A 221,069-nucleotide genomic window follows, 5' to 3' on the forward strand; every position below is an offset into this window, starting at 1 on the left:
GCGGTGGGGGTCACGAAAACCGTGTCGGCCCCCTGCCCTGGCTTGAGGGCCTTCAGATTTTGGGTGCTTCGGTTGTGCAGATAGTCCAAGCCTGGGGATCCCTTCATGCGCAAACGGCCCCACCCGGAGCGGTCTAGAAGCAGGGATCCCGTGGAAACAGCAGCTAGAAGAGACATCGCTCACCCCAGAGATGGGCTTTGGTTTTCTTCTCTACCCTAGAATAGGCTAGTTCACCCTACCGTCTGTGGCAGACCCCCGGCGTACTGAACTGTGATTGAGGTTGAAGTCCACCAACAGTTGCGGCAGCTTTTGCGGCAGTCTCCCGAAGCCCTGTGGCCCCATCAGTTGACAATGGCCCGCATGGTGGCACGGGGATTGCGGTTGGGTCGCAGCACCTTGATTCAGGTGCCCGCCGGGGGCCAGCACCGCCTCAGCTATCTGCTGCCGGCGTTGATGTGGCCGAGTGCCACGTTGCTCTGTGCCACAGTGTCCGTGCAGGCGCAAATCTTGGGAGAAGAGATCCCTTGGCTCCGGCAGACCCTGCAGTTGCACAAGCCCGTCCTGCAAAAAGACCGTTGGCCGGATCCCGATTTTCAGGGGTTGCTGCTGGTGGATCCCCTGGACTGGCTGCGGGCTCGCTTGAGGGGAGCAGAGATGCCGACTGGGATCCCTCTCATCCTGGACGGAGCCGAAGACCTGGAAGAGTGGGCCTACCAGGCGCTGACGGTCACCCTGGAAGCCAGTCACTGGCAGCAACTGCGGCAGATCTTCCCTGCCGAGGCGGAGCGGCTTTCCCAGGCCCAGGTGAATTTAGCCCTGCAGCTTTTGCGGCGACCGCTTTCTCGCTGCCTCCTGCAGGCAGATGAACAGGCTCACCTGGAGGCAGCGCTGTCTTTGGTGGTGAGCTACGCCGGCTGGCTGCCGGATCCTTGGGATCAGCTCCGCCAGCGGCTCTGCGCCGAGGGGGATCCCGCTTCCCGCTGGGTTTGGTGGGCGGAAACTGACCGCGAGACCGGTCGCCTCACCCTTTACCACAGCCCGGCGGCTCTACACGAGTGGCTGGCACCCATCTGGGCCACTCAGCCGGTAGTGATCATCGGCGAGGCCCTGGACCTGGATCGGCAGGCGGAGGCCTATCGTTGGCGCCTGGGCTTGCCAGATCTGACGCCCTTGCGCTTCAGCTCAGGCGAGGATTGGATCCGTTCCGGCGGGGAGCCCTTGCCGAGCCTTTCCCTCTACTTGCCGCGGCTGCCCTTGCCCAACAGCCCCCTCTTCCGGGAGCACCTGTTGCAGGAGCTAAGGAGCCTGATCCCGCAGGTGCAGGGCTTTGTGGTGGTGCTGGTGTCGGATCAACCTCTGCAGGTACAGGTGGGGGCTGCTTTGGCTGCCGAATTTGGCTCGCGGGTGCGGGTAAACAGCCTATTTCCCGGAGAAAAGGGCATTTTGGTCTGCGACTGGCCCTACTGGCTGCAGCACAAGGCCAGCCTGCCCTGTCCGGAACTGCTGGCCATTGCCACCTTGCCCTTTCCCTCGATGGAGGATCCAAGGGTGGCCGGACGGGTGCAGTATCTGCAGCGCACCCAACAGGACTGGTTCCGCCAATACCTCTTGCCAGTGGCGGCCAGCCAATTGCAGCGGGCTGTTGCACCTCTGCGACAAGGCGCAGAAGCAGGTGAAGCCTCCGGCTTGCCCACCCGCTGGGTGGCGATTTTGGATAGCCGCATCGTTGCCCGCAGCTATGGCGTTGCCCTCCTCAATGCCTTGGGGCCAGCCCTGCGCATCCAGCAGCGCAGCCAATTGTTCGTTTAGGGATCCCCTTGCCCCCAGCCCCTCTCCCTCAGGGAGAGAGATAGGCAGATTTGTATCCTAGAGAGCTAAAGCCAACAGGGATCCGGGCTATCCTGAGTTCAGTCTGCTCTCAGCTTCCTCTTCAGAAACCATGACCAGTCCTGCTCTCAGCCCCGATACAGAACGGCGCGCCCAAGCGGTTTGGAAGTCGTTGCGGCAGGCCATCGTGGAAAGCTCGGGCTTCCGCGGATGGCTCCAAGGACGGGAACTGCCCAGCCAGGAGGCTGACCTGGATCGTCTGGTACATCGCTACCTGGAGCAAACCCTCTCTCACCTGGCCTACTAGGTTCCCCACAGCAGCAACCAGAAAGGTAGGGTCAGCAGGGCCGCCACGTAGCCTAGGGCCAAGGCTGCTGCTGTTAGCTCCCGATCCAAGTCGTATTCCTCCGCCAGCACCAGGGTGGCAATAGCAGGAGGCATGCCGGTCTGCAAGACCAGCACCAGCTTGGCCAAGGGGGGATAGGGGGTCAAGGCTAACCCCAGGCCCACCAAAAGGGGCAGGACAACAATTTTGATGAAGAGGGCCGCGGCGGCGGGGCGAAGGGATCCCCAGTGCGGCACCTGGGCTAGCCGTATGCCCAAAAGGATTAAGCTCAAGGGAATCGTGCTCCAGGCAAAGGCAGTCAGCCCTTGGGCCAGCCATTCTGGGAGAGGGTGGCGAGCCATTGCCAGGCCGACAAAGAAAGACCAGAGAGTGGGACTGCTTAGGACGCGGAGCGTGGCCTGCCAGGGAGGGGTGAAGGAAGCGCTGTAGCGGCTGGCAACCCAGACTCCCAGACCGTAGGCGGCCAAGAGGGTGCCCAACAGGTCGTAAAACAAAGCCCAGCCAAAGTAGGCGCTCCCGCCCACCGCCAAGCAGATGGGGTAGCCCAAATAACCCGTATTTCCCAGGGTGGCTGTCAGGTAAAAGCTGCCTCGCCGGGCTCTGCTCCAAAGCCAGGGATCCCCCTCTTTCTTCCCCTGCCAGGTGTGGTGCTGCCACTGCAGCCAGGCACTGGCCAGGGTATACCCTAGCCCTGTGGCCAGCCAGCAGACCAAAGGGGCCGCCCAGAGCTGGCCAGAGAGGTCCGCCGTCTGCATAAACCCAAGGGTGCCCAGGGGAACCCCCACCCAAAACATGAAGCGGCCCAGCGCTTGGGGATTTAGCCAATGGCGCCAGGGGGGAGGTAGCCCTCTCTGCAGGACAAACCCCAGCAGCGTCCAGCCCAGCAGGGGGAGGTAGACCTGAAAAAGAGTGGTGAGCACGCCTTCTAGAAGCCGAGGGGAAGGGATCCCTGCGGAGGGGTCTGCGGCTGTTCGCGCAGGGCAAAGATGCGTAGGATCACCTCCTCCACGACGCGGTCGGGGGTAGAGGCACCGGAGGTAATACCAATCTGCACTGGCCCGTCGGGCAGCCACCCCTCGGTAACAATTGGGTCTTGGTGGAGGGGCTTGTGGCGGATGCGGTTGGGGGGCTGGATGCAGTCGGGGCCATCGATGTGATAGGAGGGCAGCCCCTTGGCCAGGGCAATTTCTTGCAGGTGGGTGGTGTTGGAGGAGTTAAACCCGCCGATTACCACCACCACGTCCAAGGGCCGCTCCAGCAGCTCGAACATGGCGTCCTGCCGTTCTTGGGTGGCGTTGCAGATGGTGTTAAAGCTCATGAAGTGCTTGTCCAGCTCCTGGGGGCCATATTTGCGCAGCATGGTGGTCTCAAACAGCTTGGCAATGGCGCGCGTTTCCCCTTCCAGCATCGTGGTCTGGTTGGCGATGCCGATCCGCTCCAGATCCCGATCCGGATCGAAGCCGGGAGATGTGGCCTTGCCGAAGCGGCGCCGAAATTCTGCCGCATCTCCGCCGTGCAAAATGTAGCGGGCGACCCATTCCGCCTCTTCCAGGTTCAGCACCACCAGATATTTTTGGGCAAAGGAGCTGGTGGCCACGGTTTCTTCGTGGTTGTACTTGCCGTGGATCACAGAGGTGAATTGAGCGGCGCGGTGCTTGTCCACCTGGTTCCAGACACGGGATACCCAGGGGCAGGTGGTATCGACGATCTCGTTGCCCTGCGACCGGAAAAACTCCATTTCTGAGACACTTGCCCCGAAGGCAGGCCAGATCACCACGTCCTCAGGCCGGATCTGGGAAAAGTCTTTCTTGCCGTCCGGGCCTTTCTCCACAAAGCGGATCCCCATCTCCTGCAGGTGGCGGTTGACCAGGGGGTTGTGGATGATCTCGTTGGTGATCCAGATCTGGCGATCCGGAAAGCGGCGCCGCGCTTCGTAGGCATATTCCACCGCCCGTTCCACCCCCCAGCAGAAGCCAAAGGCCTTGGCCAGATGGATGGTGATATCCCCCTGCCGATAGCAGTAGGACTGGGCGCGGATCTGCTCCACCAGGGGGCTTTTGTAGGTGGTTTGCAGCTCCCGTTGGGCCTGATCCTTGTGCTCTTCAAACCCTTTGGCAAAGTAGTTGCTGGAGCTGCGCAGGGCCTTGCGCAGGGCGCGCGGATCCTGGGGGGAGCTAGCCGGGGAAGAGGGTTGGGAATGAGGCATGGTTGTCACTCGGGCTGTGCACCGCTAACAGCAAAGGGATCCTCTCTCAGCTTACGCCCTGTCTTGAGTGCGTGGGTCACTCCGGCGGCAGGACAGCCCACAAAAATCTGAAGGGATCCCAGACTCGATCGGCAAGAGCCAGGGCGGCTAAGGCAGCGGCTGATCTTGCCTTTCCAGTTGCTGCAGCCGTTCCTGGAGCTGACGGGCAGTCAGGGAGAAGCTGCGCCCCGGCCAAAGCAAAGAGCCCAGCCCCGCCGTCAACAGGCCCAGGCCGATGGCCACGGCGATGAGCAATCCCAAGGGCAGCTCCACCGAGCGCCAAATTAAAAAATGGACGGTCAGGGGGGTGGGGTTTTGTCCGGCCAGGACTGCCACTCCCAAAGCCAGCAGCAGTGTCAAGGCCAGGTTGAACAGCAGCAGCATGAGGGATCCCGTCGCAACAGTTCTATTCTGCCTTGCTGGCCGACGGAGCAGCCCAGGGCTGCACTGTGCCATCGGGCAGGATGGCGCCGCTCAGGTCAGCGCCCGTCAGCACTGCTCCGCCTATTTTTGCCCCGCTCAGGTCGGATCCCTGCAGTTGGGCGCGGGTTAGCTTGGCTTCCCAAAGGTAGGCCCCGTGCAAGTTGGCTTCCCGCAAATCGGCAAAGCTGAGATCGGCGCCGATCAAGTTGGCTTCCCAAAGGTTGGCCCCGCGCAGGTTGGCCCCCATCAGGTTGGCGGAGCTGAGATCGGCCCCCCGCAGATCGGCCTCCTGCAAGTTAATTCCACTCAGCTTGCCAAAGGAAAGGTTGGCCCCTCTCAGATTCGCCCCCTGCAGGGTGGCGCGCACCAGATCCACGCCCACCAGGTTGGATTCTTGAAAGTTGCGCTCGCCGGCGGCATATTCTGCCAGCAGCTCCTCTGCAGTGGTCACTCGGGGCATGGCCGGGTACCCCCAATTGCCGAGTTTATTTCAGCAACCCTTGATTGCCAAACGAGGTGCTAATGACTCAATGCTAAATGTTGGCCATTATACCGTCCATCTACAGCCGCTTGCGGCTCACGGCGGGCAAGAAGGGATCCCCACCCCTGTCCCATCTGCCCTCTGGGGAGAGGGCGGGGTTGCTTCTGCCACCTTTTCAATGTGCAGCTCCAAGTAGCCGGTGGCCGGATCCGGCTGGCGGGAGAAGCGGTACTCCAGGCTGTCGGCGAGGACGATCTCGGCGGTGGTGTAGATGAGGCAGCCGGGGCGCAGGTGCCCTCCCCAAGTTCGGCCCTGGGCATCGGCAACGGCGAGGTGAAGATGGACTCCGTCCGGGCACAGGGATCCGCTCAAAGCCAGGATCTCCAGGCGTTCCGACAATAGGTAATCCTCGGTTTGATCGGCCAGGCGCAGGGTGGCTTGGCTGAGGCTGCCGACGGCGCTGAGGACAAACCCCGCCTGCAGGGGTTGCTGGCGGGCAAAGCGCTCCAATTCCTGCTTTAGGTCTTGGCCGGGCAGCAGGCGCAAGGGGTAGACGCGCAGGGATCCCGTGGGTAGAGGCTGGGGGCGGCCAGCAGCAGCGCTCCCCGGTCGCCAGCCCGGCTTGACCACCGGGTAGGCGCGGGCGATCACCAGGCAGTCGTCGGGCACAGGGTAGCGGGCAGGGATGGTGGAACCGGCGGCGATGGTGACATCGGATCCTATCTTGAGGGGAGCCACCAGCACCGAGTTGGCCCCTGTCTTGCTGCGATCGCCGATTTCTGTGAAGTGCTTCTGCTGGCCGTCGTAGTTGGCGATGATCGTGCCGGCGCCAATGTTGACCTGGGATCCCAGCTTGGCGTCGCCCAGGTAGGCCAGGTGGGCGGCGTTGGTATGGGATCCGATCTGGGCGTTTTTGATTTCCACAAAGTTGCCGATGCGGCAGCCGTCGCCGATCTGGCTGTGAGGGCGCACGTGGGCGTAGGGGCCTACCCAGACGCGATCCCCGATCTGGCTGTGGCTGACCACCGAGTAGAGGATGTGGCAATCGGAGCCGATGGTGCTGGACTCGATCCAACTGCCCGGCCCTAGACGAGTGCGCGGCCCAATGCGACAGACGCCCCGCAGGTGGGTTTGGGGTTCGATCACCACATCGGGGGCCAATTCCACCGTCTCTTCCAGGCTGACGCTGTCGGGATCCACAAAGGTGACCCCGGCTTCCATCCAGGCTTCCTTGAGGCGATCCTGCAGAATCTGGTAGGCTTGGGCCAGTTGGCGGCGGTCGTTAATGCCGACGATTTCCCGCGCATCCTCGGCGTCCAGGGCGATGGCGGTGTCCAGAAGTTTAACGGCCTCGGTGAGGTAGTACTCCTGCTGGGCGTTGTTCCGGCCCAGACGGGGCAGCACCCTTGCTAGGGCCGGCCAGTGGAAACAGTACACCCCGCTGTTGATGCGGCGATTTTGCCGTTGGGCCGGGGTGCAGTCTCGCTCTTCCACCAACTCCAGGATCCGCTGCTGGGCATCGCAAAACACCCGCCCATAGCCGTAGGGATCCGCCACCTGGGCCGAGAGCAAGGTCACATCCGGTTGAACTTGGCGGTGGCGCTCCAGCAGCGCCTGCAGGGTTTCCGCCCGCAACAGAGGCACATCCCCGTTGACCACCAGCAGATCCCCCTGAAAATTCTCCAGAACGGGCAGAAGCTGCTGCACCGCATGTCCAGTGCCCAATTGCTGCGCCTGCTCCACAAATTCGACCGGGTACTCCTGCAGGGCTCGGCGCACTTGCTCCTGCTCGTACCCCACAATCACCAGACAGCGCTGGGGTTTCAACGTCAGCACCGTGCGCAGCAGCCGCTCGATCAAAGACAGGGATCCCAGCTTGTGCAGCACCTTGGGCAACTGCGACCGCATGCGGGTGCCCTTGCCCGCCGCCAGGATCGCCACCGCCAGATCTCGTTCTGCCATGTTCCCCCCAGACTCTGCCCCCATAAAGTATATGCGGCAGGATCCTGCTCAAACTGTAGCTTGACAGAGCCGCGTGCCACTTGAGCTAGCCTAGTGGCACGTGTAGGTGGGGCAGACGATGGCGGAGAGCAAAAGCTCTGATACCCCCCTTCAGAAACGTCAGCGCCTGGTGCGCGAGGTGGCCAGTTGGCTGGCGGTGCTGGGGGTGCTGATCCCAGGGCTGCAGCGTTTTTACATGGGCCACAGGCGCTGGGGCTGGGGCTACTTGGTGCTGGGGCTGATGGTGTTCGTTCCTTCCATCCCGTTGCAGCTCCTCGGCTACGGGGTACGCGCCCTTTGTTTGCTGGAAGGGCTGTGGTTTCTCACCATGACCAATGAGGACTTCGATTTTCGCTTCAATCGAGATCTCATCGAGCTGGACTGGACCAGTGCGAAAAGTCGGGAAGTCCGGGATCCCGAGCAGCAGTTGGAGATCCAGTTGAAGCAGGGCTTGATTACCCGCGCCGAATACGAGGAGCGCCGCCGCTACCTTCGCGAGATCTCGTGAGTGGGACTGCGATTGCTCCAAGATATTTCCGACCTATCCCCCCTCCACAGCAAGCCCGTTGACACCCTCCCCACTCTCAGACCAAGAAAACGACTGGCGATGCTTAGAAGGGGTGGGCGGTTCTTCCCCATAATCTAGGGACAGGCCCGACCGACCTTCGCCAGAATCCCATAAAAGTGCGGTTTCGCGCTGGCTGAAGCTGTCCTAGTGTAACAAAATATTAAGAGGAGCCGCCGGGCTAGCGTCCCGTTTGGGAGGCCACGCTTGGATTGGTTCCTAACCGACACCTTGCATCCATCTCAGGACACATGGCCATGTACAACAATCGTCGCGGTTTTCTTCGTTGGCTGGCGCTTGGTTTTGGCTCGCTGGTGGGCCTGTTGCCTGCCTTGGCTCAGCGCCGTTTTAACCGTGCCATTGCCCAGGGTGCTGCTTCGGGCCCCAAAGCGGCTGAGCCGGAGTTCGTTAAAGTGGCAACGCTAGAAGATCTTAAAGAAGGCCCCTTCAAGGTAGAAGACGCCTTTGGGAAAAACACCGCCACCCTTTGGCTAGTCGGGGATCCCCAAAAGGAAGACTCGCTGCTGGCTCTGGATGCAGCCTGTCCCCATGCCGGCTGCGACGTGGACTGGCGGGGGGAGAACTTCGTCTGCCCCTGCCATGGCTCAGTTTTTGCCGCCGATGGCAGCCGTACCCGTGGCCCGGCCAATGCCGACCTGACCGCCTACAAAGTTAAGGTGGAGAAAGGGGAAATCTTCGTGGCCAGAACCTGACCTTGTCCCCCCAGGGTCAACCAGACTAGCCAGCAAGGGGTCGAGCCTGCTAGGGCGCCCATGCCTCGTACCTACCGCTTCTTGTTTGTCTCCACCCCCGTTGGGCCCCTGGGATCGGGAGCTGGCGGCGGGGTGGAGCTCAACCTTGTCAACTTGGCGCGGAGCCTGCTTGAGAGGGGAGCCCAAGTGCGCGTGCTGGCCCCTGAGGGCTCCTGCAGTGTCGACTTGCCGGAAGGGGTGATCGAGGCGGTGGCCGGCCTCCCCCCGCCCTATGCCCAGAGCCAGCGCCGCGACGAGCCGGTTTGCCTTTCCATCCCTTCTCTGTTGGCCAACCTCTGGCGGCGGGCTGCCCAACTGCAGGATGAGTTTGAGCTCATCGTGAACTGGAGCTACGACTGGCTCTCGTTCTACCTGACAGGTTTTTTCCGCACGCCGGTGGCCCATATCGTCAGCATGGGCTCCCTTAGCGATGCCGTTGACCAGGCCTTGGAGCGCATCGCGCGCACCTATCCTGGCCGGCTGGCGGTACACTCGCGAGCCCAAGCCCAGACCTTTGCCTTTGCCCGGGCCCAGATGGCGGCTGGTCGGGATCCCTTTGTCTATTTGCCCTGCGGCGTCGACCTCAGCCGCTACGAGTTTGTGCCAGAGGGGAACGGATCCCTGTGCTGGGTTGGCCGCATTGCCCCCGAAAAGGGCCTGGAAGACTGCGCCGCCCTGGCCGAGAAGACGGGGAGGCCGGTGCTGATCCTGGGCCACCTGCAAGACCCGGCCTACTGGCAGCAGATTCGAGAACAGTACCCGCGGGCTCAATTGGATTACCGGGGGTTTTTGCCCACCTCTCAGATGCAGCGGCTCTTGGGCCACTGCTCGGCCTTGATCATGACCCCTAAGTGGGTGGAAGCCTTCGGCCTGGTGGCGGTGGAAGCCTTGGCCTGCGGTGTGCCGGTGATCACCTACCGCCGCGGCGGGCCGGCGGAAATTGTCCGCGATGGCGAGACCGGCTGGGTGGTGGAGCCAGACGACGTGGCAGCTCTGGCAACAGCGGTGGAACGCCTGGATCAGATCGCTAGAAGCCGCTGCCGACAGCACGCAGAAGAGCACTATTCCCTGCAGGCCATGACAGAGCGGTTTCTGGCCTGGAGCGAGCAAATTGTCCAGGATCCGATCCCGGCAGCCCGCTAGGGAGAAGACAGGCAATGGTACTATTTGATTTTGATGCCTGGGGCCGGATGACCAGCCCACTGACGCGGACACTTCGACTCACGACGGGGAAACCACCATGACGACTGGGAAAGAATCTGTTGCGCTGGTGCGATCAGAGGTTCGTCGGCGGTCACAGGTTCTGGGAACGCAGGTGATCAGCCAAGCCAATGCCGCCCGGCTTGGAGTAGTTAGCGAAGTTTGGGCAGATCTGGAAGCTAGGCAAGTCCTGGTGCTAGGAGTGCTGGAAAAGGCCTTTGCCGGATCGCCGCGTTTTCTGGAGCTGCGGCAGGTCACGGCCCTAGGACAAGACGCCATCCTCGTCCCCAGCGATGAAGTCTTCGAGGACTTGGAGTTGGAGGGTCTCAGCCGGGTAGTCGGCAGCGAGGTGATTACCGAAGAAGGGATCCGCCTTGGAAAAGTCAAAGATTTCGAATTCAACTCCGTCTCCGGCCTAATCACCGGTTTGATCCTCTCCAACCTCGGCCTGACCTTTTTGCCCGGCTTTATCCTCAGCACCTACCTGCTCTCTGCTGATGAAATCGTCTCCATCGGCGGCGATCGCCTCATCGTGGCCGATGGCGCCGAAACCCGCCTAGCCCAACTGACCAAAGGGATCTTGGAAACCCTCGGCCTGGGCAAGCCCTCCTGGCTGGTCGACACTGGCTCCGCCCCCGCCCTGCCCAGGGCCGTTGATGAACCTGCCGTCGAGGAAAACTACGAGGAAGTATACGACGAAGAATACGAGGGCGAAGAAGAGGAATATCCCGAAGCAGAGCCTGAACCCCAGGCCGAGGCGGCGCCTCCTCGTCGGCCCGAGCCTGCTCCTGCTGCCGAGCAGCCAGAATGGGAGCAAGAGTACGTCAAAGCAGAAGCCCCCCCTTCCGAGCCAGCTCCTGACTCTGCCCCGGCCGCTCCCAGCTCCCCTTTGGATAGGGACCCCTGGGAGGAGAATACCGGGGAGCCAACCTGAGCTCTGAGCCCGGCTTCGCTCCTCTTCCCAAAGTGACGGCCCAGGGGTGACCCCATGTCAGCCGGAGCGCCTGAGCCTGAGAACTCTTCCTGGATTGGAAAAAACCAGACTGACCGGACAGTCGCCGCAAAAAGTCGGCAAAGGCGTGAGTTTTCCCTGCTCGGGGATCCCCTAGGTTGGCAGGGCAGGATCGGCCTCGGCCAAAAAGCGCAAAGCCACCGATAAAAAAGCTTGCGGCGCTTCGATGTGGGGAAAAGCAGCCCCTGGCAGTCGATAGATCGGCACCTCTGGGCGCAAGGCACGATACCGCTCCGCCTGTTCTGATCCAGTAAGGCGGTTGTTTTCTCCCCAGACCAGAGCCATCGGCTTGTCCACCACGCGAAAGTCCTCCTGAATGGGCAAGTTAAGCTTGCCGGTCAAAAAAGAACGGGGGGCAAATTGGGCCCCCGCCTGGTGGGCCGCCTGATAGTAGTAGTCCACCACCGCCTCATCCAGAGCGTACCCAGGGGAGAACAGGCTCTGCTCCGTAAATAGACGTACACTCCAGGGGGTGGTGATGACGTTGTAAAAGGCCAGCCCCAAAACCGGCAAGCTGAGAAGACCATACACCGCCTCAGCCAAAGGGATCCCTAGCGCCTCGGGGACAAGGCTGTTGTCTCCTAGAGGGGCGATGAGCAGCAGCTTCTGCCAGTGCTGAGGCTGCAGCCGGGCCGAGCGCAGCACAAACCCTGCCGAGAGAGAATTGGCAATGGCGTGGCAGGGGCGCCCGATCACCTGGCCGACAAAATCCCCGATCATCCGGACATATAGGTGGCCGGTGTACTCCAGATCGGGGCGCTCCGAGTTGCCCCAACCCAACAAATCCAAAGCGTAAACCTGATAGTGCTGGCCCAACTCCGCCATCACGGCGCGAAACTCGTAGCTGGAAGAGCCGGCCCCGATGCCGTGCAGCAGCAACAAGGGCTGGCCGGATCCCGCAACCTTGTAAAACAGACGGTGGCCGCGCCAAAAATAGTGCCTCTCCTCCCCCGGCAAGAGGCTGGGCAGAGGCTGGGTTCGAGAAGCGATCCAGGCGTTGAGCACGGCCAGGGCACTTACCCCGCCGGCCGCAACCCAGAGGCCGGTTTTGAGAACTTGGCTCAGCTCCTTCATGCTCAGCGGCCCCAGCTAAGGCCAGACGGCTACTTTTTCTTGAGGCGGTAAGTGATGCGCCCTTTGTTCAGGTCATAGGGGCTGAGCTCTACCTTGACCCGGTCGCCGGGCAAGATCTTGATGTAGTTGCGGCGGATCTTGCCGGAGATGTGGGCAAGGACGTTAAAGCCGTTGTCCAGGTCCACCCGGAACATGGCGTTGGGCAAGGACTCGGTAACCACCCCTTCCACTTCAATGGCGTCTTCTTTAGACAAGGAACCCTCCTTAAAAAACAACACAACAGAAATATCGATAGGAAACCCGCCCTGTTAAGAGCGAGTTAAGAGCCGAAACAATACTCCACCTCTTCTATCCTAGCCGTTGCCGCCCTTCAGCAAGGGATCCCTAGGACTGAAAAGGGGTGCGATCCGTCAAAATCTCAGCCCCAGAGTCCGTGATCAAGACCGTGTGCTCAAACTGGGCCGACCAAGAGCCGTCCACCGTCACCACCGTCCAGCCATCCGAGAGCACCCGCGTGGCCTCTCCCCCTGCATTCACCATCGGCTCGATTGCCACCGTCATGCCGGAGCGCAGCTTGGGATTGGGAAGGTCGCGGGTGCGGTAGTGGGGAAACTGCGGCTCCTCGTGCAAGTTGCGCCCCACGCCGTGGCCGACGTACTGCTTCACCACGGAGTAGCCCCGCCCCTGGATGTAGTCCTCGATGGCGCCTGAGACATCCTGCAGCCAGACGCCGTGGCGCACGTGGTCAATGCCCGTCTGCAGCGCTTTGGCCGCTGTGTCGATCAGGTCGCGGGCGGCATCGCCGAGGGGCTCCAGGCCAATGGTGATGCAAGAGTCGGCATGCCAGCCTTCGACCATGGCGCCAAAATCCACCTTGACGATGTCCCCCGGCTGCACCACTTTGCGGGGGCTGGGGATCCCGTGTACCACCTCATGGTTGACGCTGACACAGACACAGGCGGGAAAGCCGTAGTAGCCCTTGAAGCTGGGCAGGGCATTCAACTCCGCTACCCGCCGCTCGGCATAGGCATCGATGTCTGCCGTTGTCCAGCCTGGCTCCAGACACTCGGCAATTTCCTGCAGCACCTGGGCCACCACCCGCCCGGCCCGCCGCATCTTCTCCACCTCCCGGCGGGACTTGATCTCAATGAGCTGCATGCCCCGCCGCGGGGAGAGATTTCCCGCCCCCGTCTTGATCACGCTGTCCTCCTGAAGCCTTCCAAGAGAGCCCGCAGATGTTCTTGTACCGATTCCATCGGCTGGTTGCCATCGATCCGTCGCAGACGACCCCTGGCCTCGTAAAAGTCGATCAGCGGAGCCGTCTGCTCCCGATACACCTGCAAGCGTTTGAGGATCACCGCCTCATCGGCATCGTCGCTGCGCCCCTGCTCCTTGCCGCGGGCCAACAGCCGTGCCACCACCACGTCGTCCGGCACTTCCAGGTTGAGAACGTGGTCGTAGTCTTGCCCCAACTCCCGCAACAGCTCTTCTAAAGCCTCCGCCTGCGCCAGGGTGCGGGGGAAGCCGTCCAGGATCCAGCCCTGCGCTGGCGAGTGTTGCAACTGGCCCTTCACCATCCCAATTAACACCTCGTCAGGCACCAGCTCTCCCGCATCCATGTACACCTTAGCCTGGCACCCCAGCGGCGTTTGGGCTTTCACCTCTGCCCGCAGCAGGTCGCCTGTAGAAATTTTGGGCGTGTGGTAGATCGCTGCCAGCCGCTCTGCCTGGGTGCCCTTGCCCGCTCCCGGCGGCCCCAAAAAGATTAACCTCGGCACTATTGCTTGACCATCCCTTCGTAACGCTGCGAAATGACGTAGGTCTGGATCTGTTTGGAGGTCTCGATCGCCACCCCCACCAGGATCAGCAGCGAAGTTGCCCCCAAGCCCTGAAAAGTGGTGATGCCGGTCGCCCGCTCCACCGTCGTCGGGATGATGGCCACCGCACACAAGAACAAGGCCCCCAGCAGGGTCAGCCGGTTGAGGATCCCTTCGATGTACTCAGCAGTGGCCTTGCCCGGGCGGACTCCCGGAATGCTGGCCCCCATCTTCTTCAGGTTCTGCGCCAGATCCACCGGGTTAATGATCAAAGAGGCGTAGAAATAGCTGAAGAGGAGGATCAGCACGAAGTAGAAGGGAATGTAAAACCAAGAGGTAGGGGCCAAAAGGTTGGCCACCTGCACCAAAGTCAGGTTCTGGGTGTACTGGGCCAAGGCAAAGGGCAGGGACATCACCGAGTAGGCAAAGATGATCGGCATCACGCCCCCCTGGTTTAGCCGCAGGGGCAGGTAGCTCTTCTGCTCACGGAATAGCTTGTTGCCCACCTGGCGCTTGGCGTAGACAATAGGGATTTTGCGGCTGCCCTCCTGGACGAAGACAATGCCGACAATGGTGGCTAGGAAGACGGCCATCAACACCAAGATGCCGCCGATGGTGCTGCTATCAGCACGGGCTAGGCTGATGGTCTGGCCCAGAGCGCGGGGCAGCGTGGCGACAATGTTGACGAAGATCAACAGCGACGGCCCACTGCCCACCCCCTTCTCCGTGATCATCTCCCCCAACCACATGACAAACATGGAACCTGCCGTCAGGGCCAGGGTGGTGGAGGCCACAAAGGCCAACTCGTTGCTGGTGTTGGCGAACTCCCGCACCCAGAAGGAGATGCCGATGCCCTGGATGATGGCCCAAATCAGGGTAACGTAGCGGGTGTACTGGGAAATCTGTCGCCGCCCCTGCTCCCCCTCGTTTTTCTGCAGGTTCTCCAGGGCCGGAATGGCCGAGACCAGCAGTTGCATGATGATGGAGGCGTTGATGAAAGGCAGGATGCCGAGGGCGAAGATCCCCAAAGCGGAGATACCGCCGCCCGAGAAGACATCCAGAAAGCCAAACACAGGACTGTTGGCGGCTTCGGCGGCAAAGCGAGCTCGGTCAATACTGGGGATGGGAATGTAAATGCCCAGCCGCACCAACAGCAACAGGCCTAGGGTAAGAAACAGACGTCTGCGCAGGCCAGAAGCCATGGCCATCTGCATGAAGGTCTCTTGGGCGGAGGGAGCGGAGCCTCGTGAGTCAGCCATAAATCTAGAAAACCTCGCGGAAGGGAAAGGCAAGGTGAGCTATTTACCACTCTACGCTGCCGGTGGGAAAGTCGGCAAAATAGAGAAGCTGCAAACTGCAGCCCAATTTTAGGATCCAGCGGAAGCAGTCTGGGATCCCACGAGCTCCACCCGACCCCCGGCTGCCTCGACCTTGGCTCGGGCTGAGGGGGTGATGGCAGCCGCTCTGATCGTCAGGGGCACGCCCACTTCCCCGTCTCCCAAGATCTTCAGCGGGCCATCGTTGGTGGTCACGATCCCCAAATCCATCAAGCTTTCCAAGCTGACCTCGCTGCCAGCGGGCAACTTGGCCAAAGCGCGCAGGTTGATCAGGGTGTACTGGGGGCGCCGCACGTAGCGGGGGAAGTGCTTGAGCTTGGGCAGCCGCCGATAGAGGGGGGTCTGGCCTCCCTCAAAGCCGGGCCGGGGACCGCCTCCTTTGCGCGCCTTCTGTCCCCGCATTCCCTTGCCACAGGAGGCTCCCTGTCCAGCAGCGATGCCACGGCCCAGGCGTCGTCGCCGCCGCGTCGAACCTGGTTGGGGGCGAATGTCTTCTAGTCGCATACTGACCTCCGGCTAACTTGCTGTTACTTACCAAACAGGCGGCGCACGTCGATCCCTCTATCTTCAGCTACCTGCTCAAAGGTGCGCATCCGCCGCAGCGCGTCAATGGTGGCACGGGCGTTGTTGAGGGGGTTGCTGGATCCCAGTTGCTTAGCCAGACTGTTGCGCACGCCCGCCAGCTCCAGAACCGTGCGCACCGCTCCCCCGGCGATGACCCCTGTCCCGGGAGCTGCCGGCATCACCAGGACAGTGGCCCCACCGCCTGATCCCCGCATGGGATGGGGTACAGACAGACCCTTGGTGAGGGGCACTTCGATTAGGTGCTTTTTGCCATCCACAACTCCTTTGCGCACAGCCCCGATGACGTCGTTGGCTTTGCCCACGCCAACCCCCACCTGGCCGCGCTCGTTGCCCACCACCACCACGGCCCGGAAGCTCAGCTTTTTGCCGCCCTTAACTACTTTGGTGACGCGCCGGATCTGGATGACCCGCTCCTGCCACTCGCTAGTCTGCTCTTCGCGGCTCTTTTTGCTTCTGCGACGTTCTCTTTGCTCAGCCATATGCCATCTCCTCAGGGCCTAGAACTGTAAGCCTGCTTCGCGGGCGGCTTCCGCCAGGGCCTGGACACGCCCGTGGTAGAGCTTGCCGCCGCGGTCGAACACCACTTGACAAATGCCTGCCTGTAAGGCCCGTTGGGCGACGGAGCGACCCACCACGGCGGCAGCCTCTCGGGTGGCCGTGCCAATGTCTTTGAAGGCTTCCCGCAGCTCCCTGTCCAGCGTGGAGGCAGAGACTAAAGTGTGCTGGGCTACATCGTCGATCACCTGGGCGTAGATGTGGCGATGGGAGCGAAACACGGCCAAACGGGGCCGCTCGGGCGTCCCGAAGACCTTGCGGCGAATGCGGCGATGGCGACGTTGGGTGGCAGCTTTGCGAGTGATTTTCATAGCTACTTCTTGGCCTTCCCGGATTTACCTGCTTTGCGACGAACCTGTTCCCCTACATAGCGAATCCCTTTGCCCTTGTAGGGCTCTGGCGGACGGACGGCCCGAATCCGCGCCGCCGTGTTGCCCACCAGCTCTTTGTCGATACCTGAGACGACGATGACGTTGTTGCCCTCAACCGCTATTTGGATCCCTGGCGGGAAAGGGATCTCCACTGGGTGGCTGTAGCCAACGTTCAAGATTAACTTGTTGCCCTGGGTGGAAGCCCGGTAGCCCACACCCACCAATTCCAGCCTGCGCTCAAATCCCCTAGATACGCCGTCCACCATGTTGGCAACCAAGGTGCGGCAGAGGCCGTGCAGTTGGCGGGCCGGGCGAGACTCGTTGACCCGGCTGACCTTGAGCGTCTGGGCTTCTTGATGCACCGCAATCAAGGGGGGCAAACTGCGAGACAGTTCTCCCTTCGGGCCTTTTACCGAGATCTGCTGCCCCTCGATCTGAACCTCTACCTTGGCAGGAAGGGCGATGGGGCGTTTGCCAATGCGAGACATGGGCCAACTCCTGGCAAGAGAACAACTCAATAGACGTAGCAGAGCACTTCGCCGCCGATGCCCTGCTTGCGAGCATCCCGGTCGGTCATGATGCCGTTGGAGGTGGAGATGATGGCAATCCCAATTCCTCCCAACACCCGAGGCAGTTCTTTGTGGTTGCAGTAAACTCGCAGCCCGGGCCGGCTCACCCGCTTCAGGCCATTGATGATCGGCTTACGACCTTTGCCCTTGTACTTCAACCGCAACACAAGCTGAGCGTGGATCCCTTCTCCCTCTTCCTTCCAGTCGCTCACAAAACCTTCCTCATGAAGAACGCGAGCGATGCTGCGGGTCATGCGTGTGGCCGGGACCGCCACCGATTCATGCCGAGCCATGGTGGCATTGCGAATGCGGGTGAGCATGTCGGCGATCGTGTCGTTGGTGTGGGCCATGGGTGGGTCGGTGCTCCTCGGAAGATCGATCAAGTCGAGACAATTGCAGATGGGCAAACCTTAAGAGGCAAAGGGCATGCCAAACTCTTTGAGCAGGGCACGGCCCTCTTCGTCGGTTTCGGCGGTGGTCACAATGGAGATGTCCATACCTCTGATCTGGTCTACAGAGTCGTAGTTGATTTCGGGGAAGATCAGTTGCTCGCGAATACCAAGGGTGTAGTTGCCCCGCCCATCAAAAGATTTGGGGCTGACGCCACGGAAGTCGCGGATACGAGGGAGGGCAATGTTGATCAGCCGATCCAAAAACGCGTACATGCGCTCCCGCCGCAGGGTCACCATCAGGCCAACCGGCATGCCCTTGCGGATTTTGAAACTGGCAATCGCCTTTTTGGCGCGGGTAATCACCGGACGCTGGCCCGTGATGGCGCTGATCTCGGCGATGGAGGATTCCAGGGCCTTGGCGTTTTGGGAGGCATCTCCCAGGCCGCGATTGATCACGATCTTTTCCAGACGCGGCACCTGATGGATGTTGGTGTAGCCCAACTCTTTTTGCAGCTTGGGAACGATGACGGTGTTGTAGAGGATTTGCAGACGCTGGGGCATGGTCGGTTCTCCTGGGGGCTCTGGGCTGGGTCAGAGCTCTATCGAAAAAGGGACGGCTAGTCGAGGATCTCGCCGGTTTTCTTGAGGACACGGACTTTGCGGCCATCGGCGGTGATTTGATAGCCAATACGGCTGGCCACTTCCTGCTTCTTGGAATAGAGCATCACCTTGCAGGCGTGGATCGGGGCTTCTTTGGTCTCGATGCGACCACTTTCGCCTTCCCGTTGCGGCTTGCGGTGGTAGGTTACTATGTTTACCCCTTCCACCAAGACCATGTTGCGTTCGGGAAAAACCTGCAACACCTCGCCGATTTTGCCTTTGTCGTCGCCGGAGATCACCTGGACGGTATCTCCCTTCTTGATGCGCATTTTGTAGCGTAGGCTGTTGCGGTGCTTGCGAACGCCGGTCTGCCGAATCAGCCGTCGAATTTGGCTGGGCTTGAGGGGACGAACCATTACAGAACCTCCGGGGCAAGGGAGATGATCTTGGTGAAGTTTTTCTCCCGCAGCTCGCGGGCTACAGGGCCGAAAACGCGGGTTCCGCGGGGGTTGCCGTCGTCGTTGATGATCACGGCAGCGTTGTCGTCGAAGCGGATGCACATGCCGTCGGGGCGGCGTACCGTATCGACGGTGCGGATGACCACAGCCTTGACGACGTCGGATTTTTTCACCGGCATATTGGGCAGGGCGTCTTTGACGACGCCAACGATCACATCTCCCAGGCTGGCGTAGCGACGGCCACTGCTGCCCAGGACGCGGATGCACATCAGCTTGCGGGCGCCGGTGTTGTCAGCTACCGTTAACATGGTCTGCTGCTGAATCATAGTTTCTTGACCTCCCGTATGATTTCGGCCACTCGCCAACGCTTGGTGCGGCTGAGGGGACGGGTTTCCGTAATGCGCACCAGATCCCCTTCTTGACAGCGGTTCTCTTCGTCGTGGGCCTTAAACTTTTTGGTTTTGACGACGATTTTGCCGTATTTGGGGTGGGCAACCCGGTTTTCCACAGCAACGACCACTGTCTTTTGCATCTTGTTGCTGACGACAACGCCGATCTTTTCGCGAGCAGGCATTACTCCTCCTTCTGGGTCTGAGTTGAGGACAAGGACTTGCCGCGCTTGCGCTCTGACTCAACGGTCAGCAGTTGGGCCAGCTTGTGTTTGCGCAGGCGAATGAGATGGGGCTGGTTCAACTGCCGCGTGGCCTGCTGCAAACGCAGCTCGAACAGCTCTTTCTTGACGGCGTAGATCTCCTGGCTCAATTCTTCGTCGGATAGGGCGCGAGCGTCGGCAATTTTAGGCATGGGCATGGCTCAACTCTCCTCCCTCAAATAGCGCTGGCTGCTACTTCTGTTGTTTCTGGAGCTGCTTTCTGAACAGGTTCCGGCTCCTCAAAGTTAGCCTTGGTTACAAACTTGACTTTGATCGGCAGCTTTTGGGCGGCAAGGCGCATCGCCTCTCGGGCTGTGGCTTCAGGAACTCCTCCCATCTCGAAGAGGATACGGCCCGGCTTGACGACGCAAACCCAGTATTCGGGGTTGCCTTTGCCGGATCCCATGCGGGTTTCGGCAGGCCGTTGGGTAACGGGCTTGTCGGGAAAGATGCGGATCCAGATTTGGCCTCCCCGCCGGACGTAGCGGGCCATGGCCCGACGGCTGGCCTCGATCTGCCGCGCGGTGATCCAGGCGGGTTCTAGAGCCACAAGGCCGTATTCCCCAAAGTTGATGCGGTTGCCGCGAGTCGCTTTGCCTTTCATGCGCCCGCGCTGTTGCTTGCGGTATTTGGTTCGTTTGGGGCTTAACATGGCCGTTCCTTAAATCAACTGCGATGGGGATCCCTGGATTTTCGGGTGCTGGCCCTCAGGCCTCCACTGCTGAGCGGTCTTCAAAAGTGGGCCGCCGCCGCTGCTGCCGCCGCTTGGGCTGTTGCAGGGGAACTTTTTGTTCGGGCCGTTCCTGCCCGGGGAGAACTTCTCCTTTGAAAACCCAGACCTTGACCCCAATGACACCAAAGGTGGTCTGAGCGATGTGGTCGGCATAGTCGATATCTGCCCGCAGGGTGTGCAAAGGGATCCGCCCTTCCCGGGTCCATTCGGTGCGGGCGATCTCGGCTCCGTTCAGCCGCCCGGCAATTTGAATTTTGATCCCTTGCACCCCCGCCCGCTGGGCCCGCTGGATGACCTGGCGCACGATGCGGCGAAAGGCGATCCGCCGCTCCAACTGCTGGGCGATGTTTTCTGCCAGCAAAACCGCCTCGGCATCGGCACGGGTGACCTCTACTACATTGATGCGAATGGTTCGCTCGGGGCTACCGTGTGAGCTCAGCTCTTTCTGCAGGCCCTGGCGCAGGGCGTCGAGGCCGGATCCTCCACGACCAACCACCACTCCAGGGCGAGCGGCTCGGATCTCGAGGTCGATCTGATCCGCTTTGCGTTCAATTTGAATGTCGGCCAGGCCGGCGCTGCTCAACTGCTTGGTCAGGTAGGCGCGGATGAGATCGTCCTCTCGCAGCAGGGCTGGGTAGCGAGCTGGATCGGCAAACCAGCGGCTGCGATGTTCCTTAATAACGCCGAGGCGGAAACCGGTGGGGTGAATCTTCTGTCCCATGGTGGTGTCAGTTGAGGGGTAAAGTCTGGGGGTACAGGCGTCTAGGAGGCCGTCGCCGCTTCAGGTTCTATGGGCCGGACGGCGATGGTAATGTGGCAGGTGCGCTTGCGGATTGGGTAGGCACGACCTTGGGCGCGGGGGCGAAATCGCTTCAGCGTCGGCCCCTGGTCAGCGTAGGCCTTGCTGATGACCAGGTCCCGAGGATCCAGGCCGTTGTTGTGTTCGGCATTGGCCACCGCCGAGCGCAGCACCTTGCGAACCGGCTCACAGGCGGCGTAGGGCATGAACTCCAACAGGATCAGGGCATCGGCATAGGTGCGCCCCCGGATCTGGTTCAGCACGCGCCGCACCTTATAGGGGGACATGCGGATGTAGCGAGCTACCGCTTTGATTTCAGGGGATGGATCGGCCATGGCGCTCTCCTAGCTTATTGCCTCTTCTGTTCGTTGCTGGACTTAACGGCGGGCAGCTTTTTTGTCACTGCCCGCGTGGCCGCGAAAGGTACGGGTGGGGACGAACTCCCCCAGCTTGTGGCCCACCATCTGATCGGTGATGTAGATGGGCACGTGCTGCTTGCCGTTGTGCACGGCGATGGTGTGGCCGATCATGACGGGCAGGATGGTGCTGGCTCGCGACCAGGTTTTGATCATGTGCTTCTCATTGCGCTCGTTCATCTTCTCGATTTTGAGAAGCAGCTTGGCATCGACAAAAGGGCCTTTTTTGAGTGAACGTCCCATAGCAACCTCAACAGTCTGGCAAGCTGGTAAGGGTCGAAAGAAAAAGAAAATTCAGGGGCGCAGCAGATGGCCGGACTCTTATTGAGCGGCCCTCCCGCTCTTGTCCCGGCGGCCGCCACGACGGCGACCGCGCACGATGAACTTGTTGCTGGGTTTGTTGCGTTTGCGGGTTTTGTATCCCAGGGTGGGCTTGCCCCAGGGGGTGACAGGGGTGCTGCGGCCGATGGGGGCTTTTCCTTCCCCACCGCCATGGGGGTGATCGACAGGGTTCATCACCGAGCCGCGCACGTGGGGACGGCGACCTAGCCAGCGGCTACGCCCCGCTTTGCCGAGGCTGAGGTTGCTGTGGTCAACATTTCCCACTTGGCCGATGGTGGCGTAGCACTCGCCTCGGATCATGCGGACTTCGCCGGAGGGCAGCTTGAGGGAGACATACTTGCCCTCTTTGGCTACTACTTGGGCGCCGGCCCCGGCGGCGCGAACAATTTGCCCACCGCGGCCGGGATACAGCTCCACGTTGTGAACCACCGTCCCCAGCGGGATCCGCTCCAGGGGCATGGCGTTGCCAAGCTCAAAGGGGGCATCGGGCCCCGCCATAATGGTGGCTCCCACCTCGAGGTTGCGGGGAGCGAGGATGTATCGCTTCTCGCCATCTTCGTATTCCACCAAGCAGATGCGGGCGCTGCGGTTGGGATCGTACTCGATGGTCTTGACGGTGGCCGGGATCCCGCGCTTGTCGCGGCGGAAGTCGATGATGCGGTAGAGCCGCTTGTGGCCGCCGCCTCGGTGGCGGCAGGTGATGACGCCGCGGTTGTTGCGCCCTTTTTTGCGGTGGATGAATTGCAGCAGCGACTTCTCCGGTCTGGGCCGCTTGCCGTTTTCGTCCCGCGACAGCTCCTCGAAGTTGGAGACCGTCATGTGGCGGGTGCTGGGGGTATAGGGTCGGAAGGTACGAATGCCCATGGCTCGAGGGGGGGTGAAGGACGGGTGGCAATAAAACTCGAAGCGGGAAGAGGGGTTTGGTTAGGTGTCGGGGAAGAGGGTGATGGAGTCGCCTTCGGCCAAGGTCACGATGGCTCGCTTGGGACGGCTGCGATAGCCGACAGAACGGCCTACCCGCCGCTGCTTGCGGGGCAGTTTAAGGGTGTTGACGGCGGTGACCCGCACGCCAAACATCTCCTCGACGGCAGCTCGGATGAGCGGCTTGGTGGCAGTGGGCATCACTTCAAAGACGTATTTGCGCTGTTCCATCAGGGCAGTTGCCTTTTCGGTGATGACGGGACGCAACAGGACATCGGCCAGGATCCGCTTGCTCTCAGTCATTGTCTTCCTCCTCTGCTGCGGCTGTTTCGGCCTCCTCGCCAGCTGGCGGCTGGGCAAGGGGCTCTGCTTCTTGGGCTAGTTCCGCTTGTCCCTGAACTTCTCGCTCTTGTGCTTGGGCCAGCTCTTCTTCCTGGGTTTCCTGAACTTGTGGGTTTGCTAGAGCTACTTGATTAGCCTGATCAGCCTGCGCCGGGGGAGCCTCTGGCTGGGCTTGAGCTTCTGCTTGCTCTTCCTGCTCCTGGCTTTGACCTTCTGCTTGTTCGACTGGCCGAGCTTCTCGCTCTGCCGCCTGAGCCTGATCTTCAAGGCGATCGGCTTGGGTTGGAGCTGCTGCTGCCGCGCCGGATCCCCAGCGGGCCTTGAGCTTCTCCAGGGCAGAGGTGGTAATCAGCACCCAATCGACGTTGAGCAGATCAAAGACATTGAGCTGATCCAGGCCGATCAGCTTGACGCGGGCGATGTTGCGTACGGCTCGCTCGACGGCTTCCGAGCGCTCGGCGACGATAAGCAGTGCCGACTGATCCTCCATCACCCCCCAGCGCAGCAGAGCTTGGGCCACGGCGCGAGTCTTGGGCGGGTTGAGCTGATCCTGGAAATCTTCCACCACGATCAGGTCTTCCACCCGGCTTTGCAGGGCAGTGCGCAGAGCCAGTTGCCGCTCTTTGCGGTTCATGGCCAGGTTGTACTCCCGCTTGCGGGGGCCGAAGATCACTCCACCCTTGCGCCAAAGGGGGGAGCGAATGGAGCCGGCGCGGGCCCGGCCGGTGCCTTTTTGCCTCCAGGGCTTGCGGCCGCCACCGCGCACCTCAGCCCGGGTCTTGGTGTGGGCGTTGCCTTGGCGGGCGTTGGTCATCTGCCGGCGAAGAGCTAGATAGAGGATGTGGGAGGCCGTTTCGGGACGGGCAACTTTGAGGCTTAGCTCCGCGCTGCCCACCGTTTCCCCTTGCCAATTTTTCACCACACAACTTGCCATGGTTTCCTCGTCTTTGCAGATGCTGGTCAGCCTTTGCCAGGGATCCCTTTCCTAGCGTTTGTTGCCCACCTGCTTGGCAGGGGTAATCTCCAGCAGCCCCCCTTCCACGCCGGGCACAGAGCCCTTGATGATCAGCAAGTTCCGCTCCGGATCCACCTGCACCAACTGCAGTTTGCGAATGGTGACGCGGCAGCCTCCCATCCGGCCCGCCATGCGTAGCCCCGGAAACACGCGGCCAGGGGTTGTGCCGGCGCCAACAGAACCCGGTCGGCGGTGGTTCTTGGAGCCGTGAGACATGGGGCCGCGACCAAAGTGGTGCCGCTTCTGGTAGCCGGCAAACCCCCGCCCGATGGAAGTGCCGGCTACATCCAGCAACTGGCCCGGAGAGAAGATCTCGACGGTGATCTTTTGCCCCAACTGGTAAGCTTCTGGCTGGTCGACCCGGAACTCGCGCAGGTGGCGCAGCAGCTCCGTCACCCCCGCTTTGCTCAGGTGGCCCCGCTGGGCTCGCGTGAGGTGCTTTTCGGCGGTGGGCCAGTAGCCCAACTGCACGGCGTTGTAGCCGTCTGTGGCTTGGGTCTTGATCTGGGTTACCGTGCAAGGCCCCGCCTGCACGACCGTAACCGGAATGGCCAACCCTTCCGGAGAGAAGATCTGGGTCATGCCGACTTTTCTTCCAAGGATGCCAAGCGCCACGAGAACCTCCTCTCGAGCCTCTGCGACTCGCTTCTGTCAGCTTGCAACTGGCTCAATGAGCCGGATCCAGGCAGCAACGGCGCGGCAGCAGGAAGCTCAGGACTAGCTGAGGCTGCCCGCTCAGGCGAAAAAGCAACGAAAAGGAATCTTTGGATCCCCGCAGGCCAAACAGCGCCAGCAGCGCTGCTCCCTTTGCTTAATTCACCCTCAAATCACACGCCAAACTGCTTTCAAAGACTGCTCAGACTTACCTGCAAAGAGGCAGTATCTGGTTTAGCAGTACGCTAGGTTGCCGAGAGCCGTCGTCAGAGCGGGCGGACTTAATTGGCAACAGTAGTACATCATAATGAGGTGAAGACCTGTTTGTCCAGATTTTGCCGAGAAAATGGCTCGGTCGGGGGGCAGCGACTGTGAAAGCCGCTCTGGTGGGCGAAAAGAGCTATCGACGGCAAGAGCCACCTCCTTTTAGGAGTGTGATGGGGTGGGCGGGCAGCGGGCTGACCCAGGCTTGTGTAGATCGCTACCTGGATTTGTTGCGGGCGGGATCCGATCCGGGCCGGATCTTGTTTTTGGTGCGCAGCCAGCGGCAGGCAGAGGGGGTGTTGCGGCGCTTACAGCAGCTCAGCTCGAGCTGGGTGGGCCCGTGGCGGATCGAGACGTTTTTGCAGCGGGTGGGGCGCTCTCTGGCCGATCACTGGCCGCAGGTGTGCGAGCGGGTTCCCCAGTTGCCGCGCTCGTTTGAGCCAATTCCCTTGGCCAAGGATCTGGCCCAATTTCTCTGTGGGCGAGCCTGTGCTTTGTGTCCGCGGCATGGGGAGGTCTTTGCCGATCTTGGGCTGGAGGAGTTCCAGATTTGGGATCAGATCAGCAGCGCTGCCTATATTGCGGGGGCTTCGGGTTTGGCGGCGGAAGCGGTGGGATCCCGGCTGGCGGCGGCCTGGCCGGCGGAGGGGGATCCGGGGCGGGCAGAGGCCTTGCAGGCGATGGGCTGTTGTGTGGAGCGGCTGTGGGAGGTGGGGTTGCGGCTGGGATCCCTGGACTTCGGCCTGCAAATCCGGCTGTTTGGCGAGCACATCCTGCCGCTGGCGGAGTTTTGGCAGGAGTGGGATCACCTGATCGTGGATCAGGCGGAGGACAGTTGCGGGGTGGCGCTGGAGTTTTACCGGCAAGGGCAAGCCCATCTGCAAAGCCAGTTTTTCAGCTATACCATCGGCGGCGGGGTCTCTTTGACGGGGATCCCAGAGGCCGTGGCTCGCTTTCTGAGGGAAAACACCCAGGTTCAGCTTCTGGAGGGGAGCTACCGCGGCTCAGCCGGCATGATCCGCCTGGGACTGCAGATTGCGCGGGTGCTGGATCCGCGGTTTGACCATCCCCTGACGGAGCCTCTGGCAGAGAGGCTGCCAAGGGTGCAGGTGCTGGAGGGCGAGACCCAATTCGCGGCGGTGGAGGCGATGGTTACCCAGATCCGGCAGCTTTTGCGGGCCGGGATCCCGGCCTCTCGCATCGCCGTCCTGCTGCCTCGCATGGATGCGGGGGTGAGCTTGAGCTTGCAGGAGCAGTTGCCGGAGGTCTTGCCGATCGCCCCTTTCCCGGCGTTGATCCGCTACCCACTGGTGCGGGCTTTGCTGACGGCGGCGGAAGTGGCCCATCCCGAGTGGGGAGCTTTTCCCACCTTGCCGGCCTGGCGACTGCTCCTGGGCAGGGTGTTGGATCTGGATCCCATCCGGGCGGCTTTGCTGGCCGAAGATACCCTTGACCCGGTAGGGCGTTCCCTGCGGCCCAAGACCGCCGTGCGACAGCCGGAGCGGGTGGGGTTTGCCAACCTGGAGCGCTACCAGAAGCTGCTGGATTGGCTGCGCAGCTACCGCGGCGGGCCCTCCCTGGCCGCTTTCTTCCAGCGGTTTTTCGCCGAGCACCTAGCCCAGGGGATGGATTTGCCCCAAGACCAAGAGCTGCTGCAAGCGCTGATCGACGCGGCACAACGGTTTCGCCGGGCCTTTCCTGCGGAAGAGGATCGTGCCTTTTTGGCCATGATCCGCTCGGGACAAACCCCCAGCAACAGCCGCTTCGAGCCCGACTATTCCCGCTACCTCGTGGTGGCGACGCCGGTGGCCTATATCAACCGAGGTTTGCAGGCGGATTATCAGTTCTGGTTCGACATCACGAATCCGCTTTGGTCCCGTTCTCTTTGGCGTGTGCTTTACAACAGCCGTGTGCTGACGCCGGAGTGGGATGGGGAGGTTTTCAATGCAGCCCAAGACCTACAGGCACGTCACCAAATCCTGGCTCGCACGCTGCTCAACCTCTGTTGCCGAACTCGGAAGGGGCTGTGGCTGGTGCGCTCCACTTTTAACTACCGCGGCGAAGAGAACACCGGCATGTTGGATTACCTCATTTTAAAGGCCGCGAAGGCCATGGCCACAGCCTGAGAGGAGCAACCTTACACCCATCCCAAGCCGCAACCAGACCCAGGTTCCAGAGCATAGCGAAGCTGTCTGTTGTGTCGATCCCCAACTGGGGAGTGCTCAAGATTGTCGCCAATTTGGAATGCCCCTATCGTGGGCATATCGTGAGAGAAAGCTAGGTTCTCCTACACTGGGGAGATGGCTAAGGGCTTTGGAAAACCGGCGAAAAAACAGCCGCTCCTCTCGGCCCGACAGGCGGCAGGCCGCTTCCGGCGGGGGGAATGGGCTGGCTGCCGGCAGCTCTGTGAGCAGATCCTCGCCGCTGCCGACCGGTCTGATCTGGAAGAGGCCATTGCCTTGACGCAAGCCCATGCTCTTTTGGGGCGCATCGAGGAGGGATCCGGTCGCTACCCTGCCGCCATGCTGCACTACCAACAGGCCATCGTGGCCTGTCCCCCTGCTGCTCCCGCCAGCTTGGCCGCTGAGGTTCATGCGCTGCTGGGGGGAGTACTGCGGCAGATGGGCGAGAAAAAGCAGGCGCAACGGCTCTTCGAGCAAGCCCTGGCCCGGGATCCAGCGCTGCTGATGGCGCGGGTGGGGCTGGCCGACCTGCTGCAGATGCGAGGAGAATACGAGGCGGCTCTGGCCCATTATTTGCAGGCCTGGCAGGGATCCCAGCAAGAGGCAGACATTCCTTAGCAGATCGGCATGGGCTTTTGGAAGCAGGGACAAGTGGAGGTGGCCAGCTCTTGGTTTCGGCGGGCGCTCGCCCTGCAGCCCGAACACAGCGATGCCCGCTACATGCTGGCCATTGTGGGGGAGCTGCCCCTGCCCGACAGGACTCCTCCGGAGTGGGTGCGACGTCTATTTGACGAATATGCGCCCCGCTTTGAGCAGCATTTGCTGGAAAAACTGAACTACCAGGGGCCACAGGCTGTGCGGCAAGGGATCCTGGCTGCCGCAGGGGGAGCGTCTCCTTGGTTTGAGCGGGCGCTGGATCTGGGCTGTGGCACCGGCCTGGCGGGATCCCAGGTGCGCTCCTACGTTGGATAGTTGCGGGGTGTGGATCTCTCCGCCCGCATGGTGGAGATTGCCCGGCAAAAGGGCAAGCCTCTAGTCCTGAATTTACTGAACAACATATTGTCTTACGGAACTAAAATAGCCATACTGAATTAAGCGTGCTGCCGCGGCTATCCCAAAGTTATGTTGCTAGGTTTTTGCACCCGATTGGAACTAAATAACCGGCAAAAGACCTTGGCCGCTCAGCATGCAGGGGTAGCTCGTCACGCCTACAACTGGGGTCTGGCTATCTGCAAGCAGGCTGTTGAATCCAAACAGAAGCTACCCACGGCTATTGACCTGCACAAGCGCTTGGTAGCCGAGGTGAAGAAAGAAAATCCCTGGTACTACCAGGTCTCCAAATGCGCTCCTCAGCAGGCCCTCCGCAACTTGGAGCAAGCCTTTAAGCGCTGGCGGAGTGGGTTGGGGAAGTTCCCCCGCTTCAAACGCAAGGGAGTGCGAGACAGCTTTTACTTGGAAGGTAGCATCCGCATCTCTGGTGACCGCATCAAGGTACCTATCCTTGGTTGGTTACGCTGTGCGGAGCTGCTCCCCACTGCCACACCCAAGAACGTGGTCATTAGTCTTCGCGCTGGACATTGGTATGTCTCCTTCAAGTATGAAGCTCCGGCGCCTCAGGTGGAGAAGACCGGGGAAGTTGTGGGAGTAGACTTAGGTATCAATCGCTTGGCCACCTGTTCCGACGGGGAAGTATTCGAGAATCCAAAGCCCTATTACAAAGCGAAGAAGCGTCTGGCCAGGCTGCAACGGCGACTGAGTCGTAAGCAGAAGGGATCCGCTAACCGTAAGAAGGCAGTAGCACAGCTCGCTAAGGCCCATAAGCGGGTGGCAGGCATTCGGCAAGACAATCTGCACAAGCTAACGACCTACCTGGCCAAGAAATATCGGGTAGTGGTGATTGAGGACTTGCAGGTGAAGAACCTGCTTAAGAACCACAAGCTGGCAGGAGCGCTGTCAGATTGTGGCTTTTACGAGTTTCGGCGACAGCTAGAGTATAAGGCCCGGCTCTACGGCTGTCAGGTGGTGGTGGCGGATAGGTTTTATCCGTCCAGCCAACTGTGTTCTCGCTGTGGGCACCGACAGAAGATGCCGCTACAGGAAAGGATGTTCTGCTGCCCGTGTTGTGGTCTGGAGCTAGACCGCGACTTGAATGCAGCCCTAAACCTGTTGCGGTGGTACAGAACTACCTCAAGCTCTGGGGGAAGTGACGCCTGTGGAGATCCCTCTGGCGGGGTGGTAGGGGTGAACTCTGCCGCTAGTCATGGGTCGCTGAAGCAGGAAGAAAGCAGCGATGCTGGGCAAAGTTCTGCTTTGTTCAGCGTTGCATAAGTCTTTCGGAGCGGCATCTACGACCACCTGATTCAGGGGGACTTGCTGGAGCTGCTGCAGCAGACCTCAGAGCGCTACGACTTGCTCCTGGCGGCAGATGTGTTTATCTATCTGGGGGATCTGGCCCAGGTCTTGCCGGCCTGTGGGCGGGTGCTCAATCCCGGCGGGCTTTTGGCCTTCACCGTCGAGCAGGGATCCGCCCCCGGCTACGAGCTGGGATCCACCACGGGGCGCTCTGCCCACTCCGCCGCCTACGTGCTGCAGCAGGCAGAACGGGCAGGGCTGGATCCCGTCTATCACCAGAACTTTACCCTGCGGCGAGAGGGAGAAACCGACGTGCCCGGAGCCGTGTGGTGTTTACGTCGGCAGCCGTGATCGAAAGCGGCTGGCCCGAAATGGCTGTAGGCCCTCTATCCGCGCCCGGAAAGAATCGAGTAGAGTGGGGGCGCCCGCCTGGATTTGGATTGGGTTTTTATGAATCCGGACACCCCGCCTGCTGCGCCCTCGTCCCGCCGCTTCCCCGTTCGTCCTGTGGCAACGCTGGCCCTCGCCGCCGGCCTCCTGGCGGGGCCTACGCCCTTCTGCAGCGGCTACGGCTGCAGATGCACCGGGATCTGATCCTCTATCGGTACGCCGCTTTCTCCGGCTATGGAGATGTGACAGCGTTCGATCCCGGCCCAAGCGACCGCTGGTTTCCGCTCACCTACCCCGTATTGGCTCGCTGGGGAGGATCCGCCGACCCAAGCCGCCGCAGCTACGCCTTTGACACGCCGCTGCCCGACTACGTGGATCCCGGCGACCCTGGAGATCGCTACTTTCTGGAAGCCAAAGCCTTGCGGGACGGCTATGCCCGCCAGGCAATCTACGCCGGCAATGAGCTGCTGGCCCGCTTCCCGCAGAGCCGCTATGCCGGGGATGTGCTCATGAGTCTGGACGGCCTGACGGGAGAGGCTGCCTTCCTAGGGCGGCTGCTGGCGCAATTTCCCGACAGCGATCGCGCTCTGGAGGCAGCGCTGGGGCTGGGGCCTGTTGACCACTGAGTCTTCACCGTACTGCAGCTTCATGGCCTCTTCACAGAGCCTGCATGGAAGGCCAACAGCGGCATCCTCTGACGGGAGCTGTCTTGCGGGATCCGGGGATAAGGCTTTATCTCCCTTTTATCTCGCCGGATCTGGGTTAGCCTTGGGTTGAGTGTCCTTGGGCCCTGATGGATCCCGCGACCTTTTTGGAGCGCTACGGGTTTGAGCTAGAGGGGCAAGCCAGTCAGGCCTGGGTGGAGCGCTGGAGCAAACAGTTCCCAGCCTCTTGGATCCCGGCGGCCCTGCTGGAAGCCCTCTACCAGGGTCGCTACAAGGCCACCTCTGTGGAACAGATCCTCCGCCTCTGGCAGCGCCGTGGCGCTCCTCACCTCACCTTTCCCCCCGAAATCAGCCAATCCCTGTGGCGGGAACAACAGGAGCTGATCCGGTCTTTAGTCTCGACTGCCACCAGCTCTTTTGCCCGCCCTCCCTCACCGCTCCCAGCCCCGCTCAGGAGAGGATCCCTCTTCTCCGGAGAATCGGCCATTTCTCTCGACTTGTTGTTGGATGAGCTGCAGGATCTCCCGCCCAAGCTGCGCCACCTGCTCGTTCATGTTCATCCTGCCCCGCCGACCTCCTCGGCGGCTCGCGCTGGTGGGACGGAGCTTTTGGTAACTTTGGAGCTGCAGCTTGCCGACCCTGTGGATCCTGACCAGCCATCCCAAGGGCAGCCTGGGTGAGTTTGCGATTTTGCCTCAGGGATCCTTGCCATCACAAACTCCGGCCTGCTCCCACCCCAGCAGAGCTTGGCGGGATGGGGGATAGGAGTGTCAGGTCTAGTCAAGACTGGCGTTGAAGGTCAAGCTCCCGCCATAGCCTATCGGGGCTGAGCGGGAGTTCTCGACGCCAGGCTCCACGGCGGCAGTGAACTGGCTGTGCACAGCCTATCCTGCCGGAGCTATCCCACTTGTCGAGCAACTGCACCAGGGCAGGCATTGAGCCCAGCCTGTCCCCCTTGATCCCCCTAGCCTAGGATGGCGGTCGCCCCGGCGAAAGCTTCCTCCCGCAGCAGGGCAGCCTTATCCGTGCGCTCCCAGGGCAGATCCAGATGGGTTTGCCCGAAGTGCCCGTAGACCGCCACGTTTTGATAGAAGCGCCCTCCCCTTTGGCGGGGCAACTCTCGCAGTTGGAACTGCGCCAGAATGGCCGCCGGCCTCAGGTCGAAGTGGCGCTGCACCAGCCGCAGCAGAGCTTCATCGGGGATGCGGCCGGTGCCAAAAGTTTCCACCAAAAGGTTGATGGGACGAGCCACCCCAATGGCGTAGCTGACCTGCACCTCGCATTTTTGCGCCAGGCCGGCGGCCACGATGTTCTTGGCCACATAGCGGGCGGCATAGGCGGCGCTGCGATCCACCTTGGTGGGATCCTTGCCGGAGAAGGCCCCGCCCCCGTGGCGGGAATAGCCGCCGTAGGTATCGACGATGATCTTGCGTCCGGTCAGGCCGGCATCCCCCTGGGGTCCGCCGATGACGAACTTGCCGGTGGGATTGGTGAGGAAGCGGGTGTTGCCATCGGGTTTGATGGGCAGCTCGGCAAACACCGGCTGCACCACCGCCTCCCAGAGATCGGCGCGGATCCGCTCCTGCACCGCTGCCTCTTCTGTAATGGCACCGATGGTCGGCGTGTGCTGGGTAGAGATCAGCAGGGTGTGAATGCCCACCGGCCGCCCCTCCTCATAGGCCACAGTCACCTGCGTTTTGCCATCCGGACGCAGGTAGGGCAGGGTGCCGTTTTTGCGAACCGCGGCCAACTGGCGGCTGAGGCGGTGGGCCAAGCTGATGGGCAGTGGCATCAACTCGGGGGTTTCGTCGCAGGCGAAGCCAAACATCAAGCCCTGATCCCCGGCCCCGATCAAGTCGAATTCATCTTCCTGAGATGTGCGACTTTCCAGAGCCAAGTTCACCCCCTGGGCGATGTCGGGGGATTGTTCATCGAAAGCCACCAACACCGCGCAGCTTTCTGCAGAGAAGCCGTTCTTGGCGTCGGTATAGCCAATTTCGGCCACCTTGTCCCGCACCAGTCGGGTGAAGTTGACATGCGCCTGCGAGGTGATCTCCCCGGTCAGGATCACCATGCCTGTATTCACCACCACCTCTGCCGCCACTCGACTTAAGGGATCCGCCGTCAAGAGGGCATCCACGATGGCGTCAGAGATCTGGTCGCAAATTTTGTCGGGGTGCCCTTCTGTCACCGACTCTGAGGAAAACAAAAACGACTTGGACAACGAACCTCTCCTTAAGACGAAACAGATACAACCAAGAACTGCCCAGAAAGCAGAGCCTGCTGCTGCCGTTCATCATCCGCCGGCCTGAGCAGGGATCCCTTCCACCTCAGCCGAGCAGAAGAACAGACCTAGGCCGTGGCCGACGCAGGAGCAAGAGCGCCGTATCGCACCGAGGACTTTGCCGCCGAAGCAATAGAGCCTCGCTCCGCTGCTGCAACCAGAGCTATTGGGAAGCGCTAAAGGGCGAAGTCGTCAGAAAAGTCCCCCTGGCAAGAGGACTGTCCTCTAGAGAAAGCTTTATTCCTTTATCTTTCGGTTACTGACTAACCGCAGGAGTTGGCACCGTAGCGGAGGCTTCCGCCGGTTGCCGCAGCTTCGTTGGGCCTGATCCCTCAGTCTGCTCTGGATAAAGAACGGAACTTGTCCTTATCGTACCCCTAACCTCGACGCATTTGTCAAAAAAATGGTTGCTGAGTGAGCCTCAGTCCAACAGCTTCTGCCACCAGTCGGTGGACTGGGCGGCCCTGAGAAAAAAGACGCTGGCCAAGCCCAAGGGAAAGAGGACGCCGAGAAAACCGACCGTCCCCAGCGCCCAAGCTAGGCGATGCAGGTGTCTTTTGCTGGCAGCGCCCGCGGCTGTTTCTGCCAAGACGGCCAACATCGATCCCAAAGCCGCCAACAGGGATCCACCCAGCCCAGCCAGATAGGCGGGCCCCAGCCACGGCTGCAACTGGGCAGCAGAGGCAATTTCCAGGCGTGGCAAGACTTGAAAACACCCTATCGCCAGCACGGCCCAGATGAAAGAGTACATCAGCAGGCTATCTCGAAAAGCGGCAGCCGGCTCTTTCATGATCCCAGCCCAATTGGGGATGAGTATGCAGCAAAACCCAACTTCTGGCTTGACAGGGATCCTAACCCATCTGCCCCAACTCTCCTGAAACCTGAAAACCTGAAAGCCAGATTAGGATGAAGAGCAGTCTGCTGAGCGAAAACTTCGGCCTGCCAGACCCCTCCTGCGGCTTCCCAACCCTCCATAGCCATGCCCCCCTCTCCCCTGCCGGAAACGCCCGGATCCCTGCCCACCTCGGCCCCCGAGCCGGAAGCCGAACAAAACCGGCGACACCGCCAAAGGATGCAACGCCGCCAGCAGATCCAGCGGCAGCGCCTGGCGAGCATGCGCGACGACAAGGGCTTGGTGATCATCTATACGGGGCAGGGCAAGGGCAAGAGCACAGCGGCCTTCGGCACCCTCTTCCGTGCCCTCGGCCAAGGGTTATCGGTGGGGGTGGTGCAATTTATCAAGGGGGCCTGGGATCCGGGCGAAGCCAAATTGTTGCGCAAGTTGGCCGCCCATCCCGAGCTGGAGCTGGGGAAAATTGCCTTTTACGCCATGGGGGAGGGCTTTACCTGGGAAACTCAGGATCGGGAGCGGGATATCGCCCACGCGCAGGCGGCCTGGGAAAAGGGGCGGGAGCTGTTCAGCAGCGGCGAGTACCACCTGGTGCTCCTCGATGAGATCAATGTTGCCCTCAAGCTGGGGTATCTCTCCCTGGAGCAGGTGTTGGCCGGCCTGGCCGAGAAACCGGAGCGAGTGCACGTGATCCTAACTGGGCGGGGCGCGCCGGCAGGCCTGATCGAGCGGGCCGACTTGGTTACCGAGATGACCTTGATCAAGCATCCCTTTCGCGACCAAGGGATCAAAGCGCAAATCGGCATCGAGTTCTAGTCCTTGGGTGGGGCAAGATGGCCATTCTGCTGGCGGCAGCCACAAGCGGCAGCGGCAAGACCACCGTCACGTTGGCTCTGTTGGCCGCCCTGCGGCGGCGGGGCCTGCGCATCCAGCCCTTCAAGGTGGGGCCTGACTACATCGATCCCCTGTTCCACACGGCGGTGAGCGGGATCCCCTGTCGTAACTTGGATCCCTTTTTAACCGATGAGAACTTTGTGCAGCGCTGCTTTCGCCACCACTGCCAGGGCAAAGATGGGGCAATTGTAGAGGGGGTGATGGGCCTCTTCGATGGGCGGGCGCCCGCATCCCCGCCAGATCCCACGAGCAGAACGGAGCCCTTTTTTGCCAGCAGCGCCCATGTGGCCCGCCTGCTGGGGATCCCCGTGGTGCTGGTCATCGACGGCAGCGGCATGGGAATGACAGTGGCCGCTTTGCTCTACGGCCTGAGCCGCTTCGATCCCGGCCTGGCCATCGCCGGCGTCATTTTCAACCAGGTGGCCTCGGAGCGGCACGGCCAGATTTTACAGCAAGCGGCGGCAGCGGTAGGGATCCCGGTTTTGGGCCAATTGCCCCGCCGTGAGGATCTGCGCCTGCCCAGCCGCCACCTGGGGCTGGTGCCCGTCTCAGAGCTGGATCACTTCCCCCACTGGCAGGAGGCCTGGGCCGACCTGGCCGAGCAGCACCTGAATTGGGACAAGCTGCTGCCGCTGATTCGAACGCTTCCCCCGGCAGCAGGAGAGCTATGGCCAGGGATCCCCTCTCTCGCGGAAAGGACTCCGTCCCGCCACCGTGAACGGGTTCGGGTAGGGGTGGCCCAAGACGCCGCCTTTAACTTCTACTACGCCGACAACTTGGACTTGCTGCGGGCCTGTGGCGCCGAGCTGCTGGCGTACTCTCCCCTGCAGGTGGGGCTGTGGCCGCCGGATCCCTGCGACGGCCTGCTCTTGGGGGGCGGGTTCCCAGAACTGTTTGCCGCCACCCTCTCTGAGAAAATAGCCCGACAGCCACCGCCGCCCGCCCACCCACCCCTGTATGCCGAATGCGGCGGACTGATGGTGCTGGGACGATCTCTCACCGATTTGCAGGGAAAGACCTACCCCATGGCCGGGCTGCTGCCCATCACGGTGGACATGGGCAGCCGGCTGTGTCTGGGCTACCGCGAGGCCACTGTTTTGCGCCCCACCCTGCTGGTCGAGGCCGGGAATCGCCTACGCGGGCACGAATTTCACCGCTCCCGCAGCACCCCCACCTCCCCCAGCCCAATCTACAGCTGGGGATCCCCGCCCCACCGGGAAGGCTGGGCCGGCCAGCGCCTGCACGCCTCCTATCTGCACCTTCACTGGGGATCCCGTCCCGATCTGGCAGTGCGGCTACTCCAGAATTTCTTAAGAATTGCTCAAGGCGCTCCTGATCCCGCTTAAAATAAAGCGGCGATGCAGCCCCAGTCTCCCGTTGCTGCGTCCGCCTTAGCCGCTTTCCGGCAATTGTCTAAAAAAGCTGCCGCCCTGCTCTGGAAGCAGATTCAAAGCAGATCAGTGAAAAGATCGCCATTCAGGGTTCAAAATCCGCTCCGATAGCAGGCTTCAGCGATCCCCAACTGCTTTGAGACTCTTTGAGCAATCAGTCTCCCTTCTTCCCAATCCCCAGGCCACAGCATCGAGTGTTTCCCTCTAGTTATCCGTGATATTCCTCAGCCTTTTCCCACCACAATTCCTCGGGAACCTACCCTACCTCCATCCGTCTGTAAGACCTAGCCCACTTGACCTCGCAAACGGGTCAACCCTTTCTAGACGTGCCACAATCGTCCTGGCCAAAGGGTGGGCAAAATCTTCACCGATAAAGCACTTCGGGATCAAGGCCCAAGCCCCGCCAAAGGAAAACTGACCGGTTCTCGGCAGGGATCGGATCCCAGCGGGCAAGAGTTTTGAATTAGGGTAAACTTTAATGTCTGTTCTGAGAGGAGTGTTAAATACAACATCCTCCTGCCTTAGACTTTGCCTAGCATGCTATTTGGCCTTCAGTAGTCTTGCTTAGTCTCTGGAGAGATGCTAAACGGATCCCTTTCTTGAGGATTTGTCGATCGTTATGCTAGATATGACTCTAAGTGACTAGGCATAAATTACTAGAACGCGCCCCGATGGGCCAACTCGCTATGGGAGGAGTGTGATGTTCGCACGGTTGGCGGAACAATACCGCAGCTACGTTCAAGACCTGGTGATGAGTTTGCAGGCTCTGGCCATTGTTTTGGAGAAGCGGGGCTACCCGGCTTCTTGCTACACCTGCGGCACCTCATTTGAGAGCGCCTCCTTCATGGTCAGCTTACGGGAGGGGCACTTGATTCGCTTTTTGGTTTCCGAATGCTCCATCAGTTGGACGGAGATGCGGGATGACCGGGAGCTAATGAAGTTAGAAGGGGCAGAAGCCATTCGCCAACTCCAGGATCTGGCAGAGCTGATCAAAGACGATCTGGTTGCTGCTGCCGCGCCGGCAGAAGCTCTAGCTGCCAGCAGTTGATTCCCATGCAGTTGGATGAGAAGCCTAGCCTACGGCCCTTTGGGCCTAGCCGAAGCTAAGCTAGACTCAAGGCGCCTCCCGAGCACTTTCCCCCTCCAACACTTGTCACCGGCCTTCATACCCCCAAGGGGATTCGAACCCCTGTCGCATCCGTGAAAGGGATGTGTCCTAGGCCTCTAGACGATGGGGGCATCCCAGAAATGACGCGATTCTGATTGTAAAGAGAGAGGTGTAATTTTGTCAACTTAAACTTATGTCCTCTCTTAGTCGGCGTCTCCCGAGTCCCGTTCTGCCAAGTTCAGGATCAAAATCCCCAGCAGAGCCAGGCCCAGCAAGCCGGCAATCACGAGGGGTTCATCCGGGATCACATCCATGCTAGGCCTCAAGCTGTCAACTTTACAGGCTGCTGGCTCCGAGCAACGCAGCACAGCCTCAGGGCGGCAAACCGTCCTAGGCGGAGCAGCCGTCCAGTGGCTTACACTACACTAAAAAGTAACAACCCATCGCTTGGACTGGCATGATTCCCACCGTTATTGAGCAATCTGCACGCGGCGAGCGCGCCTTTGATATCTACTCGCGTCTATTGCGGGATCGGATCATCTTCTTGGGCACCCAGGTGGACGACGACATTGCCAACCTGATCGTGGCCCAGATGCTCTACCTGGAATCTGAAGACCCCGAGAAAGATATTTACCTCTACATCAACTCTCCCGGCGGCTCCGTCTATGCCGGTATGGCCATCTACGACACCATGCAGCACATTCAGCCGGATGTCTCCACCATCTGCATTGGCTTGGCCGCCAGCATGGGAGCCTTTTTGCTGGCAGGAGGTGCCAAAGGCAAACGCATTGCCCTTCCCCACGCCCGCATCATGATTCACCAACCCCTCGGTGGAGCCCAGGGGCCAGCCACCGATATCGAGATTCAGGCTAAAGAGATCCTCTTTATCAAAAACAGTCTCAACAGCCTGCTGGCCTACCACACTGGCCAGCCCCTGGAGCGCATCGAGCGCGATACCGACCGCGACAACTTTATGACTCCAGAGCAGGCCAAAGAATACGGCCTCATCGACCAGGTGATCACCAGGAGACCCCAACCATCCTTGGCCGCCGTTTCTTAGCCCCTCTGGCCGCTGCAGACAAACCCACCCAGCTCCCTTCTCAAGGGAGCTTTTGCCTTTTCCAGGGATCCCACCCAGGGATATTAAGAAAGCCAAAGAAATCTATATTTTCGGCGCCAACCAAGGGGGCTTACTTTAATCAAACTAATCGAACTCATAAAGAAAGTAACGATCAGCCTGTCTTTGCGGATGATAGCTTAGGATTAAACCAATGTAGGCTTGTGTTTGTCAAAGTTCTAGCCTAGACAGTGTATAGAAATCTCGCCACTGGATTTCCAAAATCCAGGCGGTTGAGGCTAGCGATTGGCAGCGCTTGAAAAGGAGGGTTTAGGACTTTACATCCGCTTGGATGAAGACTGTCTCGAAGCCCAAGTAGGGCCTCACAGTTGTGAGGCGAGTTCATTCACGAAAACTCGGTGGTCTGTGGTTTTGGCCCTGAGTTTTGCCTCTTGATTGCATCCGTGAATGGCATTTTCTGGTTTTGTGATTCGTTTAGAGGGAGATCAACGTGGCCTACTCAGCAACCCAAACCAAAAAGGGCTATCAAGCCGGCGTAAAGGATTACCGACTCACGTATTACACGCCCGATTACACGCCCAAGGATACCGACGTCTTGGCCTGTTTCCGGGTTACTCCTCAGCCGGGCGTTCCCCCCGAAGAGGCCGGGGCGGCTGTGGCGGCTGAATCTTCGACCGGCACCTGGACAACCGTGTGGACGGATCTGCTCACCGACTTGGATCGGTACAAGGGCCGCTGCTACGACATCGAGCCGGTCCCGGGCGAAGAGAATCAATACTTCTGCTTCGTCGCCTACCCGCTGGATCTGTTCGAGGAAGGCTCGGTCACCAACATGCTCACCTCGATTGTAGGCAACGTCTTCGGCTTCAAAGCCTTGAAAGCGTTGCGGCTGGAGGATGTGCGGATCCCGGTGGCCTACCTGAAGACCTTCCAGGGCCCTCCCCACGGCATTCAGGTGGAGCGGGACAAGTTGAACAAGTACGGCCGTCCGCTGCTGGGCTGCACCATCAAGCCCAAGCTGGGCCTTTCCGCCAAAAACTACGGACGGGCCGTGTACGAGGCGCTGCGGGGCGGGTTGGACTTCACCAAAGACGACGAAAACATCAACTCCCAGCCCTTCCAGCGCTGGCGGGATCGCTACCTCTTTGTGATGGAGGCTGTCCACAAGGCGCAGGCAGAGACTGGCGAGATCAAGGGGCACTACCTGAACGTGACGGCGCCCACCTGTGAGGAGATGTTCAAGCGGGCGGAGTTTGCCAAGGAGATCGGTGCCCCCATCATCATGCACGATTACCTGACTGCCGGATTTACCGCCAACACCAGCTTGGCCAAGTGGTGCCGCGACAACGGCATCCTGCTGCACATTCACCGTGCCATGCATGCCGTGATTGACCGCCAGAAAAACCACGGCATCCACTTCCGGGTGCTGGCCAAGTGCTTGCGCATGTCCGGCGGCGACCACCTGCATGCCGGTACGGTGGTGGGCAAGTTGGAGGGCGACCGCGCCATCACCATGGGCTTTGTGGATCTCATGCGGGAAAACTACGTGGAGGCCGACCGCTCCCGCGGCATTTTCTTCACCCAAGATTGGGCCTCCATGCCTGGGGTGATGCCGGTGGCCTCCGGTGGCATTCACGTCTGGCACATGCCGGCGCTGGTGGAGATCTTCGGCGACGACGCGGTGCTGCAGTTTGGTGGCGGAACCCTGGGACACCCCTGGGGGAACGCGCCAGGCGCCACTGCCAACCGGGTGGCCCTAGAAGCCTGTATCCAGGCCCGCAATGAGGGTCGGGATCTGGCCCGTGAGGGCAACGAGATCATCCGCGAAGCGGCCAAGTGGTCGCCGGAACTGGCGGCTGCCTGCGAGCTGTGGAAGGAGATCAAGTTCGAGTTCAAGCCCGTCGATACGCTCTAGAGATCTGCCGGGGGCAAGGGATCCCCAGAGTTCTCTTGCCCCGCTGCTTCGGCTTACCCCTGGACTGGCCATGGATCTGAAACAGATCGCCAAAGATACGGCCAAAACCTTGATCAGCTACCTGACCTATCAGGCAATGCGCACGGTGCTGGCCCAACTGAGCGAGACGGATCCTCCCAGGGCCCTGTGGCTGCAGCAGTTCTCGGCTCGGCAAAACCTTCAGGAGGGGGAAACCTACCTGCGGGCTTTGCTGGCAGAGCGTCCTGACCTGGCCTATCGCATCATGACCGTTCGCGAGCACATTGCGGCGGAGGTGGTGGACTACTTGCCGGAGATGGCCAAGACCGGCATCCAGCAAGCCAACATGGAACACCGCCGTAGCCACCTGGAACGGCTTACCTCAGCAGCGGGATCCCCGCTGGCCACGCACCCGGAAGCGGGATCCCCTCTTCAGAACCCTACACCTGAAACGGAGTAACTTCAGTCATGCAAACCTTGCCGAAAGAGCGCCGCTACGAAACTTTTTCCTACTTGCCTCCGATGACGGATCTGCAGATCCTCAAGCAGGTGCAGTATATCTTGGATCAAGGCTACATTCCTGCCATCGAATTCAACGAGTCTTCGCAGCCCACCGACCACTACTGGACGCTGTGGAAATTGCCCCTGTTCAGCGCCACTTCTCCCCAGGAGGTGCTGACCGAGGTACAGGCCTGCCGCAGCGCCTACCCCAATTGCTTCATCCGTGTGGTGGGTTTCGACAACATTAAGCAGTGCCAGGTGCTCAGCTTCTTGGTTTACAAGCCCAGCGGCCTGCGCTAGGAGAGGTCCAGAGCAATCGGTCTAGTTCCCAGCCAATCGGCGCAGAGGGAGAGCTTCTCCCTCTTTATTTATTTCTTGCTTTGCATAGCCATTCCCAATGGCAACGGCGCCATTCTCAATCTCAAAAATACAGTCATTTCAAACAGCAACGAAACGGTTCTTTGCCTCGTTATTGCTACGCAACGCTCTAACTCCCCTCTCCCAGAGGGAGAAGGGCTGGGGGTGAGGGCAGCGGCGCGGAGCGCTTGGGCATCTTTTTAGGATCCGATCCCCAAAAGCGCCCCCAGACCCACTGCTAAAAGAGCTGCTAGGGTCGTTTGAATGCCGTTCACCACTTCATTGCTCATCCAAGCCAAGCGAGGCTGCAACACCACCCCCATCCAGCTTTCTGCCAAAGTGGCCAGGATCCCGGCCAGCCAGCAGATTCCCAACCATAGGAGATTCCCTCCCACCCATTCTCCGCCAATGCCCCAGGCCAAGGCGGCCATCCCTCCTGCTGCCGCCACCCCCGCCAGGGATCCCTCCAGGCTGACGGCTCCCTCAGTGCCTGCTGGCACCGGCTGCAAGGTGGTGATCAAAAAGGTCTGACGTCCGTAGGCTTTTCCCACCTCGCTGCTGACGGTATCGGCCAACTTGGCGGCGAAGCTGGCGCTATACCCCAACCACCAGAGGGGATGGGCAAAAAGCGCATATCCCACCGCACAGGCAGCTCCCGTCAGGGCAGATCCCCAGACATTTTCCGGCCCTCGCGCCCCCTCTCGCTTTTCGGCGATCCCCTGGGCCTGCTTGCGGCGGATCCCCAGCTTGGTTACGGCGGTGCCGACTAAAAAATAGGCGGCTACGACCAGGTAACCCCGCCCTCCCAGGCCCCCCCACACCAACAGGCCCAGCAGGCCCGCATGGAGAACCCCAGCTCGCGTCAGCGCCTTCTGGGGGCTCAGCAGGGCCAGCGCCACCAAGGCCAGATTGAGCCAGAGCGCCACCCCCCACTGACTCAGCAGCCACGCCTGACCCATGAGTGCCCTCCACCACCGGCAAGGGCGGCTAGGAACTGGCCACAACAACGGAGAGGGAGGGATTCGAACCCTCGACGGAGCTTTTGGGCCCCGTAACTTCTTAGCAGGAAGCCGCTTTCGACCACTCAGCCACCTCTCCAGAGCGGCAGAGACCTCAGCAAGCTGGGATCCAGCCGCCGGTTCACCTATTGTAGAAGATGGGATCCCACCCGGCAACTGTTCTCGAGCGGGATCCCTGCTGCAGCTCAGTTCACCACCTGCACATAGATATCGAAGCTGCCGCTGTTGTCGCCGTAGCTGCCCTTGGCGTCATTGACGTTGAAGGCGATATCCAAGTTGGGATCCAGATCCACCTCTTGCGGCTGCTCCGGCGAGGATTCCCAGACCTGCCGGGCCACCAACCGGGCGTTGGGCTGGAACAGCACCAGGCCGTAGCGGCAAAGACCGGGGTAGCGCCACTCCGAAGGCGTGGGGATCCCTTTGCCGAGAGGAGAGCGGATGCTGGTGGAGAAAGAAAAGCCATAGCGCCAAGCCACATTTTTCACAAAAAAGCGAATGCGGCTGGCCCGCAGCGGCTGCCCCTGCCAGTGCAGGATGTTGCCCGGTTCTTGGTTGACCCGCAGGCCGTAAAAGGCGATCCAGCCCTGCAAGTTCTCCTCTTGGGGTTGGGTGCCCTCGATCGCTGCGGCTTGGCTCCAGTCTAAGTCGCTGCCATCGCAGGTAATCTCTGGCGGGACTTGCGTCAAATCCATTTGTGGCAGCCCTGACGTAGCGGGTGTAGCCGATTGGGTAAACATCTATCTCTCCTTTTCTTCAAAATGACTCCAGAAGTGAGAAGCTGTAAAGAGCTTACAGGGATCCCAAAAATGAGCCGGGGAAAGGTTTTAAAGACAAACCTATTCCTCTCCCTGCTGCTGGATGGAGAATCTCAGATGAACTGTGACATCGGGGCTGAGAACCTCAGGCTCTTCCTCGATCGGGCAAGAGATTAAGGTCTCAAGCTCTTTGTAATAGGTCAACTTTACTTGATGGATGGCGGCTATTCCCAGAGAAATAGACCTTTGCAATACTTTTTTAGGGAACCATAGGGAGTTGCTAATTCCCTGTGACTCGGCTGCGAATGAAGGCCAGAACCCAAATCCAGGTTTGCTGCAGATTTTCCAGAAGCTTGTATTTTGGAACACATTAATGGTGTAATCCCCTGTTAAGCACTCTTGCGCTCGTTTGGTCTCTGCAGCAGCTTTCCGCAACCCGGAGCGCTTTGACAACCGTTTTTGATAAGATCACCATTGCAAGTCTCGCGGGGTGCCCGGCGCCCACGGCATGCACGACACTTCTGCCGCCACCGATCTGGAGATCATCTCTTTGTCAAGCCCTCGGCAGGCCATGTCCTTGGCGGGCATTCAGGAGGCCAACCTGAAGTGGATCAGTCGCTCCAGTGGTGCCTCTGTAACGCTGCGCGGACAAGACCTGTACCTGAAAGGCACCCCTCAGCAGCGGCAGCAGGTGCGGCAGTGGCTAGAATTGCTGAAGCCGCTTTGGCAAACTGGACACCCTGTCACGGTGATTGATGCGGAGCAAGCTTTTCGCGCCCTCTCCGGCCAGGAGGCTACGGCCTATCAGCAAGCGCAAGCAGGTGTGTTGGCCCGCACCCGTAAGGGAGAGTTGATCCGGCCCAAGACACCCCGCCAACAGGAGTACGTGCAAGCCATTCGCACCCACGATCTCTGCTTCGGCATCGGGCCGGCAGGCACCGGGAAAACCTATCTGGCTGCCGTTGTGGCCATCACAGCCCTGCAAAACCGCGAGTACGAGCGTTTGATCCTGACGCGACCAGCGGTAGAGGCAGGGGAGAAGCTGGGCTTCTTGCCAGGGGATCTGGTGGAAAAGGTAGATCCCTATCTGCGGCCTCTCTACGATGCCCTGTTCGAGTTTATCGACCCGGCCAAGCTGCCCCAGCTGATGGCCCAGGGAGTCATCGAGGTGGTGCCGCTGGCCTACATGCGGGGGCGTACCCTCAGCAACGCTTTCATCATCTTGGACGAGGCCCAAAACACCACCCCGGAGCAGATGAAGATGGCCCTCACGCGGCTGGGCTTCCGCTCCCGCATGGTGGTTACCGGGGATCTCACCCAAACGGATCTGGGCAAGCATCGCCTGTCGGGCCTGGCGGCTGCAGAGCGCATCCTGGCGGGGGTAGAGGGGGTTGCCTTTTGCTACTTTGACCAGCGGGATGTGGTACGCCACCCCCTGGTGCAGCGGATTGTGGATGCCTACGCCCGCTACGAGAGCCAGCAGTGAGACCGAGGGTAATCTTCTTCGATGCCGTGGGCACGCTGTTTCGGGTGCGGGGCAGCGTCGGCCAGGCCTACAGCCAGGTGGCAGCAGCGTATGGAGTGGCGGTGGATCCGCAGGCGTTGGATCGCGCCTTTGCCCAAGCTTTTGCCAGCGCTCCGCCGCCAGCCTGTGCCGGTCTTCTGGGATCCGCCCTCCAGGAATGGGAGCGGGCCTGGTGGCGCCAGGTGGTGCGCCAGACCTTTGCGGGGGTGGGATCCCTGGCTGCTTTTGGGGAGGAACGGTTTGAGGCGTTTTTTGCCCGCCTTTTCGAGTATTTTGCCACGTCGGATCCCTGGGAGCTCTATCCCGAGACGCTGCCGGTTCTGCAGGTTCTGCAACAGGAAGGGATCCAGCTAGGGGTAATCTCCAATTTCGACAGCCGCCTGCCCAGGGTGCTGCAGGCGCTGGGGCTAGGGGGCTATTTTTCCAGCCTTACTCTCTCTACCCAGGTGGGCTATGCCAAGCCCGATCCCCGCATCTTCCAAGCTGCCCTAGCGGCCCAGGGGATCCCGCCTGCCGCTGCCTGGCACATCGGCGACAGCCGCCGCGAAGACTATCAAGGGGCCAAGGCAGCAGGCTTGAGGGCCCTTTGGCTGGATCGAGAAGGACAAGATCCCTCCTGCCAAGAGCGAATCGAAAACTTGGGGGGATCCCTCTCCCTGCTCAATGCGCTGGAGCGGAATTAAGCAGTAGCGGGGCAAAAACCCCATCGGGCTTGAGCAAGTAGCGCCGCAGGTTCATCTGCCGCTCCAGAAGGCAAGCATGGCCGCTTAAAGGCGAGATCTCCACCTGGGCCTGGGGCAGTCGCTCCGCCAGACGCTGCACCTCCTGCACCGAGGGCAGGAGGCGATCCCGCCCCCCCGCCACCAGCAACGTCGGCAGGGTCATCGACTCCAGGGGCAGCTCCTCCACGACAAACGATCCCAGCAAGGCCAGGCGCTGGGCGGCCACCGTGGGCTCAACACTGTGAACGGCCTGGCGCAGCCGCTCCCGATCCGGCGGCTCCATTTGGCTTAGCTCCGCCAAAAATCCCAGCCCCCGCTCCGCCATCTGGTGGTAGAGCGCCGGCGGCAAAAAAGGCAGGAGAACATGACCTGCCCACCACCAGGGCCGGCGCCGCAGCGACGAGGCCGGATTAACCAGAATCAGGCCACGACAGCGCTCCGGCTGCTGGGCAGCCACAGCCAGGGCTAGGCAAGCTCCGAAGGACTCGCCACACAGGTAGGCTCCCTCGTCCAGCTGGGATCCCACCCAATCGGCCAGGCTCTCCCAGCTCTGCCCTGCTGCGGGGTGGTTTAAGCTCAAAGGGCGGACGTGAAACTCGGCTTGCAGAGCCTGTGCCTGCCGGTAAAACAATTTGCCGGTGCCATCCATACCCGGCAAATAGAGCAGCAAGGGCCGCTTCTGGCGGCTTGGACTAGAGGCAATGGGCTTGCCCTTCAATGTTTCCATCTCCTTGCCAACCCCAAGCGCACCTGTTCGCGAGCGGCTGCCGTCAACTCCTGAATTAGCTGCAGCCGCTCCTGGCGGCAGGTAGAGCGCCCTGCTCCCCCTACCCAAAGAGGGGATCCCACTCGAACCACCACCTGACGGTAGATCACCACCGGATGCCCCCCCGGCCGCTGAAACCTGGGCTCCGTGGGATCAAACCAGCGGAAAAAAGCCATGGGAATATCCATCGCCCGCCACTCTTCCTGCGCCCACACGGCCACCGGCAGGATCGGCAGGGGATCCACGCCAGCAGCCAAGGCCAGATGGGCAAAGCCCGGCTGAAACCAGCCCAGCTCTTGGGGCGAGGTCTCGCGAGTAATCTGCTCCGCCCCTTCCGGGAAGATCCCCACCCCTCCGCCTGCCGCCAGAGTGGCCTGCGCCTGGCGAAAAAAGGCAAGCTGCGGCCCTGATCCCTGCTGGAGGGGGATACAACCCAGGGCCAAGGCAACCTCCCGCAAGAGGGGCACTTGCGATAGGTAGTAGTGGCAGGCAAAACGAATCGGTCGATCCAGCCCAGCAATCAGCACCGGCGCATCCAAAAAGCTGCGATGGTTGCTCACCACCAGCAGGGGGCCCTGGGGAACCCGCTCCTTGCCCTCCACCCACACCTCCGTCTGGAAAAGGCCAAGCAAGACCTGCGCCAGCGCCCTCGCGTCGGGGAACCCGCTTTGCTGCAGGAGTTGATCCAGCATCGCCACCCTGCTCAATAGTCCACCCCGCGCCGCAGATCGGCCCCCTGTTCGGCATAATGCTTGTGGCTCACCATTTCCGAATGGACAGAGGCCAGCTCAAAGTAGGGCAAAGGCGCATGGCAGCGCCCTGTGATGATGATCTCCGTATCGCGTGGCTTGCGCAGCAAAGCCTCAACAATCGGCTCCACATCCAATAGCTCCAGATCCACCGTTGGGTTGAGCTCGTCCAGAATAATGGTCTTGTAAAGCCCAGAGGCGATGGCCGCCCGTGCCAGCTCCCAGCCCCGCTCCGCCTCCACGTAGTCGATTTCCTGCTGCTTGCCCCGCCAAACGATGGCGTCGCGGCCGCAGCGCTGGTGATCTACTAGATCGGGATAGCTCTCTCGCAAAGCCCGAATGGCCGCATCTTCTGTGTAGCCCGTTCCCCCCTTTAGCCACTGCATAATCAGGACGCGGTGGGAGAGATCTTTGCTGATGCCGCGCCCAATGGCCTGCAGAGCCCGGCCCAGAGCGCTGGTGGACTTGCCCTTGCCGTTGCCGGTATAGATCTCGATGCCGCTGAGGAGGGGCTGGCCGTCCTGGGGATCCGCCGCCCGCCGCACGCTGCGCATTTCCGAGTGCAAATCTGCTAGGTCGATAATTTCCTTAGGGGCGCCCCGTCCGGTGATGATGACCTCCATTTCCTCTGGCTTTTGCTTGAGGGTGCTGACGACCTCGTCCACAGGCAGCAGGCCCAGATCCAGCACCGGGTTTAGCTCGTCCAGCACCACCACCGAGTAGAACCCCGACGCCAGCGCCCCCTTGGCCACATCCCAGCCGCGGCGGGCCTCTTGGCGGTCAAACTTAGTGATCTCGTCGGGGCCGAAGAACTCTCCTCGCCCCGTGCGCAGTTGATCGATAAGGTGGGGGAAGCCGCGCTGCAGAGCGGCAATCGCGGCATCCTCGGCATAGGTGCGGCCCGGCCCCTTGAGAAACCGCACCAGCAACACCCGGCTGGGGGCCGAGTTTTCAATCCCCAGCCCAATGGAACGCAGCACAACCCCTAGCGCCGCCTGCGACTTGCCCTTGCCCTCGCCGTCGTAAACATGGATCTGGCCTCGCCGGCGGTCAAATTGTTGCGCGGTTACAATGCCGATTTCTGCCATGCCCCTCCGCATCACGCCGCTGTCCAGAACTCGTGCTTCCCTACCCCCATCTTAGAGTCTAGCCAGAGGTTTTCGGGGAAGCGCGGAGAGGGCCAGAAAAAGCCGGCAAGAGCCGATAAACACCGGGATAAGATGAGCAATGGTTGTCCAGCCCAGTGCTTATCTAGCGAGGGATCCCCCTTGTATCCAACCGTGTTTTCTTCTCGCCCCTTGCCCCCTGCGGTCGATAGCCCCATCGAGCTGGTGGGACGGACGCCGCTCATTCGCCTGCGGCGGGTCACCGCCGACCTGCCGCCGTCGGTGCGAGTGTATGGCAAAGCAGAGTGGTACAACCCCGGCGGCTCGGTCAAGGATCGCCCGGCCCTGAATATGATCCGCGCTGGCGAACGCGAGGGCAAGCTTACGCCTGGCAAGATCATCCTGGATGCCACCAGCGGCAACACCGGCATCGCCTACGCCTGGATCGGGGCAGCTTTGGGGTACAAGGTGAAGCTGGCCCTGCCGGCCAACGCCAGCCCAGAGCGCAAGAAGATCCTCGCCGCCTACGGGGTGGAGGTAGTGCTCACGGATCCAGCCCTCGGCTCCGATGGGGCCATCGAGAAAGCCCGCGCCCTCTATGCCGAAAACCCGGATCTCTACTTCTATCCCGACCAGTACAGCAACCCCGCCAACTGGCAGGCCCACTACGAGACCACGGGGGTAGAAATCTGGGAGCAAACCCAGGGACAGGTCACCCACTTCGTAACCGGGTTAGGCACCAGCGGCACCTGCATGGGGGTGGGGCGGCGCTTGCGGGAGTACCGCTCCGATATCCAGATCATTGCCATGCAGCCGGACTCCCCCTTCCACGGCCTTGAAGGCCTCAAGCACATGGCCACTGCTCTCAAGCCCGAGATTTACGATCCCACCCTGCCCGACCAGCACATCGAGATCTCCACCGAAGCAGCCCAGAAAATGGTCAAGCGTTTGGCCTTGGAGGAAGGCTTGTTGGTGGGCATCTCTGCCGGAGCCAATGTGGTGGCGGCTCTACAGGTGGCCTGTCAGCTCTCCTCCGGCGTGGTGGTGACCATCTTGTGCGACGGGGCCGATAAGTATCTCTCAGAGCGGTTTTGGACAGAAGATTAAACTAGCCCGTACCGCAATGGCCCCTCCTCTTAACAGCCCCGCCCTTTTGCCGCTATGATGGTTAAACCTGGAATGCGGATGTGGCGGAACTGGTATACGCGCACGTTTGAGGGGCGTGTGGCTTTGCCATGCGAGTTCGAGTCTCGCCATCCGCACTGGGCCCTCACCCCCAGCCCCTCTCCCAAGGAGGAGAGGGGAAGCGGGCAGTGGTCAACCAGCCGATTGCACTATTCCCGAACGGCGCCCTGAAGGCGTGTGCCCCAGGTGCGGGCAAAGCTCAGGTCAGTCCCGGTCAGATTGGCATCGCGCAGATCGGCCCCCCGCAAGTCGGCGCCGTACAGGGAGGCAGAAGAGAGATCGGCACCCCGCAAATCAGCACCCCGCAAGTCCGCTCCCTCCAGGTAGGCACCGCTGAGATCGGCGCCACGCAACTGGGCGCGCCGCAGATTGGCTCCCACCAAGTAGGACTGGCTGAGATCGGCGCCAGTGAGGATGGTGCGCTCCAGGTTGGCCTCGATCAGGTCGGCACCCTGGAGGTTAGCCTCTGCCAGATCCAGGTTGCTCAGCTCAAGGGATCCCAGCCGGCAATTGGGACAGGTTCTGGAGGCCAGCAGGTAGCGCAGGAAGCAGGCGTTGGGGGTTGTGGCGGCGGCATTGGAAGCGACGGCTGTCGTGGCCAGCAGGGCCAAAATGGCGGAAGCTTTGAGATGAAAGTTCATGGTAACCGAGCCTCACAAAAAGTTGACTGAGACAATCCGGCAGAGCGGGGTTGTTTTGCGTTGGTCACATGATAGTGGCATCTGCCGGCTTCGGCCACTGCACAGATCTGCCTGGTTTTGTGGATCGACAGACGCTCCCAAGGTGTGATGACGTTGTGGCCTTATCGCCCCAGAGCTTGTGGGCTATCGCCGGGCGGGGGAGGATCTTTCAGCAGCGGATCCACCCAATGCCAAGACAGTTGCCCCAGTCCCAGCAAAACCGAAAGTATCGCCGAGGCAGCCAAGACGCAATCCTAGCGGGTTGCCAGCCGAGAAGGATGGCTCGGCTGGCGTTTCCTCCGGCCGGGCCGGGCAACGGGCAAGCTTTCCCAGGGGGGGAGAGGGCGACAACGCAGGAAGCAACCGCAGCGGCGACAGCGACGATCGGAGTCGAGGTTGAGCCAATGGCAAGCTGGACAGCGGAGCATGGGAAAGGCCAGGGATCCCATCCGGGGGCAGCGCGAGCAGTTGCGGCATCCGGCAACCGTATCTGAAGATCTTCCCAATTCCCATGCAGGTGGTCAATTCTGCTCGTCCCCCTCTAGATCAGGGGTCGAGTTCGGGGCAGCCTTGGGAGAGAAGCCTCTGTGGAACTAGCCCTCCAGAATCAGTCAGCATCGAACAGCAACCCTGTGCCGATCCTATGCAGATTCGACTGGAAAACATCTGTAAGCGTTATGGCCGCCGTGAGGTGGTGAGCGACGTCAGCTTGCACATTCAGCAGGGAGAAGTTGTGGGGCTGCTGGGGCCCAATGGGGCGGGGAAAACCACCACCTTCTACATCATGACCGGCCTGATCCAGCCCAACCGAGGCCATGTCTGGCTGGATGACCAGGACATCACCCATCTGCCGATGCATCGCCGGGCCCGCTTGGGGATCGGCTACTTGGCTCAGGAGCCGAGCATCTTTCGTCGCCTTAGCATTCAAGACAACCTGCTGCTGATCATGGAGCAGACGGGGGTGCCTCGCCGCCTCTGGCAGCAGCGGCTCAACCACCTGCTGGAGGAGTTTCGCATTGCCCATGTGGCCCACAGTTTGGGTTTGCAGGTGTCGGGGGGAGAACGGCGCCGCGCCGAGATCGCCCGCGCCCTGGCAGCCGGGATCCACGGGCCAAAATTCCTGCTGCTGGATGAGCCCTTCGCGGGGGTGGATCCCATTGCGGTGGCGGATATTCAAGAGGTGGTGGCCAAGCTCAAGCAGCGGGGCATCGGTGTTTTGATTACCGACCACAACGTGCGGGAGACGCTGGAGATTACCGACCGGGCCTATATTCTCAACGACGGCGCCATCCTGGCCAAGGGCACACCAGCGGAGCTGGCGGCGGATCCCTTGGTGCGCAAGTATTACCTGGGGGAGAAGTTCCGTCTTTGATGCCGCTCCATCTCATCGCCAGGAGTACAAAGCTCGCAGGCGTTGGCTTTTTTTGTGCTGGTGGGCCTGCATGCGGGCCAGCAGCTCGTCCAGCAGGGCAACCGCCTCCAGGAGATAGGGGCCCTTATTGAGCATGACGCACTCGGCGCGGGCAGACAGCACCGCATCGGAAAGCTCAGGCCGGGAGGGCAGGCCCTCCTTGGTGAGCTGATCCAGCACCTGCGTAGCCCAGACTACCGGCACATGGGCGGCCTCACAGATCCACAGCAGCTCCTCCTGGATCTCGCCCAGGCGCAGCCAGCCAATCTCCACGGCCAGATCTCCCCGGGCAATCATCACCCCCAGGGGCCGGCAGCCGTCGACGGCCGCGATCAGAGTGGGCAGGTTTTGCACCGCTCGCTGCGTTTCAATCTTGAGGATCAAGCCCAGATCGGGCCGGGCCTGGCGCCGCTCCAGCTCAGAAAACAGCAACTGCAAATCCGCCGGCTGCTGGACAAAGGAATAGCCCACCAGGTCGGCATGCCGCACCACGAAGTCCAAGTCTTGGCGATCTTTCTCGGTGAGGGGCTGGATCGAGAGCTGGCTGTCGGGAAAGTTGAGGCCTTTTTCCTCCCGCAGCTTCTTGCCCTGCGGGGCGACTTTGTCCACCTCCAGCACCACCCCTGCCGGCTCGATCCCCACTACACGAGCGCCGATTTTGCCGTCGTCGATCCAAACAGTTGCCCCCACCTTGAGGTGGGCCAAGATCTCCGGCAGGGTGCAAGCCACCTGGCAGCAGATGTCAGAGTCGACCGGCGGAATGGCTGCCGTGAGCAGGATGCGATCCCCACCGTACACCTTGGCTTTGCCGGGTGGCATGGCCACCAGGCCCGTGCGGATCTTGGGGCCGGCCAGGTCGAACAAAATCTTGCAGCGCCGTTGAGTCTGGGCTTCGGCCTGGCGCAAGTGGGCCACCATTTTCTCCCACACCAGGGGATCGTCGTGGGCGCAGTTGATCCGGGCCACGTTCATCCCCCGTTGCAGCAGTTGCAGCAGCAGCTCGGGCTGCTCGGCAGCTTCGCTGGGCAGGGTCACCATGATGCGGGCGCGGCGGTGGGGAGAAGGAGGGCCAAACAGCGCCTCAGCATGCTGCTCCAGCGCCATGTCCCCAGCGTAAAACTCCTCATAGCTGGGCCCCTTGTGGCTTAGGCCCTGCGTGGCTGCCAAAGTGGCGATCACTGCATCCAGGGTCTCTAAGACCCGCGATTCACACCGTCCCAGCGAGGACAGCCCCACCGCAGCCAGCTCCAATTGCAGGTTGCGCAGATCGTGTTGGCGTAGCGCCAAATACCGAGCTAGGTTCTCGAGAGCGGGGGAGGGGTTGCAGGGGCTGCCCCAGGCGGTCAAGTACTTCTGGGATCCCTCCACAACTTGCTGTCGCAGCTCCAGGAGCTGCTCTAGCAAACGCTTAGGCGAAGAGGGGGAAGAGGAAGCCATGCTGAAAGCTATCTCAAGACAAACAAGCCCAACGCCCGGCCCAAGCCCGCCTTGGGTCGATCATAGGCAAGTTAGGGTGAAAAAGGGAGGCGATTAACCTTTTGTTGGCCAGCGTTCCGGTCTAGAGTCGTTAACAGCCTTCGGGTTGTCCTGACTGCTACTTCCCTTGGTTTTGTGAAACTTCATTCTCCCCCTACTCCTCCTTCAATCAAGCAGTCTTGCAACAGGCTCTCCATCGTTTGCGCGGTGGGCCTGATGGATCGCTACATCATCTCCGAGATGCTCCTGCCCTTTTTCTTTGGGGTGGGAGCGTTCACCACCCTGGTGATGGCAGTGGGATCCCTGTTTGAGCTGGTGCGGCTAGTGGTAGAGGCGGGGCTGTCCCTTTCAGCAGCGTTGCAAGTGTTTGTGTTGCGGGCGCCGGGGATCATCGTCCTGACGTTCCCCATGTCGATGTTGCTGGCGACGTTGCTGGCCTATGGGCGCCTGTCTGCTGATAACGAGATCACTGCCCTGCGCGGCTGCGGCGTGAGCCTCTATCGTCTGGTGGTGCCGGCCCTCCTTCTCAGCCTCTTGGTGACGACGTTAACGTTTCTCTTCAACGAGCTGGTGGTGCCGGTGAGCAACCGCCAGGCGGCCCTGACTCTAAACCGCGCTTTGAACCGAACTCCAGAGTTCCGCCGCGAGAACATCCTCTACCAAGAGTTCGGCGAGATCCTCGCGCCCGAGCCAGACGGCACTTTTTCCCGCCGGCAAGGGCTAACCCGTCAGTTCTATGCCCGCAGCTTCGATGGCCAGCAGATGCGCGGCGTGATCGTGCTGGATCTTTCCAACGAGGCTCTCAGCCAGATCCTGCTGGCGCAGCAGGGGCGCTGGGATCCCCAGGAGAACCTCTGGGTGTTTGAGGAGGGCACCAACTACATCGTCTCCCCTGATGGCACCTACAGCAACATCGCCACCTTTGCCCGCCAGGAGTTGCGCCTGCCGCGCGCGCCGCTGGATTTGGCCCAGGAGGTCCGCAGCCCCGAGGAGATGAACATTCAAGAGCTGCGCCGCTACATCGAGGTCATCGCCAGCTCGGGGGATCTGCAGGGGGTACGCCGCCTTCAGGTTAGCCTCAGCCAAAAGTACGCCATCCCCTTTGCCTGTCTGGCCTTCACCTTGATTGGGGCGCCCCTGGCGCTGCGCCCCCAGCGCACCAGTTCTTCTCTGGGCCTGGGCCTCAGCGTGCTGATTATCTTCGCCTACTACGTGCTGCTGTTTGTCAGCCAGGCGCTGGGCCAGATTGGAACCTTGGGGCCGGAGGTGGCGGCCTGGTTGCCCAACTTCATCTGCTCCGCAGTGGGGCTAGGACTACTTTACCGAGCCAATCGCTAGGCAAAGGCCAGCTACCGCAGCGGGATGAACTCGGTGCGGCCAATGATTTGCTGGCCTTGGTCGGAGAGGGCATAGTTGATGAAATCAGCCACCACGGGGCTGGTTTTTTGCGGTACCACCAAAAACACGTTGCGGGCCAGCGGGTAGCGGCCACTTTGGATGGCCTCGCGGGTGGGCATCTGGCCGTCGATGGGCACCATCCTCACCGTTTGCTGGTTTTGCACCTGATCCACGGTGCTGTAGGTGATGCCGTCTTCTCCCAAAGCCCGCAGGAGAGGGGTGGTGGCATCCTGGGTGGCAGTGGTGAAGTAGGGCGGGTTATCGGGGGCAAAGGGCAGCCCCAACAGCACCAGCTCCTGGAAAACGCTGTAGGTGCCGCTCTGAGGGGCGCGGTTGAGAACGCGAATCGGACGATCGGGGCCGCCTACCTGGCTCCAGTTGGTGATCCGGCCCTGGAAGATGTCGGCCAACTGCTGCAGCGTCAGGCCGCCCTTGTAGGGGTTGTTTACCCCCACCGCCACCGCCAGGGCATCTTTGGCCACCGGGATGGCCTGCAAACCCGCCTGGACTTCGCTGGCATTGAGGGGGCGAGAGCTGGCAGCAAGCTGGATGCGACCTTCCATCAGGGCCTTGAGGCCGGCGTTGGATCCATTGGGCTTGCCGTCGGGGATCCCGTAGGTGATGGGGATGGCGGGGTTGCGCTGGCTGTAGCCTGACTTCAAGGCCAAGACAATGCGGATCATGGTGACGCTGCCGTCCATCTGCAGCACCGCCGGGTTGGGCAGGGAAGTATCCAGATTAACCGCGCTGGGTGGCTGGTTGGGGGCCTGGGCTGGAGGAAGATTGGGGGCCGTTGGCGCTTGCGGCTGGGCAGCCGGGATCTGGCCAGGGACAGAAGGCGCGTTCCCTCGCTTCAGGAAAGAGTCAAGCAGGCCGGAACGATAGGCATACCAGCCGCCTCCCCCCAGTATCGCCAGCAAAAGAATGTAGACAATCGGAGGTGGGCCGGAAGGTCGTACGGTCATGGGATCCCCCTCGAGAAATTCGCAGTCCAGACTTTGGCGGACTTTCCCCCTCTGTTGTATCAACTGTTTGCCCGGACTGGGCAAGCCGCAGGTTAAAGGGCATTCTGTCCCACCTCCCGCAGCTCAATGACATCGGCGCGGGGATCTGCCTGCAGAACCTCCAACTCGATCCAGGCCCCCAGCGGCACCTGCCGTTCCAAGCGCACCGGCACGCGAAAGGCAATCTCATCCAGCATGGCCATCACCAGGTTCTCCTCCTCGCGCAGGTAGCCCAAGACCAAGGCCTGCCAAATCTGCCCCGGTCGCTGACGCAGGTACTCGATGCTCCAGTAGCGCTTGGACTTGCGCTCCACCTGGTTGGCCTCGGCGGTGCCTGGCTCGATCCCCAGCAACAATTGCTGCACCTTGGCTTCTGTCAAGGGCAAGGGATCCCCGCGCAAAAAAGCCTTGATCTGGTAGTGGGCCACCAGATCCAGGTAGCGGCGAATGGGAGAGGTCACCTGACAGTAGGCATCGAGCCCTAGCCCCGTATGTCGCCCCGGTTGGGTGGCCACTTCCGCCCGCGAGAGACAGCGCATGATGGCAAACGACCGAACCGGACCCTGGGGGTACAGATCCAAAACCTCCGGCGGGGGCAGCTCAGGAGCCGGCTGCAGGCGATAGGGCACCGGGATCCCGTTTTGGCGGGCAAAGCGAGCGGCTACCTCACCGGCCAGCACCATCATCTCCGCCACCATCTGCCGCGCCGGCGTATCCTCGATCACCCGCAGGTGGGGGATCTCGTCGATGACCTTGATGTCCTGCTCCGGCAGGCCGATGGGGATCGCCCCTTGCGCCAGTCGCCAGGCGTAGCGCCAGCGCGCTGCCCGAGCAATGGCTGTCAATTGGGCCTCCGCCCCCAACTCCAGCATCTCGTCGGCATCGTCGTAGGTGAGGCGGTAGTTGACCCGGATCTGGCTGAGGCAAATTTCGTAGTCGCGCACGGCCCCGTCGGATCCCAGCCGGATGCCGAAGCTAAGGGCAGGCCGCACCTCCCCCTGCACCAAGCTCATCGGGCCGGTGGACAACTCCGATGGAAACATCGGGATCACCCGCTCCGGCAAATAGACGCTGGTGCCCCGCTTGCGGGCTTCTAAGTCGAGGGGATCCCCCCACTGCACCCAACAACTGGGATCGGCGATGTGGATCCAGAGCTTCACCTCGTCATCCGACTCAAACTCGACGCTGAGAGCATCGTCGATGTCGCGGGTGCTGGCATCGTCGATGGTGTAGGTGTGAAGATGGGTGAGATCCCGGCGCAGAGGCAGATCCAAGAAGGGGGGAGGCCCGCCAAGCAAAGTTTGGGCGTAGCGCTCCACCTCCTTGGGAAATTGGGTGGGGATCCCCGTAAGGCGCAGGGCCAGGTTCTCGTGGCGGCTCCACAGGCCCAGGGCTACCAGGGCGTCAAAGGCTCCTTGAGGAGTGTCGGGAAATCCCATCAGTTGCAGCAGTTGCGAGACCCGCTCCCGATCCGAGGGGGTGAGGTTGTGGGAGAGATCCTCGTGGCTGCGAATGCTGGCCGCCGCTCCCTGCAAAGCTAGGCGCTCCAGCACCTCCAGACGAGCTCGTTCCGCTGGGCTCCAAGTGTACTTTTGCCCAGGCTGGGCCACCGCTGCCTTTAGGCGGGCCTCAAACTCGGCCTGTTCCTGCTGCCGCTGCTGGGTAACGGCAATTTGATGGAGAATTTCCTTCACCTGAGCCGGAGTACGCGGCTCGTAGCCTTCCCCCTTTGCCTTAAAGTAGACGTAATCCTCGCTCAAAAGACGGTAGGCAGCATAGGTGGAGACCGGGGAATCGTCGGAAAACAACAACTGGGCCATCTCCGACAGGCTCAGGGGCCGACGCTCCTCCTGAACCAATTCCCAGGCCAAAGCCAAACTTTCGGGATCCAACTTTGCCTGCACCGCCTGCCAAAAGCCCGGGATATCGGACACCGTAAAGCTGGAATTGCCGTTCAAGGCAAACGTAATTTGGCGAGGGTGAACGCTGTGCACCTGCCCCGAAGCCACGCCCAGCAGCAGGTTCTTTTTGCCCTCGGTGCCCTCAACTACTGCCAGTACCCGCTCGTTGTTGTGGCGAAACTCGACCAGCGTGCCCTTTTCCACCCTCTTTCCCCATGTAGGTTGCCGCCAGAATTGTATTTTCTCCTGGCTCTACTTCTCCTGCCCATGGGGAAAACCCGACAAGCCAAACCAGCCCCAGAGGGCGAGCGCTTGCCAGCGGGAGGATCCCAAGGCAGGGCGGAGGCAGTTGCCGAGCCGGCCAGAGGAGGTACCCGGCCTCTTCGTGTTTCTTTGGATATGCCGCCACCTCCGTCTGTATGTGATACCTTTTATCCAGGTTTAGGGGAAACTGACGAACCGGCTAGAGGTTGGCAGGTTTTTTCTTGGCGCCACCTCGGCTGTAGATTTGCCGATTTGTCCAGAGGTTTGCTAAGCGGGCTATCCTTTTTCCTTGGGCTTTCTTGCAGCAAAGGGATGAGCAGTGGACAACCCAAAGCGATTGTTGCTGATTGACGACGATCCAAACCTGATCCTTCTGGTGAAGGATTACCTGGAGTTTCGCGGCTACGAGGTGGTTGCGGCGAGCAATGGCCTGGAAGGGTTAGAGGCGATGCGCCACTTTACTCCGGATTTGATCATCTGCGATGTGATGATGCCGGAGATGGATGGCTACACGTTTGTCCAGACCATTCGCTCCAACAGCGCGACGGACTGGATTCCGGTGATCTTTTTGTCAGCCCGCGGGCAAACGGCAGATCGGGTGCGCGGCCTCAACACGGGGGCAGATGTTTACCTGGTCAAGCCCTTTGAGCCGGAAGAGCTGGTGGCTCAGGTGGAGTCCGTCCTCAAGCACACCGAGCGCCTGTTGCAAATGCAGAATGCGGTCATTCAGCCGGTCATCAAGTTAGATCGGGAAATCGAGCTCACCCCTACGGAAGCCAAGGTGATCCAGTATGTGGCCAGGGGCATGTCCAACCGCGAGATTGCCGAGGTGATGGGAGTGAGCCAGCGCACCGTCGAAAGCCATGTCAGCAACATGCTGAGCAAAACCGGCCTGCACAACCGCACCGAACTGGCCCGCTGGGCCCTCGAAAGTGGTTTGGGCAGAGGCTGAGGGGGCCTTTGTTGCATCGCCGCTTGCCGACAAAAGGGCAACTCAGGGGATCTGGCTTTTCCTCTCTGTCTGGGGGCAACTCTGGAGGGGCGGGCGAGCGTTGGGCAGGATCGGGGATCTTTCAACTCCTCTGCCCGCCGTCTGCGGTTTTGGCGGCAAACTGAAGAAGGTACCCCGCCACGGCTACGGTTTAGACCTTATGGGATCCCGTTTACCGCGTCCGGCCCGGCCCATCCGCTCCGGCCACTACCCGGCCAAGGAGCTGTGCAGCCAGTGCGGCCTCTGCGATACCCGCTACGTCGCCCACGTCAAGGAAGCCTGTGCCTTTTTGAACCAGCAGTTCACCCGCCTAGAAGAGCAAACCCACGGGCGATCGCGGGAATCGCTGCGCTCCAAATCGGATGCCGTCAGCGACAGCGACTACTTCGGCGTCTACGAGGCAATGTACACGGCCCGCCGGCGGGATCCGATCCCGGGTGCCCAGTGGACGGGCATCGTCAGCAGCATCGGCATGAAGGCCCTCAGCAGCGGCCTAGTAGAAGGGGTGGTGTGCGTGCAGGCGGATCCCCGGGATCGCTTTCAGCCACGGCCTGTCTTGGCGCGTACCCCAGAAGCGGTCTTGGCGGCGCGGGTCAACAAGCCAACGCTATCGCCCAATCTCTCCGTGCTGGAGCAGGTGGAGCAAAGCGGCCTCAAGCGCTTGCTGGTGATCGGGGTGGGCTGCCAGATCCAGGCTTTGCGGGCGGTGGAGAAAAACTTGGGCCTGGAGAAGCTCTATGTGTTGGGCACGCCCTGCGTAGACAACGTCAGCCGCGCCGGGCTGCAAAAGTTTCTTGAAACCACCAGCCGCTCCCCGCAAACGGTGGTGCACTACGAGTTCATGCAGGACTTCCACGTCCACTTCAAGCACGAAGACGGCTCGGTGGAAAAGGTGCCTTTTTTTGGCCTCAAAACCAAAGAACTAAAAGACGTGTTTGCCCCCTCTTGCCTTACCTGTTTTGACTACGTCAACAGCCTGGCCGATCTGGTGGTGGGCTATATGGGATCCCCCTTTGGCTGGCAATGGCTGCTGGTGCGCAATGCGCGCGGGCGGGAGCTCTTGGATCTGGTTTGGGAAGAGCTGGAAACCCAGCCGGTGATCTCGCGGGGCTCGCGGCGGGCGGCGGTGCAACAGGGGATCCAAGCCTACGAGCAGGCCCTGAGCTTGCCCATGTGGCTGGCCCAGCTCCTGGCGGTGGCCATCCAGCGCTTTGGGCCGCGCGGACTAGAATATGCCCGCTTTTCCATCGACTCCCACTTTGTCCGCAACTATCTCTACGTCCGCCGCCACTATCCCCACAAGTTGGAGCAGCATGTGCCTCCTTTTGCCCGGCGCATCGTGGAGCAATACCAACTCCCCTCTCCCTAGGGGAGAGGGCCAACCCTAGAGCTCAGCAATAGCGGATCCCGGCTTCTGCCCAGCGGTCGATGGCCTGGCCCAGGCGTTCGCAATCGGCAATCAGGCTGATCCGCACGTAGCCTTCTCCCCCTTCCCCAAAGGCGTTGCCGGGAGTCACCACCACCCCGGTGGACTCCAAAACCCGCAGGGCAAACTCCGTCGATCCCTCGGGCGTGCCGTCGGCGGTGCGGGGGGTCGGGATCCAGAGGTACATCGTCGCCCGCGGCGGCTCGATCTGCCAGCCCAACTCGGCCAGGCGGGCAATGAGGTAGTCGCGTCGGCGGCGGTAGCGCTCCTGCACCTGCTGTAGGTAGCTATCTGGCAAGGCCAAAGCGGTCTCGGCCGCCTTTTGCAGGGCGCCAAAAATGCCGTAGTCGAGGTTGGTTTTCAGGGTGCGCAGGCTCTGGATAATCTGGCGGTTGCCCACCACAAAGCCTACCCGCCAACCGGCCATGTTGTAGGTTTTGGAGAGGGTGTGGAACTCCACGGCCAAGTCCTTGGCGCCAGGGATCTGCAGCAGGCTGGTGGGCCGGTAGCCGTCAAAGGCCAGCTCGGCATAGCACAGGTCGTGCACCAGGAGGAGGTCGTAGCGGCAAGCAAACGCCACCACTGCTTCAAAAAAGGAGCGGGTCGCCACCGCTGTTGTCGGGTTGTTGGGGTAGTTGAAGTAGAGCAGCCGCGCCTGCTTGGCCACCTCCGGCGGGATCTCTTGCAGGTCGATGAGCCATCCTTTCTCCGGGCGCAGCAGCAGTGGGTAGATCTGCCCGCCGGCAATCAGGGGACCGCGAAAATGGGGCGGGTAGGCAGGGCTAGGCACCAGCACCAGATCCCCTGGATCCACGTAGGCCAGGGCCAGGTGGGTCAGGCCCTCTTTGGATCCCAATAGAGGCAGCACCTCGCCATTGGGATCCAGCTCCACCCCGTAGCGGCGCCAATACCACTCGGCAATTGCCTGGCGAAAGCTAGCCGTGCCCTCGAAGGGTGGGTAGCCGTGGTGAGCGGGATCGGCAATGGCGGCCTGGGCCGCCTCCACCACCGGCTGGGGGGTGGGGCCATCGGGGTTGCCCATGCCCAGATCGATCAAATCCAACCCCTGCTGGCGGGCGCGGGCCTTCAGCTCATCCAAGCGGGCAAAGACATAGGCAGGCAGTTTGTTCAGCCGCTGGGCAGGGGCGAGGGCACGGTTCATAGCAAGGAGGGGAAACGAGTGCAGCCGGTGTCTGATGGGAGGTTAGCTACCTAACTTACCGCCAGAGCTGCCTTCAGGGCAATGATTGAGATCAGCGGGTTTGGGCATCTGGGATCCCAAAGGCTAGGATAGAAGTCTGGGTTCGGCTTTTTGGCAAGCGGAGCAGTGGCTTTACCCCTTGTAGCCGTTGTGGGTCGCCCCAACGTGGGCAAATCCAGCCTCGTCAACCGCCTGGCGGGGGTGCGCTCGGCCATTGTCCACGACGAGCCGGGCATCACGCGGGATCGCCTCTACCAAGAGGTGGAGTGGAACGGGCGCCGCCTGCGGGTGGTGGATACCGGCGGCCTGGTCTTCGGCGACGACAGCGAGTTTTTGCCCCACATCCGTCAGCAGGCCATGGCGGCGATGGCCGAGGCCCACGCTGTAATCTTTGTGGTGGATGGCCGCGAGGGGCTGACCCCTGCTGACAAAGAATTGGCCGATTGGCTGCGCAGACAACCCCTGCCGGTGGTGGTGGCCGTCAACAAGTGCGAGTCGGGGCAACTGGGCCTGGCGCAGGCGGCGGCTTTTTGGGAGTTGGGGCTGGGGGAGCCGATCCCTTGTTCTGCCGTCCACGGCAATGGGGTAGCCGAGCTGTTGGAGGCGGTGCTGCCTCACTTGCCCGAAGTGGCCCAAGAAGCCGCAGATGAGCCGGATCCCATCGCCGTGGCCATTGTAGGGCGGCCCAACGTAGGCAAGTCCAGCCTGCTCAACCGCCTGGTGGGATCCGAGCGGGCCATTGTCAGCCCCATTGCTGGCACCACCCGCGATGCCGTTGACACCCTGGTGGAGTGGGAGGGGCAGAGCTATCGTCTCATCGACACGGCTGGGATCCGCAGAAAAAGCCGGGTGGAATATGGGGTGGAGTTTTTCAGCATTAACCGCGCCTTCAAAGCCATCCAGCGCTCGGACGTGGTGCTGCTGGTCATTGACGCCCTGGAGGGGGTAACCGAGCAGGATCAGCGGTTGGCTGGCCGCATCGAAGAAGAAGGCCGCGCCTGCATCATCGTTGTCAACAAGTGGGACGCGGTGGAAAACAAAGATACTCACACCATTAACGAGTACACCCGCGAGATCCGCGAGCGGCTTTATTTCATTGACTGGGCACCCCTGTTGTTTGTCAGCGCCCTCACGGGGCAGCGCACCCACAAGATCTTTGCCGAGGTCAACACAGCGGTAGCCGCCCATCGCAAGCGCATCGCCACCTCCGTGGTCAATGAAGTTCTCCAGGATGCCCTCGCCTGGCAGTCACCCCCCGCCAACCGCCAGGGCAAGCAGGGCAAAATCTACTACGGCACCCAGGTGGCGGAGCGGCCTCCCACCTTTCTCCTGTTTGTCAACGATCCCGATCTGTTCAAAGAGAACTACCGCCGCTACCTGGAAAAGCACTTCCGGCAAAACCTCGACTTCACCGGTACCCCCATTCGCTTTCGCTGGCGCAGCAAATCCGAGCGCCTGGTGGGACGGGCAGTGCAAAAATTGGAGGGTTCCCTGGCCTCTCGTTAGGCCCTCTGGTGGACGAAGCTCTCTTCTGAAAGCGTATGGCTGTGGATCCCAACGTCAAAACCCTGGTGGAGAATCGCCGCGCCCGCTTCGAGTACGAGATCTTGGAGACCTACGAAGCCGGGATCCAACTGACCGGCACAGAGGTAAAGTCCATCCGAGCGGGCAAAGCCAACTTGCAAGACGCTTTTGCCCTCTTTCGCGATGGCGAGGCCTGGCTGCACAACTTGCATGTTGCCCCCCACGGAACTGCCAGCAAGGTGTTTAACCACGACCCGACCCGCCGCCGCAAGCTGTTGTTGCACCGCCGCGAGATCGACCGGCTGCGGGGCCTGGTGGAGCAAAAAGGCCTGACTGTGGTTCCCCTGCGGCTGGTGCTCAACCGCGGCTGGATCAAGGCTCACCTGGGCGTGGCCCGCGGCAAAAAGCTCCACGACAAGCGACAAGCAATTAAGGAACGGGAGACGCGGCGGGAGATCCAGCGGGAGCTCAAGGGGCGCTAGGGCCCGACAAGCTCCTGGCAGCTCCTATTTTCCGAGGGGGGTGGCCCAAAGCCGCTGGAGCCCTTCGTGGCAACAATTTCCAGTTTTCCTCTCCCTCAGGGAGAGGGGCTGGGAGTGAGAAATCCTCCGCTAGGATTGGAAGCGAGATCCGACTCGGTCGGCTGCAAAGGCACCACTGGGAAATTCTAGGCGCCGGGGAGAGGAAAGAAGCGGTCGGTGGCCTTGACCCGCTCACACCAGGCGCGGATGTTGGGGAAGGGCTTGAGGTCAAACCCGCCCTGCTCGGCCACATGGGTATAGGTAAACAGGGCCAGATCGGCGATGGTGTAGCGGTTGCCCACGAAGAACTCCTTCTCCCGTAGGTGGCTTTCCATGATCTCCAGAGCCTCGGTACCGAGTTTCAGGTTCTGGGCAATTAGCTCGGCATTGGCCTCGGCCTGGCCGGCTCGCACCCAAAAGCGGGTGGTGGCAATGTAGCGGGCAATGCGGGTTTGTTCAAAAAGGAGCCATTTCAAGATCTCGGCTCGCTCCAGCCGCGTCTGGCCATAGAGGGGAGTGTCCTCTGCTAGGTAAACCAAGATTGCGGCTGACTCGGCCAAGACGGTGCCGTCTTCCAGCTCCAAAGCCGGGATCTGCCCCAGGGGGTTCTTGGCCAGGTACTCGGGGCGGCGATTTTCTCCGACCCTGGAGTTGACCTCAACCGTCTCGTAAGGGATCCCCAACTGTTTGAGAAGCAGCTCTACTTTGTAGCAATTCCCGGAGGTCGGGATCCCATACAGTCGCAGCATTGCCGTTAACCTCAACGTGCAGCATCCCCATCAATACCACCAGATAGCTCAACCTCAGCCACAAAACCCCTTCACGTTTCAACGCGGTAGCCGAAGTCGCGCAGCAGGTGCTCGGAGCGCCGCCAGTGGGGCCGCACCTTGACGAACAGCTCCAGGTACACCTTGCCGGCAATGAGCTTTTGAATCTGGAGGCGGGCGGCCTGGCCAATTTGCTTGAGCCTTTCCCCCCCTTTGCCGATGAGGATCCCTTTTTGCGAGTCCCGCTCCACGTAGAGGGTGGCCAGGACGCGGGTGACGGTGGGGGTTTCTTCCACCTGGTCGATGGTGACGGCCACCGAGTGGGGCACCTCCTCGCGGGTGTGCAAGAGAACTTGCTCGCGGATCAACTCCGCCATGATAAACCGCTCCGGCTGATCCGTCACCAGATCCGGGGGATAGTAGTAGGGCCCAGGGGGCAGCAGGTCGACGGTGGCCTGGATGAGGGGCGCCAAGCTGCCGGGATCCAACGCCGACACCCAGACGACGGGGGCACCGGGGCGCAGGGCTTGGTAGCTCTCTTGGTGGGCCTGGCGCGCGGCAGACTCTTTGGGCAGCAGATCGGCTTTGTTGCAGACGAGGATGCAGGGGGTCGCGCTGGGGATCCGCTCGGCGATAAAAGCATCCCCCCGCCCTGCCGGCACCGAGCCATCCACCACGAAGAGGACGACATCCACGCTCCCAATGGCAGCCTGGGCGTTGTGTACCAAGATCTCCCCCAGGCGGTGGTGGGGCTTGTGGATGCCAGGGGTGTCCACCCAGATGATCTGGGCTTGCGGCAAAGAGAGGATCCCCCGCAGGCGGTTGCGGGTGGTCTGGGCCACGGGAGAAGTGATGGCGATCTTCTGGCCCACCAGAGCGTTCATCAAGGTGGACTTGCCCACATTGGGCCGCCCGATGAGCGCCGCAAATCCCGACTTAAACCCCGGTGGGGCGACCGGGATCCCCGACAGCCCCGCCTCCCCCCGGCCACCCTCTTGTCCCCTCGTGTACGGGGGGATGTAGGGGGGGGCCAGCTCTGGCGGCGCTTGGGCCGCCCCTTCCTGCCACCCTTCCTCTGGAGCGGGATCCCGAAGAGGGGGATGGCCGCGTTCCCGTCGCTCTTCTTCCATCGTGCCCCCTATCTCTGGTAGCCGGACCAGGACTGCGCCTGGCTACTGTCAAAGGCCAGGGAAACCTCAGGCAACTGCAGGGAGAGGGATCCCAGCTCGGCCAGGGTGGTGCCGGGGTAGTAAAAGGCGAGGATTTGCGCCGCGTTCAACCCCCGCCGCGCCAGGGTGTAGGCGCCGTACTGGCTCAGCCCCACCCCGTGGCCAAAGCCGCCGCCGATAAAGCGGTAGCCTGTCAGCCGCCCGCTCTGTTTCAGGGGTTCCACGCGAAACAGAGTGCTGTACAGGCGGGGAAAAGCCAGGCGCACCTGATCCTTGCGCAAAAGAATCGAGTGGAGCCCTTGGGGCGTCTGCAAGTCCACGTGCAGCGCCTGCACCCGACCACTGACCGAGCGCTCCAGGACGTGCAGCCCCTGGATGGTCATCCACTCGGGGAGAGGGATCCCGAGGTACTCTTGAGCGGCCCGCAGTTGGGCGTTTAGCTCCTCCAGCGACTGAGAAAACTCCCAGCGGAAGAGGCGCGATACCCCTGCTTCGTTGAAACCCTCCCGCCGGGCCAGAAAGGCCTTGAAGTCGCTCTCCTGCCGCAAATCGAAGGGCTGATCGGGCTGGTGGGCGATATCCACCTGCGGGCGCAGGTAGGGGCGCGGCTCTCCGTCCCAAACCTCTTCAAAGCCTGCCGAGATGCCGCCGTTGGTGGAAGAATAAACGGCATCCACCAGCTCGCCCTTGTAGGTGAGCACCAGGCCGCTGGTCTGGCGAATCGCTTCGTCGGCCCGCGGATGGGTGCCGCTCAGCCCCTTGTAAACCTGGCAGTGGGTATTGGCACAGAGGTGGTAGTCGTCGATCTGAAAGCGGTGCAGGTTCTTGAGGGCGTAGGTGCGCGCCAAAATTGCCTGGGCGGCCATGGCGGCAAAGGGGGCCCCTGGCCCCACCTCATGGGGCACCACCCCCCGTAAATAGGTTTCCAGGGGCACGGCGTTGACCACCGTATAGCTGCCGTAGGCATTGGGCTGAATGGTAATGGATCCGGCATAGTAGCGGTCGTTCACCCGCAGATAGCCGGCATCGGAGGTTACCCTCAGGCGGGTGCGATGGTAGCGAAAATGCTCATGTACCCAGCTCAGCTCCGCCCGTTCGCGCCGCTCCTGCACCTCCAGCCGCACCTGAGGGATCCCTTCTTTCTGGGCATACTGCTGAATCTGGATTAGTTGTTGGGGAGTGTAGGCGCGGCTGGCCCACACCTGCCATTCCTGCGGTTGGGCGATCTCGGTGCGGATGCCCAGAGATTCCCAGGAGTTGGCGCTGGCCTCGGCGCTCTCGAAGCTTTTGTGGCTGCTGAGGATGAGGCGGTACACGGTTTCCGGGCTGGCCAGGGCGCGGTTGACGATCCCAACCGTAACTTGTGGGAGCCGCTGCCTCTGGGTGCTGCCGTCTGCCTGGGCAAATTCCAGGGTGAGGAAAGACCCCAGCGGCGCTGCCAGCTCCACCTGATCTTGCTCAGAACGGCCAAAGCGTTGCACAATGCCCACGTGCAGGATCGGGTTTTCGGGGGTGGCCGCTGCAGACAATTGCGCTGGCAAGACAGGATCTTCGGCCTCTTTGCGAACCCCGGTCGCGTCAGCGGCACGGAGCACCAAGGCTGTCAGCAACAGGCCCAAGCCGGAAATGAGGCTGCTCTGTTTGCGCCAGCGGAGCGGAGTCCTTAAAAACCGGCGAGGTTGGGCAGTAGGAGACTGACAACTGGCCATGGCCGCTTTATCCTGACAACACACCCTGTCGATTGTACCCGCATCTTTTCTGGCCTAGCCGCAGCGATGGATGCTCCTCTCCCCTCTACCTCCCTGCTTTTTACCGGAAACGACGGTGGATTCTCGAACCTGCCTCCTCCTGCTCTACGCAAGGGATCCGGCTGGCGGTTGGGCTGGGATCCTGGGCGCTCCCCTTTTGTGGCCCTGGTGGGAGGAGAGACTTGGGCGTTGGAGCTAACCCTAGAAGAATGGCAAGCATTTGTGCAGGGGGTGTATCGTCTGCAGCAGGATATGGAAGCTGTCGCCTCCCAACTGATGGCCGAGGAGAGCATTACGCTGGAGCAGACCTTTCCTGCCCTCACGTTGGTTGCCAGTGGCAGCGCCACTGCTTGGGGCCTCTATCTCCAGTTGCACCAGGGCCGGCGGGGTGAGGGTTTCTGGCCAGCAGAAGTTGTCCCGGAGCTGTGTCGTGCCCTCGACCAATTCCAGGAGTGCTGACCCGCCGCCGCTTGCAGGTTTTGGGGAGGAACCCAAGGCAACTCAGGTCAAACTCCAATCAATTGCTGAAGAAAAGATACTTGATAAACCCTGAGGCCACCCCAACGACTAGGGCCACGATCGCGCCGCGGCTGATGAACTCCTGTTGGTCAAGCCGCTTGCTGTAGCCATCCATTTTGCCGCTTAGCTCCGCGATTTTCACTTCCAGGCTGCTACGGCTGAGGTCGATCTTGGCTTCCAGCTCGTTGCGAGTGAGGTCGATCTTGGCTTCCAGCTCGTTGCGAGTGAGGTCGATCTTGGCTTCCAGCTCGTTGCGAGCGCCTTGGATCTTGCTCTCTAGGTCGTTGCGAGTGAGGTCGATCTTGGCTTCCAGGTCGGTTTTGACCAGCCGGATCTCGCTTTTGATCTCCGTCACCTGGATTTCCAACTTGCGGTCGATTCCCTCCAGCTTTTTGTCCAAAGCCAGGATGAGGTCTTTAATTTCTTGATTGGGATCCGACATCCGCAGTTCTGCCCAAGACCGCTGGCTCCTATTATCGCCTAAGGGATCCCTCCTCAAACTGGCGGCTCAACCGTTGCCACGATGTCGCGGATGACGGCCTCTGCCTCCTGCCGTCGGTTGCTCGTCATGTCCCCAGATCCGGCCAAAGAAATGCGATGGGCCAGCACCGGCACAAACAAAGCTTGCAGATCTTCCGGTAGGCAAAAGCTCCGCCCTCTCACCAACGCCTGCGCCCGTGCTGCCCTTGCCAAGGCCAACGCCCCGCGGGTGGACACGCCGGCCCGCAACAGTCTGGAGGCACGCGTCGCCTGCACCACCTGCAGCAGATAGTCGGCCAGGGATCCATCCAGGTACACCTGATCCACCGCCGCCTGGATCTCCCGCAGCTCCGCCAGGGAAAGCACCGGCTGGAGAGCCTCCACCGGCTCTGCCTGCTGTCGCTGCAGCAGCAAAGCCCGCTCCACCTCAGGGCTGGGGTAGCCGATGGACAGCCGCACCAGAAACCGATCCAACTGGCTTTCCGGGAGGGGATAGGTGCCGTGATACTCCAAGGGGTTTTGGGTGGCCAACACCATAAAGGGACTGGGCAGCGGGTAGGTGCGGTTGTCCAGCGAAACCTGCTTTTCCGCCATTGCCTCTAGCAGGGCACTCTGGGTGCGGGGAGAGGTGCGATTGATCTCGTCGGCCAGGATGACATGGGCAAAAATGGGGCCTGGGCGAAATTCAAACTCCCCTTTCTCTTTGTTGAAAAGGGTGAGGCCAAGAATGTCAGTCGGCAAGAGGTCGCTGGTAAATTGAATTCGCTGAAACTTGGCCCCCAAGCTGCGGGCAATGGCCCGCGCCAACGTGGTTTTGCCTACTCCCGGCACGTCCTCCAGGAGGACATGGCCTTCCGCCACCAGGGCCGTCACCACGGCCTGCACCACCCGTGGCTTGCCTTGAAACACCGACTCGACGTTGGCGATCAGCTTGCCGATCTGCTGCCGCAAAGTTTGCAATCGCTCCGCCGGGATCCGCGCTGAACCGGACAGGGTGCCAACACTTGCCATAAACCACTCCCAAAGGGGCCTATTCCACCATACAGGCCCAACCCACCGGCAACCCAAAGGGGATCCCACAAAACCCCGGTGGAAAACCGGAGTATCATAGACCTGATCCTTGCAGGAAGGATGGGTATTTTGGAACTGTCTTGTAAAAGTGAGTACGCTCTCCTGGCCCTTCTGGAGTTGGCCCAGCACTACCATGACGGCCGGGTATTGCAGATTAAGGAGATCGCAGCCCACCAGTCGATTCCCGACCGCTATCTGGAGCAGTTGCTGGCCACGCTGCGCAGGCAGGGCCTGGTACGTAGCCAGCGGGGCGCCAAAGGAGGTTACTCTCTGGCTCGACCGCCCTGGCAGATCTCCCTATTGGACATCATTCAGGCCATCGAGGGAGAAGATCTCACCCGCCCCCGCGACTTGCCCAGCGGCGATCTCTCGCCGGAGCGCCAGGTGCTCTGGCAGGCTTGGCAAGATGCCCAGGCGGCAGCGGTGGGCATTCTCCAAAAAACGACCTTGCAAGACCTCTGCGACCGGCAGGCGCAACAGCAACAGGCCAGGTTGATGTACTACATCTAGAGGAAGCTGCCGGTGTCGATGCCCTGGGCTTGGCCTCCTCTCAAGAGGGTGAGTACCTCTTCCCGCCGAGGCGGACGAGAGGGGCTGGGATCCCTGTCAAGTTTTGGGTTATCCTGAAACCCATTGCCTCTTGAATTGCTTCCTTTGCATTCCATGACCTTTCGCTCCCCTCGCTCTCAGGCTGCCGATACGTTTTCTTCGGAAGATTTTGCCAAGGCTCTGGAGGCGCAAAGCCTTGACTTTCGACCGGGACAGGTGGTGCGAGGCCGCATCTTCCAGCACCAGAACGATGGGGCGCTGGTGGATATCGGCGGCAAGTCGCCGGCCTTTTTGCCCCTGAAAGAAGCCGGGATCCGCTCAGGAGAGGATTTGAGCGAGCTTTTTCCCCTCAAAAGCGAAGCCGATTTTCTCATCTTGCGAGAGGACTCGGAAGGGCAAATCGTACTCTCGGCGCGGCGGCTGCGGCTGAAGCGACTTTGGGAGGAGCTGGCCGAAAAACAGACCAACGGCCAGACGGTAACTGCCCTGGTGATCGGCACCAACAAGGGCGGGGTTCTGGTGGACGTGCAGGGGCTGCGGGGCTTTATTCCTCGCTCGCATCTCAACCAACGGGAAAATCTAGAAGAGCTGGTGGGCCAATCGCTGACCGCCAGTTTGTTGGAGGTCAACCCCGCTGCCAACAAGCTGGTGCTCTCCCAGCGAGTAGCGCGACAAGCTGAGAGCCTGGGAATCTACACCACCGGTCAGGTGGTGCGGGGCAAGGTCAGCGCCCTCAAGCCCTTCGGCGTTTTCGTGGAGCTGGAGGAGGGGGGCAGCGGGCTGTTGCCCATCAAGCAGGTCAGCCAAAGCTTTGTCGCCTCCTTATCCGACTTGTTCCAGCCCGGTCAGCCGCTCAAGGCCGTGGTCATCGATGTGGATGAGGCCAAAGGGCGGGTAGCGCTCTCTCTGCGGGTGTTGGAAAAATACCCCGGCGAGGTGTTAGAGCAACTGGCCCTCATTACCGAGGAAGCTGAAGAGCGGGCCGGCAAACTGAAGGGGAGAATCACGTCCGAGGGCAAGGTCATTTAACCCATACCGACTGCCAAGGCGCTCCTGGGCGAGCCTTCCGGATCCCTGGGCTGGGCCTCACCCAAGACTTGGCGCCGATCCCCCAATCCCGCCAGCAGCAGGGGACCTTTCGTAGCCACCGGCTGTGGAAACAGCACCCCTTATCCCTGATGCTCAGCTTCCCTCTCCCTCTGGGAGGGGGGCTGGATCCTATGTCCTGCCAGCATCAACTCCCTGGCACTGCGGAGCCCTGGGGGGCTGTTTCAAACTTGTACAGAGTGGCAATGCCGTGAACAGCAACTGAGGCTGGGGTGTTGTCTATACGCGATGCTGGCGCAACAGAGATGAAGAGATTTCCTTACCAATCCTCCGCTATTGCGTTTCCGTGCAAATCTTAGGTTGGAAATGCTCAAATTAGGACACAGCAAGGGTTTTAGCTATTGCCGCCACTGAGGAAATAGCCAGAATAAGAGTAGCTATTGACCCAGCAATGGGCGCTACGACAACTTGGTGAATGCACGATGTTTCCCTCTCTGTTGACCCCACGCACAGCCGGCCTACTCCTATCGGGAGCCGCACTGGGCATCCACTGCCAGGTGGCCATGGCCGCTCCTTTTCGCGACACCTTTGGCCACTGGGCGCAAGCCTATATCGAGACCCTCTCCTCTCAAGGGGTGTTGAACGGCTTCCCGGATGGCACCTTCCGTCCCAACGAGCCGGTGACCCGCGCTCAGTTTGCCACCCTTGTCACCACTGCCTTTCGCCTTCGCAACACCTCTGGTACCTTCATCGGCTTTCGGGATGTGCCTCCCAGCCACTGGGCGGCCAATGCTATCTCCACGGCGGCAGCCAACAACTTGGTGGCCGGCTTCCCAGACGGCACCTTCCGACCCGAACAGCCCGTTACTCGCACCGAGGCGCTGGTGATCCTGACTAACGCCCTTGGCAACACGAGTGCCATCCCCGCGGCTCAGCCGAGCGAGCTGTTCAGCCGCTACCGCGACGCGGCAGCCATTCCCAACTGGGCCCTGGCACAACTTGCAGCCGCCAACCGTGCCGGCCTGATTGTCAATTACCCGGATCCTATGCTTTTGGAGCCGAACCGCCCTGCCACCCGTGCCGAGGTGGCCGCTTTTACCCACCAGGCCCTGCTCAATCGGGGATCCCTGGTGGCCCAGAACCCGAGCAGTTGGGTTTCCACCCCCCCGGCGGGCTTTGACCTGCGCCTTTCCACGCTGGCGGCGGGCACCCTGATGCAGACCACCACCCCCTTCAACGAGCGCCTCTTCATCGCCCCCAACGAAACTCGCCCCCTGTCCTTGATCGTCCGCAACCCGATTCGCAACGCCCAGGGGGATATTCTGGTGCCTTTCGGCTCGCGGGTGGATGGCCGCTTTGAGCCGGCCCCAGGGGGCACCCGTTTTGTGGCGGAAAGCATCATCGCCAACAACCAACTGTTCCCCTTGGCTGCCCAATCGGACATCATTCACGATGTCAAGGATCCCCGCTACACCACCACGGGCAAAATCATCCAAGATGCGGCCATCGGCGCGGCAGCGGGCGCCATTCTCGGCTTGGTGACCGGCGACAATGCCATTGCCACAGAAGAAGTGCTGGGGGCTGGGGTGGCCGGAGCGGTGATCGGCAACGTCACGGCGCCACAGGTGGTAGTTTTGGATCCCAACCAGGTGATCGAGCTGCGCCTCACCCAGGATCTGGCGCTGGTCCCTCAATCCCGCTAGCGGCGCGGGGGTGTCCGTTGCAACAAGACACAGGCGATACAACTTCGTCACCGTCTTTCCATCGGTGAAGCTGGGCGTTGCCTCGATCCCCAACTCCGTATCCCCCCGTACACGGGGGGATATAGGGGGGGCCGGGGTTGGGAGTGAGGGCAAAAGGCTATCTTCTCAGCCAATCCAACAGAGTCGTTCCCCCCAGCCACAGGCCCACCAAAATGGAAGTGGTCAGCAGCCCCGCCGCCACACAGATCAGGGATCCCAAGCTGCACAGGATCCCGTCCTCTTCGAGGAGGCCAAAGGCGGTGACGAAGACCCCCATCGCCGGCAGGGTGTTGGTGCCGGGCACGGGAATGATCATGGAAATACCCATCAAGCTGATCAAGGTGCTCAGCCAGACCTGGCCCAGGCGGCTGGTGCAGACTGGTTGCCAACGGGGGCAGGCAACTTTTTCAATGCGCTGCAACCACGGGATCCCGGCCTGCACCCACTTTTGAAATTGCTTCCGTTCAATGGATGTCTGCAGCACCCATGGCGGCAGCCAGGGGGTGGTTCGCCCCGCCAGCATTTGTAGGGCCAGCAGCAGAATAACCACGCCAAAGGGAGTGGAATAGCCAGGAGCTGGCAGAGGCAGAGCAGAAGGGAAGGAGAGCACCGCCAAAAACAAGCCAAAGCTGCGCTCGCCCGCCAGTTTGAGAATCTCTTCAAGGCGGATGGGTGGGGATCCCTCTGGGTAAGGCTCGGGCTGCTCTGGATGGGCGGGAAGGCAGGCAAATCGGGCCAGCTCTTGCGATAGACGAGCCATAGGGGGGGGCTGCAAACGGTTTGGGAGCCAACGATAGCCTACTGCAAATCCAAGGTTTGTTGGATATCTTGAACAAAGGGGTGGTCTTGGAGGGGTAAGATGAGCGGCGAAGCGCTGGGCAAAAGGTTGGCTAGCGGTAGCCTTGGAGAAGGTCTGGGGAAGCATGCTCCGCTCAGCAAGGGAATAGGCAGGTTGGGGGGGACGCTGTTGCTGGGATCCCTGTTGGTGGCAGGGCGCGGTGTGGCCCTGGCCGAAGCGCAGTTGGAGGTGGGTACCTCCACCACCTTGCCCCCGCAGGCGGCGCCGCCGGTGTTGCCTCCCCCGCCGGTGGGAGTTCGACAAATTAGAGAGGATACCGATCCTGAGCAAACCGCCGATATGCCCCTTTCCCTTCTGGCCGAGCAGGTGCTGGAGGCGGTGTGCGAAGCGCAAATCGATCCCCAACGGGCCCTGGCCCTCATGCCCGACCTGAGCGAGTCCCACATCCGCGCTGCCTGTCCCAAGCGGCTGGCCCCCCAGTCCCTCCGTAGACGGGGGGATATAGGGGGGGGAGTACAGGCCGGTCAAAGCTTGGCGAAATTGTAGGGAGCGGTGAAATTGTTGTAGCGAATGCGCAGCCGTCCCTGAAAGGCTCGATCCAGCTCCTCCACTTTTTGGGCAAAAGCCGGCTCATCTTCCCAGTTGATGAGAAACGAGCTGTTGTAGGCCATGTTTTCCGTAAGCAGCTCTCCCTCGACGCGATCGCTGGCCAGAGAGCCGAGGGCGGCTGTGAAGGTTTGGGCAATGTGTTGGCGCCGTTGCTCCAGCATTTGCTCCAGAGCCTGCCCAATTTCCACTACTGCATCTAGCCCCAAGGGGGTGCCAGCCATTTCGTCCCGCCGGGCTTTCAGGGCCGGGTTTTCCTCTAGCCCCAATTGGAGCTCTTGCTGGGGATCCCAGAAGACTTTTACCCCCACCTCCCGTTTGCCCTCCAGGCGCTGCAGCAGGGCCAGCAGATCGGCCAAGTGCGGTTTGATCAAATCCTGCTCTACCTGATCCCAGCCGCTCACCACCAGGCCAAATTGCAGCGGCAGCAGGGCGCGGTATCCCTCGCTCATCACGGTTTCTAGGACAGCTTCGTGGGCCAGCAGATTGGCCCGGCTGGCCAAGTAGCGCTCCTGGCGAGCCTGGGAATAGAGAAAGGCCAAAGATCCCAGCACGTGAATCCCCACCGGCTGCTTGTCCAGCCCCACCACATTCAGGTGGCGCGGGCCGGGGGCAGCGACGATCCCGTAGAGATAGAGGGTGCTATTGGGATTTGCCGTTGGCATGGCTGCGAGCATCTCCGATCAACCAGGTGAGGTTGGACTCTTCCGTGTCGATGGCATTGCCATCGGAGGAAATACAGTAGCGACCCATCACCATCTGGTGGCGCAGGGTAACTCCTGCAGCGATTTGGGTGTAGTTGAAGATGAGGCTGCCATCCAGCGTACACCCTTCGTTCAACACACAGCCGTAGCCAATGGCTGTGGGGCCGATGAGCTTCACCCCGTCTGCCAGGTAAGTGCTGGCCCCAATGTAGACCGGCGGCTCGATATGGATGCGATCCCAGTTGGCGCGGATGTTGATCCCCGTCCAGACGCCGGGCCGAATCTGGATCCCGGGCACCTTGACCCCCTTGATCTCGCCGCGCAGCACCTTCTGTACCGCCAGCCAGTAGTCAGGGGTACGGCCAATGTCCACCCACTGGAAGTCGGCCTTGAGGCCGTAGAAGGGGGCGCCGGCTTTCACCAAGGCGGGGAAGAGATCGCTGCCGATGTCATAGGGGCAGCCGGGGGGGATGTAGTCCAGGACTTCTGGCTCGAACACGTAGATGCCGGTGTTGATGGTGTTGCTGAGGGCCTCTTCCTGCCTGGGTTTTTCTTGGAAGGCGGTGACCCGGCCCGTCGCATCGGTTACCACCACGCCATAGCTGGAGACTTGGCTGGGATCCACCTCTCGCAACACCACCGTGGCCAATGCCCCCTTAGATTTGTGAAAGTTGACCACCTGGGTCAGGTTGAGGTCGATCAGGGCATCGCCGCAGAGCACCACGAAGGTGCTGTCGAAAAAACCGGAAAAATCCTGGATCTTGCGCATGCCACCGGCGGATCCCAGGGGTTCGGCCACCGGCTGGCCGTTCTCGAAGTGGCCCTCGAAGGAAAAGCCGATGTGTACTCCCCACTGCTGGCCATCGCGAAAGTAGTCTTCGATCTGGTGAGCGAGGTGGCTGGTGTTGATCATGATTTGGTCGAACCCATGTTCCCGCAGCAGCTCCACCAAGAACTCCATGACCGGCTTGTGCAAAATCGGGATCATCGGCTTGGGCATCATGTAGGTGATGGGCCGTACCCGCGTCCCTTTGCCGGCTGCCAGGATCATGGCTTTCATGCCGTCCTCTCTCCTCCGGGTCTATCGTCTCCTGACTTTATCATCCCAGGATCGGCAGTCTGGATAACAGAAGAGGGTTTTCGCTCTGGGCTGGCCCCCCAGTCCCCCCGTGTACGGGGGGATAGAGGGGGGAATCGCCGCCAAGAGGCCGATCCTCTACAATCGAGGGGAAGCAACGCCCGCAACTGCTCTGCCGCTGTCAAGGCTTGACTCTCTATCTAGCCCTGGCAAGAGCAGGGATCCCGGACATCCTTCTATGTCGATGGCTTTCGGCCTCAGCCCCGCCCCGCATCCCGATACCCCAGGTTGCCGTTCCGCCGGCCAGCCGATCACCATTGCCCTGGCCAAGGGAGCCTTGCTGGCCGACGCTATCCGCTGCTTGCAACAGGTGGGGATCGATTTCAGTCGCTTTTTGGATCCCGGCAACCGCCTGCTGCGGATTGAATCGCCCACCCAGCTCAACGGGCAACGCTACGAGGCGCTGCTGGTGCGCAACCACGACGTGCCGGTGTATGTGGAGTACGGCCAGGCCCAACTGGGCATCGTCGGCTACGACGTCTTGCGGGAGCGCTATGCCGGCAGCGAGGTGCGAGTGGCCCACCTGCTGGATCTGAAGTTCGGCCACTGTCGCATGTCGGTGGCTCTTCGCCAAGAAAGTCCCTACACCTCGGCGGCCCAGTTGCCTCCCCATGCCCGCGTGGCTTCCAAGTTTGTCGGCTGCGCCCGCGAGTATTTTGACCGGTTGGATTTGCCGGTGGAAATTATCTCCCTCTACGGCTCAGTGGAACTGGCTCCCATCACCGGCATGGCCGATGCGATTGTGGACTTGGTGGCCACCGGACGTACCCTGAGGGAAAACGGCCTGGTGGAACGGGACTGCCTTTTCGAGAGCACCGCCCGCTTGATCGCCCATCCCACCAGCTACCGCGTCAACCAACAGCCCATCGGCGAGCTGGTGAACCAGATTCGGGAGCGCTGGCTGGGATCCCTGGTGGCGAGTGGCCCGCTTTGAGGGGGCCGCGAGGTCTTTGTAGAAGGGCAGGGGTCGGCAATCCAAGAAGTAGGAAAACGCAGCTACCCGACAGCTCTGCCTGGCCAGGAAACTTCTGCAAGCCCGGCCAAAGAGGGGATCACTATTGCGTACAATAGGGGCATTCGGGCTTATTTTCCCCAGCAGCATTGAGATTAAAACAGGTTTTTCGAGGTTGATTATGCGGTACCGTCCACTACTCGCCATCCTGTTGGCGCTCTGTTTGAGCGTCTTCGCCCTGCCGGCGGAGGCGGCCAAGGCCCCCTTAACCTACGACCAGATCCGCAACACCGGCAAGGCGGCCATATGCCCTTCCGTCTCGGACGATGCCCGCGGCCGCATCGAGGTGCCCAAGGGGGGATCCCTAAAGTTGACAGACGTCTGCTTCCAGCCGGTGCAAATTGAGGTGGAAGAAGAGAAACGGAACGGGGAAAAAGAGTTTATCAAGGCCAAAAACATCATGATCTCGGCAGCCACGCTGGGGCCGATTAAGGCTGAGGTCACCCCCAAAGACGGCGGGTTGGAGCTCAAAGTGGTGGACGGGATCACCTTTCAGCCGACCACCGGTCAGTTGCCCCGCCGCGAGCTGGTGCCATTTTTGTTTAGCGTGAAAGATTTGGTGGCCACAGCTCAGGGCTCCGCCATTGACCCCTCGACCGACTTTGAAGGGGAGTTCTTGGTGCCCGGCTACCACACCAGCACCTTCCTCGACGCGCGCGGGCGCGGCTCTAACACCGGCTACGACACAGCCGTAGGGCTACAGGCGGCCAAGGACGACTTCGCCACCAACCGCAAGGTGGACGAGGTTTCGCGGGGGAAACTGTCGCTGCGCATTGCCCGCGTGGATCCCAGCACGGGAGAGATGGGCGGCTCCTTCGTTAGCATTCAGCAGTCCAGCACCGAGCAAGGGGCACTGGAACCCCGCACCGTCCGTGTCCAGGGCTTGTTCTATGCCCGCCTGGCGCCGGAGTCTTGAAGAGAGCAAATTTTGGGCTTGAGGGGGCAGGGATCCGGTCGATCCCTGCTCACTCCTGTTGATACTCTGTCTGTCTGGGTTTGCCTGTTGGGGAAGAGGGCGGCGATGGCAGGATCCCACAGCGTTTGTTTTGATCGGGCTGCCGACTTTTACGATGCTACCCGCAGCTTTTTCCCCGCTGTAGAGGAAGAGATCGCCGATGCCATCTTGGCGACAGGGGGAGCCACTCCTGAGACCTATTTTCTCGAGGTGGGCATTGATTCGGCGTGGCTACTCCTATTGCGGCGTCGATATTTCTAAACGGACGTTAGCTGAGCAGGTGGAAGCCTTCTCAAGGGGCTCATGTGCAGCAGGTAGCGGCGGCAGGTAGGTGTCTGCGCATCCACCCAGAGCCAGGCAAGTCTTGTAGGAAGGGTTTTCTTGTGGACATTGCGGCTGGAGGGGTGACGCCGACCTGAACGGTGCAAAGGTTACCGCCCTTTTGGGGCGTTCTATAAACCAGCCCCCCTGCCCCGCGTATACGGGGGGGTTCGGGGCTTGCTTGCTCTCTAAGCGAGCATGCTTCAGGGCTACTGTTCGCGTCAGCCGGACGGAGTCCTTCAACCCCATCCGCTTACGCGGGGCCGCACTTCTCTGGCTCGGCCTGCCCTCAACTTCCCAGACCTTCAGGGTAACCTTGCTAAGATTTCCATGGCAGGGATCCCGGGCTATGCAAGGCGTACTGCTGATCCTTTACATGTTGTTTGTCAGTGGCCTGATTGCCGTTGTCGGGGATCGGGTCGGGTATCGGATTGGCAAAAAGCGCCTCACCTGGTTTAACCTGCGTCCCCGCCACACGGCCGTTTTGGTAGCCGTGATTACCGGCGTGAGCATCTCGGCGCTGACCTTGGGCACGCTGCTGCTCCTCAACCGCTCTCTTTCGGAAGCCCTGTTCAGCTACACCAACCAAATTGCCCAGGCAGAGCAGGAGCTGCGGGCCCTCAACCGCCAGAAAGCTCTGCTGGAAGCGGAGAATGCCACTCTCAGAGCCGAGCGAGACCGCCTCAAGCTGGATCTCGACCAATTTCGCAGTCAGCAATCGGCAGCCCAGACACGCCTGAGCGAAGTCCGGGATCAACTGGCTATGGCGCTACAAGAGCGGCAAGAGGCGGAGGCGAAGCTGGCGGCAGCCAACGAGCAACTGGCCCAAGTGCAGCCCGGCCTGGAGCGGGCCCAGGCGGAGTTGGAGGCGGTGAAGGCAGAGGTGGAGGCGGCCCGAAAGATGATTGCCGATCTGGAGTCGCAAAAGCAGGCTCTGCAACTGGATCGGGATCAACTGGAGCGCTCTCTGGATACGGCGCAGACGGCCCTGAGCCAACTGGAAACTCAAAAAAAGCAGCTTGAGCAGGAGATCGCGCAGCTCAACCAGTTAGCGGTGCGGCTGCGGCGGGGAGAGCTGGCCATTCTGGCGGGAGAAGTCCTGGCTACAGGAGTTGTGCAAACGCCAGCAGGGGCAGACCCGGCGGCAGTCCGGCGGCAGTTTGAGCGAGTTTTGGCCCAGGCAGAACAGCGGGCCCTTGCCCTCGGCTCCCGGCCCATCCCCCCTCTGGAGAACGCCATCCTCATCCGCCGCGAGGAGGCCGACCAAGCTCTGGAAAAGTTGAAGGAACCTGGTAGCTGGGCAGTGCGCATCCTCTCCCTCACCAATCGGCTTAAGGGAGAGCCTGTGCCTGTGCTGGTGGAGATTTACCCCAACCAGCGCATCTTCGCCAGGGGATCCGTGCTGGCGCAGGGTGTAATCCAGCCAGGCTTGAGCGAGAACGAAATCCAACAGCGGCTGCTGGAGCTCCTCAACCAGGCCAATCAGCGCTCCCAGGCAGAAGGCCTCCTCTCGGATCCCATCACCGGCACTGTCGGAGAATTCTCGCAGGTCAAGTTCTTGGAAGTTGTGCAGCATCTCCGCCAGAGCACTACCCCCCTGGATGTGAAGCTGGTTGCTGACACCGACATCTACACGGCGGGGCCGCTGCGGGTGAGTTTCCTGATGGCGGAGGCCTCTGGCCAGCAGGGCACCACCCCCGTTCAGCAGGCGGGGCAGATTGGGGGATGAGGGATCCACTCCATCTGGGCGGGCTGGAAGAGGGGCGAGTGCTGATGGGTTTTGACCCGGGGCGGGACAAGTGCGGCCTTGCCGTGGTGCAAGTTCAGCCGGCGTGGCAGGTCTTGCATCGGGAGGTGGTCTCAGCCGGGGAGGCCTTGGCCAGGTTGCAGGCCCTCTGGCAGCAGTTTGGGGCGGAGCGGCTCATCCTGGGAAATCAGACAACGGCGCGAGGCTGGAAACGGCAACTGGAGTCGCTCCTCCCACCCCAACAGATTGTTCTGGTGGACGAGAGGCACAGCTCAGAAGAAGCCCGGCGGCGCTACTGGGATTTTTACCCACCGCGGGGATGGGAGCGGCTGTTGCCCAAGGGGATGCGGGTGCCGGACAAGGCTTACGATGATCTGGTGGCCCTGATTCTGGTGGAGCGGTACTGGCGTGGGCAAGCAAGGGCTGAGCCGACGTGAATTTCTGTACGGGCTCCTGCTGGGGCTGGCGGTGGCCGGCTGTGGCGGGCCTAGGGGCTCTCTGCCCCTCATTCTCGCCCTTAAACAGGGGATCCCGGCCAGCTTGGTGAACGAGTTTCGCCGCCGCACCCAGGTTCGCTTTCGGCTGCAACTGTTGGACGAGCGGGCCCAGTTGCTGGCCTACCTGCAGCAGAGCGTCCAGCCGCCTGAGCTGGCCTGGTGGGAGCCGGGGAGATGGTTCCGGCGACAGCCGCCAGCAGCGGCCCTGAGCCTGTTGGGAGCTGACGTCTTGGATCGGGCCATTGCTGCCGGTTGGCTGGATCCCTTGCCACCTGACCTCTTGGGAGAACGGTGGCAGCACTTGGATCGCCGCTGGCAGGCTGCTGCCCGGCGAGAGGGGCAGATCTGGGGCGTGCCCTGGCGCTGGGGGGTAACGGCCATTGCCTACCGCCGCGACCGGGTGAGCGACCCCATCCGGGACTGGGCGGATCTGTGGCGGCCTGAGCTGGCCGGCAAACTCACCCTGCCCGATCACCCCCGGGAGGTGATCGGGCTCGTCCTCAAAAAGCTGGGCCGCTCCTACAACGATCCCCTCGATCCCGAAGAGGCCGAACTGCGGCGAGAGCTGGGATCCCTGCACCGCCAGGTTCTGGCCTATACTTCCGCCGACTACTTGCCCATGTTGCGCCTGGCCGATAGCTGGGTGGCTGTGGGCTGGTCGCAGGATCTCTATGCCACCCAGGCCAACTACCCCGAGCTGGAGGTGGCGATCCCGGCTTCGGGATCCGCCATCTGGTGGGATGTCTGGGTGCGGCCGCATAGAGCTCACAACGCTTCCCCAGAGCTGGAAGGATCCCTGCTGGCCGACTGGATTGACTTCGTCCTAACCCCAGAGTTCGCCCCCCGCCTGGTGAACTTGAGCGGGATCCCTTCGGTTTGGCCGCTGGATTTGGCCCAACTCTCTCCTCGGCTGCGTCGCAGGGCTGACTTTCAGCCTTCTACCTGGGAGCGCGCCGAGATTTGGCGGCCTCTGAGCCCCGCCGAAGCCGAGTCCTACCTCCGCCTCTGGGACCAGATGCGGCGCGGCCTCTTGTAGCCCGGCTTTTTCCGACCCCGGCGGCCAAGGTGTGAGAACCGGCAAGTCTAGGGAGGCAACCAGGACCCTCTACTTGTCCTTTTTGCTCTTTTTGCCCGCTTTGGGTGTCTCCGCGACGGCCTGTTCCAGTTGCAAGCCAGCAGGGTCTGTGGCCGCCTCTGCAGAAGGCTCAACCGCCTCAGGGATCCCAGACGCCTCTGCTTCTACAGAAGGGAGAGCTGCCTGCGGCTCTGTTGCAACCTCCCCCTCAGCTTTCGCATCGACAGGAGGCTCAACTGCCTCGGGGATCGCGGATCCCTCTGGCTTCTCGGCCTCAAACTCCGTCTCCGGCACCCCTGCCCTAGCCGACTCAGACCTCTCCTGCCGGTCTTCACCCTCAGAGCGGGGCGAAAGGGTGGGCGGTTCGGTGGGGTTGCCTTCGCTATCGACCCAGTTGACCGTGGTTTGGGACTTCAGCCAGGCCATCACCTTGTTGGCGAGCAGATCTTCGTGGACTGCTTGGCGGACTCGCTCCCGATCCAGCTTCTGCCCTTGCTGCGCATAGGCCGCCATCACCTCTTCCACCTCGACTTCCAATTCGTTGGGGCCTACGGCAATCTGCTCCTGCCGGACGATAGCGCTCAGAGCCAAGGTGCGCCGCAGCCGGTTGATGGCCTCGGGCCGGTGGCGCTCCATCAACTGGTTGAGAGTTTCCGGCGGCAGTTGGGACAAGAACTTGCGGATCTCTCCCGGCGTGACCCCTTGCTGCTGCTGCAGCGACTGAAGGCTTCGGGCCAGCAGTTGTGTCGTTTCTTGCTCGACTAGGGTCTCCGGCAGATCCACCTCGGTGGTTTCCAAGATGGCATTGAGGATGGCCGTCTCCAGGTTCTCCTCAGATTGCCGCAGGGCATCTTGCTCGAGGCGCTTTTGCAGGTGTTCCCGCAGTTCGGCCACCGTCTGAAACTCGCTGATCTCCTGCACAAAGGCGTCATCCAGCTCCGGCAGCTCTTTGGTCTTGATCTCTTTGAGGCAGACGGTGAACGTAACCGTTTTCCCGGCCAACTCTTTTCTGAAGTAATCGTCGGGGAAAGTAGCTGTGATCTCCTTGGTTTGGTCGAGCTGCATGCCGACCACGCCCGCCACAAAACCAGGGATGAAGTTCTCCTCTTTGAGCTCCAACTGAAAGTCCTGGGCGGCGATTTCCTCCAGAGGATTGCCCTCGGCATCGCGGGCTTGAAAATCGATCACCACCACATCCCCCAACTGGGCGGGCCGATCCTCCACCGGCAAGAGGGTGGCCCGCTGATCCCGCCACCGGTCGATGAGCTGGTCGATCTGTTCGGGCTTGACGGTGACGCGGGTGGCCGTGACGGTCAGGCCCTTGTATTGGCCGACACGGGCTTCGGGGTACACCTCCACATACCCCGAGAAGCTGAAGTCGGCCTCCGGGTTGAAGCGATCCAGAAGCTGCTCCACCTTGTCGTCCAGCTCGAAGCGGCTGATGGGATGCAGTTGGGTGTCCTTGAGCGCCTGTTGGATGGCCTCGTTGATCAGGTCATCGACGGCACTGGCCATGACGCGCTCGCGGCCCACCTGGCGTATCACCAGGTTGCGGGGAGCTTTGCCCTTGCGAAATCCGGGGATCTGGATATTCCGCTCCAGTTGGCGCAAGGTTTTTTCGTAGGAGCGCTTAACCTGGTCGGCTTCTACCACGATCTTGAGGCCAACCCGGCTGCCAGGACGTTTTTCTTGTGTGACCTGCATAGGAAGTGATGGGCTAGTGGAAGAGGCAAGCAGAATTTCAATTTTACCCCAACTGCTTGGAGATCGACGGGATCCATTCGGAACAGTTCTAGGCAGGGGATCCCTCTGTGGTGACTTCCTTAACGTCCTGAATGTCTTCCTGGGGCTCGGCACGCTTGCTGGGGGGCAGTTGCTTGACTTTGGCTTCCAGCTCCACCACCATTTCCTTCAGCTCGCTAATGGTGACTTCCTTTTCTTGCAACTGCCGATTTTTCTCGCGGGCTTCGATGCTGAATTGGAGACGCATCCAGAGGCTATAGAGCCAGGCAAGGGCGGCCCCGATCCCGGCAGAGGCCAACAGTTCGATCGCCAGCGGGCTTTCAACGCTGACGCCGGGGGCAAAGGTAATCGTGACCGGGCTGGCGTTTTGCATGGCGAAAAGAGCGATTCCCAGGAGGGCCGAGAACAGGATCAGGTAGTTGAACAGTCGCATGCTTTTCTCCTCAGAGGGATCCACGACGGCTTGCCAGCACCAGAATACCCACAAACGGGGGTTGATTTGTTGGCCCAAGAGATCTCAGAAGAACCAGCCATAGCTGTGTAAGCCTTTGCCCAGAAAGTTCACCCCCAGATAACACACCCAAACCACCCCAAAGCCCAAGCTGGCCAAGAGAGCGGGGCGCTTGCCCTGCCAGCCTTTGGTGATGCGGGCGTGCAAATAGGCGGCAAAGACCAACCAGGTGATCAAGGCCCAGGTTTCTTTGGGATCCCAGCTCCAGTAGGTGCCCCAGGCTTCGTTGGCCCAGACGGCGCCGGCAATGATGCCGATGGTCAGCAGCGGGAACCCCAGCCCGATTAGCCGGTAGCTGGTGTTGTCTAAGATTTCCGCCAGGCTCAGCCGTTGCAGCGGGATCCCTTCGGGTGCCGGTTGGGGAGGGGGTTCAGCCGGTCGGGGGGAGCGGATCCCGGCGTAGACCAGTTCTGCAGCGGGCGATGGCAGGGTGGCTTCTGTCCATTCGGGGTGGGTTGCAGGCTGGGAGGGTCCAAATTGCAGGCCGAGGGAGTTGCCCTTTAACTGAACTTCCTGGCCGCGGGTGACGATGAGAAAAGCGATGGCCAAAAGGGATCCCACCAAGAGGGCTGCATAGGCCAGAAGCATCACCGTTACATGCATCATCAGCCAGTTGGATTGCAAAGCCGGCACCAGTGGCTGGGCCTCCTGCATATCTGCCGGCAGGGCCAGGGCGGCAAAGGCCACAACGCCCGTCGCCAGCGGGGCGGTCGTCACCCCCACCCAACGGCTACGAGTCCAGTGGAGAGCCAGCAGATGCAAGGCGGTGATCCCCCAGGCCAAGAAAAACAAAGACTCGTACAAGTTACTCAAGGGGAAATAGCCGGCATCGATCCAGCGGGCCGTCAGCAGGGCGGCGATCGTCAAGTTCGCCCCGATCATCCCCGCCAAGCCCAGCTCCGACAGAAGCTGCACCTGGGGAAACGCTGCCCCGCCCCAATAAAACAGCATGGCCCCTAAGCAAACGGCAAAGGCCACGTTGTTGAGCAAAGCCTGCCACTGAGCTAGATCCAGGCCTGCAAGGGCCGTTATCGCCAACACAGCCATACCTGACCTCAGAAGTTCTCCTGACCTGGCTTGGGCCAGACCGCTGATCCCATTCTAGGGCGGGGGAGGGGATCTTCCCCAAAGGACACATGCTGGTAATGTGGGGATGGCTTATCTGCAGCTCGGCAGGATACCGAAAGTGTTGGGATGTGAGGCTCATGCAAAGACACGCGGGAAAGGCCAGAACCTGGAGATGGGGATGGTGGATGGCTCTGGTGGCGGCTCTTGTGCTGGTCGCTTGCGCTGGATCCCCGCTTGAACAGCCCCAGGAACAGCTACCTCAGCTCGAGCGGGTACCGGTGCCGCCGGAGATCGCCAAGCTGGATGCCTACTTGGAGCACTGCCGTCCGCGAGTACAGATCCTCAGCCCCCAACCCGGAGAGGTGTTGTCGGAGCGGCAAGTAACCGTTCGCTTTGCGGTGCAGGGGTACCCGCTCTTTAAAGATCCGCAACTGGGCCTTGGCCCCCATCTGCACGTGGTGCTGGACAACCGGCCCTACATCGCCCATTACGACGCCGATGCTCCCCTCGTTTTCGAAGATTTGGAGCCGGGATCCCATACTCTGCGGGTGTTTGCCGGCAAGCCCTGGCACGAGAGCTTTAAAAACTCCGAGGCCTACGCCCAGGTCAGCTTCCACGTGCTCGCCTCCACACCGGAATATGTGCCGCAACCGCAGTTGCCCCTGCTCACCTACAACCAGCCCAGCGGCAGCTACGGTGCCGAGCCGATCTTGGTGGATTTTTGGCTGGCCAACGCCCCGGTGCGCGAAAGTTTGCTGACCGACCTGCCGCGGGATTGGCGCATCCGCTACACCCTCAACGGCCAGTCCGGCCTGCTGGATCGCTGGGAGTCTTTTTACTTGAAGGGCTTGAGGCCCGGTCGCAACGTGATGGTGGTGGAGCTGGTGGACAGCAAAGGGGATCCCATCCGCAATGTGTTCAACAGCGCTGCCCGCGAGATCACCTACACCCCCGGGGGCCAAGACACGCTCTCCAAGCTGATCCGCGGCGAGCTGAAAGCGGAAGAGGCCCTGGCCATTGTGCAGCCTCAGCCCACGCCGACCCCAACACCCACCCCGACGCCGACGCCCAACCCGACGCCGACACCCACCCCGACGCCGACACCCACCCCGACGCCGACACCCACCCCGACGCCGACACCCACCCCGACGCCGACGCCCAACCCGACACCCACTCCCGCGCCGCCTCGCCAGCCTCGCTTTCAGCTGGACCGTTCCCGTCCCACCGCAGAAGGGATCCCGGCTGTTCCCGCGCCACCGCCCGTAGGGCTCACTCCTGAACCTGAACCCAGCCCAGAGCCCTCTCCGCAGCCTGTCCCCACTTCAACTCCCCAGCCTGTGGCTACACCTTTGCCGCGCGTCACCCCCATCCCCTTCCAGGAGCGGCGAGTGCGACAGCAGGGGTTGCGGCTTTTCCCGCCTGGGCTCCATAGCCCCTACTCGACGGATAACCTGTAGTACGATGGCGGCTCGAAGACTTGACTCTATGGGTAGTGTCTGAGATCCAAAATTTATCTTGATTTACTCTAAACTTGGGGCAGCCAAGACGATGGCTTTTCCTTGGGATCTGCCTTGGCTGGTTTGGGGTTGAGGCTCATTGACAACTCTCTCTGAAATCAGCCTCAAAAGGTTTCAGAAATGGATTAGCAGGCTGTTTGATACCTTGCCGGGCCAGCCTCTCCGATAGATTTCTACAGACAAAATAGGCATCTGTAGCGATGTAGAGTGTATCAAAAAACATGTTTCTTATCTCAGTACAATCTGGTTAACGATTGAGAGAGCATGACCGATCTTGCTTGCTTTTTTCTGTCCTATTGATTTAAGTTTTGAGTAACGGAATCGCCTTATTTTAGTAACATCTGCCCGTAAATCGGCGAGCTGACAGAGGCCGGAACTGAGGAACCGCTGGCGGTAGCTCAAGGACAAGACTCAATAAATTTAGTGAATCAAATAGCCGCTGAAAGTCTGGATTTTAGGTTGCCAAAACCTTTACGGAAAGGCTTTTCTACTGGTATGAATAAAGTGCTGTTTGCAGCAAGGTCGGCTTCGTACTGTGGGAAGCAAGCTTGATGCGACAGCAGAAGCGAAGATTCTGACAGGGCATCAACTTATGGTGTGGGGTTTGATATGGCGGAGAATCTTGAGCTGCAAGACGCAGTGGGGCGTTTTTTAAAAATCATTGGGCGCTACTCGTTGCTCACCGCTGAGGAAGAACTGCATCTGGCCCACCAAGTGCAGCGGATGATGGCCCTTCTGGAGCAGCGGCGGCAGCACGAGTCGCTGGAGGATTGGAGCCGACGGCTGGGGATCCCTTTAGAGGAGCTGCAGCAGATCCTGCGGCAGGGGGAAGCGGCCAAAAAGCGCATGGTGGAATGCAACCTGCGCCTGGTGGTGTCGATTGCCAAGCGCTACCGCAACCGCGGCTTGCCGTTCCTGGATCTGATTCAAGAGGGCACCATTGGCCTCACCCGCGCCGTGGAAAAATTTGATCCCACGCGGGGGTACAAGTTCTCCACCTACGCCACCTGGTGGATCCGGCAGAGCGTGAACCGCGGCATCCAAAACAAAGGGCGCCTGATCCGGCTGCCCGCCCACATGTACGAGAAGGTCTCCCAGGTGAAGCGGCGCTACCGCGAGCTGTCCGCTGAGAAGGGATCCCGGCCTGCCGCAGAGGAAGTTTTCGATTCGCTGGATATTGGCGACAACTACCGCGAACTGATCACCCGCCACATGGCCGAGATCCGATCCCTTAATGTAGGGGTAGGCGACGAGGACGGCACCGAGCTGCAGCACTTTATCCCTGACGAGGACAACGATCCCATCGAACATCTGAATCGGGTTGCCCATTGCGAGGAAGTGCGCGCCCTGGTGAGCCAACTGAGCGAACGCGAGCAGCAGGTAATTGTGGCCCGCTATGGGCTGGATGGGTCGAAGGGCCTGACGTTGCGGGAGATTGGGGAGCACATCGGTCTTTCGCGGGAGCGAGTCCGGCAAATTGAGCGGCGGGCCCTGCGGAAATTGCGGCGGCTACAGCAGGAATACTCCACCCCCAAGGCCGGCAGACAGCTCAACTCCCCAAGCTAACTGGAGCCTGCCCTCTGTAGAACGGCTTCTTCACCACTTCAGCAGGACGGCGCTGGCCCCGAATCTCAATCTCTAGCCGGGATCCCACCTTAGCCCAAGTTGAATCCACATATCCCAGGCCGATGCCATAGCCCAAAGTGGGAGAATGGGTGCCGCTGGTTACCCGGCCGATCGGCTCAGGGGAGTTGGGAGCGTAGATGGCATAGCCGCGGCGGGGAATGGCTCGCTCCAACAGCCGAAACCCCACCAGACGGCGCGGGATCCCTTGCTGGCGTTGGCTTTCGAGGGCAGGCTTGCCGATGTAGTCCCCTGGATTGCTGACCAACCAGCCCAGGTCGGCTTCCAGGGGGGTGGTGCTCTCATCTATGTCTTGCCCGTAGAGACAGAAAGCGGCCTCCAGGCGCAGCGTATCGCGGCAGCCCAGTCCACAAGGCTGTACCCCCGCCTGCACCAGTTGCTCCCAGAGCCAAAGCCCGTCGGCAGGGCCGAGCAGGAGCTCAAAGCCATCCTCTCCGGTGTAGCCGGTGCGGGCCACAAAGACCCCTGCCCCTGAGGATCTCTCTTTTCGAGTCGCAAACTGCCCGTGTTGAAACCGGCGCAAAGCCCTCAGGGATCCCGCCAAAAAAGGCTGCAAAACCTCTTCGGCTGCCGGCCCCTGCACCGCCAGCAACACCTGAGACTCGGTGTGATCTTGAAGTTCCAGGCCGGGGATCCCCTGCTGATGGAGCCACTCCCAGTCCTTTTGGCGGGTGGCCGCGTTGACGATCAGGCTCCAGTGCTCCAGCTCGCCTTCTGGTGGGTGCCGGTAGAAGATGACATCGTCCACAATGCCCCCTAGGGGGTTTAGCAAAACCGTGTAGCGAGCGGATCCCACCGCCACAGCGCCCAGATCGCTGGGCACCAGACGGCTGAGGTGGGATCCCAGCTCCGGCCCCCAGAGGTCGAACTTGCCCATGTGGGAGATGTCGAAGACGCCTGCCCGCTCCCGCACCGCCCGATGCTCAGCCACCACCCCCTGATACTGCAGCGGCATTTCCCAGCCGGCAAAGGAGACAAACCGCGCCCCCAAGGCTTGGTGCAGGGGAAACAGGGGGGTGCGTTGCAGGGGAGTTGAGCTCATCCACGGATCTCTAGGAGTCAAGGACTAGAATAAACGCAACGTCGCCCATTTCTTGGAGCTCGTCCCATGCGTCTTCTCCACACCATGATCCGCGTTGGCAACCTAGAGCGCTCCTTGCAGTTCTACTGTGACGTTCTGGGGATGCACTTGCTCCGCAAAAAAGACTACCCCAGCGGGGAGTTCACGCTGGCCTACGTGGGCTATGGCGACGAATCGGAAACGGCGGTGCTCGAGCTAACCTACAACTGGGGTACCGACCACTACGAGCTGGGCAACGGCTACGGCCACATCGCCATCGGCGTCGAGGATATCTACAGCACCTGTGAGGCTATCAAAGCCCGCGGCGGCAAAGTGGTGCGCGAGCCCGGGCCCATGAAACACGGCAGCACCGTGATCGCCTTTGTCGAGGATCCCGATGGCTACAAAATCGAGCTGATCCAGATGGGATCCCTGCAGGAGCAGGGTGCCGCCCCCGAAAGAACAGCTGCCGCCTCTGCCTAAACTTGCCAGAAGCGGATCCCCCACCTAGTTGGCGGATCCCCCCACCGTCAACTTGCCCAAGACGTTGATGTCGAAGGTGAAGTTGATCGTCACCGAGTTGCCTTCATAGGCCTCAGGCAGGGGCAAAAAGGGCGCCGCCCGCTGAATTGCTGTCAGCGCTGCGTCGTCGGTTTGTTGGCTGCCGGAAGTGCGGGCCAGGCGAATGCTCTGCAGCTCGCCCCCCCGGCCCACTGTAAAGATCACCACTGTGCGGCGGGAGGTGCCGGTCTGGCCAGGGATCCAATTCTGCTCCACTTTGCGTTGCAGAGCTGCCAGCCAAGGGCCCCAGTCCACATTGGCCCGCGCCGCCACGCTGGGGGGGTTGGGAGCCGATTGGGTGGGGTTGGCCAAGCCGCTGGCTCCTCTGCCCTGGATCCCGGCCCCATCACTGGGAGCGGAAGCGCTGAGGGGCGGCCCCAACTGGGAAGCATCGGAGGGCCGCTCGGCAGGGAGAACCTCCGTCGGCGGTTGGGGAGCAGGCGCAACAGGCTGCAATTGGCTGGGATCCGAGTCCCGCTCCCTGGGCTGCACGGGTAGAGGCTCGGCAGTGGGGGGGCGGGTGGGAGCCGGCGGAGCAGGGGGAGCAGCCGCCACCGGTGGCGGAGTCTGGGTGGGAGTGGGCCGAGGAGGAGCCGGAGGCGCAGTTGGCGTAGGGGGTGGGGTAGATCGAGGAGTGGCCAGAGCAACTTCCGCCGGAGCAGGGGGTGGAACAGGGGCAGGCGGCTGCGGTTGCGGCGGCTGGGGTTGCGGCGGAGGAGGTGGGGGAGCCTCCTGGCGAGGAGCAGCCTGGGATTGGGGTGGACTGCCCTGAGAAGGGGGGGCTTCCGCCCGCTCGCCCCCATCGCGGGAATCCACTTCCGAAACCAGCTCTGCTTCTTCCGGCGGCTTGAGATCTTCTGGCTCTAGCAGGATAAACTCAATGGCCTCTTGTTCTTGCTGGCGAAGTGGCCAAAATCGACTCCAGTAGAGCAAGGCCAGCAGCGCCAGCACGTGCAGCAGCAAGGACAGCGCCACCATCCAAAAAAAGTCGCGCGCCTCTTCCTCGCGGCGGCGCTGTTCAACCCAGATGCTGGTCATGACCAAGCTTGCCCCTTCTTACAAACCTCTCAACACACCGAGTTCTCTTGCTGCAGACTCGGCCAAAGGACTCCGTCTCGCTGACGCGAGAGTGCTCCGCACTGCTGGCGCAAGCAGATTACACGCTAGCTAGTGTTATAGCATCCGAGCGGTTGGGCTTCCTGCGCAAAGGCGTACAGTCGGCATTCCACCTGGCAGCAGCCGTTCTAAAATCGCCTACCTTGATAAAGAGCGAGGATCCCGATTTGCAGGAGAGCCCATGGAACCCATCTGCTTTCATCTGGCCTTTCCGGTTGCCGATCTTGCCTTGGCCAAGGCCTACTACGGCGAGGGCTTGGGCTGCGAGGTCGGTCGAGAAACCCCTGCCGCCGTCATCTTGAACCTGTATGGCCATCAACTGGTGGCCCACCTCACCCAGGAAAAGCTGACGCCCCAGCGGGGCATCTACCCCCGCCACTTTGGCCTGATCTTCCCTGCCCAGGCAGATTGGCAGGCGCTGGCCGAGCGGGCCCGCACGCGGGGATTGCTTTTCTATCAGGAGCCACGCTGGCGCTTTGTCGGCACCCCCCTGGAGCACGGCACCTTCTTTTTGCAGGATCCCTTCTACAACCTGCTGGAGTTTAAGTACTACCGCTACCCTGCCGCCATTTTTGGAGAGCGGGAATGGGCTTTGGTCGGGGATACTGCTTTCCATCCCTCAGGCCAACAGCTTCCGGATCGCTCTCCCAGCAGTGCGTAGCAAACGGGAGGAACACCTTGGCCACTCAACCCCTACACTCTAGCCCTGGGCGCGGCCCCATTTGGCAGATGGATTTCAACGCCGTCCCACTGCGGGATGGGCAGGGGCGGCGGGTTTGGGAGCTGCTGGTCTGCGATGCCAGCGGCCAGTTGCGCCAGGCCAAGTACTGCAGCAACCAAGAGGTCAATAGCACCTGGGTAGCCCAACAGTTGCGCGGCTATCTGGAGGCAGCCCCCCAGCCGCCTGCAGCCATTCGCGTCTTCCGAGCCCGCATGAGCTCCATCTTGCAGCGGGCCTGCAACGCCGCCGGGATCCCCATGCTGCCCAGCCGTCGGGTCTATGCCCTCAAGGCCTGGATGCGAGAGCGGGCAGAGCAGGTTTACCCCCAAGAAACCCAGTTCACCTACAGCCCTGAGCCCCCTGTAGAGCCGGAGCCGCCGGATCCCATCCCCCTGCCGGATAAGTTGCAGGGGGAGCGCTGGGCGTTCGTGACGCTGCGGGCCAGGGATCTGCGGGAAGCCGAGACCTGGCCAATGGAATTCGGCGAGCTGTTCCCGGTGAACTGGGAGGCCTGGGCGCCGGACACGATCATTCCCGGCTTGGTGATTGCCTCGCGGCGGGCTTTGCCCATAGCAGCTTGGCTGAGCGGTATGGAGCCTGCTTATTTGCATGTTGCCGAGGGACGGCTGCTGTTCGAGGCTGGCCTCAACGATTGCTATCTGTTTGCGCAATTAAAAGATGAAAAGCTGCGGGCGGAGGCAGAAGGCTTTGCCCAGCGACAACGCCAAGCCCAAGGGATCCATTTCCTTGCCATCCAGAGCGATTTCCGGGCCCAGTCCTTCGCCGGCTTTTGGCTGATGCAGTACCCTCTCTAGAACAGTTGTCGGCCTGTCTGCCCCGCCACTCGCTCCGCCCCAGTTGCCTGGGCAGCCCGCAAACCCTTGCGTGAATCCTCAGGCTAGCTATGTTTGCGAGGCAACACAAAAATGGTATCAACGCCTCTGCGAGCGCCTCGCCAAAACCCGCAAAGGCTGATTCTTTCGTTGACCCGCTCGATGCCTTGCGCCACAAGGCTTTCAGGCCTCTCACCCCCCCTCTTCGGGGCCCTTTTTTGCCACCTTCGACCGACCCCCTCGCAAATAGGCCTTGCATTCCTTGCCCTGCTTGGGTTTAATAGGGGTAGAGTTCCCCCTTCGGGGGGATCCCTAGAAATTGGAAACTATAACGCTCGGCAGATCGCTGGGCGTTGAGAGCCAGTTCCCCCTTCGGGGGGATCCCTAGAAATTGGAAACGCAATCGGGCGAGCGTTTGGATAGTCGGCAACTTCGCTGTAGTTCCCCCTTCGGGGGGATCCCTAGAAATTGGAAACTTTGCCGGTAGCTTTGGACTCATGGTTTCCTCCTTTCTGTAGGGTTCCCCCTTCGGGGGGATCCCTAGAAATTGGAAACTTTAGCCATCCATCGTATTCCTCAGGAATACTAGGGCGGTTCCCCCTTCGGGGGGATCCTTAGAAATTGGAAACCTCAACGATGGCATAACGGAGCTCATAGTAATCTCCGCAATGTTCCCCCTTCGGGGGGATCCCTAGAAATTGGAAACGCCCAGGGAGTTTAAGAACTCCCGGGCTTGCTTTAGCCACGCGTCCTCAAGTTCCCCCTTCCGGGGGATCCCTAGATAGGGTGTAGGTTGGCCAAGTAAGCGGCTCCCTCTTCCTTGGGGGGAAACTAGCAGCGGGGATCCCCAGGTGTTGAACATGCGCTTTGCGTTTTGCCGATACCGGCGGCCTTTCCGCCAGCCCTTGCGCACGCGCTACGGCCTGTGGTCTATCCGCGAAGGGATCCTGGTTCGGCTGACGGACGCGGAGACGGGAGGTCAGGGCTATGGGGAGATTGCCCCCATCCCCTGGTTGGGCAGCGAGACCGTAGAGGAAGCGCTGGCATTTTGTCAGCAGTTGCCCCCTGAGCTGTCGGAAGCAGAGATCGAGAAGATCCCGGCAACCTTGCCCGCCACGCGCTTTGGGCTGGAATGCGCCTGGCTGGCCTGTCGGGATCCCGGCTGGCTGGCAAGGGATCTCTCCGGGCTTTCCTGGTGTGGGCTTTTTGGGAAAACCCCACCCTCAGGTTCCTACCCCGCCTACAAGGTCAAGGTGGGGGTGGAGCCTCTCGAGCAGGAGGTGAAAAAGCTAGAAAGCTGGCTGGAGCAGTTGCCCGCAGGATCCTGCTTGCGCCTGGATGCCAATGGGGGGCTGAGTCTGGAAGGGGCGCGGCGCTGGCTGGCCCTCTGTGACCGGATCAACCAAGAGTGGCCAGGCAAGATTGAGTTTTTCGAGCAGCCCTTGCCACCAGCGCAGCACGCCGATCTAAGCCGGCTGAGCTGGGAGTTTCAGACTCCCATTGCCTTGGATGAGTCCGTGGTTGGGCTGGAGCAGTTGCAAGCTGTCCACCAAGCCGGCTGGAAAGGGATCCTGGTGGTCAAGCCCTCCTTGGTTGGCTCCTGCCTTGCCCTTAGGGACTACCTCAGGCAACACCCTAGCCTAGATTTGGCCTTCTCCTCCGCCCTGGAAACGCCCATCGGCGCTTGGCATGGCCTAGTTTGGGCGGGATCCCTGCAGGCAAAAACAGCCCATCCCAGAGCCTTGGGATGGGGGGTGGGGGAGTTTTTCCAGGAAGGGGATCCCCTCACCCTGATCACGCTCTCAGCCCAGGAGCGGGCAGCCCTGATGCAGGCGGTGTGGGAGCGCCACAGCCAGCCCTAGACGGCGGCGGCTTGCTTGGCCCGTTCCTGCCGCAGGTAGGCCTGGATAAAGTGCATCAGCTCCTCCGGTTCGCCATTCATAAACGCCTCGACATTGTAGGTTTCGGCGTTGGTGCGGTGGTCTTTGATCAACTTGTAGGGATCGAAAGTGTAGGTGCGAATCCGACCCCCAAAGCCCTGGGTCACCATCTCACCCCGGATCTCGGCCAGCTTTTGCCGGCGCTTTTCTTCCTCAAGCTCGATCAGCTTCGCCTTCAGGATCTGGATGGCCCGCTCCTTGTTTTGCAGTTGGGAGCGCTCTTCGGTGCAGCGCACGGCAATGCCGGTGGGCTTGTGGATAACCCGCACCGCCGTTTCCACCTTGTTGACGTTTTGGCCCCCTGCCCCGCCGGAACGAGAAGTCTCGAACTCCAGATCCTCCATCCTCAGCTCGAACTCATTGTCCTCCTCCAGGATAGGCATGACCTCAACGCCGGCAAAGCTGGTCTGGCGCTTGCCGTTGGCGTTAAAGGGGCTGATGCGCTCCATGCGGTGGTTGCCCTTCTCGGCGGAAAGATACCCGTAGGCATAGGGACCTTCAATCAGCAGGGTGGCCGACTTGATGCCGGCCTCTGCCCCTTGCGAGTATTCCGAAAGCGTGACCTTGTAGCCCTGGTTTTCCGCCCAGCGGGTGTACATCTTCAGGAGCATCTCCGCCCAGTCTTGGGCATCGGTTCCCCCCGCGCCAGCGGTGATGGTGAGGATGGCGCCGTTTTTGTCGTAGGGGCCCGAAAGCAGTTGCCGCAGCTCCCATTGGCCGAGCTCCCGCTCCACCGCCGCCAGGGATCCGGACACTTCGGCCAACAGCTCCGGGTCCGGGTCTTCTTGCAGCAGCTCCAAGGCGCTGGCAGCATCCTCTAGGCGATCCTTCCAGCGGTGGATTTGATCCCAGGAGGCCTTGAGGCTGTTGAGCTGTTGCAGGTGGCGGCGGGCCGCCTCGGCATCGTTCCAAAACTGCGGCTGCGCTGCTTCCTGCTCCAAAATGGCGATCTGCTGCTCCAGGTGGGGCAGGTCAAAGATAGTCCTGAGCACTGCTCAGGCGCGAGGTGAGCGATTCTAGGGTGCGTCTCAGATCGGCCAGTTCCATAGAGAGCATCAAGAGAGAGCATCAAGCTGCGCTTCGGCTCTCATCCTAGCCTGTAGGCTGGCAATTCAACCAAGGGATCCAGCTCTTTTGCAGGTTTGCTGCAACACTGTGAACCGCATTCCTGGCCAATTGGGTGATCCCGCGCCGGCTCTAGGACGCGACAGAGCGGCCTTGGGCGATGGCTTTTGCCGAAGGATCCCTGTCGGAGCACCTCAAGCCCGTAGCAGAATGGAAAATCTTGTTTCGGAGGCCGCTATGCTGAGGGTCTTTTCCTTGCTTTCCGGACTGGTTCTGGCTGGGGGGGGTGGCTGCTTTGGCCATCACCAATCCCACCCCGGAAGAGTACGGAGCCTACGCAGGAGACCAATTGGCTGCCTATGCTACACGGGAATACTGCGCCCAGATCCCAGCTTTTTTGCCCACCCTCATTGAGGAATGTCACGCCCTTGTGCAACAGCTGCAACCAGAGCTGGTGGAGCTGTTTCTGCGCCAGACCCGCCGGCAAAACTTCATCCTCTTCAGCCTCTACAGCACCGATTTGTCGTTGCTTAACTTTGGCCCGCTGGGGATCTCCCTGCCCACCTACCACTTTGAAACCTTGGCCGTGGCAGGGCAATTCTATACCTATGAGATCCGCGAGGGCAAAACCACTCCCCAAAAGGGCTAAACCTGGGCCTGCTCCAACAGCGCTTGCAATTCCTCCAGGGCTGCCTGGGCCGACTGCGCCTGCTGGTAAAGGGATTGCACCATCTCGGCGCTGGCCTGAGCCGATTGCAGGGTGGATTGGCTTTGGCGTTGGATGCGCTCTGCCAAGCCGCGGATGCGGTTGCTGGCTTCGGTGGTGCGCCCCGCCAATTTGCGGATCTCCTGGGCAATGGCACCAAAACCGCCGCCCCCACCCCTGCGGTTGGCCTCCACAGCCGCATTAAAGGAGAGCAGGCGAATATAGCCTGCCACCTCTACGATCAAGTCAACGATGGTGTTGATTTCTTTGAGCTCGCGGGAGAGCTCCCGGTTGCTGTCGGCAATGTCCTGAAATAGGCGGCGCACCGCCTCTACCCCGGCAAAGGTGGCGGCAAAGGTGGATTTGCCCTTTTCCGAGAGCACCGAGCTGATCTCGATGATGCGGGCGTTGAGGCGGGCCAGCTCTTCCGAGCGCTGCTGGGCTTGGCGCCGCTCCCGATCCAAAGCCAGGTTTTGGCTGAGGATCTCGGCTTTTTGCCGCTCCAGATCGCGGGCATACTGAAGGCTGCGGTTTTTTTCCTGCTCCAGCTCGGCCAAGAGCCGTTTCATCTCCTCCTGCTGTTCTTCGAGCTTCCGCTGGGTGGCTAGATGTACCTGGGACTGAGCCACCAACAACACCGGCACATCCAAAAGGCGATAGTCTTGGGGGCCGACTTCTACCACCACCGGGTCGTAGATAGTCTCCTGGGGCCGCCGGAAAGCCTGGCTGGCCGCCTCAATGACATTGCAGTCGCCGGGCAAAAGGAGAAAACCCTGGCCCTGGAACTCTGCTAGGGAGCTGATGGGACGCTTCGAAAACACCTCCAGGCCATAGGGTTTGCTCAGCATCCACTCCAAAATGGCACGCCGAGTCAGCATCCCCCGCACCTGCGACTGCTCGTCCAACACGACTACCCCTGAAAGGGTGGGGTCGTCTTCTAGGCGGCGCACCACGTTCTCGCAGGGGGTGGACTCACCTACCTGAAAGTCCACTAGCGCCAGATCGCGCAGCTTGGTGTGGATCGAGAGGGTGGGAGTGGGCGGATTGGTCAGGGTAGCCATCACAGGGATCCTCGGCGCAGCTTGGGTCGAGACAGGTAGCCAGTAGATGTGCTATGTATTGGGAAACACACAAAAGTGGCTCTGGTCGGCTTGCCAGGAGACTACTGCCGACTGCATTTAGTTTGCCTTGGGATCTCGTTCCCTGGCTACGGTCGCAGGCTGGGGATCGGTTGAAAAAAAAGACAAAGGCGGGTTTTTCCCGTTGCCGAGTGGGGATCCCGGCAAGAGGGGATACTCCAAATCCGCGATTTGGCCGGCTCTGAGCTCAGCGAGGCTCTTGGTAGCGGTGGTAGATCTCTAGAATTTCGCCGCGGCCACGGGTAAAAGCGGCCACTACGTGGGGATCGAAGTGGCTACTGCTTTGGCTCTCCACAAAGCCAAAGATCTCGTCTAGGTTCCAAGCTTTTTTGTAGGGGCGGCGGCTGGCCAAAGCGTCGAAGACATCGGCCAAAGCCACGATCCGCCCTTCCAGCGGGATCTCTTCTCCCTTAAGGCCCCGCGGGTAGCCGCTGCCGTCGAACTTCTCGTGGTGGGTGAGGGCAATGATGGCGCTTTTTTTCATCAGCTCCGAGTCCGATTTACTGAGGATCTCGTAGCCAATCTCGGGGTGGCGGTTCATAATCAGGCGCTCTTCGGGGGTGAGGGGGCCTGGCTTTTGCAAGATGGCATCCGGGATCCCGATTTTGCCCACATCGTGCAGGGGGCTGGCGTAGAAAATCAGCTCCTGTTCATGGCTGGAGAGGCCCAACTCTTTGGCGAGAATGCGGGAATAATGGCTCATCCGCTTGAGGTGAAAGGCGGTGTCTTGATCCCGGTATTCGGCAGCCTGGGCCAGACAGAAAATCGTTTCCAGGTGAGCAGCTTTCAGCTCTTCCCGCAAGCGCACATTTTGGTAGGCAACCGCCGCCTGGGAAGCCAGGGCTTCGGCCACTTGGACTTCCAGCTCAGAAAACGGCTGGCTCCAGTCAGCCACCTGGTCGGGCGCCAGGTCAGCAGGGCGATCCGGCCTGAGGCGGTTCAACAGTTGCAGGGCACCGAGGATGTTTCCTGAGGGATCCCGCATCGGCACCGTGAGCAAAGAGCGGGTGCGGTAGCCGGTCTGCTGATCGACTTGGGAGTTGAAGGCATAGGGCAAGCCCGCTGGCAAGCGATAGACGTCCGGCAGATTCAAGCTCTCCCCCGTGAGCACCACATAGCCCACAATGCTGGAAGGAGCAAGGGGCAGGCGCAGATCCTGCAGCTCCTCGTTGCGGTTGACCACGAAAAAGCGCAACTCTTCTCCCTCCCGGATGAACAGGCTAGCGCCATCACAGCAGGTTAGCTCGCGGGCTTGGGCGACAATCAGTTCCAGCAGGCGCCTTAAATCCGTTTCCGAAGAAAGGGCGATCCCCACTTGGATCAGCCGCTGACTCAGGCGCAAGGCAGCAGCAGCCTCGAATTTGGCTTCGCCAGGAGAGAGATCGAAGGCGAAAGGCCCATGGGACATAACCTGATCCTCCGGTGGGTTACGAGTGTTCTCAGGGAAGCGGGGTTAGAGCTCTGGCAGGGATCCTGCCCCTGCTCCAAGTTGGGAGGCTGGGGGTCGCCAATCCAAAGTAACTCTGCTACCCTACTTTACCTGTGGAAGCGAGAGACGCTGTGACCCAGGTCAAGACCCAGCCGCCAGAGGAGGTTGCCCTCCAGCTCATCGTTGGCCTGGGCAATCCTGGCCCGCAGTATGCCAACACCCGGCACAACTGCGGCTTTATGGTGGTGGATCAGTTGGCAGAGCGCTGGGGGATCCCATTAGCTCTGGAAAAGCGGTTCCAAGGTAGCTACGGAGAAGGTTTTGCCCTGGGGGGCAAGCGGCGCCTGCTCAAGCCGGAGACCTACATGAATCGCTCTGGCGAGGCGGTGCGGGCGGTGTTGGATTGGTACAAGTTGGATCCTGCCTCGGTTCTGGTGGTGTACGACGATATGGACTTGCCCCTGGGTCGCCTGCGGCTGCGGGGATCTGGCTCCGCCGGCGGACATAACGGCATGAAGTCTGTCATTGAGCACTTGGGCAGCGAAGCCTTCCCTCGCTTGCGCCTGGGCGTGGGCAGACCTAAGGGCAACCAAGACAGGGTTGGGCATGTTTTGGGGAGCTTTGAACCCGCTGAGCAGGCAGTGCTGGACCGGGTTCTAAGGGCGGCAGTGGCAGCGGTGGAGTGTTGCTTGCAAGAAGGATTGAAGACGGCCATGAACCGCTTCAACCCTTTGGATTTCTCTGGGCCAGATCGGCAAGATCAGCCAGCTCCTCTCAACCCAGCCAAGACTGCGCCCGGAGAAAGCTGATGCCGGGATCCCGCCCCGCTGTCTGACTAAGCAAAGTCGCCTCATCAAGGACTGCGTCCGGCCACGCGATCTTCCACCCGCGGCAATTCCTCAGAACCGCCTGGCCGCGTCAGGGAGTCGGCTTCCCCAGTGGCAGGAGAGGGCAAGGATCCCTCCAGGTTGCTACCGATCCCTCGCCAAGCCAGAGAACCGGAGGCTTCGGCGGCCTGAGCGCACAGCTTGGCGCGCAGCTCTGCCTCCTGCTTGGGCTTGAGATAAAGGTTCTCCAGCAGCACCGCCATACCGGCTACCCAGGGGGGCGCGATCACCGCCCCAACAATGCCCAACAACTGAGTGCCCCCCAGCACCGCCAGCAATTGATACAAGGGCTTCACCCGCACCGAGGATCCCACCAACAAGGGATCCAACACATAGGTTTCCAGGTTTTGCACGGCAACGTACAGGATCAGCACCCACAAAAAAGTCCAGCCCCCTTGGACGATGGCCACCACCAAAGCCGGCAGGGATCCCAAGACTGGGCCGATAAAGGGAATCAGATTGGTAAACCCGGCGATTACCCCCAGCGCCAGCGCAAACTCCGACAGGCCCAAAAAGCGGAGCGAGACGGCAATCATCACCCCCAAAATGGCCGAGACCAAGACCCGCCCCTGGATGTAGCCCCCCATACGTTGCGCCATCGGCTGCACCTGCTGGGCCAACCGCTCATTCCAGGGGTAGGGGAACAGCTCCACCAGGCCCTGCACCAGGTCAGAGCCGCTCACCAGCATATAACCGGAAATGAAGAGGGTCAGCACTACGGTCAACAGGCCGCCCAGCAGACCGCGGGTGAAATCGAAGGACTGCACCAGCAACTGTTGTCCTGAGCGAACTGCCCAGTTCATCAGCGACTGCGGATCCAGCAACTGGTTCAAGTAGTCCAGCGCCGCCGGATCCACCCCTGCCAGATCGGCAATCCAGGTGTCTGCTAACAGTTGGAGCCGCTCCAGGTAAGAGGGCAACCTTGCCAGCAGCCGCTGGGTCTGGGTCACCACCGTCGGACCCATGAGCAGAGCCAAGCCGGCAATCCCGGCAATGAAACTCAGATAAACCACCACCCCCAGCCAACGGGGGATCCGCATCCGCTCCGCCAGATCCACCAGGGGAGCCAGCGCCGCCGCCACCACCACCGCGATCATCACAGTTACCACCAGGTTGCGCAGTTGCCACAGCAACAGCAGCAGCATCCCTGTGGCCACTACCAGGGCTATGGAGGAGACGGAGAGGGTCAGCTGTCTTCGGCTCATCATCTGGCTGGGCTCTCTTCAAGGGGGGCGTTTCAGTCCCCCGGGGTAACAGACGGCTCTACCATCCTGGCCTGGCTTAGCCGAACTTGCCAAACGCCCCTTGCCCAAAGACGCCAAACCCGCAACCTCTCTACTCAATAGCCCAGACAAAGATCCGCAGCAGAAAACCAGCTAGCAGTGGAGTTACCGCAACAGTTCCATCCGTACTGCTTCTACATATTCCAGCAGCTCTGGGGATCCTCTGCCTGCAGCCTGCCACAGCGTCAAAGCACGGCCCAGATCGGCAGCGGCACCGGCCCTATCCTCTCCCTGATAGGCGCGTGCCATGCCGCGGTGGTAGTAGCCCTCGGCTTGCTGCGGCTGCACCTCGATAGCTCGGCTGAAATCCTGAACGGCCAAGTTGAAGTCGCAAATGCTGGCCCACATCAGGCCGCGATGGACATAAGCATCGAAAAGATCGGCAGAGCTTTGGTTTTGCTTGGCCAGCTCGATGGCCAGGTGCGACACATCAAACGCCGATTCCAGATGTCCCTGTTCGGCCCAGATGCGAGAGCGCAACAAGTGGAGTTGGGGGTTGCGATAGGCAATGCGATCCAGAGGGGACAAAGTTGCCAAAGCCTGCTGCAGCTCCCCAAAATACTCGTGTTGTATTCTGGCCTTGAGCAAGTAAGCTTCAGGCAAATAGGGATCCAAAGCAATGGCAATGTCCAGATCCTGTAGCGCTCTGCGCATCAGGTGATCAACGACAGCCGCCTGCTCCGGCTCGGGCAAGGCCAGGGGATCGCTCTGCAACCGATCCCAGAAGTATTGAGCCCGCTGCAGATAGAGCTGCGCGTTCCCCGGCTCTTGTTCCAGAAACTGAGCTAGCCGCGCCAGATAGACGCGATTCAAGTGAAAACGCTCGCCAGCCTGGGTGGAAAGAGGGATCCCCCGCTGCGCCAGCAACTGATGCGCCTGAGAGCGCTGCTCAAGCTGCCGTACTTGGGCTTGCAGTTGGGCTTGTTGCCTGAGCAGGAGCTCAGGATCGGGTTCATCGGCAAATGCCGTCACTTGAACACTCTGCGCTGGCGCCGAGGCAACTTCAGGGACAGCGCCCCGTCCCTTGCGCAGGGAAGCCAACCAGCCGCATTCGCCGCTCAAACACAGCCAAGACAGCAAACCCAAAAGCGCCGATCCGGACAACAAAAGACTGGGCCTCAGCATGGATCCCACCCCACGAAATAGCTTGAAAAAAGAGTTGCCTCTAAGCTAGTTCGCCACAGCCGCAGTGTCCAGACTTTCGGCAATGCCCGTCCTGCGCCACCACTCGGAAACTCCCCCCAGGGGATCCTGCCGCCGGCCAGATCGACCAACTCCACGCGACGATTCTTTGCTGGCTACAGGAGCTGAGAGCCCCACACGGGATCCATGAGGCAACTGGGGCAGAGGAAGAGACAAAAGCCTTGCCGTCAGGTAAGCGGGGCAACCCCACCCGTCCATACGGTGGGGTAGTTTATGAGAGCATGACTCTAGTCAATAATAAGCTCAACTATACTGAAAATAATGTATAATATGTTCAGTACGGATTACTACCAGTTGATCTTTCTGTTTACTTTCGAGTCTGCCAACATGGTAGCCAAAGCAAAGCAGAAAATTGGTAGTAAGACGACACGGAAACTGCGCTTTGGGTATTCTACTCAAAGCTTTGCGGGATACCGCCATTCTGTTTGGACTCCGTCCCGCTAACGCGAATGGAAACAAGCAGAATGCTATCGCTGCATAGTTGAACAGTGATGTTCAGCAGTGTTCAGCGTAAATGTATCAGTTAGACAACCAGGTTAACCAGCTTCTTCGGCACCACAATGACCCTCTTCGGCGTCATCCCTTGCAGATACCTCTGCGCCGCCTCCGATTGCAGAGCCAACCGCTCCTGCTCCTGGGGCGTGACATCGGCAGGGGCTTCAAAGGAGCCGCGCAGCTTGCCGTTGACCTGCACCACAATCGTTACCGTATCGGCCACTAGGGCCGCCGGGTCATAGGTAGGCCAAGCCTGGCGATGCACTGAGTCGGTGCCGCCCAGGGCCTGCCACAGCTCCTCAGCCATGTGGGGGGCAAAGGGGGCTAGGAGCAAGACCAAGGTGCGGATCCCTTCCGCATAGACTGGCGAGTCCGGGATCTCGGCTTCAGCCAGGGCGTTGCTCAGCTTCATCAGCCCAGCAATGGCAGTGTTGAACTGGTACTCCTCCAAGTCCTCGCTGACTTCTTTGATGGCCGTGTGCACGGCGCGGCGCAGATCCCTTTCCGCTTTGGTCAGGGATCCTGCTTCAACCTTGGCCTGCAGCAGCTCGGCGGCTTTGCCCTGCAAGGACTCCGTCCCGCTACCGCGAACAACAAACTCGTACACCTGCCGCCAGACGCGGTTGAGAAAGCGAAACTGCCCTTCCACATCGGCATCGTCCCACTCCAAGTCCTTTTCCGGCGGCGCCTTGAAGAGGATGAACATGCGGGCTGTGTCTGCCCCGTAGTTGGCCAGCACCTCTTCCGGATCCACGCCGTTGCCCTTGGACTTGGACATAGTTGCGTAGATAACCTGCAGGGGCTCGCCGGTTTCCGGATCCCGCGGGTCGTTGGGATCCTTGACCAATGCAGTAGGGATCCAGCGATCCTTGCCGGACTTGTTGGGGTTGTAGTAGGTGCGCGCCTGCACCATCCCCTGGGTTAGCAGGCGGGAGAAGGGCTCATCGAAATTCAACAACCCCAGATCCCGCAGCACTTTGGTGAAAAAACGGGAGTAAAGCAGGTGCAAGATGGCGTGCTCGATGCCGCCCACGTACTGATCTACCGGCAGCCAGGCGTTGACCAGATCCTTGCGGAAGATCTCGCGGTCGTTGCGGGGATCGCTAAAGCGCAGGAAATACCACGAGGAGCAGATAAAGGTGTCCATCGTGTCCGTCTCGCGGCGGGCGTCGGCACCACAGGCGGGGCACTTCACCTTTACCCAGTCCTCCAACTGGGCCAAGGGGGATCCCCCTCGCCCCGTCAGCTCCACATCCTCGGGCAACAGCACCGGCAGATCCTCCTCCGGCACCGGCACAATGCCGCAGTGGGGGCAGTGGATGATGGGAATGGGGCAGCCCCAGTAGCGCTGTCGCGAGATGAGCCAATCCCGCAGGCGGTAGTTGACCTGCCGTTCTCCCAGCCCCTGCTCTTCTAGCCAGGCGATGGCCCTTTCTACACTTTGCCCTGGGCCCTTGCCCACTGGGATTCCGTTCAAGGGGCCGGAGTTGATCAACACCCCCTCCCCCGTCCAGGCCGCCTGCAGATCTTCAGCACTCGTCACCCCCCCTTGGGGCGGCTGCACCACCAGCTTGATGGGCAGGCCGAACTGGCGGGCAAACTCAAAGTCCCGCTGGTCGTGGGCGGGCACGGCCATGATGGCTCCTGTGCCGTAGCCCATGAGCACATAGTCGGCAATCCAGATGGGGATCCGCTCTTGATTGACGGGGTTGATGGCGTAGGATCCCGTCCAGACGCCCGTTTTTTCGCGGTCTTCGGCGCTGCGCTCGATCTCGCTGCGGGCAGCGGCCTCGGCCCGGTAGGCCTTGACGGCAACCTCTTGCTCAGGGGTGGTGAGCTTCTCCACCAAGGGATGCTCCGGCGCCAGCACCATGAAGGTGGCTCCCCAGAGGGTGTCAGGCCGGGTGGTGAACACCGGCAGCTCCTCCCCTGTTTCGGTTTTGAAGACAACCCTAGCCCCCACCGACTGGCCAATCCAGTTCTCCTGCATGGTGAGCACCCGCTCCGGCCAGCCGGAGAGCTTCTCCAGGTCAGCCAGCAGTTGGTCGGCATAGGCCGTGATCTTGAGAAACCACTGCTTGAGGAGGCGCTTTTCCACCAGAGCTCCCGATCTCCAGGAGCGCCCTTCCGCATCTACCTGCTCGTTGGCCAAGACGGTCTGGTCCACCGGATCCCAGTTCACCGGCGCCTCCTTCTGGTAGGCCAGGCCCGCTTTGAAAAACTGCAGGAAGAGCCACTGCGTCCACTTGTAGTAGTCGGGGGCGCAAGTGGTGATCTCCCGCTCCCAGTCGTAGGAAAGCCCCAGCCGCTGCAGTTGATCCCGCATTTGGGCAATGTTCTGGTAAGTCCACTTGGCCGGCGGGATCCCCCGATCGATGGCGGCGTTCTCTGCCGGCAAGCCAAAGGCATCCCACCCCATGGGGTGCAGCACCGCGTACCCCTGCATCCGCTTGTGGCGGGCAATCACATCCGTGATGGTGTAATTACGCACATGCCCCATGTGCAGGCTGCCACTGGGGTAGGGGAACATCGACAGGGCATAAAACTTGCGGCTTTCCGCCGTCAGCTCCGGCGTGCGATCCAACCCGAGTTCACGCCAGTGGGCCTGCCACTTGCTTTCGATGGCCGGAGGATTGTAGCGCGCGTCCACAGTCTAGGGCTCCTGGGGAGAACAGCTCTCGGCTTCAGGTGGGCTAAGATACGAGCATTTTGGCATGTTTTGCGGATCCCCGGCACCGACGGGATCCACCGGAAACCAGTTAACCCAAAGGGATCCCCTCAGTAGGTTTCCTCGTGCCACCTGTTGGCCTTCTTCAGCTCCTTCTGGAACTTGCTCCAGTCTTGACCGGCTTGCTCGGCAAGGGGGGCCATGACGCTGTTGATGCCGTCCTCCATTCCCTTGAGGCCGCAGATGTAAGTGTAGGTGTTGGGCTGCTGCAGCATCTCCCACAGCTCGGGGCCGTACTCGGCCATGCGGTTTTGCACGTACATCTTTTTGCCGTCGGGGGTTTGCTGTTCGCGGCTGATGGCGTAATCGACGCGGAAGCGATCCCCATACTGGGCTTTCCAGGCCTCTAGATCCCCGTGGTAGAGCAAGGTGGACGTGGTGGGCACCCCAAAAAACAGCCAGATCTTGCCCTGATAGTTGGGATCCTCTTCAAACAGGTGCTTGATGAAGGCGCGAAAAGGGGCGATGCCGGTGCCGGTGGCAATCAAAATCAGGTTGGCGTTCTCATCTTCCGGCAGCAAAAAAGTTTTCCCCGAGGGCCCGGTGATCATCACCTCGTCGCCGGGTTTGAGATCGGTGAGGAAGCCGGAGCAGACCCCTACCCCCGGCTGGCCTGTCTCCTTATCCACGTATTCGGCCCGTTTCACACTCAGAGAAACGGTGCGCCCCTCGCCATCGTCGCCATAGCGGGTAGAGGCAATGGAGTAGAGGCGGGGCTTGTGGGGCTTGCCCTTGTCATCTACGCCAGGAGGAATAATGCCAACGCTTTGGCCCTCCAGGTAGCGGTAGTTGGGATCCGGCAGGCTGAGCACAATGTGCTTGGTCAGGCCGGGTGCCCCTTCCCCCACAAGGGAGTAGGTCTCTACACACTGGCCGATCAGGGGCGCGTTGGGACGGTACAGATTGACAACAACTTCTCGCTTTTGGGCGCTGGCAACCATAACGGCGATCTGCTCCTGGCAATGGGAGAAAACTCTCTAGCAAACACCTTAGCAGCCCGCCCGCCCGAAGGGAACTTGCCGGAGGGGAACACCCCAGGCCGATCCTGAGAAAGCCCGCCCGGAAAACTTCTCTTCTCCTCAGTCGTCGCCGGGAAACAGGCAGTTTTTGTTAAATTGTTCCTTGACGCCGCCCGCCTCTCTGGCCTCAAGCTCGGTTGTGGGGGAGCGTCTTGTGGTAATATGCAAGACCATAAAGAACAGTAACTTTTTTAGAGGCTTCCTCTCAGTTTTGCCCTGCCCATCCCCAAGGAGTTCCCATGGCAAGCAGTCCTGAACGTATTGTAATGATCGGTGTTGCCGGAGATTCTGGCTGTGGCAAGTCCACGTTCTTGCGGCGGTTGGGGGACTTGTTTGGCCGGGATCTCATTACCACCATTTGTCTGGACGACTACCACTCCTTGGATCGCTACCAGCGCAAAGAGAAGGGCATTACGGCGCTGGATCCCCGCGCCAACAACTTCGACCTCATGTACGAGCAGGCCAAGGCGCTCAAAAATGGCCAGAGCGTGATGAAGCCCATCTACAACCACGAGACAGGGCTCATTGACCCGCCGGAGCGGGTGGATCCCAGCCCCATCATCGTCTTGGAGGGCCTTCACCCCATGTACGACGAGCGGGTGCGGGAGCTGCTGGACTTCAAGGTCTATCTGGATCTGGCGCCGGAGATCAAGATTGCCTGGAAGGTGAAGCGGGACATGGCCGAGCGGGGCCACACCTATGAAGATGTGTTGCGCTCCATTGAGGCCCGCCGCCCCGATTTCGAGGCCTACGTCGATGTGCAGAAGCGCTATGCCGATGTAGTCATCGAGGTGCTGCCCACCAAGCTGCTGCCGGAGCTGGATCCGGAGCACAAGGTGCTGCGGGTGCGTATGATCCAGCGGGAGGGGGTGAGGTATTTCGACCATGTTTACCTCTTCGACGAAGGCTCCACCATCGACTGGATCCCTTGTGGCAAAAAGCTGACCTGCTCCTACCCAGGCATTCGCCTGCACTACGGCCCTTCCACCTACTTCGACCAGCCGGTTTCGGTGTTGGAAATTGACGGCACCTTCGACAAGCTGGAAGAGGTTATCTACATCGAGAACCACCTGAGCAACCTGTCGACCCGTTACTACGGCGAGCTGACGGAGCTGCTGCGCAAGCACCCGGAATATCCTGGATCCCGCAATGGCTCTGGACTCATCCAGGTAATCGTGGGCCTGAAGCTGCGGGCCCTCTACGAGAAGATTCAGGCGGAAGCCAAAGAGCTGGCGGTTGCTTCCTAAGGTTTGGCCTCTGCGTGAAGGGGATCCCTTGACCTGGCTCGGGCAGTTGGGCAAGCGGCGATAGGTGGCGATCCATGCAAGGGTTCCAGTTGGAAATCTGGCCGGAGGGAACAGCCTTTTTCCGGCGGGCGGTCGAGATCTGGCAAGAGCAGGCCGCGGCGGCCATCCGTCAACGGGGCCGCTTTACGGTGGCCTTGGCAGGGGGAAACACGCCACGGAAGTTGTATGCTGCTTTAACCCAGGCGCCGGGGATCCCTTGGCAGCAAACCTGGCTGTTCTGGGGGGACGAGCGCTACGTTCCCCCGGATCACCCCGAGAGCAATTACGGCATGGTACGGCGGATCCTGCTGGATACGGTCGGGGTTCCCGCCTCCCAAGTCTTTCCCATGCCCACCCACTCAGGAGATCCCTTACGGGATGCGGCGGAGTACGAGGCGACCCTGCAGCAGATTTTCGGCACCGAATGCCCTGCCTTTGATCTGATCTGGCTGGGAGTGGGAGAAGACGGCCACACGGCCTCCTTATTTCCCGGTACAGCCGCCCTGGAGGTGCAACACCGCTGGGTGACGGTGGGCCAAAAAAGGGAGGAGCCGCGCCTGACTCTGACCTACCCTGTCTTGAACAGGGCGGCTCAGGTGGTGGTTTTGGTAACGGGGGCCAGCAAAGCCGCGATCGTCAAGGAGGCGCTGACAACGGAGGCCCACCTGCCCTGCCAGCGCCTCAACCCCCAAGGACGGCTGCTATGGCTGCTGGATGCGGCGGCAGCGGCTGAACTGCCCCTGCCCGCGGTGGCCTTGCTCGGCTAGTCCGGCCAATTGCTGCCGAAAAAGCGCTGGCTGAAGATGGCGATTTGACCTGGATCACCGCTGCATCCCTTCCCTTCGAATTTGATGGGGGTAGTTGAGTTTGGAGCGCTGCCCCATGTCCATTCGACTCATTGTCGAATCGGTTCTCCAGAGCACCTACCTCAGCCGCCGCCAAGAATCCCAAATCTGCCATTTCCTCCAGGAGCGGCTTTACGACGAATTGGATCTGGAGGCAATTGATCGGCTGATCTTGGCTTTGCTGAAGGGGCAAGTCCAGCTCGAGTGAGAGGAAAGCTGCGCCGCTTCGCCAAATCCTCAGGCCAGAGCCTAGCCCAGCCTCCTGTGGCAGTCTGGTCGCTTGAGCAGCGGACGGCTACAGGAGTTCCAGCAGGAGAGCTTTCCGGCAGGCTCCCTCAGATGCTTTGGCTGCCTCCCCAGCTCGGACGACGCCCTTGCCAACCGCCGCTCCTCGAAGGTAGGGTGACGCCTTCACCGAGTGACATACTCTCGTCTCTCACCCTAAAGCGCTCCGCGCCGCTGACGCGAACGGGGAGCTACTGCGAGAACCTTCTGCGTCCGGCTGTGCCGTGCCGTTAGGCATGCAGCCGCGGAATGCTCTAGCGCGGGGCTATACCAGATTCCGGCAATGCCGTCTTGTATAGCCAATCTGATTCTACGATATTTTTGCGGGGGTGGCTGTATCCCGACCCTGACTGCCCCCCAGTAGGGGGGTACAAGTCGGGGCTTATCCACCTCCGCACCCCCAGAAGCTAAAACCTCCGTCCTGCTGACCCGACACCCAGGCCACAAGCAAACCTCCAAGGCACCGTCAATGCGCCCCTGCACACTTGCCCAAGGCAAAGCCCCACCTATATTTGATCGCCAATTTTGGGTAACTGTAGCACAGACGAGCGACTAAGACTTGCGACAAAACCTGTCTGTTGACCGTCCTGGGGCAAGCCTGTGCAAGTTCAAAGCGGTTGCGGCCCCGTTGCAACGGGATCCAAACCCTCTTGGCCTTTGAGCTGCGGGTGGATCCGCCGCCGGCAGGCCAATCGGAGCTGGTGGATCTGGATGGCAACGCGGCGGTTCAGCTCTAGTTTGGGGATCCCACCGAACATCTGCGCGTCCAAACTCAGGCCACGGTGCTCACCCTGCGGGAGAATCCCTTTGACTATCTGCTCTGCGATTGGGCTACCCATCTTCCGATTGACTATCCCAGCACGCTGGCAGCTCAATTGCAGCCTTATCGGACGGCGCAGGCGGATGCTGGCATCCAAAGCCTGGCCTGGGAGCTGTGGGATCAGGTGCAGGGGGAGACGACGGCTTTTTTGCCGGCGCTCAACCAACGCATCTACTCCGAGTGCCGTCACATCCTGCGGGAAAAGGGGGATCCCTCGCCCGCCGGCTTGACCTGGCAGCGCAAAACCGGCTCCTGCCGTGACCTGACGCTGGTGTTGATGGAGGCCTGTCGGGCAGTAGGTCTGGCGGCAGGATTTGTCAGCAGCTACCAGGTCGGCCCGCCGTTGCAAGAGAACCTGGAACTCCAGGGCACAACCGGCAAAGAGCCCGCAGAGCCTGTCCGCCGCCACCTGCACGCCTGGGCAGAGGTGTATCTGCCGGGGGCCGGTTGGCGGGGGTTCGATCCCACCCAAGGGCTGGCCGTGGCCGATGGCCATGTGGCTTTGGCGGCCAGTGCCTACCCCAAAGATGCCGGCCCCATCTACGGCCACTGGCTGGGCAGAGGCGTTCACAGCAAGATGGACTACACCATTCACATCGAGGCGGAATCCGCCCTGCAGAGCCAAGCCCAACTGAGCCCCATATCCTAGCGGGATCCTTTGAGAACCCTGTCAGCGTCTCTCCTGCCGTGATATTCTGCTAGCTTCTAGTTCTAACCGAGCCCTCTCTTGAAAACCATGGACGAACTCAACACCCTGATCCAGGATCTGCAAGCTGCCTTTGGCGACAGCAGCACGCCGGTGCTCTCGCTATACGCCGACATCAACCCTGCCCGTCCCGAAAATGCTGGCCGCGCCTGGGTGAGACGCATCAAGAATACCCTCAAGGAGCTGCTGGAGAGTGGGGAGAGCAAGCCTGATAACTCCCTCTGCGAGCAAGTCCTTGCTCTAGTGGAGCAGGAGCGCCCTTCGGCCCGCACCCTGGTTCTTTTTGCCAGCCGCAATCCCGCCGGCAAGCCAGTGCTGCGCCGAATCGACCTGCAGGTGGAGCTGCCGGTGGTGGATCTGGCCCATGGGCGGGTGGAGGCCCGCTGGGGGGAACCTTACCTCACGCCCCTTTTCTTTGCCTTTGATGAATACGAGCGGGGTGGGGTGTTGCACCTGTCTGGTAACAGGTGGCGCTTCTACGAGCTCTTCTTGGGGGAACTGCGAGAGGACACGGAAATCTTTGCCAACATCAGCGCCGAGGAATGGCAGGAACTGCAGGAGCTGGCCGGCCGCATTGAAAATGCCGTTGCCGAACGTCGCGCCCGCAGCGGTGGCACCTTCGACAAGCTTTCCCCCAAGGAGCGGGAGGCGGCCAAGGTCAGCCTCTGGATGCACAAGCTCTACCTGCGCCTGGCTTCCGCCCTGGATAAGGCAGTGGATCGCCTGGGCATTGAGCGGCTGGTGCTCATGGGCGAAGCCTGGCAGGTGTCCCACTTCGAGGGCTATCTCAACCGCGGCCTACGCAACCGCATCGTCGCGCGGGTGGGGCACCCCGCCAACCTTCACACACCGACGCCGCAAGACATCCTCGACCGAGTGGTACCCGTCCTGGAGGCCGCTGAGCGCCGAGGAGAGCTGGCTTTGTTGGAGCGGATTCGAGAGCAGCCCGGCGCTTGGGGCTTAGATGCGGTGCTGGACGCCCTACAACTAGGTCGAGTGGAAATCCTTGTCCTGCCCTGGAGGCTAGAGGCCACCATCTGGCGCTGCCCAGACGGCTCGGTGGGAGGAACCCCAGAGATGGCCCAGCTCCTCTGCCCAGAGCCGCAACCGGTGGCGCTGCGGGATCAGGTCTGGGTGCTGGCCCGCGATTTCGGCGCTAGGCTGGAGTTTGTCCGCGGCGAGGCCGAAGACCGCTTGCTCCACGAGTTTCAAGGAGCAGCCGCGCTGTTGCGCTGGTAGAGGCCGCTCCAACCGGGTCGAGCAGCTCTCTGGCTGGATCCTGAAGCCGCAGTGTAGGCTAACATAGCCTAGCCCACCTCTGAAAAGTTTTCTGAGGGATCCCCTTGACCCAATCCATTGACCTCCCCACCAGCGTCGATACGTTCTTGCAAGAGCTGGCCGCCATTCAGCAAGTGGGGCCAAAGCGGATAGCCATTCTGGGCAGTCGCCATGTGCCCATCACCCACCAGTACCTCATCGAAACCCTCAGCTACGCTTTGGCCCTTACCGGCAACCGCATTCTCACTTCCGGGGCCATTGGCACCAACCTGGCTGTGATTCGCGGAGCCATGCGGGCGGACATGAAATCCCTGACGGTGATCCTGCCCCAAAGCCTGGAGCGACAGCCGGCAGAGTCGCGGGCCAGCCTGGAGCAGGTGCTGCATCTGGTGGAGCACCCCGAAAATGACCACCTGCCCCTGGCGGAGGCCAGCCGCCTGTGCAACCTAGAGATCGTCAGCAAGTGCCAGCAGTTGATCTGCTTTGTTTTCCACGACAGCGTCACGCTTTTGGAGGCCTGCAGGCACGCTGAGGAGCAACACAAGGTGGTTACGCTCTTCTATTTTGACTGATTGGACTGCAGCTCACTGCTCTCAACCTTTTGCCCCGAGGGTAGCAGTGTAGAAGGCCCCGATAGCTCAACATAGACTGCAGCGCATTCCCGACGTTGGGTGAATGGAATAGGATAAGGCTTTGTATTGAGGCAAATCGTTGGGCAGCCATGATGGGATCCCCGGCATGGAACCCGGAAATTTCTGCAGTCTCGCCGACCTCATCCTCTAATCCGCGGGGATCCGAAAGGGGTGTTTATTTTCGATTCGATGCCCAAGGGATCCATCTGCATTTGCCCGCCACCCTGGCTTGGGAAGAAGTCTGGGACGATTTGGTGTGGCAATTGCGCAGCCGCAAACCCTACTGGGCAGGAGTGGCCCCCCTGACCCTGTGGTGCCAAGAGCGAGAGCTGGACTTGCCCACCCTACAAACTCTGGCCGTCTTGTTGTCGCGGCATCGGTTGTCCTTGTGGCGCGTCCAAACCGGATCCCGAGGGACGGCGATCGCGGCGGCGACCCTAGGCTATTCTGTGGAACAATCTTCCCCCTTGGAGGCGATTCCCCCCGTCTCCCCGGATACTACTCCCCTCTACCTGCGGTCCACGGTGCGGTCGGGGATGTCGGTGCGCCACCGTGGCTCGGTTTTTCTGCTGGGGGATCTCAACCCCGGCGGCGAGATCATTGCCGGCGGCGACATTTGGGTCTGGGGACGGCTGCGAGGGCTGGTGCATGCTGGTGCTGAGGGGGATAGAGGCGCGGTGATCTTGGCCTTACAGTTGGAGCCAACTCAGTTGCGCATTGCCGATCAGGTGGCCCGTCCACCCGAGGGCGGATCCCCTCCCAACACGCCAGAGGTGGTTTACTTGCAGGAGGGTGTCATCTGCATTGCCAGCCTTCAGGATTTTCTGCGGAGGGGGGTATGAGCCGAGTTATCGTCGTCACCTCTGGGAAGGGGGGAGTGGGGAAAACCACCCTAACGGCCAATTTGGGCACTGCCTTGGCGCGCTTGGGTCGCTCGGTGGTGGTGGTGGATGCCGACTTTGGCCTGCGCAACCTGGACTTGTTGCTGGGGCTAGAGAATCGGGTGGTGTACACGGCTTTGGAGGTGATTGCGGGGGAATGCCGCCTTGAACAAGCATTGGTGAAGGACAAGCGCACCCCCAATTTGGCGTTGCTGCCGGCGGCCCAAACCCGCAACAAAACGGCAGTCAGCCCGGATCAGATGCGGCAGTTGATGGAAAAGCTTGCCAGCAGCCATGACTACGTGTTGATCGACTGCCCGGCGGGAATTGAACAAGGGTTTCGCAATGCCATTGCGGGGGCAACGGCAGCCCTGCTAGTAACTACGCCCGAAGTAGCAGCGGTGCGGGATGCAGACCGGGTGGTGGGCTTGTTGGAAGCGGCAGGGATTTCCTCTATCCAGCTAATCGTCAACCGCCTGCGCCCCGATATGGTAACCGCTGGCCAGATGATGGCAGTGGAAGATGTGGTGGAGGTGCTGGCCATCCCCTTGGTGGGTATCATTCCAGAAGACCGGGAGGTGATCGTCTCCACCAACAAAGGGGAGCCCCTAGTCCTCTCGGCCAACCCGACTCAGGCTGCCCAGGCCATCCAGCGCATTGCCCGACGGCTGGAAGGGGAGACGGTGGAATTTCCCAAGTTGGCCAGCTTGGGCGAGTCTTTCTGGGAAAAGGCCAAGCGGTTTTTCAGCCAAAAGGTGCTCTGAATCTCAACGGCTCTTGAGCTCCATCTCAACGGGATCATCCTCTTTGCCTGGAGTCTTTGCTTTCCCTGCTATGCACCTTCAATAAAGCCCATGCTTCTCGATTTCTTGGATCAGCTTTTTTCCCGCCACTCCGGCAACAGCCGCGAGCAAGCCAAGCAGCGCCTGAAACTGATCTTGGCCCACGACCGCGCCGACCTCACCCCGGCAGCCTTGGAAGCGATGCGCCTGGAGATTTTAGGGGTAGTATCTCGCTATGTGGAGCTGGATTCGGAGGGGATGCAGTTTCACTTGGCGGCAGAAGGGGGGACGACGGCCCTGATCGCCAACCTCCCCATTCGCCGTGTCAAGCCCCTGGCGGAGGCCCGCCTCAATTCCTGTGAAGGGGAGAACCCACAACAGGATCCCGGAGCGGCCCCATCCGAGGGCGGCCATTTGAGCTCGCCTTCTCCCTGAGCTACCCTAGACTCAGGGAGCAGTAATTCAAGGTGTTACATAGAGTGTTACATCCGCCTAGGCTGCGTCCGTTCGCCAAGATGCCTTCTCTTTGCTCCCACTTGTGTCTGTCCCGGCCGGGGGTGCCTTGTAGCTGTTTGCAGCCTGCTCATGGTAAACCGTCTGTGGCCCCAATGCTGACCAGGACAAAGTCGCCGGGACGGAGTTCGCGCTAAGGGAGGTTGAGCCTCGGCATGGAAAACTCCTTTGAGCTGACGATCCTGTTTACGCTGGCCTTGGTGGCCGGGATCGCGGCTCAAGTCCTGGCCAATTTTGTTAAAGTGCCCAGCATTGTTTTCCTGCTCCTGTTTGGGGTGCTGCTGGGGCCAGATGGCCTGGGCTGGGTTCGTCCCCAAATCATGGGATCTGGCCTGGAGGCGCTGGTGTCGTTGGCGGTGGCTCTGATCCTGTTTGAGGGGGGGCTGAACCTGCGGCTGCAACGCCTTAACCAGGTCTCCGACAGCTTGCGCAATCTGGTGTTGCTGGGATCCCTTTTGACCTTGGGAGGGGGAGCGCTGGCGGCCCACTATTTGGGGGAGTTTCCCTGGCCCCTGGCCTTTTTGTTTGGATCCCTGGTGGTGGTGACGGGGCCGACGGTGATTAACCCCATCCTGAAGCGGGTGCGGGTCGATCCCGCCGTCAGCACCCTGCTGGAGGGGGAAGGGGTGCTCATCGACCCCGTGGGGGCCATCTTGGCGGTGGTGGTGCTGCAGGTGGTGCTCTCCGGCCACCCCAGTTTCTTGCTGGCCCTAGAGCAGCTATCTAGCCGCTTGGCCATTGGGTCGGCGGTGGGGGCGCTGGGGGGCTGGCTGATGGGATCCTTCCTGCTCTGGTCGCGGCAGTTTTTGACGGAGGAGCTGCGCAACTCGGTGGTGCTGGCGGGGGCGCTGGGGGTGTTTGCCCTGGCCCAGTCGCTGCGCTCCGAGGCGGGTCTAATGGCGGTGGTGATGGCCGGGTTGGTGGTGCGGCAGAAGGCGGCCATTGCCGAGCGGAGCGTGCGCCAGTTTCACGGCCAGTTGGTGGTGATGGCCATCTCGGTGTTGTTTATTCTGCTGACTTCCACCCTCTCGCTCAAGGCGGTATTTGCGCTGGGGTGGGGAGCCTTGGCCACGGTGCTCTGCCTGATGCTGGTGGTGCGTCCTTTGAGCGTGTGGCTGTGTACCTGGCGCAGCGACCTGAATTGGCGGCAGAAGCTGTTTGTGGCCTGGCTGGCCCCCCGCGGCATCGTGGCGGCCTCGGTGGCTTCTTTGTTTGCCATTTTGCTCACCGAGCGGGGCATTACCGGGGGGGATGCCCTCAAGGCGCTGGTGTTTTTGACCATCTCGGTCACGGTGACGGTGCAGGGGCTGACCGCTGCCTGGGTGGCCCGCTGGCTGGGCTTGGATCAGGGGAGTTCTACGGTGATCATCGGCAACCATCCGCTGGTCGGCCAGTTGGCCCAGTTGCTGCGCTCCCTCAACCAGGCGGTGGAGGTGCTGCCGCTGCCGTCGGGATCCCGTCTGCGCGAGCGCACCGCCAATCTTCCCGCCGAGCTCAACGGCCACAAAGCCGGCCATACCTCAGGGACCCACCCCGCCAGCGGCAATGGCAGCTCCAAAGCCCTGCCGGTTCGCGTCAGCGGGACGGAGTCCTCAGAGGAACCTGGCCAGGTGCTGCCCGGATCTTTGCAGGAAGCCGTGCTGAGCGAGTCAGCCTTCTTGAAGGCCGATATCGACCATGCGGAAACTCTGTTGATCCTGACTTTGGATCCGCAGGTGAACTGGGCCATTGCCGAGCTGATGGTGAAGCTTTCGGTTTCTGCCGCCATCTGGACGGTGTTGCTGCCGGAGATGCCCATCTCGGAAGGGATCCGCACCCTGCCGATCCCTTTTTCCCAACTGCAGCGCTGGGCCAGCTACCTGGAGGCCAATCGGGCCGAGCTGCGCTCGATCACCCTGCCCACCCTGGCGGACCTGGGCCTGAAGCCCCCCCAATCCGCCGCGGCCTCGGCTCAGGAGTCGATCGCGGCAGCGCGCTCAGCGCTGCTCAACCCTTTTTCGGCCCAGATGGGGCTAGAGGATCCCACGTTGGAGCGGCTGCGGGATCAGTTCGCCTACCGCATCAAAGCCGATCTCTGCCTGCCTTTGTTGCTGGTGCGTCCGCAGCGTCTGGGAGGCTGGTTTGGGGAGAAGGGCAAGTCGTCCCAGGTCGGTCGGCTGTTCTACCTGCCGGAGCCGGGCATCTGGCGACGCGGAGATTGCATCTACTACCTGGAGCGCACGTCCAGCCCCGTAGAGGCCGTTGCTCCCTCTGCCAGAGAGTTGGATCCCCCAGAATGGGATCCACCCTCAGCCGAGCTACTGCCCCAGTATGTTGAGGGCGTCAAGCTCCACTTCGATCTCTAGGGGTCCCAGGGCAGCCAGCGGCCACTAGGAATGAGGGGACACCCCTGCACCTGCTCAGGCCGACCCAGATAAACCCAGGCAAAGGTGCCGCTCTCCAGTTGCACCCACTGCCGTTCGTATAGCCGCGGGTGGTCTTCCAGCTCATCTAGGCGGGGCAACAGGCCCAAGGGAATGCGGTAGCGCTCGCCGTAGAGCCGGTTGCGGCCAGGAACGGCCATCGGGTAGGGGCCGAGATCGTAGAGGTCGATGTGGTTGAGGCTGTCTGGGCCCAAAAACTCTGCCCCTTGCAGCAGGCTGTGGTACTGGCCGCCCCGCAGCAGGGATCCGTAGACAAAAACCACGGTGGAGGGTTCCATGTAAAGCTACGCAACTTTGACAACCGGGATCAGGGGGATTGGGCCCATTTTTGGCCGATGCGCGGCTCCGAGCCGGCCAGCAGGCGTTCGATGTTGCGGCGATGGGCAGCAATGACATAAACCCCCCCTGCCAAGGCAAACAGCAAATACGGCAGAGGCTGGCCCAGAGCCCACATCAAGAGCGGCGCCGCCACCGCCGCCAGCAGGGAGCTAAACGAGACGATGCGGGTGAGGGCGATCCCCAGCAGCCAGACACCGAAGGTAGCCAGGGCTACCGGCCAAGCCATGGCCAACAGGATCCCCAGGCTGGTGGCCACCGACTTGCCCCCCTTGAAGCCCAGCCAGCAGGAGCGGCTATGGCCGATCACCGCCCCCAGGGCCGCCACGACCACCCACCACGGCGAGCCCAGAGCTGATCCCAGCGCCACCGCTGCCGCTCCCTTGGCAGCGTCCACCAGCAACACCAGCAGCGCCGGCCCCTTGCCCACTGTCCGCAACACGTTGGTTGCCCCCGTTGAGCCGGATCCCGCTTGGCGGAGGTCGATCCCACCCCAGCAACGGCCCACCCAGTAGCCGGTGGGGATGGATCCCAGCAGGTAGCCTCCAAGGGCGGCAAGGAGGGCGGAAAGCCATGCAGGCATAGACACGTCTTGAACGCTCTCTCCTCACTTTGCCACAGGGCTTGGGTTGCCACTGCTGTCGAATCCGGCCAGGTTGACCTCCCAAGCAAGGCGCGGCTGCACAAATTGCAAAAGCTGTTGGCGAATCTGCTCCAGTTGCCGGATGGCCTGGCGGGATCCCTGCGCCCAGAACTGCTGCTGCAGATAGTCAATCAGCCACAGCTGCGCCGGCAAATCGAGAGCAGCCACTGCCCTAGCCACTTCCAGCGCCTGCCGCAGCGAGTGGGGCCAGCGTCTTAGGTCCTGCAGCAGTGACGGCGGAAGGCTTTGCAGGTGCTGCTGGGCGGCCAGCGCCCGTCCAGGGCTGCCTTGGGCTAGGGCAATTAGCTCAGAGCGAGGGATCCCGGGCAGCTCCGGGCAGCCCAAAGCTGTCAACACTTGCTCCATCTCTGCCGAGCTGAGGCGGCGAAACGGCACCATCTGGCAGCGGGACAGCAGCGTCGGTGGCAAAGGGTGGGGAGGGGGGGTAGGCGAGTGGTGGGAGGCGATAAGAACGATGTGGGCCGGCTCAGGCTCCTCCAGGGTTTTCAGCAGGGCATTGGCCGCACTTTCTGTCAGGGTTTCCGCTCCCTCCAGTACAACTAGCGAGCGGCGGGCGTGCATTGGCCTACGGGCACAGAAGCGAACCACTTCCTGCACCTGTTCCAGGCGAATTTGCGGCGGGGAGCGCCGCTGCAGAGCTTGTGCCTCCGGGGCGTCTGCTGCTATCAGGCGGCCCTGGTGGACATAGGTGGGGCTGACCCAGTGGAGATCGGGATGGGTGCCTGCGAGGAGCCAACGGCAGTTGGAGCACTGGCCGCAAGGGATCCCTGAGCTGGCCTCGCAGAAGAGGGCCTGGGCAAACCAGCGGGCCATCAGGCTCCGTCCCACCCCTTCTGGTCCCAAGAAACAGTAGCTTGAGGTCACCCGCCCCTTTTCCAAGGCCGCCACGAGCAGCCGCGCCGCCAGCTCCTGCCCGACGATGTGCTGGGGGGGCAGAACCGTGACTCCCTCAACCATCTCGGCAGCTCTGGGCTGAAGCATCGGCAAAGTTGCCTAGTCGCAGGCAAAGGTCGGCAAGAGAAATTGCCACAGCCCCTCCTCCACCAAGGGATCCCTCCCTATCTCTGCCCCAGCCTTGTTGTTAGCCGGTGGGATCCAGTCGCATTAAAACTTGGCCAAATTCCACCGGCTGGCCGTTGCTCACCAAAATCTCCCTCACCACGCCCGCCGTTTCAGCTTCTATCTCGTTCATCAGCTTCATGGCTTCGATAATGCAGAGAGTTTGGCCCTTGTTCACCCGTTGGCCAACCTGCACAAAATCCGTTTCTCCAGGGGCAGGAGCGCTGTAGAAGGTGCCCACCATCGGCGCCGTCACCTCCACCCAGTGGCTGGGGGCAGGCTTAGGAGCGCTCTCAGGAGGGGGAGCTTCTGCAGGGGAAGCAGGGGGGGGTTCTGGCGGCGGGGCAGCGGGCGGAGCAGCGGCAGCAGCAGCAAGGCCAGCCGGGATCCCTTTGCGCAGGGTGAGGCGGAAATCCTTGTACTCCAGGATTAGCTCGGTAACGTCGCTCTCCTGCAGAGCGGCCAGCAGAAGGCGAACTTCCTGCCAATTGACAACATCCAAGGGAAGATTACTCCTGATGCATCACCTGTCCACAACGGCAGCCCAGCGGCAAGAAGAGGGGGAGCCATCACTCGCGGCCTATATAGGTGTCGGTGCGAGTATCGACACGCACCCGTTCTCCCACCTTAATAAACAGAGGCACCTGGATCTCAGCGCCGGTCTCCAGCTTGGCGGGCTTGGTTCCCCCTGTTGCCGTATCTCCTCTCACGCCGGGGTCGGTTTCCACCACTTCCAAGACAACGGTGTTGGGCAGCTCCACATCGATCACCTGCCCCTTCCAGCGCAGGATGGCCACCTCCATGTTCTCTTTCAGGTATTTCACGGCAGAGCCGATTTGGGCAGCGCTGAGGGGAGCCTGTTCGTAGGTCTCCATGTCCATGAACACGAAATTGTCCCCTTCTGAATAGAGATACTGCATATTCACTTTTTCAATAGTGGCGGCGGGCAGCATCTCGCCGGCGCGGAAGGTTTTCTCCACAACGTTGCCGGTCTGCATATTTTTGAGCTTGGTGCGCACAAAGGCCGCGCCCTTGCCGGGTTTCACATGCAGAAACTCGATCACCTTGTAGGGAGCGCCATCAATTTCCACAGAGACGCCGGGGCGCAAGTCGTTGCTTGAGATCATGTCAGCACAGGGATCCGTTGCTCAGACTTCCCAATCTTACCCCGGCTGCGGGGCACTCCGATTCAGCTCTCTGAGATCAATGGGCGGCTGACGTCCGTAAAGAGGCAACACCGTCTGCCAGGAAGGGCGCAAGCCTGCTTGGAAGTCGGCGCGGGCCAGTTCCGCCAACGCCAGCACAGGCGCCGGATCCACCCAGTCGGCAGCATCGACGACCAGAGCCTGGGGCCACTGCCGCAGAACCTTCTGCCAAGCCGCTTCTTCCCAGATCTGATCCGCCACTTCGGCAACCCAATGTTCTGGCCCCAGCCGGTACACGCCACCATACTGCTCCCCTCGCTTGGCGTCCATCTGCACCGCCACCGTCAGCGGCTGAGGCGGGGATCCCTGCTCCTGCCACACCTGGCGGGCGAGAACCGCCAAAGTCGAGTAGCCGAACACCGGAATGCGCAACTGCTGGCCCAACAGCCGCGCCACACTTACCCCCAAACGGCTGCCGGTAAAACTCCCCGGCCCCAGAGCGACAGCGATCCCCGCCATCTGCGACCAGTCCTGGCCGGCCAAGAACTCCTTCAGGCAAGGGTGCAACTGCGCCGCCATCTCCCGATCCAGCCACCAACTCCGGCTGCGGCTCTCCCCCAGCTTCTCCTCCAACGGCAACACGGCCAAGCCCAGAACAGGCGTGGTGGTGTGGATCCCTAAAATCCAGCGGGGAACTGACATGGCCTCTCTCAGGATCAAGCGAGGTACTTGACAGAACTTAACGGATGATTTAAGGTTAGGTTGTCAATCTTCGCGCTTCCTCAGGGAAGTTTGCCATCATGACCACTGTTATCCAACGTCGCTCAACCAGCAACGTGTGGGAGCAGTTTTGCGAGTGGGTCACCTCCACCGACAACCGCCTCTACATCGGTTGGTTCGGGGTGCTGATGATTCCCACCCTGCTGACTGCCACCACCTGCTTCATCATTGCCTTCATTGGTGCTCCCCCGGTGGACATCGACGGGATTCGCGAGCCAGTTTCGGGTTCGTTGCTGTATGGCAACAACATCATCACCGGCGCGGTGGTGCCTTCTTCGGCTGCGATTGGCCTGCACTTTTACCCGATTTGGGAAGCCGCTTCTTTGGACGAGTGGCTGTACAACGGCGGCCCCTACCAGCTGATTGTGCTGCACTTTTTGATTGGGGTGTTCTGCTACATGGGCCGGGAGTGGGAGCTGAGCTACCGCTTGGGGATGCGTCCCTGGATTGCGGTGGCTTACTCGGCGCCGGTGGCGGCGGCGACGGCCGTGTTTTTGATTTACCCGATTGGGCAAGGCTCGTTTTCGGACGGGATGCCGCTGGGGATTTCGGGGACGTTCAACTTCATGTTGGTGTTCCAAGCGGAGCACAACATTTTGATGCACCCGTTCCACCAGCTGGGCGTGGCCGGCGTGTTTGGGGGTGCGCTGTTTAGTGCGATGCACGGGTCGTTGGTGACCTCGAGCCTGATTCGTGAGACTTCGGAGGAGGAGTCGCAGAACTTGGGTTACAAGTTTGGGCAAGAGGAAGAGACCTACAACATCGTGGCGGCGCACGGGTATTTTGGCCGGTTGATTTTCCAATATGCGTCGTTCAACAACAGCCGGAGCCTGCACTTTTTCCTGGCGGCGTGGCCGGTGATTGGGATTTGGTTTACGGCGCTGGGGATCAGCATCATGGCGTTCAACCTGAACGGGTTCAACTTCAACCAGTCGATTGTGGACAGCAACGGTCGCGTGGTTGGGACGTGGGCGGATGTGCTCAACCGTGCCAACCTGGGGATGGAAGTGATGCACGAGCGGAATGCGCACAACTTCCCGCTGGACCTGGCGGCGGTGGAAGTGGCGCCGGCCATCCGCGGCTAATCCACTCCTGACCTAGTCGACCAGTCCTTCTTGAATCCCCTGGCAGACGCTGGGGGGTTTTTCTGCTTTTCATAGAACGTAGCCCAGTTGCTCAAGGGAATCGGTGTCCCAAAGGATCTGCCCATCCAGAGCCATTCTCCCCTGCACCGGCATTCCAACTTGAGCCTCTAGGCGTGGGATCAAAGCTGCATCCAGCTCCTCCAAAGCTTGGGGATCCTCGGTTTCGGGCAGGGATCCGACCAGCACCCAGCCCAAGTTGCGGACCTTGGCTTGGCGCATCAGGGCGGCAAAGGCGGTTGCTTGGCTCAGGGCGGCCTCCCGTCGCAGCGTTAAGAGCAGGCTAAACCCCCAAGCATGGGCCAAATCGGCCCAGGTTTGGCCTGGCTCCAGGGGATCGGCGACACTGCCCGGCAGAACCAGGAGGGGATTGGTTGCCCGCTCGCCGATTTGTTGCCAGAGGGCCTTGAGCTGAGCTTCCGAAGGGTTGGGATCCACCCTGAGCTGGACTCAAGGTCTCTGGACCACCTCTTGCCAGGCGCTGGCCACTGCTGCGGCTCCGGGGATCCCCGTCCAGGTATCGGCCACCATCACCCTCATGAGTTCGGATCCCCCACCTCAGACTCCCAGAGAGTGAGAAACTCCAGCTGGACCTCGAAGCCAAACACCAAAGCCATATCCCGCAGCATCGAGAGGGATCCCAGTTTCTGCTGCTTGAACCACCGCATCAACACAAAGAGATTTCCAGCGCTTCTGGGTTGTAAACAATGCCCTCGCGAGGGTTGAATTGATGGGGCACCAACATGGCTGCGTAACGGGCCAGCTCTCCTTGGCGCCAGTTGAGGAAGTAGGGCATCCAGGGGCAGACCGTGTCCCAACGAATAAACCACAGGCGCACCTCCGGGATCTCCGACAGCTCGCGCGGATCGTCGGGGCTGCGCGGCCAATCGATGGCGCATTACACCTGCTGGGCAGCCCGGACAGGATCCGCCATCAACGTTTTCAACAGCTCATGGCCCGGGGTTAAATCCAGAGCTTGAATGGCTTTAGCAGGAAGGTAGAAGGTAATCGGCACGACGACACAGCTACAGCCTGTTAAGGGCTCAAGGGGTACAATAGCAGCACTTAGCAAACCAACTTCGGAAGGAGGATGGATTGATCAGTAGTAAAGAAGTCTTCACTATCTGCTCCATGCTATATTTCCCAATTCTGCAAAGCTGCCGAATAAAATGCTTCAATACCGACCACATCATCTCAATGGGATTCAACTCCGGCGCATACACAGGCAGGTATAGGATTCGTGCTCCTGTCCCCCTAATCAATTCCTCAACTTCCCGACTCTTGTGGATATTTAAATTGTCCATAATCACAACCTTCCTCGCATCTAGCTTCGGACATAGCTCGCTTCTCAAAAACTCCAAAAAGTCTCCTTTCTTCATCCCACCCTTGATGACACGACAGCCAACTACACCTCTCAAGGAAATAGCTCCAATAACCGTATACTTTTCACCCTTGTATCTCTGACGATAATGATAAGCCCTTTGACCACGTAAACTCCGAGATACTCTCCACTCCATTCCCTCCCAGACTGCCGTCTGGTCGATGGCAATCAAATCCTCCGCTGGAATATTCCTGACTTCTTGACTATAAGCTAGTCGTTCCCTTTGCACCTCCTCTTCTTTGACTTTTGCACTGCGGTAGGTCTTTTTTTTTAGAGTCATTCCTTGCTTTTTCAAGAAATTATGTATCGTGACGATGCTTACATTGATTCCTAAGCGCTCGCGCAACAGTTCTTGATACTGCCACAGGTAGAAGTCTGGGTGTTCTGTAATAATTGCCATCACTTCCTGCCGATGTTGTTCCAAAATGCCCACTCGCTTGGTGCCTGCTTTCTTAGGGGCTAAATCTTGAGTTTGTTGGTACTGACGCACCCAGCGGTGTACTGTTCTTTTGGTCACCATGAAGCGTTTAGCTACCTGGCGGATGGAGGTGTTACCTGCCTGATAGGCTGCTACAACTCTTTGCCGCAAATCCAAAGAATGAGTCGGCATTCCTTTCTCTCCTTCCTCTTGAATACCTGTACCCTATTTTAAATTAAAAGGCTGTACTTATTTCCACGCCCAGCAGGCGGTGGAGAAATCGCTCAAGGCGGTCTTGTTCCTGCAACAGATCGAGTTCGAGCGCACACACGATCTGGTCAAGCTGGCGCGCCTGTTAGCGAATCGCGGCGTGACGCTGCCAGTCACGGAAAGCCAACTGCGCCGGCTGAACCCTTTTGCCGTCGCCTTCCGCTACGACGATTTGGAAATCACGCTCGCCTCTGACGATGATCTGACGAGCGTGGTTGCAGAGCAAAAAGGGCGTGGCCAGCAATAGCCCCGAGTAGGCTGCCACCTTCACAGAAACGAAAAAATACTCCCCCGGCGCCAGTTGCAAAAAGGTAACCCCCCGAGCGGGCACCTCCGGCAGGGCGACAATGCGGTTCACCACGGCAAAGCAAGCGATGATGCAGATCGCCACCGCGATCACGCTGGCCAACAGGCGGCTGCGCAGCTCTTCCAAGTGCTCCATCAAGGTCATCTCGACCTCGTAGGGAAACTCCGGATCCCGCACCCGACCAGGCTCAGGGGCCGCCGCGGCTTGCTCCGGGGATTCGGTCTCAGAGGCAAGGGTCATGGGCCAAGGTGTAACGAGACGTTCCCCGCTATCTTAGCGCTGCCCCCTCTCCAGGGAAAAGCACTTGCCCAACACTCCTCGCCATTGGGCGGTGGCCCAAGCCCGTTAAGGGGATCCCGGGGCCTGAGCAGATGAAACTGGGAAGGGGAGCGGTTGCAGTTTTTAGCGCTTGCCCAAGCCCAGCGCCTTTTCCACCTGCTGGGCGGCATAGGCCATGGCAAAACAGCAGATGAAGTAGATTAGGCCGATAAAAAACAGCACTTCCCGCTGGGTGCCTAGCCAGTTGGGGTTGGTGAACACCACGCGCCCCGCCTGCAGCAGGTCGATGAGGCCGACAATGAACACCAGTGACGTGTCTTTGAAGAGGGTGAGGAACTCGTTCACCAGCGCCGGAACAGCTGCCCGCAACGCCTGGGGCAAAATCACCAAAGCGGTCACTTGAAAGGGGTTCAAGCCCAGCGCCCGTGCCGCTTCTAGCTGGCCCAGCGGGATCGACTGCAGGCCGCCCCGCACGTCCTCGGCCACGTACACGGCTGTAAACAAGATGAAGGCCACCTCCGCCCGGATGATCAGGTTGACGCTGATCCCCCCCAGAAAGAAGGGCACCAACAGCCAGGCGGCAAACAGAATGGTGGTCAGAGGCACCCCCCGCACCAGCTCGATCACCAGCGTGCAGAAGATCCGGATTACCGGCAACGCCCGATTGGCCCGGCCCAACGCCAGCAACACCCCAATGGGGAAGCCGATGATCATGGCGGCTGCCGCCAAGATCAAGGTCAGCAGCAGTCCAGACAGTTGCTCAGCCCGCACTGCCGGCCAATTGGGGCCCAGGTTGCCCAGCAGCAGCTCCAGACAGAGGGGCAAGATCAGGGCCCAAACCCAGATGGAAGCCAGCCGCCAGGATTCCCGTCCGCGACTGAGGGCAATAGCGGCAAAAGTGACGCCAGAGCAAACCGCCAGCCACCCCTGCGACTGGGTTCCCAAAGGCAGGAACGCGGCTAAGCCCATAGCAGCTCCCAAGAGAATGAGGTAGTGCAGCAGCACACCGCCCCAAGCCCCCCCCGCTACCCCTAGGGTGGCCAGCACAATTCCCAACACCGCCCACACCCGCCACAGTTGGCTGCTGGGGTAGGTGCCGCTGGCAAAGATTTTCAGGTTGGCCGGGATCACTTCCCAGCGGGCTTGGGTGAACGCCCAGTTCCAGAACAGGGAAATTGCCCAGGCCAACACCAAGGCGGAGACCAAGGTGAGCAAGGTGCTCAGCCAGGAGTCGAACAGGTTGCGGCGCACCCAAGCCAGAGGACTTTGTTTCTCCCTGGGGGGGAGTACCTTTTCTTCTACAAGGGGAGAGGAGAGACTGCTGGGCATGGGTTAGCGCTCCACCAATTTGACGCGGGCATTGAGCCAGTTCATGCCGTAGGAAACCACCAGGTTAAAGGTCAGGTAGGTGGCCATGAGGATGGCGAACATCTCCACCGAACGTCCCGACTGGTTGATGATGGTGCTGCTGATGTTGAACAGATCGGAAAAGCCAACGGCAATGGCCAAGCTGGAGTTTTTAATCAAGGTGAGATACTGAGTGTTCAAGGAGGGGATCATGATCCGCAGGGCCTGGGGCACAATCACCAAGCGAAAGGTTTGCAGCTCCGACAGGCCGACGGCCCGGGCCGCCTCCCACTGCCCCCGCGGCACCGCCAAAAAGGATCCCCGCACCACTTCGGCAATGTAGCAGCCGGTGTAGGTCACCAAGCCCAGCATCATGGCGGTAAACTCCGCCGAAAGCTGGATCCCACCCCGGAAGTTAAAGCGCTCCAGTACCGGGACATCCAGCCGCACCGGCGGCTCTGGGAAGAGCACCCAGCAGGCCACCGCCAGCAGCACCACCCCCGCAGCCACCCACAGGTTCCGCTGCCGGGATCCCAGCTCGGGTCGGCAGACTAGGAGCAGCTTGCGGATCCCCCACCCAGCCGCGATTACAATGGCCAGCGCGGGAACCAGCCAGCCGCTGGGATCCAACCCGGGCAGCTTCACTCCCCGCTGGTTGATAAAGACAAGCCCACCGATGGAGAGACTGTTGCGCACCCCCGGCAGGGTGAGGATCACCCCCTGGTACCAGAAGATCACGATCAGCAGCACCGGGACATTGCGAAAGATCTCGGTAACAACGGTGGCCAGCTGGCGGGCCAGCCAGTTGCTGGAGAGGCGAGCCATCCCCAGGACAAAGCCCATCGCCGTCGCCAACACAATGCTGACTGCCGACAGCCAGAGGGTGTTCACCGCTCCCACCGCCAGAGCCTTCAGGTAGCTCTCGGAGGGGTCGTAGGGGATCAGCCCCTCGGTGATCCCAAAGTTGGCGGAGTTGTCCAGAAAGCGAAAGCCCAAACTGATGCCCAGGCGGCGCAGGCTGGCGAGGAGATTTTGGGCGAGGATCCCGAACACCAGCAGCACGGCCACGACAAAGGCCACCTGCAGCAGAACTTTTAGGATGCGCTCATTCCGCCACCAGGGGGGGCGAAGGTGGGACTGGTCGGACAGAGAAGTCATGCGGGGCAAGCAAAAATTCAGAGCACAGCAGAGAATAGGGGATCCCTGGCCGGTACTGACCAACCGGGATCCCTGTCCCAGGGGGGGCGATGGCTCCCGGATTTGCGATTAGCGGAAAGGCGGCGCGTACTGGATCCCACCTTTGGTGTAGGGCTGGTTCAAGCCCCGCGGCACGCCCAAGGGGGTCAGGTGGCGGTTGAAGATCTCGCCGTAGTTGCCCACCGCCTTGATGACATTGACCACCCAATCCGGCTTCAGGCCCAGCAGCTCTCCCAGGTTGCCTTCCTGGCCCAAGAAGCGGCGAATGTCGGGATCCTCCGACTTGAGGAACTCGTCCACATTGGCGCTGGTGATCCCCTTTTCTTCTGCATAGAAGAGGGCGTAGACCGTCCAGTTCATAATGTCGGAGAAACTCTCATCTCCGTGGGGAACCAGCGGCCCCAAGGGCTCTTTGGAGATCACCTCCGGCAAGATCACGTGGTCGTCGGGAGAAGCCAAGCTGGCCCGGCGGGAGATGAGGGCGCTTTGGTCGCTGGTGATGGCATCGCAACGGCCCTCTTCGTAGGCGTTGAAAGAGGAATCATCGCCGTCGAAGGTTACTGGCGTAAAGGCAATGCCACGGGCGCGGAAGGTATCCGCCAAGTTCAGCTCAGTGGTGGTGCCGGCAATCACACAGATGGTGGCCCCGTTCAGGTCTTCCAGCTTTTCCACCCCCAGCGACTTCCGCACCATAAATCCTTGGCCGTCGTAGTAGGTGGTGGGGCCGAAGGTCACCGCCCACTCGCGATCCCGGGTGAGGGTCCAGGTGGTGTTGCGGCTAATCATATCGACCTCGCCCGACTGAATCGCAGACTGGCGATTGGCCGCCGTCAGGTAGACGTATCGAACCTTGTCCGGATCTCCAAAGAGAGCGGCAGCTACTGCCCGGCAGATGTCGATATCAAAACCCACATACTTGCCTTGGTCATCCAGGTTGCCGAATCCGGGCAGTTGGTTGTTTACCCCACAGATCAACTCGCCCCGAGCCTTGATGCGGTCGGTGAGCGGCCCCAGCTGCGCCCAAGCGGGAAGGGACTGCAGGCCCATAGACAACGCCAGTGCCCCGGCCAAGGGAGCCAATCCGTTCAAATGCTTTATCCAGTTCATAAAATTACCCCATGTCAATCCTCAAGATCTTCGTCGTCAACAGTCGTTCATACACGGCACTTCAACCGAGATACCGTGCCATTGGGTTACACTCCTGCCACACCCCACACCCCATAGAATGGTTTGCCATAGGCGCCTACGATTTTCTCAAAGCCTTACATGTCAGGGCGTATGGAAATGTTGCAGAGGCTACAGTTGTGGCTCGGCCAGTTCTGCCATGGTACCCATGCCTGCTTTGGTGAAACTTAGGGAGTCACCCACCCATGCAAGGATCCCCGCACATAAGGTCTTCACTCTCTCCGCAAAGTGCAGCCAGCGCTGACATTATCCAATGCGAAGATGTTCACAAATGGTACGGCGATTTCCACGTCCTCAAGGGCATTACCACCCGCATCCGCCGCGGAGAGGTGGTGGTGGTCTGTGGGCCTTCAGGCTCGGGCAAGTCAACGTTTATTCGCACGTTGAACCGCTTAGAAGAACACCAGAGAGGGCGCATTGTGGTAAATGGCATTGAGCTAACCAGCGACCTGCGCAACATCGATGCCATTCGCCGCGAGGTGGGCATGGTTTTTCAACAGTTCAACCTGTTTCCCCATCTCACGGTTTTGCAAAATGTAACCCTTGGCCCAATCCACGTGAAAAAGATGAAAAAAAGTGAGGCGATAGAGCGGGCTATGGAACTGCTAAGCCGCGTGGGGATCGCCGAGCAAGCAGAAAAATACCCGGGGCAACTTTCGGGGGGGCAGCAGCAGCGGGTGGCGATTGCCCGCGCCTTGGCCATGAATCCGGCGGTGATGCTCTTCGATGAGCCCACCTCGGCCTTGGATCCAGAGATGATCAAGGAGGTGCTGGACGTGATGCGGGAGTTGGCCCGCTCGGGGATGACCATGGTGTGTGTAACCCACGAGATGGGCTTTGCCCGCGAGGTGGCGGATCGGATTATCTTCTTCGACCGCGGCAAGATCGTGGAGGAAAACACCCCCCAAGAGTTTTTCAGCAATCCGAAAGAAGAGCGCTCCCGCCTGTTTTTATCCCAGATCCTTTCCCACTAGCGAGTCCTTCAGAAGGGGGTGAGGCGTGCCAGAAAAGCCCCCTCCGGCTCTTGATAGACAATCTGCCCCTGCCAGCCGTTGGCGTGGGCACACTGCAGCAGGGTTTCCGGATCTACAAATAGCCAGGGAAAGGGATCCCCCCGCTGGCCGTTGTACTCGGCTACAAAGTTCACTACCTTGGCTTTTGCCTCGCTCCCTTCCTGCCAATCTTCTGAGCCACCTGCTTCGAGGTGGGCAGGAGCGGCCAGCTTGCCAGAGGGATCTTCCAAGTTTTCTAAACGCCCTCCCTCTTCTGCCGGCAGATTCCGCAGATCTGCGAGGTCGCTGGCATCGCTCAAATCGGTGGAATCCAGGAGCAACTGGCCAGTGGGCTGAACCCAGTGGCGAGCCAGGCGCAAAAAACGCTCCAAGCCCGACAGGGATCCCGCCAAGCCGACGCCGTTCATCAGCAGGAGTAGGGTATCGAAGGGCTCTCCTGGCCCCGCCCAGTGGAAAAGATCGGCGGCAATGCGGCAACACACCCCCCGCTCTGCCATAATCTGCAAAGCCACAGGGGAGCGATCCAAGGCAGCCACGGCCAATCCTTCCTCCTGCAGCAGCAGGCTGTGGCGGCCCGTGCCGGCGCCGATGTCTAGCACCCGACCGCGGCATAGATCCAAAGCCATGGCCTCCACCTCCGGCAGCTCCTGGGTGAAGAACACCTCTGGGGAGACCACCTGGGGCTCTTCCGCCAACGGGATCCCCTCCAGGCCGTAGGCATGCAAGAGCAGGGATCCCTTGGCCTCTCCTCGGTGCCAGTCCCATAGGGCTTGCTCTAAGGGATCCTGAAGTGGGTAATTCTCGACAGCCTTTATCATGGAAGGGGAAAGCTAAACCGTTGACCCGATGGCCATCGTCGCCTTTCTTTACGGTGCCGCTATCGTCCTTTTGCTGATTGCAGCAGTGGTTTGGGCAACATCTCGGCAGTTCAATGTGGAGACCGAGACGCAGATCGGCACCTCGCCAGAAGAGCCCTCCGAGACCTCATCCGTTCCCATTTCCATTGTGGAGCAGCTAGAGCGCCAATACCGCAACAGCCCTTCCTACCGTCCCGATCCGTGACATACTCCCGCACTCATGCTGATGCATAGTCGGAGATCCTTAGAGATCCTTGGAAAGATGACTTTTGAGGATTCCTGAGGATACAAGCAGTGTCTTTGCTGGCCAAAAGCTAGCGTTTTCTCTCTATATATGGTTGCCAAGTCTCCACCACCCATTGTCTACATTGCCTTGGGGCTATTGCTACTCTGGGGCGGTCATCGTGCTTGGCAGGCGGGCTATGTTCGCTGGCCGGAAGGCATTTCTCTACCGCCAGTATCGCTGCCAGGGTTGGGGGGTGGAGCACAAGATCTGCTCCTGACCAGCGGCGAGCGCACCTTGTTTGCCGATAGCAGTCCCGCTGCCGTTGCCGCTGCAGAGCTGTTGCGCCAAGGTAACCTCAGCGCAGCCATCTCGGTGTTGGAAATGGGTCTGCAAAGCAACCGCAACGACCCGGAAGCTCGCATTTTCTTGAACAACGCCCGCGCCCAGCAGCAAGGCAGTCCCTTGAGCCTGGCGGTGGTGGTGCCCATCTCCAGCAACCCCAACCGCGCCAAAGAGACCCTGCGGGGGGTGGCGCAAGCTCAGGAGGAGCTTTTCCAACAGGGGGGAATCGGAGGACGGCTGCTGCGGGTAGTGATTGCCGACGATGGCGATAACCCTGAGCGAGCAGCAGCGGTGGCCAAAGCCCTGGTGGCGTAGCCTGAGATCTTGGGAGTGATTGGCCATAACACCAGCGATGCCACCCTGGCTGCAGCCGAGGTTTATCAGCCTGCCGGCTTGGCGATGATCTCCTCCACCTCCACCAGCACTCGCATCAGCATGCTGGGGGATGCCATTTTTCGCACCGTGCCCTCGGATCAAGTGGCCGGCACACAACTGGCCCGTTATGCTCTCAGCACGTTGCGGCTGCAAAGGGTGGCCATCTTCTACAACCCCAACAGCGCTTACAGTACCAGCCTGCGGGACGCCTTTGCCTCCACCCTGACCAGCGAAGGGGGCATCGTGCTGGCGGAGTTCGACTTATCGGCGTCGGACTTCAACCCCCAGGCCAGCCTGCAAAGGGCCGTCGGCCAAGGAGCCCAGGTAGCTTTTTTAGCTCCCACGGCTTCCGTAGCCGAAAAAGCGCTGGCCGTAGCCCGCGAGAACGCTGTAGCTGGTAAGCCCCTTGCTCTTCTGGGCGGCGATGTGCTCTTCAGCCTCACCACATTGCAAGAAGGGGGAGCAGCGGTAGAGGGCTTGGTGGTGGCGGTACCCTGGCATCCCCAGGTGCCGCGCAACCGCGAGTTTGCCCAGAAGGCAGCCCAGCTCTGGGGAGGGCAGGTGAGCTGGCGCACCGCTCTGGCTTATGATGCCACCCGGGTTTTCTTGCAAGCTTTCAGCCAAGGAGCCACCAGCCGCAGCGCTGTTCTCGCCGCCCTGGGCGACCCGAACTTCCGCTTGCCGGACGGCGCTTCCGGAGAAGTGCGCTTCTTGCCCTCCGGCGACCGCAATGCTCCCCATGTGCTGGTGCGGGTTGAGCCCGGCAACCGCTCCGGTACCGGCTACGATTTTGTGCCTCTCCCCTAGGGATCCCGGCAGACGCTACAGTGGGGGATGCTCTCAATCTCCTCAGAATCGAATGGATCCCATGCCCACTCGGATCACAGCCTGCTTTCAGGCGCTGCGCAGCCGTGGTGAAAAAGCCCTCATCCCCTACCTCACCGCCGGGGATCCCAACCTGGAGACGACCTTCGAGGCTTTGCAGGTTCTGGATCAGAGTGGCGCCGATCTCATCGAGCTGGGGGTACCCTACTCGGATCCCTTGGCGGATGGGCCGGTGATCCAAGCAGCAGCCACCCGCGCCCTCAGTCGGGGAGTCACTTTGGGCGCCATTCTACAAGGCTTGCGCTGTCTCTCGCTGCAGGCCCCCCTGATCCTGTTCACCTACTACAACCCCATCCACCAGCTCGGCATCCCCAACTTTCTGCATCAACTGCGGCAGGCCGGCTGTGCCGGCTTGGTCGTCCCCGATCTGCCTCTGGAAGAGGCGGGATCCCTGCGACAAGCAGCCCAGGCCGAAGAGATCGACCTCATCCTGCTGGTGGCCCCCACCAGCCCCCCGGAGCGCATGCGCCGCATTGCCCAGCAGTCCAGTGGCTTTGTCTACTTGGTCAGCACCACCGGCGTTACCGGCGAACGGGCCACCCTGGAAAAGCGGATCCCGGCTTTGCTGCAGCAACTGCGCCAACAAACCCCCCTGCCGATTGGGGTGGGCTTCGGCATCTCCACTCCCGACCAGGCCCGCCAGATCGCTCTCTGGGGAGCAGATGCGGCGATTGTGGGCAGCGCATTTGTGCAACGGCTGGCCAAAGCCCCCACGCCTGAAGAAGGACTGCAACAAATAGCTCACTTTTGTCGAGCCCTCAAAGCGGCCCTGCAAGAGGTGACCACTCCAGAGTGTTACAGCCTGTTAAGGACTCAAGGGGTACAATAGCAGCACTTAGCAAACCAACTTCGGAAGGAGGATGGATTGATCAGTAGTAAAGAAGTCTTCACTATCTGCTCCATGCTATATTTCCCAATTCTGCAAAGCTGCCGAATAAAATGCTTCAATACCGACCACATCATCTCAATGGGATTCAACTCCGGCGCATACACAGGCAGGTATAGGATTCGTGCTCCTGTCTCCCTAATCAATTCCTCAACTTCCCGACTCTTGTGGATATTTAAATTGTCCATAATCACAACCTTCCTCGTATCTAGCTTCGGACATAGCTCGCTTCTCAAAAACTCCAAAAAGTCTCCTTTCTTCATCCCACCCTTGATGACACGACAGCCAACTACACCTCTCAAGGAAATAGCTCCAATAACCGTATACTTTTCACCCTTGTATCTCTGACGGTAATGATAAGCCCGTTGACCACGTAAACTCCGAGATACTCCCCGCTCCATTCCCTCCCAGACCCCTGTCTGGTCGAGGGCAATCAAATCCTCCGCTGGAATATTCTTGACTTCTTGACTATAAGCTAGTCGTTCCCTTTGCACCTCCTCTTCTTTGACTTTTGCACTGCGGTAGGTCTTTTTTTTAGAGTCATTCCTTGCTTTTTCAAGAAATTATGTATCGTGACGATGCTTACATTGATTCCTAAGCGCTCGCGCAACAGTTCTTGATACTGCCACAGGTAGAAGTCTGGGTGTTCTGTAATAATTGCCATCACTTCCTGCCGATGTTGTTCCAAAATGCCCACTCGCTTGGTGCCTGCTTTCTTAGGAGCTAAATCTTGAGTTTGTTGGTACTGACGCACCCAGCGGTGTACTGTTCTTTTGGTAACCATGAAGCGTTTAGCTACCTGGCGGATGGAGGTGTTACCTGCCTGATAGGCTGCTACAACTCTTTGCCGCAAATCCAAAGAATGAGTCGGCATTCCTTTCTCTCCTTCCTCTTGAATACCTGTACCCTATTTTAAATTAAAAGGCTGTACTTATTTCCACGCCCAGCAGGCGGTGGAGAAATCGCTCAAGGCGGTCTTGTTCCTGCAACAGATCGAGTTCGAGCGCACACACGATCTGGTCAAGCTGGCGCGCCTGTTAGCGAATCGCGGCGTGACGCTGCCAGTCACGGAAAGCCAACTGCGCCGGCTGAACCCTTTTGCCGTCGCCTTCCGCTACGACGATTTGGAAATCACGCTCGCCTCTGACGATGATCTGACGAGCGTGGTTGCCCGGATGTGCCACTGGGCGAAGGAACAGATCAGCGCAGCAACAGAATGCGAGGAAAGCGATGGCCCGGACTACCATTGACCGCTTGATCATCAACTCTCCCTACGAGGAGCCGAAGAAGCACTGGCGCTACGATCGCGAGACGCGTACGTTCGAACTGGTTGAAGGGCAGCGGCCAGCGGGTTACGTGGTAGCGACTCCCGGTTCCAAATCTTTCGACGATCCGGGCATCTTCGTTGAAATCCCGCTTGTCAACCAGATCCGCCTGCGCGTCAAAGCCTGGCGCGAGGCAGGCTATCCCGGGATCACCAGCATCACCAGGCGGCTCTTGGCGCACTGGCATGACCCGGAGGAGTTCGACAGACGTCGCTTTTTCTTCTGTCAATTGGAAGCCGTCGAGACGCTCATTTGGCTGACCGAGGCGCCTGCTGCCGAGCGGGTGGGCATTGAGATCCCGGGAGACGGCGGGGACTTTGATCGGCGGTGCTGCAAGATGGCCACCGGCACGGGCAAGACCATCGTCATGGCGATGGTGATTGCCTGGCACATCCTTAACAAAGTGGCCAACCCCCAAGATGCCCGCTTTTCGAAGAACGTGCTGGTCGTTGCCCCCGGTCTGACGGTCAAGAAACGGCTGGCGGTGCTGGAGCCCGCGGGCGCCGGTAACTATTACGAAGCGTTCGACATTGTGCCGTCCACGCTGCTCGACAAGCTGCGGCAGGGGCGGGTGCTGGTCCGCAACTGGCATGCCCTGGCCTGGGAGAGCGAAGAGCAGATCAAAAAGCGGAAGAGCGTGGACAAACGCGGCGCGAAGAGCGATGAAGCCTATACGCGCGAGGTGCTGGGCGAGATGGCCAACGCGCACAACCTGCTGGTCATCAACGACGAGGCGCACCACGCCTGGCGCGTCAACTGGGAAGCCGAAGGCAAGTACCTGCGCCAGCGTGATTTAAAAGACAGCGCCCAAGAAGCGACGGTGTGGGTTGGAGGCCTGGATCGGCTGCACCGTTCGCGCGGCATTCTCACCTGTTACGACTTCTCCGCCACCCCCTTCGCGCCCTCGGGAAAGAAGAGCAGTGAAGAGGCGCTCTTTGGCTGGATCGTCAGCGACTTCGGGCTGAACGACGCCATCGAATCGGGGCTGGTCAAGACCCCGCGCGTTGTAGTGCGTGACGACGCTGTGCCCAATGCCAAAACCTACAAGTCCCGTCTATACCACATCTACAACGACCCGGAGGTGAAAGACGACCTCAACCGACGCGCCAATCCCGAAGAGCTGCTGCCGGATCTGGTGCTGAACGCCTACTACCTGCTGGGCTACGACTGGCGGGAGACGTGGAAGGCCTGGAAAGCAGCCGACCTGCCCACGCCGCCTGTGATGATCACTGTCTGTAACCGCACTGAGACGGCAGCGCGGGTCAAGCACGCCTTCGAATCACGGCGCATTCCCATTGACGAGCTGTGTAACTCGGAGGGAATCTTGCACATCGACTCGAAGGTGCTAGAAGAGGCTGAGGCAAAGGAAGAGTTCACTGCAGTGGTGGAAGCTTCAGACGAGGCCGATGATGGAGAAGAGGAGGACGTACCGGTCGAATGCCGGCTGACCAAAGCAGAGCAGGCGGAACGTTTGCGAAAGATCGTAGATACGGTGGGCCAGGTGGGGCAGCCCGGCGAGAAAATCCAGAACGTCATTTCCGTTGGGATGCTCAGTGAGGGCTGGGATGCCAAGACGGTGACGCACATTATGGGGCTGCGGGCCTTCACTTCCCAACTTCTGTGCGAGCAGGTCGTGGGCCGGGGCCTGCGCCGCACATCCTACGAGATCAACCCACAAACAGGGCTGCTTGAGCCCGAATACGTCAATATCTTCGGCGTGCCTTTTACTTTCTTGCCGCACGAGGATAGCGGAGATGGCCCGCCGCCCCCGCCAACGCCCAAGACCGCCGTAGAACCGGACCCGGCCAAAGCGGAGTTTGAGATCCGCTGGCCGAATGTGGTGCGCATCGAGCGCTTACTTCAGCCAACGTTGACTCTCGATTGGTCAAAGGTGCAGCCATTGGAACTAGACGCGGCTCAGACGCCGCAAGTGGCAGAACTGGCACCAATTCTCGAAGGCAAGCCCGACGTAAACCAGATCAGCCGTATCGAACTGGAGAAGTTGGCGCGAGAGTTTCGCACGCAGCGCATCATCTTCGAAACTGCCCGCAATGTGTTCGATCAGGTAAGGCAAAGCTGGAGAGGCAGTCGCGAAATCTTGCTGGCGCAGTTGGTGCGGATTGTCGAGCAGTTCATTCGCTCTGACCGGATTTTGATCTCCCCACCTCTTTTTTATCAGGACGAACTGCGCCGTCGGCTGATCATCACCCTCAACCTGTCACGAGTTGTGCAACATGTCTGCGAGGCGGTGCGGCAGGAGAACACTGAGAAACTTGTGCCAGTCTTCGATCGCGACCACCCGATCCGCTCGACGGGCCAAATGCGCACCTGGTACACCAGCAAACCTTGTGAACGCACGCGCAAGTCGCACATCAACGTCTGCGTCTACGACAGCACGTGGGAGGCGTCGGATGCTTTCGTATTGGACAATAGCAGTGCCGTGAGCGCCTGGGCGAAGAACGACCATCTGGGCTTCGAAGTCCTGTACCTGTATCGCGGCGTGGTGCGGAAGTATCGGCCAGATTTTCTTGTGCGCCTGGCCAACGGCGACATGCTCATTCTGGAAACAAAGGGACAGGACACCGAACTAGACCGGGTGAAGCGGCGCTATCTGGACGAGTGGGTGCAAGCCGTCAATGCCCATGGCGCGTTCGGTCGCTGGCGGTGGAAGGTGGCACGTTACCCGGGCGAGATACGAGACACTTTGCTGCAAAGCTAGGAGCAGCAGGGCTCATGGTGGAGTACCGGATCCCGAAAAGTCTGCCCGGGGCTCCTGGCTTCATCTGAAGGCGGGGGATACCCCACCGTCTATACCGTGGGGAGGGATAGCGCCTAGCGCGATGATCAGCTAGAATCTTTCTTTTCCACCAGCAGCCTACCTGACTAACGAAATGGTTGCTTCGTCGATCCCTAACTCCCCTCTCCCAGAGGGAGAGGGGTTGGGGGCGTCAGCGGCGCGGAGCGCTTTGGAGACATCTCCATTAATTTGACTATAAGATTACAGCTTTCGCGTTCGGCTTCTCACTAGGCTAAGAGTAGTCTCAAAGCCGTTTTGCAGCAGGTGACCCATGTCCAAGGCAAAGATAGCGCTGGACTTTCAGGCGCGGATCCCGAGAGGCTATCTTAACCTGATGGGCTATGTAGACGAGTCGGAAGTCAATGGGCCGGGCCGGCGCGCTGTGGTCTGGGTGCAGGGCTGCCTGCGAGAGTGCCCGGGCTGCTTCAACCCTACTTCTTGGCCGTTTGAGATCAACCAACTGGTGAAGATCACCGACCTGGCCGAGCAAATCCTCAGCAACCCCAGAAACGAGGGGGTGACCTTCTCGGGAGGGGAGCCCTTCTGGCAGGCTCCTGCCCTGGCCAGCTTGGCGCGGCTCCTGAAAGCGAAAGGGCTGACGGTGATGGCCTTCAGTGGATTCACGCTGGAAGAGTTGCGATCCCCCCAGGCTCCTCCCGGCGCCCAGGAGCTGCTGCAAGAGCTGGATATTTTGGTGGACGGGCCCTACCTGCAATCCCAGGCCATTCGCTCCCCCCACTCGCTGGTCTCTTCCCGCAACCAGCGGGTACATGTCTTTAACCCTGCCCTGGAAAACCAACTTAATTGGGCCAGTGACCAGGTGGAAATTCATATCCTCAAAGATGGAACCCGCATCGTTACCGGCTACGGCAGCCAGTTTCTCCTCGACGAGACAGGCTCTTGAACTGCAGTGATCCTTTATCCTACACCTGCAGCGGTTCCCTGAGACAAGCGGGCAGTTGCCAGCACATCTCCAGCCAGTTTTTTAGCTCTTCCGGTTGGCCCATGAGGCTCATTTCCACCAGCAGAATGGCGGCTCGGTCGGCGGCTCCTTTGGATCCCAGACGAATTAGGGCAGACAGGCTTTCTTCCCGCCAGCAGACGGATACCCCCTGCCGGATCAAGGCCCGGGCGGCAACGGGGATGCACGAGAGTGGCACTTGGATGTCTCGCCGCTCGTAGTCGACAGTAGGTAGCATGAACGGCAACCCAAATCTTTATTATGTCTTAATCTTCTTCCCTTTTCGCTTGTCTGTCACGGGTCTTTGCAAAGTATGAAGTGATCTTTTGTAAACTTTGTAGAGTTCTCGACATCGTTGAGAACAGTGGGCGAGCAAGCGCGGGATCTCTCGCGGGATCCCTGGAGAAAACTTAAAAGATAGCGGCGATTTCTCGGCCTCATTTCCCCACAGCCGCGAGAATGGCTGCATGCGCAGGAGATGGGGAGATGCGAGCAGAAGGTTGGGAGAGGCGAGTTGGTCGCTGGTTGCCCAAGGCCACCCTTGCCGGAGCCGTATTGATCCTAGTGGCGATGGGCAGGCCGCTGCGACTGGTGGGCAATGGAGAAAATATGGTGGTGTTCACCTGGGGAGGGGGGGTGAGCCCGATGGCTTTGCAGCCTGGTCTCCATTGGGTGCCGCCCTTTGTCTCTCGCACAGTCATCTTTGATGTGAAAACCCAAGCTCTGACCTGGAAAGACAACGACCCGACCGCCTACGCACCGCGGCTGGTGGCCCTTTCTCAGGATGGGCAGCAGATTGCGGCTGAGGCGACGCTGCAGTTTCGCATTGTGGACGCCCCCAAGGTCTATACGCAACTGGGGGAAAATTACCTGGATCGCATCGCCCCCATCGTCCGGTCGGTCATTCTGAATGAGACCAGCGGCTTTTCCGCCCAGGCTCTGTATTCCACGGAGCGCCCGCTGCTCCAGGGCCAAATCCGCGAACGGGTGGCTCTTCTGCTGAAGGAATACGGCATCGAGGTTTTGGATTTTCTGCTGCGGGATGTGGATTTCGATCCTGATTTCGTAGCGGCCATTGAGGCAAAAACCATTGCCGAAAATCAACTGGCGCAAAAGCAATTTGAGATCGAGCAGGCCCGGCAAGATGCCCGCGCCATCATTTCTCAAGCGGAGGCAGAAGCCGGTCAATTGAGAGCCAAAGCACAGGCCCTCACCCAAAATCCGCAGTACCTAGAGGTGGTCAAAGCCGCGGTACTGGGATCCCGCCTGGAAACTCTGGTTACCAAATAGCAACCAGCACTTTTTCATCCTCTTTCCACGAGGAGCCGCCATGTATCCAACAGGAGAAGCACCCCAAAGCAGAGTGGGTTGGTTAACCGTAGGAGGGATCGCCCTCTTGGCGGCCCTGGGAGTGCTCCGCGCTTGCCTGTACGTCACTTTGCCCGGACAGGCCACTGTAGTGTTCAATACCTTTTCCGGGCTGCAAAAGGGGCGGGTAGAATTGCCGGGGGTCATCTTCCGGATCCCGGGGATCGAGACGCCGATCACCTACAGCGTGCTCACCCGCGTTTGGGAGTTTACCAATGACCCCAACTCGGCCAACGCCATCAGCAATGCCATCACGGTCAACACCGCCGACGGGCAGGCTTTTGCCATCGATGTGGCCATTGCCCTCCGGCCCAACCTCGCCACTTTGGACGAGCTGCACGCCAGCATCGGCGAGAACTATCTTTCGACAGTGGTGGTGCCGGTGGTGCGCTCCAAGATCCGCGATATCTCCGCCTCTTTCGATTCCGAGGATTTCTACCGCAAAAGCCAGCGCACGGCCATCGAACAACGGGCCCTGGACTTGATCCGCCAAGAGATGCCCACCGTCAACCGCGATGGTCAAGCCCTGCCCTTGATCCAGGTAGAAGGCCTCTTCCTGGGCAACCCCGATTTTCCACAAGCTCTGCGAGATTCCATTGAACGCAAACAGGTGGCCTCGATTACGGCACAAACAGCAGCAGTGCGGGCACAAATTCAGCAAAAGGAAACCGAGCGGCTGTTGATCCTGGCGGCAGCCAACCAGCGGGCCATTGAGCTCAAGGGACAAGCAGCAGCGGAAAACGCACAACTGGCGGATCTGTTGTTTTACGAAAAACTCCAGGAGCGCATCCAAAACCCGACGGACTCGCTGCCCCCTCTGCGCATCATCCGCGTCGAGGGGGATGCCACCGTGTTCCTCAACGTGGATCCCCGGCAGGCAGCCCTGCAACAGGCCCGATAGTCAAGCCTGGCCACGCCGTCGGAGCTGCCAGGGCAGGGTGGAACGGTCGGCAGCTTGCTGCGCCTGGGCCACGACGATCACCCCGGCCACCGGGATCCCGGCAGCGACCAAGACCTGCTGCGCCGCTTGGACGGTGGAGCCGGTGGTGTAGATGTCATCCACCAGTAGCACCGGCGTGGCGGGAGCGCGCTTGAGAGCAAAGGCGCCTGCCAAGTTCTGCTGGCGTTGCAGGGGGTTGAGCTCATGTTGGGCCGCTGTGGCCCGCACCCGCACCAGAGCGTCAGGTAAATGTCTTAGACCCGTCCGCTCGCAAAAAGCTTGGCTGATCAAAGCCGCCTGGTTGTAGCCCCGCTGCCGCAGCCGCTCCGCATGCAGAGGGATGGGCACCACCGTATAGTCGTGGCGAGACAGCAGGTCATGGCTTCCCTGGGATCCCGAACGCTTCTGTCGGCTCTCCAGCCAGCGGGATCCCAGCCATTCCCCCAAAACCGCGCCAATGCGCCGCTGTCCTTCATATTTCAGGCAATAGATGGCCCGGCGCAGCGCTCCCCGGTGGATCCCCCAAGCATAAAGCGGCCAAGGCGAAGTGGTGACCGGCCAAGAGTCGAGCCGCTCCGCCTGCAGCCGCCTTTGACAGTCTGGACAAAACACAGCCTTAGCCGGGCGCTGGCAGAGCGGACAAGGGAGCAAAATCCACCAATCCATCCAGCCCATCGCCTTTCGCGAGTTCCTTCTGGTGTGCAGAAGCTCCTCTAGGCTAGCTGAGGGGAACAAGGATGCTGAAATTCTCACTCAGCCAAGCCACCAGCCCAGAAGCTGATCCCTTAAGTTGACGCCGGGATCCCGCCTTGCTAGGATTTACTACTGCCGGATAATTGAGTAGCGATCTTCTCAGCCAACCCATGCCCACCATTCAGCAACTCATTCGCGAAGAGCGCAAGGCTGCTGTTCGCAAGACCAAGGCCCCTGCCCTGAAAGGATGTCCTCAGCGGCGGGGAGTTTGCACCCGAGTGTACACGACAACGCCCAAGAAGCCCAACTCAGCTTTGCGGAAGGTGGCGCGGGTTCGCCTCACCTCTGGCTTTGAAGTTACTGCTTACATCCCCGGCATTGGCCACAACCTACAAGAGCACTCGGTGGTCATGATTCGCGGCGGAAGGGTCAAGGACTTGCCCGGCGTGCGCTATCACATTATTCGGGGCACGCTCGACGCCGCAGGAGTGAAAGACCGCAAGCAAGGCCGCTCCAAATACGGGGCAAAACGGCCTAAGCCCGGCCAAGCCCCAGCCGCCGCTGGCAAGAAGAAATAGTTTCCCTCTGGACGTCATCCTGCCTTCAAGTTCTACAGCTCCTATGTCTCGCCGCAACCGTGCTCCTCGCCGTGACGTGCCTCCAGATCCCAAGTACGGGAGCCGTTTGGTTACCATGCTGATCCACAAGTTGATGATGAGGGGCAAGGCTTCTCTTGCCGCCAGGATCCTCTACGACGCTCTAGAGATTGTGCGAGAGCGCACCGGCCAGGATCCGCTGCCCGTACTGGAAAATGCCGTTCGCAACGCCACCCCCTTGGTGGAGGTGAAAGCGCGGCGGGTGGGCGGCGCCACCTATCAGGTGCCTGTGGAGGTCAGAGCGGAGCGAGGAACCTCATTGGCGCTGCGCTGGCTAGTCACCTTTTCCCGCACCCGTCCAGGCCGCACTATGTCTGCCAAGTTAGCCAATGAGATTATAGATGCGGCCAACGAAACCGGCAACGCCATCCGCCGGCGAGAGGAAGTCCATCGCATGGCCGAAGCCAACAAAGCCTTTGCCCACTACCGCTACTGAACCCCGCTGGCCGAGCAAAGGAGGATGTTGTTGGGATCCCTTCCCATTTGCCGAGAGCTGGGCTGGATCTGGAGGAGAAGGGGCAAAAAAGACTAGAATTGTAAAGGTTTTTTTAGTTTGCCCGAGTCGCAGGGCGACGAGGATTGGGAGGTTAACGTGGCACGCACAGTTCCCCTGGAACGAGTTCGAAATATTGGTATCGCGGCCCACATCGATGCTGGCAAGACCACGACCACAGAACGGATCCTCTTCTATTCCGGTCTGGTGCATAAGCTTGGCGAGGTTCACGAGGGAACCACGGTAACCGACTGGATGGCTCAGGAACGGGAGCGGGGCATCACCATCACGGCCGCGGCCATCACTACCCGTTGGACCAAGCGGGATCCGAAAAACCCCTCCCAACCTCTCGCCGGCGCGCCGGAATACACCATCAACATCATCGACACGCCAGGGCACGTGGACTTCACCATCGAGGTGGAGCGCTCGATGCGGGTGCTGGACGGGGTGATCGCCGTCTTCGACTCGGTAGGGGGCGTGCAGCCGCAGTCGGAAACCGTCTGGCGGCAGGCCAATCGTTACAATGTGCCCCGCATTGCCTTTGTCAACAAAATGGATCGCATGGGGGCCAATTTCCTCAAGGTTTATAACCAGATCCGGGAGCGCCTCAAAGCCAACGCCGTGCCGATCCAACTGCCCATCGGGGCGGAAGACGAGTTCCGCGGCATCGTCGATCTGGTGCGCTTGCAGGCCAATATCTACATGGATGAGATCGGCAAGGACATTCGCCCTGCCCCCATCCCGGAGGAGATGAAGGATCTGGTGGCGGAATACCGGGCCAAGCTGGTGGAAGCAGTGGCCGAGACCGACGAGGCCCTGATGGAGAAGTACTTTGCCGAGGAGGATCTGAGCGAAGCCGACCTAATGGCTGGTCTGCGCAAAGGCACCATCAGCGGCCAAATTGTGCCCATGCTGTGCGGCTCTGCCTTCAAGAACAAGGGTGTGCAGATGCTGCTGGACGCGGTGGTGGACTACCTTCCCTCTCCCATCGATATTCCCGCCATCAAGGGGGTATTGCCGGATGGGTCGGAGGTGTCGCGCAAAGCCAGCGACGATGAGCCCTTCTCCGCCCTGGCCTTCAAGCTGATGAGCGACAAGTACGGAGACCTCACCTTTATCCGCGTTTACTCTGGGGTGCTAACCAAGGGCACCTATGTGCTCAACTCCACCAAGAACAAAAAGGAGCGCATCTCCCGCCTAGTGGTGCTCAAGGCGGACGAGCGTCTGGATGTAGATGAGCTGCGGGCAGGCGATCTGGGGGCTGTGTTGGGCCTGAAAGATACCACCACTGGGGACACCCTCTGCGACGAAAACGCGCCGGTGATCCTGGAGTCCCTATATATCCCCGAGCCGGTAATCTCGGTGGCTGTCGAGCCCAAGACCAAAGCCGATATCGACAAACTCTCCAAAGCGCTGCAGGCCCTGGCCAAGGAGGATCCCACCTTCCGCGTCTCGGTGGATCCGGAGACCAACCAAACCATCATCTCCGGCATGGGCGAGCTCCACCTGGAGATTCTGGTGGATCGCATGCTGCGGGAGTTCAACGTAGAAGCCAACGTGGGCAACCCCCAAGTGGCCTACCGCGAAACCATCCGCAAGCCAGTTAGCCGCGTGGAAGGGAAGTTCATCCGCCAGACTGGCGGCCGCGGCCAGTACGGCCATGTGGTCATCGACCTGGAGCCGGCAGAGCCGGGCACGGGGTTCGAGTTTGTCTCCAAAATTGTGGGTGGTGTCATCCCCAAAGAGTACATTCCGCCTGCCGAGCAAGGGATCCGCGAAGCCTGCGAGTCCGGCGTCTTGGCTGGCTATCCTTTGATCGATATTCGCGTCACGCTGGTGGACGGCTCCTACCACGAGGTGGACTCCAGCGAAATGGCCTTCAAGATCGCCGGCTCGATGGCGTTGAAGGAGGCTGCTCGCAGAGCCAACCCCGTCCTGCTGGAGCCGATGATGAAGGTGGAGGTGGAAGTTCCCGAAGCCTTCGTCGGGGATGTTATCGGAGACATCAACGCCCGTCGCGGCCAGATGGAGGGGATGAGTACAGAGGGCGGCATCTCCAAGGTCAATGCCAAGGTTCCCTTGGCGGAGATGTTTGGATATGCCACCGACATCCGCTCCAAAACCCAAGGGCGGGGCATCTTTACGATGGAGTTCAGCCACTACGAGGAAGTTCCTCGCAGTATTGCCGAAGCCATCATTGCCAAAAGCAAAGGAAGTGGAGTAACCAACTGAAATCAAAAGGAAGTGATGATTCATGGCACGCGCTAAGTTTGAACGTACCAAACCGCACGTCAACGTTGGCACCATTGGCCACGTCGACCACGGCAAGACGACGTTGACCGCCGCCATTACTATGACCCTGGCTGCTCTGGGTCAGGCCACAGCCAAGCGCTATGACGAGATCGACGCGGCGCCAGAGGAGAGAGCCCGCGGTATCACTATCAACACTGCCCACGTGGAGTACCAGACGGAGAAGCGTCACTACGCCCACGTGGACTGCCCCGGCCACGCCGACTACGTGAAAAACATGATCACGGGCGCGGCCCAGATGGATGGGGCCATCCTGGTGGTCTCGGCGGCCGATGGGCCGATGCCGCAGACGCGGGAGCACATCCTGTTGGCCCGTCAGGTGGGGGTACCCAGCTTGGTGGTCTTCCTCAACAAGGTGGACATGGTGGACGACGAGGAGCTGCTGGAGCTGGTGGAGCTGGAGATACGGGAGCTCCTCTCCAAGTACGACTTCCCCGGCGACGAAATCCCCATCATCAGAGGATCCGCTCTCAAGGCTCTGGAAAGGATGCAGGCCAACCCCAAAACCCAGCGGGGTGAGGATCCCTGGGTGGACAAGATCTACGAGCTGATGGATGCGGTAGACTCCTACATTCCAACGCCGGAGCGGGATGTGGACAAGCCCTTCCTGATGGCAGTGGAAGATGTCTTCTCGATCACCGGTCGCGGCACGGTGGCGACGGGCCGGATCGAGCGGGGCCGCATCAAAGTTGGCGAAACCGTGGAGCTGGTGGGATTGCGAGAAACCCGTTCCACCACCGTTACCGGTCTAGAGATGTTCCAGAAGACGCTGGACGAGGGGATTGCCGGCGACAACGTGGGTGTGTTGTTGCGGGGTATTCAGAAGAACGAGGTGGAGCGGGGCATGGTGCTGGCCAAGCCCAAGACCATCACTCCTCACACCCAGTTCGAGTCGGAGGTTTACGTCCTCAAGAAGGAAGAGGGCGGACGTCACACCCCCTTCTTTGCCGGCTATCGTCCTCAGTTCTACGTGCGTACCACCGACGTCACCGGCACCATCACTTCCTTCACGGCTGACGACGGCTCTAAGCCGGAGATGGTGATGCCCGGCGACCGCGTCAGGATGACGGTAGAGCTGATCCAGCCCATCGCCATCGAGCAAGGGATGCGCTTTGCCATTCGTGAGGGCGGTCGTACCGTAGGGGCCGGTGTGGTCTCTAAGATCCTGAAGTAAGCGGCTTTCTCTTGGCAGGGATTGGGCGCTGGTCACTCCAGGCAAGCTCGATCCCTGCCATTTTTTTGAGTACACCCTACCTTCTCTCCGACTATGGCTACCTTGACCCAACAGAAAATTCGTATCCGCCTAAAGGCCTACGACCATCGGCTACTGGATACTTCCTGCGACAAAATCGTGGACACGGCCCGCCGCACGGAGGCTGTGCCAGTTGGCCCGATCCCTTTGCCGACGCGGCGTCGCCTCTACTGTGTGCTGCGTTCCCCCCACACGGACAAGGATTCGCGGGAACATTTTGAAGTTCGCACCCACCGCCGCATTATCGACATCTACTCCCCCTCTTCCAAAACCATCGATGCTTTGATGAAGCTGGATCTGCCGGCAGGGGTGGACATCGAGGTGAAATTGTGAGGCTCCGCTCGGGGATCCGGCGCTAGGTTAGGCAAGGGGGCAGGTGGTGACCACAGCAGTCGAGCAAAAAAGACGAGAAGAGGGCGCCGCCATTGGGGAGGGGACGGCGGCTTCTGAGCCCATCCCGGTCTTGGTGGTGGGAGCCCTGGGCAAGATGGGGCGGGAGGTGGTGCGGGCGGTGGCCCAAACCCCCGACATGAAGTTGGTGGGGGCGGTGGCCCGTTCCCAGTTGGGCTCGGACATTGGCGAGGTGTTGGGCCTGGGATCCCTGGGAGTCGAGATTACCGACGACCTGGCGGGCCAGTTGCTGCGGCTGTCGCAGCGGAGCGCCCGAGGCGTCATGGTGGATTTCACCCATCCGCGCTCTGTGTATGAAAACGTCCGCTCGGCCATTGCGTTTGGGGTGCGGCCGGTGGTGGGGACGACGGGCCTGACGCCGGAGCAGGTGGAGCGGCTGAGGGATCTGGCGGATAAGTCCGGTGTGGGCTGTCTAATTGCGCCCAACTTTGCCATCGGCATGATCCTGCTGCAGCAGATGGCGCTGCAGGCGGCCCAATATTTCGATCACGTGGAGATTGTCGAGCTGCACCACAACCGCAAGGTCGATGCCCCCAGCGGCACGGCTCTGCAGACGGCGCAGCGGCTGGGACAACTGGGCAAAGCTTTTAACCCGCCTGAGGTGGAAGAAAAGGAGCTGATCCCCGGCTCGCGGGGAGGGATCCCCGGCCCCAACATCCCCATCCACAGCGTTCGCCTGCCGGGGCTTATTGCCCACCAGGAGGTGATCTTCGGCGGCATGGGGCAGACGTTGACCTTGAGACACGACATCACGGATCGGATGGCCTTCATGCCGGGAGTGATCCTGGGCATTCGCAAGGTGCTGCAGCTCAAGGGGCTGGTCTACGGCTTGGAGCAGGTGTTGAGCTAGCTGCTCAGGGGCGGGATCCCGGCCTCGTCCAGGATGTGCGGGATGAGGTGTTCGGCCTTGACGGCCATCAGGTGCACGCCGTGACAGATCTGGCGGGCCTGGCGCACCTGTTCGGCAGCAATGCGGATCCCTTCTTCGAGGGGATCGGGGGCATCGGCCAGCCGCTGGATAATGGCGTCCGGGATCTGCACCCCCGGCAAGTTGCGGTTGATGAAGAGGGCGTTTTTGGCGGATTTGAGCAGGAAGATGCCCGCCAGGATGGGCTTGCCGGCGGGGCGGCCCAGCTTGTCCATGAAGCGCTCCAGTTGCTCGAAGTCGGTCACCATCTGGCTTTGGAAAAACTGGGCTCCGTTCTCCAGCTTGCGGTGGAAGCGCCGCTCCAGGCCGGAAAAGCTGGGGGATTGCGGCTCTACGGCTGCCCCCGGGAACAGACAGGTGCCGCCGTCGGGGAGGGGCTTGCCGTTGCAGTCGAGGCCGTTGTTGAGGCGTTGGATAAGCTGCAGCAGACGCACCGATTCCAGGTCAAAGACTGGGCGGGCATCGGGGCAATCCCCCACCTGGATGGGATCCCCGGTGAGGGCCAGCACGTTGCGCAGGCCGAGCGCTGAGGCCCCCAACAGATCCCCCTGCAGAGCCAGGCGGTTGCGATCCCGGCAGGCCAGCTGCAGGATGGGTTCAACGCCCGCCTGCTGCAACAGCAGCGAGGCGGCCAGGGGGCTCATGCGGGCCATGGCGCGGTTGGAGTCCGTGATGTTGACGGCATGCACCCGGCCCTTGAGCTGCTGGGCCAGAGAGAGCAGGGTGCTGGTGTCGGATCCCTTGGGGGGGGTGATCTCAGCCGTGAGCAAAAATTCCCCCCGCTGGATGGCTTGGGCAAAGCGCGACGGTGGTGGGCAGGTCAGGGCCACAATTCTGGGAAGACCGAAAGAAAAAGCAGTGGGTTGGCCTATTATCCGCTGTTTTGGGAGGGTTTTTCCAGCCAAAGCGCTTTTCTCAGGGCTTGGGCGAAGGGGAAGGGCTGGGCGGAGGCTGCACCCGCATTTCTCCCAGCCAGAGGGGGGGATCCCCCTGGTGCAGACGCTGCTGCCAGTTTGTCGCCGCCGCGGGCGGGATCCCCTGCGGGCCCAGGGCCCAGCTCCAGCCAATCACCTGGAGCCACCGCCCGGCTTGCAAGCCTTCCAAAAAGGGCTGGGCAGCTTCTGCGTCGGGAGACGGCCCGCTGAGGATCAGGGGCAACTGGGGGTTAAAGGCCACAAGGCGACGGTACAACGCTTCAAAGGTCTCGGGATCCCCCTTCACCTCCAGGCTCAGCCAGTCCACCCCTGGCAAGGCGGCCCAGGCAGACGCTGCCTCGTTATCCGCTCCCTCCAGCTCTAAAACCCAGAGCAAATTGGCCTCAGAGCGCAGGGTTTGTATCAGGTGACGGTAGGCCCGTCGTTGCAGCTCTGTATCCCCGTCCCCGACAGCTACGGCCAGGATAATCGGGGTGGCAAAGCGCTGGATGCCCCGAGCCCAAGAGCGCAAGGTCTCATCCTGTTCGCCCGCAGCCAGGGAAGAGAGGTGGGCCGGCTGCAGCCGCAGGCGTAGGTAGGGAACGGAGCCGCTCTCCCGCAGGCGATTGGCCAGGGGCTGGGGAAAGTCCTGGCGCGGATCCCAGAGGTGCTCCACCGCTGCCCAGGCGGGGGGCTGGCCAATGGCCTGGCGATAGGCCAGAAGCTGCTCCCAAGTTGGCATGCCCGACCAAGTGACCCCATGATACAGCCGGCTCGTGGGGGGAGGCAGCGGCCTGCCCCGCTGAAAAGGGGCAGAATCGGGCGGGATGGGGGAGGTGAGGACAACCTGCAGCCGTAGAGACGGCGAGGGGTCAGGGGCGTCGGCCTCCGGGAGGGAGAAGGGGAAACTCCACGTGCGCTCCTCGAACCGACCCTGAGTCATCTGGCGGGCATAGAAGTCCTGGGGGGGCGGCAGCGGCTCCAGGGCCTTGTCCCCCCAGAAGGCCTGCTGTACCACCAGGCGCACCCCCTCGCCAGGGTGAACTAGGGGCGTGGTGGTATCCAGGTGAAAGCTGCCGCTGAGGCGGGTAAACGTCTTGTGGGGCTCAACTCGGAAAGAGAGTGTGAGCTGGTCAGGCCGATAGGTGCCCAAGGCGCGGGAGGAGGGGGTGGGGAGCAGGGATCCCAGCTGCTCTGCCAAGCTCTCGCAGTCGGTGCAGGGAAGGAGAGCCTGCGGATGGAGAGAGATGGGAGCCTTGCGGGCAGATTGCAACTGCTCAGACGTGATCACAAAGCTGGCCCAAAGGTGCTTCAGAAGGGGATGCCGGCCGGGCGGAATATCGGAGAAAGTTCGCCCGGGGGGCGTGGCTGTGCGTGTGCCGGCAGCCGTCCCATCCAGGGGCACCGTGGAGAAGGCGTCGCTGGAACATCCCCCCAGCAACACCAGCGACAGGATTAGCGGCAGAGTCCCCAAGAGCAGGGGCCTAACACTGGGTTGTAGCGGCGGCGATCCCCAAACCATGAACTCACCTCAATACACCACCCCTCCGCGACCGCTTGGCAACGGCTAGAGGGATTCTCGCCCAGCAGCCCAACCTTGGGTTTGATCCCGATCACAACTTGGCCACCGCAGATCCCGCTGGCACCGCCCAAAGGCAAGCTCAAGTGGTCGAGCCCTGGCGACAACCCGCTACCCCTGCGGCACTGCCGCCGCCTCCGGGTAGATGACCAACATGCCCTCGTAGAGGATTTGGCCAGGCTGCAACTCCAGGCGATCGATGCGCACGCCTGGATCCAACTGGATGGGAAAATCCGCCAGGCCGGGGATGGGGATCTCCTGCCCTTCGCTCACCCACAGGGGATTGACCAGCCGCAACTGGTTGGGACCCTGAGCCTGTAGCCCAGTTAGCACCGTAACCGGCACCTCCACCCCCTCGGGAGTAACCAATTGGGCCTGGATGCGCAGCCGATTTTGCTGCAAGGTGACCTGGGGCTGGCGGATCAAGAAGGGCACCGCTTGACCTCCAAAGGGCAGTTGCACCTGCGCCTGGGCCAGTTGGGACTGGATGAGGGGAGCCTGAAGGCTGCGGTTGAGATCGTCTTCGGTGAGGCGCAAGCTCACCTGCACCGGCACGGGGGCCAACAGCCGCAGGGGACTACGTCCCTGGATGGCTTCCCCTACATTGAGGCGAATATCCTGGCCCTGCAGCCGCAGGTGGCTGACCTGGAATCCCTGATAGATGAGGTTGTCTCCCGACACCTGGGCCTGGGGGATCTGGCCGTTCAAAATCTGGGCGTCGGAACCGGCGATCTGCACCCGCAAGTTGTCCACCTGCTGCACCTCAGAGCGAATCCAGGCGGCCACTAGAGGATTGAGCAAGGAGCTGGCGATCTGGGCAAAAGCGGGCCAGGGCAAAAACATGGTGGGCAGGCTCAGCAGCAGAGCAAGCCCCAGCCGCTGCCCCCCTGGGGAGAGCCGTCGGCGGCGGCAGGCTGTCGGTGGGATCTGGGAAACAGAGGGACCCTCTAGAATGACCGAGTCCTGATCAGGCCGATAACAAGCTGTGGGCAGCACTGGGTACCTCAGCAAGGAACGACGGGCAATGGCGAGAGGCCAAGGCAAGGCCGAACTAGGACTAGATTACGACAGGACTTCTGCAGCGAATAGGGGGCTCTCCCGCACACCTGAAGGAACTATCCGTCTGTCAACTGCCACCAAAGATACCCCAGCCGCAGGTAGTGAAGCCGCAGCCAGGGGAAAGGGAAAAGGCGCGGTGGCTGGCGGAAGAGGGCGCTAATTTGGGGTCGGATGCCGGCGATCTCCTGGGCCAGGATTTTGCCTGCCCACACCCCTGTGGCCACGCCGCTGCCGTGGTAGGCCAGGCCGTACCAGAGGCTGGGATCCGTCGGCGAAGGGCCGATGTGGGGGTGAAGCTGGCGGGAGAGGCAAACCAAGCCGTTCCAGGCGTACTCGATCTCCACCCCCTCCCAGGCGGGAAAGAGGCGGTAGAGCTGCCGCGCCATCCAGGCCCGCAGGCGCTGGCGTTCCCTTGGGGCATCGCAGGTGCCGTCCCGCCCCCCAAACAGCAAGCGCCCATCCGGCAGGAGACGGTAGTAGAACAGCAGCCGTCGCGTGTCGTAGATCGGCGTCGGATCCCACCAGCCCTGAGCCCTTCGCTCTGCCGGCGTCAGAGGCCGGGTGACCAGAATGTTGGAAAGCACCGGCAACAGGGATCCGGCCAATTGGGGGTAGAGGTTGGCCGGCGTGTAGCCATTGGTGGCGATGACCAGGTGCCGTGCCCGCACCGTTCCCCCGGGCGTATGGCAAAGGTGGCGGGAGCCAACCTTTTCCCAGGCAACGACCCGGCTGGCGCTGTGCAATTGCGCTCCCCATTTCTGGGCGGCCTGGGCCAGCCCTTGGGCAAGCTTGAGGGGGTTGAGGCCAAACCCCACCCCGATGTGGAGGGCGCCGTGGTTCTCGCGGCTGTCGAAGCCCCGTTCCCGCAGCTCTTTGGGGCTGAGGAGCTGAACTGGGTAGCCGGCCACCTGGGCGTAGATCTGGTATTCGGCCTCCAACTCCCGCCAAGCGCTGGGGCGGTGGGCTACTGCGTACCAACCTTCTCCCTGGGCATCCAGGGAAAAGCCCTCGGCAGCGGCCAGCTCTTGCACGGTCTCCACCGCCTGCCGCTGATCCCGGTAGTAGCGCTCCGTCTCCGCCAGGCCTACCCGCCGCACCATTTGGGCATGGGTGAGGTAGCTCGCCCCCACTCCGCAGAAGCCGCCGTTGCGCCCAGAGGCGCCCCAGCCCAGGGATCCCGCCTCCAGCAGGCAAGCCGAGATGCCGTGATCGCGGGCCAGGTGCAGGGCCGTCGATAGCCCCGTCAATCCTCCTCCTATGATGGCCACCTCGGCCTCAACCTGCCCTTGCAGAGGCGCCGGATGTCGCCAACTGGAATCTGGTATTGTGCTGTCCCAGTAGCTGCCGACTGGGTAAGCAGGATCGTAGGTTTTGGGAGGATAAGGATTTGTCTTCGGGAGAAAAGTCCAAGCAACCATAGAACTTTAGAAGACTGGTTGGTCAAAAGCCAATTTCTCTTTGCCCATCGGCCAAACCTCCCTTTGAGAAGAGCTCAGCAGCGCAGCGAGCCGCCGTTTGCCCTCGCTGGCCCAGAGGCTACAGCAGGCACCAAAACCGCCTCTTCTGACAACCGCACCAACCCCCCCAGGGCTTGCGAACAGGCCTCTCGTCCCTGGTGGGCTGGCGAGCGGTACGCTGGCAGAGTGAGGCGGGCCAATCCGCCGTTGAAATACCCTGCCCGGGAAAATTGGCCGGGATCCCTTCCAGTTCAAGGCGGGCCGGGCCCGCTCTCCCCCCGCTGGCGGTGGAGCCGTCTCTTGCCGATGGGGGTGGATGCCGGAACCCCGGCGCTAGCCAGGGCTGCAGTCCCGACTGTTGCCGCTGAGCAACTTGGTGAGAAGGTAGAGTTTATCCATTGGCGTTTCTCTTTCCCGGGCCGGAGACCCCGCTGGCAGAATCAAGGTCTGCGGCCTTGGGTCATTTGCCAAGCAGCTTCACCAGGAGAATGCCAAACAAGTACAGGAACGTTACCGCGCCAGCCAGGAGGCTCTGGGTGAGGGGATCCGTGGAAGGGGTGAGAATGGCCCCCGCCACCACCGAACCTAGGACAACATAGCGCCAACCCTTGAACATCTGCTCAGCAGTTACCAGGCCCAAAGCTCCCAGCAGCGCCTGCAAAATCGGCACCTGAAAGGCCAAGCCAGTGCTGAACATCAGCAGCAGCACAAACTCAAAGTAGCGGTCGATGGACCAGGCCTGATCCACCACCCCTTCCCCATAGCGAATGAAGAAGTTGAGCGCCGCCGGAATGAGGAGGTAGTAGGCAAAGACCAAGCCAGCCACAAACAAAAGGCTGGATCCGAGCACCACCGGCCCCAACAGCTTGCGCTCCTTGACGCTCAGCCCTGGCAAGACGAAGCGGGCAATTTGGTAGAGCACAAAGGGCGTGGCCAAGAGCAGCCCCGAATATGCCGCCACTTTCATAGAGACGAAAAAATACTCGCCCGGCGCCAGTTGCAAGAAGGTCACCCCCTGAGCGGGCACCTCCAGCAGGGCGACGATGCGGTTCACCACCAGAAAACAGGCGACGATACACAGGGCCACCGCAATGACACTGGCCAAGAGGCGGCTACGCAACTCCTCCAGATGCTCCATCAAGCTCATCTCGACCTCGTAGGGAAACTCCGGATCTGGCACCCGAGAAGGCTCAGGTGTTGCCGGAGCTTGCTGCGAGGACTCGGTCTCAGAGGCAAGGGGCATGGGCCGACAGGTAACGAAACCTTTCCCGCTATCTTAGCCCTGCCCCACCCTTAAGGAAAAGCGCCCGCCCAATACATGGCCCCCTTCCAAGCTGTTCCCGGAAGGAACTGCCAGGTTGTGGACGGGAGCTGCCCTTGCTCAAAGTCTCTGCTTCACCAGACTGTTGACGTTCTCCCCCGAACCCCCAAACCCCCCGTATACGGGGGGACAGAGGGGAGCTAGGATCCCCGCCCCAAAGGGCTGGGGAGTATGTCAATACTTCATCTCGCCCGGCTAGGCTGAGGCGGGAGCAGCTCTAAAATTCTGAAGGACACAAAAGATACAGCCTTTTAATTTAAAATAGGGTACAGGTATTCAAGAGGAAGGAGAGAAAGGAATGCCGACTCATTCTTTGGATTTGCGGCAAAGAGTTGTAGCAGCCTATCAGGCAGGTAACACCTCCATCCGCCAGGTAGCTAAACGCTTCATGGTGACCAAAAGAACAGTACACCGCTGGGTGCGTCAGTACCAACAAACTCAAGATTTAGCCCCTAAGAAAGCAGGCACCAAGCGAGTGGGCATTTTGGAACAACATCGGCAGGAAGTGATGGCAATTATTACAGAACACCCAGACTTCTACCTGTGGCAGTATCAAGAACTGTTGCGCGAGCGCTTAGGAATCAATGTAAGCATCGTCACGATACATAATTTCTTGAAAAAGCAAGGAATGACTCTAAAAAAAAAGACCTACCGCAGTGCAAAAGTCAAAGAAGAGGAGTTGCAAAGGGAACGACTAGCTTATAGTCAAGAAGTCAGGAATATTCCAGCGGAGGATTTGATTGCCATCGACCAGACGGGAGTCTGGGAGGGAATGGAGCGGAGAGTATCTCGGAGTTTACGTGGTCAAAGGGCTTATCATTATCGTCAGAGATACAAGGGTGAAAAGTATACGGTTATTGGAGCTATTTCCTTGAGAGGTGTAGTTGGCTGTCGTGTCATCAAGGGTGGGATGAAGAAAGGAGATTTTTTGGAGTTTTTGAGAAGCGAGCTATGTCCGAAGCTAGATGCGAGGAAGGATTTAAATATCCACAAGAGTCGGGAAGTTGAGGAATTGATTAGGGGGACAGGAGCACGAATCCTATACCTGCCTGTGTATGCGCCGGAGTTGAATCCCATTGAGATGATGTGGTCGGTGTTGAAGCATTTTATTCGGCAGCTTTGCAGAATTGGGAAATATAGCATGGAGCAGATAGTGAAGACTTCTTTACTACTGATCAATCCATCCTCCTTCCGAAGTTGGTTTGCTAAGTGCTGCTATTGTACCCCTTGAGCTCTTAACAGGCTGTAATGGAGAGATGAACATCCGGCGCTTTTTTGAGGACTTCGAAGGCTTTGATGTCGCGCTCCGCTAGGCGCAACAACCGCCAAGCCTCCTCAAGATGCGGCTTCATAGAGGTCTTTTCCCTGCTTGCGCGCCCAGTACAGCACGGTGCCTGGCACACGGCTGCGCCGCTGGTATTCCGCCTCGGAATAAACGAGGATATCCAACCCTGGGCCCATATCGCCCACCGCTTCGTGCAAACGAATCATTTCGGCGTACCGATCAGACACCTCTGGTTTGATCACCATGATGTCTAGGTCGGAACCCGCGTCGGCATCGCCGCGGCCATAGGAGCCAAACAAGAGTACGCGGCTGGGCTGGGCCGCTGCCACGATACGCCGGACGATCTCTTGCAAGGTTTGATCATCGATCATATTGGCAACTCCATTACCTTCAGGCTCTCAATGCCCCGGTCATCCACGATCTTGACGGCAATGCGCTTGTGCTCGCCCGGTGCGAAGGGCAACGACACCGTACCGCTATAGGCTTTTATGAGGTCCTTGTCAATCTCGGCCTTGAGATTGCGCGCCAACTTCGCCCAGCCTTCTTTCTCGCCCGCCATCGGGAAGAAGACCTGACGGGGGTAGAGGCAGCGCCCGTCGTAGTCGGTATCGAGCATCCACATGACAATCTTGTCCTTGCCGCCCGATTCGATGGCCCCGGTCTTGGTGTTGTAGTAGTCGAAACCGTGTACCTGATACATTTACGCTGAACACTGCTGAACATCACTGTTCAACTATGCAGCGATAGCATTCTGTTTGTTTCCAAACAGAATGGCGGTATCCCGCAAAGCTTTGAGTAGAATACCCAAAGCGCAGTTTCCGTGTCGTCTTACTACCAATTTTCTGCTTTGCTTTGGCTACCATGTTGGCAGACTCGAAAGTAAACAGAAAGATCAACTGGTAGTAATCCGTACTGAACATATTATACATTATTTTCAGTATAGTTGAGCTTATCATTGACTAGAGTCATGCTCAACCACAAACCAGCCATCTTCGGCTTTGCGCAGCTCCACATCCGGCTGCCCGATGAGCCAGAAGGATTCGTTACTGGCGCGCTTCTTTTTGAGGTCGTCGGTGAGTAGGTCGGCGTTCATTTGGACTTTGAGGAACTGCATGCCGGCCAGCTCTGGCTTCATCTCGTCAATATCTTTTGCTGCTTCGGGGTCAAATTGAAAGGCGGCGAAGATCAGCAGTTTGGGCTGTGGGCTGAGCATCCGCGCCTCTTGCCAGGCATGCTCAACTTGCCGCTGCTCGAGCGGGCCATATTCCGGGCCGAAGGAGACGACCACGCGCATGGGATCGTAGGCTGGCGCCGTCTCGCGCACGGTATTTGCCCCTTCGTCGCTTGGCCGCGTTTCCCCCTCGGCATGGAGCCAGCGGCAACCGGGCAGGGGCTCTAGGCGGGCAAAGCGGATGTATTGCCCGTTCTTGCCGCGAATGCCGGTGCGCAGCAGTTCGTCACGCCATTCGGCCTGGCGCAGGGTCTCGCCGGAGCGGGTAATAGACGTATCGGCAGGTTGCGGCTTCTCCTCCAAAATCTCGTCCACCGACTTGACCGCCGGTGCCGGCACCGCTTCAACCGTAAAGGGGCCGGTGACGCGCACCTTCTTCCTGTCCACAAAGGGCTGGTCGTAGAGCGTCTCCTGCGGCGCATGGCGGGCGATGGCGGCGTCGATCTCCTTTTGGAGGGTGCGGCGGGCTTGATGGAAACGCTCGAAGGGTTCGCGCGCTTTTTCCGGCCAGTCGGCAGGAAACGTAAAGGGCACTTCCCATTCCACCAGCTCGTTGACCTTGACCACCTGGCCAGCGGGCATGGTGAAGGTTGCTTCATCGGGTGCGGCGAAGTCCACGAACTGGCCGGCCCGACCGCCTTGGGTGACCTGGAATTTGACCGGCTGGCCATGAAGCGCAGCGTTCAGCTCAGCAAGGGCCGCTGCCACTGCCGGATGGAGCCGCGCGTAAATGCCGTCGATCTCCGGGTTATTGGCGATGGACTTGAGCGTGACATGGGGCACGGTCTTGTACTTGAAGCCGGAGCCGACGCCCTCCTGCGGGTGCGCCAGTTCGTAGTAGTCGAAAACCGCAGTCATCAGCCGCTGGCGGGCGATTGTGATCGCGACGCGTGAGGTGTCGCAGGTGATCCAGCGCCGGCCCCACTGCTCGGCAACGTAGGCGGTGGTGCCGCTGCCGCAATTGTGCACGACGCACAGCTCCGTGATGAAAGAGTGCGCGTCTTCTACCTCCAGGTCATACAACTCCTCTTCGGTTTCTTGCGTGTGGAGTTCGGCGATGCGCACGGCGACCCGCTGCGGACCAAAGAAGACCCAATCCCCCACAGCCAGGTCCTGCGCTTCCACCCATTCGGCCTTCTCGACGCTGAGCTGAAGTTGGCAGGCGTGTCGAATGGTTTCGTAAACGCCCTCCAGATTGGACAGCACCTCCCTGGCCGGGACGCGCAGCACCTCCAAGCCCAGCTCGCGGAGATAGGCATCGCGGGCCTGATCGTGAGCCAGTGCCTCTTCGCTGCTGTGGGCCAGCACGCCGTCCACCTCGACGACAAGTTGGGCGTCGCGGCTGTAAAAATCTGCTATATACCGACCGATGGGATGCTGGCGTCGGAAGGCGAAACCGGTTTGGTTGTTGCGCAGCGCCGTCCACAGCTTACGCTCCGGCGGGGTCATTTCACGCCGCAGCATTTTGCTTCGCCCGCGCAACCCCCGGGGAATGCCCGACCAGTCGTTATGCCCTCCCAGTGAGCGCGGGCGGCGCTTGGCGAGCACCTTGTGGTCGGCAGAGAGCCAGAGCGTCGCGTCAGTTTTTTCGTGGCGGATGCCGATCATCTTGCCGCGGTACGGCCGGCGGATCACGCGCACGACGCGATGCGGTTGTCCGTCATGCCCCAGAACCCAGTCGCCAGGTTGGATGGATTCGATGGCGATCAGTGTGGCCTCTTCCTGGTTGGCCTCTCCTCGACCAGCCCTTCCCCGGCTAGCCCCACCCCAGCCCTCCCCGCAAGCGGGGAGGGAGCGTCCCCCCGCGTGCGGGGGGACAATAGGGGGGCTGCCCCCATCCCGCACACACCACACTCGCGTCCCCTTCCGCACACACGTCGGGTCAAACACCAAATCGCCCGGGTCGGTGGTCATCAGGAGGCAGCGCTCTACAACCTTCGTACGCGTTTCAACCACGTATCGTTGCTCAGGATTGAATCCGGCCGTGTCGTCCCAGACCTCAGACAAGACCTTGAGCGGATAATCGTCGATATAATATTTCCATCGAAGTTTGCTGCCATCCTTAGTCACGCGACCCGTGCGTTTCAACGCCTCCATGCCATCGGGGTAGATCAGCTTCCAATGGCTGTTCTTGTTCGGTCTGAAGGTCTCTCCCTTAAATTGGAGCGGCGTATCCTCGCCCGGCGGCCCCGAGCTCTCCAGGCTTACGAGCTGGAAGACCTTTGCTCCCGCTGGCAACAGCGACGGATCGACCATCTCGGCCCGGGTAATCTTTCGCACGGTACCGTCGGGTAGCTCCACATTACTATAGAAGGCATCAGGCAGCTTTTCAGAATACAACTGGCGATATTTCAAATATTTTTTATCCCTGGCATACCAGATTCAGATAATCACTCGTCCGGCCTAACTCGTTGGATACCATGCTGCCGGTTTTAGCGAACGTGATAAGTCGCACAAAATTCCCCGCCCCAAACACTTCATCCATCAAGCAGCGTACCAGATGGACGTTCTCGTCGCCGATCTGCACGAAGATGCTGCCGCTTTCGGTGAGGAGTTCTCGCGCCAGCAGTAGCCGGTCGCGCAGGTAGGTGAGGTAGGAGTGGATGCCTAGCTCCCAGGTGTCGCGGAAGGCGCGGATTTGCTCTGGCTGGCTGGTTAAATCCTCGTCTTTGCCATCCTTGACGTCGCGCTTGTTGACGAAGGGCTGGAAGTTAGAGCCGTATTTGATGCCGTAGGGCGGGTCGAGGTAGATCATCTGCACTTTGCCCGCCATGCCCTCTTTTTCCAGGAGCGAATTCATCACCAGGAGCGAGTCGCCAGCGATGAGGCGGTTGGTCCAGCCGTGTTTGTACTGGTAGAACTCGACGGCCTGGCGCAGCGGCTCTCGGCGTTCCTCTTCAAAAAGGCTGAGTTGCTCCGCGCCGCCGCTGCCGTTCCGCTTCTTCACCGCCTCGATGATCGTACGGGGGTCGATGCGCTCGTGGACATAGAGCGAGATCGTCGGCACCGCGAACGAGGTGTGCTCGGCCTTGCCGGCCCAGACCAGTTGCGGGTCGAGGTGAGGATCGTAGGCATAGCGCTTTTTCGTTTGCCCGGCATCCGGGTCAGTCTGGGGCGTCACCAACCCCACAGGTGGATTATTGACACGCTCTTTGTCGCGGTGCTCGTAGGATTCGATTGGGCGTTTGGTGTCGGTTTTCTTGGCTGCCATCCAGTCCTGCCTGTTGGTTTGTCGTGGGCTTAGTGGGAAGGCTAGCTTGAGAGCATGACTCTAGTCAATAATAAGCTCAACTATACTGAAAATGATGTATAATATGTTCAGTACGGATTACTACCAGTTGATCTTTCTGTTTACTTTCGAGTCTGCCAACATGGTAGCCAAAGCAAAGCAGAAAATTGGTAGTAAGACGACACGGAAACTGCGCTTTGGGTATTCTACTCAAAGCTTTGCGGGATACCGCCATTCTGTTTGGAAACAAACAGAATGCTATCGCTGCATAGTTGAACAGTGATGTTCAGCAGTGTTCAGCGTAAATGTATCAGTAACTTTTGATCCAGCCTTGAGCTGTCGCCTAAGCCCTTCTCCCCCAAGCCACCTATCCGTCCAGTGGCGCCCGCAGGGTTTGCACGCCCCGGGGCGACCAGGTTACTGCTCCAACGCGCTCGGCAATGTAGAGGGGCCGCTGCTTTTGCCGAAACCAGGTGGTCACTGCCTCGCCAACAGGGCCGGAGCTGATGCCCGCCTGCACCTGAAAGCGCTCCAGCAAGTCCAGGATCAGCGATCCCCCATCCCACCACAGCCAGTCGATCTGGGCCGGCAGCAAGGGGGATCCGGTCAGCTCCGCCTGGACAGGGGGGCCGGCGGATCCCAAGAGCAGCCAGCGGGATCCCTCGGCCTCCAAGGTCAACACCAAGGGGTTGGTGTGGACGGCCTGCAGCTTCAGCCGCTCCGAGAAGGGGATCCGGTCGGCAGGCCGCAAGACTTGATAGGGGATCCCGGCAGCTTGCACGGCGCTAAGAGAGCGCAGGTAGCTGTCCGAGGCGGCATTGACGCCGCCCCCGTCCCAGAACTGCCCGATGGAGAAAGCTGAAAGCAGGATCTCCCAGCCCCCATTGGCCGAGCCGGCAGAGGTCATGGCCACCGCCCCCTCCAGACGGCGCAGGCCCTGCTGCCGCAAAAAGGGCAACACGGTGCGCTCGGCCAGGCGGGGATCGCCGCTGTTGAGCAAGAGGTGGCGTCCTTCGGCTTGGATGGCCAGGACGGGGAGGCGGCCACTGGCCAAAGCGGTGATCTCGACCGGCGGCCCCGGCCACAGCCTTGGCCCCAAGAGGATGGCGGCCATTATCAGAGCAGTGCCCTGCCAGCGCAAAGCCCGCCGCCAGCGGGGCCAAAAGGTCAAAGCCACCAGCGCCCCGTAGAGAAGTAGACACTGGAGCAGCGAGACCCTGCCGGTGTAGTAGGAGCTCAGGGGCCAGCTGGCCATCCAGCCCACCCAGTTGATCAAAGGCGTGATCAAAAACGTCAAGGGCCGGGCCAGCAGGGATCCCAGCCCCGGCCAGAGCAAGGCCACAAAAGCCACCCCAAACCCCGCCACCAGCAGGGGCACCAAGAGAAGCAGCAGCAGCGGGTTGGCCAGCAGCGAGTAGGTGGGGATGCGGCCAAAGATGGCCACCTGCAGCGGCAGCGTCCAGATCTGGGCGGCCAGCGGAACGGCCAGAGCCGTGGCCACCGCCGGCGGCAAAAAGTCCAGCCGGGATCCAATCGGCCCTGCCCCCACCAGCAGGCCCAGGGTGGCGGCAAAGCTGAGCTGAAACCCCAGATCGGTAATCCACAGCGGCTGGTAGATCAACAGCAAAACCGCCGCCACCAGCAGCGTCCCCAGGGGGTTAAGCCTAACTTTTCCTTCCAGTCTTGGCTCCGTCAACACCAGCATGGCCGCTGCCCCCATCACCGCCGCCCGCAGCACCGAAGGGGTAAAGCCCGTCAAGGCCAGGTAAATCCCCAAGACCGCCAGGAGGATCCCCTGCTGCAGGCGTACCGCCAGCCGCCGCGTTAGGACAAACACCACCCCCACCAGCAGCGACACGTGAAACCCAGAGGCCGCTAGCGCATGGGCCAGGCCAACTTCTCGAAAGGCATCCTGCAAATCAAAATCCAACTGGGCAGCCCGGGATCCCAGCACCAAGGAAGCCAAGAGGTTCCCCTGCCGCTCCCCCAGCCCGGCAATGAACGCCTCCCGCACCCGCCGCCGCAGCACCCAACCTCCCCAGCCCCTTCCCCCCGGCTGGGGGATCACCTCGCGGGCGATGAAGCCGGCAAAAGCCCCCTGCCGCTGCAGATAGGCCTGAAAGTCAAAGCTGCCCGGGTTTAAGGCGGGACTGGGAAGGTAGAGGGATCCCGTCAGGCGCACCCGCTGGTTGGGATGGAGATCCTGGCTTGGGAGAGCCTCAGGGCTGGCAGTGACGTAGAGCTTGCCGCTTACCTGGCGGGCCGTTTGGTTGGCCTCCAGCACCTGCTCCGCCTCCAGCCAAAATTGCCGCCGCTCGCTGCGGGTGGGGCGGGGCTCCGAAAGAACGGTGCCCACCAGGCTCATCTGCCGCTGCGGGGCCAGAAGGCTGATATCCGTCGGGCCGGGAACCGGCTGCCGCCAGCCCAGGTAGGCCCAGGCCAGACACCCCACCAGCCCCATCGCCAGCCAGGTGCGGGCCAAGCGCGGTCGTCGCCGGTACAGCAGCGATCCCGCCAATCCCAAAGCCAGCGGGATCCCCCAGCCCCAGCCGCTCGCCGCCGGCCAGGCCCGCAGCAACAGGCCCAGGATCCAGCCCAGCCCCAGCAGATAGGTTCTCTCCATCCCTCTTCAGCGCTTTTGCCCCCACTGTACTCTCGCGCTCAGGCGGGATCCATGGCGTTGTCTTAACCTTGACCGGTTGCCGACCCCGCAAGACAGAGGCAAACTGCATCCGGCCTAGGGCTGGCGCTCGCCACCAGCCGCATGCTCCCGCCAGATGGGCAACGCACCCTCCAGATCCTTCCTCTTGCAAGTTTAAGAATTGGGAAAGATGGCCCACTGGCTCTTGACGGCGATATCCTAGGGTTTAAGCTACCGAGAGGCGAGGCGGATCGGCCCGCCTCTGGTCAAAGGAGTGAGCGTCTAGCTCAAGGGATCCGCCGCTCTTAAGGAAGCTTAAGCGTTTCTAAAAATGCTCAAAAGGGGCGGACAGAACGTTAGGGATCCCAGAGAATCTTGGCAGGGTCGTTAGGGTGATAGTGGGCTTTGCGAGGTGGGGAAACCGCACATGGACAGCGCTTTGCTGCAAGCAGCTCGCCAGATCTATCAATACCATTTGCAGTATCGACCGGAGGTGCTGGAGCAGCCGCCGCGGGGCGTGGTCATCCATCGCCGTACCCTGCGAGGGGATCTGATCTTTTCTGAGTTTCCCATCCTGCTGCCCCAAGAAACTTTCATTCCGCTGCAGCAGTTGGAGCCGCTCCGCTGAGGCCCTTCTGCCCAAGCCGAGCCTAGGCGCCTACGATAGCAGAGCAAGCCTCTTTTTCTCCCTGTGGACGGCTGCGATGGTGGACTTCCTTGCCAGCACCTGGGAGCTGCGCCTGTTGGTCTGGGTGCTGGTGTTGGTGCTGGGGGCCTGTGTGGGCAGCTTTCTCAATGTGGTGGTCTATCGCCTGCCGCAAGGTCTTTCTCTGCTCCATCCCGGCTCCCATTGTCCCCACTGCAAGACGCCCCTGGGCCCGATGGAGAACATCCCCATTCTGGGCTGGTTCCTGCTGCGGGGCCGCTGCCGCCACTGCGGGGCGCAGATTAGCTGGCGCTACCCTGCCGTTGAAGCCTTGACCATGGGGCTGTTCGGCCTCAGCATCGCCATCTTGGGATTTTCTCCCCGCGGGCTCCTCACCTGTGTCTTGTTGGGCTGGCTGCTGGCGCTGGCCCTGGTTGACCTGGATACGTTTTGGCTGCCGGAGTCGCTCACCCGCTCCGGCCTGCTGGCGGGGCTGCTGGCCCGCCTGGCGCTGCCCTGGCTGGAAGGGTCGGGATCCCTGGCCGCCATGGGCTGGTCACTGGTGGCCGGGATCGCGGGCGCCGTGCTGGGCATCTGGCTGTTGGAAGGCATTGGCTTTGTCGCCCGTTGGGTTTTGCGGCGGGAGGCCATGGGCGGAGGAGATGGTAAGCTGCTGGCCCTGATCGGCATGTGGCTGGGCTGGCAAGGGGTGTTGGTGGCCCTCATCTTGGGCTCTGGGCTTGGTTTGCTGGGCAGCCTGCTGGCCATGGCCGGGGGAAGGGCCCGCCTGGGCAAACCCATCCCCTTCGGCCCCTACTTGGCTCTAGGCGGCGCCGTGGCCGCCTTGGCGGGATCCCCCCTAATCGAGGCCTACCTACGCTGGTCGGGGTTGCTGGGGTAGAACTCCCTCACCCCTCTTCCAGTGGCAACGGCAACGATCGGCAGGGATCCCTTTTGGCCTCTACTCCACCCCCTCGATCCGGTCTTCCACTTCTTGGTACAGCTCCTGCAGGCGCTCGATGTTGGCCTGGGAAGTCTGCCAGTAGCCACGCCCGTGCACCTCCAGCAGGGTGCCGACGATGCGCCGGAAGGAGTGGGGGTTGAGGTTCATCAGGCGCTGCCGCATCGCCTCGTCCTTGATGAAGGTCTCGTTGGTTTCCTCGTAGATCCAGTTGTCCACCGCTCCCGCCGTGGCCGACCAGCCGGAGGTATTCACCAGCCGCTTGGCGATCTCCCGCACCCCTTCGTAGCCGTGCTTGAGCATGCCCTCGTACCACTTGGGGTTGAGCAGCTTGGTGCGAGCATCGAGGCGGATCGTCTCGCTCAGGGTGCGGATCTGGGCGCTGGGCGTGGTGGTATCCGCCATGTAGGCCGAGGGGGCCTTGCCGTCCGGGCGCAGGCTCTGCACCAGCTTGGTGGGATCCGCATCGAAGTAGTGGCTGACATCCGTCAGGCTGATCTCCGACGAATCCAGATTCTGGAAGGTCACGTCCACCGTCTTCAGGCTGGCCTCAAACAGCTGCCGCATCTGCTGGTTGGGCAGATTGGATCCGAAGGCAAAGGACTTACGCGAGAGGTACATCTCCCGCAGCTCGCTCTCGTCCTCCCAGGAGCTGTTTTCCACCGCCAGGTTGATGTTGGCCGAGTAGGAGCCAGAAGCGTTGGAAAAGACCCGCGTTGCCGCCTGCTCCAGCGTCAGCCCCAGCTCCTTGGCCTGCTGCAGAGCGTGCTTGCGCACATAGTTCAGCTCCAGCGGCTCATCGGCCAGGGCCGCCAGCTTTACCGCCCGGTCGAGGAGGGCCATTTGGTTGACAAAGAGATCCCGGAACACGCCGGAGCAGTTGACCACCACGTCAATGCGGGGCCGCCCCAGCTCCTCCAAGGGGATCAGCTCCACCTTGTTCACCCGCCCCAGGGCATCCGGCTGGGGACGCACCCCCAGCAAACACAGCACCTGCGCCAGCGACTCGCCGTAGGTCTTGATGTTGTCCGTGCCCCAGAGCACCACCGAGATGGTTTCCGGGTACCTGCCGCCGTTGGCGCTCAGCTCGCGGGCCAGCAGCCGCTCCACCACCATCTCCGCCGACTTAATGGCCGCTGCCGTGGGGATAGACTGGGGATCCAAGGCGTGGATGTTGCGCCCCGTCGGCAACACAGCGGGGTTGCGGATGGGATCCCCGCCCGGCCCCGGCAGGATGTACTCCCCTTCCAAAGCGCGAAGCAGGGATCCCAGCTCATAATCGGCCGTGATTTGCTTGAGGCACTCTTCCAAAAACTCAAACAAAGGCTTGAGCAGCTCCGCCTCCACCTGCGGATAGCCCGCCTCCTTGAGGGCCACCAGCCAGGGCGCCTGCCGCCCCATGTTGAAGAAATTGAGCTTGGCCACCCGCGAGACCCGCCCCTGGGCGTCGGTTTGCTCCTGCACGAGCGCGGCCACTGCCTTATGGCAGGCCTTGTTGATGCGATCCAGCAGCTCTGTATCCGCCAGGTGCCCCCGATCCCGGTTGCGGTAGATTTCGTCGATATCCCGACCCAGGCTCTGGGCAATGATGCGGGGTAGGCCGAGGATCCCTTCTTCCGGGCGGTCGATGCTGGCGATGCTCACCAGGGTAGCGATGGCCTCCTCCGCCGTGGGGGGCGCCCCGATCACATGCAGGCCACAGGGCAACAGCCGCGACTCGATCTCCATCAGCTTGGCGTAGAGCTTGCCCACCACCGTGTCCCGCTCTTCCAGGGTGAGCTGGGCCGCATCCACCTGGGGCAGCTCCACATCCTTGTCCAGGTTGACCAGGCGCGCCTTGTCGCAGATGGCATTGACAATCTGAATGCCGCGTCCTCCTTCCCGCAGGCTTTGGTAAGAGCCGATCAACTCCCGCAGCTCCTGCAGCCCCTTGTAGAGGCCGGCGTTTTCTGCCGGCGGCGTCAGGTAGCTGATGGTGCAAGCATAGCCGCGCCGCTTGGCGATGGTGGCCTCGCTGGGGTTGTTGGCGGCGTAGTAGTACAAGTTGGGCAGGGATCCGATCAAATTGTCCGGGTAGCACTCGCCCGACATGCCGATCTGCTTGCCCGGCATGAACTCCAAAGAGCCATGGGTGCCAAAGTGGATGACCACGTCGGCCTTCCAAACCTTTTCCAGGTAGGTGTAGTAGGCGGCAAAGCCGTGGTGGGGGCTGGCCGATCTCGAAAAGAGCAGACGCATGGGATCCCCTTCGTAGCCAAAGGTGGGCTGCACCCCGATGAACAGGTTGCCAAAGTGTTTGCCGTAAATCAGCAGATTTTGCCCATCGGTATTCAGGTGCCCCGGCGCCGGCCCCCAGTATTTCTCAATGGCTTTGACATAGGGCGTCAGGGCCTCATATTCCCGCACCGACAGCTTGGCCGCCACGTTCAGCTCCGGGCTGGCGTACTGGGCCTGGGGATCGTGGAGGATGGACTCCATCAGCTCCTGCGGCGTTTTGGGCAGCTCTGGCCCCAGGTCATAGCCGTTGTGGGCCAGCGCCTGCATCACCCGGTGGATGGAGGCAAACACATCCAGGTAGGCCGCTGTCCCCACATTGCCCTTGTCCGGCGGAAAGCTGAAAACGGTGATGGCGATCTTCTTCTCCAGCTTGGGCTTGCGCCGCAGATTGGCCCACTTGATGGCCCGCGCCGCAATCAACTCAATCCGATCCTGCAGGGCATGGGCCTTGCCGGTGACGGCGTCCCGCCCTGAGAGGATGATGGGATCGATGGCCCCATCCAGTTCGGGAATGGCAATTTGCAGCGCCACCTGCACCGGGTGCAGCCCCAGGTCGCTATTGGCCCATTCCTCTGTCGATTGAAACACCAAGGGCAGTGCCACCATGTAGGGACGATTGAGCCGTTGCAGCGCCTCCACGGCTTTGGGGTGATCCTGCCGCGCCGGCCCGCCCACCAGGGCAAACCCGGTTAGCGACACCACCACATCCACAATTGGCGCCGTCTTCTGCTCGTTCCAGAAAAACTCGTTCACCGGCTTGGAAAAGTCCAAGCCGCCGGCAAACACTGGCACCACCCGCGCCCCGCGCGACTCCAGCTCCTGCACCATGGCCACGTAGTGGGCATCGTCCCCCGTCACCAGGTGGGTGCGCTGCAGCACCAGACCCACGCAGGGGGCCAAGGGATCCTTCACCTCCTCTGGCAGATCCTCGCGGGCGTTGTACCAATCCCAATACTCCGCCAGGCTGGCAAACATCTGCGGCGCCAGCGGGTGCCAAATGCCCATTTCCAGATAGGTGACCGGCTCGGCAAACTTGACCTGATCCCGCATCCCCGGCAGGTAGCGATCCGCCAGCATCAGCAAAAAGTTCTCCAGGTTCTCGCGGGATCCGCCCAGCCAGTACTGGAAGCTAAGCATGAAGTTGCGAGCATCCTGGGCCTTGTCAAAGGGCAGGTACTTCAGCACCTTGGGCAGCGTCTGCAACAGCTTCAGCATCCCCTCCTGGAAGTTGGATCCCTGCTGGCGCTTGCGCATGAACTGGGCAATGGCGCTCTTGGACTGGCCCAGTTGCGCCATAGAAAAGGATCCCAGCTTATTCAGGCGCATCACCTCCGGCATGGAGGGGAACACCACCACCGCATCCAACCGCTCCCGCAGGGGTTCTACCGCCTGCACCACCTTCTGGGCGATGTCCTCAATAAAGATCAGGGAGCCAATAAAAACATTGGCCGTCTCCAGATCCCGCCGGAAAGCCTCATACCCCGAGGGATCCCGCAGCTCCTCCACCAAGTAGCCAGACAGCTCCACCGCCAGCTTGGGGTTGCGGGCGTTGATGCGCTGCACCGCTGCTGTCAGAGCACTCTGATACTGCGGCTCCAACACCACGTACACCACCTTCATCAGTCGGCGCCCCCCTAGCTCGTCAGGGGCCACGTGGCGGGTGATGGGCTTAACCAGAGTAAACATGCGGTCGCTCTCCCTTGTGCAATGCAAAAAAGCAAGTGGGCCGGGAATGGGCATTCTTCCCTAGCACCTGTTTCCCGTTCTACCAGAGAACCGGATCCCTGCCGGGGGCATGACGCCAGTCTCGTAACAATTCGCAATAATTGCAAAGGGGGCTCTTCTCTTGAGGAGATCTCAAGGATCCAGACCTGGAAGGGCCCAGAGCGGCTCTCCTACACAAAAGGATAGTTTGGTAGCCCCGCACTTGAGTGCGGGGCGGAAAAGCCCGCTAGCCACTTTAGTGGCTTACCCATGATGGGGGGTCGTTGATATAGTTTCATAGCTCAAACAACCTCTTCCTGACTTCTCCCACCAACACCTTTTTCCTTCTCTTTGGCCAAAAAATGAGATGAACAACCGCTAGCCCCACACCATGGTTGTAGTGATTGTACCGTTGACTTTCCTCTCGCACTATCGCTTGCCCATGTCAGACTGCGGTTGCCATGCCGCTTGCCAACAATGATGGAGTGCGGCTGTCAGCAGGTTCGAGTCAGGAACAGGGAGCTAGTCCCCCTATTAGAGTACTTGTGTCAACAGTCTAATAAGGTGTACAACTGTGCCCTGTACTATGCGAGACAAGTCTATTTCAAAACGAAGCGATGGGCAAGCTATGGTGCGCTTTGCGCTGAGATGGGGAGAACCCAAAGCAAGCACTTCATCGCAATGTATGTCTCCGCCGCACAACAGACGTGTAAGTCTGTAGCTGGAGTGGGTCTATGCCAAGCCTGCCCAGCCCAAATCGCTGGATCCGAGAAAAGCTCTAGCAATTGACCACGGAGTCAACAACTGGCTTACGTGCGTTAGCAACTTAGGACATAGCTTCATCATTGATGGCCGCAAAGTCAAGTCCTTTAACCAGGGGTACAACAAGGAGCTGGCTAGGCTCAAGACTCACAAGCTGCAGGGGTTTTGGTTGCAGCAGCTTGACCGAACTACGGAAACCGGCGGATGCGGGATGCAATCCACAAAGCTGCGCGCAAGGTCATTGACTTCTGTTTGCACCACTCAATTGGGAGAATCCTCTTCGGTTGGAACAAAGAACAAAAACAAGAATGCGGTTTTAACCAAAACTTTGTTTTCATCCCAACAGGTCGGTTAAAGGAGCGTATTGCGCAATTATGTCAGCATTATGGCATGGAGTTTATTGAGGTAGAGGAGGCGTAAAGATCGCAGGCAAGCTTCCTAGATGGAGATGAGCTACCTAATTATGGTGAAAAACCCGACGGGTGGAGACCTTCTGGAAAGCGTGTCAAGCGGGGCCTGTACCAAACGGCAGAGGGGTGGTTGGTCAACGCTGATGCGAATGCTGCCGCCAACCTGTGCTTAAGAAAGTCAGCAGAACCTTGGGGCTTTGCCTTCAGGAACTGTCTAGAGGCGCTTTGACAACGCCGTTACGGGTTCTTTTGTGGACTGCGTAAGAATCCCCTGGGTGGGAGTGTCAAGACAAAAGGGATCCCTGCCAAGCCGCCTTATTCCAAGCAAGTTCTGGGCGAGATCAAGGCACCTACAAAAAAGGATGAGACCCATACCGCTACGCCATCCATCTCCAAAGCGGTTTCGAGCCCAGCCAGCTAGCTGAGCTTTTGAATGGGCGCGATGCGGGGATCCAAGATTTTCTGCTGGCCGATGGCGGGAAACCTCACCGCCAGGGTGATCCGTTCGCCGCTGCCGAACACGTGGGTAATTTGCCCCTGTCCGAATTGGGGATGTTGCAGGCGATCCCCAACGGCCCACTGGGAGGAACGGCCTTGGCGGCGAGCAGCCTTTGCTTTGGGCGTGGCCGCAGCCGTGTTGTCGGCGGAGAACGAAAGCCCCCTGCCTTTTTCCCATTGGATCAGCTCTTGGGGCAGCTCACTCAAAAATAGGGAAGGGATGGCGGGCTCGCGGTTGCCGTAGAGCCGCCGCTCGCTGGCGTGGCAGACAAACAATTGCTCGCGGGCGCGGGTGATGCCCACGTAGCAGAGGCGCCGTTCTTCTTCCAGCGCGGCAGGATCCTCCAAAGCGCGAAAATTGGGAAACAGGCCTTGTTCCAACCCCACCAAAAACACCACCGGGAACTCCAGCCCTTTGGAAGCATGCAACGTCATTAGCGAAACTTTCTCAGCTCCCTCCTGAAGGGTGTCCAAATCGGAAGCTAAAGACACATTGCTCAAGAAAGCCTCGAGGCTGGGATCCTCCTGTTCTTCTTCAAATTGGCGGGCGGCATTGTAGAGTTCCATCACGTTGGCGATCCTTTCCTCGGCCTCTTCTGTGCCCTGGGCCTTGAGATCTTCCAGATAGCCGCAATCCCGCAGCAGCCCCTCCAGAAGGGCGGCAGCCGAAACCTGGGCCATCTGTCTGTGCCAATGCTGGATAAGCTGGGCAAACTGGAGAACCGGCTTGGCCGAACGCCCCAGCAGGTTGGTAACAGAGGCCTCGTCGCTGAGGATAGTCCACAGGGGCACATTTAAGGCAGCCGCCGCTTCGCTTAGCTTGTCCAGAGTGGACTTGCCGATGCCCCGCCGCGGCACATTGATAATGCGCAACAGGCTAAAAGAATCGGCAGGGTTGAGCACAACCCGCAAATAGGCCAGCACATCCTTAATCTCTTTGCGATCGTAAAATCGCAGCCCCCCCACCACCGTGTAAGGGATCCCCCACCGCAGCAAAACCTCTTCAAAAGGGCGAGATTGGGCATTGGTGCGGTAGAGAATGGCAAAATCTCCCCAGGAAGAGTTGGGATTTTGGCTGTGTAATCGCCGGATGGTATTGACCACAAACTCGGCCTCGGCCATTTCGTCCTCCGCCTGGTAGCAAACGATGGGATGGCCGGGGGGGCGAGTTGGCCGGAGAATTTTATCGATGCGCTCGGTGTTTTTCTCAATCAGGACGTTAGCCGCCTGCAAAATCGTGGCGGTGGAGCGATAGTTTTCTTCCAATTTGATCAGGGTGCGGGTATCGTCGTCCGGCAGGCCATCGCCAAAGGTCTCTTGAAACTCCAGCAAAATGGTGAAATCGGCCCCCCGAAAGCGATAGATGCTTTGATCTGCATCGCCCACCACAAAGAGGGAGCGATTGGTCCAGTCCCACTCGGAGCGGCGGGTCTCGCCGTTGGTGGCCAGGAGCCGGATCAGCTCGTACTGGGTGCGGTTGGTATCTTGGTATTCGTCCACCAAGATGTGCCGAAAGCGCTGGTGCCAGTAGGCCAAAACCTGCTCATTTTGGCGGAAAAGTTGCACCGGGATCCAAATTAAGTTGTCGAAATCGAGGGCATTATTGGCCGCCAGTTGATCTTCGTAGAGCTCGTAAACCTGAGCCAGGATGCGACCTCGGAAATTGGGCTGGTGGCGCTCCAGATCGGCAGGGGTCCAACCTTGATTTTTGGCATTGCTAATGGCATAGCGCACCGATCTTGGATCGAACTTGCGCTCATCTAAGTTGAGTTGCTTAGTTACAATCTCTTTAACCAGGGATTGGGCGTCCGATTCATCGAAAATCGAGAAGTTGCGAGTCCACTTTCGTCCCTTGGGATCCTGATATTTTTCGATCTCCAGGCGCAGGATCTGGGCAAATAAGCTGTGGAACGTGCCAATCCAAAGAGGCTTAATCCAGCGGTGGTAAACAGCAGATTTTAGTCGCGTTGCCTGGGCCGGCTCCAATTCCTCTAAGGGGATCCCAAATTGTTCTTGAGCTTCTTGTTCGGCAAAGAGCTGCTCAATGCGCTCTTTCATCTCACGGGCGGCCTTGTTGGTAAAGGTCACGGCCAAAATCTCCTCCGGATCCACCCGGTAGTGGCGGATGAGGTGGGCGATGCGATAGGCGAGGGTGCGCGTCTTGCCGGAACCTGCCCCCGCCACCACCAGCAAAGGGCCACAAAAATGGTGCACCGCTTGCCGTTGAGCAGGGTTGAGGGCATCCAACAAACAGGCGTGAGTCATAGTCGGCAAAGCAGAAACTGCTTTCCATTATGGGCGCCAACCCAATGGGGATGAGAAGCCCAGAGGGCATTTTGGAGCACCAAAGATGAAGATCGGTTAAGATTTGGCCGGCCCGCTCCAGAGCTCCCCGCCATGAACCGAGTGCTGTCCTGCTGCTGTGCCCCGGCTAACCGCTGCTGGCTTTGCGTTCAAAAGAGACTTGTGGCTTTGGGGTTTGCCACCCTTGCCCTGCTTTCTCAAGGTGCGTTCGATCCCGTTCAAGCCGGCAACTGCCCCAGCAACGGCAACCCCAAAACATCTCTTGACCTCAAGGTGGAAAGCGTTTCTGGGGATCGGCTTGACCTAAGTCGGTATGAGGGCATTCAAGCGTTGATCTTGACCAACAGCCAAACCCGCTCGCAATCGGAAGCCCTCTCCAAAAGTTTGGCCCTGGAGTTTGGGCAAAACCCTCGGCTGCGCCAGATCGTGCTGGTGGATGGTAGGGGGCTGCTGTTGGTGCGAAATTTGGTTTTGCAGGTTATTCGCGAGAGCGTGCCCACAGATCCGCGCTTGGTTTCTCCCTTTGTCCATGTCTCTGTCGATTTCGAGGGATCCACCATCCAGAAGCTGCAGGAGGTGGCCGCCGAAGCCTTGCCGGGGATCGATTTTCGCCGCCAGGCCGCCTTGCTGCTTTTGGACGAGCAAGGCACCCTCTTGAGCGGGTTCGCCAACCTGGACCAGTCCAACCTCAGCATTCGTCAGTGCATTCGCACGCACATTTGATTGCCTTGGATCCCGCTTTTTTCGCTGCTTCCTCCCCAACCGCTAAACTGGTTCTAGCGAAGTCATGTGCCAACTTAAGAGCAAGCCCGTCAAGGGGCTTGGTGCCGGGATCCCATGCGTCGCCAGCTCAAGATCTTAAACCAAATCCTCGACTACAAGCTGGCCGATTTGCGGCTGTTTGGCCGCGCCGAGCTGAAGGGTCAGGTGCTGAATGTGTTGCTGGAACGGCTGCCCGGCGATGTGGTGGATACCCTGCAGGTGATGGAGGTGGTGCGCAGTGCGGTGGAAGCCTCTCTGCTGCAAGGGTTGCGCAAGGTCAACGTTTACCTTTGGTGCCGCGGACAAACTGAAGAAGCGCCGGAGTGGAGCGAAAGCTTTGCTGTAGAGCCATTGGTCTTGGCCCACCCCAAGGAGCTCCGAAGCCTTGCTTTCAACTATCGACAAGACTATCCCGGCATGCGAGTGCTGTTTTTCTGCCTGGGCCTTTGCCTGACCGGCTTCTACCTGGTGGGGAGCGGGGGGCGGACGGGTTGGATCGATTGGCTCCCCGTAGGACTGGCCTTCGCCTTGGGGGTGATCTTCCCCTGGCTCAAACGCTCCCTCAACCAATGGGCGCACCCCCTGTTTCTCCGCTTTGGCCTGGGGCTGGGGTTGGTCTTGCTGGGCCTGGCGGTGGCGCTGATCTGGCGTCAAGGTTGGAGCGTGGCCCGCGGGATCCTCGCCCTGCTCGCCTTTCTCTTGCTGGGTTTGGGATCCTGAGATCTCTCACTCGGCCGTGGTGCCGCTGAAAACGGGCAGGGCCGGCCCGGTCATCCACACGTGTTGGGTATCGGGATCCCAGCGAATCTCCAGATTGCCTCCCGGCAGCTCCACCGTGGCTTGCGGCTCGGCCCGCTCTTCCAAAACGGCGGCCACCAAGGCGGCACAGGCGCCTGTCCCACAGGCCAGCGTCACCCCTGCCCCCCGCTCCCAAACCCGCAGCCGCAGGTAATTTGGGCCGAGCACCTGGGCAAATTCGGTGTTGGTGCGCTCGGGAAAAGCCGGGTGATGCTCAAACAGGGGGCCCACCCTTTCCAAGTCCAGCTCTTCCAGGGATCCCCCTTCTTCCAAAAAGACCACACAGTGGGGGTTGCCCATGCTCACCGCCGTCACCGCCCACTCCCGCCCGCCTACCTGCAGGGGCTGCCGCACCACCTTTTCCTCTGGTTTGGCCAGCGTGGTGGGGATCTGCCCGGCCAAGAGGCGAGGGATCCCCATGTCCACTGTTACCAAGCCATCGGGCCGCACCTGCGGCACGATCCGCCCCGCCAAGGTGTGGATCTGGTAGGCGCCGTCCTGGCCAGGGATCCCCAGATCCTGCAAAAAGCGGGCCAAACAGCGGATGCCGTTGCCGCACATCTCCGCCTCCGAGCCGTCGCTGTTGAACAGGCGCATGCTGAAGTCGGCCCCCTCCTGCCCCGGCAGCAGAAAGATAACCCCATCGGCCCCCACGCCAAAGCGGCGGTTGCAGAGGGCAACGGCTTCCTCAGGCGTCAGACAGGGCTGCGGCTGGTGGCGGTTGTCCACCAAGATAAAGTCGTTCCCCAGCCCCTGGTATTTGTGGAAGGAGAGACGGGAGGGCAACCGAACAGGCATGCAGCGGAACCGCACAACAACCGGCTTCAATCCTCGTGCATCTCGTAGGGATCCTGCAAGTTTTTGGAAGGGGGGCCAAAGGCGGTGTAGATGGCAAAGGCGGTGATGCAGATGGTTATTGCCGCAATGGCCACAACCAGCGAAAGGGTGGATTCCATGGTTAGCTCTTCAGTTCTGAGAGAATCTCCCTACATATTACACAAGTTTACAATTCATTGCCGGCGGCAAAGGGGAGTGACCAGATTCTGTTAGCGTGATTTTAAAAGGAGGTTGTCTGGCTGGGATCTGCCGCCGTGCTGACCTCCAAGTTGGCAAACCTGTCCTCTCTTTGACCTATCGCGAGAACCTATGGCGATTCGTACCAAACTGGGCGATCTGCTGCGTCCTCTCAACTCGGAATACGGCAAGGTGGCCCCTGGCTGGGGCACCACGCCTTTGATGGCGGTCTTTATGGTGCTGTTCGGCATCTTCTTGCTGATCATCCTGCAGATCTACAACAAGTCGCTGCTCCTGGAAGACATCAACGTCTCCTGGGAGAGCCTCAGCTTCTAGGGCTCCTGGCTGCCGCGGGCTGTCTAGGTGGTGTACTCGGCGTTGATGCGCACGTAGTCGTAGCTGAGGTCACAGCCCCAGGCAACGCCCTGGCCAGATCCCTGGTGGAGGTCTACCGTAAAGGTTACGGGATCCCCTCTCTTTAGGTACTCAGAGGCCGCCTGGCGATCAAAAGCCAGAGGCATTCCCCCCTGCAGCAGCAGAAAATCCCCCAGGCGAACCTCCAAGCGACGGCTGTCAAAGGGGATCCCAGCCCGTCCGGCGGCGGCGGCCACCCGGCCCCAGTTGGGATCGTTGCCAAAAACTGCCGCCTTCACCAGGGGAGAGCTGGCAATGACACGGGCTATCTGCCGAGCTGACCTGTCGTCGGGGGCGCCCTGCACCCGGATCTGCAACAACTTGGTGGCTCCCTCGCCGTCGCGGGCGATGGCCTTAGCCAGGTGAATGCAAACCTGGACAACCATCTCGGCGAGGGCTTGGGCAGCTCTCGTGCCAGCTTGCAGGGTGGGAATCCCACTTTGGCCGTTGGCCAGAGCCAGCACCATGTCGTTGGTGCTGGTATCCCCGTCCACGGTGATTTGGTTAAAGCTGAGGTCAACCGCCTCTTTGAGGATCTGCTGCCAGAGGGGAGGATCCACGGCTGCATCGCAGGTTAGGAAAGCTAACATCGTCGCCAAGTTGGGGTGGATCATACCGGATCCCTTGGCGATGCCTCCCAGCCTGACGGTGTAGCCGTCGATCTCGGCCTCCAGGGCTGTACTCTTGGTCACCAGGTCGGTGGTGAGGATGGCGCGGGCGGCGCTCTCTCCTCCTGTCGGCGAGAGGCTGTCGATCAGGCGGGGCAGGGCCGCCTCGATTTTGGCCATTTCCAATTGCCGCCCGATCACCCCTGTCGAGGCAGTGAGCACCTGTTGGGCCGGGATCCCCAGCCGTTCTCCTACCCAGAGGGCCAGTTGGGCGTTGTTGCGCTCCCCCTCTTCTCCTGTACAGGCGTTGGCTTGGCCGGCATTGCAGAGAATGGCCCGCACCGGCTGCCCTTGGGCGAGGATCCCTTGGTTGTAGGTAACACAGGCGGCCTTGACCTGGTTGCTGGTGAAAACGCCAGCCCCCACCGCCTCGCAGTCGGAAACAATTAGGGCGAGATCGGCAGCGCCGGAGGGCTTGAGGCCAGCAGCCACGCCAGCAGCGCGGAACCCTCGCGGGGCGGTAACGGCGCCTGCAACCCGTTTAAATTGGGATCCCATAGATTCTGGGGCCAGGGGGTGATCGGCACTATCATACCGGCTTGGCGCTCAGATCGGGGTTGAGGGCCAGGGTTGGCAACTGGCAAGTTTTGCCCGAGAAACTCTCTGGAAACCAGGTCGGGGGGTGTAGCTGTGCCTACCGCAGCAGAGGCGACAGATAGTGTTGTTTTAATGGTAATGTGCGCCCTTCTCTTTCTGGATTGGGAAGGGATCCCTTTGCCCTCTGCTCTAGGAACCGCGAGCCATGCCCGCCCCTGTCATTACCCTTAACCATGTCAGCAAGGTCTATGCCAATGGCACGGTGGCTTTGCAAGACATGAACATGGCCATCCAGGAGGGGCAGTTCGTCAGCTTGGTGGGGCCCTCTGGCTGTGGGAAAAGCACGGTGCTGCGGCTGATCGCAGGGTTAGGTGACCTAACCACCGGCTCTATCGAGTGGGGGCAAAACACCTCCCAAGGGAAGCCCAAATTGGCCTTTGTGTTTCAGGAGCCAGCCCTCATGCCCTGGGCAACGGTGATGGACAATGTGCGCCTGCCCCTGAAGTTGGCCGGTGAGCCTCGGCCAAAAGCCGATCGAGAGGTTTTGGAAGCCCTCCACCTGGTGGGCTTGCGGGGGTTTGAGCGCCATTTTCCCCGCGAGCTGTCCGGCGGTATGCGCATGCGGGCTTCCATTGCCCGCGCCTTGGTAACCAAGCCGCAGGTGTTGCTGATGGACGAGCCTTTTGGTGCTTTGGATGAGATCACCCGCAGCAAGCTGAACGGCGAACTGCTGGAGTTGTGGCAGGAGAAGCGCTGGACGGTGATTTTTGTTACCCACAACATTTACGAGGCCGTCTATCTGTCCAACCGCGTGGTGGTGATGGCAGCCCGCCCAGGGCGGGTGGTGGCGGATATCCCCATTGAGGCGCCCTACCCCCGCTCGGAAGAGTTTCGCACCTCGCCCCTTTACAACGACTATTGCCGGGAGGTCGCGACCCGTTTGCGGGAGGCCATGCACGACACGGAGCGGGATCCCTGCCTGCGCCCCCTCTCCGCCGGACGGCTGGGCTGACGGGATCCCTGCCTGCGCCCCCTCTCCGCCGGACGGCTGGGCTGACGGGATCCCCCTTTGGCAGCATTCCCGGTGTTAGAGCCCCTTGATTCCCCCTACCCTATGCTGAGTCCTTTCAGTTTCCTTCTCGATTGGCTGTCTCGCTGGCTGGGATCCCTGCTTGGCGCGCCAGAGCGCCCCTTTGGGCTCTGGCTGGATGGGGAGCTGCCTCGGCTGAGCAGCGCGGTGGAAGAACAACTCAGGCCCCAACCTACCGATGCGGCTAAGGTACCTGGCTCTGCGCCGCCGACCTCTGGGCAAGGGTTGGATCTGCGCAAGTGGTTCAACCTGGACGTGATTGCCCCTGGGATCGTCGGGATCCTTTTTCTGGTGGGCTGGGAAGTGGCCGTGCGGCTGACGGGGGTGCCTCCCTATCTATTGCCGGGGCCGATTTTGGTGGCGCAAACCCTGGTGCGGGAGTGGGGATCCCTTTTCCCTTCCCTTTTGATCACCCTACAAATTACGGTGGTGGCGTTCCTTTTGGCCACAGTCTCGGGGCTTTTGCTGGCGATTTTGTTTGCCCAGAGCAAATGGATTGAGCGCAGCCTCTTTCCCTATGCGGTGATTTTGCAAACAACACCCATCGTTTCCATCGCGCCGTTGATCATCATCTGGCTGCGCAACAACACCTTTGCTGCGATGGTGGTTTGCGCTTGGATTGTCGCCTTTTTCCCCATTATCTCCAACACCACCCTGGGATTAAACAGTGTCGATCACAACCTGCTCAACCTGTTTCAACTGTACAAGGCCAATCGCTGGCAAACCTTGATCTACTTGCGTCTGCCCAGTGCCCTGCCCTACTTCCTGGGAGGTCTGCGCATTAGCGGCGGCCTTTCTTTGATCGGGGCCGTGGTGGCGGAGTTTGTCGCCGGCACCGGTGGGCAACGGGCCGGGATCGCCTACCAAATCTTGATCTCCAGCTTTAATTTGCAGGTGCCTCGCATGTTTGCCGCCTTGGTGCTGGTTACCGGCCTAGGGATCCTGATCTTTGTGGCCTTGAGCGCTTTGTCGGACAAGATACTGGGCAGGTGGCACGAGAGCGCTGTGCGCCGCGAGAACTAATTTTTGCCATAGAGCCGGCAGAAGCGGTTTCGCAAAAGGCAAGAACTGGGAATTCCCGGCAACAAAAAGGCTCAGGTTGCAGCCCTGAGCCCATCTTGACCTGTTATTGGCAGATGCCAGGAACCAGACTCGAACTGGTGACACGAGGATTTTCAGTCCTCTGCTCTACCAACTGAGCTATCCCGGCTCTGGGACTATCATTTTAGAATGCCAAGAGGGCTTTTGGCAACAGGTGGCAACCCTCGCTTTAGCCAATTAGCTTTTCCAGGGCATCCATCTGGGGGATGCAGAGGATGTCCCGCTGCCGATCCCGGCGGATCAGCTCCTCCTGCTCCAGCTTAGACAAGACACGGGTAACCGTTTCCCGGGCCAGGCCACTCAAGCTGCTCAGCTCCCGGTGGGGCAAATTGGGAATTTCTACCCCCTTGCAACCGACCCGCCCGCGGGACTCCGCCAAGAAGAGCAGGATATCGGCGACGCGAGCGACGCTGCTGGCCTCCCGCAATTGCAGGCGACGGTTGATCTGCCGTAAACGTCGCGACAAGAGCTGGGCAAGGCGGATGGCAACCTGCGCATCGGCAGCCAAAAGGGCCAGAAAGTTCTGGGCCGACAGAGAGCAGACCTTGGTGGCTGTCAGGGCAATCACATCGCTGGAACGGGGCGCCTCGTCCAAGGCGGCCATTTCCCCGAAGATCTCCCCTGGGCCAAGAATGGTGAGGGTAACCTCCCGGCCCTCCAGATCGTGAGTGCGAATCTTGACCCAACCCTCCAGGATGAAATAGACGGCGTTGCCCCAGTCGTTCTGTAGCAGGATGGCCTGGTTAACAGGGTGGGAGCGCAGCAACATCTGGCGGGCCAGCGGCTCGAGCACCTCAGGGGAAAAGCCTTCAAACAGAAACATCAGGCGTAAATCTTCAGCCGTTACCTCGCTCACTGGGGTCTCCTCCTGCACCGCCTCGATTCTTGCCCAACTCTCTTCCCAGAGAAAAACTCTTCACCTGACCGCCGCCTGAGATCAGCAGGGGCTGCGGTCAGCCTCTAACCCGGAAACGGCAGCATGCGCTTTGCCGGTAACCTTGGTCAGTTGGAGTCGAGACCTAGATCTGCTGCAGTTGCGCTTGCCAATCTTGGCTGGTATCCAAAACCTGCAGCAAGCGCCGCTCCCCCTCGGAAAAATCCTGCCACTGCGCCTGCTGCTGGGCAAGGAGATCGGCGGTGGCATCGGCAATGTCGGCGAGGTTCAGCGGCTCACCCAGGCTCGAAGCAGGGAGCGTTCGCCGTTGCAGCCGCTCGCGGAGGACAGGTTCAGGGGCGTGGCAGTAGAGGATGCACAACGGGATCCGGCACCGTTGGGCTTGTTCAATTGCCATGCCCCGCAGCGCTTGCCGGTCAAACTTGGCGTCCAGAATCACGCTGTAACCTTCCCGGGCCAACTCCACTCCCAATTGCACCAGGCGGCGATAAGTCCTGTCGGTCATCTCGGGCGTATACACCTCTGGCCCCCCTCGCTGCCGCAGAGGGATCCCAGCCAAATGCTTGCGCACGGCGTCGGAGCGGATGTGGATGGCCCCTCGCTGTCGGGCCAGGTGGCGGGCCACCGTGCTTTTGCCCGCTCCCGACAGGCCGGCCATCAGAAACAACTGCCCCTGTTTGGGCAGCGTGTATTCCCAGGCCAGTCGGTAGTAGCGGGCGGCAGTGTGGAAGGCATTGGCTTTGGCAGCTTCCGAGGCGGCAGGATCGTCTAGCAAAAAAGAGGTGACCTTGGCCCGCACGTAGGCCTGGCGATTGAGGTAAATGGGCAAGATCTTGAGTCCTTCCCAATCGCCTGTCTCTTCCAGATAGCTGTTCAAATAGGCGTTGCCCAGATCGGGGCGATGGCGGGCATCCAGATCCATCACTGCATAGGATACGTCGTACATCGTATCCACAAAGCGGAAGGCCTCGTTGAACTCAATGCAATCAAACAGCAAGATCTGGCCTTCCCACCAACAGAGGTTGCCAAGATGCAGATCCCCGTGGCCTTCGCGGATGCGGTCTTGCTCAATTCTCTGGTAAAACAGCTCCTGTCGCTCGGCAAAAAAGCGATCCGTGTAGGCTTGGGTCTCCCGATATTGATCTGCCGTCTGAGGGCCGCCAATGTAGCGCTGGGTTTGGGCGTAATTCTCGTCGAAAGCCTGCCGCACCTGCTCTGGCCGGCCAAAGCTGCGGATGTAGTCGTTGGTCTCCGCCTGGGCGTGAAAGGCCGCCACCACCCGTCCTAGCTCCTCCATTAAGAGTGGCGTCAGCTCCCCCCGCTCGAGGAGGTTGCTAAAGAGTTGCTCTTGAGGAAACTGCCGCATTTTGAGGGTGTACTCCACGGGCTCGCCACTGCCGTCAAGCTGAAACCGGCCCTCGGCTTGCACAATGGGCAACACCTGTAGATAAAGCCCTGGCGCTCCGCGCTGGTTCAGGCGCAGCTCTTCTTGACAAAAGTAGCGTCGCCGCTCCAGGGTGGTGAAATTCAAAAAGCCAAAATCCAGAGGCTTCTTCACCTTATAGGCGTAGTTCCCTGTCAAGAAAATGTAGGAAATGTGGGTTTGGACGAGCTGAATCGGCTCCCGCACCGGATGGGGGTAAAACCCCGGATCCAACATCGCTTGGATTAGCGGCGGCAGGTGGGCATCGGCCATAAAGATGGAGACGGAAAAGTCAGGGATCCCCATTTTCCTCCAAATTGCCCTCAGCTTAGTCTCCCAAGGGCAGGGCGGCCGCTTGCGGTGAAAGACGGATAATGCTGATCCCCTGTTTAACCAAAGTATCTTGAGCAGCAGCAGAGAGGGCGTAGGGCCAGACCAGATACTTAGTGTTGATGTAGTCTCGCCCCCGCTTGGCCAGGCTCACCTGTTCAGAGAGCATGCGCACCTCCGGCCCGCGGGTGATGATGGCCTCGGCGCGGCGGATGCGCTGCATCAGTTGGCTGAACAGCTCTTGGGGCTGCTGCACGAAGACCACAATGGCCAAGTCACAGGGGTTGTAGTAGTTGCCACTGCCGCAGAGGAGCAGGGCCTCGCTGGCGAGAACAAGGGTCTCCTGGTCTCCCAGAGCCACCACCGGGTAGAGAAAGGTGCGCACGTCCTCCGGCTGCCAGTGATTGAAGGAGTAGCTGTCCACCTCTCCCCGCACCCAAGAGGAGATGGCCGGAAAAACCGCCTCGCTCAGCAGCCGATAGGCCGTCTGCGGTCGCCCTAGCCAGCAGAGGGCATTCTCGTAGAAGCTCTCGTTCTCCAACAGGTGAGGGGTGAGGGGAGCGGCCATAGACTCGGATCTGGGCAGGGCCTCCTCCAGCATGCCTAGTCGGAGATGGTTAAGGCAATTTTGCCCAAAACGGATCCCTGTTCCAGCAGCCGGTGAGCGGCAGCCGCTTCGGCCAGGGGAAAGGTGTGGCTGAGCCGGATGCGCAGTTGGCCCTGGTCGATGAGGCGGGCGCACTGCCGGAGGATCTCCGCCTGGTTTTGCCGAGCAACGATGAGGTTCTTCAGCATAGGGGTGAGCATCAGCTCAAAGCTCACTCGCAAGTTGCGGTCGCGGGCCACCCGCCAATCGGTCTCTGGAGCTGGCGCCAGCAGGGTCACGAGATCGCCGTACACGCGCACGGCAGGGAAGGTCTGCTCCAGCACTGGGCCGCCAAGGGTATCGAGAGCAAGATCCACTCCCTCCTCCTCCGTCCAATCCAGAACGGCCCGCACAAAGTCGGTCTGGCGATAGAAGATGGGCAAGCTGGCCCCCAGCAAACGGACAAACTCGGCCTTTTCCGGCGTGCTCACGGTGGTAGCCACTTGGCATCCCCGCAGACGGGCCAGTTGGACGGCCACATGGCCAACACCCCCTGCCCCGGCGTGGATGAGCACCTTTTGGCCGGCCTGCAGCCGTCCCCGGTCGTAGAGGGCTTCCCAGGCGGTGATCAGCACCAGGGGAGCGGCGGCAGCCTCGGCAAAGCTGAGGGTTCTGGGCTTGGGAGCGACGAAGCGCTCATCGACCACGATTAGCTCGGCGTAGTTCCCCGCCTCTCTGCCCAGGCCGCCGTGGCAGAAGTAAACTTCGTCCCCAACCCGAAACTGCCTGACCCCAGATCCCACGGCTTCTACAACGCCGGCGCCATCGCATCCCAAAATGGCCGGCATCTCCTCGGGGTAGAAGGTGCCTCGCCGCCGCAGCTTGGTGTCGATGGGGTTGACGCCGGCGGCCTTGAGGCGGACACGCAGCTCCCGCTCGCCGCGAATCTGCGGGTCGGGCACCTCCTGCAGTTGCAAAACCTCCGGCCCACCCGGCACGCTCATGAGGATGGCTTTCATCTTCTCAAGTGTTCAGGCTCGGTTTGCTCGACTTGCTGCCCCGCGATTGCCGCCGCGCTCCTGAGGATACACCGGCAAGGGGGTCTCTGAACAATGGTTAGTAGCATAAGCCAAGAGAACCGCTCCAGGGATCCCTTGCCCTAAACTAAGCTTCGGAGTTGTGGAGGCAAGCGGTAGCCCATGCCCGCAGGTGGTTCTGGCTCTCTCGGCGGCAAGGCACGGTCAAAAGCAACTAGAGCTGGCCTGGGATCGCGCTCCTGGCTCGGCTGGGGTAACCCAGCCTATTGGGATGCTGCTGGGCTGATGCTCCTGGGGAGCCTGCTCATCGTCTACCGCTGGCGGGGCACCCTGCTGCTGTTGATTAACCCCGCCTATGTAAACGTGGCTCTGCTGGCCGGCCTGTGCCTGCTGGGCCTGGGGATTGGCCGGTGGCGGGGGGCCAAAGTCGCGCCCTCGGAAAGCCATGTCTCCCTGTTGGGGTCGCGCCTGGGGGCGGCGCTCTTGATCCTGACGGCGCTGCTGGGGTTTTGGGTCGAGCCCCGTCCCCTCTCCAGCCAGACGGCCCTCAACCGGGGGGTATCTCCCTATTTGGGTGCCTCTCGCAGCCAGCCGCAGGCTTTTCGTCCCAAGATTGATCCACGCCAGCGCACCCTGCTGGACTGGGTGCGCACCCTGGATGTCTACCCGGATCCCTATACCTATGAAGGCCAGCCGGTGCAGGTGCAGGGGTTCGTCGTTCCTGACGAGCAACCTGACCACTTTGTCATCGCTCGCTTTTTGGTGAGTTGCTGCGCTGCCGATGCCTACCCGGTCGGCTTGCCGGTGCGCTGGCCCCGCTCGGAGGAACTGGCTCCGGACAGTTGGCTGCGTCTGGAAGGGCGGATGGCCGTGGAGCAACGGGATGGCCAGCCTCAGTTGGTGATCCTGGCCGATCAGGTGGAGCCAATACCGGTGCCGGCCAATCCCTACGCCGACGAGTAGGTTAGATGTCGGTTTCGCTGAGTTTAGCGCTCATGTAATCGAAGGGCTCGGCCACAAAGCTGTAATCCTCGTCGGAGCCGAGCAGCTCCAGGGTGCGCTGCTTCATGTTCTGGATCCCGATCACTGTCGGGGCAATCGGCACCCCCAGGGAGTTGTAGGTTTCCCGCAGACCAGCCAGGACGCGCTCGTCCAAGATGCTGGTATCAGCGGCCACCAGGGCGTAGGAAGCGTAGCGCAGGAAGTAGTCCATATCCCGCAAACAGGTGGCGTAGCGGCGGGTGGTATAGGCGTTGCCGCCCGGACGGATTAGATCCGGCACCTGGGCAAACATGGCCGCAGCAGCCGTCTTGACAATGTCCACCGAGTTGAGGTTAATCACCTGCACGGCCTGGATGCGCCGCAGACCCGAATCGTAAAAGGCCTTGAGCGCGTCCATGGCATTCCGATCCAAGTAGCGGCCGGCCAGGTCATAGGTTTTGATCAGTGTGGTTACGGCATCCCGCATATCCCCAACTCCCTTCCTGTAACTCTATGTAAAAGTAGCTTGAGATGAGAATTTTGCCGGCAACGTCCAAAGGCCAACCTTGGAAAATCGAGCCAGAGCCCAACACCGGCAGCGCTCCGAGCTCCCCGCTTGCCCCCAGAAGTTTAGCATGCGGGGGGTTCTTTCCCGCCTTCTCCTCAGCCAATGGCAGATGTTGTTACGAAAATGTAACTTTTCTGCAACGCTCTAGGGATCCGGCAGCAACACCCGCAGCGGCTTGAGCTGACCTGCTTGGCTGTGCCCCAAGCCCAAAAATTCTCCCTCTCCGCTCATGACCCGCAGGGTCTCGGCAGTGGCCTGAGCCGGATCCAGAGGAATGGCCTGACCTTGTCGCCAGCGCTGCGCCTCAGCCGGAGATAAGAATACTGAGTTCCAACTGCGAAATCCCCACTCAATCGGCAACAGGGCAGCAGCGGGATCGGCGGATCCCTGCCACTGCTCCAGGGGCAGGCTCTCTTCGCTGCGAAAAGGGCCACTTTGCAGCCGTCGCAGGCGGCTCATCAAGCCTCCGCAGCCCAATTTCTCCCCCACGTCGCGGGCGAGGGCGCGGATGTAGGTGCCGGGGCCACAGGCGATCTCCAGATCCACTTCCGGGAACTCGCCAGAGCGCCAGCCCAAGATCTGCAGGTGTCGAATCACTACTCTCCGCGGCTCCAGCCCCAGTTCTGCCGCCTCTGCCCCGGCCCGGGCCAGCTCGTAGAGCTTTTTCCCCTGCCGCTTGATGGCGCTGTAAAGAGGCGGCACCTGCCAGATCTCGCCGACAAACTCCCGCAGACATTCCTCCACCTGCTCGCGGCTCAGCTCCGGACAAGGGGATCCCACCTGGATCTGCCCCTCGGCATCGTCGGTGTCGCTGCGCTGCCCAAAGCGAAAGGTGGCCCGATAGACCTTGTCCCCCGACAAAAACGCCAAAAAGCGCGTCGCCCGCCCCACGGCAATGGGCAGAACTCCCGTTGCCGCCGGATCCAAAGTGCCGCCATGCCCCACCTGGCGGGTGCGCAAGACCCGCCGCACCACCGCCACACAGTCGTGGGAGGTGAGCCCGGCCGGCTTATCCAGGTTGAGAAAGCCCTCCAGGGATCCCATGCTGCCCATCACCCATCAGTCATTGATCAGTAATTAAGATTTGTAACCGAACTGCCGCAGCGCTTAACATAGGGTTGATTTCTGTCTGCGAGTTGGAAGCACCTATGGCGCAATCTGGCCTGTTTCCTCAGCCTATCTGGCAACGCCTGTTGATGATCGCCCCTTTTTTCCTGTGGGGCTCGGCGATGGTGGCCATGCGAGATGCCCTCTCCGAGACCACTCCTCTCTTCATGGCCATTCTGCGGCTGTTGCCAGCCGGGATCCTGGTTTTAGCCTTTCGGCTTTGGCAAGGGCGGGCCTCTGCGGCCTCTCAGCCCTGGCATCCCCAGGGGCTGCGGGGGTGGCTGTGGGTCTTGGCCTTTGCCCTGGTGGACGGCACCTGTTTTCAGGGATTTTTGGCGCAAGGGTTGAGAGAGACCGGCGCCGGGCTGGGATCCGTGCTGATCGACTCGCAGCCGCTGGCGGTGGCCCTGATGGCCACCTGGTTTTACCGGGAGCGGATGGGATCCCTGGGCTGGCTGAGTCTGGGGCTGGGCGTGGTCGGTATCAGCCTTATCGGCCTCGGCGGGGAAGGATCCCTGCAGGTGGGGGCCGGCGTGGTCTGGATGTTGCTGGCTTCCCTGTCGATGGCCATTGGCACCGTGATGATGCCGAAGGTGGCGGAGGTGGCGGATCCGGTGTTGGCGACAGGCTGGCACATGGTATTGGGCAGCCTGCCCTTGATCCTGCTCTCGGCGCTAACAGAAAGCGAGCAATGGCAGCACCTGAGCGGCGCCCACTGGCTGGGCCTGCTCTACGCTTCGGTGATGGGGAGCGCCGTGGCCTACGCCCTCTTCTTCTACTTCGCCTCTCAGGAAAATCTCACCGAATTCAGCTCCCTCACGTTTCTCACCCCCATCTTTGCCCTCCTCTTCGGCAGTACCTTCCTGGGCGAGACCCTGACGCCGGTGCAATGGGTGGGAGTGGGCATTACCCTGGTCTGCGTGTATGTCATCAACCACCGGCAGGAGTGGCAGGAGCGCCTGCGCCTGGCCTGGCCAGGGATCCTCTCGGAGCTGGGCCTGGAGTTCAGCACCGTCGAGATCCGCGATGGCCGACCCGACTAAGGGAGCCTTCTCCTAGGGGGGCAGAAACCCCATGGCATCCCGCGCTTTTTGGAGGGTTTGCTCGGCCACGGCACGGGCCTTGGCGGCATTTTCCCGCATCAGCCCGTGGAGGTAGTCGGGGTCACTCGAGAGCTCCCGGTAGCGCTTTTGAATGGGCTCCAGGGTGGCGATAATGCTGTCGGCGAGGAGGGGCTTGAACTGTCCCCATCCCATCTCGGCGCACTCAGCCGCCACCTCCTCCTTGCTTTTGCCGGAGGTGAGCATGTAGATCGTCAGCAAATTGTGGGCCTCCGGGCGTGCCGGGTCGTCGAAGGCAATGCCCCGAATCGAGTCGGTCTTGCATTTTTGGATCTTCTTGCGGATCGTGTCGGGGTCGTCTAGCAAGTGAATGCGGCTGAAATCCGAGGGATCCGACTTAGACATTTTGCGGGTGCCATCGGTCAAGCTCATGATCCGCGCCCCCTGCGGGCGAATCAGCGCCTCTGGGATCACAAACACCTCCCCAAAGCGGTCGTTAAAGCGGCGGGCAATGTCCCGACACAGCTCGATGTGCTGCCGCTGATCCTCCCCTACCGGCACATACTTGGGCTGGTAGAGGAGAATATCCGCTGCCTGCAAAATCGGGTAGCTGAACAGGCCAACACTCGTTTCCTCTCCCTGCTTCTCTTTTTTTTCCTTGTACTGGATCATGCGCTCCGCCCAGTTCATAGGGGTGATGGTGGTGAACAGCCAGGCCAGCTCCGTGTGGGCGGGCACGTGGGACTGCACAAACAGCACACAGTGCTCCAGGCTGAGGCCACAGGCCAGGTAGAGAGCAAACAAAGAACGGGTGCGCTCCCTCAGCAGCTTGGGATCCTGGGGCACAGTAATGGCATGTTGATCCACAATGCAGAAGAAGTTCTCGTAGCGCTCCTGCTCGGCCACCCAGTTTTTAATGGCCCCCAAGTAATTGCCCAGGTGCAACTCGCCGGAGGGCTGGATTCCAGAAAGCGTGCGCGGCTTGGCCATAGGAAAAGCGATCTCAAACGCCAACAAGAGGGAGGACGAGAACCAAGAAAGTCTTTGTTCAGGATATCAAGAGAGCCGCAACCCGTTGGTTTATGAGGGAAGAAAGACAGCAACCCGAAACCATGGCAGACCCGGAGCCAGAACTGCTGCGTGCTGCCAACCACTACGTGCTGCTGATCCCGGGCCTGCCAGAGCAATTTCTCACCCCCGAGGAATTGCAGGAGTTCCTTGTGCGGCTGTTGCAGGAGCACCCCCATCTGGTGGATGCAGATCTGGCCCGCTATCCCACCCCTCAAGCCCAGGCGCAACGGCTCATCGACACGGCCTGTGAGGTGGAGGTCTCCCCTGGCGAAACCGTGCAGTGGCATCCTGTACGCCTGCGCAAGCGCTCCTCAGCTTCTTCTCGCCCCGGCCAGCATCCGGCTTGAGGCCACGCACGGGATCCCATAGGCATGCTACAACCCAAAGAAGAGATACCCTGTCCTGCGCTCTAAGGGGGTCAATCATGCCGCGCAGCATGAAGAACGACAACTTCATCGACAAAACCTTCACCGTCATGGCTGACCTGATCCTGAAGCTGATGCCGGGGGTGAGTCCTGAGCAGAAGAAGGCCTTTGCCTACTACCGGGACGGCATGGCGGCCCAGAGCGAGGGAGAATATGCCGAGGCTCTAGAAAACTACCGAGAAGCCCTGGCCCTGGAGCAAGACGACGAAGACCGCAGCTACATCCTCTACAACATGGGCCTGATCTACCAGAGCAATGGCGAACTGGACAAAGCCCTGGAGTACTACCACCAGGCCCTGGAGCTGAACCCCCGCCTCTGTTCTGCCCTAAACAACATTGCCGTCTTGCTGCACCACAAGGGCGAGCAGAGCCTGCAGGCCGGGGATGAGGAGACGGCAGAGGCCCTGTTCGATGAGGCGGCTCAATACTGGATCCGCGCCATTCGCATTGCCCCCAACAACTACATCGAGGCGCAAAACTGGCTCAAGACCACGGGACGCGCCAACCTGGAGCTGTATTGAGTCTTCCCCCAAGTACCCCAGTTCAGCTAGATTGACCAGAAGTCAAACCTGCTGGCGGAAAGGAAGGATGCTGACACGAGAAGAGGTGCAACATGTTGCCCACCTGGCGCGGCTGGAGCTTACGGAAGAAGAGGAAATCCAGTTTACCGAGCAACTGGCCGATATCTTGGCCTACGTGGAGCAACTGAAAGAACTGGATACGGAAGGGGTAGAGCCCACCTTTCATGTGCTGGATGCGGAGCTGCCCACTCGCCCCGACCAAGTGGAGCCCTACCCCAATATCGAAGGGATCCTGGCCAACGCCCCTGACCGGGCAGACATGTTCTTCAAGGTGCCCCGCATTTTGGAAGGGGAAGACTGACATGGGTCGGCAGGGATTCGAACCCTGGGCCAATCGGTTAAAAGCCGAGTGCTCTACCGCTGAGCTACCGACCCAAGTTTGCAGTTTTGTCATATTAGCAAAGCTTCTGTCACATTCGCAAAGGTTCTGGCCGTATCCCCAAAAATCTTGCTATGCTGGACTCAAGTCAACCCTGGGGCTGTAACGGTTTCGACGGGGTGGCGAACATGGGTTCATGAGGCAGGTCGGGATTGAGCTTATCCCGTTACCACCAGGCTCAAAAAAGTACGTGCGAACAACGTCGTACCCTTTGCTCGTAAAGCGGCTGCTTTGGCTGCCTAAGGCTCAGTAACCGAAAACTTACTCTGAGCTCGAGGATCTGCTCACGACCCCGTTAAGTGGGCGGATCACAGCCCCAACGGGTGCAGCTCTCTACTCTGGCTCCGTCGAGGGAGAGACTAAGATTAGGCGGAGAACTCCCATCGCCGGGATCCAAGCGGCGCTCCCCGCCTCGAGGGTCAAAGAGGCTAAATCTGTGAATGAGTGATCCCTCAGTACCCATCTCGGACACGGGTTCGACTCCCGTCAGCTCCATTTCCCAAAGTTGAACAATGCCCAGAAGTTCCTACACAGCAAGGCTTCTGGGCTTTTTGATATTCTTGACAGCCCACCCAAATCCGTTGGATCCCGATTCGGTCAGCGCGATGAGGGACAGGGGGTGGATATGGCGCTCACTGCTGGTTGGAATGACTCAAGCTGCAGCAGCCTTTGATCTTTGGCGGAGGCGGGGGCACATCCAAAGCCGGGTTGCACTCAAAGAAGCCCAGGGGCTTGAGCATAAAGCCGATGTAGCTAACCGGCATCACTGGCCAGTCCTCGGTGCGGGGGAAGTGATTGCAGCCAAAGCTATACCAGAGCACCAGGCGGGTGTTTTCCAGGGAGCGGTTCGCTTGCGTCCATTGCACCAGCCCTTCGCCACCGGGATGTTGGTTGGGGTAGTTCCCTGCTGGGAACTTCTCGCCGGGATGGTAGGGCGTGGCCCAGAGGTGGTGGGCCAGGTATCCTGCCCGTCGGTACAGCCAAGAGTCGGGGTGGGCCAAAAGCTGGACGTTTTCCCCCGGCATCAGTTTGTAGGCCACCGGCTGCCCCAGGCGATTGTGGCGGTTGGGGTTGACAATCTTCCAGTAGCGCCCCCGCAAGGGATCCACCGTTTGCTTAGCTTCCTGCTCGGTTTTGAGCAGGGTGGAGCGGGCGCGGAAGGCGTTTCCGTAGGGGTTATCCGGCCCCGGCGGCAGCGGCTCGGCATGCACTTCGTAGAGGGAGTTGCCCGGCCCATCCACCGCCATGTCCAGGCGAACGGTGAAAAAGTGCTGGTGGTTGAGACCAGAGAGCTGCGGCGCCACCAAGACGCCAAATTCCGGCTCCTCCCCCGGCAGGGTGGCGCAGGTGTTGATAATGCCGGTGAGCTTGGCCTCGAACTCCAGGGTGCCATCCTGGTAAAAGTACCAGAAAAAGCCGTAGTCGTAGTTGCCGATGGTGGTAAAGAAAGAGAGCACCAGCCGCCGCGAGCGCCGCACCTGGGCTCGCTCCGTGCGCCAGTCGGTGTGCTTCCAGAGCACGCCGAAGTCTTCTTCGTGCATGCAGATGGCGTTTTTGAGGAGCATGGGCTCGCCGCTGTTGCTGGGCAGCCAGGCATCGAAGTAGTAGATCTCCCCCAGGCAGTCGCAGCCCAGGCGCAGGGAATTGGCCTGCATGCCGATGCCGTATTCCCCCACGTCAAAGGCGTTCTTGCGGCAGTGGGGATCGCGGGGATCGCCGTAGGGCACCACCATCTCGGCTACCGAAGCGCGGTAGAGGATAGGACGAAGCCGGCCCTGATCCTCATAGCCCACCTGATGCAGCACCAGCCCCTCGCGGGGGTTAAAGCTGATGCGCAGATCCCACTTCTGCCAGCGGATGTGATGGCCTTCCACCTGGAAGCTCACCCCTTGGGGCTGGGTAATTTCCAAAGGCTTCAAATCTTGGCGAAACTCTTTGAAGAAGATCTCGTCGAAATTGCCATCTTCCGGGGGCAGAGGCCAGGGGCCGCGATCCTCCACCTTGACGACCTGCATTTGGTTGAGGTCGATCCAGGGGTAGAGGCCCTCGATGGGACGGGCATAGCCATTGTCGTAAGGAGAAGTGCGCAGGAAACACAGGCCCCGCACCAGACGCCGCCCCTCTTCTTCCGGGATCCCAAAGTAGCCCACCGTCCAGTAGTCCACCATCACCCGCTCCACATCGGCAATGCCCCGCCGCTGCAGGGCGGCCAGGAATTGGGGATCCGCCTTGAGCAGGCGGTCGCAGGCGTACACCTCATCGTCCAAAAGGGGCGGCTGCATGCCGGGGACGAGCTGCCAAGAGCACACCTGCTGCCGGGAGAGGGAGACCACCGCCTCATACGTGCTGCCCTCGGCGGGATCCAACAGCACCGCAAACGCCTGCCGATCCCAGGGCTGGCCCGGCTGCCACGCTTCCATCCAAGGCCGCTCCGGCTCCTGCAGTTGGATGGTGACGAAGCGGCAGCGGGAAGCAAGAGGGCGCTCCTGACGCAGGATTTTGACCACTTCCCGGATTTCTTCGCCATTTAGGGGATCCAGAGGGTGGCTGGGCCACTCCAGCCGGGAAGCAGAGCCCCTCGACGGGCGATGTCGATAGCGCTCCGAATCGTGCGGAGCAGACTGAGGACTTCGCGGAAGTTCACAAATCACAGAAATAACCTTGAATTCTACAGAAAATGGATTGACTGGGTGACGATCCGTTGAAAAATGCCGCAGGGATCCCCCTGCCCGCCAGCGCAGGTGTTCTGAGCGAGCTCATCAACCAACCAAAACAGGGCAGGGGAGAATCTCGGCAGCGGGACAAATCGCTCCTCGGCTGGCCGCTGTCGCCAGCCGGCAGTTTCGAGAAACGCGGCCAGCAAGAGAACAGGACCAAAGGATGCCAGGAAGAATGCGGCTTCGTAAATCAGCCAACCGGAGGGGGATCCCCGCCCGCTAACCAAAGGAAGAGGGCAGCCGCGCCAACGCAAACCGAACAATATCGAACAATCTCCAGAAACTAACTATAGGCTTCCGGGGGAAGAGATCCCAGCTCAAAATCAGCAGCAATTGCTTTAGGCCAGACGTGGCACAGGACAGCATAAAAAAGAATAAACGCTTCACGCAGGCTGAGGGCAAACCCACCAAGAAGAGGCTTATCTGGCGCCACTCTCTTTTCAAACCCGAACCCATTTCGGCTTGCCCTAACCCCACCTGTCGGAGGGATCCCCAGGGTTGGGATCCAAGGCGCAACTGCTCATCACTATAGCAGAGGCTCCCCCCTCGGCCACAAGCCCTGCCCCGCAGAGCCCACCGCCGCTTTCGACAACCCCCACCCGCGAATTTGAAGTTTAGCTTGGGTTTAAGGTTCGTGTCCCCCAATACATCCCTGAACAGTGTGCTGAAATTATGCCTAAAGTTAAGGATTTCCGACAGGAGGATCCCCCTAATGAAAATCGTCCACAATGAGGCAGGGCTTCTGGAATAACCAACCGTTTTGGTGGGGGGAGATGGCTTCAACTCGATACCGTCTGGTGCCGGTGGGGCCAGGAGACAGCGGCTTTTATCCAGAGCATCTCTATTTGGCTCTGGAAGCCACCCAACTGGGCTACTGGCAACTGGATCTGCGCAGCGGGGAGCTGAGCAGTTCGCCTCAGTGCAAGGCCAAATACGGACGGGATCCCGGCGAGGAGTTCACCCTGGAGATGTTTTTTGAGCGGGTTCACCCGGAAGATCGCCCAAGGGTGAAGGAAGCTTTGCAGTCGGCGGGGCGCAGGGCGACGGAGGGGGATCCCAACTTTTCGGTGGAATATCGGGTTTACCAGGCCGACGGCCAGATGCGCTGGCAGCTTTCCCAGGGGGTTGTCCTGCTGGGGCCGAAAGGGGATCCCAGCCATGTTGTGGGCGTAACGCTGGACATCACCGAGCGCAAGGAACTGGAGGCGGCTTTGGCCGAACGGGAGTGCCACTATCGGCAGATGCTGGAAGCTTTGCCCGACATGCTCTTTCGCCTCGACCGCCAGGGCCGATGTTTGGAGATCAAGCCCCCCAGCAACTTTCCGACGCAGTATCCCCCCGACCATTACTTGGGCAAAACCCCGGAAGAGCTGTTTCCCCCTGGGGAAGCCCAAGCCGTTCGCCAGCATCTGGAGCTGGCCTTTGCCACCCAGCAAATCCAGGAGATGGAGTACTGCTGGACGGAATGCTCTTCTGAGCCTCAGTATCGGCAGGCTCGTTTTGTGCCTTTCGAGAACGAGCAAATGCTGGTGATGGTGAGGGATATTACTGCCCGCAAGCAAGCCGAGCTGAAGCTGCAGCAACAGGTGCAGCGGGAAAAACTGTTCAACCGGCTGATGCAAGCCATCAACGGCTCCCTGGATCTGCCGACCCTCTTTGAGGTAGCCGTGCAGGAAGTAGGCCAGGTTTTGCAGGCAGCGCGGGTTACCCTTTACCAATATCTACCTGAGGAGCGGGTGTGGGTGGCCATTGTCGGCCATGTCCGCTCTCCTGAGGTGCCCAGCTTCCTTCACCTGCGCATACCGGATGATCCAGAGATCCCAGCCATCCAGCAGTTGAAGCGGCTGCAGGTTTTTCACGTGCGGGATCCGCAGCAGGTTGCCGATTCGTTTGCGCTGCAGGAAAGGCAAGACCACCAACTCGGCCCCTGGCTGGGGATCCCCGTGGCCTGCCAAGGAAAGCTTTGGGGCGCCCTAGCCCTAGGGCGCTTGATCTCTGAGCCGGACTGGCAAGCGGAGGAGATCAAGCTGGCCATAGCGATTGGCGATCACCTGGGAGTGGCCATCCACCAGGCCGAACTTTATCAAAAGCTGCAGCAAACCAACGCCGAATTGGATTACCAAGTGCGGGTGCGCAACGGCCAACTGCAGCAAGCCTACGAAGACGAGGCCCTGCTGCAACTGATCACGGAAGAAATTCGCTCCAGCCTAGACGAGCAAAAGATTTTGGAAACCGTGGCGCAAGAACTGGCCCTCAGGCTGGGTCTTTCCGGCTGCAGGATTGCCCTGCACGACCCAGAACGACAGGCCAGCGTTTTGGCGGTGGACTATCGGCCCGACCAAGGGATCCGCCGTTTTCCCCTGGAGATCCCCTTTGCCGATTTTGCCGAGGTGCTCCAGCAGCTTCGGGGTGGGCAGTTCTGCTATTTCAGCAACCTTGGCCACCCCTGCTGGCCCGGCTACGAGCGCCATACCCTGCTGGTGGTTCCCATCTGCGATTTGCGGGATCGAACAGGCCAGCAAAAAGACTCGCTGCTTTTGGGAAATATTTGCGGATCCCGTCCGCCGGGGCAGGTGTTTGGCGAGCGGGAGCAACGCCTGATGCAGCGGGTGGCCGGCCAATGTGCAATTGCCATTCGCCAGGCTCGGCTTTACCAAACCGTGCAGCAGCAGGTGCAGCAGTTGCAGGAGCTCAACCACCTCAAGGACGAGTTTCTGCACATGGTCTCCCACGAGATGCGCACGCCTCTGACCAACATGAAGCTGGCGATTGGGTTTTTATCGAGGGCCAACCTGACCGAGCGGGAACAGCGCTACTTGCAGATTTTGGAGATGGAGACCAACCGCGAGCTGGACTTGATCAACGAGCTCTTGGAATTGCAAGCTATTGAAGCCGGAAATAGGGATCTCAAGCTGACCTGGTTATCTCCTCAAGAGTGGATCCCCAATCTTTCCGAGCCCTTCCGGCTGCGAGCTGCCCAGCAGGGCCAACAGTTCCAGGTGGAATGGGATCCCGACCTTTTGCCCCTCTGCACGGATGAGAGCCTGTTGTCGCGGGTGGTGGGCGAACTTTTGAACAACGCCTGCAAGTACACGCCGGCTGGGGAAAGCATCTGTTTGCGCTTTAGCCAGAGCCATCAACAGGGCCGTCCCGGCTGGCTGATCGAGGTGGGCAATACAGGGGTGGAAATTCCTCCAGAGGCGCTGCCCCGCTTGTTTGAGAAGTTTTACCGTATCCCGCAGTTGGATCGCCGCAAGGCCGGGGGAACGGGCCTGGGCCTGGCGTTGGCCAAAAAGGCTATGGAGATCTTGGAGGGATCCCTGACGGTGGCAAGTCACTCTGGCCAAGTCATCTTTCGAGTGTGGTGCCCCTCTCAAAGTCGAACGCCACAAGCCGGGATCCCAGGCGAATCCACCTAGCGCCTTGCGCAGGACTCGAACCTGCAACCATCGACTTAGAAGGTCGGTGCTCTATCCATTGAGCTAGCAAGGCAAGCTGCAGAGCCATTATATCCTTGGAGGAGTTTCCTCCCTGAGGTCGGCTACGCGGCTTAACCCGCTCTCTTAATGCCCCCCAAGGAGCTTCGTTTGGGGATCCCAGTCGCTAAAGTTATCATGACAAGGTCTTGGTTTGGAGAACCGGGATCTCGATGTCATCGCCTCGCGATCCTAGCTCAGTCGAGGAAAAGAAGGCTGCTCGCGGCTGGGGGTCGGAAAACCCTCCCGGCCTGGAATCTCTCTCTCCGCCAGCCAGGCGCCTGTTGCGCCTCTACCATGGCGGCAGCTTCCTCTTTCTGGGCCTGTTGTGGCTGCTGGTCGGGATCCCCAGCCTTTGGGCGCTGCGGGCAGATATTGTTCGCCTGTGGAACCATTTCACCTGGACAGGCCTGCGCTATGCCCTATTTTACCGGCCCGGCTGGCCCACCTTTGGTTTGCTGCTTTGCGTCAGCTTCACGCTGGGGATCTTGATCGCCCAAAGCCGCTACGAGCTGTTTGGGCTCTATCCTATTGAGCGCTTGATGCTGGAGCGCCAGTCCCGCTGGATTTTGTCTTTGCCCGCCTGGCATCCGCTGCGGCGCTGGCTGGCGCGCACTTAAATGCGCGGAATTTCCCACCGTATAGACGGTGGGAAGGGATAGAGCATAATGAGTTTTCGTCTGTAAACTACCCGGCTCCGACCGCCCCCCCTTCCCCCCCAACCCCCCGTATACGGGGGGCAGGGGGGCGGGGGGATAGGGGGGGTTCCTGCGGTTTCTAGCTGAAAATCTGGAGGTGTTCCGTCCAGGGATCCTCATCCTTGGCCGGGAGGGCAATACGGCAGAGCTAGTGTTCGATGGTCGGGATCGCCGCTTCCCTGGCGGGGTTGCTGGCCGAGGTTCTCCGCGAGCAGCAGGTGCTTTAGGCGTTCGCTCGGCCCGGATCCCTTCAGCGCCGTCTGGAGCAGTGACGTAGCAACCAACTGGCAGCAGCCCGATCGCCTTCATCCCAGGCCAGTCGCTCCACGGCCACCATCACCATCGAGGTAATCACAGCCTCGCTCAGGTGGCGGGAACGCAAGCGCTGCACGGCTGAGGTGGCGGCCTCTAGGTCGCGTCTGCGGATTGCACGCAGCAGCTCATCGGACATAGACAAGGCCAACTCGCCCCACTACCTTTCTACCGCAGGAGCCAGAACCTCCCCTTCTCCTTCACCTTCTTGTCAGATAACGCAAAAGTTTGTCTGGCTTCCCCAAAATCTCTTAAAGAACATCGGCGAAATTGTTGGAGAAATCGTTACACTTTCTTCGTCTCTGGCGTACACTACCCGGCTCCGACCGCCCCCCTTCCCCCCCAACCCCCCATATACGGGGGGCAGGGGGGCGGGGGGATCTAGGGAGGTACAGGGCGGGGCTCCTGCGCTTTCTAGCTGATCATCTGCCATAATTACAAGAGCGGGATGTAGCGCAGCTTGGTAGCGCATCTGCTTTGGGAGCAGAGGGCCGCAGGTTCAAATCCTGTCATCCCGATGGGGCCGGTAGGGGAAGCGCTAGGGGTCTCCGAGCGCTCGGCCAAACTGGTGGCAGGAACCTCAGCAGGCCAGATCCCATCCCAGGCAAGCTTGCATCACCTGGCCCAAGAGGTATAGGGATCCACAGATAACCGCGGGCGGCTCGTCGAGGTCAGCCGGCTGCTGCAGTTGGGCTTGTAAAGCGGCAAGATCCGGCAGCGCCTGGACAGAGCGAAGATGGGGCTGCAAGATCTGGGCCAGGTGGGCCAGTTCTTGCGGATGGGTTCCGGCGTGGCCGAAGAGGGGCAGGGCGAAGAAGCGATCCCCCGGCCGCAGCAGGGTGGCGAGCATGCCCTTGACGTCTTTGGTGGTGAGAATGCCCATATACCAGGTGAGGGGGCCGGGCTGGTGCTCATCTAGGTAGCGGCGCAGCGCCTGGGCGGCGGGCAAGTTGTGGGCCCCATCCAGCAGCAGCTGGCGGGAGCCAATTTGCACCCACTGTAGGCGACCCGGCCAACGGGTGAGGGCAAATCCTTTCTCGACAGCGACATCTGGGATCCGCCAACCCTGTTCCTGCAGGGTCTCCACAACGGCCAGAGCTACCGCCCCATTGATCAGTTGCACCTCACCGGCAAGAGGCAGGGTAAGCACCTGATCCCGCCAGCAGACAGTCTGAGGACCGGCCCAGTGCAGGGGCTCCACCACCCGCAGGGGGCTGCCCGTCTGCTCGGCTCTAGCCCGGATCACGGCCATCACCTCAGGGGGTTGGGGCGCGCACACAGTCGGGATCCCCGGCTTGAGAATGCCGGCTTTTTCAAAGGCAATTTGCGCCAGGCTGTTGCCCAGACGCTGCCAATGATCCCAGCCGATGGAGGTAATGGCGGTCACTACCGGCTCGATGCCGGCGTTGGTGGCATCCAGCCGCCCCCCCAGCCCCACTTCCATCACGGCAATGTCCACCTTCTGCTGCCGAAAGTACAGCCAGGCAGCGGCGGTAATGGCCTCGAACTGGGTGGGGGAAGCCTCGCCTGGAGCGTAGGTCTGCAGGCAATCTCGCACTTGGGCCAACACCCGGCTCCAGTCGCCTGGCGAAATGTACTCGCCGCTCAGCCAGATCCGCTCCCGCCAATTGACCAGGTGGGGAGAGGTGTAGCGACCGACGCGATAGCCCGCCGCCCACAGCGCGTGGCTGACCCAGGCGCAGACGGATCCCTTGCCGTTGGTGCCGGCCACGTGGATGGCTGGGATCCCCGCCTGCGGCTGGCCCAGGCGCTGCAGCAGAACCTGCATGCGATCCAGGCTGAGATCGACGCCAAAGTGGCCCAGCGACTCCAGAAACCCAGGCCAATCCCAGGTTGAGATCCCACCCATTGGCGACAGGGTATTCAGGCTCAAGCTTCACCTCAACTCGGCACTTCCTCACTGGCGCCAAAAGCTGTCAAAGGTTCACCACAAAAGCGTCGCGAATGCCCGGCTGCTTGAGCACCTCTTCTAGGATTCCATCCGGCAGGGGATCATCCAGGCTGAGCACCATCACCGCATCGCCGCGGATGATCTTGCGCCCCACCTGCATGCTGGCGATGTTGACGTTGTAGGCCCCCAGCAGGGTGCCAATCCGCCCGATGATCCCCGGCATATCCCGGTGCAAGGTCATCAGCATGTTGGCCGAAGGCGGCACATTGACCGGGAACTCGTCGATCTGGGTAATGCGCACCTCCCGCTCCCCAATCAGCGCCCCCGAGACGGAACGCACCCCATTGGGGCCGTGGGCAATCAACGTCAGGGATCCGGAGTAATCCTTCAAAGAGGGATCTCGCGTCTCCACCACGCGAATGCCTCGTTCCTTGGCCTCGATGGAAGCATTGACGTAGTTGACGCGCTCCCGCAGAGCCAGCGTCAAAAGCCCCTTGAGCGCGGCGATGACGATCGGCTGGCCATCTTTTTCCGCAAGGGATCCCTGGAGGCGGATCTCCAACTGGCTCACCCGATCCCCCGCCAACTGGCCCACTAAGTTGCCCAAAGTTTCCGCCAAGTCCAGGTAGGGCTTGAGGCTTTGCAGCACCTCCGCCTGCAGGCCAGGGATGTTCACGGCAGAACGGGCAGGCAGCCCCAACAACACATCGCGGATCTGCTCGGCTACGTCGATGGCTACGTTGACCTGCGCCTCCTCGGTAGAGGCCCCCAGGTGAGGTGTCAGCAGGATCTCCTTGCCCAAGGAAAGGAGAGGTGAGTCTTTGCTGAGGGGCTCGTCGGCAAAGACGTCCAGGGCCGCCCCCGCAATTTGGCCGGACTTGAGAGCTTCATAAAGGGCTTGCTCGTCCACCAAGCCGCCGCGGGCACAGTTGATCAGGCGGGCGGTCGGCTTCATCATGCGGAAGGTCTCAGCGTTGAACAGGTTAGTGGTCTCAGGGGTCTTGGGGACATGCAGGGTGATGTAGTCTGACTCCTGCACCAAGGTTTTGAAATCCACTAGGCGCACCCCCAGTTGCTCCGCCCGCTCCATCGAAAGGTAGGGATCGTAGGCCAAAAGCCGCATCCCCATCGCCTTGGCAATCTGGGCCACATGGGATCCAATGCGACCCAATCCCACAATCCCCAGCGTTTTTTTGTAGACTTCTACCCCGACAAACTCCTGCCGCTTCCATTGGCCCGCTTTCAGAGAGGCATTGGCATCGGCGATGTGGCGGGAGAGGGCCATCATCAGAGCGATGGCGTGCTCGGCGGCAGCAATCGTATTGCCCTCAGGGGAGTTGACCACCAGGATCCCAGCTTTGGTGGCGGCAGCCACGTCGATGTTGTCCACGCCCACCCCCGCCCGACCGATGATTTTCAAGTTCGTCCCCGCCTCGATCACCTCGCGGGTGACCCGCGTGCCGGAGCGCACCATGATGGCGTCGTAGTTGGGAATGACCGCGATCAACTGCTCCGGCGTAAGGTCGGTTTGCACATCCACCTGGGCCACTTGGGAGAGGATGTCGATCCCCGCCTGATCGATGGGATCCGTGACGATAACTCTGGGCATAAGCGACGATAGCCTAATCGGATGTAGGGCAACAGAAGCAGAAGAGCCAATACTGCAAGCTAGGCTGGATCCCAGCCACCCTGTTGACCCAACCTCAGCCGGCACCCTTTAATCTACCGCGAAAGTCCGCCGGCACGCGCAAGACCCGCAGCTCCCAAAGAGCAAAAGTCCCAGTCTCCTGAGCTCCGGCGGAGATGGGGCGCTCACGGGCGGGATCCCACAAGAGCCAGGTACTTGCCGTCAATTAAAAAGATGCCATTGGCAAACTGCACACTGTAGGTGCCCAACAGCCGCCGCTGCAAGATCACCCCTTGTTCGTGCAGCCGAATCAAATGGGCGGGGCGCAACATCGGCATCGGGTCAGCCGTTTTCAAGTAAGGAGGCATCTCTACCACCTCAACCCTCGCCCCCACCGGCAGCAAATCTTGAGCTTCAGACATGACCCCACAAGCATCGACGCTACACAACAAAAGGATAGCTTGGTAGCCCCGCACTTGAGTGCGGGGCGGAAAAGCCCGCTAGCGACTTTGGTCGCTTACCCATGATGGGGGTCGTTGATATAGTTTCATAGCTCAAACAACCTGTCCCTGACTTCTCCTACCAAGACCTCTTTCCTTACTCTTTGGCCAAAAAATAAGATAAACAACCGCTAGCCCCACAGCATGGTTGTAGTGATTGTACCGTTGACTTTCCTCTCGTACTATCGCTTGCCCATGTCAGACTGCGGTTGTCATGCCGCTTGCCAACAATGATGGAGTGCGGCTGTCAGCAGGTTCGAGTCAGGAACAGGGAGCTAGTCCCCCTATTAGAGTACTTGTGTCAACAGTCTAATAAGGTGTACAACTGTGCTTTGTACTATGCGAGACAAGTCTATTTCAAAACGAAGCGATGGGCAAGCTATGGTGAGCTTTGTGCTGAGATGGGGAGAACCCAAAGCAAGCACTTCATCGCAATGTATGTTTCCGCCGCGCAACAGGCCTGTAAGTCTGTAGCTGGAGTGGGTCTATGCCAAGCCTGCTCGACCCCAATCGCTGGATCCGAGAAAAGCTCTAGCAATTGACCACGGAGTCAACAACTGGCTTACGTGCGTTAGCAACTTAGGACATAGCTTCATCATTGATGGCCGCAAAGTCAAGTCCTTTAACCAGTGGCACAACAAGGAGCTGGCTAGGCTCAAGACTCACAAGCTGCCGGGGTTTTGGTTGCAGCAGCTTGACCGAATTACGGAAACCGGCGGATGCGGGATGCAATCCACAAAGCTGCGGGCAAGGTCATTGACTTCTGTTTGCACCACTCAATTGGGAGAATAGTCTTTGGTTGGAACAAAGAATGCGGTTTAGGGAAGGTCAATAACCAAAACTTTGTTTTCATTCCAACAGGTCGGTTCAAGGAGCGTATTGCGCAATTATGTCAGCATTATGGCATGGAGTTTATTGAGGTAGAGGAGGCGTACAGCTCGCAGGCAAGCTTCCTAGATGGAGATGAGCTACAGCCTTTTAATTTAAAATAGGGTACAGGTATTCAAGAGGAAGGAGAGAAAGGAATGCCGACTCATTCTTTGGATTTGCGGCAAAGAGTTGTAGCAGCCTACCAGGCAGGTAACACCTCCATCCGCCAGGTAGCTAAACGCTTCATGGTGACCAAAAGAACAGTACACCGCTGGGTGCGTCAGTACCAACAAACTCAAGATTTAGCCCCTAAGAAAGCAGGCACCAAGCGAGTGGGCATTTTGGAACAACATCGGCAGGAAGTGATGGCAATTATTACAGAACACCCAGACTTCTACCTGTGGCAGTATCAAGAACTGTTGCGCGAGCGCTTAGGAATCAATGTAAGCATCGTCACGATACATAATTTCTTGAAAAAGCAAGGAATGACTTTAAAAAAAAGACCTACCGCAGTGCAAAAGTCAAAGAAGAGGAGGTGCAAAGAGAACGACTAGCTTATAGTCAAGAAGTCAGGGATATTCCAGCAGAGGATTTGATTGCCCTCGACCAGACAGGGGTCTGGGAGGGAATGGAGCGGGGAGTATCTCGGAGTTTACGTGGTCAACGGGCTTATCATTATCGTCAGAGATACAAGGGTGAAAAGTATACGGTTATTGGAGCTATTTCCTTGAGAGGTGTAGTTGGCTGTCGTGTCATCAAGGGTGGGATGAAGAAAGGAGACTTTTTGGAGTTTTTGAGAAGCGAGCTATGTCCGAAGCTAGATGCGAGGAAGGTTGTGATTATGGACAATTTAAATATCCACAAGAGTCGGGAAGTTGAGGAATTGATTAGGGGTACAGGAGCACGAATCCTATACTTGCCTGTGTATGCGCCGGAGTTGAATCCCATTGAGATGATGTGGTCGGTGTTGAAGCATTTTATTCGGCAGCTTTGCAGAATTGGGAAATATAGCATGGAGCAGATAGTGAAGACTTCTTTACTACTGATCAATCCATCCTCCTTCCGAAGTTGGTTTGCTAAGTGCTGCTATTGTACCCCTTGAGCCCTTAACAGGCTGTACCACCCATCAACCTTGCGGGTAACGGTAGCAGTCTTGATCGTAAAACCGTCGGGCAAAGGACGGTGCTGGATCAGCTTAACCGGCCCAATTTTGGGCAGATGGATAAACTTCCCTCGAATGCAGTCCTGCTTCATTTGGGGGAAGGTAAAGGAGCGGTACCGCCCAACACCCTTAAATCTCGGCCTTCCTGCCCGCTTGCCGTTGGAGTCACCTTTGATCCATCTATCAAAGGCCCTTTGTACCCGCCGTATGCAGTCTTGGAGCACCTGGGAATAAATCTCTCGGTATTCAGGAAACAAAGCCTTGGTATTGGGCAAGTCCCGCTGCTGCGAGTACAAGTCGGGCTGCTCCTTCAACTCAGGCAGATGACAGACCGTTAAGGAGCAAGCATGGATACCGCAGCGATTTTGCTCCCACCAGCGGAAGCGCTCCGCCAAGCGATAGTTGTACTGTTTACGCAACAACTCCAGCCACTCACCCATTAGGGCGACTTGGCTAGAAGTAGGGCGCAAGCGGTACTGGTAGGCAATTCGCACATGAGATTACGATATCTGTTCATGAGTGTCTTCGCCATTCATCCCGACCCTGACCGGCCCCCCAGTCCCCCCGTGTACGGGGGGATATAGGGGGGTACAGGGCAGGCCTTCCTGGCGAATTAGGTAAACCTTGAACGCTATGACCTCCGCTTCTGCCCCGCCAGACCTGAAAGCCCACGGCCTTTCCCCAGAGGAATACCGCCAGATCCAGCAGCAACTGGGCCGGGATCCCAACCCCACCGAGCTGGCCATGTTTGGGGTGATGTGGTCGGAGCACTGCTGCTACAAGAACTCCCGCCCTCTGCTAAAGCACTTTCCCACCACGGGCGAGCGGGTGGTGGTGGGGCCGGGGGAAAATGCCGGCGTGGTGGATCTGGGGGATGGGGACTGGCTGGCCTTTAAGATCGAGTCCCACAACCATCCTTCCGCCGTGGAACCCTTCCAGGGGGCGGCCACCGGGGTGGGGGGCATCCTGCGGGATATCTTTACCCTGGGCGCCCGCCCCATTGCGCTGTTGAACTCTTTGCGCTTTGGGCCGCTCACGGATCCCCGCAACCGCCGCCTCATGGCCAGGGTGGTGGAGGGGATCGCCCACTACGGCAACTGCGTGGGGGTGCCCACGGTGGGGGGGGAAGTGGCGGTGGATCCCTGCTACAGCGGCAACCCCCTGGTCAACGTCATGGCCCTGGGCCTGCTGGAGACGCCGGCGGTGGTGAAGTCGGCAGCGCGGGGAGTGGGCAACCCGATCTTGTACGTCGGCGCCACCACCGGCCGGGACGGGATCCGCGGGGCCAGCTTTGCCAGCGCCGAGCTCAAGGAGGACGCGCAGCAGGATCGGCCGGCGGTGCAGGTGGGGGATCCCTTTCTGGGCAAATGTCTCATCGAGGCCTGTCTGGAGGCCTTTGCCACGGTAGCGGTGGTGGCGGCCCAGGACATGGGGGCAGCCGGGATCACCTGCTCCACCGCAGAGATGGCCGCCAAAGGAGGGGTGGGGATCCGCTTTGACCTCGACCGCGTGCCGGCGCGGGAAAGCGGCATGGCGGCTTGGGAATACTTGCTCTCGGAGTCCCAGGAGCGGATGCTGCTGGTGGTGCAAAAAGGCCGCGAGGCGGAGGTAATGGAGATCTTCCATCGCTGGGGCCTGCAGGCCAGCGTGGCCGGAGAAGTCATTGCCGAGCCGCTGGTGGAGATCTGGCACCAGGGATCCTGCGTGGTGAGGGTGCCGGCGCGGGCCTTGGCGGAGGATACTCCTGTTTACGTCCGCCCCCTGTTGCCAGAGCCGCCGGAGTATGTGCAGGCAGCCTGGCAATGGGATCCCAGTACCCTTCCCCCCTGCGACCGGCAAGGGATCCACCTACCCCAGAAAACGCTGGCGTGGGAGCAGGTGCTGCTACAGCTTTTGGCAAGCCCCACCCTGGCCAGCAAAGCCTGGATCTATCGCCAGTACGACCACCAGGTGCAAAACAACACCGTCCTTTGGCCGGGACAGGGAGATGCGGCGGTTATCCGCATCCGCTCCCAAAAATTTGGCGTGGGCGAGGTGCCCCCTCTGCAGGCTGCCCGCAAAGCCATTGCCGCCACCCTAGATGGCAATGGCCGCTGGGTGTATTTGGATCCCTACGAGGGGGCCAAGGCCGCCGTGGCCGAAGCCGCCCGCAACCTCTCCTGCGTGGGGGCGGATCCCCTAGCCATAACCGACAACCTCAACTTCGGCAGCCCGGAAAACCCAGTGGTGTACTGGCAGTTGGCCCTGGCCTGTCGGGGGATTGCCGAGGCCTGCCGCGCCCTGGGCACGCCGGTTACGGGGGGGAACGTCTCCCTCTACAACGAGAAGGGATCCCAGGCCATCTACCCCACCCCCGTCATCGGCATGGTGGGCCTCATTCCGGACTTGAAATTCATCTGTGGCCAGGGGTGGCAGCAAGAAGGGGATCTCGTCTACCTCTTGGGATCCCAGGCCGTCACCAGCCTGGGCGGCAGCGAGTATTTGGCGGCAATCTACAACAAGGTCACGGGTCGTCCTGCCCCCGTGGATCTGGAGCTGGAAAAGCGCGTGCAAGGGGCCTGCCGCCACGGCATCCGCCAGGGGTGGGTGCGCTCCGCCCACGACTGCAGCGAGGGAGGGCTGGCGGTGGCCTTGGCAGAAGCCTGCCTGAGTGGGGGCCGCGGCGCCAGCGTCTCCCTAGCTCCTGGATCCCTGCCCTGGGATCAGGCCCTCTTTGGCGAGGGATCCAGCCGCATCCTCGTTTCCGTCGATCCAGCCCAGCGCTCTCCTTGGGAAGCCTACTTAGAGTCGCAGCTCCCCGGCCAGTGGCAGCTTCTAGGACAGGTGGGCGGGCCTGCGGATCCGTTGGTGTTGACAACGGCAGAAGGGGATCCCCTGTTGTCAGTCTCTTTGGCCGCCCTGCAGGGTGCATACTACAGCGCCTTTGCCGACTAGCCGCCTAGCTCCCCTCTCCCTCAGGGAGAGGGGCTGGGAGAGGGGCCGGGGGTGAGGGGGACTACCTCAAGCTGATTTTGCCTCAGACAAATTGGCCTGGATCACCTCCCGGTAGTGGGACTTGGGCTTGACACCCACCACCTGAGCCACCAGCTCCTTGTTTTTGAAAAACTGCACCGTCGGCGTGCAGGTGACCCCCCCTGCCTCGGCGATCTCCGGGTCTTTCTCGATGTCGATCTCCACCACATGCAGCTTGTCGGCAAACTCTTCGATGACCTTGTTCAAGATCAGCTTGAGGGCATGACAAGGGGCACAGGTGGGGGCGGTGTACTTGACCATCAGCAGGCGATCGCTTTCGTGGTAGAGCCGCCGCAGGGCATAGCTCCCCTCGTGGCAGGTCTGGCTGAAGTCGAGGTCATCTTGCACCTCCTGCTCAAAACTGGCCTCCTCAACAGCCGAGTCTCCCTCCGGCTCTACCTCGACAGCAGAGGCAGAAGCGGGCTCAAGATGGCTTTGAGGGACGACGTGATACTCCTGTGCCAGGCCGTGTTCGGAGAGCCAGCGCTCCGCCAGCATGGCCGCCATACAGCCGGTGCCGGCAGCGGTGATGGCCTGGCGAAACTCGTGATCCTGCACATCCCCGGCGGCAAACACGCCCTCTACACTGGTGGCTACAGATCCTGGGCGGGTGACAATGTAGCCCACTTCATCCAGTTCCAGTTGCCCTTTGAACAAGTCGGTGTTGGGCTTGTGGCCGATGGCGTAGAACAGGCCGCCCACTGCCATCTCCCGGATCTCGCCCGTCTGGTTGTTGCGCACCTTCACCCCCGTCAGGCGCAGGCCGTCGCCCAGAACCTCCACCGCCTCCGTGTGCCAGTGGACGGTAATCTTGGGGTGGTTGAGCACCCGGTCTTGCATGGCCTTGCTGGCCCGCATCTTGCCACTGCGCACCAGCATGTGGATATGGGATCCAAACTTGGTCAGGTAGGTGGCCTCCTCACAGGCGGTATCGCCGCCGCCAATGACCACCAGCTCCACCCCCCTAAACATGGGCATGGCCCCATCGCAGACGGCGCAGGCCGACATGCCCCGGTTCCAGTAGATCTCCTCTCCGGGCAAGTGCAGGCGCTTGGCCGTGGCCCCGGTGGCAATAATCAGGCTGTGGGTGCGCACTTCCCGTTCGTCAGAGCGAACCACAAAAGGCCGCTGGCTCAGATCCACAAAGGTGACGTCCTCGGGGTAAAGCTCTGCCCCCCACCGCTGCGCCTGGGCACGCATGTTTTTCATGAGTTGGGGGCCACTGATGCCCTCGGGAAAACCCGGAAAGTTCTCCACCTCGGTGGTGGTCATCAACTGCCCGCCCGGGATCCCGCCCACCTGAAACCCCTCAAACACAACCGGCTTCAGGTTGGCACGCCCGGCATAAATGGCCGCCGTAAACCCAGCAGGGCCAGAACCAATAATCACCACGTTCTCAACCCGACTTTGCTCTGTCATCCGATGTCGCTCCTTGCTGTTGCTGAAAACTAAACCAAACTCATAACGACTACGTTTTAGCCTAACACGAGCTGGTACCCTCGGCGAGGCTGGAGCTTGTTAGTCCCATTTTCGCTTTCCTCTAGCTAGGGGGACAGGGTTTTGTCTCTGTCTGGAGGACAACAGGGCAGAAACGCCTGGCTGAGAGGCGCGATGGCCAACCTCTGGAGCAGAAGGCCAAAGCCAGGGCAATTTCGTATCAGAAACTACAAAATGCTGAGATCGGCCTTTCTAGGATGGGTGAGCGCTTTTGGCTCATTCAAGTCGAAGCGTGGGGATCCCGTCTACCTTTGATTACCCCAGTCTCAACCGCAACCCAATCAGGAGAGAGTAATGGCATCCACGCCCCAAGAAGTGCTTCAGATGATCCAGGACAACGATGTCCAGATGGTGGATCTCAAGTTTGTGGACATCTTCGGCACCTGGCAGCATGTCTCCTTCCACCCCTCGATGATCACTGAAGAAACCTTCCGCGAGGGAATCCCTTTCGACGGATCCAGCATTCGGGGTTGGAAAGCGATCAACGAGTCGGACATGTACATGGTGCCGGATCCCAAGACGGCCTGGATCGACCCATTTTTTCAAGTGCCCACCCTCAGCCTCATCTGCAACATCATCGAGCCGCGCACTGGCCAGCCCTACAGCCGTTGTCCGCGGAGCCTGGCGGCGCGGGCGGTTGCCTATCTGCAGTCTACCGGCATTGCCGACACGGCTTACTTTGGCCCAGAGGCAGAGTTTTTCATTTTTGAAGATGTGCGGTTTGACCAAACCCAAAATGCCGGCTACTACTTCGTAGATTCGATTGAGGGCCGCTGGAACTCAGGCCGGGAGGAAAAAGGCGGCAACCTCGGTTACAAGCCGCGCTACAAAGAAGGCTATTTCCCCGTCCCGCCTACCGATGCTCATCAAGACCTCCGCACCGAGATGCTGCTGACGATGGCCAAGTTGGGGGTGCCTATCGAGAAGCACCACCACGAGGTGGCTACCGGCGGGCAAGGGGAGCTGGGCTACCGCTTTGCCGATCTGATCACGGCTGCCGACTACATGATGATTTACAAGTACGTGATCCGGAACGTGGCCCGCAAGCACGGCAAGACGGTGACGTTCATGCCCAAGCCCCTCTTCAATGACAACGGCAGCGGCATGCACACGCACCAGTCCCTCTGGAAAGACGGTCAGCCCCTGTTCTACCAAGAGGGCAACTATGCCGATCTCAGCGAAACGGCTCTCTACTACATCGGCGGCCTGCTCAAGCACGCCCCGGCCATCCTGGCCTTCACCAATCCCACCACCAACTCCTACAAGCGCTTGGTGCCCGGGTTTGAGGCGCCGGTAAACCTGGCCTACTCGCAGGGCAACCGCTCGGCTTCCATTCGCATTCCGGTCACGGGCAAAAATCCCAAGGCCAAGCGGCTGGAGTTTCGCTGCCCCGATGCCACCTGCAACCCCTACATCGCCTTCTCGGCCATGTTGATGGCCGGCTTGGACGGGATCAAGAACAAGATCCACCCCGGCGAGCCCCTGGACAAAGACATCTACGATCTAGAGCCAGACGAGCTGGCCAAGATCCCCTCCACGCCCGGATCCCTGCTGGATGCTCTGGAAAGCCTGCAGAAGGATCACGCTTTCTTGTTGGAGGGAGGTGTCTTTACCGAAGATCTCATCGAGGCCTACATCGAGTACAAAATTGACAACGAGATCAACCCCATCAACCTGCGGCCTCACCCCTACGAGTTCGCGCTCTATTTCGACGCCTGATTCTCATCTAAACTATTAGTTCTCGGCCAAGGCTTTTGAACGGGATCCCTTCTTGCTGGAGGGATCCCTTTTTTGTGCCTGCTATGGTACTCTGGATGGGGGTGCTGAGTTTACAAACTCAGGGGGGGTTTGGATGGGATGGCTTATAGCTCTTATTATTTGGGTCCTTATTCTCTTAGGCCTTCTGGCGCTTGTTGTCTATCTAGCTGACTATCTAGAGAAGAAGCGTCGGGAAGCTTTGGAGCAGGTGGCCAGGAGCCTGGGCATGTCGTTTTCAGCAGAGCTACCCGAAGGGATCCGCTCCCGCTTGCTTCAGGCTGGCTTTGAGCTATTCCAACGAAGCGGCGCTCGTTTCTACAACTCGATGTTCAAACGACTGAACGATGGAACCGAAATCGCCATCTTTGACTACAGCTGGAAGGCTTCCAGAAAACGAAGCGGCGCTCGTTTCTACAACTCGATGTTCGAACGACTGAACGATGGAACCGAAATCGCCATCTTTGACTACAGCTGGAAGGTTTCCAGAAGAAGAAGAGAGAGAGAGTATTACTTTTCTGTTTTCTGGGCCTATTGCGAAGACCTACGGCTACCTCATTTTCGGCTGCACCCAGAAGTTCCCTTGTTCCACGACGTTGCTAAAGCTTTTGGCATGCAGGATATTAATTTCGAGAACCATCCCGACTTTTCTCGCCGCTACCTTTTGCGCGGAGAAGATGAGGCTAAGATTCGCCTGCGCTTCCACCCCAGTTTCCTCAACTTCTTGGAGCAGCATCCTCCTTGTTATGCGGAGGGCTTCGGGCCGCAGCTTGTCATTTGGCGGGATTACCCACCACCGGTGACTCCAGAAAAAATGGCAGACTGGCTGCGCTTTGGGGAAGAATGGGTGCAGCGACTGCGGTTGCGTCGGGTTTAACTCTCTGGATCGTCCCTCAAGGCCACTCCCTGGGTATGATGAGAGGAAGAGTTTAAAAAACGTAACGTGTCTTCCTCATTGTCCCAGGCGGTTGTTCTCATTACAGGGGCCACAGGGGGCATTGGCAGCGCCCTTGTGCCTCTCCTGGCCCAGGCCGGAGCCCATCTGGTGCTGGCGGCGCGGCGAGAGGATCCCTTGCGCACGCTGGCGGAGAAAGCGATGTCCCTGGGGGCTGCCTCCGGGCTGGGGATCCCTGCCGATGTGACGGATTACGCTCAGGCGGAGGCCCTGGTCAACCAGACCCTCCAAAGGCACGGGCGGATCGACGTGGTGATCAACTTGGCCGGAGCCGGGATCCTCAAGCCTGCCCAGCACATTACCCCTGTTGAGCTGGAGCGGATGCTGGCGGTCAACCTCAAGGGCAGCTTCTACACCAGCCAACTGGCGGCCAACGCCATGCGGGAGCAAAAATCCGGCCACATCCTCAACTTCCCCGGCATTCTGGGCCGCCACCCCATGGCCATGGCCTCTGCCTACTGTGCTGCCAAGTTTGGCGTGGTCGGTTTTACCAAGTGCATGGCTGACGAGCTGAAGCGCTTTGGGGTACGCTTTACTCTGTTTTACTTTGGCGGCATCGACTCCCCCTTCTGGGATCCCATCAGCCTCAAGGTGCAGCGGGACAAAATGCTCAGCCCTGCCACGGCTGCCGAGGCGATTCGCTTTGTCCTGACGATGCCTGCCAATGCCGTGCCCAACGAGGTGGTGTTGCAGCCGGAAAGCCACCAGTTTCTCTAAGGCTTGCCGAGTTCTGGAAGAAATCCCTGCTGCAGGATCCAGAGCTGGCACAAGTCGGTATTGCCAGCGGGAACTTCCCCAGGCAAGAGAGGGTGGGTTGGGGCTGGCCAGATCTCCTTGCGGCCCTTTGGGCAGATTGCCTCCATAATCAGGAAGACGTCCAGCCGGGGGCCTAGCCGATGGAGGCCATACGCTCACTTGTGCAAGAGGAGCCCATCCTCTCCTTTGCTCTGTTGCTGGGGGTGATCCTGGTGGTGCCGCCGCTATTTGAGCGGCTGCGCCTGCCGGGGTTGGTGGGCCTTTTGGTGGCGGGGATCGCCCTGGGTCCTCAGGGACTGAACCTGTTGACTTCAGAGCTGCCGACGGTGCAGTTGCTCTCGGAGATCGGCGTGGTCTATTTGCTGTTTGTGGCCGGGCTGGAGATCGACCTGGAGCAATTTCGGCAGACCCGCAACCGCTCTGCCACCTTTGGCTTGTTGACCTTTGCCATTCCCCTAACCGTGGGCACCGCCATTGGGCGGCTGTTTGGCTTTGGCTGGAACGCGGCCATCCTGCTGGGATCCCTGTTTGCCTCCCACACCCCCCTGGGCTACCCCATCGTCAGCCGCTACGGTCTGGTGAAAAACGAGGCGGTGCTGGTCACCATCGGCGGCACCATCTTCACCGACATTGCCGCGCTGCTGGTCTTGGCGGTCTGTGTCGGCATCCACGGCGGCGAGTTTTCCCTCTGGAGCTTGGTGCGGCTGCTGGGATCCCTGCTGCTGTATGCGGCTGCTGTGCTGTTTGGGGTGGACTGGCTGGGGCAGCGGTTTTTTCGGGTCACCGGCAGCGAAGAGGGCAACCAATTTTTGTTTGTGCTGCTGGCTCTGTTTGTGGCGGCTCTGGGGGCGCAGTGGATTGGGGTAGAGAAGATCATCGGCGCCTTTCTGGCGGGGCTGGCCGTGAACGATGTGCTGCGGGAGGGCTCTGTCAAAGAAAAGATCGTCTTTGTCGGCAGCATCTTGTTCATCCCCGTCTTCTTTGTGGATATAGGGCTGTTGCTTGATCTACGCGCTTTTTTGCAGACCCTTAGCTCCCTTTGGCTGCTGTTGAGTATCCTGCTGGGGCTGGGCCTCAGCAAGTACGCTGCTGCCCAACTCTGTCAGTGGCTCTACCGCTACACCCCGACCCAAAAGCTGATGATGTGGTCGCTCTCCTTGCCCCAGGTGGCGGCTACCTTGGCGGCAACCCTGGTGGGGTACCGCGTGGGGTTGCTCAATGCAGACGTGCTCAACAGCGTGGTGGTGTTGATGTTGGTAACGGCCACCCTGGGCCCAATTTTGACCAGTCGGGCGGCCACGCAAATGGCTATGGAGGAGGAACAGAGTCGGTTCCCATCTCCACCAGGAGTCGCTCCCGCCTCCGCAGCGCCGCCTCCCCAGCCCTACGTGGTCGTGGTGCCGCTGGCCAATCCCGAAACCGAGGAAAACCTGCTGGAGATGGCCTGCCTCCTGGCCAAGCAGGAGGGCGGGCGGGTGGTTCCCCTCTCGGTGGCGACCGGCCACCTGCACATGGACTCTCCCTTGCTGCAAACTTCCCTGGAGCACGGAGACCACCTCCTCAAGCGGGCGACGGAGTTTTGTCGGCCCTTTGGGGTGGAGGTCACCCCTCTCTGCCGCATCGACAGCCACGTGGCCCAGGGGATCAGCCACGCCAGCCGTGAGCAGAACGCCAGCCTCATCGTCATGGGCTGGAGCGATCCCACCCGCTTACAGGCCCGCCTCTTTGGCAGCGTCATCAACAGCGTCCTCTGGGCTGCCCATTGCCCAGTTGCCGTAGCACGCCTGCTCCATCCCCCCCACAAGCTGCGGCGGATCCTGGTGGTGCTGGAAAACTTTCGCTCGCAGACGGCTCGGGCGGTGCGCCTAGCCCAGATCTTGGCCGCCGCCAGCCAGGGAGAAGTTACCTTGCTTCACATCTGCTTCGCCAGCACCCCCGAAAGCGATCGCCAGTGGCTGGAGGCGCAGCTTTTATCCCTAGCCCAACAGCCAGACTTGGGCTACCCCGTCCAGGTCAAGGTCTTGGCCAGTGACGAGGTCGTCAAAACCCTCTTGCAGGAGGCCCAAGGATTTGACCTGGTGGTGCTGCCCTCTTTTCGTCGGCGCAACCCCAGCGGGAGCCTATCCTTCAGCGACACGACCACTCGCCTCCTAGAACGCCTCACCTGCTCTCTGATCATGCTCGGAGAGCCACTGTAAACTGCTCTTCCAAGGGTAGGCCCTGAGGTGGGACTCGATGTATTTGCCTAGTTTCGGCAACAGGGATGTGGTAGCGATAGCTGCTAGCGGGCTTAGAAATGCTGATGGGTGTGGGGGTGCTGCTTGATGTTGTCGGCATCCCTCACTTCCATTGCCGCATTGAGAATCCGCCGCGGCTCAGCGCTGAAATGGAGCTTGAACACCCCCCTCTCTGGCGTGCAGACCTGGTGCAGAGGGATGTGACGAAATTGGGGCTTGCTGCGGTACGTACGGGCCGCCGCTTGTAGCCGCTCCACAAAATCTTCTCCCAGCACCACCCCTGGCGGGAAAACATCGGCGGGCAAAGTCGGGATCCCGTTGTCGACAACTTCTGCGTAAGTAGTGGCGTAGAGAAGGCAGTAGGAAGTGCTGCGGCGCTCTTGGGCCAGGCAATCCAGGGCGGCGGCGGGAACCGGCTCGGCCACCAACACCTCCCTGAGGCGACCGTCCTCATCCCGTTGGAAGCAAGAGGCCACTCCCAGAACTACATAGTCCAGCCCCTGGACGGTGCCTGAGCTGAGGTGAGTTTGTGCCGTATCCGCCATCGCTGCCCTCTCCGCGTTGCTGGTTGAACTTTCTTGACCTCAGGTAAGTGCCGGGATCCCATGACAAGACCCGTGGTCCTCACCTTAGCAACAACTTCAGGGTTGGACACCTTGCTCTGGGCAAGCCCAGCCCGCAGTTACCTGGGCCTAAAACTCCTGCCGCGCTTCTAGGGCACGGGCCAGGGTAACCTCGTCGGCATACTCCAACTCGGATCCCATGGGCAGGCCAAAGGCCAGACGGGTCATGCGCAGGCCGGGGGCAACCGGCTTCAGGTAATCTTTAACCACGTGCATAGTGACCTCCCCCTCCACGCTAGGGCTGAGGGCGAAGATCAGCTCTTGGGGCTTCTCCCGCGCCACCCGGGCCACCAGCTCGCGGATGCGCAACTGCTCGGCCCCGATCCCGTTCATGGGCGAGATCAGACCCCCCAAAACGTGGTAAAGGCCCTTGAACTCGCGGGTGCGCTCCATGGCGATGAGATCCTTGACATCGGCCACTACGCACCAGGTCGACGGATCCCTCTGCGGCGAGCGACAGATCTCGCAGGGATCCTCCGCCGACCAGTTAAAACAGATGGAGCAATGCTTAACGGTTTGCTTAGCCTCCAGCAGGGCTTTGGCCAGGGCCTCGACCTCGCCAGCAGGCCGGTTGAGCAAGTGCAAGGCCAGGCGCTGAGCTGTTTTGGAGCCAATGCCGGGCAGGCGCTGCAGCTCCTCGATCAGGCGAGCCAAAGGGCGAGTGTACATAGGAAGCCAGGCTGGCCGGGATCAGCCCAACCCCAACCCCGGCAGGCTGATGTTTCCGGTCAGCTCCTCCATGCGCTTGCGCATCGTCTCGGCGGACTGAGTGTAGGCGTTCACCATCGCCGTCAGGAGCAAGTCCTCCACCACATCCACCGGCTCCTGGAGCACTTGGGGATCCAGAGAGACCTTGAGGGGCTCCTGGTTGCCGTTCACTGTCACCTTCACTAGCCCATTGCCGGCCTCGCCGACGATCTCCATTTCTTCTAGCTCTTTTTGCAGCCTTTGAGCGCCGTCGCGCACCTCTTGGGCCTTCTTGAGGGCTTCTTGGATTTTGCCGAAGGGACCAAAGCCTCGGGTCATGGGATCCTCTTCTAGACACTGCTGTTCTACTCTACCCCTTTCCTCTTGTCGGTAAAAGTACCCGCCAAGCTGGAAACCCAGGTCAGATCGGCCTTTTTAGCCTGGGGTTAACCCTGACGAATTATCCTCAACAGAGAGGGCAAAAGCGTCCCCTGCCTGGAGGTGTCATGGCTCAACTGTTGCAGGATCCGCAGTCGCTAGCCGCCCAGCCCAGCCCCGTGCGCCAAAAGGCTTCTCCCTTGTCCTGGCGGCGCTGGATCCCGGAGCGCTGGTATGTTCACCTAGGCCTGTGGCTGGCCTGTTTGGCGCTGGGGTTTCCGGTGCTGTATGCGCTGATCGTGAGCACCCAAAACAATGCCGAGGTATTTCGCTATCAATTGACCTTTGGCTCCTCGTTGGCCTTTAACTGGCAGCAGGTGATGGTGGCGCGTCACCTAGGCCATTACATGGTCAACAGCGCCATCGTGGCCACGGCCATCACGGTGGGCAAAACGGTTTTGTCACTATTGGCGGGGCTGGCCTTTGTCTACTTTCGCTTTCCGGGCAAGGGGCTGGCCTTCGGCTTTGTGCTCATTACCCTGATGATGCCCACAGAAATTCTGATCATCGCTCTGCTGCGGCTGGTCACCAACCTGGGCTGGGGATCCACCTACTACGCCCTGATCGTGCCCTTTCTGGCCAGCGCCACCTCGACGTTTTTGTTTCGCCAACATTTTTCCAACATCCCCCGCGAGCTGGCGGAGGCGGCTCAACTGGACGGGGCCAACCCGCTGCAGTTTCTCACCCAGGTGCTGATCCCCCTGAGCTGGAACGCCATCGGAGCCCAGGCGGTGATTCACTTCGTCTACGCTTGGAATACGTACCTGTGGCCCCGCTTGATCGTGCAAGGCCGGGAGCGGCAGGTGGTGCAGGTGGGGCTGCAATCCCTGCTCAACCTGGATAGTTCCGCCTCCTATGGCCCCATGATGCTGGGGGCGATCATCGCCAGTATTCCGCCGCTGGTGGTGTTCATTGCCCTGCAAAAGCCTTTCATGAGCGGCCTGGCCCTCAGCCGCGACAAGTAAGTTAGCGAGATCCTCATCCCCGCGAGTGCTCCCTTCATGCCCAGAGATCTGCGCCGTTTCATCGCCCTGCTGGAGTCCCGTGGCCAGCTTCGCCGCATTTCAGCAGAAGTAGATCCCGACCTGGAAATTGCCGAGATCGCCGATCGCCTCTTGGCCTGCGGGGGGCCGGCGCTGCTGTTTGAGCGGGTGAAGGGATCCTCGATGCCCCTGCTGATCAACGTTTTGGGCACGGTGGAGCGCATCTGCTGGGCGCTGGGGATGGAGCAGCCGCGGGAGCTGGAGGAGCTGGGGAAAAAACTGGCCTTGCTCTACCAGCCGCGCCCGCCCAAAAATTTTGCCCAGGCCCTGGAGCTGGGGCAGGCGCTGTTCCGAGTCTTCCAAGCTCGACCCAGCCGGGATCTCTTCCCCCCCTGTCAGCAGGTGGTGCTGCTGGGTGAGGCGGTCGATCTCACCCAACTGCCCCTGCTGCGGGTCTATCCCGGCGATGCCGGGCGGGTGCTGACCTTGGGGCTGATGGTTACCAAAGACCCGGAAAATGGCATTCCCAATGTGGGGGTGTACCGCCTGCAGCTCCAGAGCCGCAACACGATGACGGTGCAGTGGCTGTCGGTGCGGGGGGCCACCCGGCATTTGCGCAAGGCGGCGGCCCTGGGCCGGAAGCTGGAAGTGGCAGTGGCCATCGGGGTGGATCCCGCCGTGATCCTGGCGGCGGCTACGCCCCTGCCGGTGGATCTGTCGGAGTGGCTGTTTGCCGGCCTCTACGCCGGCGAAGGGTTACACCTGGCCCGCTGCAAGACGGTGGATCTGGAGGTGCCGGCCCACGCCGAGATTGTTCTGGAGGGCACCATCACGCCAGGGGAGGTGGCCCCCGACGGCCCTGCCGGGGATCACATCGGCTACTACGGCCCTCGCAACGAGCAAGCTCCGCTCATCCGCTTCCACTGCCTCACCCACCGCCGCGATCCCATCTACCTCACCACCTTCAGCGGCAAGCCTCCCAAAGAAAACGACATGATGGCGCTGGCCCTGAACCGCATTTACACCCCCATTCTGCGGCAGCAGGTGCCGGAGATCGTGGATTTCTTTTTGCCCATGGAGGGCTTGGGCTACAAGGTGGCGATTCTGTCCATCGACAAGGCCTATCCCGGCCAGGCGCGGCGGGCGGCCCTGGCTTTTTGGAGCGCCTTGCCCCAGTTTAGCTACACCAAGTTCGTCATCGTGGTGGACAAGGACATCAATGTGCGGGATCCGCGGCAGGTGCTCTGGTGCCTGTGTTCGCGGGTGGATCCGCAGCGGGATGTGTTTATTCTGCCGGACAACCCCTTTGACGCCCTGGACTTTGCCACCGAAAAACGGGGTCTGGGGGGCAAGATGGGGATCGATGCCACCACCAAGCTCCCCCCGGAAACCGACACCCCCTGGCGGCAACCGCTTGCCCCGGATCCGCAAGTGGCCCGTCTGGTGGATCGCCGCTGGGCGGAATACGGCCTGGCGGATCTGGACTTGCAGCCGGCGGATCCGCGCCTATTTGGCTACGAGTTCTAGGGGTGGCTAAGAGGCTGGCAGGTGCAACAAGCGCTGTCTTGGCTGGTGCTGCTCCTGAGCTATGTCGGGCTGGGGCTGGGATCCCTGCCCAGGCTGCGCATGAACCGGGCCACGATTGCCCTGGCGGGATCCGCTTTGCTGATTGCCCTAGGAACAGTGCCGCTGCTGGAGGCTTGGGCAGCCATCGACGCGACCACGATTGTCTTTCTCCTCAGCATGATGGTGGTGAACGCCAGCTTGTCCCAGGGCGGCGCCTTCCAGCTAGCTTTGCTGGGCCTGATTCGGGTTAGCCGCAGTCCCTTTGGCCTTTTGCTCATGCTGGTGTTCGGCAGCGGGCTGCTCTCGGCCTTTCTCCTCAACGATACCCTGGCACTGGTGTTTACCCCCCTCACGTTGCAGGTGACAGCCGTGCTGGGGCTGAACCCTATTCCTTACCTCTTGGGCTTGGCGGCGGCCACCAACCTAGGGTCTGTAGCCACCCTGAGCGGCAACCCGCAGAACATCCTCATCGGCTCCTTCTCCGGGATCGGCTACCTGGAGTTTGCCGCCCAGATGACCCCGATTGCCGTGGTGGGGCTGCTGTTGGAGGTGGGGCTGCTGTGGCTCTACTACCCCGAGGTGCGCTCGCTGCAGCCCTTCGCCCAGGTGCCTTGGACGCCGCTGCGCCTCTATCCCCCCCTGTTGCGCAAGAGCGTGGCCATTACAGCGGGCCTGTTTGGGGCCTTTGTGGCCGGCCTGCCCCTAGCGGAGTCGGCCCTGGTGGCGGCGGCCTTGCTGCTGATTACCCGCCGGCTGAAGCCGGAGCGGTTTTTGGGGCAGGTGGACTGGAACTTGCTGGTGATGTTCTCCGGGCTGTTTATCCTGACACGGGCAACCCGAGAGCTGCTGGCCGGCTGGGGAACGAGTCTGGGGCCCTGGGCGGAGCAGGTGGCGGGATCCCCGTTGGCGCTGCTGGCCGCTGTCGCCCTCTTGTCCAACCTCATCTCCAACGTGCCGGCGGTGCTGCTGCTGCAGTCGCTGCTCCCGCTGCAGGGAAAGACGGCCTGGCTGTTGCTGTCTGCCGGCTCTACGCTGGCCGGTAACTTGACTCTGTTTGGGGCAGTGGCCAATTTAATTACCGTCGAAGCGGCAGCTAGAAAGGGGTATGTGTTAACGTTCGGGGAACATCTCCGCTTTGGCCTGCCCCTGACGCTGCTTACCCTTGGGTTTAGCGGTCTGTGGCTGGGTCAGCCCTGAGCCTTGCCGGGAGCCCTCACTGGGCACTAAGGGCGGCCAAAAGCTCATCTGCCAACAACACTGCCGTGTAGACCAAAGCCTGTCGCTGCTCAGGCGAGAGATTGCCAATGGCAGTTTGGGGATTGCTGAGCATGCCCTGCAACACCCTGCTGGCCACGTATTCCCGTTTGGAAACGCCGGGGCTAGAGATGGTGGGGTTATCCAGGGAAAACTTCTGGTGGTGCTCGAAGGGAAAGGCATATTCAGAAGCTACCGGCATGGCTCCACTCCAAACCTGGACTCTACGCTGCGCTTGGCCTATTTTCGCATTGTCCCTTGCGGGGAAGCTCCAAAAACAGATGCGCCGTACGCCTATTTGCTTCACCTGAACCGCGTGCGGCATCCCGGCTCCAAAGAGCATGACTCTAGTCAGTGATATGCTGGACTATACTGAAAATAATGTACAGTATGTTCAGTATGGCTGCTTGGTATGGCTAGGTATGTAAAACCGAGAGAAGCGGCGGATTATTTTGGGGTGTGTCTCCACACCTTGAGGCGATGGGAACAGAAGGGCTGGATCCATGCAGTACGTACACCATCTGGTAGAGCGAGAAGGTATAACCTCGACAGCTACATTGGCCTCCGGCCCGCTGACGCGAACAGAGCACCCAAGAAGGACAAACGAGTCGTTTTGTACGCCCGAGTCAGCAGTCGAGGGCAGAAACCAGACTTGGAGAGACAGATTGCAAGACTGGTTAACCTCTATCCTGGAGCCGAAGTGGTCGGAGAGGTTGGCAGCGGTCTCAACTTCAAAAGGCCAAAGTTCCTTGCCTTATTGGAACGAGTTCGTGCGGGAGATGTCGGAACAATTGTGGTCGCTCACCGGGATCGACTCTGCCGGTTTGGATTTGAGTTCGTTGAGTGGTACTGCCGTCAATACGGGTGCGAAATCTTGGTTCTCGATGACGATCACCTTTCTCCCCAACAGGAACTGGTTGAGGATATCCTCACCATCTTGCACTGCTTCAGCAGTCGGCTCTACGGACTCAGAAAATACCGGGCTGCAATCGAGAAAGATACGGATTTATCCGGAGCCAGCGCTGGCTAAAGTCTGGAAGCGGTGGCAAGCGGCGTGCCGGTACTGCTACAACCAAGCGATTGCCTATCAGCGTCAGCATGGTGCCCCAAAAACGGCCAGAAAGCTGCGGGACATCATCCTGCGCTCCGACCTGCCCGGGTGGGTGAAGGACGCCCCCTGCCACATCAAGCAGAACGCGGTCGTCGAGGCGTGGTTGGCGTTTCGCCGAAGCAAAGACGCGAGGTTTCGCAGTGTGCGAGACAGGTCGCATACGCTGCAATTCAACGCCGGCAACTTTCGCAATGGGACGTGGTATCCGAAACTCACCCGAGGCTTGGCGTTCCGTGCATCCGAGGAGATGCCCAGAGAATGGGCACGCGGAACTGAGCTAATGCGGGTGAAAGACAGATGGTATGCCATCTTTCCTGAGCCCGTGAACGAGCAGTGTTCGTTAGCAAAGGGGGTTGTTGCGCTTGACCCTGGGGTAAGAAGCTTCCTTACAGGGTTTGATGGGGCGGGCTTTGTAGATATCGCCAAGGGAGACTTTGGCAGGATCGTTCGGCTGTGCTACCACCTAGACGATCTGCAATCTAGGCTGAGTAAAGCACCGAGACCCAAGCGTAGGCGAATGCGGCAAGCGGCGTTTCGTCTGCGGGAGAGAATCAGGAACTTGGTGGACGAGTGCCATCGCAAGGTAGCGGCGTTCTTGACGGATAACTACCGATTGATATTCCTCCCCACTTTCGAGTCAGCCAAGATGGTTGCCAAGGCAGGGAGGAAGTTTGGTAGCAAGACAGCAAGGGCGATGCTCACCTGGGCGCACTACCGGTTCAAGCAGCTCCTGAAGTTTCAAGCCAAGAAGAAAAACGTGGTTGTCGTGGAAGTATCGGAAGCGTACACCAGCAAAACCTGTACCAAGTGCGGGCACATCCACACTAAGTTGGGTGGTGCAAAGGTGTTTAGATGCCCAAAGTGCAACCATAGGCTACCACGAGATTGGCAAGGCGCTCTGGGTGTTATGCTCAGAGCTTTGCGGGATACCGCCTTTCTGTTTGGACTCCGTCCGAGTAGCGCGGTCGCGTCAGCATCGCGTAGTGACAACGGAAACGGACAGAATGCTATCGCTTCACCGCTGAGCAGTAATGCTCAGCAGTGTTCAGCGTAAATGTATCAGCTTGCCCGTCGCCTGGAGCAGGCGGCCAGGGAGCCCTCCAGTTGTTACCCTGGGGCTCCGGCAGGGGCAGCAGCGTTAGCGACAGGATTGGGCATTCCCAAAAAGATGCAGGAAAATCAGGAGAAGTTGAGCCGGGATCCCAGACCCACCGGCTCTCCATCTCGTTTGCTGAGGAAACCCGATGCACGACCTGGACAGTTTGCCAGAACCGGTAGCCGATGCCCTAATCAAAAGCCTGCTTACAGATGTGGAGCGGCTGATCAACCAGCACGGTTTGTCGGAGGTTTTGGTGGGGTTGGCCATGTATTGCAATGTGCAGTTCAAGGCCAAGTTCAATAAACCCAACCGCACCGAAAAGGATGAGGAGCTGGGATTTTACTTCCGCGACGCCGCCAAAGCTCTGGAGGTAGCGGCCAGCCTCACCTATCGCACCATCGATCGCTCTCGGCCCACCTCGCCTGGCACCTAGACTTTAGGGATCCCTTTTCAACCCTCACCCCCGGCCCCTCTCCCAGCCCTCACCCCCGACCCCTCTCCCAAAGGGAGAGGGGAGTTGGCGAGCGCTCCGGGGTGGCAAGGGATCCCCCTGAGTTTTTATGCTGGTGGGCGAAAGTTGCAGTGAGGCCGCGCGTGAGAGTTGTCTGGGAACGCAGCATTTACGGGGGCAATGGCCGGGTGCCCTGCATCGTCTGCGGTGGATGGGCCGCCCCTATCCCAAAAAAGGGGCAGCAGGTGTTGCTGGCGGTGGTCTATAACGACCGCGGCCAAATCTACGGCGAGATCTGCCGCAGTTGCCTCAGCCTGGGGCCCAAGGGCATCAAAGAGTATCTACGAGAGCGGATTGCCCGCCTGCGCAGGCAACTGCAAGACCTAGAGGAGCTGGAACGAGGAGAGGTGCAGTTGCCCACCCTGGAGCAGGAGCTGAGCGCCTACTTGGATTAACCGCTATACCTTCTTCTCGACCGAAACCTGCAGCCAGCAGCCCAGCTCGGCGGCCAGCCATTGCAACTCCGGATCGTGCAAGTTCTTCAGCTCGTACTTGCAAACGCCCGCCCAGATGTTCAACTGTGGGCCCACCTCTACCCGATCCCCATCGCAATCGCGTCGGGTATGGCGCGGCATCAGCTCCAGCCGGTGAGGAGATCCCGCGCCAGGCGGGTGGGTCTGCCGCTGCACCTGCTCAGCCGCCGCTCCGGTCGATGCCGCTGCTGCCAGGGTGGGCGCTCTGAGACCATATCCCCTCGCTTCTGGGGCTTCTAAACAGGGATCCCTTGAGAAAGTTGTTCTGGATCCCAGAATCATCCCTGGAAAGCCTGTCCGCAAGCCCCCACGCATGGGCCAGCAGCTTTCCCGAAACGGGGAGGATATGCTGGGCGACAGAGAGGGATCCCCACTTGCCGAGGCGATGGTTTTCTAGCTGAGTCTTCCATTCCGTCTGTTTTCCCCACCTACTACCAACAGTTGGGGCTTTCTGATACATTTACGCTGAACACTGCTGAACATCACTGTTCAACTATGCAGCGATAGCATTCTGTTTGTTTCCAAACAGAATGGCGGTATCCCGCAAAGCTTTGAGTAGAATACCCAAAGCGCAGTTTCCGTGTCGTCTTACTACCAATTTTCTGCTTTGCTTTGGCTACCATGTTGGCAGACTCGAAAGTAAACAGAAAGATCAACTGGTAGTAATCCGTACTGAACATATTATACATTATTTTCAGTATAGTTGAGCTTATTATTGACTAGAGTCATGCTCCCCAAGCCAGCCTGGAGGAGATCAAAGCCGTCTACCGCCGGCGGGTGCGCGAGATTCATCCGGATCGTCTGCCTGCCGATCTCCCCGAGGGGTTGCGGCAATTGGCCCAGCGAGAGTTTCTTCAGCTCCAACAGGCCTACCGCGTCCTCAGCGACAGCCGGCAGCGCCGGGCCTACGATCTCAGCCTCCAGCCTTCTCCTTTGCCGGTGCCGCAGCCGACCGTGGCCCCTGCCGGTTGGCTGGCCCTCTTGAGCGCTGTCTTGAGCGGAGCTGCTCTCTGTTTGGCAAGCTTGGCCCTTTGGAATGCTCGCATCCCGGCCCAAGGTTTGGATGTGGCCGGCAAAACGGCTGTTGTTGGCGCCCCTCAGTTGTCCGGCAACGCGGATCCCTCCCTGGCCACCGTCCCCCAGACATCCGAGACGGGCAACGCCTCGGAAAGGAGGATCTCGGCCCCAGCCGCCCCTTCTGAAGACTTCTTGAAGCCTTCCCCAGAGCAGGTCGACCGCTTCGCCCGCGCTCTGCTGGCGGTGCAGCCCCTTCTGGCGGCCACCCAAACTCGCCTGCAGCAGGCCAAGGGCAGCGAGGAACGTCGGCAAATTGAACAACAGTTTGAAACCGCAGCCGCCAAGATCATCGCCGCCCATCAACTGACCCCAGAGGACTATCACCGCATCTCTGCCAGCGCCCAGTCGGATCCGGGTGTGGCAGCCGCAGTCACCGCAGCCGTGCGCCGCTGGATGTCGCCCTAGCCCGACAAGACCCTGGCCTGTAGGCGGGAAGAAAAAACTTCGTAAATAACAGTCAAAGGCTGGCCTCGGTGCAGCAAAAGATAATGCCTAGCCCAAAAAGGGCCGCGACAGTTGAGCAGCCGGGCAACTGGCTCGGCTTCGCCATAGTAGAGGCGACGCACTTCGCGAAAGGTCTCCAGTTTTTCTTGGATCAGATTTTGGCCAATGGGCAAATCGGGATGGGGCAAGTATTGGGCCAGATGGTCGGAGTTCCACCAAGAGGTGGCATAGAGCAAGGGCTGCTGAGAGGTTGCTCCACACAGCCAAACCCGCCGCCGCAGCAAGGGGGATCCCAGCCGCGCCAGATCCTTGGTCAGCCGTTGCATGGACTGGGGGGCGGCGCTCTGCTCTGCCAGCAGCTCGACCCGGCCCGTGTCGAGCAGATGGGCCTGAATCGGCTCTTGGGTCAAGGCAGCCAGAGTGCGGGTGGTCAAGCCATCCCCCAAAAGCAGCAAGCGCAACACAGGATCCACCTGCACCAACTCAGGCTGTAGCGGATCTGCCTCCCCCTGCCAATACAGTTGCAGGGGCCACCAATCGCCTTGGCCAGAGGAGACGTT

At 60.5% G+C, this 221,069-nt stretch carries 223 protein-coding genes, 7 tRNA genes, 1 other RNA gene, 7 pseudogenes, 1 CRISPR repeat array and 1 riboswitch (2 of these 240 only partly in view); of the genes and pseudogenes, 114 read left to right on the forward strand and 124 right to left on the reverse strand.

From position 1 onward, the window contains the following. Positions 1-176: the start of a YgfZ/GcvT domain-containing protein gene (locus tag CYA_RS05355; RefSeq protein ID WP_011430013.1), read on the reverse strand. It extends 793 nt beyond the left edge of the window; the window shows 176 of its 969 coding nt (coding positions 1-176); it begins with the start codon at positions 174-176; the stop codon falls past the left edge of the window. A 94-nt stretch (positions 177-270) separates the two neighbouring features. Between CYA_RS05355 and CYA_RS05360 the strand changes: the two genes are divergently transcribed. After that, the gene (locus tag CYA_RS05360) at positions 271-1,809 is read left to right on the forward strand and encodes a hypothetical protein (protein ID WP_011430014.1); all 1,539 of its coding nucleotides are present in this window, start codon (positions 271-273) and stop codon (positions 1,807-1,809) included. Positions 1,810-1,939: 130 nt separating this feature from the next. Then, complete coding sequence (locus CYA_RS05365) at positions 1,940-2,134, forward strand: hypothetical protein (protein ID WP_011430015.1); 195 nt, start codon at positions 1,940-1,942, stop codon at positions 2,132-2,134. Here CYA_RS05365 and CYA_RS05370 read toward each other — a convergent pair. From CYA_RS05370 to glmU, 6 genes and pseudogenes are all read right to left on the reverse strand, one after another. Beyond that, entirely contained in the window at positions 2,131-3,093 is a 963-nt protein-coding gene (locus CYA_RS05370) for an AEC family transporter (protein WP_011430016.1), read from the reverse strand. The two genes, CYA_RS05365 and CYA_RS05370, sit on opposite strands and share 4 nt — an antisense overlap. Before the next feature lie 5 nt (positions 3,094-3,098). Next, on the reverse strand, positions 3,099-4,379 hold the full coding sequence (locus CYA_RS05375; protein ID WP_011430017.1) for a 4-hydroxy-3-methylbut-2-enyl diphosphate reductase: 1,281 nt from the start codon (positions 4,377-4,379) through the stop codon (positions 3,099-3,101). Positions 4,380-4,526: 147 nt separating this feature from the next. After that, positions 4,527-4,802 (reverse strand): lipopolysaccharide assembly protein LapA domain-containing protein, encoded by a 276-nt coding sequence (locus CYA_RS05380; RefSeq protein ID WP_011430018.1) that lies wholly within the window; start codon positions 4,800-4,802, stop codon positions 4,527-4,529. 22 nt (positions 4,803-4,824) lie between these two features. Then, the gene (locus CYA_RS05385) at positions 4,825-5,301 is read right to left on the reverse strand and encodes a pentapeptide repeat-containing protein (protein ID WP_011430019.1); all 477 of its coding nucleotides are present in this window, start codon (positions 5,299-5,301) and stop codon (positions 4,825-4,827) included. A gap of 117 nt (positions 5,302-5,418) precedes the next feature. Next, positions 5,419-5,952, reverse strand: coding sequence for a PPC domain-containing DNA-binding protein (locus CYA_RS15285; RefSeq protein WP_346426061.1), 534 nt, complete (start codon positions 5,950-5,952; stop codon positions 5,419-5,421). After that, a pseudogene (gene glmU / locus CYA_RS05390) lies at positions 5,935-7,284 on the reverse strand (bifunctional UDP-N-acetylglucosamine diphosphorylase/glucosamine-1-phosphate N-acetyltransferase GlmU); the annotation flags it as partial. The gene CYA_RS15285 and the pseudogene glmU, both read right to left, overlap by 18 nt. 118 nt (positions 7,285-7,402) lie before the next feature. Between glmU and CYA_RS05395 the strand changes: the two are divergent. The 4 genes from CYA_RS05395 to CYA_RS05410 all read left to right on the forward strand — a co-directional run bounded on the left by CYA_RS05395 (position 7,403) and on the right by CYA_RS05410 (position 10,774). Continuing rightward, entirely contained in the window at positions 7,403-7,831 is a 429-nt protein-coding gene (locus CYA_RS05395) for a hypothetical protein (RefSeq protein ID WP_011430021.1), read from the forward strand. 308 nt (positions 7,832-8,139) lie between these two features. Further along, the gene (locus CYA_RS05400) at positions 8,140-8,601 is read left to right on the forward strand and encodes a ubiquinol-cytochrome c reductase iron-sulfur subunit (protein WP_228375465.1); all 462 of its coding nucleotides are present in this window, start codon (positions 8,140-8,142) and stop codon (positions 8,599-8,601) included. A gap of 60 nt (positions 8,602-8,661) precedes the next feature. Further along, entirely contained in the window at positions 8,662-9,783 is a 1,122-nt protein-coding gene (locus CYA_RS05405) for a glycosyltransferase family 4 protein (RefSeq protein WP_011430023.1), read from the forward strand. 97 nt (positions 9,784-9,880) lie between these two features. After that, positions 9,881-10,774 carry a PRC-barrel domain-containing protein gene (locus CYA_RS05410; protein WP_011430024.1) on the forward strand — a complete coding sequence of 298 codons (894 nt, stop codon included), beginning with the start codon at positions 9,881-9,883 and terminating at the stop codon, positions 10,772-10,774. A 171-nt stretch (positions 10,775-10,945) separates the two neighbouring features. Here the strand turns inward: CYA_RS05410 and CYA_RS05415 are convergent, their stop codons facing one another. The 23 genes and pseudogenes from CYA_RS05415 to rplC all read right to left on the reverse strand — a co-directional run bounded on the left by CYA_RS05415 (position 10,946) and on the right by rplC (position 24,445). Beyond that, a complete protein-coding gene (locus CYA_RS05415; protein ID WP_011430025.1) occupies positions 10,946-11,926 on the reverse strand; it encodes an alpha/beta fold hydrolase in 981 nt (326 codons plus the stop codon). A 29-nt stretch (positions 11,927-11,955) separates the two neighbouring features. Further along, positions 11,956-12,180 (reverse strand): translation initiation factor IF-1, encoded by a 225-nt coding sequence (infA, locus tag CYA_RS05420; RefSeq protein ID WP_011430026.1) that lies wholly within the window; start codon positions 12,178-12,180, stop codon positions 11,956-11,958. A 130-nt stretch (positions 12,181-12,310) separates the two neighbouring features. Further along, entirely contained in the window at positions 12,311-13,084 is a 774-nt protein-coding gene (gene map / locus CYA_RS05425) for a type I methionyl aminopeptidase (protein WP_011430027.1), read from the reverse strand. 38 nt (positions 13,085-13,122) lie between these two features. Continuing rightward, positions 13,123-13,704, reverse strand: a complete 582-nt coding sequence (locus tag CYA_RS05430) for an adenylate kinase (protein WP_011430028.1) — start codon at positions 13,702-13,704, stop codon at positions 13,123-13,125. Beyond that, positions 13,704-15,002, reverse strand: a complete 1,299-nt coding sequence (secY, locus tag CYA_RS05435) for a preprotein translocase subunit SecY (protein WP_011430029.1) — start codon at positions 15,000-15,002, stop codon at positions 13,704-13,706. Before secY ends, CYA_RS05430 begins: the two co-directional genes overlap by 1 nt. Positions 15,003-15,110: 108 nt before the next feature. Beyond that, entirely contained in the window at positions 15,111-15,584 is a 474-nt protein-coding gene (gene rplO, locus CYA_RS05440) for a 50S ribosomal protein L15 (protein WP_011430030.1), read from the reverse strand. Between the two features lie 23 nt (positions 15,585-15,607). Further along, a complete protein-coding gene (gene rpsE / locus CYA_RS05445; protein WP_011430031.1) occupies positions 15,608-16,144 on the reverse strand; it encodes a 30S ribosomal protein S5 in 537 nt (178 codons plus the stop codon). Between the two features lie 18 nt (positions 16,145-16,162). Further along, a complete protein-coding gene (gene rplR / locus CYA_RS05450) occupies positions 16,163-16,531 on the reverse strand; it encodes a 50S ribosomal protein L18 (protein ID WP_011430032.1) in 369 nt (122 codons plus the stop codon). Positions 16,532-16,533: 2 nt separating this feature from the next. Beyond that, on the reverse strand, positions 16,534-17,079 hold the full coding sequence (gene rplF, locus CYA_RS05455) for a 50S ribosomal protein L6 (RefSeq protein ID WP_011430033.1): 546 nt from the start codon (positions 17,077-17,079) through the stop codon (positions 16,534-16,536). 26 nt (positions 17,080-17,105) lie between these two features. After that, positions 17,106-17,510: a 30S ribosomal protein S8 gene (rpsH, locus tag CYA_RS05460; protein ID WP_011430034.1), complete on the reverse strand. Its 405-nt coding sequence runs from the start codon at positions 17,508-17,510 to the stop codon at positions 17,106-17,108. Between the two features lie 60 nt (positions 17,511-17,570). Then, positions 17,571-18,113, reverse strand: a complete 543-nt coding sequence (rplE, locus tag CYA_RS05465) for a 50S ribosomal protein L5 (protein ID WP_011430035.1) — start codon at positions 18,111-18,113, stop codon at positions 17,571-17,573. A 56-nt stretch (positions 18,114-18,169) separates the two neighbouring features. Continuing rightward, positions 18,170-18,568, reverse strand: coding sequence for a 50S ribosomal protein L24 (rplX, locus tag CYA_RS05470; RefSeq protein ID WP_011430036.1), 399 nt, complete (start codon positions 18,566-18,568; stop codon positions 18,170-18,172). After that, positions 18,568-18,936 (reverse strand): 50S ribosomal protein L14, encoded by a 369-nt coding sequence (gene rplN / locus CYA_RS05475; protein ID WP_011430037.1) that lies wholly within the window; start codon positions 18,934-18,936, stop codon positions 18,568-18,570. The genes rplX and rplN overlap by 1 nt, the downstream gene beginning before the upstream one ends. After that, positions 18,933-19,184 carry a 30S ribosomal protein S17 gene (rpsQ, locus tag CYA_RS05480; RefSeq protein WP_011430038.1) on the reverse strand — a complete coding sequence of 84 codons (252 nt, stop codon included), beginning with the start codon at positions 19,182-19,184 and terminating at the stop codon, positions 18,933-18,935. Before rpsQ ends, rplN begins: the two co-directional genes overlap by 4 nt. Continuing rightward, entirely contained in the window at positions 19,184-19,420 is a 237-nt protein-coding gene (rpmC, locus tag CYA_RS05485; protein WP_011430039.1) for a 50S ribosomal protein L29, read from the reverse strand. Before rpmC ends, rpsQ begins: the two co-directional genes overlap by 1 nt. A 17-nt stretch (positions 19,421-19,437) precedes the next feature. After that, the gene (gene rplP, locus CYA_RS05490; protein ID WP_011430040.1) at positions 19,438-19,914 is read right to left on the reverse strand and encodes a 50S ribosomal protein L16; all 477 of its coding nucleotides are present in this window, start codon (positions 19,912-19,914) and stop codon (positions 19,438-19,440) included. Positions 19,915-19,969: 55 nt separating this feature from the next. Continuing rightward, positions 19,970-20,716, reverse strand: coding sequence for a 30S ribosomal protein S3 (gene rpsC / locus CYA_RS05495; RefSeq protein ID WP_011430041.1), 747 nt, complete (start codon positions 20,714-20,716; stop codon positions 19,970-19,972). A gap of 41 nt (positions 20,717-20,757) precedes the next feature. Next, positions 20,758-21,129, reverse strand: coding sequence for a 50S ribosomal protein L22 (gene rplV, locus CYA_RS05500; protein ID WP_011430042.1), 372 nt, complete (start codon positions 21,127-21,129; stop codon positions 20,758-20,760). 42 nt (positions 21,130-21,171) lie between these two features. Then, positions 21,172-21,453: a 30S ribosomal protein S19 gene (gene rpsS, locus CYA_RS05505; protein WP_011430043.1), complete on the reverse strand. Its 282-nt coding sequence runs from the start codon at positions 21,451-21,453 to the stop codon at positions 21,172-21,174. Positions 21,454-21,531: 78 nt separating this feature from the next. After that, entirely contained in the window at positions 21,532-22,416 is an 885-nt protein-coding gene (gene rplB / locus CYA_RS05510; protein ID WP_011430044.1) for a 50S ribosomal protein L2, read from the reverse strand. A gap of 60 nt (positions 22,417-22,476) precedes the next feature. Next, on the reverse strand, positions 22,477-22,776 hold the full coding sequence (locus CYA_RS05515) for a 50S ribosomal protein L23 (protein ID WP_011430045.1): 300 nt from the start codon (positions 22,774-22,776) through the stop codon (positions 22,477-22,479). Positions 22,777-23,119: 343 nt separating this feature from the next. Continuing rightward, a pseudogene (rplD, locus tag CYA_RS15290) lies at positions 23,120-23,749 on the reverse strand (50S ribosomal protein L4); the annotation flags it as partial. A 51-nt stretch (positions 23,750-23,800) separates the two neighbouring features. Continuing rightward, entirely contained in the window at positions 23,801-24,445 is a 645-nt protein-coding gene (gene rplC, locus CYA_RS05525) for a 50S ribosomal protein L3 (protein WP_011430047.1), read from the reverse strand. Between the two features lie 410 nt (positions 24,446-24,855). Between rplC and CYA_RS05530 the strand changes: the two genes are divergently transcribed. The 7 genes from CYA_RS05530 to CYA_RS05560 all read left to right on the forward strand — a co-directional run bounded on the left by CYA_RS05530 (position 24,856) and on the right by CYA_RS05560 (position 31,018). After that, positions 24,856-26,874 (forward strand): hypothetical protein, encoded by a 2,019-nt coding sequence (locus tag CYA_RS05530; protein WP_143597113.1) that lies wholly within the window; start codon positions 24,856-24,858, stop codon positions 26,872-26,874. Positions 26,875-27,048: 174 nt separating this feature from the next. After that, complete coding sequence (locus CYA_RS05535; protein ID WP_041438233.1) at positions 27,049-27,549, forward strand: tetratricopeptide repeat protein; 501 nt, start codon at positions 27,049-27,051, stop codon at positions 27,547-27,549. Between the two features lie 9 nt (positions 27,550-27,558). Further along, on the forward strand, positions 27,559-27,903 hold the full coding sequence (locus CYA_RS05540; RefSeq protein WP_049749740.1) for a class I SAM-dependent DNA methyltransferase: 345 nt from the start codon (positions 27,559-27,561) through the stop codon (positions 27,901-27,903). 150 nt (positions 27,904-28,053) lie between these two features. Next, positions 28,054-29,259, forward strand: coding sequence for an RNA-guided endonuclease InsQ/TnpB family protein (locus CYA_RS05545; RefSeq protein ID WP_011430049.1), 1,206 nt, complete (start codon positions 28,054-28,056; stop codon positions 29,257-29,259). Positions 29,260-29,289: 30 nt separating this feature from the next. After that, a complete protein-coding gene (locus CYA_RS05550) occupies positions 29,290-29,634 on the forward strand; it encodes a class I SAM-dependent DNA methyltransferase (protein ID WP_255322557.1) in 345 nt (114 codons plus the stop codon). An 89-nt stretch (positions 29,635-29,723) separates the two neighbouring features. Further along, positions 29,724-30,299, forward strand: coding sequence for a tetratricopeptide repeat protein (locus tag CYA_RS05555; protein WP_143596960.1), 576 nt, complete (start codon positions 29,724-29,726; stop codon positions 30,297-30,299). A 167-nt stretch (positions 30,300-30,466) separates the two neighbouring features. After that, a complete protein-coding gene (locus tag CYA_RS05560) occupies positions 30,467-31,018 on the forward strand; it encodes a hypothetical protein (RefSeq protein WP_011430052.1) in 552 nt (183 codons plus the stop codon). Positions 31,019-31,302: 284 nt separating this feature from the next. Here CYA_RS05560 and metK read toward each other — a convergent pair whose 3' ends face one another. Continuing rightward, positions 31,303-32,562: a methionine adenosyltransferase gene (gene metK / locus CYA_RS05565; RefSeq protein WP_041438239.1), complete on the reverse strand. Its 1,260-nt coding sequence runs from the start codon at positions 32,560-32,562 to the stop codon at positions 31,303-31,305. Positions 32,563-32,864: 302 nt separating this feature from the next. After that, positions 32,865-32,975, reverse strand: a riboswitch (SAM riboswitch). Positions 32,976-33,043: 68 nt separating this feature from the next. After that, positions 33,044-33,412: a hypothetical protein gene (locus CYA_RS05570; protein WP_011430055.1), complete on the reverse strand. Its 369-nt coding sequence runs from the start codon at positions 33,410-33,412 to the stop codon at positions 33,044-33,046. 189 nt (positions 33,413-33,601) lie between these two features. On the opposite strand from CYA_RS05570, the gene cobO reads away from it, so the two are divergent. The 3 genes from cobO to CYA_RS05585 all read left to right on the forward strand — a co-directional run bounded on the left by cobO (position 33,602) and on the right by CYA_RS05585 (position 36,805). Then, positions 33,602-34,288 carry a cob(I)yrinic acid a,c-diamide adenosyltransferase gene (cobO, locus tag CYA_RS05575; protein ID WP_011430056.1) on the forward strand — a complete coding sequence of 229 codons (687 nt, stop codon included), beginning with the start codon at positions 33,602-33,604 and terminating at the stop codon, positions 34,286-34,288. Between the two features lie 17 nt (positions 34,289-34,305). Beyond that, the gene (locus CYA_RS05580) at positions 34,306-35,712 is read left to right on the forward strand and encodes a cobyrinate a,c-diamide synthase (RefSeq protein ID WP_011430057.1); all 1,407 of its coding nucleotides are present in this window, start codon (positions 34,306-34,308) and stop codon (positions 35,710-35,712) included. A 745-nt stretch (positions 35,713-36,457) separates the two neighbouring features. Further along, positions 36,458-36,805 (forward strand): DUF1815 family protein, encoded by a 348-nt coding sequence (locus CYA_RS05585; protein WP_011430058.1) that lies wholly within the window; start codon positions 36,458-36,460, stop codon positions 36,803-36,805. Positions 36,806-36,923: 118 nt separating this feature from the next. Here CYA_RS05585 and CYA_RS05590 read toward each other — a convergent pair. After that, positions 36,924-36,996, reverse strand: a tRNA-Glu gene (locus CYA_RS05590). A 326-nt stretch (positions 36,997-37,322) separates the two neighbouring features. Between CYA_RS05590 and clpP the strand changes: the two genes are divergently transcribed. From clpP to CYA_RS05610, 4 genes are all read left to right on the forward strand, one after another. After that, entirely contained in the window at positions 37,323-37,925 is a 603-nt protein-coding gene (gene clpP, locus CYA_RS05595) for an ATP-dependent Clp endopeptidase proteolytic subunit ClpP (protein ID WP_011430060.1), read from the forward strand. A gap of 508 nt (positions 37,926-38,433) precedes the next feature. Next, on the forward strand, positions 38,434-39,858 hold the full coding sequence (locus CYA_RS05600; RefSeq protein WP_011430061.1) for a form I ribulose bisphosphate carboxylase large subunit: 1,425 nt from the start codon (positions 38,434-38,436) through the stop codon (positions 39,856-39,858). 70 nt (positions 39,859-39,928) lie between these two features. Continuing rightward, positions 39,929-40,336, forward strand: coding sequence for a RuBisCO chaperone RbcX (locus tag CYA_RS05605; protein WP_011430062.1), 408 nt, complete (start codon positions 39,929-39,931; stop codon positions 40,334-40,336). Positions 40,337-40,344: 8 nt separating this feature from the next. Next, positions 40,345-40,677, forward strand: coding sequence for a ribulose bisphosphate carboxylase small subunit (locus CYA_RS05610; RefSeq protein ID WP_011430063.1), 333 nt, complete (start codon positions 40,345-40,347; stop codon positions 40,675-40,677). 257 nt (positions 40,678-40,934) lie between these two features. On the opposite strand, the gene CYA_RS05615 is transcribed toward CYA_RS05610, so the two are convergent. The 4 genes from CYA_RS05615 to CYA_RS14680 form a co-directional block, all read right to left on the reverse strand. Continuing rightward, positions 40,935-41,693: a DUF92 domain-containing protein gene (locus tag CYA_RS05615; RefSeq protein WP_041438244.1), complete on the reverse strand. Its 759-nt coding sequence runs from the start codon at positions 41,691-41,693 to the stop codon at positions 40,935-40,937. A 48-nt stretch (positions 41,694-41,741) separates the two neighbouring features. Beyond that, positions 41,742-41,832: transfer RNA gene (locus tag CYA_RS05620), tRNA-Ser, on the reverse strand. Between the two features lie 106 nt (positions 41,833-41,938). Continuing rightward, the gene (locus CYA_RS05625; RefSeq protein ID WP_228375466.1) at positions 41,939-42,445 is read right to left on the reverse strand and encodes a hypothetical protein; all 507 of its coding nucleotides are present in this window, start codon (positions 42,443-42,445) and stop codon (positions 41,939-41,941) included. 144 nt (positions 42,446-42,589) lie between these two features. Continuing rightward, positions 42,590-42,961: a hypothetical protein gene (locus CYA_RS14680; RefSeq protein ID WP_143597354.1), complete on the reverse strand. Its 372-nt coding sequence runs from the start codon at positions 42,959-42,961 to the stop codon at positions 42,590-42,592. 55 nt (positions 42,962-43,016) lie between these two features. Here CYA_RS14680 and CYA_RS05630 point away from each other — a divergent pair, with 55 nt between their 5' ends. Continuing rightward, on the forward strand, positions 43,017-43,994 hold the full coding sequence (locus CYA_RS05630; RefSeq protein WP_011430067.1) for a PhoH family protein: 978 nt from the start codon (positions 43,017-43,019) through the stop codon (positions 43,992-43,994). After that, positions 43,991-44,716, forward strand: coding sequence for an HAD-IA family hydrolase (locus CYA_RS05635; protein ID WP_011430068.1), 726 nt, complete (start codon positions 43,991-43,993; stop codon positions 44,714-44,716). The genes CYA_RS05630 and CYA_RS05635 overlap by 4 nt, the downstream gene beginning before the upstream one ends. Here the strand turns inward: CYA_RS05635 and CYA_RS05640 are convergent. Genes CYA_RS05640 through CYA_RS05650 form a run of 3 tightly spaced genes read right to left on the reverse strand, consistent with a single transcriptional unit; the run spans position 44,694 to position 47,358 of the window. Next, a complete protein-coding gene (locus tag CYA_RS05640; RefSeq protein ID WP_011430069.1) occupies positions 44,694-45,482 on the reverse strand; it encodes an alpha/beta fold hydrolase in 789 nt (262 codons plus the stop codon). The two genes, CYA_RS05635 and CYA_RS05640, sit on opposite strands and share 23 nt — an antisense overlap. Next, the gene (locus tag CYA_RS05645) at positions 45,470-46,213 is read right to left on the reverse strand and encodes a lysophospholipid acyltransferase family protein (protein ID WP_011430070.1); all 744 of its coding nucleotides are present in this window, start codon (positions 46,211-46,213) and stop codon (positions 45,470-45,472) included. The genes CYA_RS05640 and CYA_RS05645 overlap by 13 nt, the downstream gene beginning before the upstream one ends. Before the next feature lie 11 nt (positions 46,214-46,224). Continuing rightward, positions 46,225-47,358, reverse strand: a complete 1,134-nt coding sequence (locus CYA_RS05650) for a cob(I)yrinic acid a,c-diamide adenosyltransferase (protein WP_011430071.1) — start codon at positions 47,356-47,358, stop codon at positions 46,225-46,227. Positions 47,359-47,538: 180 nt separating this feature from the next. Here CYA_RS05650 and CYA_RS05655 point away from each other — a divergent pair, with 180 nt between their 5' ends. Both CYA_RS05655 and CYA_RS05660 read left to right on the forward strand, forming a co-directional pair. Then, positions 47,539-48,483, forward strand: a complete 945-nt coding sequence (locus tag CYA_RS05655; RefSeq protein WP_228375467.1) for a PLP-dependent cysteine synthase family protein — start codon at positions 47,539-47,541, stop codon at positions 48,481-48,483. Positions 48,484-48,557: 74 nt separating this feature from the next. Continuing rightward, positions 48,558-48,638: transfer RNA gene (locus CYA_RS05660), tRNA-Leu, on the forward strand. A gap of 72 nt (positions 48,639-48,710) precedes the next feature. Here CYA_RS05660 and CYA_RS05665 read toward each other — a convergent pair. Continuing rightward, positions 48,711-49,202: a pentapeptide repeat-containing protein gene (locus tag CYA_RS05665; RefSeq protein ID WP_011430073.1), complete on the reverse strand. Its 492-nt coding sequence runs from the start codon at positions 49,200-49,202 to the stop codon at positions 48,711-48,713. Positions 49,203-49,884: 682 nt separating this feature from the next. Between CYA_RS05665 and lptB the strand changes: the two genes are divergently transcribed. Further along, positions 49,885-50,613: an LPS export ABC transporter ATP-binding protein gene (gene lptB / locus CYA_RS05675; protein ID WP_011430074.1), complete on the forward strand. Its 729-nt coding sequence runs from the start codon at positions 49,885-49,887 to the stop codon at positions 50,611-50,613. A 12-nt stretch (positions 50,614-50,625) separates the two neighbouring features. Here the strand turns inward: lptB and CYA_RS05680 are convergent, their stop codons facing one another. Continuing rightward, positions 50,626-52,089, reverse strand: coding sequence for a pyruvate kinase (locus CYA_RS05680; RefSeq protein WP_011430075.1), 1,464 nt, complete (start codon positions 52,087-52,089; stop codon positions 50,626-50,628). 255 nt (positions 52,090-52,344) lie between these two features. Here CYA_RS05680 and CYA_RS05685 point away from each other — a divergent pair, with 255 nt between their 5' ends. Beyond that, positions 52,345-53,466 (forward strand): LptF/LptG family permease, encoded by a 1,122-nt coding sequence (locus tag CYA_RS05685; protein ID WP_228375506.1) that lies wholly within the window; start codon positions 52,345-52,347, stop codon positions 53,464-53,466. A gap of 11 nt (positions 53,467-53,477) precedes the next feature. Here CYA_RS05685 and CYA_RS05690 read toward each other — a convergent pair whose 3' ends face one another. Both CYA_RS05690 and CYA_RS05695 read right to left on the reverse strand, forming a co-directional pair. Further along, positions 53,478-54,491 carry a phosphate ABC transporter substrate-binding protein gene (locus CYA_RS05690; protein ID WP_011430077.1) on the reverse strand — a complete coding sequence of 338 codons (1,014 nt, stop codon included), beginning with the start codon at positions 54,489-54,491 and terminating at the stop codon, positions 53,478-53,480. A 92-nt stretch (positions 54,492-54,583) separates the two neighbouring features. Beyond that, on the reverse strand, positions 54,584-56,635 hold the full coding sequence (locus CYA_RS05695; RefSeq protein ID WP_011430078.1) for a ribonuclease catalytic domain-containing protein: 2,052 nt from the start codon (positions 56,633-56,635) through the stop codon (positions 54,584-54,586). A 379-nt stretch (positions 56,636-57,014) separates the two neighbouring features. Here CYA_RS05695 and CYA_RS05700 point away from each other — a divergent pair, with 379 nt between their 5' ends. Together CYA_RS05700 and CYA_RS05705 are read left to right on the forward strand one after the other, a co-directional pair. Then, positions 57,015-57,647: a response regulator transcription factor gene (locus CYA_RS05700; protein WP_011430079.1), complete on the forward strand. Its 633-nt coding sequence runs from the start codon at positions 57,015-57,017 to the stop codon at positions 57,645-57,647. A 199-nt stretch (positions 57,648-57,846) separates the two neighbouring features. Next, positions 57,847-59,055 (forward strand): Coenzyme F420 hydrogenase/dehydrogenase, beta subunit C-terminal domain, encoded by a 1,209-nt coding sequence (locus CYA_RS05705; protein ID WP_011430080.1) that lies wholly within the window; start codon positions 57,847-57,849, stop codon positions 59,053-59,055. 22 nt (positions 59,056-59,077) lie between these two features. On the opposite strand, the gene CYA_RS05710 is transcribed toward CYA_RS05705, so the two are convergent. Further along, on the reverse strand, positions 59,078-60,274 hold the full coding sequence (locus tag CYA_RS05710; RefSeq protein WP_011430081.1) for an aspartate aminotransferase: 1,197 nt from the start codon (positions 60,272-60,274) through the stop codon (positions 59,078-59,080). 165 nt (positions 60,275-60,439) lie between these two features. On the opposite strand from CYA_RS05710, the gene der reads away from it, so the two are divergent. Then, positions 60,440-61,819, forward strand: coding sequence for a ribosome biogenesis GTPase Der (gene der, locus CYA_RS05715; protein WP_011430082.1), 1,380 nt, complete (start codon positions 60,440-60,442; stop codon positions 61,817-61,819). A gap of 35 nt (positions 61,820-61,854) precedes the next feature. Beyond that, entirely contained in the window at positions 61,855-62,319 is a 465-nt protein-coding gene (gene smpB, locus CYA_RS05720; RefSeq protein WP_011430083.1) for an SsrA-binding protein SmpB, read from the forward strand. Between the two features lie 185 nt (positions 62,320-62,504). Here the strand turns inward: smpB and CYA_RS05725 are convergent, their stop codons facing one another. The 3 genes from CYA_RS05725 to CYA_RS05735 all read right to left on the reverse strand — a co-directional run bounded on the left by CYA_RS05725 (position 62,505) and on the right by CYA_RS05735 (position 66,027). Next, a complete protein-coding gene (locus CYA_RS05725) occupies positions 62,505-63,107 on the reverse strand; it encodes a glutathione S-transferase family protein (protein ID WP_011430084.1) in 603 nt (200 codons plus the stop codon). Positions 63,108-63,178: 71 nt separating this feature from the next. Further along, complete coding sequence (gene era / locus CYA_RS05730; protein ID WP_011430085.1) at positions 63,179-64,255, reverse strand: GTPase Era; 1,077 nt, start codon at positions 64,253-64,255, stop codon at positions 63,179-63,181. An 8-nt stretch (positions 64,256-64,263) separates the two neighbouring features. After that, the gene (locus tag CYA_RS05735) at positions 64,264-66,027 is read right to left on the reverse strand and encodes a SpoIID/LytB domain-containing protein (RefSeq protein ID WP_228375468.1); all 1,764 of its coding nucleotides are present in this window, start codon (positions 66,025-66,027) and stop codon (positions 64,264-64,266) included. A gap of 42 nt (positions 66,028-66,069) precedes the next feature. Between CYA_RS05735 and CYA_RS05740 the strand changes: the two genes are divergently transcribed. Further along, a complete protein-coding gene (locus tag CYA_RS05740) occupies positions 66,070-66,501 on the forward strand; it encodes a DUF1818 family protein (protein WP_049749741.1) in 432 nt (143 codons plus the stop codon). A 58-nt stretch (positions 66,502-66,559) separates the two neighbouring features. Here CYA_RS05740 and CYA_RS05750 read toward each other — a convergent pair whose 3' ends face one another. Together CYA_RS05750 and CYA_RS05755 are read right to left on the reverse strand one after the other, a co-directional pair. Continuing rightward, on the reverse strand, positions 66,560-67,003 hold the full coding sequence (locus tag CYA_RS05750) for a hypothetical protein (protein ID WP_011430087.1): 444 nt from the start codon (positions 67,001-67,003) through the stop codon (positions 66,560-66,562). A 53-nt stretch (positions 67,004-67,056) separates the two neighbouring features. Continuing rightward, the gene (locus CYA_RS05755) at positions 67,057-68,052 is read right to left on the reverse strand and encodes an AAA family ATPase (protein ID WP_011430088.1); all 996 of its coding nucleotides are present in this window, start codon (positions 68,050-68,052) and stop codon (positions 67,057-67,059) included. A gap of 129 nt (positions 68,053-68,181) precedes the next feature. Between CYA_RS05755 and CYA_RS05760 the strand changes: the two genes are divergently transcribed. The 3 genes from CYA_RS05760 to CYA_RS05770 all read left to right on the forward strand — a co-directional run bounded on the left by CYA_RS05760 (position 68,182) and on the right by CYA_RS05770 (position 71,411). Continuing rightward, entirely contained in the window at positions 68,182-68,622 is a 441-nt protein-coding gene (locus CYA_RS05760; RefSeq protein ID WP_011430089.1) for an RrF2 family transcriptional regulator, read from the forward strand. Positions 68,623-68,775: 153 nt separating this feature from the next. Further along, positions 68,776-69,690 carry a S1 RNA-binding domain-containing protein gene (locus CYA_RS05765; RefSeq protein WP_011430091.1) on the forward strand — a complete coding sequence of 305 codons (915 nt, stop codon included), beginning with the start codon at positions 68,776-68,778 and terminating at the stop codon, positions 69,688-69,690. A 515-nt stretch (positions 69,691-70,205) separates the two neighbouring features. After that, entirely contained in the window at positions 70,206-71,411 is a 1,206-nt protein-coding gene (locus tag CYA_RS05770) for an S-layer homology domain-containing protein (protein ID WP_228375469.1), read from the forward strand. Positions 71,412-71,568: 157 nt separating this feature from the next. Here CYA_RS05770 and CYA_RS05775 read toward each other — a convergent pair whose 3' ends face one another. After that, the gene (locus CYA_RS05775; RefSeq protein WP_011430093.1) at positions 71,569-72,210 is read right to left on the reverse strand and encodes an exopolysaccharide biosynthesis protein; all 642 of its coding nucleotides are present in this window, start codon (positions 72,208-72,210) and stop codon (positions 71,569-71,571) included. 192 nt (positions 72,211-72,402) lie between these two features. On the opposite strand from CYA_RS05775, the gene CYA_RS05780 reads away from it, so the two are divergent. Next, positions 72,403-72,795, forward strand: a complete 393-nt coding sequence (locus CYA_RS05780) for a hypothetical protein (RefSeq protein ID WP_041438250.1) — start codon at positions 72,403-72,405, stop codon at positions 72,793-72,795. Here CYA_RS05780 and CYA_RS05785 read toward each other — a convergent pair. Together CYA_RS05785 and CYA_RS05790 are read right to left on the reverse strand one after the other, a co-directional pair. Further along, positions 72,774-73,520 carry a GvpL/GvpF family gas vesicle protein gene (locus tag CYA_RS05785; RefSeq protein WP_041438253.1) on the reverse strand — a complete coding sequence of 249 codons (747 nt, stop codon included), beginning with the start codon at positions 73,518-73,520 and terminating at the stop codon, positions 72,774-72,776. The genes CYA_RS05780 and CYA_RS05785 overlap by 22 nt on opposite strands. Next, entirely contained in the window at positions 73,498-74,619 is a 1,122-nt protein-coding gene (locus tag CYA_RS05790; protein WP_011430095.1) for a sugar phosphate nucleotidyltransferase, read from the reverse strand. Before CYA_RS05790 ends, CYA_RS05785 begins: the two co-directional genes overlap by 23 nt. Before the next feature lie 262 nt (positions 74,620-74,881). Here CYA_RS05790 and hisG point away from each other — a divergent pair, with 262 nt between their 5' ends. The 6 genes from hisG to CYA_RS05820 all read left to right on the forward strand — a co-directional run bounded on the left by hisG (position 74,882) and on the right by CYA_RS05820 (position 80,265). After that, complete coding sequence (gene hisG, locus CYA_RS05795) at positions 74,882-75,631, forward strand: ATP phosphoribosyltransferase (RefSeq protein ID WP_011430096.1); 750 nt, start codon at positions 74,882-74,884, stop codon at positions 75,629-75,631. A gap of 199 nt (positions 75,632-75,830) precedes the next feature. Then, complete coding sequence (locus tag CYA_RS05800) at positions 75,831-76,625, forward strand: photosystem II manganese-stabilizing polypeptide (RefSeq protein WP_011430097.1); 795 nt, start codon at positions 75,831-75,833, stop codon at positions 76,623-76,625. Between the two features lie 105 nt (positions 76,626-76,730). Next, on the forward strand, positions 76,731-76,925 hold the full coding sequence (locus CYA_RS05805; protein ID WP_041438255.1) for a hypothetical protein: 195 nt from the start codon (positions 76,731-76,733) through the stop codon (positions 76,923-76,925). Positions 76,926-77,334: 409 nt separating this feature from the next. Further along, complete coding sequence (locus tag CYA_RS05810; protein ID WP_011430099.1) at positions 77,335-78,714, forward strand: DUF3084 domain-containing protein; 1,380 nt, start codon at positions 77,335-77,337, stop codon at positions 78,712-78,714. Continuing rightward, a complete protein-coding gene (locus tag CYA_RS05815; protein ID WP_049749742.1) occupies positions 78,711-79,169 on the forward strand; it encodes a Holliday junction resolvase RuvX in 459 nt (152 codons plus the stop codon). Before CYA_RS05810 ends, CYA_RS05815 begins: the two co-directional genes overlap by 4 nt. Further along, positions 79,141-80,265 (forward strand): extracellular solute-binding protein, encoded by a 1,125-nt coding sequence (locus CYA_RS05820; RefSeq protein ID WP_011430101.1) that lies wholly within the window; start codon positions 79,141-79,143, stop codon positions 80,263-80,265. Before CYA_RS05815 ends, CYA_RS05820 begins: the two co-directional genes overlap by 29 nt. 69 nt (positions 80,266-80,334) lie before the next feature. Here the strand turns inward: CYA_RS05820 and tig are convergent, their stop codons facing one another. From tig to ccsB, 3 genes are all read right to left on the reverse strand, one after another. Then, complete coding sequence (tig, locus tag CYA_RS05825; protein WP_011430102.1) at positions 80,335-82,008, reverse strand: trigger factor; 1,674 nt, start codon at positions 82,006-82,008, stop codon at positions 80,335-80,337. Positions 82,009-82,096: 88 nt separating this feature from the next. Continuing rightward, entirely contained in the window at positions 82,097-82,480 is a 384-nt protein-coding gene (locus CYA_RS05830) for a LapA family protein (protein WP_011430103.1), read from the reverse strand. An 84-nt stretch (positions 82,481-82,564) separates the two neighbouring features. Then, entirely contained in the window at positions 82,565-83,572 is a 1,008-nt protein-coding gene (gene ccsB / locus CYA_RS05835; RefSeq protein ID WP_041438997.1) for a c-type cytochrome biogenesis protein CcsB, read from the reverse strand. Between the two features lie 239 nt (positions 83,573-83,811). Between ccsB and CYA_RS15620 the strand changes: the two genes are divergently transcribed. Both CYA_RS15620 and CYA_RS05845 read left to right on the forward strand, forming a co-directional pair. Continuing rightward, complete coding sequence (locus CYA_RS15620) at positions 83,812-85,083, forward strand: hypothetical protein (protein WP_148203183.1); 1,272 nt, start codon at positions 83,812-83,814, stop codon at positions 85,081-85,083. Between the two features lie 669 nt (positions 85,084-85,752). After that, positions 85,753-86,709 carry a sigma-70 family RNA polymerase sigma factor gene (locus CYA_RS05845; RefSeq protein ID WP_011430106.1) on the forward strand — a complete coding sequence of 319 codons (957 nt, stop codon included), beginning with the start codon at positions 85,753-85,755 and terminating at the stop codon, positions 86,707-86,709. Here the strand turns inward: CYA_RS05845 and gcvT are convergent. Beyond that, positions 86,693-87,829 carry a glycine cleavage system aminomethyltransferase GcvT gene (gene gcvT / locus CYA_RS05850; protein ID WP_011430107.1) on the reverse strand — a complete coding sequence of 379 codons (1,137 nt, stop codon included), beginning with the start codon at positions 87,827-87,829 and terminating at the stop codon, positions 86,693-86,695. The two genes, CYA_RS05845 and gcvT, sit on opposite strands and share 17 nt — an antisense overlap. 66 nt (positions 87,830-87,895) lie before the next feature. On the opposite strand from gcvT, the gene gloA reads away from it, so the two are divergent. Then, positions 87,896-88,330, forward strand: coding sequence for a lactoylglutathione lyase (gloA, locus tag CYA_RS05855; protein ID WP_011430108.1), 435 nt, complete (start codon positions 87,896-87,898; stop codon positions 88,328-88,330). Positions 88,331-88,354: 24 nt separating this feature from the next. On the opposite strand, the gene CYA_RS15625 is transcribed toward gloA, so the two are convergent. Then, positions 88,355-89,446, reverse strand: coding sequence for an energy transducer TonB (locus tag CYA_RS15625; protein WP_011430109.1), 1,092 nt, complete (start codon positions 89,444-89,446; stop codon positions 88,355-88,357). A gap of 259 nt (positions 89,447-89,705) precedes the next feature. On the opposite strand from CYA_RS15625, the gene CYA_RS05865 reads away from it, so the two are divergent. The 3 genes from CYA_RS05865 (at position 89,706) to CYA_RS05875 (ending at position 92,940) form a co-directional block, all read left to right on the forward strand. After that, positions 89,706-90,185: a VOC family protein gene (locus CYA_RS05865; protein ID WP_011430110.1), complete on the forward strand. Its 480-nt coding sequence runs from the start codon at positions 89,706-89,708 to the stop codon at positions 90,183-90,185. Positions 90,186-90,202: 17 nt separating this feature from the next. Beyond that, on the forward strand, positions 90,203-91,060 hold the full coding sequence (locus tag CYA_RS05870; protein WP_011430111.1) for a Tab2/Atab2 family RNA-binding protein: 858 nt from the start codon (positions 90,203-90,205) through the stop codon (positions 91,058-91,060). 309 nt (positions 91,061-91,369) lie between these two features. After that, a CRISPR array of direct repeats spans positions 91,370-91,870; the repeat unit is 36 nt; unit sequence GTTCCCCCTTCGGGGGGATCCCTAGAAATTGGAAAC. A 68-nt stretch (positions 91,871-91,938) separates the two neighbouring features. After that, positions 91,939-92,940, forward strand: coding sequence for an o-succinylbenzoate synthase (locus CYA_RS05875; protein ID WP_011430112.1), 1,002 nt, complete (start codon positions 91,939-91,941; stop codon positions 92,938-92,940). On the opposite strand, the gene prfB is transcribed toward CYA_RS05875, so the two are convergent. Next, positions 92,937-94,065 (reverse strand): peptide chain release factor 2 gene (gene prfB, locus CYA_RS05880; RefSeq protein WP_143596961.1). Its coding sequence is split into 2 segments (ribosomal slippage): positions 92,937-93,992 and positions 93,994-94,065, totalling 1,128 coding nucleotides; the frame shifts between segments, so codons are not numbered across the junction. The genes CYA_RS05875 and prfB overlap by 4 nt on opposite strands. Before the next feature lie 304 nt (positions 94,066-94,369). On the opposite strand from prfB, the gene CYA_RS05885 reads away from it, so the two are divergent. Beyond that, a complete protein-coding gene (locus tag CYA_RS05885) occupies positions 94,370-94,732 on the forward strand; it encodes a DUF4359 domain-containing protein (protein WP_011430113.1) in 363 nt (120 codons plus the stop codon). Here CYA_RS05885 and CYA_RS05890 read toward each other — a convergent pair. Together CYA_RS05890 and CYA_RS05895 are read right to left on the reverse strand one after the other, a co-directional pair. After that, positions 94,729-95,850 (reverse strand): methyl-accepting chemotaxis protein, encoded by a 1,122-nt coding sequence (locus tag CYA_RS05890; protein WP_011430114.1) that lies wholly within the window; start codon positions 95,848-95,850, stop codon positions 94,729-94,731. The genes CYA_RS05885 and CYA_RS05890 overlap by 4 nt on opposite strands. Positions 95,851-96,115: 265 nt before the next feature. Continuing rightward, complete coding sequence (locus CYA_RS05895) at positions 96,116-97,336, reverse strand: HD domain-containing phosphohydrolase (protein WP_011430115.1); 1,221 nt, start codon at positions 97,334-97,336, stop codon at positions 96,116-96,118. A gap of 152 nt (positions 97,337-97,488) precedes the next feature. Here CYA_RS05895 and pth point away from each other — a divergent pair, with 152 nt between their 5' ends. Then, the gene (gene pth, locus CYA_RS05900) at positions 97,489-98,166 is read left to right on the forward strand and encodes an aminoacyl-tRNA hydrolase (protein ID WP_011430116.1); all 678 of its coding nucleotides are present in this window, start codon (positions 97,489-97,491) and stop codon (positions 98,164-98,166) included. A gap of 44 nt (positions 98,167-98,210) precedes the next feature. On the opposite strand, the gene CYA_RS05905 is transcribed toward pth, so the two are convergent. The 5 genes from CYA_RS05905 to CYA_RS05920 all read right to left on the reverse strand — a co-directional run bounded on the left by CYA_RS05905 (position 98,211) and on the right by CYA_RS05920 (position 104,894). Further along, positions 98,211-99,452: an AI-2E family transporter gene (locus CYA_RS05905; RefSeq protein WP_099834921.1), complete on the reverse strand. Its 1,242-nt coding sequence runs from the start codon at positions 99,450-99,452 to the stop codon at positions 98,211-98,213. Positions 99,453-99,632: 180 nt separating this feature from the next. Then, on the reverse strand, positions 99,633-100,652 hold the full coding sequence (locus CYA_RS05910; RefSeq protein WP_011430118.1) for a hypothetical protein: 1,020 nt from the start codon (positions 100,650-100,652) through the stop codon (positions 99,633-99,635). 45 nt (positions 100,653-100,697) lie between these two features. Then, positions 100,698-100,928, reverse strand: coding sequence for a hypothetical protein (locus tag CYA_RS15035; RefSeq protein ID WP_187147169.1), 231 nt, complete (start codon positions 100,926-100,928; stop codon positions 100,698-100,700). Between the two features lie 325 nt (positions 100,929-101,253). Next, positions 101,254-103,875 carry a leucine--tRNA ligase gene (leuS, locus tag CYA_RS05915; protein ID WP_011430119.1) on the reverse strand — a complete coding sequence of 874 codons (2,622 nt, stop codon included), beginning with the start codon at positions 103,873-103,875 and terminating at the stop codon, positions 101,254-101,256. A 128-nt stretch (positions 103,876-104,003) separates the two neighbouring features. Further along, positions 104,004-104,894: a ferredoxin--NADP(+) reductase gene (locus CYA_RS05920; RefSeq protein WP_011430120.1), complete on the reverse strand. Its 891-nt coding sequence runs from the start codon at positions 104,892-104,894 to the stop codon at positions 104,004-104,006. Between the two features lie 317 nt (positions 104,895-105,211). Between CYA_RS05920 and CYA_RS05925 the strand changes: the two genes are divergently transcribed. The 11 genes from CYA_RS05925 (at position 105,212) to CYA_RS13735 (ending at position 115,345) form a co-directional block, all read left to right on the forward strand. Next, positions 105,212-106,219 carry a phosphoribulokinase gene (locus tag CYA_RS05925; protein ID WP_011430121.1) on the forward strand — a complete coding sequence of 336 codons (1,008 nt, stop codon included), beginning with the start codon at positions 105,212-105,214 and terminating at the stop codon, positions 106,217-106,219. A 74-nt stretch (positions 106,220-106,293) separates the two neighbouring features. Next, entirely contained in the window at positions 106,294-107,025 is a 732-nt protein-coding gene (gene pgl / locus CYA_RS05930; protein ID WP_011430122.1) for a 6-phosphogluconolactonase, read from the forward strand. 115 nt (positions 107,026-107,140) lie between these two features. Continuing rightward, positions 107,141-107,311 carry a hypothetical protein gene (locus tag CYA_RS15040; RefSeq protein ID WP_011430123.1) on the forward strand — a complete coding sequence of 57 codons (171 nt, stop codon included), beginning with the start codon at positions 107,141-107,143 and terminating at the stop codon, positions 107,309-107,311. Between the two features lie 694 nt (positions 107,312-108,005). Beyond that, complete coding sequence (locus CYA_RS15310; RefSeq protein ID WP_228375471.1) at positions 108,006-108,125, forward strand: transglutaminase N-terminal domain-containing protein; 120 nt, start codon at positions 108,006-108,008, stop codon at positions 108,123-108,125. A 45-nt stretch (positions 108,126-108,170) separates the two neighbouring features. After that, positions 108,171-108,857 (forward strand): transglutaminase-like domain-containing protein, encoded by a 687-nt coding sequence (locus tag CYA_RS05935; RefSeq protein ID WP_228375472.1) that lies wholly within the window; start codon positions 108,171-108,173, stop codon positions 108,855-108,857. A gap of 87 nt (positions 108,858-108,944) precedes the next feature. Further along, positions 108,945-110,153, forward strand: a complete 1,209-nt coding sequence (locus CYA_RS05940; RefSeq protein WP_041438260.1) for a VLRF1 family aeRF1-type release factor — start codon at positions 108,945-108,947, stop codon at positions 110,151-110,153. A 104-nt stretch (positions 110,154-110,257) separates the two neighbouring features. After that, positions 110,258-110,764 carry a hypothetical protein gene (locus CYA_RS05945; protein WP_011430125.1) on the forward strand — a complete coding sequence of 169 codons (507 nt, stop codon included), beginning with the start codon at positions 110,258-110,260 and terminating at the stop codon, positions 110,762-110,764. A 152-nt stretch (positions 110,765-110,916) separates the two neighbouring features. Further along, on the forward strand, positions 110,917-111,666 hold the full coding sequence (gene minC / locus CYA_RS05950) for a septum site-determining protein MinC (protein ID WP_228375508.1): 750 nt from the start codon (positions 110,917-110,919) through the stop codon (positions 111,664-111,666). Next, positions 111,663-112,469, forward strand: a complete 807-nt coding sequence (gene minD, locus CYA_RS05955; RefSeq protein ID WP_011430127.1) for a septum site-determining protein MinD — start codon at positions 111,663-111,665, stop codon at positions 112,467-112,469. Before minC ends, minD begins: the two co-directional genes overlap by 4 nt. Before the next feature lie 90 nt (positions 112,470-112,559). After that, positions 112,560-112,922: a cell division topological specificity factor MinE gene (gene minE / locus CYA_RS05960; protein WP_011430128.1), complete on the forward strand. Its 363-nt coding sequence runs from the start codon at positions 112,560-112,562 to the stop codon at positions 112,920-112,922. Between the two features lie 233 nt (positions 112,923-113,155). After that, positions 113,156-115,345 (forward strand): cation:proton antiporter, encoded by a 2,190-nt coding sequence (locus CYA_RS13735; RefSeq protein WP_011430129.1) that lies wholly within the window; start codon positions 113,156-113,158, stop codon positions 115,343-115,345. Here CYA_RS13735 and CYA_RS05970 read toward each other — a convergent pair. The 6 genes from CYA_RS05970 to tsaB all read right to left on the reverse strand — a co-directional run bounded on the left by CYA_RS05970 (position 115,342) and on the right by tsaB (position 119,329). Continuing rightward, on the reverse strand, positions 115,342-115,701 hold the full coding sequence (locus CYA_RS05970; protein ID WP_041438264.1) for a gamma-glutamylcyclotransferase family protein: 360 nt from the start codon (positions 115,699-115,701) through the stop codon (positions 115,342-115,344). The genes CYA_RS13735 and CYA_RS05970 overlap by 4 nt on opposite strands. Before the next feature lie 29 nt (positions 115,702-115,730). Further along, entirely contained in the window at positions 115,731-116,342 is a 612-nt protein-coding gene (gene plsY / locus CYA_RS05975) for a glycerol-3-phosphate 1-O-acyltransferase PlsY (protein ID WP_011430131.1), read from the reverse strand. A gap of 24 nt (positions 116,343-116,366) precedes the next feature. Next, entirely contained in the window at positions 116,367-117,404 is a 1,038-nt protein-coding gene (locus CYA_RS05980) for a DNA polymerase III subunit delta' (RefSeq protein WP_228375473.1), read from the reverse strand. 100 nt (positions 117,405-117,504) lie between these two features. Continuing rightward, positions 117,505-117,984, reverse strand: a complete 480-nt coding sequence (accB, locus tag CYA_RS05985; RefSeq protein ID WP_011430133.1) for an acetyl-CoA carboxylase biotin carboxyl carrier protein — start codon at positions 117,982-117,984, stop codon at positions 117,505-117,507. A gap of 67 nt (positions 117,985-118,051) precedes the next feature. After that, positions 118,052-118,609 (reverse strand): elongation factor P, encoded by a 558-nt coding sequence (gene efp, locus CYA_RS05990; RefSeq protein ID WP_011430134.1) that lies wholly within the window; start codon positions 118,607-118,609, stop codon positions 118,052-118,054. A 36-nt stretch (positions 118,610-118,645) separates the two neighbouring features. After that, on the reverse strand, positions 118,646-119,329 hold the full coding sequence (gene tsaB / locus CYA_RS05995; protein WP_011430135.1) for a tRNA (adenosine(37)-N6)-threonylcarbamoyltransferase complex dimerization subunit type 1 TsaB: 684 nt from the start codon (positions 119,327-119,329) through the stop codon (positions 118,646-118,648). 98 nt (positions 119,330-119,427) lie between these two features. Here tsaB and psbA point away from each other — a divergent pair, with 98 nt between their 5' ends. Beyond that, positions 119,428-120,492, forward strand: a complete 1,065-nt coding sequence (psbA, locus tag CYA_RS06000) for a photosystem II q(b) protein (protein ID WP_011430136.1) — start codon at positions 119,428-119,430, stop codon at positions 120,490-120,492. Positions 120,493-120,561: 69 nt separating this feature from the next. Here psbA and CYA_RS06005 read toward each other — a convergent pair whose 3' ends face one another. The 4 genes from CYA_RS06005 to CYA_RS14060 all read right to left on the reverse strand — a co-directional run bounded on the left by CYA_RS06005 (position 120,562) and on the right by CYA_RS14060 (position 122,540). After that, entirely contained in the window at positions 120,562-120,987 is a 426-nt protein-coding gene (locus CYA_RS06005) for a hypothetical protein (protein WP_011430137.1), read from the reverse strand. Between the two features lie 98 nt (positions 120,988-121,085). After that, positions 121,086-121,217 (reverse strand): hypothetical protein, encoded by a 132-nt coding sequence (locus tag CYA_RS15585; RefSeq protein WP_255322549.1) that lies wholly within the window; start codon positions 121,215-121,217, stop codon positions 121,086-121,088. Further along, positions 121,217-121,387, reverse strand: a complete 171-nt coding sequence (locus CYA_RS15315; RefSeq protein WP_240527377.1) for a chlororespiratory reduction 6 domain-containing protein — start codon at positions 121,385-121,387, stop codon at positions 121,217-121,219. Before CYA_RS15315 ends, CYA_RS15585 begins: the two co-directional genes overlap by 1 nt. 205 nt (positions 121,388-121,592) lie before the next feature. Then, a complete protein-coding gene (locus CYA_RS14060; RefSeq protein ID WP_011430139.1) occupies positions 121,593-122,540 on the reverse strand; it encodes an IS630-like element ISSoc4 family transposase in 948 nt (315 codons plus the stop codon). Between the two features lie 79 nt (positions 122,541-122,619). On the opposite strand from CYA_RS14060, the gene CYA_RS14065 reads away from it, so the two are divergent. Beyond that, on the forward strand, positions 122,620-122,865 hold the full coding sequence (locus tag CYA_RS14065) for a HEPN domain-containing protein (protein WP_011430140.1): 246 nt from the start codon (positions 122,620-122,622) through the stop codon (positions 122,863-122,865). Between the two features lie 27 nt (positions 122,866-122,892). On the opposite strand, the pseudogene CYA_RS06025 reads toward CYA_RS14065, so the two are convergent. From CYA_RS06025 to CYA_RS06040, 4 genes and pseudogenes are all read right to left on the reverse strand, one after another. Next, a pseudogene (locus CYA_RS06025) lies at positions 122,893-123,165 on the reverse strand (twin-arginine translocase subunit TatC); the annotation flags it as partial. A 162-nt stretch (positions 123,166-123,327) separates the two neighbouring features. Then, positions 123,328-124,533 (reverse strand): amino acid ABC transporter permease, encoded by a 1,206-nt coding sequence (locus CYA_RS06030; RefSeq protein ID WP_011430142.1) that lies wholly within the window; start codon positions 124,531-124,533, stop codon positions 123,328-123,330. 3 nt (positions 124,534-124,536) lie between these two features. After that, entirely contained in the window at positions 124,537-125,772 is a 1,236-nt protein-coding gene (locus CYA_RS06035) for an amino acid ABC transporter permease (RefSeq protein ID WP_228375474.1), read from the reverse strand. Between the two features lie 45 nt (positions 125,773-125,817). Next, a complete protein-coding gene (locus CYA_RS06040; RefSeq protein ID WP_228375475.1) occupies positions 125,818-126,837 on the reverse strand; it encodes an amino acid ABC transporter substrate-binding protein in 1,020 nt (339 codons plus the stop codon). Positions 126,838-127,118: 281 nt separating this feature from the next. On the opposite strand from CYA_RS06040, the gene CYA_RS06045 reads away from it, so the two are divergent. Next, positions 127,119-127,907, forward strand: coding sequence for an amino acid ABC transporter ATP-binding protein (locus tag CYA_RS06045; protein WP_011430145.1), 789 nt, complete (start codon positions 127,119-127,121; stop codon positions 127,905-127,907). 8 nt (positions 127,908-127,915) lie between these two features. Here CYA_RS06045 and CYA_RS06050 read toward each other — a convergent pair whose 3' ends face one another. Further along, the gene (locus CYA_RS06050) at positions 127,916-128,764 is read right to left on the reverse strand and encodes a class I SAM-dependent methyltransferase (protein ID WP_011430146.1); all 849 of its coding nucleotides are present in this window, start codon (positions 128,762-128,764) and stop codon (positions 127,916-127,918) included. A 28-nt stretch (positions 128,765-128,792) separates the two neighbouring features. Between CYA_RS06050 and CYA_RS06055 the strand changes: the two genes are divergently transcribed. The 4 genes from CYA_RS06055 (at position 128,793) to trpA (ending at position 131,460) form a co-directional block, all read left to right on the forward strand. Next, positions 128,793-129,008: a hypothetical protein gene (locus CYA_RS06055; RefSeq protein WP_011430147.1), complete on the forward strand. Its 216-nt coding sequence runs from the start codon at positions 128,793-128,795 to the stop codon at positions 129,006-129,008. 129 nt (positions 129,009-129,137) lie between these two features. Continuing rightward, the gene (locus CYA_RS15320; protein WP_228375476.1) at positions 129,138-129,686 is read left to right on the forward strand and encodes an ABC transporter substrate-binding protein; all 549 of its coding nucleotides are present in this window, start codon (positions 129,138-129,140) and stop codon (positions 129,684-129,686) included. Between the two features lie 15 nt (positions 129,687-129,701). After that, entirely contained in the window at positions 129,702-130,553 is an 852-nt protein-coding gene (locus CYA_RS15325) for an ABC transporter substrate-binding protein (RefSeq protein ID WP_228375477.1), read from the forward strand. 61 nt (positions 130,554-130,614) lie between these two features. After that, complete coding sequence (trpA, locus tag CYA_RS06065; RefSeq protein WP_011430148.1) at positions 130,615-131,460, forward strand: tryptophan synthase subunit alpha; 846 nt, start codon at positions 130,615-130,617, stop codon at positions 131,458-131,460. Here trpA and CYA_RS14400 read toward each other — a convergent pair. After that, positions 131,445-132,391, reverse strand: a protein-coding gene (locus CYA_RS14400) for an IS630-like element ISSoc15 family transposase (protein ID WP_099834873.1) whose coding sequence is annotated in 2 segments (ribosomal slippage) — positions 131,445-132,055 and positions 132,055-132,391 — 948 coding nt in all. Because the reading frame shifts where the segments join, the coding sequence is not laid out codon by codon here. The genes trpA and CYA_RS14400 overlap by 16 nt on opposite strands. Before the next feature lie 22 nt (positions 132,392-132,413). On the opposite strand from CYA_RS14400, the gene CYA_RS06080 reads away from it, so the two are divergent. The 3 genes from CYA_RS06080 to CYA_RS06090 all read left to right on the forward strand — a co-directional run bounded on the left by CYA_RS06080 (position 132,414) and on the right by CYA_RS06090 (position 136,543). After that, positions 132,414-132,767 (forward strand): HEPN domain-containing protein, encoded by a 354-nt coding sequence (locus CYA_RS06080; RefSeq protein WP_083759161.1) that lies wholly within the window; start codon positions 132,414-132,416, stop codon positions 132,765-132,767. Further along, entirely contained in the window at positions 132,748-135,561 is a 2,814-nt protein-coding gene (locus CYA_RS06085) for a BPTD_3080 family restriction endonuclease (protein WP_011430151.1), read from the forward strand. The genes CYA_RS06080 and CYA_RS06085 overlap by 20 nt, the downstream gene beginning before the upstream one ends. A 349-nt stretch (positions 135,562-135,910) precedes the next feature. Next, entirely contained in the window at positions 135,911-136,543 is a 633-nt protein-coding gene (locus CYA_RS06090) for a 4Fe-4S single cluster domain-containing protein (protein ID WP_011430152.1), read from the forward strand. Positions 136,544-136,562: 19 nt separating this feature from the next. Here CYA_RS06090 and CYA_RS06095 read toward each other — a convergent pair whose 3' ends face one another. Beyond that, complete coding sequence (locus CYA_RS06095) at positions 136,563-136,838, reverse strand: hypothetical protein (RefSeq protein ID WP_228375478.1); 276 nt, start codon at positions 136,836-136,838, stop codon at positions 136,563-136,565. A 248-nt stretch (positions 136,839-137,086) separates the two neighbouring features. Here CYA_RS06095 and CYA_RS06100 point away from each other — a divergent pair, with 248 nt between their 5' ends. Beyond that, the gene (locus CYA_RS06100) at positions 137,087-137,890 is read left to right on the forward strand and encodes a prohibitin family protein (protein WP_011430154.1); all 804 of its coding nucleotides are present in this window, start codon (positions 137,087-137,089) and stop codon (positions 137,888-137,890) included. 40 nt (positions 137,891-137,930) lie between these two features. Continuing rightward, complete coding sequence (locus CYA_RS06105) at positions 137,931-138,869, forward strand: prohibitin family protein (RefSeq protein WP_011430155.1); 939 nt, start codon at positions 137,931-137,933, stop codon at positions 138,867-138,869. On the opposite strand, the gene CYA_RS06110 is transcribed toward CYA_RS06105, so the two are convergent. Further along, positions 138,870-139,574: a ComF family protein gene (locus tag CYA_RS06110; protein ID WP_011430156.1), complete on the reverse strand. Its 705-nt coding sequence runs from the start codon at positions 139,572-139,574 to the stop codon at positions 138,870-138,872. A gap of 197 nt (positions 139,575-139,771) precedes the next feature. Between CYA_RS06110 and rpsL the strand changes: the two genes are divergently transcribed. From rpsL to dapB, 6 genes are all read left to right on the forward strand, one after another. Beyond that, the gene (gene rpsL, locus CYA_RS06115; RefSeq protein WP_011430157.1) at positions 139,772-140,179 is read left to right on the forward strand and encodes a 30S ribosomal protein S12; all 408 of its coding nucleotides are present in this window, start codon (positions 139,772-139,774) and stop codon (positions 140,177-140,179) included. 43 nt (positions 140,180-140,222) lie between these two features. Next, positions 140,223-140,693, forward strand: coding sequence for a 30S ribosomal protein S7 (rpsG, locus tag CYA_RS06120; RefSeq protein ID WP_011430158.1), 471 nt, complete (start codon positions 140,223-140,225; stop codon positions 140,691-140,693). Positions 140,694-140,849: 156 nt separating this feature from the next. Continuing rightward, entirely contained in the window at positions 140,850-142,982 is a 2,133-nt protein-coding gene (gene fusA, locus CYA_RS06125) for an elongation factor G (protein WP_011430159.1), read from the forward strand. 22 nt (positions 142,983-143,004) lie between these two features. Further along, entirely contained in the window at positions 143,005-144,234 is a 1,230-nt protein-coding gene (gene tuf, locus CYA_RS06130; RefSeq protein ID WP_011430160.1) for an elongation factor Tu, read from the forward strand. Positions 144,235-144,327: 93 nt separating this feature from the next. Further along, positions 144,328-144,645: a 30S ribosomal protein S10 gene (gene rpsJ, locus CYA_RS06135; protein ID WP_011430161.1), complete on the forward strand. Its 318-nt coding sequence runs from the start codon at positions 144,328-144,330 to the stop codon at positions 144,643-144,645. A gap of 91 nt (positions 144,646-144,736) precedes the next feature. Next, a complete protein-coding gene (gene dapB, locus CYA_RS06140; protein ID WP_041439013.1) occupies positions 144,737-145,573 on the forward strand; it encodes a 4-hydroxy-tetrahydrodipicolinate reductase in 837 nt (278 codons plus the stop codon). On the opposite strand, the gene CYA_RS06145 is transcribed toward dapB, so the two are convergent. The 5 genes from CYA_RS06145 to tatC all read right to left on the reverse strand — a co-directional run bounded on the left by CYA_RS06145 (position 145,570) and on the right by tatC (position 151,807). Further along, positions 145,570-146,481: a methylenetetrahydrofolate reductase gene (locus CYA_RS06145; RefSeq protein WP_011430163.1), complete on the reverse strand. Its 912-nt coding sequence runs from the start codon at positions 146,479-146,481 to the stop codon at positions 145,570-145,572. The genes dapB and CYA_RS06145 overlap by 4 nt on opposite strands. Before the next feature lie 85 nt (positions 146,482-146,566). Next, entirely contained in the window at positions 146,567-148,087 is a 1,521-nt protein-coding gene (locus tag CYA_RS06150) for a hypothetical protein (RefSeq protein WP_011430164.1), read from the reverse strand. A gap of 168 nt (positions 148,088-148,255) precedes the next feature. Then, entirely contained in the window at positions 148,256-149,140 is an 885-nt protein-coding gene (locus CYA_RS06155; protein ID WP_228375480.1) for an LmeA family phospholipid-binding protein, read from the reverse strand. Positions 149,141-149,259: 119 nt separating this feature from the next. Continuing rightward, positions 149,260-150,471, reverse strand: a complete 1,212-nt coding sequence (locus tag CYA_RS06160; RefSeq protein ID WP_228375481.1) for an NAD(P)/FAD-dependent oxidoreductase — start codon at positions 150,469-150,471, stop codon at positions 149,260-149,262. 649 nt (positions 150,472-151,120) lie between these two features. Next, positions 151,121-151,807 carry a twin-arginine translocase subunit TatC gene (gene tatC, locus CYA_RS06165; RefSeq protein ID WP_228375510.1) on the reverse strand — a complete coding sequence of 229 codons (687 nt, stop codon included), beginning with the start codon at positions 151,805-151,807 and terminating at the stop codon, positions 151,121-151,123. 472 nt (positions 151,808-152,279) lie between these two features. On the opposite strand from tatC, the gene CYA_RS14070 reads away from it, so the two are divergent. Next, the gene (locus CYA_RS14070; RefSeq protein ID WP_011430169.1) at positions 152,280-153,212 is read left to right on the forward strand and encodes an IS630 family transposase; all 933 of its coding nucleotides are present in this window, start codon (positions 152,280-152,282) and stop codon (positions 153,210-153,212) included. A 104-nt stretch (positions 153,213-153,316) separates the two neighbouring features. Here the strand turns inward: CYA_RS14070 and CYA_RS06180 are convergent, their stop codons facing one another. From CYA_RS06180 to CYA_RS14410, 4 genes are all read right to left on the reverse strand, one after another. Beyond that, positions 153,317-153,637 carry a nucleotidyltransferase domain-containing protein gene (locus CYA_RS06180; protein WP_011430170.1) on the reverse strand — a complete coding sequence of 107 codons (321 nt, stop codon included), beginning with the start codon at positions 153,635-153,637 and terminating at the stop codon, positions 153,317-153,319. Then, positions 153,634-153,966, reverse strand: coding sequence for a hypothetical protein (locus CYA_RS06185; protein ID WP_011430171.1), 333 nt, complete (start codon positions 153,964-153,966; stop codon positions 153,634-153,636). Before CYA_RS06185 ends, CYA_RS06180 begins: the two co-directional genes overlap by 4 nt. 252 nt (positions 153,967-154,218) lie before the next feature. Further along, positions 154,219-156,852 carry a DUF559 domain-containing protein gene (locus CYA_RS15330; protein ID WP_049749745.1) on the reverse strand — a complete coding sequence of 878 codons (2,634 nt, stop codon included), beginning with the start codon at positions 156,850-156,852 and terminating at the stop codon, positions 154,219-154,221. Between the two features lie 7 nt (positions 156,853-156,859). Then, the gene (locus tag CYA_RS14410) at positions 156,860-157,708 is read right to left on the reverse strand and encodes a DNA methyltransferase (protein WP_049749746.1); all 849 of its coding nucleotides are present in this window, start codon (positions 157,706-157,708) and stop codon (positions 156,860-156,862) included. A gap of 106 nt (positions 157,709-157,814) precedes the next feature. Here CYA_RS14410 and CYA_RS15725 point away from each other — a divergent pair. Continuing rightward, positions 157,815-157,998, forward strand: a pseudogene (locus tag CYA_RS15725) (hypothetical protein); the annotation flags it as partial. Positions 157,999-158,093: 95 nt separating this feature from the next. On the opposite strand, the gene CYA_RS06205 reads toward CYA_RS15725, so the two are convergent. Continuing rightward, positions 158,094-160,349, reverse strand: a complete 2,256-nt coding sequence (locus tag CYA_RS06205) for a ComEC/Rec2 family competence protein (protein ID WP_011430172.1) — start codon at positions 160,347-160,349, stop codon at positions 158,094-158,096. Between the two features lie 445 nt (positions 160,350-160,794). Between CYA_RS06205 and CYA_RS06210 the strand changes: the two genes are divergently transcribed. Together CYA_RS06210 and CYA_RS06215 are read left to right on the forward strand one after the other, a co-directional pair. Beyond that, positions 160,795-160,995 (forward strand): hypothetical protein, encoded by a 201-nt coding sequence (locus CYA_RS06210; RefSeq protein WP_041438278.1) that lies wholly within the window; start codon positions 160,795-160,797, stop codon positions 160,993-160,995. A 76-nt stretch (positions 160,996-161,071) separates the two neighbouring features. Continuing rightward, on the forward strand, positions 161,072-161,914 hold the full coding sequence (locus CYA_RS06215; RefSeq protein ID WP_011430174.1) for a prepilin peptidase: 843 nt from the start codon (positions 161,072-161,074) through the stop codon (positions 161,912-161,914). Between the two features lie 60 nt (positions 161,915-161,974). On the opposite strand, the gene CYA_RS06220 is transcribed toward CYA_RS06215, so the two are convergent. Together CYA_RS06220 and CYA_RS14075 are read right to left on the reverse strand one after the other, a co-directional pair. Beyond that, positions 161,975-165,937 (reverse strand): magnesium chelatase subunit H, encoded by a 3,963-nt coding sequence (locus CYA_RS06220; RefSeq protein WP_011430175.1) that lies wholly within the window; start codon positions 165,935-165,937, stop codon positions 161,975-161,977. Positions 165,938-166,253: 316 nt separating this feature from the next. Further along, positions 166,254-166,385 (reverse strand): annotated as a pseudogene (locus CYA_RS14075) (IS200/IS605 family transposase); the annotation flags it as partial. A gap of 354 nt (positions 166,386-166,739) precedes the next feature. Here CYA_RS14075 and CYA_RS15730 point away from each other — a divergent pair. Further along, positions 166,740-166,808 (forward strand): annotated as a pseudogene (locus CYA_RS15730) (hypothetical protein); the annotation flags it as partial. Positions 166,809-166,921: 113 nt separating this feature from the next. Then, positions 166,922-167,137: a hypothetical protein gene (locus tag CYA_RS15335; protein WP_228375482.1), complete on the forward strand. Its 216-nt coding sequence runs from the start codon at positions 166,922-166,924 to the stop codon at positions 167,135-167,137. A 407-nt stretch (positions 167,138-167,544) separates the two neighbouring features. Here CYA_RS15335 and pcrA read toward each other — a convergent pair whose 3' ends face one another. Further along, positions 167,545-169,890 carry a DNA helicase PcrA gene (pcrA, locus tag CYA_RS06230; protein ID WP_041438280.1) on the reverse strand — a complete coding sequence of 782 codons (2,346 nt, stop codon included), beginning with the start codon at positions 169,888-169,890 and terminating at the stop codon, positions 167,545-167,547. Positions 169,891-170,091: 201 nt separating this feature from the next. Between pcrA and CYA_RS06235 the strand changes: the two genes are divergently transcribed. Together CYA_RS06235 and CYA_RS06240 are read left to right on the forward strand one after the other, a co-directional pair. Next, a complete protein-coding gene (locus CYA_RS06235) occupies positions 170,092-170,652 on the forward strand; it encodes a hypothetical protein (protein ID WP_041438282.1) in 561 nt (186 codons plus the stop codon). A 114-nt stretch (positions 170,653-170,766) separates the two neighbouring features. Continuing rightward, positions 170,767-171,411, forward strand: a complete 645-nt coding sequence (locus tag CYA_RS06240) for a hypothetical protein (RefSeq protein ID WP_011430178.1) — start codon at positions 170,767-170,769, stop codon at positions 171,409-171,411. 6 nt (positions 171,412-171,417) lie between these two features. On the opposite strand, the gene dapF is transcribed toward CYA_RS06240, so the two are convergent. Together dapF and psbN are read right to left on the reverse strand one after the other, a co-directional pair. After that, positions 171,418-172,287 (reverse strand): diaminopimelate epimerase, encoded by an 870-nt coding sequence (dapF, locus tag CYA_RS06245; protein WP_041439019.1) that lies wholly within the window; start codon positions 172,285-172,287, stop codon positions 171,418-171,420. Positions 172,288-172,313: 26 nt separating this feature from the next. Beyond that, on the reverse strand, positions 172,314-172,445 hold the full coding sequence (gene psbN, locus CYA_RS06250) for a photosystem II reaction center protein PsbN (RefSeq protein ID WP_011430180.1): 132 nt from the start codon (positions 172,443-172,445) through the stop codon (positions 172,314-172,316). A gap of 190 nt (positions 172,446-172,635) precedes the next feature. Between psbN and psbH the strand changes: the two genes are divergently transcribed. Then, positions 172,636-172,839, forward strand: a complete 204-nt coding sequence (gene psbH, locus CYA_RS06255; protein ID WP_011430181.1) for a photosystem II reaction center phosphoprotein PsbH — start codon at positions 172,636-172,638, stop codon at positions 172,837-172,839. Positions 172,840-172,862: 23 nt separating this feature from the next. Here psbH and argJ read toward each other — a convergent pair whose 3' ends face one another. Continuing rightward, positions 172,863-174,083, reverse strand: a complete 1,221-nt coding sequence (argJ, locus tag CYA_RS06260) for a bifunctional glutamate N-acetyltransferase/amino-acid acetyltransferase ArgJ (protein ID WP_011430182.1) — start codon at positions 174,081-174,083, stop codon at positions 172,863-172,865. Positions 174,084-174,327: 244 nt separating this feature from the next. Between argJ and CYA_RS06265 the strand changes: the two genes are divergently transcribed. After that, positions 174,328-175,134 carry an ABC transporter ATP-binding protein gene (locus CYA_RS06265; RefSeq protein WP_011430183.1) on the forward strand — a complete coding sequence of 269 codons (807 nt, stop codon included), beginning with the start codon at positions 174,328-174,330 and terminating at the stop codon, positions 175,132-175,134. A gap of 102 nt (positions 175,135-175,236) precedes the next feature. Next, a complete protein-coding gene (locus tag CYA_RS06270; protein ID WP_228375483.1) occupies positions 175,237-176,235 on the forward strand; it encodes an ABC transporter permease in 999 nt (332 codons plus the stop codon). 114 nt (positions 176,236-176,349) lie between these two features. Here the strand turns inward: CYA_RS06270 and CYA_RS06275 are convergent. The 5 genes from CYA_RS06275 to CYA_RS06295 form a co-directional block, all read right to left on the reverse strand. Beyond that, positions 176,350-176,422: transfer RNA gene (locus tag CYA_RS06275), tRNA-Phe, on the reverse strand. Positions 176,423-176,482: 60 nt separating this feature from the next. Next, positions 176,483-177,136 carry a Crp/Fnr family transcriptional regulator gene (locus CYA_RS06280; RefSeq protein WP_011430185.1) on the reverse strand — a complete coding sequence of 218 codons (654 nt, stop codon included), beginning with the start codon at positions 177,134-177,136 and terminating at the stop codon, positions 176,483-176,485. 196 nt (positions 177,137-177,332) lie between these two features. Next, the gene (locus CYA_RS06285) at positions 177,333-178,904 is read right to left on the reverse strand and encodes an AAA family ATPase (RefSeq protein WP_011430186.1); all 1,572 of its coding nucleotides are present in this window, start codon (positions 178,902-178,904) and stop codon (positions 177,333-177,335) included. Between the two features lie 55 nt (positions 178,905-178,959). Continuing rightward, the gene (locus tag CYA_RS06290) at positions 178,960-179,529 is read right to left on the reverse strand and encodes a hypothetical protein (protein WP_011430187.1); all 570 of its coding nucleotides are present in this window, start codon (positions 179,527-179,529) and stop codon (positions 178,960-178,962) included. A gap of 35 nt (positions 179,530-179,564) precedes the next feature. Continuing rightward, positions 179,565-180,566 carry a zinc-dependent alcohol dehydrogenase family protein gene (locus CYA_RS06295; RefSeq protein ID WP_011430188.1) on the reverse strand — a complete coding sequence of 334 codons (1,002 nt, stop codon included), beginning with the start codon at positions 180,564-180,566 and terminating at the stop codon, positions 179,565-179,567. A gap of 303 nt (positions 180,567-180,869) precedes the next feature. Here CYA_RS06295 and CYA_RS06300 point away from each other — a divergent pair, with 303 nt between their 5' ends. Beyond that, positions 180,870-181,547: a TIGR03943 family putative permease subunit gene (locus CYA_RS06300; RefSeq protein ID WP_011430190.1), complete on the forward strand. Its 678-nt coding sequence runs from the start codon at positions 180,870-180,872 to the stop codon at positions 181,545-181,547. 1 nt (position 181,548) lies between these two features. Here CYA_RS06300 and apcB read toward each other — a convergent pair whose 3' ends face one another. Together apcB and truB are read right to left on the reverse strand one after the other, a co-directional pair. After that, on the reverse strand, positions 181,549-182,052 hold the full coding sequence (gene apcB / locus CYA_RS06305; RefSeq protein ID WP_011430191.1) for an allophycocyanin subunit beta: 504 nt from the start codon (positions 182,050-182,052) through the stop codon (positions 181,549-181,551). Between the two features lie 225 nt (positions 182,053-182,277). Continuing rightward, on the reverse strand, positions 182,278-183,177 hold the full coding sequence (truB, locus tag CYA_RS06310; protein ID WP_011430192.1) for a tRNA pseudouridine(55) synthase TruB: 900 nt from the start codon (positions 183,175-183,177) through the stop codon (positions 182,278-182,280). A gap of 104 nt (positions 183,178-183,281) precedes the next feature. Between truB and CYA_RS06315 the strand changes: the two genes are divergently transcribed. Continuing rightward, positions 183,282-184,283: a DMT family transporter gene (locus tag CYA_RS06315; RefSeq protein WP_049749747.1), complete on the forward strand. Its 1,002-nt coding sequence runs from the start codon at positions 183,282-183,284 to the stop codon at positions 184,281-184,283. A 12-nt stretch (positions 184,284-184,295) separates the two neighbouring features. Here CYA_RS06315 and trpS read toward each other — a convergent pair whose 3' ends face one another. Next, a complete protein-coding gene (gene trpS, locus CYA_RS06320; RefSeq protein WP_011430194.1) occupies positions 184,296-185,291 on the reverse strand; it encodes a tryptophan--tRNA ligase in 996 nt (331 codons plus the stop codon). 92 nt (positions 185,292-185,383) lie between these two features. On the opposite strand from trpS, the gene CYA_RS06325 reads away from it, so the two are divergent. From CYA_RS06325 to gatC, 3 genes are all read left to right on the forward strand, one after another. Further along, positions 185,384-185,719, forward strand: coding sequence for a chlororespiratory reduction protein 7 (locus tag CYA_RS06325; protein WP_011430195.1), 336 nt, complete (start codon positions 185,384-185,386; stop codon positions 185,717-185,719). Positions 185,720-185,796: 77 nt separating this feature from the next. Beyond that, a complete protein-coding gene (locus tag CYA_RS06330) occupies positions 185,797-186,318 on the forward strand; it encodes a photosystem I assembly protein Ycf3 (RefSeq protein WP_011430196.1) in 522 nt (173 codons plus the stop codon). Between the two features lie 67 nt (positions 186,319-186,385). After that, positions 186,386-186,679 (forward strand): Asp-tRNA(Asn)/Glu-tRNA(Gln) amidotransferase subunit GatC, encoded by a 294-nt coding sequence (gene gatC, locus CYA_RS06335; RefSeq protein ID WP_011430197.1) that lies wholly within the window; start codon positions 186,386-186,388, stop codon positions 186,677-186,679. A gap of 2 nt (positions 186,680-186,681) precedes the next feature. Here the strand turns inward: gatC and CYA_RS06340 are convergent. Then, a tRNA-Lys gene (locus CYA_RS06340) sits at positions 186,682-186,753 on the reverse strand. A gap of 100 nt (positions 186,754-186,853) precedes the next feature. Here CYA_RS06340 and ssrA point away from each other — a divergent pair. Beyond that, positions 186,854-187,255: a transfer-messenger RNA gene (gene ssrA, locus CYA_RS14080) on the forward strand. Between the two features lie 134 nt (positions 187,256-187,389). Here the strand turns inward: ssrA and CYA_RS06345 are convergent. Continuing rightward, entirely contained in the window at positions 187,390-189,408 is a 2,019-nt protein-coding gene (locus CYA_RS06345) for a primary-amine oxidase (RefSeq protein ID WP_011430198.1), read from the reverse strand. 839 nt (positions 189,409-190,247) lie between these two features. Here CYA_RS06345 and CYA_RS06360 point away from each other — a divergent pair. Further along, the gene (locus tag CYA_RS06360; RefSeq protein ID WP_011430200.1) at positions 190,248-192,893 is read left to right on the forward strand and encodes a PAS domain-containing sensor histidine kinase; all 2,646 of its coding nucleotides are present in this window, start codon (positions 190,248-190,250) and stop codon (positions 192,891-192,893) included. Here CYA_RS06360 and CYA_RS06365 read toward each other — a convergent pair. Further along, positions 192,894-192,966: transfer RNA gene (locus CYA_RS06365), tRNA-Arg, on the reverse strand. Positions 192,967-193,123: 157 nt separating this feature from the next. Between CYA_RS06365 and CYA_RS06370 the strand changes: the two genes are divergently transcribed. Beyond that, positions 193,124-193,570 carry a hypothetical protein gene (locus tag CYA_RS06370; RefSeq protein ID WP_011430201.1) on the forward strand — a complete coding sequence of 149 codons (447 nt, stop codon included), beginning with the start codon at positions 193,124-193,126 and terminating at the stop codon, positions 193,568-193,570. Between the two features lie 328 nt (positions 193,571-193,898). Here the strand turns inward: CYA_RS06370 and CYA_RS06375 are convergent, their stop codons facing one another. Then, positions 193,899-194,099: a hypothetical protein gene (locus CYA_RS06375; RefSeq protein ID WP_041438291.1), complete on the reverse strand. Its 201-nt coding sequence runs from the start codon at positions 194,097-194,099 to the stop codon at positions 193,899-193,901. A 305-nt stretch (positions 194,100-194,404) separates the two neighbouring features. Between CYA_RS06375 and CYA_RS06380 the strand changes: the two genes are divergently transcribed. Further along, positions 194,405-194,478, forward strand: a tRNA-Pro gene (locus CYA_RS06380). A 62-nt stretch (positions 194,479-194,540) separates the two neighbouring features. Here CYA_RS06380 and CYA_RS06385 read toward each other — a convergent pair. From CYA_RS06385 to CYA_RS14700, 4 genes and pseudogenes are all read right to left on the reverse strand, one after another. Then, positions 194,541-195,854, reverse strand: a complete 1,314-nt coding sequence (locus CYA_RS06385; protein ID WP_228375485.1) for a bifunctional folylpolyglutamate synthase/dihydrofolate synthase — start codon at positions 195,852-195,854, stop codon at positions 194,541-194,543. A gap of 43 nt (positions 195,855-195,897) precedes the next feature. Further along, positions 195,898-197,481, reverse strand: coding sequence for a phosphoglycerate dehydrogenase (gene serA, locus CYA_RS06390; RefSeq protein WP_011430204.1), 1,584 nt, complete (start codon positions 197,479-197,481; stop codon positions 195,898-195,900). A gap of 203 nt (positions 197,482-197,684) precedes the next feature. Next, entirely contained in the window at positions 197,685-197,921 is a 237-nt protein-coding gene (locus CYA_RS06395; protein WP_041438293.1) for a DUF3148 domain-containing protein, read from the reverse strand. 128 nt (positions 197,922-198,049) lie between these two features. After that, positions 198,050-198,185: pseudogene (locus CYA_RS14700) on the reverse strand (IS200/IS605 family transposase); the annotation flags it as partial. Between the two features lie 351 nt (positions 198,186-198,536). Here CYA_RS14700 and CYA_RS15735 point away from each other — a divergent pair. The 3 genes from CYA_RS15735 to CYA_RS14420 all read left to right on the forward strand — a co-directional run bounded on the left by CYA_RS15735 (position 198,537) and on the right by CYA_RS14420 (position 199,971). Continuing rightward, complete coding sequence (locus CYA_RS15735; RefSeq protein ID WP_369781492.1) at positions 198,537-198,791, forward strand: hypothetical protein; 255 nt, start codon at positions 198,537-198,539, stop codon at positions 198,789-198,791. After that, entirely contained in the window at positions 198,719-198,991 is a 273-nt protein-coding gene (locus CYA_RS06400) for an IS200/IS605 family element transposase accessory protein TnpB (protein ID WP_049749748.1), read from the forward strand. Before CYA_RS15735 ends, CYA_RS06400 begins: the two co-directional genes overlap by 73 nt. A gap of 33 nt (positions 198,992-199,024) precedes the next feature. Then, positions 199,025-199,971 (forward strand): IS630-like element ISSoc15 family transposase gene (locus CYA_RS14420; protein ID WP_148203185.1). Its coding sequence is split into 2 segments (ribosomal slippage): positions 199,025-199,361 and positions 199,361-199,971, totalling 948 coding nucleotides; the frame shifts between segments, so codons are not numbered across the junction. On the opposite strand, the gene CYA_RS06415 is transcribed toward CYA_RS14420, so the two are convergent. Then, positions 199,956-200,525 carry an RNA-guided endonuclease InsQ/TnpB family protein gene (locus CYA_RS06415; RefSeq protein WP_011430209.1) on the reverse strand — a complete coding sequence of 190 codons (570 nt, stop codon included), beginning with the start codon at positions 200,523-200,525 and terminating at the stop codon, positions 199,956-199,958. The two genes, CYA_RS14420 and CYA_RS06415, sit on opposite strands and share 16 nt — an antisense overlap. A gap of 139 nt (positions 200,526-200,664) precedes the next feature. Here CYA_RS06415 and purL point away from each other — a divergent pair, with 139 nt between their 5' ends. After that, the gene (gene purL / locus CYA_RS06420) at positions 200,665-202,965 is read left to right on the forward strand and encodes a phosphoribosylformylglycinamidine synthase subunit PurL (protein ID WP_011430210.1); all 2,301 of its coding nucleotides are present in this window, start codon (positions 200,665-200,667) and stop codon (positions 202,963-202,965) included. Positions 202,966-203,031: 66 nt separating this feature from the next. Here the strand turns inward: purL and trxB are convergent, their stop codons facing one another. Next, complete coding sequence (gene trxB, locus CYA_RS06425) at positions 203,032-204,462, reverse strand: thioredoxin-disulfide reductase (RefSeq protein WP_011430211.1); 1,431 nt, start codon at positions 204,460-204,462, stop codon at positions 203,032-203,034. Positions 204,463-204,834: 372 nt separating this feature from the next. On the opposite strand from trxB, the gene glnA reads away from it, so the two are divergent. The 4 genes from glnA to CYA_RS06445 all read left to right on the forward strand — a co-directional run bounded on the left by glnA (position 204,835) and on the right by CYA_RS06445 (position 210,204). Beyond that, positions 204,835-206,259, forward strand: coding sequence for a type I glutamate--ammonia ligase (gene glnA, locus CYA_RS06430; RefSeq protein WP_011430212.1), 1,425 nt, complete (start codon positions 204,835-204,837; stop codon positions 206,257-206,259). Positions 206,260-206,392: 133 nt separating this feature from the next. Continuing rightward, entirely contained in the window at positions 206,393-207,172 is a 780-nt protein-coding gene (locus CYA_RS06435; protein WP_148203186.1) for a hypothetical protein, read from the forward strand. A 66-nt stretch (positions 207,173-207,238) separates the two neighbouring features. Continuing rightward, positions 207,239-207,967: an SDR family oxidoreductase gene (locus CYA_RS06440; protein ID WP_099834908.1), complete on the forward strand. Its 729-nt coding sequence runs from the start codon at positions 207,239-207,241 to the stop codon at positions 207,965-207,967. Between the two features lie 179 nt (positions 207,968-208,146). Next, a complete protein-coding gene (locus CYA_RS06445; protein ID WP_011430215.1) occupies positions 208,147-210,204 on the forward strand; it encodes a cation:proton antiporter in 2,058 nt (685 codons plus the stop codon). Positions 210,205-210,296: 92 nt separating this feature from the next. Here CYA_RS06445 and CYA_RS06450 read toward each other — a convergent pair whose 3' ends face one another. From CYA_RS06450 to CYA_RS06460, 3 genes are all read right to left on the reverse strand, one after another. Next, entirely contained in the window at positions 210,297-210,788 is a 492-nt protein-coding gene (locus CYA_RS06450) for a hypothetical protein (protein ID WP_011430216.1), read from the reverse strand. Between the two features lie 147 nt (positions 210,789-210,935). Beyond that, complete coding sequence (gene recR, locus CYA_RS06455; RefSeq protein ID WP_011430217.1) at positions 210,936-211,535, reverse strand: recombination mediator RecR; 600 nt, start codon at positions 211,533-211,535, stop codon at positions 210,936-210,938. Between the two features lie 21 nt (positions 211,536-211,556). After that, the gene (locus tag CYA_RS06460) at positions 211,557-211,892 is read right to left on the reverse strand and encodes a YbaB/EbfC family nucleoid-associated protein (RefSeq protein WP_011430218.1); all 336 of its coding nucleotides are present in this window, start codon (positions 211,890-211,892) and stop codon (positions 211,557-211,559) included. Between the two features lie 167 nt (positions 211,893-212,059). Between CYA_RS06460 and CYA_RS06465 the strand changes: the two genes are divergently transcribed. From CYA_RS06465 to CYA_RS06475, 3 genes are read left to right on the forward strand one after another with little or no spacing between them, the layout of a single operon-like run. After that, the gene (locus CYA_RS06465; RefSeq protein ID WP_011430219.1) at positions 212,060-212,956 is read left to right on the forward strand and encodes a carbohydrate ABC transporter permease; all 897 of its coding nucleotides are present in this window, start codon (positions 212,060-212,062) and stop codon (positions 212,954-212,956) included. 36 nt (positions 212,957-212,992) lie between these two features. Beyond that, positions 212,993-214,501, forward strand: coding sequence for a UbiD family decarboxylase (locus CYA_RS06470; RefSeq protein WP_011430220.1), 1,509 nt, complete (start codon positions 212,993-212,995; stop codon positions 214,499-214,501). 21 nt (positions 214,502-214,522) lie between these two features. Beyond that, entirely contained in the window at positions 214,523-215,737 is a 1,215-nt protein-coding gene (locus CYA_RS06475) for an SLC13 family permease (RefSeq protein ID WP_011430221.1), read from the forward strand. Positions 215,738-215,753: 16 nt separating this feature from the next. Here CYA_RS06475 and CYA_RS06480 read toward each other — a convergent pair whose 3' ends face one another. Continuing rightward, positions 215,754-215,996 carry a hypothetical protein gene (locus CYA_RS06480; RefSeq protein WP_041438297.1) on the reverse strand — a complete coding sequence of 81 codons (243 nt, stop codon included), beginning with the start codon at positions 215,994-215,996 and terminating at the stop codon, positions 215,754-215,756. A gap of 210 nt (positions 215,997-216,206) precedes the next feature. On the opposite strand from CYA_RS06480, the gene CYA_RS14090 reads away from it, so the two are divergent. The 4 genes from CYA_RS14090 (at position 216,207) to CYA_RS06495 (ending at position 218,910) form a co-directional block, all read left to right on the forward strand. After that, complete coding sequence (locus tag CYA_RS14090) at positions 216,207-216,824, forward strand: IS607 family transposase (protein ID WP_011430223.1); 618 nt, start codon at positions 216,207-216,209, stop codon at positions 216,822-216,824. Beyond that, positions 216,712-217,959 (forward strand): RNA-guided endonuclease InsQ/TnpB family protein, encoded by a 1,248-nt coding sequence (locus CYA_RS06485; RefSeq protein ID WP_148203187.1) that lies wholly within the window; start codon positions 216,712-216,714, stop codon positions 217,957-217,959. Before CYA_RS14090 ends, CYA_RS06485 begins: the two co-directional genes overlap by 113 nt. A 190-nt stretch (positions 217,960-218,149) precedes the next feature. Continuing rightward, positions 218,150-218,437 carry a hypothetical protein gene (locus CYA_RS06490; RefSeq protein WP_011430225.1) on the forward strand — a complete coding sequence of 96 codons (288 nt, stop codon included), beginning with the start codon at positions 218,150-218,152 and terminating at the stop codon, positions 218,435-218,437. Positions 218,438-218,598: 161 nt separating this feature from the next. Continuing rightward, positions 218,599-218,910: a hypothetical protein gene (locus CYA_RS06495; protein WP_011430227.1), complete on the forward strand. Its 312-nt coding sequence runs from the start codon at positions 218,599-218,601 to the stop codon at positions 218,908-218,910. Between the two features lie 3 nt (positions 218,911-218,913). On the opposite strand, the gene CYA_RS15045 is transcribed toward CYA_RS06495, so the two are convergent. After that, positions 218,914-219,090: a hypothetical protein gene (locus CYA_RS15045; RefSeq protein WP_168174238.1), complete on the reverse strand. Its 177-nt coding sequence runs from the start codon at positions 219,088-219,090 to the stop codon at positions 218,914-218,916. 642 nt (positions 219,091-219,732) lie between these two features. Between CYA_RS15045 and CYA_RS06510 the strand changes: the two genes are divergently transcribed. After that, positions 219,733-220,470, forward strand: coding sequence for a DUF4168 domain-containing protein (locus CYA_RS06510; protein WP_071813511.1), 738 nt, complete (start codon positions 219,733-219,735; stop codon positions 220,468-220,470). Here CYA_RS06510 and CYA_RS06515 read toward each other — a convergent pair. Then, a protein-coding gene (locus CYA_RS06515) for a chorismate pyruvate-lyase family protein (protein WP_228375486.1) crosses the window boundary here: on the reverse strand, positions 220,467-221,069 show its 3' portion. The gene runs 75 nt beyond the window's last position; 603 of the gene's 678 nt are visible here — the last part of the coding sequence; the start codon falls outside the window, past its right edge; it ends in the stop codon at positions 220,467-220,469. The genes CYA_RS06510 and CYA_RS06515 overlap by 4 nt on opposite strands.

Source organism: Synechococcus sp. JA-3-3Ab, from assembly GCF_000013205.1.
In the GTDB taxonomy this organism is placed as follows: Bacteria; Cyanobacteriota; Cyanobacteriia; order Thermostichales; family Thermostichaceae; genus Thermostichus.

Excerpts from the sequence above, each read along its gene's own strand:
- trpA (WP_011430148.1), top strand. The coding sequence starts at position 130,615 with ATGCCCACTCGGATCACAGCCTGCTTTCAGGCGCTGCGCAGCCGTGGT.
- rplR (WP_011430032.1), bottom strand. The coding sequence starts at position 16,531 with ATGAAAATCACTCGCAAAGCTGCCACCCAACGTCGCCATCGCCGCATT.
- CYA_RS05630 (WP_011430067.1), top strand. The coding sequence starts at position 43,017 with ATGCACGACACTTCTGCCGCCACCGATCTGGAGATCATCTCTTTGTCA.
- gloA (WP_011430108.1), top strand. The coding sequence starts at position 87,896 with ATGCGTCTTCTCCACACCATGATCCGCGTTGGCAACCTAGAGCGCTCC.
- CYA_RS05560 (WP_011430052.1), top strand. The coding sequence starts at position 30,467 with ATGGATCCCGCGACCTTTTTGGAGCGCTACGGGTTTGAGCTAGAGGGG.
- CYA_RS14060 (WP_011430139.1), bottom strand. The coding sequence starts at position 122,540 with ATGCCGACTCATTCTTTGGATTTGCGGCAAAGAGTTGTAGCAGCCTAT.
- rplO (WP_011430030.1), bottom strand. The coding sequence starts at position 15,584 with ATGCGACTAGAAGACATTCGCCCCCAACCAGGTTCGACGCGGCGGCGA.
- CYA_RS05535 (WP_041438233.1), top strand. The coding sequence starts at position 27,049 with ATGGCTAAGGGCTTTGGAAAACCGGCGAAAAAACAGCCGCTCCTCTCG.
- CYA_RS05705 (WP_011430080.1), top strand. The coding sequence starts at position 57,847 with ATGGGATCCCGTTTACCGCGTCCGGCCCGGCCCATCCGCTCCGGCCAC.
- map (WP_011430027.1), bottom strand. The coding sequence starts at position 13,084 with ATGCAGCTCATTGAGATCAAGTCCCGCCGGGAGGTGGAGAAGATGCGG.
- CYA_RS05805 (WP_041438255.1), top strand. The coding sequence starts at position 76,731 with ATGGCAGGATCCCACAGCGTTTGTTTTGATCGGGCTGCCGACTTTTAC.
- CYA_RS05905 (WP_099834921.1), bottom strand. The coding sequence starts at position 99,452 with ATGATGAGCCGAAGACAGCTGACCCTCTCCGTCTCCTCCATAGCCCTG.
- CYA_RS14070 (WP_011430169.1), top strand. The coding sequence starts at position 152,280 with ATGCCGACTCATTCTTTGGATTTGCGGCAAAGAGTTGTAGCAGCCTAT.
- CYA_RS05800 (WP_011430097.1), top strand. The coding sequence starts at position 75,831 with ATGCGGTACCGTCCACTACTCGCCATCCTGTTGGCGCTCTGTTTGAGC.
- rpsE (WP_011430031.1), bottom strand. The coding sequence starts at position 16,144 with ATGGCTGAGCAAAGAGAACGTCGCAGAAGCAAAAAGAGCCGCGAAGAG.
- CYA_RS06280 (WP_011430185.1), bottom strand. The coding sequence starts at position 177,136 with ATGTTTCTGTTTGAAGGCTTTTCCCCTGAGGTGCTCGAGCCGCTGGCC.
- CYA_RS06460 (WP_011430218.1), bottom strand. The coding sequence starts at position 211,892 with ATGACCCGAGGCTTTGGTCCCTTCGGCAAAATCCAAGAAGCCCTCAAG.
- rplX (WP_011430036.1), bottom strand. The coding sequence starts at position 18,568 with ATGGTTCGTCCCCTCAAGCCCAGCCAAATTCGACGGCTGATTCGGCAG.
- CYA_RS06295 (WP_011430188.1), bottom strand. The coding sequence starts at position 180,566 with ATGAAAGCCATCCTCATGAGCGTGCCGGGTGGGCCGGAGGTTTTGCAA.
- clpP (WP_011430060.1), top strand. The coding sequence starts at position 37,323 with ATGATTCCCACCGTTATTGAGCAATCTGCACGCGGCGAGCGCGCCTTT.
- rpsH (WP_011430034.1), bottom strand. The coding sequence starts at position 17,510 with ATGGCCCACACCAACGACACGATCGCCGACATGCTCACCCGCATTCGC.
- CYA_RS05690 (WP_011430077.1), bottom strand. The coding sequence starts at position 54,491 with ATGACCGTACGACCTTCCGGCCCACCTCCGATTGTCTACATTCTTTTG.
- gcvT (WP_011430107.1), bottom strand. The coding sequence starts at position 87,829 with ATGAGCTCAACTCCCCTGCAACGCACCCCCCTGTTTCCCCTGCACCAA.
- CYA_RS05980 (WP_228375473.1), bottom strand. The coding sequence starts at position 117,404 with ATGCTTCAGCCCAGAGCTGCCGAGATGGTTGAGGGAGTCACGGTTCTG.
- CYA_RS05810 (WP_011430099.1), top strand. The coding sequence starts at position 77,335 with ATGCAAGGCGTACTGCTGATCCTTTACATGTTGTTTGTCAGTGGCCTG.
- CYA_RS15335 (WP_228375482.1), top strand. The coding sequence starts at position 166,922 with ATGCGGGATGCAATCCACAAAGCTGCGCGCAAGGTCATTGACTTCTGT.
- dapF (WP_041439019.1), bottom strand. The coding sequence starts at position 172,287 with ATGCCTGTTCGGTTGCCCTCCCGTCTCTCCTTCCACAAATACCAGGGG.
- CYA_RS05515 (WP_011430045.1), bottom strand. The coding sequence starts at position 22,776 with ATGACTGAGAGCAAGCGGATCCTGGCCGATGTCCTGTTGCGTCCCGTC.
- psbN (WP_011430180.1), bottom strand. The coding sequence starts at position 172,445 with ATGGAATCCACCCTTTCGCTGGTTGTGGCCATTGCGGCAATAACCATC.
- argJ (WP_011430182.1), bottom strand. The coding sequence starts at position 174,083 with ATGGGATCCCAATTTAAACGGGTTGCAGGCGCCGTTACCGCCCCGCGA.
- CYA_RS06470 (WP_011430220.1), top strand. The coding sequence starts at position 212,993 with ATGCCCAGAGATCTGCGCCGTTTCATCGCCCTGCTGGAGTCCCGTGGC.
- CYA_RS06110 (WP_011430156.1), bottom strand. The coding sequence starts at position 139,574 with ATGGATTGGTGGATTTTGCTCCCTTGTCCGCTCTGCCAGCGCCCGGCT.
- serA (WP_011430204.1), bottom strand. The coding sequence starts at position 197,481 with ATGCCCAGAGTTATCGTCACGGATCCCATCGATCAGGCGGGGATCGAC.
- CYA_RS05920 (WP_011430120.1), bottom strand. The coding sequence starts at position 104,894 with ATGGTTGCCAGCGCCCAAAAGCGAGAAGTTGTTGTCAATCTGTACCGT.
- hisG (WP_011430096.1), top strand. The coding sequence starts at position 74,882 with ATGGCTTTCGGCCTCAGCCCCGCCCCGCATCCCGATACCCCAGGTTGC.
- CYA_RS15620 (WP_148203183.1), top strand. The coding sequence starts at position 83,812 with ATGGCTCTGGTGGCGGCTCTTGTGCTGGTCGCTTGCGCTGGATCCCCG.
- CYA_RS05925 (WP_011430121.1), top strand. The coding sequence starts at position 105,212 with ATGGCAAGCAGTCCTGAACGTATTGTAATGATCGGTGTTGCCGGAGAT.
- CYA_RS05375 (WP_011430017.1), bottom strand. The coding sequence starts at position 4,379 with ATGCCTCATTCCCAACCCTCTTCCCCGGCTAGCTCCCCCCAGGATCCG.
- CYA_RS05605 (WP_011430062.1), top strand. The coding sequence starts at position 39,929 with ATGGATCTGAAACAGATCGCCAAAGATACGGCCAAAACCTTGATCAGC.
- efp (WP_011430134.1), bottom strand. The coding sequence starts at position 118,609 with ATGATCTCAAGCAACGACTTGCGCCCCGGCGTCTCTGTGGAAATTGAT.
- CYA_RS06270 (WP_228375483.1), top strand. The coding sequence starts at position 175,237 with ATGCTGAGTCCTTTCAGTTTCCTTCTCGATTGGCTGTCTCGCTGGCTG.
- CYA_RS06215 (WP_011430174.1), top strand. The coding sequence starts at position 161,072 with ATGGTGGACTTCCTTGCCAGCACCTGGGAGCTGCGCCTGTTGGTCTGG.
- CYA_RS06180 (WP_011430170.1), bottom strand. The coding sequence starts at position 153,637 with ATGATCGATGATCAAACCTTGCAAGAGATCGTCCGGCGTATCGTGGCA.
- CYA_RS06445 (WP_011430215.1), top strand. The coding sequence starts at position 208,147 with ATGGAGGCCATACGCTCACTTGTGCAAGAGGAGCCCATCCTCTCCTTT.
- CYA_RS05645 (WP_011430070.1), bottom strand. The coding sequence starts at position 46,213 with ATGCTGGATCAACTCCTGCAGCAAAGCGGGTTCCCCGACGCGAGGGCG.
- CYA_RS05865 (WP_011430110.1), top strand. The coding sequence starts at position 89,706 with ATGGAACCCATCTGCTTTCATCTGGCCTTTCCGGTTGCCGATCTTGCC.
- CYA_RS05570 (WP_011430055.1), bottom strand. The coding sequence starts at position 33,412 with ATGAAAGAGCCGGCTGCCGCTTTTCGAGATAGCCTGCTGATGTACTCT.
- CYA_RS05385 (WP_011430019.1), bottom strand. The coding sequence starts at position 5,301 with ATGCCCCGAGTGACCACTGCAGAGGAGCTGCTGGCAGAATATGCCGCC.
- rpsL (WP_011430157.1), top strand. The coding sequence starts at position 139,772 with ATGCCCACCATTCAGCAACTCATTCGCGAAGAGCGCAAGGCTGCTGTT.
- lptB (WP_011430074.1), top strand. The coding sequence starts at position 49,885 with ATGCAGATTCGACTGGAAAACATCTGTAAGCGTTATGGCCGCCGTGAG.
- CYA_RS06030 (WP_011430142.1), bottom strand. The coding sequence starts at position 124,533 with ATGCCCAGCAGTCTCTCCTCTCCCCTTGTAGAAGAAAAGGTACTCCCC.
- CYA_RS05640 (WP_011430069.1), bottom strand. The coding sequence starts at position 45,482 with ATGGAAACATTGAAGGGCAAGCCCATTGCCTCTAGTCCAAGCCGCCAG.
- CYA_RS05405 (WP_011430023.1), top strand. The coding sequence starts at position 8,662 with ATGCCTCGTACCTACCGCTTCTTGTTTGTCTCCACCCCCGTTGGGCCC.
- recR (WP_011430217.1), bottom strand. The coding sequence starts at position 211,535 with ATGTACACTCGCCCTTTGGCTCGCCTGATCGAGGAGCTGCAGCGCCTG.
- trxB (WP_011430211.1), bottom strand. The coding sequence starts at position 204,462 with ATGACAGAGCAAAGTCGGGTTGAGAACGTGGTGATTATTGGTTCTGGC.
- CYA_RS05845 (WP_011430106.1), top strand. The coding sequence starts at position 85,753 with ATGGCGGAGAATCTTGAGCTGCAAGACGCAGTGGGGCGTTTTTTAAAA.
- CYA_RS06210 (WP_041438278.1), top strand. The coding sequence starts at position 160,795 with ATGGACAGCGCTTTGCTGCAAGCAGCTCGCCAGATCTATCAATACCAT.
- rplB (WP_011430044.1), bottom strand. The coding sequence starts at position 22,416 with ATGGGCATTCGTACCTTCCGACCCTATACCCCCAGCACCCGCCACATG.
- CYA_RS05680 (WP_011430075.1), bottom strand. The coding sequence starts at position 52,089 with ATGGCTTCCTCTTCCCCCTCTTCGCCTAAGCGTTTGCTAGAGCAGCTC.
- CYA_RS05415 (WP_011430025.1), bottom strand. The coding sequence starts at position 11,926 with ATGAAGGAGCTGAGCCAAGTTCTCAAAACCGGCCTCTGGGTTGCGGCC.
- rplV (WP_011430042.1), bottom strand. The coding sequence starts at position 21,129 with ATGGCCGATCCATCCCCTGAAATCAAAGCGGTAGCTCGCTACATCCGC.
- CYA_RS06055 (WP_011430147.1), top strand. The coding sequence starts at position 128,793 with ATGGCCATCGTCGCCTTTCTTTACGGTGCCGCTATCGTCCTTTTGCTG.
- CYA_RS05585 (WP_011430058.1), top strand. The coding sequence starts at position 36,458 with ATGTTCGCACGGTTGGCGGAACAATACCGCAGCTACGTTCAAGACCTG.
- CYA_RS06290 (WP_011430187.1), bottom strand. The coding sequence starts at position 179,529 with ATGGCCGCTCCCCTCACCCCTCACCTGTTGGAGAACGAGAGCTTCTAC.
- CYA_RS05395 (WP_011430021.1), top strand. The coding sequence starts at position 7,403 with ATGGCGGAGAGCAAAAGCTCTGATACCCCCCTTCAGAAACGTCAGCGC.
- CYA_RS06400 (WP_049749748.1), top strand. The coding sequence starts at position 198,719 with ATGCGGGATGCAATCCACAAAGCTGCGGGCAAGGTCATTGACTTCTGT.
- pgl (WP_011430122.1), top strand. The coding sequence starts at position 106,294 with ATGCAAGGGTTCCAGTTGGAAATCTGGCCGGAGGGAACAGCCTTTTTC.
- rpsS (WP_011430043.1), bottom strand. The coding sequence starts at position 21,453 with ATGGGACGTTCACTCAAAAAAGGCCCTTTTGTCGATGCCAAGCTGCTT.
- CYA_RS06100 (WP_011430154.1), top strand. The coding sequence starts at position 137,087 with ATGCGAGCAGAAGGTTGGGAGAGGCGAGTTGGTCGCTGGTTGCCCAAG.
- CYA_RS05545 (WP_011430049.1), top strand. The coding sequence starts at position 28,054 with ATGTTGCTAGGTTTTTGCACCCGATTGGAACTAAATAACCGGCAAAAG.
- CYA_RS05875 (WP_011430112.1), top strand. The coding sequence starts at position 91,939 with ATGCGCTTTGCGTTTTGCCGATACCGGCGGCCTTTCCGCCAGCCCTTG.
- rplP (WP_011430040.1), bottom strand. The coding sequence starts at position 19,914 with ATGTTAAGCCCCAAACGAACCAAATACCGCAAGCAACAGCGCGGGCGC.
- CYA_RS06435 (WP_148203186.1), top strand. The coding sequence starts at position 206,393 with ATGGGATGGCTTATAGCTCTTATTATTTGGGTCCTTATTCTCTTAGGC.
- minC (WP_228375508.1), top strand. The coding sequence starts at position 110,917 with ATGGGATCCCCGGCATGGAACCCGGAAATTTCTGCAGTCTCGCCGACC.
- pcrA (WP_041438280.1), bottom strand. The coding sequence starts at position 169,890 with ATGACTCACGCCTGTTTGTTGGATGCCCTCAACCCTGCTCAACGGCAA.
- rpsJ (WP_011430161.1), top strand. The coding sequence starts at position 144,328 with ATGGCTACCTTGACCCAACAGAAAATTCGTATCCGCCTAAAGGCCTAC.
- CYA_RS06325 (WP_011430195.1), top strand. The coding sequence starts at position 185,384 with ATGAGGGAAGAAAGACAGCAACCCGAAACCATGGCAGACCCGGAGCCA.
- rplF (WP_011430033.1), bottom strand. The coding sequence starts at position 17,079 with ATGTCTCGCATTGGCAAACGCCCCATCGCCCTTCCTGCCAAGGTAGAG.
- CYA_RS05610 (WP_011430063.1), top strand. The coding sequence starts at position 40,345 with ATGCAAACCTTGCCGAAAGAGCGCCGCTACGAAACTTTTTCCTACTTG.
- CYA_RS06185 (WP_011430171.1), bottom strand. The coding sequence starts at position 153,966 with ATGTATCAGGTACACGGTTTCGACTACTACAACACCAAGACCGGGGCC.
- CYA_RS06360 (WP_011430200.1), top strand. The coding sequence starts at position 190,248 with ATGGCTTCAACTCGATACCGTCTGGTGCCGGTGGGGCCAGGAGACAGC.
- CYA_RS06480 (WP_041438297.1), bottom strand. The coding sequence starts at position 215,996 with ATGCCGGTAGCTTCTGAATATGCCTTTCCCTTCGAGCACCACCAGAAG.
- gatC (WP_011430197.1), top strand. The coding sequence starts at position 186,386 with ATGCTGACACGAGAAGAGGTGCAACATGTTGCCCACCTGGCGCGGCTG.
- CYA_RS15035 (WP_187147169.1), bottom strand. The coding sequence starts at position 100,928 with ATGGACGGGTGGGGTTGCCCCGCTTACCTGACGGCAAGGCTTTTGTCT.
- CYA_RS06330 (WP_011430196.1), top strand. The coding sequence starts at position 185,797 with ATGCCGCGCAGCATGAAGAACGACAACTTCATCGACAAAACCTTCACC.
- tig (WP_011430102.1), bottom strand. The coding sequence starts at position 82,008 with ATGCAGGTCACACAAGAAAAACGTCCTGGCAGCCGGGTTGGCCTCAAG.
- CYA_RS06395 (WP_041438293.1), bottom strand. The coding sequence starts at position 197,921 with ATGTCTGAAGCTCAAGATTTGCTGCCGGTGGGGGCGAGGGTTGAGGTG.
- CYA_RS05580 (WP_011430057.1), top strand. The coding sequence starts at position 34,306 with ATGGCCATTCTGCTGGCGGCAGCCACAAGCGGCAGCGGCAAGACCACC.
- CYA_RS06240 (WP_011430178.1), top strand. The coding sequence starts at position 170,767 with ATGCGTCGCCAGCTCAAGATCTTAAACCAAATCCTCGACTACAAGCTG.
- CYA_RS05970 (WP_041438264.1), bottom strand. The coding sequence starts at position 115,701 with ATGGAACCCTCCACCGTGGTTTTTGTCTACGGATCCCTGCTGCGGGGC.
- CYA_RS06375 (WP_041438291.1), bottom strand. The coding sequence starts at position 194,099 with ATGTCCGATGAGCTGCTGCGTGCAATCCGCAGACGCGACCTAGAGGCC.
- CYA_RS06265 (WP_011430183.1), top strand. The coding sequence starts at position 174,328 with ATGCCCGCCCCTGTCATTACCCTTAACCATGTCAGCAAGGTCTATGCC.
- tatC (WP_228375510.1), bottom strand. The coding sequence starts at position 151,807 with ATGAGCTTGATGGAGCATCTGGAGGAGTTGCGTAGCCGCCTCTTGGCC.
- CYA_RS05410 (WP_011430024.1), top strand. The coding sequence starts at position 9,881 with ATGACGACTGGGAAAGAATCTGTTGCGCTGGTGCGATCAGAGGTTCGT.
- psbH (WP_011430181.1), top strand. The coding sequence starts at position 172,636 with ATGGCGATTCGTACCAAACTGGGCGATCTGCTGCGTCCTCTCAACTCG.
- glnA (WP_011430212.1), top strand. The coding sequence starts at position 204,835 with ATGGCATCCACGCCCCAAGAAGTGCTTCAGATGATCCAGGACAACGAT.
- CYA_RS06085 (WP_011430151.1), top strand. The coding sequence starts at position 132,748 with ATGGCCCGGACTACCATTGACCGCTTGATCATCAACTCTCCCTACGAG.
- rpmC (WP_011430039.1), bottom strand. The coding sequence starts at position 19,420 with ATGCCCATGCCTAAAATTGCCGACGCTCGCGCCCTATCCGACGAAGAA.
- CYA_RS06220 (WP_011430175.1), bottom strand. The coding sequence starts at position 165,937 with ATGTTTACTCTGGTTAAGCCCATCACCCGCCACGTGGCCCCTGACGAG.
- CYA_RS05775 (WP_011430093.1), bottom strand. The coding sequence starts at position 72,210 with ATGGCTCGTCTATCGCAAGAGCTGGCCCGATTTGCCTGCCTTCCCGCC.
- CYA_RS05710 (WP_011430081.1), bottom strand. The coding sequence starts at position 60,274 with ATGAACCGTGCCCTCGCCCCTGCCCAGCGGCTGAACAAACTGCCTGCC.
- rpsC (WP_011430041.1), bottom strand. The coding sequence starts at position 20,716 with ATGGGACAGAAGATTCACCCCACCGGTTTCCGCCTCGGCGTTATTAAG.
- minD (WP_011430127.1), top strand. The coding sequence starts at position 111,663 with ATGAGCCGAGTTATCGTCGTCACCTCTGGGAAGGGGGGAGTGGGGAAA.
- CYA_RS05910 (WP_011430118.1), bottom strand. The coding sequence starts at position 100,652 with ATGCTGAGGCCCAGTCTTTTGTTGTCCGGATCGGCGCTTTTGGGTTTG.
- CYA_RS05740 (WP_049749741.1), top strand. The coding sequence starts at position 66,070 with ATGGATGCTCCTCTCCCCTCTACCTCCCTGCTTTTTACCGGAAACGAC.
- CYA_RS15585 (WP_255322549.1), bottom strand. The coding sequence starts at position 121,217 with ATGCGGTGGTTCAAGCAGCAGAAACTGGGATCCCTCTCGATGCTGCGG.
- CYA_RS05765 (WP_011430091.1), top strand. The coding sequence starts at position 68,776 with ATGACCTTTCGCTCCCCTCGCTCTCAGGCTGCCGATACGTTTTCTTCG.
- cobO (WP_011430056.1), top strand. The coding sequence starts at position 33,602 with ATGCCCCCCTCTCCCCTGCCGGAAACGCCCGGATCCCTGCCCACCTCG.
- CYA_RS06045 (WP_011430145.1), top strand. The coding sequence starts at position 127,119 with ATGCAAGGATCCCCGCACATAAGGTCTTCACTCTCTCCGCAAAGTGCA.
- truB (WP_011430192.1), bottom strand. The coding sequence starts at position 183,177 with ATGGGATCCCTGGAGGGCTTTCTCAACCTGGATAAGCCGGCCGGGCTC.
- CYA_RS06105 (WP_011430155.1), top strand. The coding sequence starts at position 137,931 with ATGTATCCAACAGGAGAAGCACCCCAAAGCAGAGTGGGTTGGTTAACC.
- CYA_RS06150 (WP_011430164.1), bottom strand. The coding sequence starts at position 148,087 with ATGGTTTGGGGATCGCCGCCGCTACAACCCAGTGTTAGGCCCCTGCTC.
- CYA_RS05540 (WP_049749740.1), top strand. The coding sequence starts at position 27,559 with ATGGGCTTTTGGAAGCAGGGACAAGTGGAGGTGGCCAGCTCTTGGTTT.
- tsaB (WP_011430135.1), bottom strand. The coding sequence starts at position 119,329 with ATGTCAGTTCCCCGCTGGATTTTAGGGATCCACACCACCACGCCTGTT.
- purL (WP_011430210.1), top strand. The coding sequence starts at position 200,665 with ATGACCTCCGCTTCTGCCCCGCCAGACCTGAAAGCCCACGGCCTTTCC.
- CYA_RS06370 (WP_011430201.1), top strand. The coding sequence starts at position 193,124 with ATGTCATCGCCTCGCGATCCTAGCTCAGTCGAGGAAAAGAAGGCTGCT.
- CYA_RS05815 (WP_049749742.1), top strand. The coding sequence starts at position 78,711 with ATGAGGGATCCACTCCATCTGGGCGGGCTGGAAGAGGGGCGAGTGCTG.
- trpS (WP_011430194.1), bottom strand. The coding sequence starts at position 185,291 with ATGGCCAAGCCGCGCACGCTTTCTGGAATCCAGCCCTCCGGCGAGTTG.
- CYA_RS14090 (WP_011430223.1), top strand. The coding sequence starts at position 216,207 with ATGGCTAGGTATGTAAAACCGAGAGAAGCGGCGGATTATTTTGGGGTG.
- CYA_RS05790 (WP_011430095.1), bottom strand. The coding sequence starts at position 74,619 with ATGAAAGCCATGATCCTGGCAGCCGGCAAAGGGACGCGGGTACGGCCC.
- psbA (WP_011430136.1), top strand. The coding sequence starts at position 119,428 with ATGACCACTGTTATCCAACGTCGCTCAACCAGCAACGTGTGGGAGCAG.
- CYA_RS06490 (WP_011430225.1), top strand. The coding sequence starts at position 218,150 with ATGCACGACCTGGACAGTTTGCCAGAACCGGTAGCCGATGCCCTAATC.
- CYA_RS05665 (WP_011430073.1), bottom strand. The coding sequence starts at position 49,202 with ATGAACTTTCATCTCAAAGCTTCCGCCATTTTGGCCCTGCTGGCCACG.
- CYA_RS06465 (WP_011430219.1), top strand. The coding sequence starts at position 212,060 with ATGGCTCAACTGTTGCAGGATCCGCAGTCGCTAGCCGCCCAGCCCAGC.
- rpsG (WP_011430158.1), top strand. The coding sequence starts at position 140,223 with ATGTCTCGCCGCAACCGTGCTCCTCGCCGTGACGTGCCTCCAGATCCC.
- CYA_RS06205 (WP_011430172.1), bottom strand. The coding sequence starts at position 160,349 with ATGGAGAGAACCTATCTGCTGGGGCTGGGCTGGATCCTGGGCCTGTTG.
- CYA_RS14410 (WP_049749746.1), bottom strand. The coding sequence starts at position 157,708 with ATGGCAGCCAAGAAAACCGACACCAAACGCCCAATCGAATCCTACGAG.
- CYA_RS05685 (WP_228375506.1), top strand. The coding sequence starts at position 52,345 with ATGGATCGCTACATCATCTCCGAGATGCTCCTGCCCTTTTTCTTTGGG.
- CYA_RS05895 (WP_011430115.1), bottom strand. The coding sequence starts at position 97,336 with ATGTCCCATGGGCCTTTCGCCTTCGATCTCTCTCCTGGCGAAGCCAAA.
- CYA_RS05650 (WP_011430071.1), bottom strand. The coding sequence starts at position 47,358 with ATGGCAGAAATCGGCATTGTAACCGCGCAACAATTTGACCGCCGGCGA.
- CYA_RS05365 (WP_011430015.1), top strand. The coding sequence starts at position 1,940 with ATGACCAGTCCTGCTCTCAGCCCCGATACAGAACGGCGCGCCCAAGCG.
- CYA_RS15045 (WP_168174238.1), bottom strand. The coding sequence starts at position 219,090 with ATGCCGCGCCATACCCGACGCGATTGCGATGGGGATCGGGTAGAGGTG.
- minE (WP_011430128.1), top strand. The coding sequence starts at position 112,560 with ATGCTTCTCGATTTCTTGGATCAGCTTTTTTCCCGCCACTCCGGCAAC.
- CYA_RS06095 (WP_228375478.1), bottom strand. The coding sequence starts at position 136,838 with ATGCTACCTACTGTCGACTACGAGCGGCGAGACATCCAAGTGCCACTC.
- secY (WP_011430029.1), bottom strand. The coding sequence starts at position 15,002 with ATGGCTGACTCACGAGGCTCCGCTCCCTCCGCCCAAGAGACCTTCATG.
- CYA_RS06285 (WP_011430186.1), bottom strand. The coding sequence starts at position 178,904 with ATGGCCGATGCCCACCTGCCGCCGCTAATCCAAGCGATGTTGGATCCG.
- CYA_RS05755 (WP_011430088.1), bottom strand. The coding sequence starts at position 68,052 with ATGGCAAGTGTTGGCACCCTGTCCGGTTCAGCGCGGATCCCGGCGGAG.
- CYA_RS06300 (WP_011430190.1), top strand. The coding sequence starts at position 180,870 with ATGCTCCTGGGGAGCCTGCTCATCGTCTACCGCTGGCGGGGCACCCTG.
- CYA_RS15625 (WP_011430109.1), bottom strand. The coding sequence starts at position 89,446 with ATGACCAGCATCTGGGTTGAACAGCGCCGCCGCGAGGAAGAGGCGCGC.
- rplE (WP_011430035.1), bottom strand. The coding sequence starts at position 18,113 with ATGCCCCAGCGTCTGCAAATCCTCTACAACACCGTCATCGTTCCCAAG.
- plsY (WP_011430131.1), bottom strand. The coding sequence starts at position 116,342 with ATGCCTGCATGGCTTTCCGCCCTCCTTGCCGCCCTTGGAGGCTACCTG.
- tuf (WP_011430160.1), top strand. The coding sequence starts at position 143,005 with ATGGCACGCGCTAAGTTTGAACGTACCAAACCGCACGTCAACGTTGGC.
- CYA_RS13735 (WP_011430129.1), top strand. The coding sequence starts at position 113,156 with ATGGAAAACTCCTTTGAGCTGACGATCCTGTTTACGCTGGCCTTGGTG.
- CYA_RS15320 (WP_228375476.1), top strand. The coding sequence starts at position 129,138 with ATGGTTGCCAAGTCTCCACCACCCATTGTCTACATTGCCTTGGGGCTA.
- CYA_RS06315 (WP_049749747.1), top strand. The coding sequence starts at position 183,282 with ATGGCGCAATCTGGCCTGTTTCCTCAGCCTATCTGGCAACGCCTGTTG.
- rpsQ (WP_011430038.1), bottom strand. The coding sequence starts at position 19,184 with ATGCCTGCTCGCGAAAAGATCGGCGTTGTCGTCAGCAACAAGATGCAA.
- CYA_RS06050 (WP_011430146.1), bottom strand. The coding sequence starts at position 128,764 with ATGATAAAGGCTGTCGAGAATTACCCACTTCAGGATCCCTTAGAGCAA.
- CYA_RS05615 (WP_041438244.1), bottom strand. The coding sequence starts at position 41,693 with ATGGGTCAGGCGTGGCTGCTGAGTCAGTGGGGGGTGGCGCTCTGGCTC.
- rplN (WP_011430037.1), bottom strand. The coding sequence starts at position 18,936 with ATGATTCAGCAGCAGACCATGTTAACGGTAGCTGACAACACCGGCGCC.
- CYA_RS05890 (WP_011430114.1), bottom strand. The coding sequence starts at position 95,850 with ATGGCTACCCTGACCAATCCGCCCACTCCCACCCTCTCGATCCACACC.
- CYA_RS05400 (WP_228375465.1), top strand. The coding sequence starts at position 8,140 with ATGGCCATGTACAACAATCGTCGCGGTTTTCTTCGTTGGCTGGCGCTT.
- CYA_RS05750 (WP_011430087.1), bottom strand. The coding sequence starts at position 67,003 with ATGTCGGATCCCAATCAAGAAATTAAAGACCTCATCCTGGCTTTGGAC.
- CYA_RS05380 (WP_011430018.1), bottom strand. The coding sequence starts at position 4,802 with ATGCTGCTGCTGTTCAACCTGGCCTTGACACTGCTGCTGGCTTTGGGA.
- CYA_RS15040 (WP_011430123.1), top strand. The coding sequence starts at position 107,141 with ATGTCCATTCGACTCATTGTCGAATCGGTTCTCCAGAGCACCTACCTC.
- era (WP_011430085.1), bottom strand. The coding sequence starts at position 64,255 with ATGGAAGAAGAGCGACGGGAACGCGGCCATCCCCCTCTTCGGGATCCC.
- apcB (WP_011430191.1), bottom strand. The coding sequence starts at position 182,052 with ATGCGGGATGCCGTAACCACACTGATCAAAACCTATGACCTGGCCGGC.
- CYA_RS06450 (WP_011430216.1), bottom strand. The coding sequence starts at position 210,788 with ATGGCGGATACGGCACAAACTCACCTCAGCTCAGGCACCGTCCAGGGG.
- smpB (WP_011430083.1), top strand. The coding sequence starts at position 61,855 with ATGGCTGTGGATCCCAACGTCAAAACCCTGGTGGAGAATCGCCGCGCC.
- CYA_RS05625 (WP_228375466.1), bottom strand. The coding sequence starts at position 42,445 with ATGGATTTGACGCAAGTCCCGCCAGAGATTACCTGCGATGGCAGCGAC.
- CYA_RS05725 (WP_011430084.1), bottom strand. The coding sequence starts at position 63,107 with ATGCTGCGACTGTATGGGATCCCGACCTCCGGGAATTGCTACAAAGTA.
- CYA_RS06090 (WP_011430152.1), top strand. The coding sequence starts at position 135,911 with ATGTCCAAGGCAAAGATAGCGCTGGACTTTCAGGCGCGGATCCCGAGA.
- CYA_RS05940 (WP_041438260.1), top strand. The coding sequence starts at position 108,945 with ATGGACGAACTCAACACCCTGATCCAGGATCTGCAAGCTGCCTTTGGC.
- CYA_RS05785 (WP_041438253.1), bottom strand. The coding sequence starts at position 73,520 with ATGCCAACGGCAAATCCCAATAGCACCCTCTATCTCTACGGGATCGTC.
- CYA_RS05830 (WP_011430103.1), bottom strand. The coding sequence starts at position 82,480 with ATGCGACTGTTCAACTACCTGATCCTGTTCTCGGCCCTCCTGGGAATC.